Genomic DNA, 230,686 nt, shown 5'->3' on the forward strand with positions numbered 1-230,686 from the left:
ATGGTTGTTATGAGAGTTTGAGTTGTAATTATCAGGGTAGCTAGATTCATGGTTGTTATGAGAGCTTGAGTTGTAATTATCAGGGTAGCTAGATTCATGGTTGTTATGAGAGTTTGAGTTATAATTATCAGGATTGGAAGTTATGTTGTGACTGTTACTTCTTTGTAGTATTTCTACACTGATTGAGCTTATACTAGTATACACTTCATTTCCTTGATCATTTTTCCAGGATAAAAATGATGAATTTTGCCCCTGGAAAGTACCTATGTAATTCCCTTGTCCCTCTAAAGTTCCTGCAGAATATACCTTAATTAAATCTCCTGTATTTAATTTATTCATCATGAAATATTTTCCTCCCTTTCGTTTTTAAGTGATTCAATATAATCGGTCCACCTTTATTACAAATATAAATTTTATATTTTTCTTAGCCGTACCATTCAAATTTTAAAATTAATTAATTCCACATCTCCTTTATACTATTCTAACTATAAAAATATATTCTAAATACCACTTAATAATTTTTTAAAAATTAAATGGAAAAAATACAACTAGCATTCTACTTGAACCCTCATGTGTATCCTTCTTGATTAATCGCATGATAGAGATAACACCACTCTCCTTTGACTTTGATATAAGTCTCATCTAAATGCCAAATAAAATGTGTAGATTTATTTTTTTCCAAATTTGATCACCATACTCGTGTATCCAACGTCTACCAAAATAAGGTTTTGGTGCAAAAACTTCGAACTATCTGCAAGTAATCTCCCAAACTTGGACATACTGATTGATATTATCCCCTTAAGGTAAACTGTATAAAAAGACCATGGATAGACATGGATGCTACACTTTTACTTGGGTCATGGCCAAAAAAGGAGATACATTTCAAACGTATTCAAATGAATGAAAGATACAAACTGTAAAAAGTTATTTACATGGTGAAGGTAGCCAATCAACTGTAGCTAAGAAATATAAGCCAAAAAGTAGAACACAGTTAATGAATTGGATTCGGAAATGCCGAAATACATCAAATTTAAGAAGAAACAACCGTGGCAATAACGGTTTGAAAAGCCCCTTGAAGGGTCGTCTTCGTACGAGATTCAATAGTATTGAAGAAAAATTAGAATATTACAAGGCTTAGGTAGCTTATTTAAAAAAGCGGTATCCAAATCTGTAGGAGGTGTTTTTGCCCAAACAGCTAAGTATGAAATTATTGAAGAACTACGTTCTCAATACAAAGTAACATGGCCTATCATCATTGCGGAGTTAAATTGTTCAAGTTATTATAAGTGGCGCTCAACGTGTATGCAAAAGCAATTACGCCTTTCAAAAGATTAATTGCGTGAACTGATTCAGGCCATTCATGTAAAGCACAAGAAATTTGATTGTCCTCGTATGAAAATTGCCTTACAAGAGGCTAGATTTTTAGTGAACCTCAAAAAGGTATACAGACTTATGCGAGAACTCCAAATTCAATCACTCATTCATAAAAAGCGACGCTTTTTTAAAGGTAAATCCCCAAAGATTTTTCATAATATAGTAGAACAACAGTTCCGAAACCGAAAGCCGAATGAGGTACTTGTTACAGATATCACTTATTTGTCACTCAAGGATAAATTTCTCTATTTATCAGTCGTTCAAGACATTTATAACAATGAAATCGTAGCTTGGAAACTCTCGCATCGCAATGATTTACAACTTGTTCTAAAAAAATTAGATTTAACAGCGCAAAAAAGAGCTGTATATGGAACTATCATCCACCCAAATCAAGGATTCCAATATACATCTTTTGCTTATCACCATGCGCTTCAGCAACTAGGCGCCATTGGCAGCTACTCCCGTAAAGAAAACTGCCATGATAATGCCCTCATAGGATCCTTTCATTCTCATTTAAAATCCGAAGGATTCTATGCGCAAAATATAAAACAATTGAATAATGCTAGTATAATACAAACTGTGGATGAATACATCCACTACTATAATAATGAACGGATTCAGAGGAAATTAGATAACATGTCACCTATAGCTTATAGGAAACATGTTATCTAGGTTTTTTTTCTTTGTCTCACCAAATGGGATCAGACCACACATCCATCAACTTAACATATATTTTTATACAAAATGCGGTCTTTCCACGTAGTTTTTTATTCTCTTTTATAGATGTTATAAAAGTAGACACGTCAAATAAACCCTGATGGGTTTCAAATTTTTCGCTATGCTACCTGATGGGCAGAAGTGGTATACTCATACACAACACCTAAAATATCAAAGACTGTTTTTTTCTCAAATCTGTGAGATTTTCGTCCATTTCGCTGCAGGAGGTTAAACAGACGAAGGAGAATCTTTGATAATTCTTGGGTATTTTTATGTAGTGCTTGATGAAAAAGTAAGAAATAATTTTTAATTATGTACATCGCTTTATATTCACTTAGTTCTTTCTGTTTCTTACGTAACAGGAGTTCTCTCATTTTAAACATAGTAGAAGATCATAATAGGATACTAATGAGTTGTCTATAAAGGTGGCATTCTATTCGCTCTTGTTTAATAGATTTACAACGATGAATTCAAAACCAAGATTTCCATATTTTAAATAACAGCTATCGGGTAAAAGACTGGCACGGTATCAATTGTGACCCGTTTCCAGCCTCTCCCCATAAGAACTGCTCGTGAGGTTTCCCCTCAAGCAGCTCACCCCATAAACTTCATCAAAAGGGTTATGAGACCTATCAAATGGCAGACACTTTCATCGGAAACTCTCTGCACTTTTCAGGGGAAGGACTTTCCAGTCCCAGTACACCATAGAGATATTCGTTACTCCATCTCTGCCATCCGATGCTACGCTTTCGTCGTTTCCTTCTCGTTAACAGTGTGCGAATTTTCATCTCCGTATAATCACGTACTTCACTGAATGCTTGACTAGAGTTCCCAACCCGGAAGTAGTTCACCCATCCAGTCAGTACGGCATTGATTTGTTTTATTAAGTATTGTGCTGGCTTCGCTCCTACGTTTTGAATGAGTTCGCGAATTTTTGCTTTCACTGTTGTGCGAGCTCTCTTCTTCGGGATCATGAAAACGAAGAACCCATTCTTATTTTGGTTCGGTATTCGTCTCAGGTCAAATCCTAAAAATCCGAAGGATTCTCCTTTTAGGACATTGACCATCTGAGTCTTCTCCAGATTCAGTTCAACTCCCAAAGGCTTTAACTGTTCCAACAGTCGTCGTAATGCCAGTTCAGCCCATCCACTTTTACTGGAGTGTCCGCTTACAGCGATAACTATATCGTCGGCAAAACGGTGATAGTTTACAGCTTCGTAATTTCCCTTAGCTGTTTTGCGTCGAATGGTATCAAATGTCCAATCCACTTCATTGAGGTAAATGTTCGCGGCTAGTGGAGAAAATGGCCCCCCTTGCGGGACACCGATCTTTCCTGTTGCCTTAATTACCTGTTTTACAAGATGCATAACCTGTGGGTCTTGGACACGTTTCGCGATTTTCTCCAATAATATGTTGTATCGGATTGTATCAAAGTAGCGTGACAAATCAACATCAATTATTATGGTCATACGGCGTAATATACTGCGTCGTACTTCTGTCAATGCCTGATGTGGAGAGCGTTTCGGCCGAAACCCATACGAATTTGGACAGAAATCAGCTTCAAAAATTGCTTCTAATATGAGTTTGAGCGCTCCTTGTACTACACGGTCTCGTATACACGGAATTTGTAGAGTTCGCATTTTGCCGTTTGCCCTTGGGATTTCTACTTTTCGGTTGGCTTGTGGCCGATATATTCCAGCTTGCAATTCTTCTTGAATACCCGTTAAGAATGGGATAACTCCTTCTAGTTCTATATCAGCAAAACTTTTCCCATCAATGCCTGGAGCACCGTTATTTTTCCTTGCCTGTTGATATGCTTCGTGAAGGATTTTCATTTTGGTAATGTGGGTAAATAGCCCCTAAAACCGGTGCGTAGGTTCAGACTTAGCCTTTCGATAGATTCGTTGCCTTAGTTCCTGCAAAGTGGTGGGTGTTTTTGTCATGGCACCCTTGCCTTATTTAGTCATACGAAATGTTTACAGGTTCGGACTCTTTCCTCCCCGCGCGTTTTGCTGCACGCAGATCTCTGGTATACTACGATCCGTTCCGCGCCACCCTAACACCTACCGTTCTCACTTCCCGGTCGCGGTTGTAGAGACGGTCTCCTCGATGAGGTTTTTTCATCGGGTGTCGAGGGCTTCTCCAGTTTCCACATTATCTTTCTCTCCATGTCGCCGCTGATACCCCGCCGGTGAGAACTGCCGTTCCAGACTCGTTTCGGTCAGTTCTTGTTGCTTTCGCACGTTATCGACCGTCTCAGCCACGGGAATTGCGTGTAACGAGGCTACATCTACGTTCACTGTACGTTACAACCTGGAGATTTGCCCACATGCCTTTTGCATGTGATGTCAGAGGGCTTCGCCATGTCGCTTTCACTTCATGGCGCCTCTCAGGCTACGAGAGTGGAGTCTATTCTCCCGATTGGACTTTCACCAACTAGATAATGTGTCCTTATCTGGACACGCCAATTTGCCAACGCAGTGAATATAAATCATAGATTTTCTCTTTCGGTACCCATTCCGTAGGAATGTTTGTCATATATACCGTAATTCCTTGTAAAATTTTCGTACGATCTGTATATGTAATCCCTTTTTTCTTTTCACGAATAGCTCGATCATGTAGACGCTTCTGTTTTTGCACCTCTGTACATCTATAAACCACAATGCGAGTGGGTAGTTTGTCTTTGCTCCCTACATATACATCATGTAATTCATAAACTTGGCCAGGTTGTAATTGGCTCATGATGTCTTCCAAATGAATTTGTATATATACCGGTCTCAATTGAGCAGGTTTTGTTTTAAATACCACTGTTTCCAATTCTTTTCTATATATTTTAGTTGGTAATTTAAGACGCGATAAATTATACCCTTCCTTATCTTGGATCGATTTAAAGTCTTGTAAACGAAAATACCCTAAGTCACGAATATATAGTTCATTCTTTTGTGTCATGTCCATTCGAGTCGCCCCATATGCTTGATCACTTCGTTTTCCTGGTTCAATTTTCACATCAGAAAACTCTCCACTCAACAAGTCATACTCTAATTGGATTTTCACACCAGCTGTATGACTACAGCCTCCGGCACCAGGATAAGTAGCTGCGAATCGATCTGGAACTTGAAAGGTTGTAGAATCAAAGATGCGAATCCGCTCAAAGTAAGCAGAAAGAGAATGAGAAATTGTAGATGATCCTCCAATTTTAGCTTGTAGAAGTGTAGTAAATACAGTTCGAAAGAAGGCTACAGAAGCCGAGTTAAATCGTTGATCCAGTCCCTCAAGACTTAATAAAATTCCTGTTGAAGTTTCTAATTGACTACAAAGTTGAGTAAGAGAGGTTGTAGCAATTTGTTGATTTAACAACCATACACACAAAGATAAAAAATGGTGCCCATGGTTAACTCTACTATAATAAAAAGCGAATAGTATGTTTAATATAAAAGTCTATTATTCTTTTTTATCGCATCATATAATGATTAACTATATGATATTAATTTAGTATGTTATGTTTAAAATGTAAAGGTGGTGTAGCTGGGGGATAACTTCTATAAGGTAGGTTTAAAAATAGTGGTTAGATTTAGTATAAAATCTAGGGGAGGAATTCTATGCGTGTACAAGAAATCTTGCTTGAGAACAGTAAAAAATACATGTTAATTGATGAAAAAGGGATTCCGATTGTTCCGGTAGTAAAATATCTCAAATATTTGGATAGTACAGGTAAAAGTAGGAATACTCAAAAGACATATTGTTATGCCCTAAAACAATATCTTTTATATTTAAGAGAAACTGAAAAGAATTACAAAGAAATAAAGTTAGAAGACTTGGCAGATTTTTTTGGTTGGTTACGTCATCCGTATACTAGTTTAAATATAGCGTCTATTACTCCTGTGAAATCGAAAAAGACTGAAAAAAACAGTAAACTTAACCATTACTACAGTTACAAATTTTTATGATTATTTATACCGTAACGAAGAAATATCTAAAGACATGAATGAAAAACTAATGCGTCAGATTTATACAGGAGGAAGAACACGATATAAGAGTTTTCTATATCATATTAATAAGAATAAGCCCTCTATTCGAAATGTATTAAAAATAAAAGAGCCTCGTAAAAGAATTCAAATACTCACAAAAGAGCAAGTGCGACAAACTTTCACAGCTACTACAAATATACGGGATGCTTTTCTTATTCAACTTCTGTTTGAAACGGGATTACGTATTGGAGAGGCTCTTTCTCTATATTTGGAGGACTTTATATTTGACCACCAAAAAGGACATCGGATTCGCTTGAGGGACCGAGGAGAATTAGAGAATGGTGCAAAGCTCAAAACAGGAGAACGGGAGATATTTGTATCACAACACCTTATGGATTTGTATGATGATTATCTATATGAAATTATTGATGGACTAAATATTGAAACAAACTTTGTCTTTATTAAGCTGCGTGGAAGAAATATGGGTAGACCTATGAATTAAAGCGATGTAGAATCTCTCTTTAAACGCTTGCGAAAGAAAACAAAAATTGATATTCATCCTCACCTGTTACGACATACACATGCCACCATATACTACCAACAGACAAAGGACATCAAGCAAGTACAAGAGAGATTAGGACATGCTCAAATTCAAACAACAATGAATTTGTACCTCCATCCTTCGGACGAAGATATCCGTAAGGATTGGGAAAAAGCACAATACGCATTTAAAATCGATGAAAAAAGCTGAAGGTGGTAAATATGAAGCGAAAGCGACAAATAAATATAGAAGAAGTAAATTTTCATGAACGATTGAAATATGAACTTTCTAGTTATATAGAAAAAACAATCCAATCTGATGGATCTGTTACCACTAACCGTGTGGAAAATCCCTACATTTTAATGAATAACAATTGGAATATCAAATTCTTAGAAAGTATCCCTCAATTTCGGAAAATGGTGGATAATTACAAGGGAAAACGTCGAAATGTGCATTTTCGAATAAATAGTCCAACTGTTAATCTTGAAATAAAATATGTATGGTATCAAAAATTATTCAAAGAACAGTGGGCACTAAGTAGTGGTTTTAATCAAAAGGCTGCATCATTAAACAAATTATCCATTTTTCTTAACGAAAAGTACCCCCTCCTTTCCTCTTTATTTGAGTTGGATATGGAGAAGGCTGAACGAGAATGGTTGTTTTGGTTAGAACAACATGGAATTCCTACAACAAAGACATCAAAGACCACAATGTTCGACGGATATACACATAAATCCCCCGCAGCAACCTATTTTCGTATCATTCATTCCAACTTCTTGGTGTTAGCAGATTCGCGTGATGAATGGGAGAAAGATCGTTGGGATGTACGGATATTACATACCAAATATGGGATATACTACAGCAAAAGTTTAACCTCACATTTTCTTGATTTCACTAAAATAGAACCAATGAAAATAAAAGATAGTACAAAAAAATATATCAAGCAACGTTTAATGGGACGACAGAATCTTTCGTTTGCTACAGCAAGAGTCTATTCAAAAACTTTAACTAAATTTTTTTCTTTCATATTTTCATTAGAACCAACATGGAATGATTTGAAAGGTCTCAAAAGACCTCACATGGAGCTATATATTCAATAGTTTCATGAAGATACCAAAAAGAAAAAAATTGAAAATCCAGAAAGATATATCTCAGAAGGCTTGAAAATTATCAGTAAGTTCTTAGGGGATATTCAAAAATACGAATATGAAATTGCTCCAGCTACAAATGTAAGATTATTAATTTTCCCAGGAGATAAACCAAAAGTGAAAAAAAAGCCCTATGGGCAAATTGATTACATTCCTGACTTTGTACTGGAACAATTATTCGCTCATCTTAACGAACTTCATAAAGACATCATACCGGTGGTATGGGTAGCATTTAAAACGGGCCTTCGCATTTCAGATGTATTAGAACTCACAACAGATTGCCTTGTACAATTGAATGGCAAATATTCTATTGTGACTGATATTGAAAAAACGTTTGTACAAGGTCATCGTATCCCAATTGATGAGGAGCTCGCAAAAATTCTTTCGGTTTTAATTTCAAATTCCAAAGAAAATAGCACACAAGATAATAATCCAGAAAAATATATCTTTGTACGATATCAAGGGATACAAAAAGGTAAGCCCTATACGCAAGATTGGATTCGAAGACATTTGAATGAACTAGCAGAACATAAAAACATTGTAGATGAAAATGGTGATACTTTTCGTTTTAAGACCCACCAATTTCGTCATACGTATGCTGTGAAATTATTGAATGGCGGGGCAGATATTTTAACAGTACAAGAATTACTAGCTCATGCATCTCCTGAAATGACTTTACGGTATGCTAAGCTATTGGATGAAACCAAACGAAAAGCATTCGAGTCTGTTATAAATCAAGGAGTTTTCAGCTTTGATTTGAATGGTGAGGTACAAAAGATTAATGAGGGTGAAGATATTCCTGAGGATATCTTACAAGCACTCTGGCAAGAGCATAAATTAAATGCAATGGACAACCCTTATGGAACATGCCACGCACGATTGAAAGGAGATTGTCCACATATGGAAGCACTACCTTGTTTGACATGTAATAGTGGTAGCCCTTGCAAAGACTTAGCGATTGGATTTTCAGAGCTGGATGTTGAAAAATATGAGTTGCACATTAAAACAACAACGAGAGCTGTAGAAATAGCTAAACAGCATAATCGTGAGGATATGGTTGAGAAACATGAAAAGAATTTAAACAGATATCAAGGTATCTTAAATAATATTAGAGAAGGTAATATTATTTTTGGCCGACAAGATCGTATAAAAAGAAAGTATGGTGTGAAGCATGGTTAGTTATAATCGTATAGAGCAACTAAAAGCAATTCATGCAGCCAGAAAGGCAATCACCTCTCAAAAAGTTGATGAAGCAATCCAAAGGCTCGTACGAGCCAATCAGAACATCAATTTTAATAGTGTAGCAAATGAGGCGGGAATTGCTAAAGCAACATTGTATAATAATCAGAAGTTCCGTAAACGGATTGAAACCCTGCGTCAACAGCAAACACAAACTCCTACATCAAAACAGATAAAACGTGAGATGAGTGACAGCAATAAAGATGTAATTATTGAATCTTTAAAGCGAAAAATTAAGAAAGTAGAAGAAGAAAACAGGCAATTACGTAATCAACTAAAAGTGGTATATGCAGACGTATACAAACAGATATAAGTAAACTGGAAAATGTAATTGGTTTGCTCATATTTAAAATATATGACTCTGTTAAGTTTTAATATTGACTTTTACACTTAAATTAGGGAACTTCATACAAAGTTCCCTATACCTTCAATCATCTTAATTTTTCTATTCAGAAGAATAATCAATTGAATTAGCTCTTTTAACTAACACTCTAGATATCACCTTGTCAGAAGTTTTTTCTCAAAAATAAGCATGTATATTTATACAAACTTTTTCTAGTTGGTTTTGATACAATAAAATTAAAAATTACTTTCGTAGGTTCTGGTGCAAAAAAGCTAAACGGTTCGAAAATGTTCTTTCAAACTTGGCCATACTGGTACTACTACTAAAAAAGGTGCGTGATTAGGATGGAAAAAGAAAATATATTCAAATGGAAACATTACCAGCCTGATATCATTTTATTAGCGGTACGTTGGTACCTACGGTACAACCTCAGTCTTCGTGATTTGGTGGAAATGATGGAAGAAAGAGGATTATCCTTGGTCCATACAACGATTATGCGATGGGTTCATCAATATGGACCTGAATTAAATGAGCGGATTCGAAAACATTTGAAACAAAAAAATGATTCCTGGAGAGTGGATGAAACCTACATCAAAATCAAAGGCAAAAAAATGTACTTATACCGTGCTGTTGATTCTAAGGGAAGCACGCTTGATTTTTATTTGAGTAATAAACGAGATGCGAAGGCTACCAAGCGTTTTCTAAAGAAAACCCTGGCTTCTTATCATGTAACAAGACCTCGTGTAATAACTGTGGATGGTGATAAAGCCTATCCCGTTACGATAAGGGAATTAAAAAACGAATCTGGACTATGCTTGGAGTAAAATCATTACGAACCGCTACAAAAATGATTGCTGGAATAGAAGCCATGCATATGGTCAAAAAAGGACAAACTCTCCAAAGGCAGATATATCTTATCAATGAACTCTTTGGTTTAACAGCATAACGTTCCATTCCGCTAGGAATCTTTTACTCTTCTTTCATATCCCACTATTTTTGCACCAGAACCTTATGTTATGCAATAGATTTTGTGAGTAGGTGTTTATTTTTCGCAAACATGTTGATTCTTATTTAGAATCGTTAACGGTTATATCCTTGATTACATGTACAGCCAGAGTTATGCCCTTGGTTACATGTGCAACCGGAATGCAGGTCATCATTGTTAGTATAATTTTGATTATACATACCACTAGAGTCTTGGTTATAGTTGCTTTGTATACCCTTTCATACAAAGCAACTCGATGCTATCTATATAAAATGTACCTTCGGTTTCTCCTATTTCAATCCGTACATGATCACTTTCTGGGAATACCTCTACTGTTTTTGTCATATATCCTTCTTCACAAGAAGTGAACTTCATCGTTTCCTGATTGCCGTTACAATCCATCATCGTTACATACCCTTTTCCAGGACCTTCTTTTTTGGCAATCACACGTAACACATATCCATGATGATCTTGGACATGCAGATTCTGAGATACCCCCGCACTCCAGTTTGATAGAACTAATACAGAAGCTCCATCCATTTGTTGTACGTCTATTTTACCTGTTGCATGCCATCCCTGTAACCCTTGTGTAAAGTCACCATTTGTGATGCCATTTCGCGCATTATATAAATTGTACGCCTGCATGATACGTGCGTTTAACTCTTGATATACATCATAGTTCATACCTGGAGCATCCGGTAACCAATCATGGTATACATAGGGAATCGACTGTACCAAATGATCGGCGTTCTTAATATAATCTAAAGTAATATGATAGTGTAATTCGTCTCCTTGTGCATTTGTGAATAATGCATTTACTGCCTGCTTTGCTGGATCATAGGCTTGTTGTGTTTCCATTCGCTTTTTCTCCATGTGTTGTTTCCATTTCTTTTCCTTCTGTTTCACATGTGCCAATGCTCCGCCTGTTAGTGGTCCTTCTTCAATTACTTCTAGATTCCCTAATGTAGCATAACCATCTGGGGAAGAAATTTTAAACAAGACCCAAATACCTAAGTTTTTATTTGTATCTAATTCTCCTGTATCAATATGAAAATCAAATGGATGACGATCGTGACACATAACCTGTTTTTTACCTTGGTTTGACGGGCATGCATACATATTAGAAGCATATCCATCTGGTACTGGTGTAAGATACCCTTGACTCATTGTAGACTGGGATGATGAGTCACAGCGATAATCTCCACATGAAGGGGTAGGCTGCATATAGGCCAAATCATTTGGAACATCCATAATGGCATCAATTTCTTTCCCATAGCGTGTTACCACTAATTTTAAATCTTTACTACTTCCTACAAAGCCTCTTACTCGATAACGTGTATATGGTTTTAATTTGGATTCATCTATTTTTTGATAGATATAGGTTGGAAATAGGGTTCCCTCAATATCTCTTGCCCCAAACATATGAAGATAATATCCTTTAAAAATGGAACTATCCTCTCGAATCTCGATCGTCGTACTGGTTTTCCAGCCGCTTGATGCATCTTCAAAATCACCATTATAGAGTAAATTACGAGCTTGACTGAGTTGTTTCGCCTGTTTTACTTCATCCCATAACATCATTTTTTTCTGTGGATCTTGTTCATTAGACATACATTCTATAGAAATTGCCGCTTGATCGATTTCATAGTCTGTCGTTTCTAATTTTAGTGTATTTTTGATATTATTGGCATACATAGTATTCACTACCTTTTCTACTTATTTTTCGAACAGCCTTACCTCCTACTTCAGTACATACTTGGTTTTATTCGACAAATAAACTATTTACAATTTCTTTTTCTGTGTCTAAGGATTGTAATGCTGGACAACTACATGTGCATACTTCTCCTGCAAATTGACATTTCGTACATTTTTTAAATGGGATATCAATTAGGATGAGTTCAACTTTGTCAAAGTCTATATAGTCAGCAGAATTAGTTTTTATAATTATTTCAACACCTGATTGATTAAATGTAGTAACCAAAGTGTCCACATATCCATAGGTTGATCCCAGCGTAATTGGAACAGGAAAAACATTGTTTATAGCACCACTCGGCGACCACCTTTCTACTAATACAGCACCATATGTCCAGGATGAATAGAGAATTCTAACACGATAATTTTTATTCGTGGATGCAGGAGTTAAACGTATTTTTAAACGTGCTTAAGATGGTAGTAATCTTACTATATCTCCTCCTGTATGAGCAGGTCCAGCTAAGACTTGGGCTGTTTGTTGGCTATTTGATTCTAAAGCAAAAGCTTTTACTGCAGGAATTTTCCTAATTTTATCTGGGGCAATGGTGTTATAAGGATCAACGCTACTATGCATAAATGCAAATGAATATCCATCTGTGCCTATTCCCCCCGTCTGATTTCAATCATAATCTAGCAACATGTATGACAAAATATGATTATAGTTATTGTATGTTGGAGGGCCAGCTACTTCTTTATTTGTAAGAAAGTTAAAATTTGTTCGAATAGCAGGTAGATTAGCATTGCCTGTTAGAAAACTATAACCTTTATTGTAAATATCTACGCAATATTTCGTATGCTGTGCCATATAACGCTTTAGGTGAGAAGCCTGTCGAAAATCAAGTGAAGTTTCATCCATCAACTATTTGGAACTGCTGCATAAAACAAATTTCATTAGGAATCTATAAATCTTCTTCAATAAATGCAACCTTTGCACCAGAACCTTAGCGCAGGTCTTTTTCGTGGGATGGGCAAAAACACCCATTTTCAGCATCTATGAATAAGTCATTCACTTTTTGTTTCACCTTTTTTAATTTTTGTTCTGATAGAATACGTGGTAATGGATGTGGGATAAATTCAATCTTATCAATTAACAAAGTTGTATTTGCATTTTGATCTAGACGATTCAAATAAATAAATATGTTTTGGCTGGGATTTAATCGAATTGCACTAGTAAATTGAACCGATTTAAAGTTTTGAAATTCTAAAACATTATAATCCGTACCTGAAAAGGTTTCACTGAGTGAAATGGATTGTCCTGTTACCCCTGGGATTGTAATGGCTATCATAGCCCTATCATTCAGGATACCATTTGAGGCATAGCGAATACGTACATCATAAGATTGTTGAGGACCAGTGTATTGACATCTAAGTTCTAAACTATCTTTTAAATATACTAAATCCCCACTTGTGTGACCAGGGCCTTGAATGACTCGGGATTGATTACCTAATGCAATACCCTTTACAGCTGGGATTTGGGTGATTGCATTTATAATAATGTTATTTTGTTGATCTATATCCTTTTTTGTCCAAGCAAATGAGTATATATTTGTTGGGTTTTCGTATATAGTTCTTGGTGAAGTCATCAAAATTGCATTTAAATACTCTTCGTTTTTTGGAGGAAATGAGAGGTCTGTACTTTCAGTAGTAAGACCTTCATTGCTTGGTTGATAATGGTGGTATTGTGTTGCATTTCCATAATATAGTTTTAAATCCGTGATTTGATTAGCTGCAAATAAAGGAGGTCCTACGGGAAGTGCAATATAATGTTTGTTTCTTAAAAGAGTAACTCGAAAAATATTTAGTCCATTTGCAAAAATCATTGGATCATGACGACCATTTGATTGTCCGTAAAAAGGTTGCTCATCCTCCTCTGAAGGAACAGTCTTAATAAGACCGCGTCTGTTTGCAATACCTGATAAATAATTAACACCTGATCCAAATGTTGTATTAAAGTTAAATCCTCTTAGTATTCTATACAAATTCGGTCTCATTGTTAAGGCGTTTTCCAGTGCCTCGAAATATTGCCTCCCAGACTGAGTTATCCCAAGTAAATTTGAATAAATGGTTCTTGTAAGTTGTATTTTGGTATCTATTGGATAGTAGGTTGGATCATAATTTGGGAAGGCTGCAACTAAATCTAGTACGGTAAGAGTCATATCTCTACGATATGTATTATAGATATCCCATGTGATATCATTAGAATTTTTAAGTATATTTAAGCCGCTTCTATAGGTTGCTGTACAATAATTAACATATTCCTGTATACGTGCCTGCAAGAATTTAAGATACTCAGTTGATGTTCCAGCAGCAGGTACAATTTGTGAAGAATATATATCTTGATTCCATTGATCCGCGAATCTAACCCCTTGTTGTAATAAATTTAAATGCAGATTAGCAGCATGTGCATACGAACTTAATAACACTTCTTTATAATTAGATTTAGGATTCCCTAAATGAGGCATATTCGCATCAAATTCATTATGGACAATTTCAAATCGTTGTTTAACATTATCAGCAGCTTCTTTTAACTCTGTCGTTGGCGGGGATCCAGGACTTTGTTTCTTTTTCAAATCCATCCAACTATTAAGTGCAACTTTGTAGTTGTCTAATACTCTCCCAAACCCATCCACAGTTTCAGCTGCAGTTTTTTGTGCGTCATCAGTTAATCTTTTACCCAAAAGTGTTTCTCCAAGTGCGAAAAATTGAGTCCAAACCGTTCTATCCTCCTTTCCACCTGGCCAAACAAGGGGTAATAGTGTTCCAAAAGCTATTACTATACCACCTACTATAGCACCTACTATAGGAAAAGGAGCAACAGCAAGTGCAGCAAAAGCCGCTATCATTGTGCCAGTTACAATTATGCCCGCACTAACCGCAGCTCCTGCATCTGTTATTAGATTCCCACTATTTTGGTTATTCCCTTGACATATATTGAGCCAATCTTTGTAATTAGTTTGTTGTAATAATTGGTTCGGGTCATTTGCGAAAGGATATCTAGAATAATTATTGATTCTGTTAGATGGATAAGATGGGGGATTTACATCTGCAATTTCATATTCATTATTATTATGATTCATAAATATTCCTCCTCTTTCTATGAGCAAATTTGATTTTTATTTCAGAATAATAAACACTATCTGATACAATTCCTAATGCAAGATATGCCACGATACAGTACTATTCATTCCTGCTGAAAATAGAATTTTTGGGCAAGGACTTTTATCAAATTAATTAATAAAAAGATAGAAATCTATCAAGTATTTTGCATAAGAAATACTTGATAGACTAACCATGTAAATGAAATTCCAACTCAAAAATCTATAAATGAATTCTGAGTTTATTACTCATAATCATAACCCTCTTATATTTTAGATATTCAGCATTTTCTATCCAATATTTTTATTTCTAAATTTTGTAACTGAACAGGCTTATCATAAATAACGTAATACGGTAACCCCCCTTACATTATAAGTATATATGTGGAAAAAATTCCAGTATGTTTTTTTCTCCTATTCACCAAAATAAGGGGATGATTTAGAGCATTTTGCAATAAAAAAAGGGAACACAAATTAGATTACACAATTGTTTTTGAATATTGATAAGGAGGGGGTCTGATGCGAAAAAATAAAACAACTTGAAAATGATTTTTCGTACCAGAACCAAAATATTCTTTACCATACAATTTTCTTTTTTTTGGGGGGCGTATGACCCCTTCTATAACTGTTGATGGAGATAAGGCCTATCCTGTTGTGATAAGGGAACTAAAAGACGAACAGTGCATACCACACGGTATGCCACTTCGTGTGAAAAAATATTTAAACAATATCATTGAACAAGACCACCAGTTTATCAAAAAACGGATTCGGAATATGCTTCTCTTAAAATCATTCCATAAAGCTACAAAAATGATTGCTGGAATAGAAGCTATGCATATGGTCAAAAAAGGACAAATTCTCCAAGGAGAGAAGTCGGTCCAAAAGCAGATATATCTTATTAATGAAGTCTTTCGTTTAACAGCATAGCGTTCAATTCCGCTAGAAATCTTGTATTCTTCTTTCATATCCTACTATTTTTGAATCAGAACCCTCAAAAAAGAAGGAATGGTTGCCATAGGCCTATTTCGTTCGACTTACTGTTGGTGGTTTGCCAATTCCTATTATTTTCTTGTAATGATTTTCCCATCTCGTATCATCAATGGTGTTTTCCATACTGATAGATCATAACTATTACTACTATTTATTATTTTTGAATTTGGCATTACTATTTCCAAGTTATTTGGGTATGATTTGAGCAGTATAGTATTATAGTCTAACGCTATCCACGGTGGTGATACTTCTGTTCCATTAGGACGAGTTAATCTATATTCGTGCGCTTTTACAAATCTTGAAAATCTTACTTGTTGAGGATGGATATTAACATATCTATTTTTTTCTGTTCTTAATCCTAAATCATCTGGTGTTCGAGAAATTGATGTGTTTAATCCGTGATAAATTTGTTATCTAAAAGCATGTGACTTATCTCCAAATCTTAAATTCCAGTCTGCTCCTATTACGATATCTAGCGAATCCTTCATATTTTCTTGCGCTTCTGGTCTTATCCCAGTTATTTCATCGAATTCTCGTGACCCACCGGATGGAAGAAGATATGACCATAATTGATGCCAATACTGTCTATATTCTAAAACATAATATGGACTTTGCTTAATTCTTTGATCTAGTGGAGCTACATCATTTACAAATATACATGGAATTAACGCACTTCCTATAGTCGCTCTTGGGGCATATTGTGGAAGTGGTCCCTCATCATCCAAGTTACTCAAATCCGGTACGGGGCTTAATCTTGTTGGCGATGGTAATGAGGGAATAGGTACGGGCGGGATTCTCTCAGATTCTCTAAAACTTAGAAGAGTATTTGGATTTGCCAAGCCTGAACTAGCAGGAGTAAATACAAGATTAAGTAAAGTTGTTGTATTATCATTACATGGTCTTAATACATAACCTGCACCTGATGGCTGTGTTTGTAATCTAAAATTATTATTAGTAGCTCTGTTCATATTAAAAATTTGATTTGCCCCACCATTATATAACCTAGATGTTAATACCCTAAATAGCTCTGATGCATTATCCATATATTCAAGTACGCGCCCATTTTCACGACTTGCAATTACATAACCATCCCCATCGGCTTGATAAAAAATATAAAAGTATATATCAGTACTTAATTCAAGAGAACCAACTAATGTTTGGTGATCTGTAATTATTTGACGACATTCTCTAGGTTCGAAAGGTACGAGCTCACCAAGTGGATAATTTCTCTCCGTTACGCAATTGGAGGATTGATTGGTAAACATAATTGCTTGGAACCTTTTGCTTTCGTCAGGTAAATTAGGAGATTGAGATTTAATTAGGTTACAATCATAATAACTTCTTTCACTTTGTCCATTCCAGTCCTTTTCATTTCCTTTATGTCTTTGAAAGGAATAGGAATTGTTCCACTCTTCATTCTCTTTAAATTATTTATTTTGCACGTATGAGTTACAACCATAGTTCTCATTGATTTTATCCTCAGTATAATTTTGTTCATCATGCTCTTGATATGGCTTCATTTTCTTAGCACTCCTTACCCTCTAATTTCTAACACATTTGTAATGTCCTTTACTAATATATGTCACATATAAGTGGAAATATGTTGAATATCCAATCTAAATAATAATTATATTGTAAATATACTGTAACTACTCAGCTTAGTTGGGAAAAAGGCATACCAAATCCATGTTTTCAATTCGAAAACATGAAAAGGAAAATACTCCAATAAGAGAAAGAATCTATATCAAATAGAGAAGTTCTCTTATGAAATCGTGCTATTCCAAGGAACCGTTCCGGTTTCTATAACCTGTCCTATCGCTTGTAAGACAGAGTGTTTTTGTTTTTTCATGGTACTCATAAAGCTCCGTATCTGACAAAAAAATTCTGCACCTTTCTTACTTCGGAAAGTCCCAGACACTTTCTGTTTTACTTTCGTCATTCGAATGTCCCGTTCAGCTTGGTTATTATCAAATGGAATGTCTGGATGTTCTAAGAATGCTAGAATTCTGTCAGCGCATTTGACGAAGCGATTCCATAAATTTTGAGCAGGCGTCCGCTTTCCTTTCTTTTTTAATTCCGTAGAAAAGGCTGGTTGTTTTTTCAATATGGATTGGTAGACGACAAACAGATTCTGTTGCTCCGTTTTTGGCAGAATTCCTTTATATTGTTTTTTCAGCGTCAGAGCTTGCGTTAGAAATTCCTGCATCTGTTGTGCCCACTTTTGACAAGTACTATCAATAATCCCCTGCAAATCTCGTAAGAGGTGGGCATTACATAACACGTGGCGACAATCTGTATACACATCATATGGTTTCCAGCCATCATGCATCGCGATTCCAGAAAAAGACGGCAGTATTTCACCTGCATCCATCGATTCTTTTCCACGTTTTTGGTGAATATGTTGCAATGTCACCTCCGGTGTACTGGCAGTATGTAACCATTGTGTTTTATTTTCTACTCGCATACCGGTTTCATCAAAATGGACAACAGGAGACTGAAGAATCTTCTCTTTTACTTCTTGGAGGAAGGGCTGCAATGCAGAAGAAAAAGAATGGGCATGATTGACTAACGTTCCTTCACTGATAGAATGCCCAAAACAATCTTGAAAGAATTCTTTTGTTCGTTTCAAAGAAAGACACTGATAATGCGTTAGATAGGGAATCAGTCTTTTTATATTTGGACCATATTGAACAGGACGAGAGACGGTAAAAGGAAATTGGGATTCTTGGATAGACTGGCAATGTGGACATTCTTTTTGTTCCACTTTATGTTCTGCCACTTCTATCTGGATAGGTGGTAAGTCATACACTTGGCGAATGCGGTATCCTTTTACAGGTTCGTGGTGTAAGGATGTGTTACAACAAATACACTGCATAGGAGAATAAGTAATCGTATGGTCCGGAGTCGTTGTCAAATGAAGCGTATGTCCTTTATGGCCCAACTGGCCACCGGTTTGACGCTGGGATGATTTGCGCAAACTCTTTGTAACAGGTTTACGCAAACCATCTGTAGAAGGTGGTTTATGACTATTTTTGGAGTTTTTTTTTAGAACGATTTTCTAATTCTTCTATACGTCTTTCTAATTTAGAAAATGTTTCTTCAAATAAAAAAATAACAGCCGTAGGTCCTTTTTTATATGCATTTAAAATGACTTTTCGATCGACCATATTATCACCTCCACACTGTTTGATATACTCAGTAGTTACAAATAGGAGGCATATGAAACTAGTAAAATTAAAAAAGCCTCCGTGAGGAAGCTGAGTAGTTACAAATATTTTTTGAATTCAGGTTTCCTGTTGATATAGGCACGAAAAGTAGACTGGGAACATTGCAAACCATGATTATCCGTTAGATATTGCCATAGAACCCGCATATAGTAAAAAGTTTGTTTAGAGTCATCTGATAAAAGAGCTAAAATCACTTCATAATAGGCATCGATTTTTGATGTTCTCTTTTTGGTCCCCTTTGGTATAAAGCCATTCATGTATTTATCAATGGTACGTCGATCAACCTTCCATTCTCGTGCTAGTTGACTTTTATTTATTTTCATCTTTAAGTTCTCCATTAAATTTTTTAAATTAGATAAGTCTGTAAGACTTTTAATTGTAAATTCCGTTGGAATACCTAGTTTGATATACACACTAACCACCTCAAAGTCTGTATGTAGAATCCTGTTGAAAATGTACATGCTTATTCAAGTGTTAATGTGTACATTTAAACTAGCATTTATAATTTTATAGAAGAATTAAAGAATATGAACATAATTTGGAACAAAAGAAGCTTTCTTAAATAGAAAAATCTTCTTTTTACATACTACCCTATTTCAAGAGAAATTCTTAAAAGTCAAATAAATACTTTCTAACAATTTGATTTTTCGTTATTTTTTGTCAGTTGTGTGTTATAATGAGGATGTACATGTAAAATGGTTTGAAATACCAGTATAGACTCATTCAGGAAAAGCGCGTTCTAAAAAATAGAACGTGCTTTTTTATTATCCATCTAAATAATCTTAATAATAAAAGAGGAAAAAATACACCCTTTAAAAAATATATACATATACCTTTGCTAAGGAGTGTGAAGCCTTTGAAACAATTTAAAGAAATATTAGAAAAAGGGGCGATACCTATCGGTCAATCCGACACATTTGGAAAATCGTTGCGGCAATTTGATGAAATACAATATGAAAATGAAACATACCTTATTATTTGGCATCCTATTTATAATGAATTTGTCGGTTCTCATGAATCAGGGAATTGGATTTCTCATATTGATTTACATAAATCTGTTTGGATCAAAAATTTAAAAGAAGCTTTTGCTACGAAAAAATAAAAGAAGGTTCTAACCAGAGAGTTAGAACCTCCTCTACATACTTTTTAGGGAATTCGTAAAAAACGAAAGTAAATATAGTATATCATAAGTACAAAAACATTTATTTGAAAAGATAATAAAATCGTCTTATTATTGCTTGTTAATGTAGGCTAGTGTTTATTGTATGGTTTGGTTCTATTGACACACAGGCCACCGTTACCAAAATAATTACTACAAATTCATTTAAAAATGTACCGCTCAAATTTATTGAACTATTCTTTTCAGTCAATGAAAGTAACTCTGTCGCTCCATCTAAAAAACAACATATTTTTTCTTATTCCTCCTTTTCGAGGAGAACCCCTATACTGATATCAAGACAACTGAAAAAGTGATAACCTTGAAAAAACAACATATACTTTATCGGTATACAGAAAATAAAAAGGAGTTCAATACCTATATGTAGCAGGTATTGAACTCCTTTTTATAGTTGATTGGGATTTTTCAGTGCCCTCTGAATAACGCATAGCTCTTTAGAAAATAATTGTAATTTATCTTGAAACGAAATATTTATAAAAAAAGTTATCCTTTCTAATTCAATTTTTTAGAAAGGATAACTTTTTTTGACACTTGGGGGTAGTAGAAATTCTTTAGTTGATGGGCACGCGTCTGAACCCCTATAATACATTGTATTACCTCCTATAAATTCATATGGTATTTTATGCAACATGAAATATAAGGAGCTTATTCTTAATGGGAAATCTCTAGAAAGAACTCATTCTAGTTTTAATTTAAAATTCCCCCTTGAATTGCTTACAGAATTGTAGAAAAAGAAATAAAAATAAATTCGCAGACATCGATTTTTATAATTTAGGTCTTGATAACCGTTTGCACTTACGTTTTCGTTTCATCCCGCCTGCTTCTATAGCTAATTGATTAAGTGTAGCGGGAGACATATATCGATATAACTCTTCGGCAAATAAAGACAGCTCTTGTTTTTGATGCATATTCATAAAAAGCACGTCACCCTTTTTCATTAACAGTAAGAGAATAGTAACGTGCTTTCAAGTTTAAGAATAGTCTAAAATCTTAAGTTAATGGATGTGGGATCAGATCAGTTGCAAGGTGTCTTAAACCTAGTTACAATTTAGAAAAAAAGCGAGAAGAATTACAAATTCGATATTTTAAAGAAAAACAGTTCAAGAAAGACATTATTTTGGTGGCTGTCGTTTTCTTTAAGTTGTCGTGACGTTTCTGAAATTTTGAAAAAACGTAGAGTTTCGATTCACCCAATAACCATCATGCGCTGAGTTCATGAATATGGAAATCTCATTTGTCAGATTTTGAAAAAGAAAAACAAATCTGCACAGCTCTCTTGGCAACTAGATGAAATCTATATCGAAATGAAAGGCGAATGGTGATACCTCTATCGAGCTATCGATAAAGATGGACGCACATTGGATATTCAACTTCGCAAAAAACGAGATCATCAAGCGTCATATGCCTTTATGAAAAAACTAGTGAAAACATTTAGAAAAGCAACGGTCCCCACAACAGACAAGGCTCCAGCGTTACATTACGCGTTCAATAAATTGAGAAACAGGTTTTTATAAGCATATCACTCCTTGTGCAATCAAGCATTTGAATAATTTCATCGAAATAGATCATAGACATATCAAGCGACGTTTTTCCAAATCCACAAAATTTCAAAATCTTCGCTATGCTTCACGTATCTTGAAAGGAATCGAAATCATTCATACTATATAAACAAAACTGTAGTTCACGACTGAACTGCAGTTTTTCAACGTACATAAAACCACCTCTAATTAATTTTAATTACTCCCTTACACAGGTATGCTATGTAGCACACATACTTATTGATCGAGCAAATAAAAAACATATTGAAAAATTTTTTACATAAACATATAGAAGAGCATATTTGCATTTCTGATTCAAAAAGTTGAATTTTCAGAATAAAAGGAGGCGTATCTCATGGACAGCAAGTATCAAAACCACACCCAAGGTGAATCACAAGGTAATCCTCTTGCATCCAATATCGAATCTAACATACACAAGCATCCGAATGAAAAAGAAAAGAATCATCGATTGCCATTTAGTGTCGTGCTGAATATTCCAAGAGGATTTCAAATAAAAAAGGAAACCGACCCTAAATTGATTTATGATTTAAACCATCTGTCTATGATAAAGGAAACAAGTAAAAAATCCATTGAAGTAGATAATTGTGGGTATGTTGATGTTGATTTACATGCATTAAAAATAAAAGGCTGTTTATTTTTCTTACTTAATCTATACATTGAACCAATTTATGATAGTAAAATCTGTACAAAAAGTACTAGGGATGGTTCTATTGCTTTATCTTATCAAGAAACATTGCATGTTGACCACGTAGTAAAATATAGTGTAGGAAGATTACCCTATTATGTTATTGATAATGAACATGTCCAGATACGTCATTTAGAAATACAAGTATTTGATGATAATTGTCAGATGGCAAAAATATCCGGTGAATTTTACTTTGAATATGAATAATAAATAAAAAATTAGTGAAATTTCCATGTGTCTTATCTGAAATCGTATACACTTTATTTATCTTACAAATAAAAATTTATGGATACTAATGAATGCTAGTCTCTTATTAGGCCAATAATATCCCCCTCTCTATATAGGGGGATCAAATTTAAGGTTTTATTGCAAAATTTCTTAATAGATAAAAAGTAGTATGATTGCAGATGGATTTTATACGATTGTTAGTAATTGGTCTAATTCATTGTATGTTGAACAAACAAAGTTTGTTTGTTGCAAACCTCGCTTAGAAAGCTTTGCAACAGAACCAAATATTGTATTTCTCAAATCAAAATTATGCTCATCAAACCTATATTTTTTAATACTTTTAATGGTTTTGACAATCGGCTTCAACGTTTTCTCCTAAATTCACATTATTTTTTGAATGTGTAATGATTGTAAACTCGTAAAATGTAGATTTGTTTCTCCATCTAACCATTTGACAAACGAATAATCCATTGCTAAAAAGGTCCCCCATTTTTTCAACAAATGACCATATGAATACACTTTTATAGGATCTCCAATTTTTACTTTCCATTTTTGATACACGGTATGTCGTTTACAACGATTACATTCACATACCCTTTGTTGAGCCATCTTTAGAAACCCCCTTATGAAGAATATTTTTCATTATATTTAACATTAATCATCTTGATTACAATCACGTTTTTTCTCACATTTACATTCCCCTTTACAATCACAATCACGGTAATGATGTTCATCACGATAACCATATCCATAACCATAACGAATTTTTTCAATATTAATGGCATCTAAGCTGGTATAACAGTCGTTTCCATTTCGTTTGATCCAATAAATAAAGTCTTCACATTTTTCCTCTGTAAAACGAATAAAGATTCCTTCTCCTTCATATCTTCCTGCAGTATACACTTTTATTCGATCGCCCTCACATAAATCAAAAAAACGTTTTCTCGTCATTTTAACCGCCTCCGATTCTTTATTCTCTTTTCATCTCACCAATAGAATATGCCGTACATAAGCCCATTGATTGGGCGGTTTACCAATTTATATTTTTTCAAATGTAATAAGAAATTTTTAATTCTTTTAATTACCTTGATTCGATAATCGTTCCACGCTGATAAATAAATGTAGTCATCTTTGTGATTTGTAGAACACATTTTGATTTATGAATCGGTTCAATACAGACATTGAGTATAAAAGATAAGCCCCCTATCTTTAAGGGATGTAAATCAACATCTACTTGACTATAATTATCAATTTAAATTAATTAGTAATTTAGGATCAATTTATTTTTTATATAAATTTTCGGGGGAAATTGATAATTATAAAAAAAGTAAGCTGTGATTTTTTCATTTGGATGTATGGTAGATTGTAAGCTAGGAGGATACGCAAGAAAATAAAAATTTTGATTTATAGAAATTTTTGTTTTGATTTGAGCACATACGTTCCGCAGATCGTATTTCGCTCCTTTCATTCAAATACATATATTTTATGTAATAAAAGCAAATATATGGTTGTGAATCGCCCAATCAACAATCCTACATAGAACATATGATGTTTGTGGAATGAAATATTAAAAAAAGGGAGGCTGCTAGTATGACGCGAAGACGTTTTTTTGATTTATGTGAGGGCGATCGAATAAAAGTGTATTCTGCAGGAGGATATGAAGGAGAAGGAATCTTTATTCGTTTTACAGAGGAAAAATGTGAAGACTTTATTTATTGGATCAAACGAAATGGAAACGACTGTTATACCAGTTTAGATGCCATTAATATTGAAAAAATTCGTTATGGTTATCGTGATGAACATCATTACCGTGATTGTGATTGTAAAGGGGAATGTAAATGTGAGAAAAAACGTGATTGTAAAAGAGATGATTAATGTTAACTAAATGTTTTATGGTTCTTCATAAGGGGGGATGAAGGGAGAAAAAAATCTATATGTTACAAGTTTACAATCACTTCAAATTTAAAATATAATGTAATCATAAAAATGGATAACTTATAAAAGGAGGCCGTCTCTGACAGCTCCCTTTTTTAGTTTATTTGTGTTTAAACACAAACAAACTTTGCAATAGAGCTTATTTTACATAGTAATCATTGTACCAATTTACAAAATGAGCTAAACCTTCTTCAATTGTTGTTGAAGGATAAAACTCCACATCAGCCTGCAAATCAGAGATATCTGCATAGGTCTCCTTAACATCTCCTTGTTGCATCGGTAAGAATTCTATTTTCGCCTTTTTTCCAATTAACTTTTCTAATATATTAATAAAATTCATCAATTTAATAGGAGTGTTATTACCAATATTATAGATTTTGTATGGAGCATAGCTTGAACTTGGATCAGGATTAACGTTATCCCATCCTCCATTATATATTGGTGGCTTATCGAGTAATCGAATTATTGCCTCAACAATATCATCAATATAAGTAAAATCTCTTTTCATATCTCCATTATTAAAAACCCTAATTGTATTCTCTTCAATAATATTTCGAGTAAATGAGTAATAGGCCATATCAGGCCTCCCCCAAGGGCCATATACAGTAAAAAATCTTAGTCCCGTGGTTGGTATATTAAATAAATGACTATAAGTATGAGCCATCAGTTCATTAGATTTTTTTGTAGCAGCATATAAACTTACTGGATGATCTACTGGGTCTTTTGTTGTGAAAGGAATGTTAGAATTAGCTCCGTAGACAGAACTAGAGGATGCATAAATTAAGTGCTCTACATTATATTGTCGACATACCTCTAAAATATTTACAAACCCAGCTAAATTGGAATTAACGTAAGAATCTGGATTGTCAATACTATAACGTACTCCCGCTTGAGCGGCTAAGTTTATGACTATATTAACCTTTCTATCTTTAAATAATTGAATCAATTTTTCTTTATTTGATATATCTATTTTATAAAATTCGAAATTATCGTTTTTTTTTAACATCTTAAGGCGATCTTTCTTTAAAAGAATATCATAATAATCATTAATACTATCTACACCTATAACATTGATATCTTGAGTTAACAAACGTTTTGTTAGGTGGAAACCAATAAAGCCTACCGCCCCTGTCACCAAGATTTTCATAATACTAATTCCGATCCTTTCTATAAATAAATTTAATTATCAAGTTTTATTGCATTTGAAAAGGGGTTTTGGTTTTGGTTTTGATACTGCACTTTTAAATAAGGGAGAAAATAGTAAATCAATACCCTCTGTCCCTACATGTACAGTAACAAATCAACCGAAAATCATTTACTTTTCCAACTAAATGAGGGACTGAAAAACAAAATTCTCCCTTTCGAAAATAATAAATGTAACGAAAAAAGTGTTATCTCACTTTGCTACATTTTTTTGATTTGTCCATAAGAAAATTCAATCCTTCCCTAGCTATATAAGTGTATTATTATTTAATAGACAATTTTGTCTTTCTTCCATTTAGCATATGTTTTAGGCTCTATTGCTTTCACTTGTTCTAGAAAAGAATCTAAAAAATTTCTTTCTCCTAGGTTTTTAAATAATTCGAGAGGGATTTTTTGTTCATGTGAAAATGAGTACACATGATCGACTAATTTAAAACCGTTATTGGTTACTATAATATGCCGTAGTGGGGCATCGATTTTTTTGAAACCTGATTTTTTCATCTTTTTTAATATATAGAGTAATTGCCTTGTTATGTCTTCAGAAAGTACAGATTGTTTTTTTAGAAAAGTGTTTAAATCTGGTCCAGAGAGATATTCCATTAAAATATAATTTGATCCTGTTTCAAATACTTTTGGGATAAAAGACAAATGTTGACTTGATAAAAGAACATTTTTTTCCCGATTTACATGTTCAATTTTCCCGTATATCTTTACACATTGGTCTTCAGACACCCGATAAACAGCACCTTGATGTCCTTTTCCAATTAGTGTTTGTGTAATCGCACTATCTATTTTTACTCCATTCCCTGAACCTCCATGAAGGACCGGAATGTTTCTAAAGTCCAAATTTTTCCGATTTAAATATTTATTCCACTCATTGAAAGTATCCGGTTCAAGCTTTTTCACTTGGGCTAAGAACGAGTCCTTTAACAGGATTGTTTTTAAATCTCTTAATAATTTTAATGGTACATGATATTTTTTTTTGAAAGAATTCTCATGGCCAACCACCTTAAATTCCTCGTTATCAACTACAAAAATATTGTGTAGAGAGGCGTCTATCATGGTAAGTTTTGTTTGCTTTAACTTCTTAAATATATTTAAAAGTTTCTCTACTATAGAACTAGGCATATACATACATTCTTTAAGATATTCTTTTAATGTTGGAGCATTAAAGTATTCCATGACTATATAGTTTGATCCAATATCATATAACACAGGGATAAAGGGCAAATGTTGCCCAGCTTTAAGGATTTTCCCCTCCACTTTTGCTTGTACTGGGTCTGAATAAATTTTTACACATTTATCTTCTGCAAGTTTAAATACAGCACCTTGCGTTCCCATTCCTATCAGCGGATAGGTGGTGGGATTGTGAATTTCTAAAGATTTTTTACCTTTGGTTACAGTAATCGCTTTGAAATCTTTCATGCTTATCCTCCTAATTACTCATCTTTAGCTTACTAATAAAGTTGTTGAATATAATCAAGGGCCTTTTTCACATTTTGAGCTCTTTGTGGTTTTTTATCTTTTTTACGAGAGACTACTGTTTCATCCCTTTTAGACTGTTGTTGAAGTTGTTGAATATAATCAAGGGCTTTTTTCACGTTTTGGTCTTTTTTAGGCTTTTTATCTTTCTTACGAGATACCACTATTTCATAATCTTTAGGCTGCTTTTGGAGTTGTTGAGTATAATCGCTAGGCTTTTTTTTATCCTTCTTACGAGGTGATATTGATTCTTTTTTATGTTTTTTATAAGGGCCAACTAGTTCATCATAAAATTCAGCTTGTTGTTGAAGCTGCTGGACAAGGCTAAAACTTTGTTCAATTTTTTTACGCGCGGCTAATGTATATGTTTCCCATCTGTCTCTATTAGTTAGCATGAATTCAAGGGCTTCTGCCAACTCATCTACATTATTTTCTTGTACTAATACACCTTCTTTATTATTTGTTATTAATTCAGGGATGCCCGCATGATCAGTCGAGATCACAGGTACCCCAAGCGCCATAGCTTCTTTTAATGTATTAGGTATACCTTCTATATCTCCATTAGTGGCTTCTAAGCTAGCTGCGCAAAATATATCTGCATTGGTCATTTGTTCTCGTACTTTATCTTTAGGGATATGGTTTAATAAACGAAAAGAGTCTCCTAAGTTAAGTTGAACCGCCAATGATTTTATATATTCTTCCATTTCTCCCCCACCAATAATTGTAAGGGTGGCTTTTGGAAATTTACCACTGATTTTTTTAAAAGCTTGCATTAAGATGTGATGCCCCTTTTTTTCCACCAATCTACCAACAGATAAAATGCTTTGAGAATTTTCTTTCTGAATAGTCTGGTAATTGTACCGACTAAGGTCAACACCTCCATACAACACCCTAATTTTTTCTTGAGGACAGCCCCAAGAAATTAGCCTATCAGCTAAATACTGACATACTGGAAAAAAACGTTCTCCTTGATCAAAAAGCATTTTCATGTTTTCAAGATAGCCAATAGGCTGATTAGCTAGCGTCGCATCTCTACCTCGAATACTTGTTACCAACGGAAGGTTTGTTTCAATTTTAAAAGGAAGTAATAACATCCCTAATTGACCATGATGAGCATGTAAGAGTGAAATCTTATTTTTTTCCACATATTCTTTTGAAGAGAAAATATCACTAAAATAATGAACTTTCTCATTCAAAAGTGAAAGATCTACCATATACTGAGGTTGTCGTACCATATGAATGTAATCATAATTTGGAACTTTTCTGATCTGTGAAATATATTGGGTCGGATCGACTCTTAAATTCAAATGTAAAATTGTACGCAATTAAATGTTCTCCTTTCAATTATAGCAAGTAAATTTTGGGGTCTTTTCATTTATATTATGAACGATTTTTTATGCGCACCTGGACTAAATGGCATTAAATTTCTGATTCTGTTGTAAAGCATTAGAGGGAATCTGGTGGGGTTATACTTTTATAGAAAATTTCTTCAGCCACTTTAAGTCAGAGTGTTTTCATTTATTGAGATTAATATGAGATAAAAGGTTTTGCTATTCTTTCAAATGAAAATACATATAAAAAAACTACATTCTTCCGCAAATTAAAAAGGGTAATAGAGGTTCAACGTACCCTTTCTAGAAGAAAGGAAGGATCTTCAATCTGGTATAAACAATGTAAAAAAGCGGCAAGAATCCATGAACATATTACAAATGCAAGAAAAGATTACTTAGATAAGTTCTCTACTGAAATCATCAAAAATCATAGTGTACTTGGTATGAAGGTCCTATAAGTAATATGCTCAAATAAACTTGCCAAAGCAATTCGTCTTCTAACTGTAGGAACTGAACTACAGGGATAGCCTAATCAATTAGAAACTGTTAGGACGTTAAGTAGTGAGTAGTTCAATTCATTCCAATAAGAATTGCTGGTCTTCCTATTGGGTAATACTCAATTTTTTTGCAATCTCGGATTCGGTTTTCTTCAAAGCAATTTCTACCATCAAAAACAAGCGGTTGTCTCATTATTTTCATTAATCTCTCCAAATCTAAATTTCTAAACTCATCCCACTCTGTGACAATAAATATAGCATCTGCATCCACTACCGCTTTAAGAACTGAGCTGGCAAACTTAATTGTACCCCCTAGAATTTTTTTTGCATTATCAATTGCAACTGGATCATAAGCTACTACTTCTGCCCCCAATTTTACTAATGAACGTGCGATTTTGATTGATGGCGCTTCCCTCATATCGTCTGTCTCTGGTTTAAAAGCAAGCCCCAGCATCGTAATTTTTTTTCCTTTTAAATCCCCCAAGCGATTTATTGCTTTCACTACAAGGAGTTCCTGCTGAAAATCATTAATAGCTACTGTTTCTTTTAACAAAGAAAAAGGCATTCCATGTAATTTGGCGGTATGAATTAAAGCTTTAACATCCTTTGGAAAACAAGATCCACCATATCCAATACCAGGCTTTAAAAAGGCTTCTCCAATCCTGTTATCTTTTCCCATTCCCTTTGCTACCTCTTGAACATCTGCTCCTACTACTTCGCATAAATTAGCAATTTCATTGATGAAACTTATCTTAGTAGCCAAAAAAGCATTGGAAGCATACTTTATCATTTCTGCACTTTGAATACTTGTTAACAAAAAGGGTGCATTTAATGGAAGGTACATTTCTTGTATTTTTTTTGCCACTTCTTCATTTTCAGAACCGATTATAATTCGATCTGGTTTCAGCGTATCCATAATAGCGGCCCCTTGCCTTAAGAATTCAGGATTTGAAACCATTTCAAAGGTCACATTTTCGTTACATATATCCATCATAAATTTTTTTATAATTTTAGTCGTACCAACAGGTACTGTGCTTTTTAATACAATTACAGCACTCCGCACCATGTTTGCAGCAATATCCTTTACAGCTTGCTCAAGATAAGTTAAATTAGCACTTCCATCCTCCATTTGTGGTGTTCCTACGGCAATGATGATAATCTCAGCGGAATTTAATGCTTCTCGATGAGATGTTGTGAATAGTAATTTTCCAGATGCAGCATTTTGAGTAAGTAAACTCTCCAAACCTGGCTCATATATTGGAGAAATCCCTTGATTTAAGCTCTTAATTTTTTGCTCATCCGTATCGATGCAAATGACATTATGCCCTATTTCTGACAGACAAACACCCGTAGATAGTCCGACGTACCCTGTACCTAAAATCGCTATGTTCATATTATTCAAACTCTCTTTTTATAATTTGAAATTTTTCTTGCGTACTTATGTCCCTTAAATATGCAAGAACTTCATTTTTTATATCGTCCCTGTGCAAAGCAAAATCTATTGTTGCTTTTATAAATCCAACTTTATCACCAATATCATATCGTTTTCCCTCAAAATTATATGCTAATACTGCTTGCTCCTTATTCAGCTCATTTATTGCATCTGTTAACTGTAATTCATTACTAGCTTGATCTATCGGAAGTTTATTTAAAATTTTGAATATTTCAGGTCTTAGGACATAACGCCCCATTATTGCATATCTAGAAGGAGCGTCTTCTTTTTTTGGTTTTTCCACTAAGCAATCGATACTAAAAAGGTTCGGCTGAATCATCGTCCCTTTTGGCTTAATTATTCCATATTTACTGATATCCTTTTCTGGCACACTCTGAACGGCCACAACGGAGCTGTTGGAATACTCAAAAACATCGATGAGTTGCTTCAAGCAAGGTGTTTCGGACATAACAATGTCATCCCCTAACAAAATAGCAAAGGGTTCATTTCCAATAAAACTCTGCGCGCAGAGTATTGCGTGTCCTAACCCCTTTGGTTCCTTTTGGCGGACATAATAGATAGTTGCTAAACTAGATATTTGCTGAACTTCCTTTAAAATATCTAGTTTTTCTTTTTTTAAAAGTGCATCTTCCAACTCATAGGACTTATCAAAATGATCCTCTATGGATCTTTTCCCTCTACCTATTATGATAATAATTTCCTCTATTCCTGAAGCTACAGCTTCTTCTACAATATATTGAATCGTAGGTTTATCAACAACCGGCAGCATCTCCTTTGCCTGAGCTTTTGTTGCAGGCAAAAATCTAGTACCGAGGCCTGCAGCCGGAATAATTGCCCTTCGAACCCTCATAAAAGCCCTCCTTTTTACATTCCTTAGTCTTTTATATGCTAATGGTCAATTTTCGGTATAGTTAGTAGCCTTATTAATAATTTTTTTCTATTTAACAGGGTTTAGCCAAAGTTCTGTTATAAATGCTTTTCTAACTTTTCGTAAAGGCATAAGCAGCCTAAGCATCCCATTTTTTACGAAGTAGGATGTTCAGCATTTATAAAAATTAATCATTAAATACAGATAATAAGATTTTTCACAATATAATATATTGTCCAGTTTCCAAGTTACTATATTTATTCATCCAACGAACAATCGTTTTTGAGTGAATAGAGCCTCTCGCTCCTCCGAAATTTTAGAAAAAATCAAGAAAATCTTAGGCAGAATAACATTAACAACCTATACCACAATCTGCTTTGAATTGTTTTTTATATCTCCATCTGCCAACCCCGCATCATATTTAGCAAAGGTTTATCTTCATTTTGAAAATTTTGCAAAAGAACCTGTAGACACAATTCACCTATTTATTTGTTAAAAAAGTCCATTCCAGAAAACCGTGATATTAGTGGATTTTTTTATACCATGGATAAATACGCTCTCGTTTTTTTCATTTGTGAATATAGTAAGTTTAGGAAACTTAAAAGGTGGGATAAGTATATGACTAATTACTTTTATGATGATAGTGAATATGGTAAAAAGCGTAATTACTTTTATGATGATTATGAATATGGTGAAAAACGTAATTACTTTTATGATGATAGTGAATATGGTGAAAAACGTAATTATTTTTATGATGATTATGAATATAGTGAAAAGCGTGAAAAAGAAAGTAATAGAAGATATGATCATAAATTTTCATCACCTATATGTAATCTTTTTAAGAAATTAACCTCAGGCGATGATGTGGACACTCTAATTATTGCTGGAGAACCTCATTCTGTGGATGCATTTGTAAGTTTTGATGAAAAAGATGGTATTCTAGCATTTGTGAAAAATAATGGTGCATTATTTATTGTCAGTTGTGATAAAATTGATGCGGTCATTATTGATAATTAGTAGTGTTAAATTAATAAAAAATTACGGATAAATAAAGTTTTTTTAATCGAATGGTCATTTAAGATTAGAAAAAAGAATTTAGATGCAGTCCTTTAATTACACAATTAAATTGGTCCTGATGCAAAAATTTCAAAATGTCAGTAAGTAATTTTACAAACCGGAACATACTAGTATTCTAAAAAAGATACAATCATTATGAAAAGACTAAATCTATTTAAGTGGAAACATTATCAATCTGACATTATTTTATTGACAGTAAGATTATACCTTTTGCTAATTGCTAACATACTTATTATCGAAAGTAAATTGGTGTGATGTAGGTTAAAAATAACTAAAAAATTATACCTCTTTTTTGATGTGTAAAATTTACATAACAAAAAAGAGGTACTCTCATGAATAAAATGAAACATTATAACACGGAAAAAATTTAATTTAACATATCTACAAAAGTAGTTCCAACATTATTCTTACGCTTCATATGTTCATCTTATCAGTATTATATCTTTACAACCTAACATTTTAATTATAAGATACAAATTCACACTCCCCTGTTCCACTGCCATAATCGCAAAAGCATAACGAAATGTATGTGCATTTACAGGGGTTTCTCGATAGTTTAAGTACAATCCCTTCTCCATTTTAACATAATTTTCCTCAGTAGAAGCTCCAGATGGTACGCTCTATCAATTATTTTTAAATCGTATGTGTTTTGACATGCACATTTGAAAAAGAAATTAAAACTCTTTATTTATAAGAGTTTTTTTATAATTTGCTTACTATTCCCCCCTTTTCAAGGGATGGGCAAAAACATCCTACATGTAAAAGCTACTGGTTTTGGTCGTGTAGATTTGAATGTTAAGAAATGGTCACACCATTCTCATATGTATTATATAGTAATGGTTGAAACTGCTTGTTTGTAAACTATTTGCTGTCTACCATGATCAATTCATAAAAATTATAAATTTGTCCATTGTAAGAATTTCCCGGTTATCCGAATACCAATCTTTAAAAATATGGTGATTGGCTTTTTTGGTTTTGGTACAAAAAGCGTGAAGTATATGAAAATAGTTTCTCAAACTTGGCCATACTAATAGTATGAATCTAAAAAAGGTGCGTAATCCATATGAAAAAGAAGAATGTATTTAAGTGGAAGCATTATCAACCAGACATCATTCTATTAACTGTACGTTGATACCTACGGTACAACTTAAGCTTGCGTGATTTAGTGGAAATGATGGAAGAACGGGGAATATCCTTAGCTCATCCAACTATTATACGTTGGGTACATCAATATGGACCTGAATTAAATGAGCGAATTCGCAAACATTTGAAGGTTCTGTTGCAAAATTTTCTAAGCGAAGTTAAAATGTAAAAAAATGATTTGAGGAGCCTGATACATAAAATATTTTAGAGGAAAACAGTTCAAGAAAAACGACAATAGTAGCCGTCGGCTACTATTGTCGTTTTTCTTTAAGTTATCGTGATGTATCCGAAATAATGAAAGAACGAGGGATTTCCGTGCATCCTACAACAATCATGCGTTGGGTGCATGAATATGGCAATCTGATTTATCAAATTTGGAAAAAGAAAAATAAATCAGCACATTTCGTGTGGCATTCAGATGAAACCTACATCAAATTCAAAGGAGAGTGATGTTATCTCTATCGTGCAATCGATCAAGAAGGATACACCTTGGATATCCAACTCCGTAAAACAAGAGATCATCAGGCTGCCTATATGTTTATGAAGCGATTAGTCAAAGCTTTTGGAGAACCAACGGTTCTCACAACAGACAAGGCTCCTGCTTTGCTGTGTGCTTTCAAAAAACTAAAAAATAATGACCTATATGTACATACGAAACGTTGTACCGTCAAACATTTCAATAACCTGATTGAACAAGATCACCGACATGTAAAACGTCGTTTTGCTAAATCCTCTGGATTTCAAAATATACGTCATGCCTCACATACAATAAAAGGGATTGAGACCCTTCACGCCCTTTACAAACAAAAACGGAGTCTTTCACAAGACTCCGTTTTTTCGGCATATCAGGAATTACAACAGTTAATGACAATTGCTTAAACTCTATCCCTAATGTATCGACCTATTTATACTTTTTTCAAACTTTGCAACAGAACCTATTTGTATTTATTTTCTTTTAAGTATTGAAATCTCACACATTCTTTTTCTTCAAGAAGACCTGGAACTTTTTTGGTAAATCCAGCTCTTTTCTCAGTTCTTCATTCTCACGCTTGAGTTTTTTCATTCCATACTGAGAATGATAAAGTGCGCTTCCACGGCCTGGAAACGCACTCTCCCCATACTCTTCATATTCATTTATCCAGCGATATAGCGTATTAGAATGAAGGATAATTCTTTGGCAACCTCTTTTACAAACATATTCTCTTCCAATACCAGCTGAACTGCAGCCATTTTAAATTGACGATTATAGACTTTTCTACCCATAAACTGAATCACCTTTTTCTCTTAACTTTGTGTTCAGTTTAGTGTACCATCTCCACTCTCTATATTTTTTCTAACTTTGCAACAGAACTTTTCTATTAGTATATCTCTCTTCTTTCCCTTTTTGGGTTATGTTTATTAGCTAAATATCTAGCATAGTGAATTAAGTTTCTAGCTACATCTAGTTCAAGATTAAATATATTAGGTACACCTGGTCTCCAATTCACTTCAAACAACCATAGTTTCTGGTTGTTATCAATTCCAACATCAATTCCTAATTCATCAAATAATACATCCCCATACAAAGAATTAAAATGGTTAGAAAAGTTTATCGCAAATTGCTCCAAATACCTTTGAATATTGTACCAATCTTTATCAAACTCTGTTTTTAAAAAAACATCTAAATAAGTACTATAACCACCGCTACCCATATTTGATACAATACTTCCTAATCGGCCTATTCTCGGGTATATTGAAGTAATAACCCAATCTCCTTCTCCATTTCTTTGAACATGCAATCGAAAATCATACACATTACCAGATTTCATTTGACATGAAATGAACTGTTGAACTATATAGCCTTGTTCTTGAATTTTATGAGATACAAAACTTAGTAATTGTTTTTTATCCATAGTTGTAACTTGCTTTGAATCATTCATATTGTAATACATCCCATGTTTTTCAATAAAAACAATCCCCTTACCTTTATTTCCTGAAATTGGTTTAATAATAACTTTTCCATAGCGATTAATTATATCAAAAAACTTATTAGCATCAGTTAATCCATAAAAAGGAATAAGGTGTTGCTTAAATTCTTCCGTTTTTTTTATTCTGTTATATACACTTAATTTATTTCCCACCGAATAACTTGTGAACGGAATCCTATCGTATAGATAGTCAAAAATTTGCTGATTTTTATCACTAACGCGATTACTTGCATTATAAATAACATCAGGAAAAGCAAATTCTTGTTCAATCCACTTACCATCTTCATACGTTTTACCTAAAATCTTCTCGGTTTCTATATTTACTTTCCCTAAAGTAAAATAAAAAAAGTTTACATCTTCAGCTTTTGCCACAGCAGCATAAGCATATGTTTTCTTTACTACATTCGGATCTTTCTGATGATGAAGCATACCAATTATAGTCATATTGGTTCCTTTCCCCCTCTTTTAAAAAATACTTTTCAAATTAAGTATCAAATTCATTATAATATATATTCATTTCACTCCTTATTTGATCATTTTCGGAAAATCAAGAACATACTTGACCTCATTTTAATATTCTACCTATATAAATAATAAATCTGAAATTTTATAAAATGATTATGGATAGGGTGAAATAAGATGGATACTATTGTTTTTATTGAAACAAATAAATCTGGATCAAGTAGGGAAGCAATCAAAGCAGCGGAAAAACTAAATTATTTTACTGTTTTGTTAACCAACAAAAAAAAAATTATTGAGGAACGTGATACATTCCCTGATGTGCATCAGATGATTTTTACTGATATAAACGATTATGATAATATAATACTAACAATTAAAAAGTTGAAAAAATCAGAAAAAAAAAATAAAAGGAATCTTTAGTTTTATTGATCCTTTTGTTTCTGTAGCTGCACGTTTATCAGACAAATTTTGCTCGAATATTGTATCTACTCAAGCGATATATCAAATGGAAAATAAAATACTAACTCGTAATGTACTTAAAGATTCACCAATCTCACTCAATTATTTAATTTACAAACCGACAGAATCATTATCATCTTTTCTTAAAAAATCAAAAAAAATGAAATTCCCTCTTATGGTAAAATCCCCTAAATCAACAGGGTCAAAAGATGTATTATTTGTAAAGGATCAAGATCAATTAATTTTATCTATACAATGTCTTTTAAAAAAATTCCCTAATGAAGAAATTTTACTTGAAGAATATGTAGATGGACCTCAATACTTAGTGGAAGTTTTAGTTCAAAATGGAAAAGTTCATATTATAGCGATAATTGAACAAGAAATTACACTTTTTGAACGCTTTATTGTTACTGGGTATTCTTTACTAGGAGAGGTAGACAATAAACTATATAATAGTCTTTTCAATACAATTAATTCTATTATTCAGGCTTTTAATATGAAAAACGGAGCTTGTCATTTAGAACTCCGGAGAATAAATGATATCTGGAAATTAATTGAGATAAATCCCAGAATATCAGGCGGGGCAATGAATGACATAATTGAAATTGGATTTGGAATCAATTTGGTGCAAGAAACTATTCAGTTAATGTTAGGAAATAAACCTTCGCTAAATAAGAAACATTATAAATATGTGTATACTCATTACCTAACAGTTAAATCTAAAGGAAAACTTATTCAAGTTACAGGGAAAAATCGTAGTTCTAAATATCCTGGTGTGGAGAAGGTTCATATAAAACCTAGAAAAGGAACTGTCTTACAACCACCGACATCAATGGGACATCGATATGGATACATTATAGCAGCATCTTCTCTTAAAACAGAAGCACAAAAAATAGCTTTAGAAGCTGCTAAAGAAATTTTTTTTGAGATTGAAATAATAGATACAATTCACTAAGAATTACGGGTTATAACACATCAAAATTTATTCTATATCTACTTTTTTGTATTACTACTTTTATAAGTAATAATATCAAGAATTTTTTAGACATTTACTACTTAAAAAGATTTTTATTATATTATGTTGATCAAAATGCTTTAACTGAATAAAATTTACACCAAATATTAATATAATTATATAGGCAAAATATACTTCAATGAATCCCCCCCACTTAGTAGTTCTAACGAGCTTACTTGAGTGGGAGGGTTCTGTTGCAAAGTCTTCTAAATGAGACTACACTCTAGATAATAGTGTAAGGAGAAACATAAATGAGATACTTTTAAGGAAAACAGTTCAAGAAAGATATTATTTTAATAGCCGTCGGCTACTACTGTCGGTTTTCTTTGAGTTATCGTCATGTCTCTGAAATTTTAAAAGAACGTGGTATCTTAGTTCACCCAACAGGTTCTGTTGCAAAGTTGGAAAAAAGTATAAATAGATCGATACATTAGGGATAGAGTTTAAGCAATCGTCATTAACTGTTGTAATTCCTGATATGCCGAAAAAACGGAGTCTTGTGAAAGACTCCGTTTTTGTTTGTAAAGGGCGTGAAGGGTCTCAATCCCTTTTATTGTATGTGAGGCATGACGTATATTTTGAAATCCAGAGGATTTAGCAAAACGACGTTTTACATGTCGGTGATCTTGTTCAATCAGGTTATTGAAATGTTTGACGGTACAACGTTTCGTATGTACATATAGGTCATTATTTTTTAGTTTTTTGAAAGCACACAGCAAAGCAGGAGCCTTGTCTGTTGTGAGAACCGTTGGTTCTCCAAAAGCTTTGACTAATCGCTTCATAAACATATAGGCAGCCTTTGCATCTCGTTTCCTACTCAAGTAAAAATCAATCGTGTTTCCTTCGGAATCAATTGTACAATATAAATACATGTTCTCTCCTTTAATTTTGAAGTATGTTTCATCCACTCTCCAAGAATCATTAGTTGGTTTCAAATGTTTGCGAATTCGCTCATTTAATTCAGGTCCATATTGATGTACCCAACGCATAATAGTTGTATGAGCTAAGGATATTCCCCGTTCTTCCATCATTTCCACTAAATCACGCAAGCTTAAGTTGTACCGTAGGTACCAACGTACAGTTAATAGAATGATGTCTGGTTGATAATGCTTCCACTTAAATACATTCTTCTTTTCCATATGAATCACGGACCTTTTTTAGATTCATACTATCCGTATGTCCAATTTTGAGAAACCATTTTCATATATTTCACGCTTTTTGCACCAGAACCTTAATGCTCCCTAAAATCCGCTTACCGTTGACAAACATCTTGTTTTTTTATCTTACGTGTAGGAATTCTTATAAGTTTTTAAAAATATATGTTTAAAAACTTATAAGGAGTGATATACATGTCTAATTTTTATTTATCACTAAATATACCACCACATTCTTATTTATATGTAGCTTTTATTAAGAATAATTTAATAATAAAAACTATTACAAAACAAAATACCTGTAATTTTTTTATGGTGTTCGAAGAAACCATTCAACTCCCTGAAAAACCTGATCATTTCCGACATATTTTTTATAAAAGGTAACGTGTACTAACTTTCAAATACTCTAATAAAGGAGAAGAATATATGTCTATTTTTGTTTTTGAATGCTATGTACCTGCAAATTCACTTGTACTACTGAAGATTGAAACCCATAATTTAATTGTTTGGTCGGATTTAATTGACACTTATGGGTATAAAGAAGATTTTCATTTTAGACTGACAATTGAACATGAAAATGTCGATGAAATTAATAGAGTAACATATAATTTTCTATCACACCCTGCGTTACCTTAAAAAATTCCGAACGAAACTAAAAAGAATATATCTCTTTTGTTTTTTGACACCCTATTTTTATTTTTTTACTAAAATAAAATAGGGTTCTGTTGCAAAGTTATCTAAGTGAAATTAAAATGGAAGAAAAATGATTCAAGGAGCATGACACATGAGATATTTTAAAGGAAAACAATTCAAGAAAGGTATCATTTTGGTAGCCGTTGGCTACTATTGTCGTTTTTCTTTAAGTTATCGCGATGTATCTGAACTTTTGAGAGAACGAGACATATCGGTTCATCCTACAACAATCATGCGCTGGGTTCATGAATACGGTAATTTGATTTATCAAATTTGGAAGAAGAAAAATACATCAGCACACCATGTTTGGCATATAGATGAAACTTACATCAAAGTAAAAGGAGAATGGCGCTATCTGTATCGTGCAATTGATGGAGATGGACATACTCTAGACATTCAACTTCGTAAAACACGTGATCATCAAGCTGCCTATATGTTTATGAAGCGACTCATTCAAGCTTTTGGAGAACCAACGGTTCTCACAACAGACAAGCCTCCTGCCCTACTCTGTGCGTTCAAAAAACTGAAACATAACGGTTTTTATGTGCATACAAAACATTGCATTGTTAAGCATCTAAATAACCTCATCGAACAAGATCATAGACATATCAAGCGACGTTTTGTTAAATCCGTAGGATTTCAAAGCCTTCGCCATGCTTCACGCACCTTGAAAGGAATCGAAACGATTCATACTATATACAAACAAAAGAGAAGTCACATTCCAGACTTCTCTTTTTCGACGTACAAGGAATTACAACAATTATTCATAGCTGCTTAAATGATAACCGTATTTTGTAAGCGGACGTATACTTTTTTGAACTTTGCAACAGAACCTTTCTTCCATCCCTCGAAAAAAGAGCGGAATACGAAATAGATTGTTATAGATATTTAGTTATTCGTCATTGAAAGAAATTGTAGAAAGCACATCCAAATATGTATTGGATATATTTTTACTAGGGAAAACCGAATGATGGGAATTTTACCTGTGTACAGAAAATTGTACTTTTACGAACAAGAGAGAGTGGGCATTTTTCCCCGAATCTCCGAAAAAGAAAGAATCGTTATCATGGGCCATGTGTGGTGAGGCATATCAGTACGCCTATCATTATATACATAGCTAATATAACAACTTCAACACACTCTCTTCTTTTATAGAGAGTGATTATTGCATATATTTTTAAAATATCCATTCTTAATCAGCAATAATAAAGAAGGAAAAAATACACTCTATAAAAAATATATACATATACTAAGGAGTGAGATACCTTCGAAAAACTTTAAAGAGACTTTAGAAAAGGGAGCAATCCCTATCGGTCAATCCGACAAATTAGGAAAATCGTTGCGGCAATTTGATGAAATACAATATGAAAATGAAACATATCTCATTGTTTGGCATCCCATTAATAATGAATTTGTCGGTTCTCATGAATCAGGAAATTGGATTCCCCATACTGATTTACATAAATCACTTTGGATAAAAAATTTAAAAGACTCTTTTGTTTCGAAAAAATAAGAGAAGGTTCTAACAAAAGATTTAGAACCTTCCCGACATACTTTGTAGGAATTTCGTAAAATCGATAGGAAAATGTATACCCATTGATTTTCAAAATAGCACCTCCAAGATTTTTTAGATTTCTCTGTTGATATATAATTAACCTACTATATTTTGTTGTTTTATCTGCTGTTCTTCTATGGTAGCGAGCGCATATTTATTTTGAAAACGCAAAAAAAATCCACGTGTTTGGCATTCTTTTTTTTAGAGCATCTTTAAATCGGTACTACTAATATCAGTAGCTTCTATAATTGCAACATAATTGTTTTGGTGCTGGGATAAAACGAATGAATATTGAAAATCGTTTGCTTTGAATAAGAAGTCCATTTGGGATTCTATTTGCTCACCATCAGATAGTGTCCGACCGAATTTTTTCAGTGATTTAGAAGATAATTTACTAATAAGGGGTTGTTTCTCACTACTTAGGGGATGTACTTTCCGTGTTAATAATAAACATAGTGGTAATTTGCTGTCAGTAAAGTAAGTATTTCATTTGCCTAAAATAGCAAGTCTAAATACCTTTTTCTTAGGGTATATGCTTCTTTTAGCATGTCAGTCACTCGGCCCATGTGTATCTCTCTATCTGTTTTCAAATATAATTAGTTAATGTGAATGGACTCACCAAAAATTTTTGCGATGTGCTCAAGGAACGCGACAATTGGATAATGTATAAGTGTATGATTTTGTCCAAACGAGATCTCTTTTCTCTCTAATAAAGATATGAGTTGTTCTATGCTTAATTCTTGCTGTTTTATTTTATTATACTGCTGAAACACAATGTTTTTCCACTTGAATGATGAGCTCAGAAAATAACTTTCTCCTCTGATCGGTTTGTTAAAAATATTTTCCATTTTTTCTCTACGCTGTTTTTCACGAAAATGTGTCTCCCTATGTTTTAAAATAACCGCTCCCTTCATTTCATAGGTATTCAAAATGATTTCAGCACTGTGTACGTTAGACAGCATTTTTTATATGTTCCATAACGTGAAATTGGACATCCATCGACTTCAAATAGGAAAAAATATACTTCTTACATGTCTACAATAATAATAGTTTCTAGTACAATCACGATATATCCTGTTATTTTTATTGAGTTTTGATGGTTCTGGTGCAACAAGGCTAAACGATTTGAAAAAGTTCTTTCAAACTTGGTCATACTGGTACTACTACTTAAAAAGGTGTGTAATCAGTATGAAAAAAGAAAATATATTCAAATGGAAACATTATCAGCCTGATATCATTGTATTAGCAGTACGTTGGTACCTACGGTACAACCTCAGTCTTCGTGATTTGGTGGAAATGATGGAAGAAAGAGGATTATCCTTGGTCCATACAACGATTATGCAATGGGTTCATCAATATGAACCTGAATTAAATGAGCGTATTCGAAAACATTTGAAACGAACGAATGATTCCTGGAGAGTAGATGAAACATGCATCAAAATCAAAGGCGAAAAAATGTACTTATATCGTGCAATTGATTCCGAAGGAAATACAATTGATTTTTATTTGAGTAATAAACAAGATGCCAAAGCTGCCAAGCGATTTCTAAAGAAAGCCTTGGTTTCTTGTCATGCCACAGGACCTCGTTCTATAACTGTTGATGGAGATAAAGCCTATCCTGATGCGATAAGGGAACTAAAAGACGAACAGTGCATACCATACGGCATGCCACTTCGTGTAAAAAAATATTTAAACAATATCATTGAACAAGACCACCGGTTTATCAAAAAACGGATTCGGAATATGCTTGGATTGAAATCATTTCATACAGCTACAAAAATGATTGCTGGAATAGAAGCTATGTATATGGTCAAAAAAGGACAAACTCTCCAAGGGGAGAAGTCTGTCCAAAGGCAGATATATCTTATCAATGAACTCTTTGGTTTAACAGCATAACGTTCCATTCCGCTAGGAATCTTTTACTCTTCTTTTATATCCCACTATTTTTGCACCAGAACCGATAAAAGCCCTTCTATTATTAAAAAGGCGCCAAATATTCAAACCAAAGTGAATTTAGTACCAGTCAATTTTGGTAGTGAAGCAATTGTAGGATTAACATGCACAGAGCAAAGCAAAGGAGCAACATTCCACATTTGTAATCCTGTTCAACTAGAGTGGCAACAATTTATTGTACATCTACAACAGACTGGTTATTCGCTTGAATTAATACAAGGGGCAGGATTTATGAATCTATTTACGAATCATGAGCTATCTGAGGAGCAAAGATATGCGTTAGAATTATTGGTACCTGTATTAGAAGAAACGGAAAAAATTCAGAAGCTATAATAACTTGTCATCATACACAGCAATTTATAAAAGCGCTGGATATAGTGTGTGAACATCCTAACCAAGAATGGATATCCAAATTAATTTCGTATGGTAAAGAAATCAAATTTTTCCCGACAAAAAGCTTACCACTATTAATAAAATAATAGGTGAAAATAAAATCTTATATCATTTGAAGAGGTTGGTGCGAGCCAATTTTTTCAAATGATATTTTTCGTTTATAAAGGTACACTTTTACAGATACATAGAAACATAGGGAAAACCGTATCCATAAAAGTTGTATTTTCATTTTACAGATGTCTTTAATTTTTATATACCTTTACAGATATAAATAAGCTATAATTTTATTTGAGGTGAAAGAATTGCAATATAAAAAGTTTGGATATGTCAGGGTTTCCAGTAAAGACCAAAATGAAGACCGTCAAATTGAAAATATGAAATGTCTTGGGATAGAAGATCGGGATATTTTTATCGATAAGCAGTCTGGGAAAAATATGAAGAGAGAAAATTATCAAATGTTAAAACGATTAGCTCGTACGGGCGATACAATTGTTTTTAATTCCTTAACAAGATTAGGTCGTAGCATGAACGATGTGCTAGAAGAATTTAGATATTACGAACAACAGCGAATTAACTTACAATTTATTAAAGAACCTTTTATTAATGTGAATTATAGTGGAGAAAGTACAAATGATGTCATTCAACAGGCTGTACAAAAAGCAACTCTTACCATTCTTTCTGCCTTTGCAGAAAAAGAAAGGAATGATATCAAACAACGACAAGCAGAAGGGATTGCATTAGCAAAGAAGCAAGGAAAACATTTAGGTAGACCACCGATACAAATTACGGAGCAATTCATTGAGGCGTATGAGGCATGGCAGTTTGGAAAGATTACGGCGGTCGGAGCGATGAGAAAATATGATATAAAGCGCTCTTCTTTTTACAAGTTAGTAAAAGAGTACGAAGCACAAGAGAAAAACAAAACATATGGTGAAAAATGAATGGTTTTGAGAAAGGATAAAATTGAGTTTCTTCCTATTATATAGGGAGTGAAACTGGTACTTTAGCATACATCTAGTAGTCCTAATCAGTTCTTGCGAAATTTGACGAAGACGTGATATATATTAAGGGGATCCCCTTGATAGGTGGGGGTTGCTATTACACATGTCAAACAGGGTACATCCATGCCATAATTTTCAAACAAACGTTTGATTCGTCATTATTTGCACAAAAACAGAAGGATTCGCTATAAATAGCGGATCCTTCTAATTGAATGCATCTTTAATTATTAAAATGTGTCTAGGAATCCGTCATCCTCTTTTGATATTTCAATACCTTTTCACAAAACCCTTTTTTGTATTTAGGGGTAGTAAAAAGCCTTACTTTAATGTATGTGTGGTTCTACCCCTTATAGTTATCCTCATTGTTTGGAGTATACTGGCCATTTGAACTTTGGTTATAATCATCCTCATAGCTTGGAGTATACTGACCATTTGAACTTGGGTTATAGTTATCCTCATAGCTTGGAGTATACTGGCTATTTGAACTCGGGTTATAGTTATCCTCATAGCTTGGAGTATACTGGCTATTTGAACTTGGGTTATAGTTATCCTCATAGCTTGGAGTATACTGGCCGTTTGAACTTGGGTTATAGTTATCCTCATAGCTTGGAGTATACTGGCCGTTTGAACTTGGGTTATAGTTATCCTCATAGCTTGGAGTATACTGGCTATTTGAACTCGGGTTATAGTTATCCTCATAGCTTGGAGTATACTGGCTATTTGAACTTGGGTTATAGTTATCCTCATAGCTTGGAGTATACTGGCTATTTGAACTTGGGTTATAGTTATCCTCACAGCTTGGAGTATACTGGTCGTTTGAACTTGGGTTATAGTTATCCTCATAGCTTGGAGTATACTGGCCGTTTGGACCTTGGTTATAGTCATCCTCATAGCTTGGAGTATACTGGCCGTTTGGACCTTGGTCATAATAATTATTATTGTAGTCTCGCGCAAAAGTAGCACTTGAATTTTGTAGATAGGCTGTATTTTCATTCATCATTTCTACACTAATGTTATTCAAGTTTGTATATACCTTATTTCCATTATGCTTTCTCCAACATAGAAACCATTCATTTTTATCTTCCACAACACTTATATATATACCTTGTGCCTCTAAATTCCCTCCGGAATATATATAAATGCAATCACCTTCATGCAAATTCAAAAATTGATGTTTCCTCATCATGTATCCTCCCTATTTTTCAAATGATTTGTTACTGAAAAATAATAGTACATGGTGATAAAATAGCATTTTTCACTATACTCTTGCTAATCTAAATCTTTGATTGTTTCCATTACTAAAAGGAAAAACTATTATTCTTGTTCCATTGGGTGGGTTTGGATTTCCACCTGAAACATCTAAAACTAAATTTCTATTTCTAAGACTTCTAAATATATATCCACCCTGATTAGGTTCTAAAATCCAAAACTGGGCATCATCTGCATGAAATGTGTATGCAAATACCTGATTAGTATGAGGATAATCCATAGATAAAACTAAATTTCTATTACTTAAATTTCGTATTATATATGCATTTCTTTGTTGACTATATATAAACTCCCATTGTGCATTTCTCTGATTCACATCGTCCCATAAATGTACAATGGAGTTTCCACTTAAATTCATATCTACAAGACTTCTGTTGTTGAGGCTTGTTACAATTTTAAAATTACCCCTAACATCTTCAGGGAAGTTTAACGCAATTGTGCCGTTAATTAATCCTCTTCCAGGGAAATCAGCAGCAACAATTCCTGTATGAGTAAATCTACGGTCTAAAATTCTTCTAGCTGCAAGTACATTCATTCCTCCCCAATATACAGGTCCTATTGTGGGGCGATCACGTGGGAAATCTGCCCATCCACTAAGTACAGGGCGAGAAGATGCAACATCTAAAAGACTATTGTTATTTCGGCTCCTATAACCAGATGCTATAAACCAGGGTCTTGGTCCTGAAAAACCACCATTGCCACTTAAATGATTAATATGAATTCGATTCCTATTATTCATTGCGTTAAAAAAATGATTTCTAACAGCTGTCCATTTACTGTACATTTGATTCATGCTTACCTGCCACTGATCTTGTATAGCCAACTGGCCCCAACCAATACCAAACTGCCTATGAGAGTTAAAATTTTGGAGTAGAATAATTCTCCCTCGGACTTCTCCTAATGTTGGATTATTACTAGTAGGGTTCCAAAAATATTGCTGAAATGTAGCCCGTAAGGATTCAAAAGTTTCAGAAAAAGTCCTTGTATTACCACTGGGATTGTATTCTTCTTTTATACGCATTACAATTGTTTCACTGGGATTTTGTATTAAAAATCTTGACACGGGCAATAAAACACCGATAGTAAAATTTGCATTTTGGTAGTCTATTCCATGATGGATATAAAAATTATTATTATAATGCCTACAACGAATATCAATATATCGGATTCCTGATTCTAATTGAATTGTAAGGTTCATTGTCTGATTTATAGATATATGTCCACCTAGAAATCCATAACGTGCCATGGAACCATGTGTTCCTGGAATTGATAATTCACTGATTCTACGAGAATTAGGAATATTAGCCATCCAATCTGTTTTTGTATTATCAACAGTTTGATTAACATTAAATCCACTTCTATCTATTGTTAATACTCCGTTAAGATCAACGTAATTATTATGTGCAGTTGGAACGATAAGGTCCCTTGTTTGATTATCACAATTCCTCATAAATTAAAAACCCCCTTAGATTTCTCTAATGATATACATAGAGGCATTTCGTGAAGTATCCAGTATTTCATATTCATTTTTATGTTGATATGAATTCCTATTGTTCCCCCTCATATGGTCTCTATTTTTTCTAAGTCACCTAATGAATATATGCCCGGTGTCCTTTAAACTATTCGTAATGCTTTTATGTATTCCTCTAAAAGTGTTTCTACAAATAACCCCATTACTTTTGATTTTTAGACCTTCTCTTTTTGTATTGCATGTAATTTTTAAGCTTTAGATTTTTTTTAGAACGATTCTTTATTTGTTGTTTTTTAGGGTGAAGAAAGGGGAACGCACTTCTATGTAAACAAAATTTAAACGTGGGTAAAAATCCCCGATATAGTTATGGCTGAGTTGAAAAAATGCAACACAAAAAATTTGGATATGTAAGAGTTTCCAGTAAAGACCAAAACGAAGAACATCAGATTGAGATTATGAAGCATCTAGGAATAGAAGATTGAGATATTTTTATTGATAAACAATCTGGAAAAAATACAAAAAGAGAAAAATATCAAATATTAAAACGATTAGCTAGAACAGGAGCTACAATTGTTTTTGATTCCTTAAACGAGGCTAGGGCGTAGTATGAATGATGTACTTGAAGAATTTCGATATTTTGAAACACAGCGTATTGATCTCCAGTTTATTAAGGAAGCATTTATTAATGTAAATTATAATGGCGAAAGTACAAATGATGTCATTCAACAGGCTGTTCAAAAAGCAACTCTTACCATTCTTTCTGCCTTTGCAGAAAAGGAATGATATTGTTTAAATATTTTTTGACACGAAGTGGCATACCGTGTGGTATGCACTGTTCGTCTTTTAGTTCCCTTATCGCAACAGAATAGGCTTTATCTCCATCAGCAGTTATAGAACGAGGTCTTGTGGCATGACGAGAAACCAAGGCTTTCTTTAGATATCGCTTGGCAGCTTTGGCATCTCGTTTACTACTCAAATAAAAATCAATTGTGTTTCCTTCGGAATCAATCGCACGATATAAGTATATGGATTTTGTTGTAAATTTAATTGAGCTGAGCTAAACTGTAGGAAAATCGAGATGAGGCAAATGACACATGAGATACTTTAAAGGAGAACCATTAAAAAAAGATATTATTTTTAGTGGCCATCGGCTACTATTGTCGTTTTTCTTTAAGTTATCGCAATGTTTCTGAAATCTTGACAGAACGAAGAATTTCTGTTCATCTGACCACCATCATACGTTGGGTGCATGAATATGGAGATCTCATTTATCAAATTTGGAAGAAAAAAATAAATCCGCACATTCCGTATGGCATGTAGATGAGACCTACATCAAAGTCAAGGGGGAATGGTGTTATCTGTATCGTGCGATTAATTGAGAAGGGTACACCTTGGATATTCAACTTCGTAAAACAAGGGATCATCAAGCCACATATATGTTTATGAAAATGTTAGCGAAAGCTTTTGGAGAACCAACGGTTCTCACAACATACAAGGCTCCTGCCCTACTTTTTGCACTCAAAAAACTAAAAAATAACGGTTTTTATATGGATACAAAACATTACACTGTTAAGCATTTCAATAATCTCATTGAACAGGACCACAGACATATCAAACGACGTTTTGCCAAATGCGCAGGGTTTCAAAATTTTCGTCATGCTTCGCGTACAATCAAAGGCATCGAAACCATTTATGGTATATACAAACAAAAGAGAAGTCGCATTCCAGACTTCTCTTTTTCGACATACAAGGAATTACAGGAGTTATTCAGAACCGCTTAAACGATAACTATATTTTGTTGCAATTTTTTACTTTTCAAACTAAGGTACAGAACCCTTTGAATTGTTTCTGTACCTTAGTTTAACATTTTGTATTTTTTGTAAAACTCGTTCGTCTCATAAAAAGTATTCTCTATTTTATCCATATAGATTTTTCGGTTTGCATGTTGTAAAATTTAATTATTAAAAAATTCATAAATGCGTTCTTAAAATAATCTTTTCTGAATATTTAAAATATAATCATTCTAGGGATTATTTATATCCAGTCGAGCATTATCATTAATCTAGTACACTAAATACCTTTAAAAATGAATTGATCCCTCAAAAATACCGTTTGGTTGCAATTAATGATTGGGAAATTAACGAAAAATTCGGTTTTGAGCTTGTATATTCTAAATCTAAACAGGACGTATTACAACGAGCAATTGATATGGCAAGTGTAATTGCTAAAAAATATTGTGAAAAACCCGTTAAACAATAATTATATTATGTAGTGAAGATCATTCTATAGTAGGTTTTGAATTTTAGCTACGTTAATAAAAATATAAGCAATTATCTTCCTGATCCAGGAACAGGAATTTACATTCCTTCGAACATACATTATATTCCTGTTGGCGGTGGCCACTAAAAAATAACACCTACAGTATTGAAGTGAACCCGAATGGTGGTACATGAAAAAAACACCTCCTGAATTCGCATACTAAGTATGCAAATTTAATGGAGGTGTTTTTCGTTTGAAGACAAGAGTTCATTACCCAGAAGAAACAAAGTGGAAAGTCATTGAAATGAAGAAAGAAGGTTATTCAAATCGTACAATTATGGAGAAACTCGGAATTAAAAATGTTTCCCAAATTAAGACATGGATGAAATGGTATCGTACAGATCAAACGTATCGTTTTCAACAACCTGTAGGAAAGCAATATTCTTATGGAAAAGGACCGAAAGAGCTCAGTGAATTAGAACAGCTACGCTTAGAAAATAAACATTTAAAAACAAAATTACTTGTATGGGGAAAGTATCTAGAAATCGAAAGGGGTTGAAACCAGAAACTGTAGTTACTTTATGGAACGATTTAAGAACAAAACTAACGGTAAAAGAATTGTGTAACGTATTAGAATTACCCCGGTCCACGTTTTATCGTTGTTTACAACGAACGGAAGATCTAAAAGATGATATAGAAGAGAAAGTAAAGGATGTTTGTCTTCGGCATAAATTCCGATATGGATATCGAAGAGTGACCGCTACTCTTCGAAAAATGGGACTGTGTGTCAATCATAAAAAAGTATTACGAATCATGAGACAAAATCACATTCTTTCAAAAGTACGTCGAAAGAAAAAGAAATATATCAATGGTACGGAACCAATGGTAGCCCTTCATCGATTGGAGCGCCAATTCGATGCATCCAGACAAAATGAAAAGTGGTTTACGGATGTGACGTATCTCTTATTTGGAGAGCGTACCTTGTATGTATCAACGATCATGGATGCCTTTAATCGTGAAATTATTAGTTGTGTCATCAGCGAATCACAAACACTGACATTAGCGATGAAAACATTGAAACAAGCAATGAGAGGGCGAAAAGTAAAAGATGTCCTTCTTCACTCGGATCAAGGAAGTATTTATGCAGCAAAAGAATTTCAAACGTATGCCAAAGAAAACGGCATGATCACCAGCATGTCCCGGAGAGGAAATTGCCATGATAATGCCGTCATGGAAAGCTTCTTTGGTCATTTAAAAAGTGAAGCTTTCTATTCACAAAAGATAACAAAAGTATCCAACACAACTGTGCGAAAGATTGTGCTAGAATACATTCATTACTACAATTGTGTGCGAATTCAAGAAAAATTAAACCACCTATCCCCTAAAGAATTTAGGGAACAAGTGGTTTAGGTGTTTTGATTGGTGTCCCGTTTTCGGGGTTCACTTCATATTTGTAGGTGTTATTTTAATCATTTAGGCTTGTAAAATGTTACGTATTTTTTCTATACGTAAATTTGTAAACTTTGCAATATCTTCTATTGGCATTCCGTTTTTGTGCATACCACGAATAAGTTGCATTTTCCCCTTTTCAATCCCTTTTTGTTCTGCATAAGCAAACTTTGCGGCTTCATCCATCAACGCTTTCTCCCTTGCTTCATACTCTTGTCGGAAAGAAGAATCTTGGCTCATACGTTCCCATTTATTCATGGCTTTTTGTAAAATAGGGTCTTGGTTCATCGCAATATCCTCCAATGTTTGAGTTAATCGTTCATCTTCATTCGCTGGAAGTAGTAATAACCATCGAACAAACGAATCTTCCCAGGGATTTACTTTTTCATTACGCTAATGTTGCATTAATTTTGGAATTTCCACGATATGAATTTCAATATCATCACTTAACTTCTTTTGTTGTTGTTGATTCCATAGGATTCCTGTTGTATGAAATGCTTCATATTCTGGAAACATCACAAAGTTTAATAAATTAATCGTAATGGTTTTGTGAAGAGAACTATAACACATCCCCCTTTTGTAATTGAGATGTATATAATCTTCCCCAATAATACAGGCTTCTTTTAATCATATCATGATTATTATTCAATTGAATTTCCACATTTACCTTTGTTCCTGTATCTAATGTCGCTGAAATATCTAAAATTGATAATTTATCTTCTTCATGTTCTCGGTGCAAGTGTGGGTCTTCTAATTGTAACGAAACAATAGGTGATTCTAAAGAATCCTGTAACATCGCATTTAAAAAAGCAATCAGAATATCTTCATTTCCACTTGTGCCAAATAGTTGTTTAAAAGCAAAATCAATGCGTAAATTCACTAATTGTTGGTTGGACATGGGTTTTCCTCTCCCCATCTCATATGATGTTTTTCTTTCATTGTACATAAAAGAGCGCTTTACATGCAAATACGCCCTTATGTCAACTATATGGGATCATATCGTATACCACTAATATCAAGCCCTTAATAACGATCAGTTTATTTGGTTCTGGTTAGTCAATTTTAATAGTAATAACTACAAGGTTTTTTAGGTCAACGAGTGCATCAAATCCGTTTGTTGGTTCATCTAAGCGTACGAAACCTGTTTTCAAGCTCCTAAATACTATTCTGATTCCATGCATGATTTTCAATTAATTCCCATTCATCAAATGGAAGTAATGCCATTAAAATATCATCATCTTTATATCCTCCTTCTAATAAGTAATGAATATCTTCTTCCCTTGGATGAATCCATTCAGTTCCAAATGCTACTTGATTTTGAAATTTTTCTTTAATATGTGCTTCTAAAGCAAAAGAATAAGAATGACGAATCACTAATAATTTCCGAAAGTCAGGTGCACTATAACTACCCTGATTCTTAAGTTGAGAAAACCTCTTTTCCATATTAGAAGTACCCCCATTTTTAGCAGGTTAGTGTTACTATCACCACAAACATAAAAGTAATTATACCTCCTTTGAGATTCGACCCAATTTAAAAATTCTAAGGTTATAAATTGATTAAAACCTCTATGATGAAAAAAACGTTTCCCTCGAAAAACACGTTGCACAATAATTCCTTTGAAATTACTTAAGAACTCTAGGGTCTGTACATCTTTTTTCACTTTTTTTCTTTCTTCTTTTCTACCAACACATCGCCTGTCTTTAAGTTCCTTATAAGTTGAAAATGTTTAACAAAAGTACTACCTTTCCATCTTGTTCCGCCACTAAACAGTTTTCATATCTCAAATAATAAAGCAATATCACTTGTAAAATAACGGAAATAAAATTAAGGCATAGCAACAGGAAAAATTTACAGTAGTTGACCTATAAAAGATAAAATAAAATATTGCATAGAGGTGAAATACATGGATGAACAATTAGCAAATACAATTTTGGATCCGCTGAAAAAATGGTGAGATAAAGGAGTATGTTGTAACGAAGGATGTATTTTATACGTTTAGGAAAGTTGTAGTAAATCGAGAAAATTTTAAACATATTATTGGGAACGCACAACGCTGCGGACAGATAATTTATACATATTCAGAAACGCCACGTTCATAAATAGAAGATAAAGGGGAGAAGAATTATGGGCGATTTTAAACAAGGCATTTTACCGCATTGGGATTATATGTGGAAAGATAGAGCCAGAAATAGATGTAAGGGAATGGTTATAAACTTACTTATGATATTGCAAAAGTTTTAAAAGCACCCATTGAAGTGCTGTTTTGGTTTGAAGAATAAGTTAATTTTAGTGCAAGTAAGTAAACATTCCTATTAGGGGTACAGCCGCATGCCCATCAACTTAAGGACAGAAACTCCAAGTTTTTCCATTGATTGAAATGAAAAAACTTTTAAACAGTATAATCCTCTTAAAAATAAGCATACGAAATAAACCCTAACGGGTTTCATTTTTTTACTTATGCAGCTTTCTTTTGTTTTCCAAGTCCACTATACTCATAGATAACACCCATAATATCAAAGACAGTTTTTTTCTCATATCGATGAGATTTCCGGCCATTTTTCTGTAGTAGGGTAAACAGGCGGATTAAAACCTTTGTTATTACTTGGGGGTTTCTCTGTATTGCTTGATATAACAGCGATAGATGATCTTGAATCATCCCAATTGCTTTATATTCGCTTAGTTCTCTTTTGTGCTTTTGCAACAGAAGTTGGCGCATCTTAAACATCGTGGAAGAACAAATAAAAATAGCAATGAGTTTTCCATACACATGGCATTCTAATCGCTCTTGTTTGATAGTTTGCCAATGATGAATTTGAAATAGAGATTTCCACGTTTTAAATATGATTTCGATCTGCCAGCGAAGAGAGTAAAAATCATGGATTTGTTCCATCGGAACCACCTCCCAAGGCGTATTTGTAACATATATATTGATACCCGTTAATCGTTTACTCTTTTCTGAAAACGTAATCCCCTTTTTACTTTCGGTATAGCTTTATTTTTTTCTACGTTCCAGTATTTGTTCCTCTGTTAATCGGTAGATAATTACTCTTGTAAATAATCTTTGATTCTTGCCAATATACGACTCTTTTATTTCGTACGTTTGTCCTGATTTTAACGTGTGCATAATGTTCTCTAAATCAACTTGGATATACTGTGACTGTTTTTTGATTGTCCCATTTCGAAAGTATTCTGGAAATGGATTTTTCGTATAGACGGTATGGTTTAACTTAAGTCTTGATATATAGCACACGCCACGTTGATCCATTTGATCTAAGTCTTCTAATGAAAAATAGCCTAAATCACGAATACACAGATCACCCGGACGTAAGGTATCTAAACAATCTGTTCCAAATGTTTTATCATTATTTTTTCCTGGCCCTACCTGGAAGTTTAGAAACTGTCCGCTGTGTAAGTCATATTCTAATTGAATCTTGATACCTGCTGTTTGTGCACAACCACCTGACCCAGGATATACATGTGCTAAATGTTTCGGTACTTGGAAGATCGTCGCATCTAAAATACGGATTCGTTGAAAATACGTGAGTGCTGTACTTGAAATGACTGATGTTTTACAAAGTTTACTTTTCCATAATGCAGAAAAAATATATTTCAAAAATTCAACCGCTTTTTTATCAAAGCGTTTATTGAGTCCTTCTGGACTCATTAGAGTGCCTGTGGCTGCGTGTAATTGACTGCATAGTCAAACGAGAGAATCACTCGCTGTACGTTGACTGACCCAGATACATATGGTAGCTAATTCATTTCCTGAAAACTTTCGTTTTCTTTTTACAAAACCTAATTTTTTTGCGAGTTCTTCCAAAAGAGAAGGGGTTAAATGACGATACAGCTCTTCAGAAAAGAGTTGTAGTTCATCTTGAATCGAAAGATTCATAAAAAATGTCATCCTTTCTATCTAGCTTTTTAGAAAGAATAACTTTTTTTGACACTTGGGGGTAGTCTTATTTCTTAAGTTGATGGGCATGGGGTACAGCCGAGATACGTGTAAAAATAGTTCATAGGCTTACTTTTATTTTCATCTATGACCTATTGAGCTTATAGAGGGATCGTTTCTTCTATTGGCTGGGGGATTTTCTGTAAATCAATTACATAATCCCCAAAGCGTTTTATATGTCTAGTCATATAAGGACTTGGTCTTTCTAAATCTTGGCGTGAAAAGCGATAACCTTCTTTTTTTAGTTGCCATAAAATCATAGTGATATCTACTAAATTTTGAAAAATTACAGAATTGGTGATTAAATCATTGTATTTAATACGTTTTTCCTGTTCGATTGGATCGTTTTCCATAATAATACCATCGCCGCCAAAAAACAACCATTTTGAAAAACCATTATAGGCTTCTACTTTATTGGCACTAGCTGTAATTTGTTCACGTAATTTCATATCTGAAATATACTGAAGAAGGAAGATTGTTCTAATCACTCTCCCAAGCTCTCGAAACGCTTGATATAATCGGTTTTTCTTACTATTACTACTTAACTTTCTAAGAAGCGTCGAAGGTAATATTTTCCCCATCTTAATCGAAACACCCACTTGAAATAAGTCTTTCCAAAGTGTTTCAATTAACCCCCAATCAATTACATCTTTAAATAAAGGGTCTATATGTTTATAATGCGTATGTTTATCTGGACGGAAAAATTTTAAATCTTTCCAATTGCGAATTCTAGGCATAAGATGAGTTCCTAATAGATAGGATAAGGCAAATACAAGTGTCGATTGTCCTTGTGTATCAGCATGAATGGTATCTGGTTGAATATCAGATTTATTTTTTAATAGTCCATCAATAATATATACCGCTTCCCAAACACCACAGGGGATAAAATGACTAAAAAGAGCGATATAATTATCCGCAACATGATGATAGGCAAGCCCTCCATATCCTCCATAACGAATATGGTATTCTGATACTAAATTTTCTATATACATATCATGTTTTGTTCCATCAGCTGAAGCTACTTTTCCCGTTACCCATAATTTTGGTAAACTAAATGTATTATATTGATTCAAAACATCCTGAAGTGCCGCATTTAATTTCGGAATATGAATATGTCTACGATTCACAAACGAAAGCATGTGGGCTATAGTCGTATTACGCATATGTTTGGCTGTTTGCGTAGGTCCTAAATTACATCCATAACCAAATGTAGTAACAATATAACGTTCCGTTGGATTTTCTAATTTAGGATCCGATCCGGATAAGGGACCAAAATGTCTTGTCCAATGAGTCCAATGTTCTACATTACAAAGTATATCTAATACGGTTCGTTTGGGTAAACGTTGTATAATTTCTTTTTCTAACAATTTACTACTTGTAGACACATCTCTTCGTGCTAATCGTTTTAAAATAGGTTCTCCATCTTCTGTTATAATCACCTGGCCATTATCCAGATAATTTAAATCTACCGTATTAGCGACAGAAGCTAATGTGTGTTTTAGTTGCTTAACAAAATGAGTAGGAGATAAAAGAAAATTAAGTTCTTCACAATATTCCTTAACTAACGGTTCGCATTCTTCCCAAGACAGTAACTGTTTCCTATAATCAGCGTATTTTTCAGAACCTTGTACACTCACATCACCTGTCTTTAATTCTGAAGCTAAATAGGAAAATATACAGATTTCAAGACGTTTACGATACAATAAATTAGAATCCTTTCCAACTCGAAGAGTTTGTCTCCATTGCTCGTTTGCGAATGATAAATCAAGATTAGTAGGAAGGTGTTCTACTCTTCGATTTTCATTTTGCAACAAAAATTCTAAAGCTTTTATGAGCGAATCATCCTGAGTCGTTGAATCCGATTTTAATAATGAAATCAATCGAAATAAGGCTTTTCTATGACTGTTATAGAACTTTTCTAATAGAGGAAGATAGTTATTCCCGTTATACGAAGAAATAGCTAAGCAATCTTGTTGCAAGGAATCTATACCACCTTTTTCTTCAAACAACTCTGTTACTTTACTTCCTATTATGTTCGAATCATCATACATATGAGTCGTATGTAAAACTTGACTTAATATGGAAATAAGGTTTTCATTTAGAGAACGTTGCTGTTCTCGTAAAAGATTCAATTCTTCTTTTCCTCTTTTATGTATCCTTGCAATCCTGTTTAAAAACATATCTATTAAGTTATCTCTTGTTACAATTTGCGAACGATAAATAAAAGATAATAACAACATATACCTTTTGGCCATATGAAAGTCTTTTATTTCCGATGCTTCTGATGCAAAGTGTTTAATTTTAGAATTATGATTATTTTATCCTGGTTCTCATTTGTCACGTAACCGTTTGTTTCCGTGACAAATGAGAATGAAAGCTTAGACGAATGAAGGGGTTTTATCAAAAAACAACAAAACTTATATTTTTTTCCGCTATTACAGGGACAATTCTCATAAATATTTGCTGGTCGTTTAAATGGGAAAAATCCCTAATTCGAAGGGTTATTCTTTAAAAATTTCTGCAACAGAAACGTAAAAAGATAATAATTCTTATTTACACTTACAGTTTTTATGAAGATTTTGATTGTGATAATTAGTACAACCAGAATCATACGGACTATTTTGATCTAGATTATCATAATTTTGATTATACTGGTTATTATGACCTTGGTTATAATAATCATCATAGCTTGGATTATGCTGGCTATTCGAGCCTTGGTTATAGTTATCATCATAGCTTGGATTATGCTGGCTATTCGAGCCTTGGTTATAGTTATCATCATAGCCTGGATTATACTGGCTATTCGAGCCTTGGTTATAGTTATCATTATAGCTTGGATTATACTGGCTATTCGAGCCTTGGTTATAGTTATCATCATAGCCTGGATTATACTGGCTATTCGAGCCTTGGTTATAGTTATCATCATAGCCTGGATTATACTGGCTATTCGAGCCTTGGTTATAGTTATCATTATAGCTTGGATTATACTGGCTATTCGAGCCTTGGTTATAGTTATCATCATAGCCTGGATTATACTGGCTATTCGAGCCTTGGTTATAGTTGTCATTATAGCTTGGATTATACTGGCTATTCGAGCCTTGGTTATAATAATTATTATTGTAGCCTCGCGCACATGTATCACCTGTATTTTGCAGATATACTGTGTTTTCATTCATCGTTTCTACACTAATACCATTCAAATTTGTATACATTTCATTTCCATTGTGCTTCCTCCAACGTAGAAATAACTCATTTTTATCTTCCACAACAGTTATATATCTACCTTGTGCCTCTAAATTACCTCCGGAATATATATAAATACAATCGCCTTCATTCAAATTCAAAAATCGACGTTTCTGCATCATGTATTCCCCCTATTTTTTAGATGATTTATTATTTGAAAAATAACATTACATTGCTATAGAATAGCACTTTTCACTACACACTTTGTAATCTAAATCTTTGATTGGTTCCATTATTAAAAGGAGAAACTAATATTCGTGTTTCAGGACGTATATTGGAACCTTCAACAGTTAAAACTAAATTTCTATCTCTAAGACTTCTAAATATATATCCACCCTGATTAGGTTCTAAAATCCAAAACTGAGAAGCATCTCCATTAACTGGATAAGCAAATACATGATTCATACGAGGAGCATCCATAGATAAAACTAATCTTCTATCAAATAAATTTCTTATTAGATATGCATTTCTTTGTTGATTATATAAAAAAGCCCATTGTGCATTTCTCTGATTCACATCGTCCCATAAATGTACTATATTGCTAGAGCCTAAACGCATATCTACAAGACTGGCGTTGTTGAGCGTTGTTACAATTTTAAATTCATTATTTTCAATAGGGATAGTGTGAATGAGTTGTCTATGCCCCTGCCAATCATTACACCTTACAGAAAAAATTCTTAATTCATTTGGATAATGCTCTAAAATTAAATAGGTACGCTGCGATGCGCTTCCAGATAAAAAAACTGGTATCCCCCCTGCACTACCCATACGTCCTAAAGTGGTATGTAGATGCCCACCAAAAATTGCTACAACACCAAATTCTTGAAATAAATTGATATATGTTTGATTAAGTCTTCCAGTTTGATGAACATTTACAATAATGATTCTTCCTTCGTTTCTCGCTATTGCCAATCGGTTTCTTAACCAAGGTAAATTTTCACGTACATGCATAGATAAACTACGTGCATCCATAGTAGGATAATTATTTAACTGTATAGAACATATACGGTCAAAGTTAACAACATAAGCAAAACTTCCAACATAACGTACACCTTCTCGTGTAGAATCAAATCGATTCGATGGTACACGCGCTCTTACATGCCGGATTAAACTCTCCATTGAGGTAGCAAAACAATTATTGCTAGAACAATGACCGAAATTGTTTTCAATATCATGATTTCCTAAACCATAATAATAAGGTCTTCTTAATACCCCAAACAAACTATTCATTGTATTCCATTGGCGTTCTGGGTGCCAGATATCATTATGTCCAAATTCAGTAATATCCCCGTTGATAATGACAGCTGCCGGTCGATTAATTCGATTAGAATGCTCAGTATATGAATTAATATTTTCATATTGTTCACGTATTAATGCTTCTGAACGTCTACGCCTAGTTGCCCGATCTTCTGAATTTCCATTTTGACATGGTGATACATTTCGAATACTACATGGCTGAAATGGAGTACCATTCGCACCATCTGTACAATCAGACCAAGGATATTGAGGATCAGAAGTAAAAACTAAAGATTGTATCAAACTATTGAAACTAGTGGTAGTGGAATTTGAAATCTGCTGTTGATTTTTTTTCATCACATATCCCTCACTTTAGCTATATAAACTATTTTCAAAGAAAGGCTTATTTTAATATACTTTAATCCAAATAGTTCGGATCACAATTGCAATTTGGATACTTTTGATAATCGTACCGACCATTATTTGATAATCGTTCCACACTAATAAAGTCGATATTTGTATATACTTTATTCCCTTTTTCATTTCGCCAACATAAAAAAAAATCATTATTATCTTTAAATAAACCAATGTACATTCCTGAACCTTCCAATTTTCCAGCAGAATAAATTTGAAGTAGCTCGTATTCTTTAAAATTCAAAAATGAATGTTGTAGCATGATATAGCACCCCTTTTTTCACAAAATAAATGTATAATTTCCAAAACATATCTTAAGAAAACGATAAAAATCAATTCTGTGACCATTTAAATCATATGTTGGAAACGATCTTGTAATTCCAAATTTTTAATTTGCAACTAGAGGGAGTTCGACCTTCCAGGTACAGGCAGTTTTTGGGATGAAGCAAAAAGAGAAAAAAGAAGTGAGCAAAAAAATTATATGCCAACAGGAATCTATGTAAAGTCTAATGAACAGGTTACAATTACAGTATCAGGAACGCAAAAGATTAGAGCGATTATTGGGACACATCAATATGATAAAGAATGGGGAAAAGAAATTATATCCAAATAAACCAACACGTTTAGAATCAGAGGGAGATTATAATAGAGCCTTTGCATATTTAAAATAAACGAATAAAGAATATAAAAATATTGACGACCTTTTTGTGAAACTTGTTATGCTTTGGCAGCTTCATTTAGCATATGGCGATGATTTTTATCCAGATCTTCACAAACTATATCTAGAGCTACCAGAGAATCAACTCCCAAAAACAGACGAAGATAACATACAAGCATTTATTTACAATACATCGAAAGTAGAAAAATAAAATTCACTTCCATTTTTTGATAAATGAGGATTGAAGGCAACCCAAGAAACGAGATAAAAAGTAGAAGCTTTAAATAATCCAACATTAATTGCACCTATATGGGAAGCAACGGATGCTAAACCTTGCTGTATTATCAAAAAAATAATGAAGGCAAGTGCAAATAGTGAGGAATCATGGCGTGATCCAGCAAGTAACGCAATCGATGACAATCCAAATACAATTTGGCATAGTCAATGGAATGCACCACATCAATATCCATATAATTTAACGCTAAATCTCGGAAAAACACAAACCATCACTCAAGTAGCATGTCTTCCAAGGCAAGATTGGACAGAAAATGGTATTATTTTAAACTACAATATTTATACAAGCACAGATGGTTCCAACTATCAAAAAGTAACGTCTGGAACATGGGAAAATAATAGAGGGAAGAAAAATTTGCAACATTCGAACCTATTTCTGCGAAATATGTAAAACTAGAAGTAACGAACGGATTTAATGGGCATGCTTCAGCAGCTGAAGTAGATATTTTAGGTTATTAATTATTTACACTTATAAGTGAGCATATAATCGCAGAGTGGATTTTGAAATATTTTGAGAATCTACCCTGTGATTATTTTTTTTGCGTATTTCATGTTCTGTTTTTACTTTGTGATTTTTGATATAAAATTACGTGAATAAATTACAGTTATTACCAATAAAGTAGAAGTTTATAATGTTTTTTCAAAATGTTATAGATATAACTATGATTTTATGAAAACTAAAAAATGAAAGTTATCACTTTTTTTACACCAAAATTTAGAAAGGCTAAATCCTTATATGAAAATACACATAAAACGCTTTGGGGATTATGTGATTAATTTACAGAAGATTCCTTAACGATTAGAAGAAAAAATCCCTATATAAAACCCAATAGTTCATGATTTGGAAATAAAAGTAAGCCTATAGCCTATTTTTACACGTATCTCGGCTGTACCCCATGCCCATCAACTTAAGATTGAAAAAACTGAGCTTTTATTCAGCCGGATTAAAACATTCTTAAAAATGCGCATACCAAATAAACCCTAACGGGTTTCACTTTTTGATTATGCAATTTTCTTTTGATTTCTTAGTCCATTATACTCATAGACAACACCCAGAATATCAAAGATAGTTTTCTTCTCATATCTGTGAGATTTTCGTCCATTCTTCTGTAGAAGATGGAACAGGCGAATTAAAATCTTTGTTATGCTTCGGGTGTTTTGCTGTATAGCTTGATATAGAATGTATAGATGGTCTTGAATCATTCCGATGGCTTTATATTCGCTTAATTCTCTTTTCTTCTTTTGTAAAATTAATTGTCGCATCTTGAACATAGTAGAAGAACATAGAAAAATAGCGATGAGTTTTCCATAAATATGGCATTCTAATCGCTCTTGTTTGATATTGTGCCAATCATGAATTTGAAATAAGGATTTCCAAGTTTTAAAGATAATTTCAATTTGCCAGCGGAGGGAGTAAAAATCATGGATTTGTTCCATCGGAACCCATTCCAAAGGGGTATTGGTAACATAAATGTTCATACCAGCTAATCGTTTACTTTTCTCTGAGTACGTAATACCCTTTTTACTTTCCGTATACACTTGTTTTTTCTTACGTTCTAGAAATTGTTTTTCAGTTAATCGATATATAATAACTGGTGTAAATAGTTTTTTATCTTTCCCAATGTAAGCATCTGTTATTTCATAGACCTGTCCTAGTTTTAAAGTATTCATAATGTGTTCTAAATCAACTTTGATATAATGAGACTGTTTTTTTACTGTCCCATTTCGAAAGTATTCAGGAAACTCATTTTTGATATACACCATATTGTTTAGTTTAAGCTGCGATATATAATACACACCTCGTTGGTCCATTTGATCTAAATCGTCCATCGAATAATAACCTAAATCCCGAATACATAGATCGCCAGGCCGTAATGTCTTTAAACACTCTGTTCCAAAGGTCTTATCATTATTCTTTCCTGGCTCAACTTGAAAATTCAAAAACTGTCCGCTTTGTAAATCATATTCTAATTGAATCTTTATACCCGCTGTTTGTGCACAACCACCTGATCCAGGATACACACTAGCTAAATGTTTTGGCACTTGAAAAATCGTTGCATCTAAAATACGAATCCGTTGAAAATAGGTGATTGAAGAGCTTGGAATCACGGATGTTTCACAAATTTTATTTTTTAATAATATGGAGAAAATATGTTTTAAAAAACAAACAGCCTTCTTATTTAAACGCTTATTGAGTCCTTCTGATTTCATCAGAGTACCAGTGGCTGCGTGTAATTGACTGCATAGTCGAACGAGAGAATCACTCGCTATACGTTGACTTACCCAGATACATATGGTAGCTAAATCTGAGCCAGAAAACTTACGTTTTCGTTTTATAAATCCAATTTCTCTTGCCAATTCTTCTAAAAATACAGGTGTAATGTATCGTTTTAGTACTTCCGCAAATGGTTGTAATTCATCTTGAATCGAGAGATTCAAGATGAATTACAACTATTTTCTAAAGAGCTGTACCGTCATTTAACCCCTTCTCTTTTGGAAGAACTCGCAAAAAAATTAGGTTTTGTAAAAAGAAAACGAAAGTTTTCAGAAAATGAATTAGCTACCATATGTATCTGGGTAAGTCAACGTATAGCGAGTGATTCTCTCGTTCGACTATGCAGTCAATTACACGCAGCCACAGGTACTCTGATGAAATCAGAAGGACTCAATAAACGCTTTGATAAAAAAGCGGTTGAATTTTTGAAATATATTTTTTCTGCATTATGGAAAAGTAACCTTTGTAAAACATCAGCCATTTCAAGTGCAGCACTCACGTATTTTCAACGAATTCGTATTTTAGATGCGACGATTTTCCAAGTACCGAAACATTTAGCTCATATATATCCTGGATTAGCTAGTTGTTCACAAACAGCAGATATTAAGATTCAATTAGAACATGACTTACACAGCGGACAATTTTTAAACTTTCAAATAGGGCCTGGAAAAAATAATGATAAAACATTTGGAACAGATTGCTTAGATACCTTACGACCGGGTGATCTGTGTATTCGTGATTTAGGCTATTTTTCATTGGAAGACTTAGATCAAATGGATCAGCATGGCGTGTGCTATATATCAAGACTTAAGTTAAACCATACCGTCTATACGAAAAATCCATTTCCGGAATACTTTCGAAATGGGACAATTAAAAAACAGTCACAGTATATCCAAGTTGATTTAGAGAACATTATGCACACGTTAAAGCCAGGACAAACGTATGAAATAAAAGAGGCGTATATTGGCAAGAATCAAAGATTATTTGCAAGAGTAATTATCTACCGATTAACAGAGGAACAAATGCTGGAACGTAGAAAAAAACAAAGCCATACCGAAAGTAAAAAGGAGATTACATTTTCAGAAAAGAGTAAACGATTAACGAGTATCAACATATATGTTACGAATACGCCTTGGGAGGTGGTTCCGATGGAACAAATCCATAATTTTTACTCCCTCCGCTGGCAGATTGAAATCATATTTAAAACGTGGAAATCTCTATTTCAAATTCATCATTGGCAAACTATCAAACAAGAGCGATTAGAATGCCATGTGTATGGAAAACTCATTGCCATTTTTGTCTGCTCTTCCACGATGTTTAAGATGCGCCAACTTCTGTTACAAAAACACAAAAGAGAACTAAGTGAATATAAAGCAATTGGGATGATCCAAGATCACCTATCTCTGTTCTATCAAGCGATACAGAAAAACACCCAAGAAATAGCAAAGATTTTACTCCGTCTGTTTACCCTACTAAAGAAAAATGGACGAAAATCTCATCGATATGAGAAGAAAACTATCTTTGATATTATGGGTGTTATCTATAAGTATAGTGGATATAGAAACAAAAAGAAAGCTGCATAAATAAAAAAATGAAACCCGTTAGGGTTTATTTCATATGCTTATTTTTAATCATTTACCCCATTTAAAGAGATTTTAGTTTGAATAAAAGGTTCCGGTGCAAAAATAGTAGGATATGAAAAAAGAGTAAAATATTCCCAGTAGAATTGAACGTTATGCTGTTAAACCAAAGAGTTCATTGATAAGATATATCTGCCTTTGGACAGACTTCTCCCCTTGGAGCGTTTGCCCTTTTTTGACCATATGCATAGCTTCTATTCCAGCAATCATTTTTGTAGCTGTATGCAATGATTTCAATCCAAGCATATTCCGAATCCGTTTTTTGATAAACCGGTGGTCTTGTTCAATGATATTGTTTAAATATTTTTTCACACGAAGTGGCATACCGTGTGGTATGTACTGTTCGTCTTTTAGTTCTCTTATCGCAACAGGATAGGCTTTATCTCCATCAGCAGTTATAGAACGAGGTCCTATGGCATGACAAGAAGCCAGGGCTTTCTTTAGAAATCGCTTGGCAGCTTTGGCATCTCGTTTACTACTCAAATAAAAATCAATTGTGTTTCCTTCGAAATCAATCGCACGATATAAGTACATTTTTTCGCCTTTGATTTTGATGTATGTTTCATCTACTCTCCAGGAATCATTTGTTTGTTTCAAATGTTTTGGAATACGCTCATTTAATTCAGATCCATATTGATGAACCCATCGCATAATCGTTGTATGGACCAAGGATAATCCTCTTTCTTCCATTATTTCCACCAAATCACGAAGACTGAGGTTGCACCGTTAATACAATGATATCAGGCTGATAATGTTTCCATTTAAATATATTTTCTTTTTCCATACTGATCACAACACCTTTTTAAGTAATAGTACCAGTATGGCCAAATTTGAAAGAACATTTTCAAATCGTTTAGCTTTGTTGAATCAGAATACTTTGTAATAATGCTTATTAACAAGACAGTTACTTTAATTTAAAAAGGACAAGAAAATGAAATAAAAACGTTTCTAATAAGATGGAGGTCAATCCAAATAGCATGGAATTCCATCTCTAAACAATATGGACATAAAATTGAATAATTATTGCTTTCAATTTCAATAGGCATTAAATCTTTTACTTCTCCTCAATATATATTTTCTTAGTTTTTCCAAAATATATATGTGCTAAAAATATCTAATGTTTTACTTAAAATTTACTTATTTGTTATAAAAACATTTTTTCCACCTTTTCAATTAATTAAAGAATTAGTAAAGTAACTAGTAAAAAAATAATAAGAGGAAACAAAAGATTACTATCTACTCTTTTGTTTCCTCTACTCATAAATATTATTTGTACTTTTAAACTCATTCTGTTTCATACTCTATTTTCTAATCAATCAAACATCCCTCAACCCTTTATTTAAATATTTTCCTCTGAAAATCTATTTTAGAGAATAATCTTCTTGTCTCTTAAACCCTTTTAAATCAATATACATCTTAGTTTTTTACTTAAAGCTAAATAATTCCCCTCTAGATCATGCATATAAATAACGCTTATTATTCATAATCGATTCAACTGGAGCTGGTAATAAACCTTTATATTCATCAAATTGACTTAACTTCTGTAAAATATCAGGGAACGTCGCTGCTTCTCCTTGTGTAACATAGTTAGAATCCGAACGCGGATAAGAAACTATCCCTTTTTGATATAGTGCTTGTGTTATATCAAGCGTCTTTTTCGGTGAAAATTTAAAAGCTTTGTTAGCTGTCGCTTGCAGTGCTGATAAATTAAATAAAAACGGCGGCTGAAACTCTTTACGCTCCGTTTTCATTTCTTTTACTACGGCCGGTTTCCCTTGGCAAAATGCTGCAATTTTATTTGCCATATCAGGGTCTTGTAAGCGAGATTCATTGTCTTTCTCCCATTTCCCCTCATACTTCTTTCCTTCTATATTAAAGGTTGCAAACACTTCCCAAAATGGCTCTGACTTAAAGTTCTCTATTTCTTTTTCACGCTTTACAATTAATGCAAGTGTCGGTGTTTGTACACGACCAGCTGAAAATACATCGTTCATTCCTTTTTTCTTTAGCAAAATACTAAAGACACGCGATGCATTCATACCAACGACCCAATCCGCACATGACCTTGTATACGCCTCATAGTACGTATTAATTGTATCTGATTCATCAAGCAAGTTTTTAAACCCTTGGTAAATAGCTTGCTTCGTTAAAGATGAAATCCAAAGACGCTTCATCGGCTTTTGCACGTTGCAAAGATTAATAATGTTTCGTACGATTAATTCCCCTTCACGCCCAGCATCGCCCGCATGAATAATTTCTGTTACCCCCGGATTATGTAACAGCTGTTTCACAACGTTAAACTGTTTATACTTCGACTTTGTTACTTCAAATTGAAAACGCTCTGGAATCATCGGTAACGTATTAAGTGACCATTTTTTCCACTCTGCGTGATAATGCTCTGGATTACATAACTGCGTCAAATGACCAATTGCCCATGTACAGTACGCTCCATTTGGAAATAACTCATTCGCTTCTACTTCTAAATATCCATCTTTCCGGCGATATTTAAATTGTGAAACAAGAGCCAAACCTTGATCTGGTTTCTCGGCTAGGATTAATACGTATCCCATTTATAGGTCAATCTCCTTTACTCTCTATTTTATAAGGTATAAGTCTTGTTCGACCTTTTTAATAAGTCAAACAAGTAAATGCCAAATAATTTAACGCTCAAAAACAAGAAAATTATTTAACACTTTATAATTCCCCTTCGTTAAAAAGTTTCAAATCTTTTTACTTCCTAATCCTATTATTTATTCTAACTCCGCGTAATAGTTTTTAATTTTCATTCCCATAATTTTTTCCGACTACATCAAGGATGTCAAATACACATAACTCTTCTGTCTCTGTCAATTTTATAGTTCTTTTCTTCACTAAATTATATTCATCTACTAAATATGTTTCTTTTGTTTTCCACCATGTATATCCAGATAAAAGTCAACATTACGAATCATTTAATCTGTTTTATATGGAATCCATTTACTACTTTTAGAACAATAATAAATTAAGCTAGCTATTGCTCAACTCAATTCTAAATTCTTTTTAAATATCTTGAAATCTATCCATTAATTTTAAAGCAGCATAAGTATTGAAATATTCTGCATGACTTTTGGCTGTTACAGTTTTAAAGTGTTTAAAACTCTCATACCGCTCACTAATATATTCTATTAAAGAAACAACTAAAAGAGCATAATCGGAATAGATACCACTAAAAATTGTCCAATAATTCCCGTTATTTATTTTTAAAATTTTATTTAAACTTACATATAATTGGTATATTTCTTCGTTTTTAATATCAAACCATTCTTCATTTAAAATACGTTTAGTAGCATAATCATGTTCGTTTGCATTTACAAAAGGGTCTTCTTTTAAAGACTCATATAATGCTAATGTTAATCGATAAAACATGTTACTAAGAAGGTCAGCCACTCTTATTAATTCATTTACAGAGGAATCTTCATCGTCAGATACAGAGTTAAACCCTTGCTGCTTTGCCGCATTAGCGATGCGATTGGTTCCTTCAGGATCGATTTTTAAGTTTACCGTATTTATATCAATTTTTATTTCTTCTAATAGCTTAGATAAGCCAATGAAAACTGGTTTGTAGTCCCATTTATATTTTTCTTTTGGATGGGTTTTAATACGAGCATTTTCTAAGATATATAACATTTCCTGTAAAGTTAACAATTCTTGTTTCTTTCTTTTCACATCATATATATTTCTAATAACTATTTTCAACATCGATTTGAGCTTTTCTAAGAAGTCTGCGGAACTCACTGTACTATTAGAAAATAATCCTGCTAAAAATTCTTCATCTCTATAATTAAAGAGAAATTTGATCACTGAATAGATAAATGCATTTTCATTTGCAATACCAACAGTAAAAGTCACTTCTTTAAAGTATTGCTTAATTAAGTATTCGGTTTTACTATACAAATGGATATGTAATATTATTTCTTCATTATCTAGAAATTGAAACAAATGAGAATAAACCCTTATTGTATTATGTTTAAGTGAATTAAAACCGAATTTAAAATTTTTTTGTTTAATAATACTACCTTTAAACTCTTGATTTTCATTGAGACTGTATATAGTTTTTAAATATCTTTCAATTGTTGAATATTGGTGCTGATATGTTAATTCTTTCTCCTGTTTAAAACCCCAAAAAAAACCTACAAATAAATCATTATTAGATGGTAAGTATATATTTAAACCTTCTCCATCTTTATAAGTAATAGCCCTATCATGGGATGATTCATCAAAATAAAAGTTGAACATCGTTATTTTAGCCCCCATAGTAAATAATAATCCTATTTAGGAAAATTTTTTTAATAATTAATACATCCCTCTCTTTAGGAAAATCCCCTTTATTCTATAAGGGATAAGTATTATCCGACATTTATAATAAGTCACACAAGTAAGCGCCAAATAATATTGCACCTAGAAATGCAAACATTATTTGACGCTTTTTAATTTTACTTCGTTTTAAAAGTATAAATCTTTTAGCTTTCAAACTCTACTATTTCCTCTAGATCCGTATAATAATTTTCATTTTTCATTTCCATACAGTTTTTTCTCTTTTCAGGTGTACGTTGTGCTAGATTATTTTCATTCTAATAAAATATAAATTCATGAATTGTTCTAAAAATATTTAAGTACTTCTACATCCAATCTTTTAAATCAATAGATGCGATGTCTAATTCTGTACTTGTCATGAAAAATTCTTCAGTTTTAGAAAGGACGGCTCTATTTGTTCAATGAAAATCGTTTCTGAAATTAATCCGTTGATATATTCATTATAAATAACTAATTACTTCTTCTACTAATTTTAACATTGTTCTAGATATTTCTTTTACAGCTAACATTAATTTTTCTTTGTCACCTGTGTTATCCTCACTAATCATCTTGAAGCTTTCATAATAAGCATACACATTAAAATGTGTGCCTTTTATCACAAATTTATTTGAACTATCTACATTATACCACTAATCTTTGTTCTGATTATTATCACACCGTGTTTATGGCATATGAAGTTACCTTTTTTCAAATCACTTTCATTAAAACCAAAATATATCAGATGCTCTTTTTGAAAGTAAGATACAAGATATTAGTAATCATAGTCATCCTCTTCTAAAGAGTTATCTTGTGTCTTAAACTTTACAATATTATCTTTTTTATCATCTAACGTAGGATTACCTATTTCTATACGTTTACTGAATTCTTCAATGTACGCAGCGGGATTCCCGAAAGTTTCAGACAGAGCATAATTCACTGTATCTGATTTTGTGCTACCTCTGTTCATCACTTTATCTAACTCTTTTTCAGACCCTATAATAGTATAGAATAATCCGTCTAGCAAAGCCTGTTGATTATTAATTGTTTGTTCTAGTACTTTAATCTGTTCATCCTTTTTGCCAAGCTGTTCTAATAAGCTTTTGGAACTTTTTTGAAGATTATTAATTTTATTTACAATTATATCCAGCAAGTCATTATACGGAAGGAGATATTTAATTAAAGATTCTTTATCTCCGTAATATTTTTCTACTACATCAAGAATATCAAAAACGTCTAAATCTTCCGTTTCAGACAAGGAGATAGTTCTTTTCTTTACTAAATTGTATTCGTCTACTAAATGTTTTCCTTTTGTCTTCCACCATGTATATCCAGGATAAAAATCAACTTTATTATTATCGTATTGCGATTTCACGAATTCGTAGATATCCTTGTATGTGATTTTAGATTTGTTATTGTGGTTTTCATCATATTCAACAATCAGGTGCCTCAATGCCGTCTCTTTTTCTATATCATCTAGAATCCCTTTAGTACCGATTTTATTCATCATCTAAAACTCCTAACATAGACTTTAATTTTGCGATTCGCTTAATGTCTAATTGAATTTCCTTTGATGCGGAAGATAAATCTTGCTTAGTATGATTATTTACGTTTTCGAAGTTATCTAGTTTCAGTTTAAACAGAGACTGTATGAACTTAACTTTCCCTCTTGTTTCTTCATAAAGTAAATTTAGGTCAGAAGCTATAAGATTTCTTTTCTCTTCCATTTCCTGATTAGAAATGGACCAATTTTCACAAAAATAACAGCCGCGGTGTTTCCAATTAAAACTAGGACAGGGCATAGTCTTGTCCATACAGGAGCCCAAATCTAATTTTAAATAGCCCTCTTGTTCCTTTTCATTTATATTCTTGTTGATATAATTTTTTTTACTTTGATTCTCAAAAAAACCTTGAGTATTTGGATGTAAAAATGAAATTTCATTTTCGTTAAATGTAGAGTTTATTGGTTTATAGTGATTAAATTCTTTCTCCATTTTCTGTATTTCAATATCCATCCAGTTTTCCATATGATTGAAATAACTATATTGAGTGTCTTCTGTGATATGTCCTGCTAATCGTTGAATCTCAACCTTGTCATATCCCTGCATCATCATATTAATAATTGCGATGTGTCTTAAATCACCAAGGTTAATCATTGTATCTATACTTCCGACTGCTGAGTCAGAAATAAATGCTTCTTTTGATCTCGTAGCATACTTTGTCCGATAATGCTTATTTATAGAAACAATATTAATGTTATACTTTTCGTGTATTATTTCTTTAAAAAAACTGGCTATTGTATTATTGAAATTGTTATAGTTAAACAAAGCATCTTCATCGTATGTTTTTTTATCGTATCTAAAATAATGACGATACACATTGGGTGAAATTAAATAATTCGATAGTCCATACTGTTCCGAGAGAATTAGATAGTCTTGAAAAAGCTCATACAACTCTTTGGGAATAGGTAACGTGTCGTATTCATTGTTAGTTCGATGTGTACCAATTCGATCGTACTTCATTCTTGGAAATGTGATGAAATGATTCCCGTCCTTTAACGAAAAGCAATTTCTTTTAATGTGACAGAACTCAATTACCCTCATAGGAATAATAGTTGTTAGATTCCACCATAAAACAAGAGGGCAATATTTAAGTAATTCTTCACTTTTGTTTTGTTCTGCTTCTTTGTACCAACTGTCCAAGCATTGTTTTACAGTTAAAATATCTTTAATAGAGGGCAACTCTCTGTAGCTTTTTTCCAACTTGATTTTGGCTTTATACTCGCTCAAATCATTTATGAAATATACAAATTTATCACGATTATAGAATTCTAAAAAATCGACAAGATCCGTAATAAACATATACATAACATTATTAGACACTTTTTGGACTTTATATTGATTTTTTGAACTTCTACGGATGAGATTGAATTCCTGTATCATTTCCAATAATTCATTAGTATCTCTAAGACATTTTGTAGATAAAAAAGCAGCAACAAGAGTTGAAAGCTTTGCCTGCGTTACCTTTAAAGAATTTTCATTTAGTTTTTTTGCTATCCAACATTTTGCTGCAATTAATAATTCCTCTTTATTTTCACTTCCACTAAACCTTAAGAAATCTTCCATTTTCTTATAACTAAAAACTACATCACTTCGTGTAAACTCTTCCTTAAAAATCCATTCATTATCTTTAAAATTGACATGAACTTTTTTTATCCTATTATCATCATAGGCTTCCAATAACCTTTTTGCCTCTTCTACATTCTTGATGACATCAAATCTAGCACTTCTTATATCCTCTGGATTAATACTACTGAAATCTAGCGTTAACGAACTTAAATTTCTGTTTCGCACCACACATGTGACCCCCTTAGTATTCCCGATGTTCTAAATTTTTTTAAACCTTTTGTTGATAAATCAAAACCTAAGTTTTTTATTCGCTCTGTCTTTCCTTTTACAAATCCATCTACAACTTTTCTACCAAATCTACTTCTTGCTTGATCTACAACGTTATGCAGAAGGAAGAACTGGTTTGCAAGTTTCTGTTTTTCACCGATAAGTGCACTATCAAACTCTATTGATATCTTTTCCATCATAAATATATAATTGTCCATTATATTTTCTAGGGCATACACATTAATCATTGATGCCGCACAAGTATCGCACGATGGTCTTTCACCGTATTCATTCTCATATTTACATTCAGAATAGATACATTGGTGGTATCTCTGTTTTGAAGGAAGCGAGCCCGTTAGAGATTGGTAAAAAAGATCACGAAGTCCTTCTAAGTCCAACTCTTCAAGATATTTTAATACATGATTTCTTTCTGTTGCAATTCTGTTGATTAATCCTGCGGTCGCCTCAATTTTAAAAACATCGCCGAAATGCTTATTTACCTCTAACATTCTTCCCGTTTCGATACTTTTATTTGTTTCAGGACCAAAAAGTATATTCGTTAGGGTTTGTGTTACAAATCCAAATTGATTTCTTTCAAATAATTCATCTACAAGATTTTTCACCTGTCCGTCAGAAAGTTTAATATAATGTTTTATAGTAGTTTGAGCTTGTAGGTGGCTTCGGGATACTTGGGATTCTTTTAGCCCTTTCCCCATATGCCTAAGAACTGACCAGATTAGAGTACTTAGCGTTCTATTCATCTTCCTATTTTCAAATTTAAAGTCAGTATTGAAATCTATAAAAAAATCCTTATGTGGATTATACGTTTTCACTAAATGACCTGAAAGTTCTATTAAAGCGGAACTGGTTTCTACTGTTGCACTTCTACGAAATTCACAGATGCTTATTGCAGTTGCAAATGCAATTTTAAGCGGCTCCCCAATTGTGAAAATTCCTTCTGCGCTAACATCAGTTTTATTTACCTTTGTAACATATCTACCGATCTGATAGATAATATTGTTTGCATCCTCTATTGAGGGATCATTTTTCTTTAACCACTCCAAACTTTCAATTGAAGTAGTCGATAGATCAATTCTTGGAATTTGAGTTATTATCGTGCTATGTCTCCAATTATTTGTTAATTGAACTAAGATATATAACCAACAACTGTCATAGCGTTTATATTTTATATAATCCCAAGTCTGAAGTAAGTCACTAACGTCTTGAATTGCCTTTTCTTTATGAAATGCTACTCGATTGGTATATTTGTATAACCCATGGTATTCCTCTAAAGAATATATATCTGTAGCTACTTCCTTAATCCTTTTAAAGTTTCTTGGATCATTTAATTCATCCACGTTATATGGTAAAGGAAGTCCTTCCATAGCAAAGGCTTCAATCATTTGTTTTAAAAAATTGTAAAAATCCCTTTGATAACTTCTCCTAATATTAAGAATGTCGTTAAGAAATTTATTATTGATTTCTTTTCCAGAATACGAGTATATTTCTTGATTAAAAGTAGCGAATATTATTTCCGTACATCGGGCAAATTGATTAGTCTGAAATATAATCCGAGTCTTATCAGACATCCTAGTTCTAAGAAGGAATTTTTCGACATACTGGTACCATAATAATTTCGTATTCCCCTGACTTTTCGTAAATTTAATATTTAGCACTTGTTCAACTTTATATACAAAATCTTTAAAAGGATCTTCTATGGACATAGTATTCATGTCCCAGTAAAGTTTGTAATCCTCCCATAAATTATCAATTTCATCTTTTTCATATAGCTTCATTTGGACACCATAATATGAAATCAGTAGTGCTGGGGGAGCAACCTTTGTTACTTTTATTCGAACCTTATCTTCTGATCCCTTAATATATTTTGCAAAAGCATCACTGTATTTTTTTTGAATTTGCTTCGCTGTATAATAATGCTTGTTATATGTATCAATAAGCCTTTCTTGTTCAAAATGTAATTCGTGTACTTGCTCTTTATTGAAGAGCATTCTATCTCCGTAATGCTCAGAGATTACCAACAAATTTTCTTTTATTAATCTTTTGATAGTCGCATTACTACAATTTAATATCTTCATAGCCTCATCAGAAGAATAATAGCCGTGTTGATTTTTGTATAGCTCAAAGGTATGTGCTCTCCACCCCCATACTTTGTTACCTGCCACCATTTTTATCATTTCAGTTAGTTCTATTGAAATATCTTGCAATACAAATATATCTAAATTACCACCGAGTATTATTTCATCTGGGTTTAATTTTTTATAATATTTGTAAATCGTATACTGACTAACAGACTTTTCTAATTGTCTAAAAAGGGATTTCTTAGGTATATAGTTCCTAAAAAACCGATCTATATCTCCTTTTGAATACAACTCATTAACAGCTCGACCGTACTTTTCATCAAAGTAATTGTTCTCTAAATCAACCTTTGTTATTTTACATTCGGTTGGTAACTCTTGTATGGACTCTTTTAATTTATTAATAAAATATTCGTTATTTTGGTTTTTATTAAACTTCTCCACAGCTATTTCGTATATCGACATATAGTCTTTAAAATTCATTTCTAATTCCTCTTCCAAAATCCTGAACCTCCTTCCACATTTTGTGATTAGTTGGCATGTTTAAGTCGGCTATATTTTCTGATTGGTCAGGAGAAAGTAAAGTTAAAGCCTTTCGTATATTGAAGGTAGCAGTTATGATGTCGAAATAGGATTCCATAGATTGGGTAGATCGATCCCCCCGTAATACTGCGGTTTGTTTTTCATTAAATCCAGCGTCCAAACACATATTAGTAAACACCCCTCTACCAATGTGTGATCGCCATTTAGTTTGAGAGAAGTCTAGATAATCCTGATATCTCCCAGGAGTTCCAAGTAGCATCCCTAAATAGGAATTCTTTAATTTTAAAAATCTCTTATCATACGTATCTGCCGACATTGGATTCCCTTCGGAATCGTAAAACAGTGCAGTGGGGTGCAGTGGTTTCTTTACCTTCTTAAGTACGACTTCTATATGATGCTTATATAAGTATTTTAAAATCGGATCAATCAAGCAGGATTGGTCTCTAGGATTTTTTACCTGCATTGTTGAAACATCGTTAAATCGAGTAAACAAATCATTTTGACGGTCTCTTATAAGCAGCACTAAACCTTCCACGCCATATTCTTGCCCGTTCTGCGATTTTAGAGCCGTTCTAATTAGGTTTACTACCTCTCCTTTACGCAACCCTCCAAATATTTGCAACGCCACTCCAAATGCAATGTCAGGTGTCTCATGCTTCGCTACGTAAAGTATCTCGTGAATATACTGTAAGCGAATAAAGATCCTATTCTTGTTAGATGCATGATTTTGAGGGACTATATCTTTTCTTTTTACTTTTTCACGTAAAAGCGTTTCATCGGTCTTTTTATAGGTAAAATCAATTTTATATACTTTTCTTATTTCTTTTCGGGTTCTTACAGATACTAGCTTGAATTTCGGCTTATACTTTAGCACTTTTTCATCCCATAAATACTTGTAAAACTTAGATAGGAAATTCTCTTTCATTTCCAATGTCCTATTTTTGTTTGATTTCTCATCCACGCAGTATTGTAGATAAGCATTTGCGTGACTCTCTTGTAGATCTTCCAATCCGCTGATATCAGTATATTCCGTCAATTTAAAATTCACTTTGTCTAATATAAAGTTTAAAAAAGGAACGATAATTTGTACTACGGTGAGTTCAGTATTTATAGAACCAGAATTTCTATGATAGTGTTTATATAAAAAATGAGTAATTGGATGCGGGTATGTCTCTCCAGTTATTAAATCTTTTAATACTATGATAAAAGAATTAGTCTTTATAATATTCCCCCCCTGTTTTCGAGGATATTGAACTGCTTTCCAATCAAACTTATATTTATTTTCTATCACCATTTTCTCCAAATAAACCACCCCTAAATTAAGAATAGTCAATGTAAAAAAATTCAAAATCGCTTCTCTGGAAATTCTCCTATGACAAGATCCATAAAACACTTGAATTTCCAAAAAGTACATAAACATCCACTTTAAATTTAGTACTTTTATGCCTCTCTTCATCTAAATTTCCAGAATCTCTTTATGAACTATCGGGGACAAGCTCGTCCCGACCAAGTAACTTACTCCTACAGCCCATATTGTCTCTAGTACTGATGCAGCAGTTAAACTTACATGATAAGTGATATTTCTCATACACATCTCTCCCTTAAACGTTGAAACCAGCAAATAACTAACATATCTAATTAAAGTTAAAACGATTAAGGCTGTAAGTATAATTTCAAGGTCCTGGGTTAAGCACACTCCCAGCGGGGTTCCCCCCGATAATTCACAAATCTCGAATGTCTATAATGTATTATACTGTTTCTAAGTTTTACTTTCAAAATAACTTAAAGAATCCTTACTTGTAGAAACGTCTCTTTTGAAATACAACAAGCGTATAATTTACCAAATTCGACTTTATATATAAGTACTACTGACCTGTTTTCTGTCTTTATTTAAATGTAAAAAGCCAAGATTAACTATTTATTTTATAAAGTTTAATCAGAAATATTTTTTGGGATTTTATTTAGTAAGAAACCACCTTGAAATAATAGTGATGGTAATAACTTATCTATAAATCCTGGTACAAGGATTACTTTATACGCTGCAGAAAAAACAAAAAAATATTAATACAAGACACCCCTTTAGATATATCATATCTAAAGGGGGAAAACTATTGTTATTGTGTTTAGTTTGAAAATAAATGTAAATGCCTTCTTACTTCTGGTAAACTATCAATTTCACATATCTTTTGCCACTTAATTAATATATCTGGCGTACCTTTTTTCTTCTCTTGAAACACTTTATAGGCTACACCAGCCAGCCTCACACATAGTTCTCTATATATTGCATATGATGATTTAGGAAACAGTTGAAATTCACTCTCTTTTGTTAAAACTTTTATATCTACTTCTTCGATAAGGTACTCCAAACCTTCTAACACATAATTCCAGTGCATCTCATTTAGTACATTAGGGAAATACAGTATACAATCACCTATGTCCCCTAATAAGTTATCTAATTTAGGTTGACGACGACTATAAACTTTATTTATCCAATTGTCAAAAAGAATATTTGGAATTTCTGGTGCAATCCCTCTTTGCTCGTATATAATCCAGTGTAAGCAACCTTTACTTGAGTACTTTACTCTACTTTTATCACTTGACTCTAAATCTTTTTTTAACATTTGATATACATAATCTATATCGTAAATCTTCAAATGTAAGGTTGCCGGAAGAACATGAGAGATTTGAATTCCCTTTCTTTTAAGACCTTCAAGTAATTCCTTTATCTCCATTTTGATTTTATCATCAATACTCTTTAATTTTAAAAATATTACGGTAACCATTAAATACGCAAGATTATACATGTGAGTTTCAGGATTTTCATGAAAATCCTCTTCACCTAATATATTAAATTTCTCCTTTTCCTTCTCCCACCAAGCCAGCACTTTCTTTAACAATATTATACAATCTTCTTCACTGTAATTTATATCCGTCTCACTCTTTAGGTCTGGGAATATGGAAGGAGCGCTATTAATCCATTCAGTTACAAATTCAGCGAATTCAATACCACCACTATATCCACCAATTTCCGTGAAAATTCCTGGTATATCTTGCTTCACTATCCAATTATAATAATTCTGTTTAACCTGTTCCTCATCTTTTTTAGGCAAACGTAAAAAGAAACTGTTAAAAAATTTAAAAGTACATGGTATCCCCGTCTGCTTGTCAATTCGACTGTATAAGGACTCAGCAAATTCCTCACACTGTCTTTTTGTTAACCCACAAATTTCAAATAAACTATTTAACCTTACTATTGCATTATCTCTAGCAGAATTGTTGAAATCTCTAACCAATTTTATTAACCTTGTAATGGCATTATCCAAAGCTTCATCCGTTCGATTAACCTTATAATTTCCGCTCCATTTTATGTGCCCAAAAGGCTCAAACCACCTTGGCTTTTTCTCTAAATCAAACCCTTTTTCTCCAATTATCGGGAGTTCCAACAACGTATTTAATTGTTGATATATTTCCTCATCACTCATGTCATATAATACTCTTTTAAACATGGAATTCAATTGAGAGTGCACAAGATGGAATTGTTGAATTTCCTTTGACTTATACATTTTTATCATTAAATTAAAAACTTCTTTCTTTTTCTCTTTTGAAAACCGAAAATATATCCTAGATATGATTTCTATTAAGTTAGGTAAGAGCCTACTAGAAAAACTAGCAATATCCTCCTCTTGAGAAATCCTACTCATCGCTTGCACAAGCGATGGAACAAATAATTCATAAAAAATTTCAACTTGTTCTTTTTTTAAAGAAACAATAAATTCCCTTGTAAATATTTTCTCAATTTCTTTGGTATCTCCTGTCCTAATTAAAGCACTCATTGCTAGCAAAGGTGCAGAATGTTCTATCCATTTTGTTGCATTTATAACAGATTTTTTATACATCGTTACTATGCCACACCTTTTAGGCATAGCTACTTCTTCAAACAAACGTAAAAAAGCAAAAGATAAACGTATTTCTTCTACAAAAACGCTTCCATAGGAATAATGGCGCTTTATTATTCCTGGATCGAACCCTTGCGTAATACTAACATTTCCTTTCCATCTAGGAACAGAGTCTTTTAATAAAGAATCCATTACTTCCACTTCTTGAAATGGGTTACATTTGTATTGTGAAAGTTTTGTCCATCTATCACGATACTCCCCAAAATCATTTTCAAAATCGCCATTATTCTTAATACTCCTTAATAAAACCATTGTCCATCCTTCTTGAGAAAGTAAAGAAACATCTACTCTATTGGCCTGTAATCGTATACGAATATCTTCTAAAGCTTCTTCACACTCTCTTTCAGCTTCCCTCATCTCACCTAATTCAGCAAGTATAGATGCCCTTTTAACCTGCCAAAAAGGAAAGTTTTTATTTCTTGGCCACTCTTTGAAAACACGCTGAATACCTTCCTGATCCAATTTGAACAAATTAAAGAGCGCTTTTTCATAGTACCACCTTGAAGTCCACTCAGGACTTTGCTTCACAACATCCTCAATGGTATCCATCCAATAATCGAATTCCGCTACTTTGTGATCCCCTCTAACTTCTCTTATAATTGCAAATATTAATTCCACCCAACACTTTTGTAAAAATTGCCAATCAATAGTTGATGTCAAATTTGACTTGAAATCTTTTAATTTTTCCTGATTTCTATATATATTTTTAGTTTGAAAGATTGCATTAAATTTCTCTATGATTACAACCATTTTACTAATATTTTCAGTGTATAACGGTACTAGTGAAGTCTCAATTCTCCAATTCAACTCATATAGAAGCATTAGTGCATCTACATAAGTTAACTTATCAAGATTATTTAGTATAGGATTGATCGCTCTACCAGTTTCTCTCCAAAGGCTATCTCGATTGTTTTTAGGAGTAATTATCCAACCGGGATGTAACATATGTATATGCTTCCAATCCTTTAAAATTTTTAATAGATCCTTTTCTTCGACTTTTTTACCAAAACCAAAATCCATTTCAATATTTGGAATATCAAGATTTTGCACAGGTATATATGGCAAATCCTCATGCTTACTATGAATAACGTTTTCTACATTAGGCCACCTTAACACGTCTGCTTTTCTACCATATTTTAGATTTAATAAAAACCATTCTAACGCTTTTTTATGCTTTAATATCCCAGGATATTTATAGTCTGGAAATAACGGTGAAAAATCAATCGGGGTAATTCCTCTTGCCTCTAACATTCTTCTTTGGGTAGAAGAAACAAATCCACAAAAGTAAATAGGCGGGGTATTTTTACCTAAATTATCTCTTACCCAACCTATCCAATTTAAGAAATTCGGATCATCTCCCGAAAAGCCAATCAAACATAATACGTTCTCCATAATTGTTTGTTGTACCATATTAACAAACGGAGCATAATTTATTGGGTAAGTTCGATAGTCCTCTTCACTAAAAATAAAAGGGCGATGCGAAGGGAAACTTCCATGTAATTTTACTATCCTAGGTTTCATACGATTTGGGATATCTGAGGTATTTAAAACTAAATTATATTTTCTATCATATATGTATTTTGTGGTTCTTTCTAAAAGAGTGTCATAATTTGTGGTATAAACATCTGCCCATGGCAAAGACAACAACACTTTATGTAGGCTACCCGGTACATAATTTTCATCCGGTAGAGAACTTATAATTAATTCGTCAAGAGCTTGTCTTCCAAAAACCTCTTCATATTCACTCGCAAGTTTCAGGACATCTTGATTATAACTGTCACTATAAGGATATAATTCAGCTTTCATTTTTTCTCCTAGTTGGTTCCAGAGTAAAAATTCACCTGAATTATCTGATATTTTATCAGCGTTCAGACTAAAGCCAGCTCCCACCATTATTGAAACATTCCCATATTCTCTTTCACACCAAAGATTCTCTCTTATTTTTTCAATATGATGTTGGTCAGGTAAATAAATTACATCTTTCATAATTATCCATCCTTTTTAGGTAATAATTTTACTATTACATCACAATCATCAAGCGTCTAAAATATAATTACCCTTGTAAAATATAGTTTAATATTAAAAAGTATCGACTTGCTTATTGCTATTTAAAAATCGATACTTTAAGATATTAATCCGTTTACGGGAGTAGGAAAACACCATCGTCTTGTATATTACTCTCTAACTCTCCATCTGTCATAGCTCTAATTTTTTTAAGTTTTTCAAATAGGTCATCTTCAAATGGATTGTGATGAGCGATATCCCAAAAATAAGGTTTTAACATTTCATGATTATACACATATTGTAATAACCCCATATATTCTCTGAAATCCTCTGCGTTAAATTTGGAATGTCGCCCATCATAAGTAGTACTAATTTGATTATATATAGACCCTTTAGGAACAATTAAAAATGAACCATTAAACCAGCGCTTAATACTAAATAACGCTTGTTCATCATCTTCTCTATACGGTTCATACCCTTTATTATTGTTGATGATTAAATCTTCTGATGCTAATACCCTGAAATCATTGAGGTATTCTTTTATCATTTTTTCTTGTTCTGCAATACTATCAGGATATATAGGATTTAATTTTTCAAACTCTAAACGAAAATAGCTAAACTCTGGATCTTCATTTGGTAATTCCCATATTAACCTTTTTATTTTAAAAACCTGCGACATGTTAGGCCCAAAATTAAGCATAACCATATCTTTTTCTATATCATCAAATATTTCAATACCTATTGAATCCATTCCCCCACCATCATGAATAAAAGTATGATTGAAGTTTACAATAGATAATTGCTTAAGAATGTCTACTACTTGAATTTTATCTCTCCAAATTAATGTACTTGGATATTTTTGATGAATAACATGTTGTTCTATAAATCGCCAACGGCTTTTATCAACTTTAGCATTATCTTTAGATATTTCTTCCCACGCTATTAGTCTATTTAAAAACTCCTCAATTGTGGGCCTTTTCTCTGAATTTTCAGCCGTTGAATCCATTAATAATTGGTATAATTCTACAAAATGTATTGTTTCATATTTATTTTGTAATTTGTTATTTTCAAAACAATTAAATTGGCCATCAAATGCAAATACTTCTCCAGTAATTATAATCCAAAGGGTTTTTGCAAATGAATACACATCTGCTGGTCTGGAATCGCTAACTAACGAAGGTGTTCGCATTTCAGGAGCCATTGTTTTTCGATTTCCTATAGGCTCATTATCTCTAGTTATTCCCTTTTTTTCAGGGAAATCAATCAGTCCAAAATCTCCAAAACAATATTCATCCTGATAATATAATATATTTTCTGGCTTTATATCCCGGTGAGCTATTGCTTTAGAATGTAACTCACTTAATGTTGTTGCCAAGCTTTTAAAAATATCTATTAAATCATAAATATTATTACATTCCTTAATTTTTTCTTCTAAAGGAACTGCTATGGGCATTACAAAATAATAATCTCCCGTTTCTTCACAGGGCAATTTATAATCTAATACTGGTATTATCCCTTTTTGACCCTCTTTAAATAATTTGTGCACTTTTATAGCTTCAGTTTTAAATCTTTCTATTTTTGATTTAGATCTATCCTTATTTTTTAAAATTTTGACTGCAAATTCTTCTTTAGAATCATCCTGCATTAGAAAAACTCGTCCATTTCCACCTTCACCAAGTTGTTTAATTCTTTTATAATTAGAGTATCGCATTCATTAATCTCCTTGATAATAATTTCTATTTGGCTTACTCAATTAAGTTTTAAAATTAATGGTTTTTATCACAATCAATACAATAAGAACCTGCAAGTTTTCCAAATTCAAAAAATTTCCCACAATCTGGGCATCCTTCATATTTTAAAGAACAATTCTCACAAATGTTTTTACCACTATGAGTAATATATTCAGCTGAATTCTTATTACAATCCTCACACATTTCTTCCCAGATATCCTCATCAATTAATCTAGATTCTCTTTGAATATCTAGAACATCAAATCCATTGATAATAATTTTGAGTGTATTTGGATCTATAAAATTATCTTTATCTATGGTAATAACAAATTCAATAGTTATTGAACCTGCTAACCTTAATAATGCCTCATATGAATGTTCATATTCTTTTGAGACAAGCTCATGAATTGTAGTACCAATATAAGTTTCAAAACTCCCCTCTATAATAGCTTCTTTATTATCAAGGTCTATTGTATTTATTTCAATCTCGGGCATGTGGCATGAATTAATTACGACATTTGAAAGTACGTTGTTTACGAAGGTTTCAACATCACCACTATGATTCAGGTAAAAAGAAAGACCACTTCCATGTAATATAGTCCTCCAATCCAATTCCGATATTAAATCTAATATAATTGTATCGGCGTTCATCTCTATTTGAGTTTTATTGTCGATCATAATTTGATTTATTTTTGAAACATACTCTATAAAATTATTGCGGCTCATCAAAACAAATCGTTCGTCACTATGTTCAGAGAATTCTAAAGTCAATTCTTTTCTTGGTTTTAATGGTAGTTTATTTTTGTCTAAAATCCACCAATCTTCTTTAAGCTCTTGAGTAACAAGTATTACTGGATTCGTGATGGAACTAGCTTTTTTTAAAATCTGCTTCCAAAGAATTAAATCGCCAAATTTTTGTCTCTTAGTTTCATCTTTCTCATCTTTTTGTAAATCTTCATATCCAGGTGGAATTTTATATTTATACCTCTGTTCTCCCTCAGCATACAAGCTCAATAATGTAGAAATATTAAACGGATCCCCAACATTTCCATGTTTTTTAATTGTATCTATAAATAATTGAATTTTATCTGTACTAAGCATCTTTTTATTTTGCTTAATCTCTTCTTTAATATCTTCTTCATATTTTTTTGCTTCATCACATATTAATGAAATCATCTTATTAATTTTAACTTCCAATGTGGTCACATGCGGGAATTTAAATTTAGTGTACTGAGCAAAGCTCTTTGCAATTTCATTACGTGCTTTCGTCATAGTTGATTCAACTTTTGCTGGCACATCTTTATATTTATTGTATTGTCCATTTTTTACATTTTTTTTGTTTTTATCAAACTCTTCCAAAGTTTGTGCAGGGATCCAAAATTGGTCTACCGGAATAGAATTCATTACTTTTAAAATATCTTCTGTAGTATCCGAAGAGCATTTATAAAGATTTAGAAATATATTAGTATCAATAACTATAATGGGATCCTTCCCCCATACTTTTTGAAAATCTTTGAATGAATATTTATTAGTCACTTATGTGCTCCTTCCCTTAATGAGTGTAAGTTTCTATGTTATATTTTTCTATACAACTTGTAATTCTTTTTTTAACACGTTTCCATATAATCATTTCACTATAAGTTTCACAGGATTATTTACCAAATTATATATATTGTTATTAGATTAAACCTTTATCGTAACCGTATTAATAAAATTATATCATGCTAAAGTTATCATTGTGTCAAAATTTACAAATAACATAGTTGTTTCATTGTACTTCTATGAGATTTCTTCAGTAAATAAACTAATAAAAAAACCTTATATTTATGTTATTTCATAGATATTGTTATTTTTTCTTTCCCTTGATTTTTTTGCGAAACATCTCACAATCACTTCAGTTTTGAATTACACAAGTATTTTTTTAATATACATTTAATTTATAAGCAACGCAGATTACGAACATTTTTTTACGTTTGCCATTGTTTATCGCTACGAGCTTTGTCATTCTCGTTAGTTTGTTAGCTATGCCATGTCATAACTACCCCAGCCATATAAAATGTCATCTCGCTTATTTATCGTATTATTTTCACAAGCCAAGTATTAAGACAGAATGCCTTGACGGTACAAACATCATGAGTTCTCGATTCTCAATATTGTCCACTCAAATATTAGCTATTTAATCTATACTAAAGCAAAAAACCTTGAAAGGCATGTAGCCAATCAAGGTTCTTTGTTAAATCTATATTTTAAAATTACCCATAACTTCTTCTATAAGCTCAAGTACTTAACTTCTTGTTTGGTTGCCACATTCAAATTTGTTATCTCCAATATGCATACCGTATACTTCTTAACACCTGATTCTAGTTTTCACATGACACTTCATGATGGTACAACCCTCATGAAGTGTCGATGATCAAACATAGTTTTTGCAAATTATTGTTATTCAAATAATAGACTAAACCTTAATAGCCATTATCTTTACAGCATTAGCACAATCTTTCTCACAACCCTATTGAAATCATAATACTAAACTTTTTAACGAAAAAATTGGTTTAAAAGTAATTTCGATATTTTTATCACCATTGTTACTTAGAAGTTTAAGTTTTTGATTATCACAAGTTATTCTATCAATATCTTTTAATTTAAAATCAAATATCGAACTTTTAAAGTTTTGATAATTTAAACTTAACCCACATTCTTTTTCGTATATAGAAATGGTCAATACTAACTTAAATCCCAAATCATCATTTTTACTATAAATAAACATACCTGCTTCTTTGTCACCAATTACTACTGGCTCATTCTCAAATAACTCAAGTAGTTCAAACTCATCATATTTTATGAACATTTATAGCCTCCTATCTCGGTATTACCGTAACAATATCTCCATTATTATTTGTAATTACTGTCACTTTCTCATTTTGATGAGTAAAAGTTCCATCATACTTACCAGGTTTTATAGGTGTATTTTTAATTGCATCTTCAACAACAGTTGGAGTAATTCCACGTGGATCTACATATTTTGTAACAAATTCATGATATTCTTTAGTACCAAACTTCAAGCCTTTTTCAGTAGCTTTTTGATGTGCTCTAGTTGATAACTCAGCTCTCACCTCAAGGGTATTTGGAGCCATTCTTTCTAAAGCATGTTCAGAATACTTTCTACCATTTATTATTCCTCCACCTTTTGGCATACTCCAACCGATTTCACCCGTACCCTTAACAGGTGGTCCATCTGGTGCGACTGGCTTAGTCGGTGGCCCTGTTGGTACTGCTGGCTTAGTCGGTGGCTCTACTGGTGCAGCCGGCTTAATCGGTGACCCTGTTGGTACCGCTGGTTTAGTTGGTGGCTCTGCTGGTGCAGCCGGCTTAGTCGGTGGCCCTGTTGGTACTGCTGGCTTAGCCGGCGGTTCTGCTGGTGCAGCTGGCTTAGCCGGTGGCCCTGTTGGGGGGCCTGACTTAGTCGGTGGCCCTTCTGGCGCCATTGACATAGTTGGTTTACGCGTTATTACTGGATGTATACCAGTCTGTAATACTACTCCAAAATCATGAGCTGAAGGTGAAATACCTCCAAACAGCCAATTCACAAATATAACTCCTAGAGCGGCTCCCGTTGCTCCAGTTTCAAAAGTTTCACCTTGAACCACTTCAGCTGGGTCGATGTACTCCCATTTTTTCTCTTTACCCTCTGATTGCATTCCTGTCGAATCTTTGTAAATAATAGGGTTGTTCGAAGAATAAACAAAAAGGTTTACTCCATCGATCATCCCGGCTGGGTCACTATTCATCCACCTCCCTAGCCATGGTGCATAATATCGTGCACCGTGATAAAAAAGTCCATTTTCCACATCCCGTTCCTTACCTGTATAACGATAGCGCTTTATACTCCTCTCAGTAACATTGCGACCAGCGCAATAAGCAGTGCTACCAAACGGTGTGTATTCCTCATAGGTAATCACCGAAGCGTTTTCATCTAGCTCAAGAGTAACCGAATTAAGATGGTTGCTAAGTTGGTAACGAACAAGTGGTTGAAGCTTAGCTATTGGAGATTGATTTTTGATTGTTTGCATTTCAACCAATGCAATGCGCTGCTTGTCATCCATCACATGTAACGACTCTTGCTCCAGCTTCACTATACCATTATTATATTCACGAAATATCTCAAAACCACCTAGATAAATGCGCTCCTTACTTATTGCACCTGTTTGAGTTTCAGTCACCTTGCGCACGCGTTGGCCATCTGAGCTATAGACATAGTACGTCTTTACATGCGCTTTCTCAGTTGGGAAAGTGTCATTATTAATCATTCTCGCTGTAGTGCTCAATTGATTCCTAAAGTTCCAGCTCATCTGTAACAAATGTGGCATTTCCGTAATGTTACCATGTTTATCATATGTGTATTTTGCGCTATATCTAGGTGTAACAACATAGTTAGGCAAATTGACAGGGTCACCGGGAAGGCTGGTAGCAAGCAATCGATTACTGTCCAATGCATATTGGTAACGCCGATTCCAAATGACTTGACCTGGTTTTTCAAAATTGTGCCCTGCGTGGTGTACCATTTGTATGATGTTGCCGACCTCATCGTAGCAATATGCCTCAACATAGTTCTGCAACGACTGGCAGTCGTTAGGCAGTGTTGATACAGAATGTAAGCTGTCATCCCAGTCATACTGCTGGCCATTGCCCTTGTGTTCGCGCCCACTGGCAGCGATCAAGCGGTACAGAGCGTCGTAGCGATATTTTGCCCCTGGCAGCACACACTGGTTGTTATGAAATACGCGATTTTGTGCATAGTCGTGAACCTCCGTAATGTTGCCCACGGGGTCGTAAGTGAAGTTCAGGTCCTGCAACAGCGCACAGTCACCTTTACGAGTAGTTTTTAACCGGTTCAGTCTGAAGGTGTCCGTCTCATAGTCATAACTGGTTTCTGTTCCATTTCCATATTGCAACTGTAGACGCTGCCCTCTTGCGTTATATTTAATGTTCTTCACCAGATGCTGGCTTGCATCGCTGACATCGAGCAGTTCCGTAGGCTCATTGGAGCGGCTGTACCATACGTCTACGCGCTTCAGCAATCCAGCTTCATTGTAAGCAGGCTGGGTAACGTTAATACGCCGTGGTATGACCGCTGTACTGTACGGAGCGATAATTTGTATAGGCCGGTTAAGAGCGTCGTAACGGGTGCTTGTAACGAAGCGTTCCACTTCAAGGTCAGAGGTCTGTGGTACCTTTGACCAATCTGGGATTTCCTTATAATCAACCGTAAGTTGGCGTATCGAGCGCAGTAGGTTTCCTTTGAAGTCGTAAGACTCATTGGTAACTACCCCTGCTGTTTCAAAGTGCTCGTGCAGCTTGCCACGTAAATTGTACTTCTTATCGTTGTCCGCTCCTTCACCGTAGACCAGTTTTTCAAATTGAATCTCGCGAGCAGGATTGGTCGGGTCAGCTCCAGTGACAAATGAGCCGGTCAGTCGATGCAATTCATCATAGGTCATCCTGTTGACAAATGAGCGGCTATCCCAGGAAAACATCGGCTTACCCGCTGCATCATTCAAGATCCAATGGTCTCCGGAGTCCATGCTATGTTGAAAGAGGAGATTGCCCGCAATATCGTAACAAGGTACAAATCCTTGCAGATTGAGATTGTTTATATCGTTGAATGGGCGTACGCCTTCAAGCAGCGGTGGCATGATGTATTGCATCACACGATTACCTCGCGAGTCTTGTACCCACAGTGGTTTACCCTCTGCATCAAGCCTAGTAAACGTCACATATTTTTGGTCGATCAACGTATCAGCTGGTCCCACTCGGTTGTGAGCAATACTGATCACCTCGCGCCCGAGGCTATCGAGCACTGTCACCAATGGTGTATCCGCATGTTCAATAGTCAAACGAGCTGCACGTTGGTTTTCTCTCGTTGCAGTTGGTGCGCTTTTTTGGGTATACCAAGCATTACCAGACTCCCTTACCGTATCGTTTGCATCGTAGTGAGTCGCATGCCACGGCGAAAATTCCACCCGACTGTAGGAGCCATCCGGCATCTCTGTTCGTGTAACTCGCCCTGCTGCATCATAATACATCAACGTCGCCATACCTACCTCAGTCAATATCTCAAATTGATGCCTTAAGCTAAAATATGGCTCATACTGTTTAACTGGTTTTCCTTTGTTGTTCAGGACAATTTTACCGGTAACTACCCAACGTAAAAGCCCGCTTACCGCTTCAAGTTCAGCCTGCATTTTCTTTACTAGTACATTGCCTGTTCCATCCGAATACTCAAACCCACATTGTACCGGACTACTTGTTTCGTCAGTAGAGTGCTGCTCCCGCCCGATTCCACATGCGCAAGCGGGATGCTGTCCCCATATCGTCTTTCCATCTTCGATGATTTCCCCAAAGTAATACAAGTACCGTGTACTGGCGCTGCGTAAAAAACGCTTAGCATCGTCAGTATTATAATCATTATAGACGAAAAAATTCTGCAGGGTATCTAAATCCGGATTCAAAAGTTCATCATCAAATCCGTCCAAATTGTCAGCTTCACTTCCTTTTCCCATTACCGCCATTGCAGTATGCAAACCTAAAATATCGAAGCGTACTTCGGAAAGGTTGTCGTTCACATCTTTCATTTGACATGGCGCCAGCACGCGAAAGTCGAACTTGGTCACCTCCGTACGGCTTCCCAGTGCATCGGTGCTTGATTGAATGAAAAGATCATATGGGTCATAGGTTGTTATAGTTAGGTTCCGAAAAGGGTCAGTGTAGCTCTCGGGTAAATAAAAGTGCTTAGGAGCATCAGCATTAAAACCTACTACCCCAGAACACATCCAATATTGCCCTGTCGTATTTGTACTAAAAATAGCTAGATCCGAGCCAGTCAAGTAGCCGCTTTTTTTCTTGTCAGTGAGTACCGATTGAACCTCCGGCTTGATCTTATCTTTATAGACATGACCAAGAATATCATCGGTAAAAGCCAGTTTGTAACTTTCATAAGGTATAGCTAGCGCATTCAACTTCCCCAGTTCCAGCGGTTTGTCCAGGGTTGTATCGAAAAATAGCATGCGTACGTGTTCTACCATTCTCTTTTGAGGCGAGATGCCATTTGGTAACAGGTGGTAGGCAATCTCTTCAACAGGCACCCCTCTTTTCTGATATTTGTCACTCAGTTTGTATGCGCGCAACTTATCCAACGTGAAATAGCATTCAGTAATGTTAGCCATTGACTGTTTATGATTAATACCAGTTAGCTCGTAGGTCAGCACCTCACACGGCAGGCGTAAGCGATAGGTGTCCAGATCAAGAAGGTCGTAATTAGGCACATCGTTGGTATAATACGTCTCTATGTACGATATATGCAAATCAGACTGCACCTGCTGTATCAATGTTTGGACATCCTCCTTCAATTTGGCATCAATATACTTTTTCAAGCGAGGATAGGCCACGTTCAAGGATTGTTGAATATTTCCATATTCGTCCCTGCTTAAGTTAAGAGTGTGCACAATGCGTGGATCAGGTGTCAGTTCTTCATTCCGAAAGTCTAGCTCATAGTGATAAGTGATAGATTCGCTCTCCGTTACATGAAAAACAGCATGTAAGTTGTTCAATTTCGGCTGCACACGATGAATGTCGTAGTTGCGATTAGAAACCGAGAATATTTTGACAGGCTTATGTATGTTACCCGTCAATCCGTCCACATCAAGTTCATACACCTCTTGTCTCAACATCATACCTTTACATGCTCGCAACGCTTCGCGCCACTCATCGGTAGTGAGATCTAAGGTATCGAGTTTAGGTTCAGGGAAAACATTTTCCCTGAATGCACCTAGTACTTGCTTAGCAGATTGCTCTTCCTCAAACCAGTTTGGGAAGTACTCATCCTTAAAATGGCTAAAGATGCGTTCACGATCAAGAAATGCGCCTGTATGATACCAAGTCACAGTTTTGATAGGAGGTTGATATAGTGTTTGGTCAACGGTTATATAGGGGCTGTTTGAATTCGCTACCGTAAACACTCCGTACTCTTCCACATCAACCTGTTCGATGCGACCAAAACCACGAAACTCACGCTCCTGTCCATCAAAGTATCCGTGGTGATAACTGTAGGTATTCGAAAAAGTTGTATTACGCCACTTGTCATGAACCGTCACCTTCTCTACACAGTGCACAGGAAACGGTAACTTTGTTATCCAGGGTTTCCCCTCCTGTTTGTCCTTTAGATAGAACTTAGTCGAAGGTGCATACTCAATAAGCGTTTCAGCACCTAGGTTATTAATGACTTTAGTCAAAAGGTACGGCTTTTGACCTCCCATCAGGTCAACATACCTCATAGGTTTTTGGACATCGCCAGGTAAAGGCGAGGACCAAACCAGACAAGTAGTCCCATTACCAAGCAAGTCTATTGTCGTAACCGAGGAAAGATTATTAACAAGTGGAAACTGACTTAATTGATATGGCTTACTCCAGCGGTTACCTGATTGATTAAAATACAAACGTACGCCATCACAGCCAAGATAGATGATGTCGGTGACACCTGTGCCATCGATGTCGGCGAGACGAATGTATTGTTGGTTAAACTGATCCAGACTGTCAAACCAGGGTGCGTTGTCCATCGTCACCTTGTCCCCAAAACGTCCATACCCTAAATTGGGCCAGTAGCAAACCTCCTCATTGCAGATACGCACCAAGTCAGTCAAACCATCACCAGACATGTCAGCTAGGTAGACATAATGGGCACTGTCAGCAAAGACAAGTCGCGGCCCTTTTTCTTCATCAAACGGCTTGTATCGTGTTTCTAATGGTCCAAACCCCTCCTCCCCAAGGGATGGATACCAAACAACATCATCTTTACTCATTATGATATCTGCATGCCCGTCACCTGTCAGGTCAATGAACTTCAAATTGAGCTCCGCCCAATCAAGGACTGGTAAAGATTTGAACGGCCTAAACGGTTCCCAACGTCCATCCACTGTGCGCTTATTGAAGCCAGGCGATGGTCCTTGAAACCTAACAAGATCAAGACGGCCGTCACCGCTTAGGTCCAATAATTGATATTGATTATCGGCAGTAAGGAACGGTAATTCTGCGACACGTTCAGCAGGACCAAAGCAAATAGCTGTGGTTTGAACTCTGTTTTCATTTCGAAAGTTAATAGGACTAAGGTTTCGCTTGTAAAACCAGCTATTTCCCTGTTCGGTCAAAATTCCGGATACCCCTTCTCCGTCTAAATCGACCCATCGATATTTCCCACCATCTAATCCAATAGGGAGATTCTTTAAGCTCTCCGGATCTATATGTTGAATTTCTTCATTAATATTAGCATGGCTATATTGGAACTCAAGGGGAGGAAAACTCTTGTGTAAATACATTTTTTCTGTTTTCCGTTTATATCCCGTCTGTTTAATGCCACTTAAGAATAATAAAATAGGTTTGTTATCATCTGTTCGATTCTGTTCATGCGAGTAAGTAAAATCAGTCGATCTCACTAGACAATTCTTACCCACCCCTGGTTCTTCTGGGAAGTGGTGGAACATCAAGACTCGTTGGCAAGTCCTATATGTGCGAATCTCAAAACCTGATCTATAGGTGGAGAAAGCATCTTTCCGACAAGACCATGAGTATTTTTCATCAGGTGTCGGTGTATCCTGATCGTGTTCACCGTAATCAAGGATCACTTCAAACAACCAATCTTTTGGCAATTGAACAGATGGTTGATTCTCGGTTAGGACCGGATAATGCGGTGTACAGTTTCCATACTTAATTGACTTAAGGTAGCGGTTGGCAGAACGTGTCTGGTCATTACGATTTTTCTCATGAATCTGTGATAAATCTACCCCCATTGAATTTTCCTCTTTGTATCGGTACACCATTACATTGCCCTTATCATCGTAGCTCTCACATATAAGCCACCTGAAAATCCGTGTCGGATTCGATGGATCAGTAATACGGCTGTTATCTGTTTTCCCGTACCAGTTGGTTATATTATCTTTGGAAATAGAGCGCCAAAAAGTATCTTTTGGGTTACTCTGATTAGTCCAGTGCTCAATTCGAGAGAAAAGCCCCTCAATTCTTGGTCTATAGCGTTGAATCTTAAATTTCACCCCATTACATATCCTAAATGTTGACCACCTCTTACCATCCTTTGATGTTACAGGAACAAGATCTTCCATACCGGATAAAATATAAACATCAGAATCATTGGCATCTTGATATTTCGGTATTCCTTTATCCGTTTTACGCGTGATAGAAGGGAGAGAAAGGTTCCAGCCAAAGCCAAACGGACCATTACCAGCTGCAGAATCGTAAGATAATGTTAGCTGAGGTCCAAATTCGGATCTCCCAGGACTTGTGTATATGGGAACATCTAACGAACCAGTACCGGTAATAGGGTTTGTGTTGAATTTCTCCCCTAATCCCCGAATAGCTCCACCACCTTTCGGTAAAGAAATTACTGGAGCCTCGTTTGATGAAAAATTATTTTTCTGGGAACCATCTTTTGTTTCCACAATTTCCATCTCCTATTCTGCAAATCTTAGTAAACAAACATTTTGTTGTTCCCTATATTTAAAAGTGAGTATGTATACTTATTAAGGTTGACCAAGGCTTTAAAAGCCTTGGTCTAAATTTTCCAACGCTAAGATATACATTACCTTAAAATCTCTTGTACGAGCAGAACAAATAGGTATTTGTTATTTCACCGACATCCATCGGGAATTTAAACACCCCTAGTTCTTGAATGCCATCTGCAATAAGTACTTCATTGTCGATTGTTAGTACACCATGAAAAAGCCCTGGCCAATTAGCATCAGCTACACAAGGAATGCTGCGTACATCAGTTTGGCATTTTTCATCCTTTATCTGGTCAACACGCTGCCCAGCCAGAAACTCGACAATGTGGTGAACGCTTGGGTCTGCACCAGGTGCTTCAAAAAGAATTTCGATCCTAGTTACGCCAACCTTTTTGTTTGCAGTTAGATAAGGGAACATACTCCTGCTGAGTGGAATCCCTAATTTCTTATTCGACGGATGATCTGGCAAAAGACTGGAAAAAGCATACCAATTGTCAGGAAATTCATTCTTGATATCAAAGAAACGTATGCCCTCTCCTGGCAGGTTTTCCTGTGCACACTCGTTTGCAGCTTTACGAAGATTCTCTCCGCCTTCTCGAGCTGTAAAGTTTAGATGCAGGATCACGTCGCTCAGGGTATCCAAATCAAATTGATTGTTCTCTAATGGGAGTTCTATCCTCCATCTGCTCACTGCTCCGGAAAACTCAAATGGCAGATACCGTTCATCGCGGAAGTTTAGTTCAAACATTCCGGAGTCATTCTGTCCACTAGAGGTTGCAATGGCCTCTGTAGCAGCATAGGTGGAGACAATCCGGTTATCATCAGGCATAACTTGATAACCATTTTTCCAGCGATCATCATGACAGCACGTATGCGGCGGATCAATAAGCCGAGGATCGACGCGTGTTTTACTGTCTAATAAGGTTAGGCGGCAGTGTACTCCTGTGTAAGGACCAGTTACACTGGGAATGGTCAAGGTCACATTTTTGATCCGGCGCATATAGTGTCCAGGATAGTCAAGGTCAAACATCCATTCAGGTATATCAATTTCACAGTATCCGGCCCTTTGCAGCTGCAGGAAGGCCATTGGAAAATGTAAGCGCATTGATAGGTGCTTCGTTAGTTCATATTCACGAACATTTTCATCATAATACGCCTTTTCCATATGACGTAAACCAAGTTGCAACTGTTCTCCACTTAAAAGACCTTCATGAAGATTATCCCAAATTTCTGCTGGGATGAACTGTCGTGCAGTATGCCCGCGCTCAAAATTAAAAGCGCGCTGAGCTTGTCTTGCGTAATGCAGTGCTAATTCATACATTTGATAATACATAGCCGCCGTTTCCTGCTGAATCCACAAATAGAGTGCATGGTTCGTGAACTTGTCTCGCAAGAAGTCATGCACCTCTGCGGAACTTTCTATTTGCTGTTCATGATTGTTAAGTTCCCGCATCGCTATACTACGGCGCCGATCGGCCGCAAGAATTTGCCGTTCAATTTGTTCAAGTTCAATTGTAAGAGTGTCTACCTGATGTTTCCACTCTTGTTTCCTGCGTTCCCAACCTGCTTTTGTTAGTCCAAGAGAAGCAACCGTATTCAAAATATCTGCTGCTGTATTAGCAATCCTGGCACCAGCAGAAAACATCATGCTCATTTTGCTACCCGGAGGCAGTTTGATAAAACTGCAAGGGAATCCTACATAAGGGTCAGGTATTATATTCATGGTTTGACCTATCCCTTCTACAATATTCCCCGCAGACCTTACCGTCGTCGAGCTAATGGTTAGTGGTTCATATTGAGTTTCTCCGCTAATCAATCCATTCATGATTAAATTTTGGTAATATTGCAAGCGTGTCTGCGTCATCTCTTTTGTTTTTTTCAACGCTTGCAATTGCCAGTCCGCCTCACGCCACTGGTTTTGACGTACCTCTAAACCTAAATTAAGCAATTGCCGTTCATGCATAGAGCGCATAGTTGATAAATACTCTGCATCACCTTTCTCATACGCTGCTAGTAAAGCATTGCCCAAATCTCTGACATCGGCTGCCACTTCCTGTGCTTTTTCTACCAAGACGGCAAAGCGGTAAGGACTTGGTAACAAGCACCAATCACTTTCGTCGATACAAAGATTATTGGTATCTTTCCAGCAATCCCTTATTGCACAATCGCCGAAATACGGCATACTCTGGTTCGGACGTCCATTCTTTAGTCGTTTAGAGTTCAAACCGGAATGAATTAAAGCCAATCGATCTTTGATATTTGTATATAAGCACATCAGCCGCGGATTGACTGGTGCACAATCTGGTGTAAAATTCGCCACCGTAAATTCTTTTGATGTTTCATCTTTTGAGAATACGGTTATCGGCGCAGGCCCTAAAATCTTCACCATTGTGTCAAAAATGAGACGTGCTTGCTGGAATGCCTCTGGTGTATTTTTCCGCATCAAGGCATCCCCCCATCGCTGAGTTGTTTCCAAATAATGGAGAAGTATAGAGCGCTCTTTTACCTTCGGATCTGAAACGGGTTCACTTGCGCAACAGCACGTTTCTTCTGGTTCCATCTCCTCAGCATCAACCGACAAATCCTCCTCGATGTAGCCTGATTCCGATTGATCCTCATTGCAGACCGACCATGAATTATCGTTCTTTAACGGGTTATATACCAATTCATACCATTTTAAAGCTGCTTCAAACTGGCAATGTACTCGCAAATGGCCTGCTACAGAAATGGTCGGACTAAACAACGAAGGCAATAAAGGCGCCCCGGGATCAAACCATGCAAAAAAAGGAAAAGCAGACAAGCCACCCACCAAATTCTGGGCAGGAATAGCTGCCGGAGTAGGCAATGGAATCGCCTCATCGGTTGCCATGTCATAACGGAAACCAGGCGGTTGTGTAGAATCATGCCCTTCAGGGACTTCACCACCAACAATTTCGAAATACAGCGAATCACCGATACGACCTGAAAATTTTAATTCTGGAGTAACATCCGCTTTGATACTTAATCCTTCATAAGAACACCGTGGTTGTTGAAATTCACTGTTATGCACCCTACACCAACGCAAATGAACAGTTGGGCTCGATTCCCAATGAAGCAGGCCTGGCAATTTATCTCGGCGCTGCCAATCTGTTTTAGGGTCATCAGCCGTTGCACCCCATTCGGCCATTTGTTCTGTTTCATGATAATAACGTGAATCCTCTATCCAAAAATAGTACTCATCTATCAATGCCGGATGGGATTTTCCACATATATTGCAACACACAGAACTGTCTGATGAACCGCACTTTGGTTCGAAGGTAGTACTTGCTGGTGGCATGCCGGCGGCAGCCACCCGATAGAATTTTATACCTAAATGGACAGCAGCCTGAAGCCACATCGGCAGATCTGTCGTTTTCCATGAATGTCCCATATTGGTGACCGAATGAATGGACGGGTTTATATGGCTTCTCACCACCGTTGGATCTTCATCCTCCTGGTCATTCTTTTTACTCCGTACGGGCGCCAGCCATGTCGGACGTGCATGTCGTTCCGGCGTTCCCAATAATCCTAATTCTTCCGTTTCAGGATTAAGGAACTGTATCTCCGATGCATCACGATGCTGTAACAACGTTATTCCTGGGTGTTCGGGCAGCCGTGATCCACTCCAATAAGTCAGACCACCCGGTACTGGCATTGTCAGTGTTGCACTTCGTAGTTTCGATTCTAAAAATTGGTAAGATTCCGTTTGTTTTGCTTTTTGCCATTCATCCCACTCTACCCAGTTTTCCCGATAGATGACGCGTTTTTTACATGCTTCCCAAATGCAATAGTTCGCAAAATGCCGATCCCAGCTAAGAATGAAATTCGCTGATGCAATAAACTCCGGCTCTAACCCGAGTCGGGCACGCTGAATAAACAATTGAACTGAACTGACTGCTTCCTCGATTCGGCTTGCTTTTTGACATATATCCGCTTCCACATCCATCAGCAGCAGTTCACTTAGATGCTTCGCCTCCGTAGCAACACCTCCCCAAGGGAGTACTATGCGGTCCATATGTGTCAGGTATGCGACTAACGCCGCACGCCCGCGCTCGCGAAGACCATCATTTAGGAGTTTGATCTCTTTATAACGACGCGGGTCACCATTTTCGATACATCCCTCACGATAGAATCGGGTTAAATTACAATTACCGGAGTCCTTTTTGTTAAACGCAGTCTCCTCCACAGAAGGATCATCTGAGGCCCAAAGGTCCGGACGCGTTTCCCATATATTTTTTTCGTAAAACTGTTTTTGCAGAGAGCGAATCCATTTTTCTGAATGCCAAACACGTACCGCCCAGCGATCATCTTCTAAATCTACTGATGTTACTCCATAACCCGCATAATATCGCAGTACCAAGGTGTCGTGCCTTAAATCGATACCAAGGTGTCGAACTAATTGAGCTGGCTGGTCTTCATGTAATTCAGCGGACTCATGGAAAAGTAGCCACGCTGGTTGTTCCGGCGAACGCTGGGTTTCAGTCCTCATCACTGTGTAGTCAAAAAGACGTTCCCACCAGTCAAACATCGCCTGCATACGCTGGCTAGTTGGGGCCACTCGCTGATCTTGTACGGAAGAAGGTGCTTCATAATTATCTAAGACTGGTAAAAAATTCACGTCAAAATTAGCCTTATGTGTCAAAAAATCACTATCTTTTCGATAATATGACTGCCCTACAAAATGAACCGGATGTGAAAGAATATAACCCAATTCTGACTGCCCATCATCAGCAATCCTTTGTGCCGAAAGGTGGAGACGGCTTACAAAAAGCATAGCTTTGAAAGCCCGCTGATAAGTTCGTCGAATGTCTCTTACCGTACTAGTAAAATGTACTGAAAGAAAGGCTTTTGCTGCGTCAAAAAGCTCAATCCCAGATTGCAAAGTGTCATCCTTCTTGTCTTGAAACAGTTTGTCATGAGGCACAACTAACCATTCCATTTCTGAATCTGCTCCCTTGTATTTAAGCTGGAATCCAGTCGTTTGCGGACAAACATCTTCCGGACCATCAAAGACCAACGGCTTTCGTTCAAGTTCTATATCTAGTTCATAAAAACCCTTTTTCAACGTGGTAGGTTTTGTACATGCCGGCGGAGCCTCTTCGTTCGGCCAGTCATGGCTAAGCAGTACCCAAGTCTTTTGCCCCTGTTTGAGAATCACACGCCAACGATGCGATTGTTCAGCCTTTTCAAAATCAGGCACTAGTCCGGCCGGGGTAGGGGCACCGGCGCTAAACTCATACTGTCCTTCACTTTCTATCAACAATAGCCCCTTCCACCGAAGCGTAAATGGTTCCACCCCACCAAAAATCTGTCCGTCTGCATTTGACATGGCGAAACCGTTTCGTACCGTAGCAAAATGCAGTATTTGTTCAGATGTAAAGGAGAATCCCATAGCAGGCACGATAACCGGAATCGGCGCATTCATGACGTTTTCCTCTGGCCCAAAAGTATCTACGCCTCCGCGCACTTCGCGCCAGCGCAATATCTGACCTGCATCAAAATATTCCGCTAGCATACCCGTTCCGGTAAGACCTAACAGTGTAGCATACGCTCCTCCATTTGGACGAGGCTGCCAAGTTACCAAAGGTGTTTTGCCTTCGTCGTTTTCCCAGGACGTGATGGCTCTATTTTCATCTGCCCACAGATTTTTTAATAGTAATTTGGCAAGTTGTATCTCCTCCGGATTAAAACTACCGGTAGCATTCGCTGTATGAATAGCCAAATGTTCAGCAATGACCTGGCATCGCTGGTAAAAAAGAGCAAACTGCTGTTGAAACCATGCCCAGCGTTTATCTTCATCCTTCTCCTGTATCAGATGTTCTTCCGCCTCACCGAAATGATTAAAAATGAAGGCGAAATTGACCAAATCAATACGGGGTAAGAAACAAAGGTCACTTACAGCCTTTTGTTCCTCCAAATTTAACTGACGGATCCGGCTGATTTTAGCCAAAACGGCTTCATCAGAAAGTGGAATTTCCATCCAAAGCTCCTCCGCTGTTATATCATAATGAAAAGGACCATCAGGTGGCGTATTCCACATCAGCTCAGAAGTCGGTGTCGAAATAGGAAGCTTTACTCGATACTGTTTTTGTAACGAACTTACAGCAATGCCACTATTAATAAGAATGGATGGGAAGAAATGTTGTCCCAGAGAAAGCCAGCTGCTGCTAGCCGGTTGTAACCCCAATTCTTCCCGGAGAACTGACTCCATACGTATCCAAGTCCATTGCTTGGTTTCTTCAGAACTCACTTTGACAGCCATCAGTTTTTTACGCAAAGCCCAGAGCGAATTCCGATCCTCATCATCAGGCAAACCCAACGGGGAGTCTTTCGCCTCATTGGCCGTTTGTAACGGGAAGGGATCGTCGCCCTGCAAATGTTCTTCGTTAGTAAAAAGAAACAGCAATTCACCGACTGTAAATTCAGATGCATAGATTTTAGCCAAAATTTCAGCAAAGCGCAGTGTATGCGTCGGATGTGCATGCCAACTGTCCGTCGGATTGTCGGGATTGAAACCGGCAAGTACCGATAGCGCGTTGAGATTATTCTTCAGTAATTTAATAAACTCCGGTTCACGGCATCGACAGTTATGGGTATCAATGGCATATTGTTGTATTTGATGGAGCAGGTGTTCCACCGCCCAGTCCCACTTGGTCGCTCCCGGTACCCAAAATGCAAGCAAGTGGAGTCTTTCTGCGCTGGTTACACCGGATTGAGGGATTGTCCCATCTGTAAGCGATAAATGAAAATCATCGCGAAACATTTGGAAAGCTGCCAACTGCCTGATAAAGTCTGGGTTGCTTTTTGTACCGTGGAATAGTTCTAATACTTTGCAAATGTCACTTAACTCCCTAAACGTGTAACGAGCATTTGGTACTTCTCGTATTTTGCGCCAAAGTCGAATAAAAACAGCCAGCTTTTTAAGAGCTTCCTTTGAATGTTTAGAATCCTCAAACTCAATTATGTATTCATCTAAACAACAAGGTTCACAATCTGGGAATCCCTTTTCCCTGCTCGCTTTCGAACCAAACTTAATAAACTCTGATTTCCATAACTCAAGAAATTCAAAATACGACAGACACGTGCGCTTTAAAAATTCTGATAAGCGGACAACCATTTCTGTCCAATGTGTCCCATTGATTTTTTCTGATGCAAATCCATACAAAGTGTGCAGTTTTTTATTTGAGATTTTTTTTTGGAACAAAAATTGATACTCTTCTGGCGTTATACTTAAGTACTCAATCGCCGTTTCAATCCGAACCGGGTAACGCCATAAGTGGCTCTGGAATTTTACTGGTTCCTTAGTCGGATCAAGGACGAATTCTGTAATCTCTTTACGAAAGCGCCGCATAGTAGCAAATCTACTTGTTCCTAACTGCTTCAAATAAGTACGCGCAACATCTAATGGCTGTGAATACGGAAGCGCGCACGCGGTAAAATCATTTTTCAATTTTTCGTAGGAAGCCTGCTCTTTGGTCACAACAGCTGGTGTAACATGTTCAGGTAATGCCTCCAGCAAAGGGATTGGATCATGCTGATAATCTTTTATAGGAATGTCCATTGTCGTTAATTCATGACCGCCTACCACATCTTTTGCTGTGTTATAAACCATTCCGGACACCGAGTTATGAGCAACCATGTATTCTAACGATTCATTGACAAGATCAATTAATGGAATAGGTACATCTAAATTTGCTTTTGATCCTAACAAGTCACCAAGTGATCCTCTGCGTTTTTCTAAGATCGATGCCACCGTTTCCCCGGTTTTATTAGGTAACGGATTTTCACATGTAGAATCTGGCGAAACCTGTAACAAATCATGTAGGTAAGCAATCGGCCCTAACGGCGACAAATGTGCAGGAGGAATGCAGTTGACCAAAAATCCATCAGGATTAACCGGTTTAAACTCGGACTGACCAGATACAGGGCTTGAAGCAATCGTACCAGAATGATCCCAAATGTTTTGCGCATAATCATATGCAACTGACCCAAGCAACGCTTCTCTAAAATCTTCAAAAGAAATTCCTTGAATGCTATTAGCATCAACAAAGCCTCGTGCCCAAAGTGCTTCCATAACGGAGAACCGCTTCTTGTCGGGACTAATGTCCTCTGTAAGGTCGAAAACATTTTTAATGCACTTTAACCATTCAGTAAATTGTTGCTGTGCATCCTTATCACCCGGGAAAATACCTTTTAGTGTGTCCGCTAATTTTGAAGCGTGGTTTGAGTTGTTTGGGTCCCAATTACTGAACGAAAAGCCTCCAGGGTAATTGGTCGAGTTCAATAATTGATCCAATGGATTACCTGGCGAACGATCTAGAACAGGTGGAGCACTATTAGTCGGCGAACTAGTTGCTGTAAATACATTCGCAACATCAAAAACCTTTCGTAAATAACGAATATAGGCTTGTGCCCGTACTTCCCTTGTTCCTGGCTTAGTAAAATCCGGGAGCGGATCAGGATTCGTACCAGGATCAGGGATCAGCAATGCCTCCCAATCACCACTGGTTTTGGAAACTAGCTCGGTCACATTGTCTACATTAAAAGGTGGACTAGTTATAGCGTTCTTTAACGGTAGGTGATTATGGGTAACGACTAACAGAACAAGTTCAAAATGTCCGGCGATATTGTTTACGGATAACGTTTTCCAAAACGCGGTTATATCAGGTCCCGCGAAAGATAACCAATCACTCACTAACCCATGAGCCGGGGTTCCTGGAGAGATTATGGCAACCGGCGTGTCGTTCTCACCTGGCGAACCTAACGCCCGCAAACGCCTAGCAGCTTGAAAGCGGTTCACTCCAGTTGGTTCGGTCAATACCTTATCATCAAGAAGTTGCTCAATATCTGATACAACCTGCTCTTCAGTATACGAGGTGATCATTTTAAAACGCTGTTCCCGCTTGACTTGAGGAGGCAAATTCGCTGAGAGCGCATAAAAATATGCCGCTGGCACCTCAAAGGCAGGATTCAATATAGATCCAGATGACTTTATTATCACTTTTACTTTATGTTCAGGAGTAGCAGTGAAAACCGGAAAGAAGTATTCTGACTGTGTGGCTTTTTTGATTTTCTCCTCACACCATATTGCCGCCGAGAGAGAGAATATGAAATTAGCCAATCGTTCTGCTTCAGTATTGTGCTTGACATAGTAAGTCAGTAATTCCCCCTCAAACATTTTTCGCTGGTTCTCTTCATTACTATTGGCACTATGGGGACCGGTGTACATCTTCTCCAGCTCAGGGTGTGGAACCGGGAGTGGGTAAGCATTCCGATCCCAAATAATTTCATATGCTATATGTCGACACTTAGCGAGGCTTAGGTTAGAAATGTCCCCAGTATTACCCGGTTCCTGATTTAGTACGTTCTCTACGGCTGTTCGCAGATTCATGAAATTAGGTGCTGTTCCATCCTCCTGCGACGCGATTCCCAAGTCCAGTTGTTCCCCAGGAGCTGGCAAGGCTAAATGTAAGCTAGTTGTAGACAATATTTGATATTGATTGGGATTTCCAGGCAAGGGATCAGATGAAAGTGGCACGTTATAATAAATTTGTTTATGAATAATATCTTTTCCGCCACGCATAATCACCAATCTTATATCTGCAGTCCTATACTCCTCTCCAGCTGGAGGATCAGGTATTTCGATAACCGCGGTTGCTACTGAAAAAAATAGACGACGATATTTTTTGGGTGGTGGAGGGATTGTAGGCACATTTTCTTCGATTATAAAGTGTTGAATAATTCTACTATCAGGATGCTGAATTGGGATTAGGTCATCTCGGTTATTAGACTCATTAATAGGCGATACAAAGATCGGCTGTTTATAAATGGCAGGTTCATAATCAGCCTCCCTGCCATCAGGATGGTTAAAGGATACTTCATTAACAGCTATTTCTAACTCGTTGAGATAACCAGTAAAGGTATCAGCGGAAACAGGCTCTTTTGGGTGTAATCGAATGACAAGCAAAGATGGCATAATTTTACTCCTTCCGAAAGGTACTCTTTTTTTTTTATTTAAATATTCTAATTCGTTTACTTCGTTATAGTAGTCATTCCCTTTCATGTATTTAATACTCAGATTTATATTGTTCAAATCTATATATTATATACGATAAATTCCTATTAGAATTTATAAAATAAATGCAAAAAATGCTTGTTGCCCTACGCATTGTTCTTGTGGAATATTGAAATACACGTAGTATAAGCAATCTTTTTTCTCGAATCATATAGGTCGAACTTGCTTCTTAGACTCCAAACTTTTCAGTACTAATGGGACTGAACAAACAAACCGAATACTTCTATTCACTTAAAAATTAAAAAGCCTTTTCAAAATTTGAAAAGGCTTTTTGCTCATTATTACACCATTTATTTATTCCCCCAAAAATGGATAGTCTCGTAAATCGCGCCCACCCAGAATTGTACAGGTCTGTTGAAACACTCCTTGAATGCTAAAAGTCGCTCTTTCATTGGAAAAATCGGGATTGGGATCGCACACCATGAGACCATTTCGACCATCCACTTCCTGCGAATAAAATTTTCCGTACCTCCCACATCAAATCCGTGAACTGCTAAATATTGAGCCAAGGGCCACCCAAGATAACCATCAATGTCTGCAATTAAAACTCTCATAGTTTCATATAACCTTCTTATATCTTGGTTCTTTTAGTAACACTTATCCCAAAGGCTGTAAAATATGGGTGATTAACTAATACTAATCTATTAAAATTCATAAAAAAGTTTCGAATTTGAACAAAAAAGATGTTAGGTAATACCCCCATACGAAAATCAAAAGAATTATGATTTAAACAGTAACAAGAGTGGGAGTCATATATCCCGCTCTTGTTACTTTTAGAAACTTTAATTGACTACTTTCATTCTTCACCCCCTTCGTAAAAAAACAATTATTCATAGAACTAAAAAAGAGTTACATTATGTACCTCTTTCAAACAATCACTCGCTTTACAAAAACATTTAATTTAGGCTTCTATCTGGAGTACCTTAACATCGCCATCAACTTAACGAAATTAAATACTCTTAAAACAAAAAAATGCGCTATTCTTTATGTAGAATCTTAGAAAAAAATAGCGTTTTTGGGTAGATATTTCAGATGAATTACAGCTTTTTTCTTAACAACTCAAGCGGCACCTATTACTCCAAGCTCTTCAAAAGCTTGCAAGAGAAGCCGTGTTTACAAAACTTAAGAATAGGTATCAATCTCAGAAATTAGTAGCACTTTGTGTATGGCTGAGTCAAAAGTCGCTAGTACATCTTTAACACAGTTATGTAGTCGCTTAGAAGCTTATACGAGAGTGCCCATGAGTCCAGAAGGACTTAATAAATAATACAATACGCGAGCTGTAAAATTTCTTCAACATCATTATATATAAAATTTGTATATGTCTCAAAGTTTTTTAATAACCTTTCTAAAGGTATTACTAACTAAAAAATTCATTGTAACCTCATATTTACAACTTATTCTTTTCATTAATCACATACCTTTTATAATCTGAACCTATTAGATAAAATAGTTACATACCCCCTCCTTTTTATACATATGTTCCACCTATACACAACACTTTTGTTTGAACTGATTTATAATAATAGTCAAACAAATACAATCCATTTAATCCTTTATATATCATGGGTTAAGAGGGTTATAGGAAGTGTATTTATTATTGTTTGTCCATTCTCATCCATATAAAATAATTAATTTCATTTTATAACTCCCTATCTGTATTCCAGTGTTACTTTCATTGTCTATCTGTTTAGAGGCGATGATAAAACAACAATCTTATTTATCATTCGCGGTTTGTCTCGCAAATGGGAGACCTATAATATTATACGCTTATTCTTTATGGCTTCACAATAGAAACTCTTCATTTAACTCTTACATTCACATGCTCATAATTAAAAAGACGTCCCAAAAAATCAGAAGCCTTCTTGCTTACATTTATGAAATTGTGCAGATAATATGCAGATATAAATAAGCATAAGTACTCTCCATATGAACATATGATGAAATGAATGATAGGACAGGGAGGTATCATAATGTTCGCTTACACATTAACCGCCTTAACACTTTGTTGTATCTCGATTCTTATTACATCATATATATCTAAACTCAAGGGTACCCTAATGGAGTATATGGTATTTATTATGTCTTTTAGTATGAGTACGGGTTTAAGTATCGGTTTTTATTTAGGTATTCTTTTTAAAGGTGAATTACTATATTCTACTTTGCTTGCGATTTTGATTAGTAGTTGTATCGGTTTTTTAGTCGGTCTACGGTTTCACCTATTTACTGCTTTAGAAGGAATGTTCTCTGGATTAATGGCAAGTATGATGGGAGCAATGATTACAGAAATGTTAAACGCTCAACAAGCTCATAGTATACTGTTTATTAGTCTTTTACTTACGATAACAATAACTATGTCATGTATGATTCAACTTTTATCAGAAACTTTTTCTACTTTTATTCAACGGCGTTTTTTGTTATTACTATCAATTAGTGTGGTAATTATCGTTGCCGTATTCGTGACATTCCCAGATCATACTCCCCCACCTTCGTCCGGGCATGATCAACATATAATACATTGACATTTGGAATATAATTGAAGATGCTTTTCGAGGAAATATCGCGGTTTAAAATGAACAAAATAAAAAGACGCTCAAACTTGAGCGTCTTTCCCGATCATTATTTCGTAACAACTTCATCTTCTTTTACATTCACATTATTTTCTCTCATAAACGCTTCAATCTCTTCCACTTCTCTAATAATATCTTTTGACAAGTTTTCATGTCCGTCTTTCGTTACAAGAATATCATCTTCAATACGAATTCCAATTGATTCTTCTTCAATATAAAGACCAGGTTCAATTGTTATTACCATACCTTCTTCTAACACTCTATCTTTATATGTTCCTACATCATGCGTATCTAAACCAAGGAAATGGCTAACACCATGATAATAGTATTTTGATAACTCTTCGTCTTCTTGAATTAAGCCAATTTCTTTACACTCTTCTGCTAGTACCTTTTTTGTATGCTCATTTAATGCAGCAAACTTTACTCCTGGCTTAATGAGTTCCGTTGTTTCTTTCAATGCTTTTAATACAATATTATACATTTGTTTTTGGCGACTAGAGAATGTTCCATTTGCCGGGAATGTATAACTAATATCAGCGTTATAGTAGTCTTTTTGAGCGCCTAAATCTAGCAGTACTAAATCACCATTTTGAATTTGTGCATCATTGTCTTCATAATGAAGAACTGTAGCATTTTTTCCACTTGCCAAAATTGTATTGAATGCATGATGCTTAATGCCAGATGATTTCAGTGTGAAATCAAACTGAGCTTCTAATTCATACTCCATCATGTCAGCTATTGCATGCTTAAGTACGTTGTAAATGCCCTCTTTCGTTACAGAAATTGCTTCTTTAATAATTTCAACTTCTTCTTCTGTTTTAAACACTCGTAATTCACAAATATTCGGATATACATTACCAATTAAAACGTGTGGATACTGTTCTCTTACATGTTTAGCAAAAGCATGCGTTTTGGTCTCCGTACCATTCCACTCACGACGCTCTAAATCTAAATATAGATGCTTCACATTTTCTGTAAAAAGTATATTTGAAATTGTCTTTTCAAAGCTATCTAAATATACAACTTTCTTTATACCTGAAATTTTCTCTGCTTCTTTGTTAGAAACTGTTTTACCGACCCATTTTTCCATGACTGGATCCGATTTTTCAATGAACAGTGTTTCTTCAACACTATTTCCAAACTTCTTCAACATGAAAATAACATTTGGTTCCTCGATTCCTGTTACATAGTAAAAATTTCGATTCGGCACAAATTTATAATGTGCATCCGCTGACATATGAGGTGCTTGTCCAGCAAATAAAATAGTAATAGATTCATCTGGTAATGTGTTTACTAATCGTTCTCTATTTTGAGCAAAAAATGTTGATTTCATAATATTCCCCCTAGCGTTCTATGTATACTGGTAAATCTAATTACCCAATACAATTCATTCTATTATTGTTATAATTTTTCGTCAATTAATAGTACTCATAGTGAAAGGAAATTTTTCATTACTAGGGCCACTTACAATCGAAATTATGCATACCACTCCACAATTTCTTGACATTTATTCCATATACTTAAAATCTCATATATAGGAAAGGAGCTACTACTTTGAAACATTATGTAGCAACAAGATTAGCAATTACTTCTTTATTGTTCATTACAGGATGTTCTAGCAACGCCGAAACAGCACCAGTGAAGAAAGACACGGTGCAATCTCAGCCAAAACATACAGAAACAGCAAATACAATTCCGCAAAACTTCTATAAGGAAACTACATTTGGAAAAATCGAGCACATTCACGGAATTGGCTATGCAGGAAATATGCCTGGGGTTTCTATCGCCACTCATAGCGGGATAAAAGTTTATCAAAATGGAAAATGGCTTGAAACTAAGACTGAGCTACATGATTATATGGGGTTTCAGGCAACGAAGAACGGATTCTTTGCCAGCGGCCATCCTGAACCAGGTGCAAATTTAAAAAATCCTTTAGGATTAATGAAAAGTTCTGATGGCGGTAATACCCTCGAGAAGCTAGCGTTTTATGGAGAATCTGATTTTCACAACCTTGCTGTTGGATATAATACGGAAGCAATTTATTTATACAATGAGCGTCCAAATTCTAAATTACAACAAGGTTTTTATTTCAGTACGAACAACGGACAAGATTGGAAAAATAGTAAGTTAAAAGGTCTTTCAAGTACAATTCATTCCTTTTCCGTACACCCTGATCAATCTAGTGTAGTCGCGGTAAGTGCTAAAGATGGTGTTTACTTATCTACAGATTACGGAAATACATTTGAACTATTGTCTACATCACTTGAATCGACAGCAGTTACATTAAGTAATGAAGATGTTTTTTACGCCCCTATCAATAAGCAAATGATAACGAAGAAATCAATTGCTACAAATGAAGAAACAAACATACAAACTCCATCTTTAGATTCTAAAGATACAATTATGTACATATCACAAAACCCTCAAAATTCAGCTGAAATAGTATTTGCTACAATGAAAGCAAATGTGTTCATTTCTACAGATGAGGGTAAAACGTGGAAGCAGATTACGAAAGAGGGAGCATTCCAATTTAATTAGAAAGGTGAATATAACGTGTTTTCAACAATTAGTGAATGGAGCTACCAACTCATGTCTCCTTTAATGGATGTCGCGAATGCTACGAAATCAGTACCTCTTTTATTTGCATTTTTATTTGGCGTAGTAGGTACCCTTGCTCCTTGCCAATTAACAGGAAACATAAGCGCTATTACACTTTATGGCAATCAATCTTTACAAAAGGGACATGCATGGAAACATATATTGTTATTCATTTCAGGAAAAATAATAGCTTTTACAACGCTTGGACTATTCGTATGGTTCTTAGGAAAAGAGTTTCAGCAAATATTAACTTTGTACTTCCCGTGGTTACGAAAAATAATTGGACCTTTATTAATTTTAATGGGGTTAATGTTGGCAGGTATTATAAAGAGCAGAAATTTCTTCTCGATCAAATTTATACGAAAACAAAGTGAAGTCAGCTCATTTTTACTTGGATTTTTCTTTTCGTTAGCTTTCTGTCCAACTATGTTCGTTCTATTTTTCGGAACGTTAATCCCTTTATCTTTATCATCTAATTATGGGTACTTGTTTCCGACATTCTTTTCAATAGGAACTGCTCTACCAATCGTTGTCCTTATGTTCATCATCTTCTACCTCGGATTAAACGGAGCATTATTGAAAAAGAGCCGAAAAATAGGGAAAATTATTCAGCTTATAACCGGTGTTCTTCTGATATTCATCGGACTTTATGATACTACTCTTTATTGGTAATATATACAAAAGGTAAGCTTCAGTGAAATGAGCTTACCTTTTGTATCATTTTTTCTTTTGTTGTAGTTGATTTAGTAAATTCTTAACAAATTCTAAGAACAGCGGATCATTCTCTTTTTTAGGTGACCATTGCATAATAAGTTGTCGTGGAATTTTAATTTCTATCGGTTGCACGATAAAGTCATGAATGATTTGTTTATGCAGTCCTGATAACGGAACGATTGTTATACCGTTAACTTGTAAAGTAAGTGCTAATGCCGAGCTAATTGACTCTGACTCCATCACTTTATTAACTGTTATTTCATTTTTCATCAAATATGGTTCAAGTACTTCTTTACAACCAGAAAGCGGCATAATAAAAGGATAATTTTTCAACTCTTTAATAGTAAGGTTAGGTGGAATAGTCTTTGAAGAAACCATAACATAAGGATCTTCACCAATAACTTCATAATGAAATCCTGGTATTAAATTTTCTTTTATAGAAATAGAAAAATCAGCACTTCCAGAAGACAGCCAATCTAATACTTCTTGATAGCTTCCTTCTCGAACTGCAAGCACGTACTGACTTTGATCAATATTACCTAGTTGGATACACTCCGCCAAACAATATACAGTAACGGAAGGATACGTAGCTAGTACAATCTTATACAAGCTTCTATTTTTTAATTGTAAAACTGTTTCTTCAAGGTTTTCATACTCCATTAGAAGTCGATCTACACAAACTAAAAATTCCTTTCCATTTTCAGTTAACATCGTTCCTTGTCTAGAGCGATCAAATAAAGTTAAAGCATATCGTTTCTCTAATTTGTTTATGATATGAGTTATAGCGGGCTGTGTCATATGTAATTCTTTCGCTGCTAAACTAATGCTGTTCAACCGAGCCACATTTTTAAAAACTTTAAAATCAAAAACGTTCATTCTGTTCTCCTTATATAAAAGATATTTATATCATCTATAAATATCCTTCATTATATTTATCAAACCACTTCAGATACACTAATTATACACCATCAATATTACGAAAAAATAAAGCATATAAACATTAGAGGAGTGTTGATTAAATGAGTACTTACATTTTAATACATGGAGCATGGCAAGGTGAATGGGCATGGGAATTAGTAAAACCTCAACTAAAGGCTTTCGGACATACAGTTGTTACACTAGACTTACCTGGAAGTGGAAAAGATATGACTCCATCACAAAATATAACGCTAGATTCTTATGTTAATGCAGTAACAGCTACTATAAATCAACAAAATGAAAAAGTTATTCTTGTTGGACATAGTATGGGTGGAATTGTAATTACGCAAACAGCTGAACTTATACCAAATAAAATCGATAAATTAGTATATCTTTGCGCATTCTTACCACAAAACGGAGAAAGTCTTGGTAGTAAATTAGATGGTGAAGCTGGTCCACAATTCTCAATTAATGAGAATGACATGACTGCAGAACTTATACCAGAGTTGACTGAACAAACATTTTTAAATGCTACAAAAAATGCAGCTATTAAAGAATCTTCTTTCAAACAAATGCGTCCTCAGCCACTAGGACCGTTTCAACAAGAGCTAAAAATTTCTGAAGAAAACTTCGGAACTATAGATCGCATTTATATTGAAACAACTCTAGATAGAGCGATTCCAATTGATTTTCAGCGCCGAATGAATACAGAAACTCCTTGCGCGAAGGTTATTACTTTAGAAGCTGATCATTCACCGTTCTTCTCTAAAACATCAGAACTTGTTAGTCACTTACATGAATTAAGCTAAGCTTTATATTTTCCTTGTAGACACCCACTTACTGTAATACGGGTGTCTACTTTTCTTTTACCCTTCTTGACATATTCATATAAAAAAGTTAAAATAACTATAAATTAGTAAGTAACTAATTTAATTTAAAATTAGAGGTGAAAGAAATGAAAAACATTTTATTCCGTATTAACGAATTATCAAAAAAAGAAAAAGCATCTGGATTAACAGTTGATGAAAAACAAGAACAACAAATATTGCGTCAAAACTATACAAAAACATTTCGTGGAAGCTTAGATTCCATTTTATTAAACACAAAAATTGTTGATCAACATGGTCTTAACGTTACACCAGCCGCATTACAAGATGCTCAAATACGTTTAAAATTAAGCAAATGAAATCAAAGCTAAACAAACAATCGTATAAAACATAAAAAGAGCCGGAATTCCTATTTAGAAATTCCAGCTCTTTTTATTGTTTTTTCTAATTTAACATATAAACGATACATCGCAATTCTCCACGATACAATCATCGCAAATGCGAGCAAGAAAAACATTCCGCTTAACTCTGCTAAATCAATTGATTGACTTAAATATGATTTTAACGCTACTCGTACAGCCAATAACCCGACTAAAATAAATATGAATGCTTTTGACGGTTTCATATATATATGTTCGCTTCTTATTTCAAACTTAGTTGTTTTAATAAGAAATATAGAGAAAATAAGTCCTATACTAATCGCCTCTACTATTTCTAACGATGTTAATCGAAACTCCGGCAAGAAGTACATCATTGCGCCGGTACTCATAAAAATTGGCGGTAATATAATTTTCTTTTTCGTTACCGGTTTTTTCGCTGCTTTAAAGCGAAGAAACATTACTCCAACAGCCATACAAACCGCTATAATACTTGATAAAAGTGCTATCATATTCTCCACTCCTATCTATTTAAATGACTTTTTGAGCAAAATCATAAACCAAACGAACCCGATACTTATAATAACATGACCTAATCCAGCCATATGGCTTAAACCGTTAAAGTCAGTTCCATTTACTTGTAGTAGACCTCTCCATAGCATTGTAGCAATAGTAAAAATTAATCCTACATTATAAACAACAAACCATGCACGAAAGCTCTTTGTTTCTTGTACATGAAACACTTTACATAAAGCTAAAGCAATTAAAAAGAATACGAAACCGAGCACTAATACATGTGTATGCACCAATTGCAACATTGTGGATCCTTTAATTCCTTGTGCTTTCGTATACTCTCTTGCAAATACTCCTGATAATAAACCGATAATTAAGTAAATGAATGCTGCATTATATAATCTCTTCATTTTATTCCTCCTGCTGTAAACTTTCTATATTCACTGCAATCATTTTACGCAAAGTTTATGAATGGAATATGAACAAAATATTACATTCAATTTTTGAAAATAAAAAAGCCATTCCACAATTAATAATTGCGGAATGGCTTTTCAACTTATTTTAAATCTTCTATTGAGAAAGCACCTGGAAGTAATTGCTCAACAGTTACTTCTTTTTCATCACCTTTTACATTCGTTAGTAATACAGGCATTGTCGGTTCACAGAACTCAGCAATTACTTGTCTACAAGCACCACATGGTGAAATTGGTCCGTCCGTTTCGCCTGTAATAACTAAGTAACTAAAATCGCGCTCCCCTTCTGATACTGCTTTAAAGATCGCTGTTCTTTCTGCACAGTTACATAAACCGTAAGAAGCATTTTCTATATTACAACCAGTATAGATTTTACCTTCTTTCGTAACTAATGCTGCACCAACAGGAAATTTCGAATACGGAATATATGCTTTTGCTAACATCTTATTTGCTTCTTCGATATATTTTTTCTTATCCATATTATTTCCTCCTCAAAGTAAATGTAATGATGATTAATCAGTAATAACTGTATGAACTAATTTAGGAGCCACTGCTGTTTCAGCGATAGAAATGTTTTCATAAATTTTAGCTTTTACATCTTCTACATTTTCGCGATTTGCATAAATCGTTACGAACGGCTCGCCTTCTTTTACTGCATCGCCCACTTTTTTACGTAACATTAATCCTACCGCTAAATCGATTTCATCTTCTTTTGTTGCACGACCAGCACCAAGTAACATAGCAGCGATACCGATTTCATCTGCAACAATGTTAGAAATAACACCTGAAGTTTTTGCAGGTACATCAATTACATACTTAGCTTGTGGCATTTTTTCTGGATTGTCTACAATCGAGCTGTCTCCGCCTTGGTTGCTTAAGAACTCTTTAAATTTCTCAGTTGCTTTTCCATTTTTCATAACTTCAATTAACATTTCACGAGCTTCTTCTAATGTACTTGCTTTTTTCGCAAGTACAACCATTTGGCTACCTAATACGAGTACTAATTCTGTTAAATCTTCTGGACCTTCACCTTTTAAAGTATCAATCGCTTCTTTCACTTCTAGAGCGTTACCAATCGCAAAGCCAAGAGGTTGTGACATATCTGAAATAACAGCCATCGTTTGACGTCCTACGTTATTTCCGATACGTACCATTGCATGTGCTAATTCTTTTGCATCTTCTTCTGTTTTCATAAATGCGCCAGCACCTGTTTTTACATCAAGTACGATCGCATCAGCACCAGCTGCTATTTTTTTACTCATAATTGAACTTGCGATTAAAGGAATCGAGTTTACTGTTCCTGTTACATCACGAAGTGCATAGATTTTTTTATCTGCAGGTGTTAAGTTTCCTGTTTGTCCAATAACAGCAACTTTGTCACGGTTTACAATATCAATGAACTGCTCTTTCGTAATTTCAACGTGGAATCCTTCTACCGCTTCTAATTTATCAATTGTTCCGCCTGTATGTCCTAAACCACGACCAGACATTTTTGCTACTGGTACATCTAAAGCAGCTACTAATGGTCCTAATACTAATGTTGTTGTATCACCAACACCGCCAGTTGAATGTTTGTCTACTTTAATTCCTTCAATTGCTGATAAGTCGATTGTTTCTCCAGACTCCACCATTGCCATCGTTAAATCTGCACGTTCACGATCTGTCATATCTTTAAAGAAGATTGCCATTGCAAGTGCACTCACTTGATAATCAGGAATACTTCCGTCTGTATATCCATTAATAAAGAATTTGATTTCTTCAGTCGTTAATTCTTTGCCATCACGTTTTTTTGCAATAATATCTACCATTCTCATTACAATCACCATTCCTTTTTATATGATATGAATCTATTAAAATAATAAGCCAACGATTGTTGCTGATAAGAAACTTACTAATGTTGCACCGAAAAGTAATTTCAAACCAAATCTTGCGACTACATTCCCTTGCTTTTCATTTAAGCTCTTAACTGCCCCTGCAATAATTCCAATTGAAGAGAAGTTTGCAAATGAAACTAAGAATACAGATATAATCGCTGTCGTTCTATCTGAGAAATTAAAGTTGCCTTGTGCTAAATCTGTCATAGCGACAAATTCATTTGATACTAATTTTGTTGCCATAATATTTCCGGCATTAACTGCTTCATGCCAAGGTACACCCATAATAAATGCAAATGGTGCAAATACATAACCAAGAATTTCTTGGAATGAAATACCGATTACACCTTTAAATACTGCATTAATGAATGCGATAAGTGCAACGAAACCGACTAACATAGCTGCTACTGTAATCGCAACTTTAAATCCGTCTATAATATATTCTCCTAATACTTCAAAGAAAGTCTTTTTCTCTTCTTCTTGTACTTCTAACATATCTTCTTCTTCAGTAACTTCATACGGATTAATGATAGAAGCGATAATAAAACCACCGAATAAGTTAAGCACTAAAGCGGTTACAACATATTGTGGTTTTAATAACACCATATACGATCCAACGATAGACATTGAAACGGTAGACATTGCAGATGCACATAATGTATACATTCTTTTCTCTGGCAATAAGCCTAATTGTTTCTTAACTGAAATAAACACTTCAGATTGTCCTAAAATTGCAGAAGCAACAGCGTTATATGATTCTAATTTCCCCATTCCATTTACTTTACTTAATGCTAGACCGATAGATTTCACAATAATAGGTAATACTTTAATATGTTGCAAAATACCTATTAAAGCTGATATAAATACGATCGGCATTAATACACTTAAAAAGAACGAAAACTCTTTTTGATTTACTAATCCACCAAATACAAAATTCACACCGTCAGCGGCATATTTTAATAGCTCTCCAAAACCATCTGCTATTCCGCTAATTAATACATTCCCTACACTTGTATTTAATAATAAAAACCCCAAAATGAATTGTAATATAACCATCGTTATGATTGGGCGATATTTGACTTTCTTTCTATTATTACTAGCAAGCCAAGCGATACCTAAAATCAATACGAGGCCAAAAATACCAATTAAGTATTTCATAAGCCGTCTCCTCCCATTCGTATCCGCTTACATTCTTTTCAATTGTTAGAGCAATAGATACACTTTATTTTGTGTATCTATTGCTTTTGACTTCATTAATGATTAGTAGTTATCTGTAGCACCTTTTGCATCATTTAATACGATTGCAACACTAGCACTTGCTCCAACGCGAGAAGCTCCAGCAGCTACCATGTTGTCTGCATCTTCACGTGTACGAACGCCACCAGATGCTTTTACACCAACGTTTGGTCCTACTGTTTTACGCATTAATGCGATATCTTCAGCAGTTGCTCCGCCAGTTGAGAATCCAGTTGAAGTTTTTACGAAGTCAGCACCAGCTTTTACTGATAATTCACAAGCGCGTACTTTCTCTTCATCTGTTAATAGGCAAGTTTCAATGATTACTTTTACAAGAGCTTTTCCTTTTGCTGCTTGTACTACTTCATAAATATCTTTTTCAACGAACTCATTGTCACCGTCTTTTAAAGCGCCTACGTTGATTACCATGTCAACTTCAGTTGCACCTTTTGCGATAGCATCTTTTGTTTCGAAAGCTTTTGTTTCAGTCGTGCTTGCTCCTAATGGGAAACCGATTACAGTACAAACATCTACACCATGTCCAGCTAATTCTTCAGCAGCTAGCTTTACCCATGTAGGATTAATACAAACAGAAGCGAATTTATATTCCTTTGCTTCTTCGATTACTTTCATAACATCTTCTTTTGTAGTATTAGCTTTTAAAATTGTATGGTCAATTAACTTTGCAATATTCATTATCTTCACTCCTCATATCTTTTAACAACTTCATTCTAACTCTTAGTTGAACAAATGTAAATATACTTTTGAAATTTTGTTCATTCTTTTTTAGAAGGAATCTCTTGTAGTAAATAAAGCGCATTCTAACTAAGAAACACTTCATATATAAAATGAAAACTTTTATATTAACAATGGTAGTATGTATCTCAATATCCATAATTATTTTTAAAAAGGCAATTTGTATTCAAAAACACTCCCATAATTCATACATAGTAAAATAAAAGCCTTTTATTTCTAATCTTTTTGATAATGTAACAATTCCTTCGCTGTATGCTGATCTATAATTAATACATTTGCATACCCGCCACGTAACGCACCATCAATTGCTTTTATTTTTCTATTACCACCAGCAACTAAAATAGAGCGTTTCTTTAATTTCAGTTCTTCTAGCTCAATTCCAATGGTCCGCTGATTAATTTCTTCACTACTAATATTTCCGTCCCCATCAAAGAATCGTGAACAAATGTCACCGACCGATTGTTTTTTGAGTAAACTCGTTTCATCCTTATCGAAATAACCTAATCGGAATAATAGTGCTTCGTCTCTCACTGTTCCTACAGTGAAAATAGCAATATTCGCTTGTTTTCCCATTTCGATAATGTGATGAATATGTCGATCCTGCTCTACTAATTCTTTTGTCACTGCATTATCAAATATAACTGGAAGGGGTAGATTTCTTGGCGTCGTTTGAAAAGCATCTGCAAATAAAGCAATAGTCTCATTCGCATATGTATTTACACTTGAATGACTAATACCACCTTTTAACTGAACAACTTCTACACCTTTTACATGTTGTGGTACAATTTTTCTAGCGATTTCATACATCGTCATTCCCCAGCTTACACCAACGATATCACCATTTTTAACCGTCTTTCCCATATACTCAGCTGCATATTTACTAATATACTCTGTAATCGTTGCATATTCTGGCACTGGAGAAAATACGACATGTGCCTCTAACAAGTTGTACTTTTCTTTTAGTAAATTCCCAACGTTATCTAAATCAGCAAATGGATCGGCTATACTAATTTGAACAAATCCTTTTTCTTTCGCGTACTTTAATAGTCTAGAGATAGTCGGCCTTGAAATATTTAATTTGTTAGCAATTTCTTGCTGACTATAATCTGACTGATAATATAACCTTGCAACTTCAACGCTTAATTGTTGTTTATCTTTATCCATAGCAACTCGTTACATATCCTTTCCTGTATTTCCTTTTCGTTACAAGCATTATACAGCTTTATGCAAGAAATTTCGACTACCGAATTTTATCCGCCTATACTGCTACTTCACTTAATGTATGCAATGACACTTTAATCAATGGTTTTTTGTCCATCCCCCTACCGATTATCAGCCCGACCCTCATAATGTAAGATTTTTTCTTATAAAGCAAACCGGTCAGGTTATTGAGGAACTTATTTTTTAAGTTCAAATTAGATACGTGTGTAAAATTTGTATGAAGGTATGAAATCAATTGTAAAATGGTAGTTTTAGAATAAGTAAATAAGAGAAATAACCACTATTGATTATTTCTCTTTTCATATACATATTTATTTTTTGAAAAACAACCTCACTCCAAATACTAATAATACTGCGCCCGTAATACCCTCTATTGTACGGTTCACTCTTTCTTTTCTTAGAAAAGTTCTTAATTGACGTATGAGTGAGATATAAAGTAAATACCATATTGCTGTCAAAGTCGTAAATGTGACTCCTAATAAAAGAAATTGAAGGAAATGATTTTGATTACTCACAATAAATTGGGGTAAAAAACTAAGGAAAAACACAGCAGTTTTTGGGTTTAAAATTGCCGTAGTAAATCCTTGTCTAAAGCTTTTAATTGCTCCAATATCCTTAGAGTCCATTTCTACTGAACCTGACATAGCTTCTTTTTTATATAAGGCACTTTTAATTGACTTTACAGCTAAGTAAATTAAATAAAAAGCCCCAGCATATTTTATAAATGTAAATAACATAGCAAATTTCATTAGGATGGCAGAGAGTCCTAGCGTGGCCATTATTGTATGAATCATCATTCCAGATATCGTTCCTAAAACAGTCTTTATCCCACCATTTTTACCATGCGAGATAGTGTTTTTTGTAACTAGTGCAAAACCAGGACCAGGCATTATTATGATTAACAGTGCTGTAAGGATGAATAACAAATAATTTTCCATGTTCTAGTATTTCCTTTCCAATTTTTAGTTTTGCTTACAGTATAACTTTTTTCATTAAAACATTACATATAAAAAGCTTGATCAGAAGTTTATCTAGGGTATTAGTATCGATTTGATTAAACATTACCCTAAAACTATATGAATAAAAAACATGACAAATTTAAATATCAAATTACAAGTCCAACTCTCACAAAAAACAGGATAAAAAATAAACAGCGGAACTAGTCCACTGTTTACTTCGCCACACCTTCATGTAATTTTTCTGTATAATCTTTTACGTCTTTCCAGCTATCTTTTGCTGTATATAAGTCTTCTTTTATGAAGGTAAATTCTTCAGGGCTGATTTCTTTAACATTTTGCAGTAAATTATTATATTTTGCCCCTACTGTATACCATTGATTTGATATATTTTGCAGTGCTGTAATTGCTGCATCAATTGTTTCAGTCATGTTTGTTGTTTTATTTTTTACATCTGTCAAAATTGCGACTTCTGCTTGTGCGCCAGAAATTCTATCCTTTAAATTGGCTATTTCTCTTTCTGCATTTGCGATATCTTTTTTCGCAATCGCAATCATCGGTCCACCTGCAAGACATGTAATTAGTGCTACGCAAAGTACGCCACCAGCAATGACCATATCATTACTCTTTTTGATTGAATCGTTATATGTATTGATTTGTTGCTCTAGAGCTGGGATACCAGCATTCGTACTTGCTAATATCGCTGTTAATTGATTTGTATCCTCTTTAAAACTATTTGTGTCTTTCGCCATTCTATCGCGAAAAGCTTTCAAATCCCTTAATAATACATCTACCTCATTTTGATTCTTTACAATATCCGCATACAACTTTTCTAAATCCGCTTTTAACTTTACGCTATCCTTTTGATCAATCGCTATTAGCATGCTATTATAATACGCTTGAAAAGTATTATTGTAATTAATAACATTTTGATCTGTTTTCATAATTTGAGGCTTCATATAATTTAACCAATACGCCGCGTTAATTTTTGCATCTCTTTGGTGCTGAATCATATTTCCTTTAAACTCACTATTAATGGAACTTATTTTACTCAAATCAGTCTCTTGCTGATTTTGAATTAATTTTGCATATGAATCCATTGCAAATATGCTCGATGTCGTTTGCGCCATAACATCTTGGAATCCAGCTGGTCCGAGAGAATAGTTTTTCGCATTTTCTTGTAGCACCTTTGCATTTGGTTCTGCTGCAAAAGGATGTAAAGGGAATGCGTTACTCGTTGCCACCCCAGCAATCATTAACGTTAAAAGACATTTTTTATAAAATCTTTTCTGCATTTTTTTCACCTATTTTCTTTATAAGGGGATAAAAAGCTCCTGCTCACAACTGAACAGGAGCTTCAAACCCTTCATCAATACGTAACGCTCTAACGCTTCGTATTTGATTAAGATTTTTTCGTATCTACTACTTTAATATCTTCAGCATAAATCTTTTCTGCATAGTCTTTAATGTTTTTCCAGCTATCTTTCGCAATGTTTAAATCTTCTTTAATGAAAACAAGGTCATTCGGACTAATTGAATCTACATTTTGAAGTAAAGAATTGTATTTTGATCCCATTGTGTACCATTGGTTTGAAATGTTTTGCAACGCTGTAATTGCAGTATCAATTGTATTTGTTAAATACTCCGTTTGTGTTTTAATGTTCGTTAACCCAGCTACTTCTAATTGAGCAGTTGTAACTTGTCCTGTTATTTTTTGAATTTCAGCTTGTGCATTATCAAGCTCTTTCTTCGCTAATACGATTCCAGCTGTACCACCACCTACAGCTGCTGCACCACCTGCAATTAATGCGACTCCTAGCGGCGTTCCTGCACCTGTAGCAATAACTACTGCACCACCGATAATTGCAATTGGGCCTAGTGCTGTTGCAACAGATGAACCGATAATAATTGCATTATATTTACTAATTGCTTCATTGTACGTTGTAATTTGATTTTGCAGAAGCGGAATTCCAGCATCTTGACTAGCTAAAATAGATGTAATTTGATTTGCATCACCTTTGAAGTTTTGCGTATCGGACGTCATTTTGTTTCGGAATTTTTTTAAGTCTTCTACTAACTGATCTACTTGCGCTTTATTTTCATTAATACTACTTGATAATCTAGTTAACCCTTTCGTAAGAGTCGCTTTATCCTTCGCATCTACCGCAGCGACTAAAGTATCATAATAGTTTTGGAATTTCGTATTGTAGTTAATGATATTTTGATTCGTTGAAATAAGCTGTGGCTTTAATACATCTAACCATTGCTTCGCATTTCCTCTAGCTGTATCTTGGTGCTGAATTACTTTCCCTTTTAAAGCCGCATCAACAGACGATACATTACCAAAGTTAACATTCCCTTGTTTAATAATTGTTAAAGCGTACAGATCCATTACTAAAGCGTTTGAACCCGTTCTTTCCATTGCATCTTTTAAGCCTTCTGGTCCTAATGAATATTCTTCATAGTCATTATAAGCTTTTGCTACCGCATGAATTGGAGCTTGTTTCACTGTACTTTCAGCTGCATACGTATGCGCCGGCATAATGTTCCCTGCTGCAAATACTGCCATAAGTGCTGATAGAGCCATTACTTTATAAGGTTTTTTTGTCATTTTTCTTCTCTCCCTATATCGCTAATTATTTTTCTGCTTAATGTACTTCAACGTTTGTAACGTAATCTTCAAATTGATTCGTTTGTTTATTCATTTCATCACTTACTTTTTTAATTTGGTTGAAATGTTTTTGAAGTAAACTACTGTCTGTATATGTGCCTTCTTCAACATTCTTTTGAATTTGGATCATATTATTGTTTAAAACTTTCCAATCCGTTAATAACGTTTCTAGAGTTGTAATTTGACGATCGATTAGTTCTGTAAAGCTACTTACTTGATCTTCAACGAATGTAATTTGTGTTGCCTCTGCTTCAGTTTGTGATAACTTTTGAATAAGTGGTAATAGCTCTTTTTGCTTTTGCTGAATGCGAAGAGCCGCTTCTCTCGTTTGGCTATCTGCAGCATTTACAATTTCATTACTTAAAGTACCGATAGAAACGAAATCAATTGTTTTCGTTTGCGCAGTTTGATTTGTAATTGTAAATACTTGTTTACCGATATTAATAGAACCTTTAATAATTTCTTGAGGTCTATTCAAAATAGTCGTTAATTCCGCTTGAATTTCCCCTTGAATTCTTTTAATATCTTCTCTTAACTTCACAATATCTCCACTTGATCCTTGTAGTGTTTTTATTGCTTCATCAGCTTTAAGTGATAAGTTGCTACTATCTTTGTCTAATACCGTTTTAAATCGATTTAATTCTAATAAGTCTTGCTCCATACTCTCTTGGATGCTTTGTACTTGCAATTGTAATTTTCCATATGCATTTGTAAAATCTGCTTTTGCTTGTTCATCTTCATTTACGTTTCCTGCTAGTTCATAGAGCTTACTATAATAACTATTAAATCTAGTACTATATCTCATCATCTCTTGATTTAAGTCGATTAGCTTCGGATTATATTCATCAATCCACTCTCGTACATTTGCCTTTGCAAACTTTTGATGATTTGTTAAGCTACTCATAGCATTTACCTTAATGTCTGGCTGTTGTAAAATAACTAATCCGTATGCTTGTATAAGTGGTGACTGTGATCCTAACATCCTAATTGAATTGGATAATGTATTTGGAGCAATTACATTTTGTGCATATACTGTTTTCACTTCTGTTTGCCCCTCCTTAGCGTAAGCGCTTACAGGAATAAAACAACTCGTAGATACTGCTGTAACCAATAACCCTGTAATTAAAGTCTTTTTCACTTTAACTCCTCCTATGTATTAGCAACTATTACTATCGCATTTTATTATTCTATTTTCTTGCACGTAATTTGAGATGGTTAAAATAGAGAACGTTCTTACCGTGATTCATATACGAACCATCTCTCCCAACTTTTATTGCTACAGTACTCACTTATCGTTCTAAAACATTTCATATGTGATTAGTATGAATAACATTGTATAAAATTTCTATTTCATAGCCATTTCCACATTCACACAGTGAATATATTACATAAAAATATTATTCATTTTAAGCTAAATAACGTACGCAAATATGAAATTTCGTTTTGTTTTCATGTAAGTTTTGTACTGTAAGGTCATTTAAACACAGCTATTTATCTATCGTAAAGAAGTATTTTCATTCCCTTTATTTTCAAGCTTTCCTGTCCTTATTTCAAAATATAATCCACTTCACTTTTTCAATTGAAATATCCATATATCACAACAAAAACTCCTACTTACTTATAGATATAAAAATTATATCAATATATCTTTTAGGTTCATATGCAATTATGCATAGCGTATACACAAAAAGGATAGCTTCACTTTCGTAAAGCTATCCTTAAAAAATCTTCTTACTTTTTCAAATGATATGGAACTGTTGTAATAACAACATTTCTTTTATAGAGTAAATACGCACGAATGAGTAAACTAGACTGATTATGAAGAATGTTATGCCAACCTTTTTTCGGAATGAACTGTGGTATAACGACAGTAACTCGGTAATTTGATTCACTCGCTTTATATTGCACTGTATCAATAAACTTTGTTAGCGGTTGAATAATACTTCTATAGTGAGAATGTAAGGTAACAAGTCTTACTTCAGGTTGCCACTTCTTCCATTTCTCTTCAAATTTCTTTTCCTCTTCTCTGTCAAAAGCAACATATACAGCGATAACTTGATCTGCAGAAAGAGCCTTCGCATAGTTCAATGAATTTTCCACCACATGAGTCATGCCCGCTACAGGAACGACAATTACATTTCCCTCAATTGGAACAAGTGGTTCACAAGTTTTTAAACTCAATTGATCGCCCACTGCATCGTAATGCTTCTTAATTCTATGGAACAAGAAGATGATGGCAGGTAAGAAAATAAGGATTGACCAAACTTGTGCAAATTTAGTTAAAAAGAACATGCTCATTACGATAAAACTAATAACTGCACCAATTAAATTAACCGTTAATCTCAAAGCCCATCCTTCAGGTTTTTCACGAAGCCATTTTAATACCATACCCGTTTGAGAAAGTGTAAATGGAATAAATACACCTACTGCATATAACGGGATTAAATGTTCTGTTTGCCCTTGGAAAGCTACAATTAAAATAATCGAAGCTATCCCAAGTATAATAATACCGTTTGAGTAACCTAGGCGGTCTCCTCTAATCGTAAACATTCTCGGTATAAATTTGTCTTTTGCAAGGTTAACTGCTAATAGTGGAAATGCAGAATAACCTGTATTAGCAGCAAGAATTAATATTAAAGCAGTTGTACCTTGTATGAAATAGTACATGAAATTACGTCCAAAAGTTTGTTCAGCAATTTGTGAAACAACTGTTACTTCCTTACTTGGATTAATTCCGTAATAATAAGCTAAAAAGACAATTCCTGAAAATAAAACGGCAAGTAATGCACCCATTGCAAGCAATGTTTTCGCTGCATTGTTAGGTGCAGGATCCTTAAAGTTTGGAATTGCGTTAGAGATTGCCTCAACACCTGTTAAAGCCGAACTACCCGATGCAAATGCTCGTAGCAGTAAGAACAAACTAATTCCCGCAACCGGCGTTCCAATCGGCGTGTGTAAAGTCGGTGAAACGTGACCAGTTAAAATATTGTATATCCCTACCCCAATTAATATAAATAGTGCTAGAACGAATAAATAAACCGGATATGCTAAAACGGAAGCTGATTCCGTTACCCCTCTTAAATTTAAAATAGTAATCAATATAACAAATATAATCGCAATGATTACATTATGTGCATGTAAACTTGGAAAAGCTGATGTGAGCGCATCTGTACCTGCGGACACACTTACTGCAACAGTTAAAATATAATCGACTAATAAAGATCCTCCAGCTATTAACCCTGGATTCATCCCTAAATTTTCTTTTGATACAACATACGCGCCTCCGCCATGAGGATAAGCAAAAATAATTTGACGATAAGATAAAATAAGGGCTGTCAATAACACTAATACCCCAACAGCGATTGGAATTGAATACCAATAAGCAATCGCTCCAAGACCTGCTAAAGCAATTAAAATTTGCTCTGGTCCGTATGCAACCGATGACAATGCGTCAGAAGATAAAATGGCTAACGCCTTCGTTTTATTAAGCTTTTGCTCTCCTAACTCAGTTGATTTTAACGGTCTTCCAATTAAAAACCTTTTAATAGATGAAACCAATGCTGTCCACTCTCCAATAATTTTGTACGAACGATTCTGCTAGTTACAGCGGATAAACAATTTCTTCAGAAAACAAAAATGTCTACAAGCCATAACGAAATAGACTTGTAGACATTATATTTTTTGTCGCACAAGCTCCACCTTCCTTCTCAATATAACGCTTACGAGGTTAGCTGTCGGATTCGGGCCTATGAGTAGCCCTACCTTTTTCAAGGATTCACCCCATTGGATTAAGTACTAATCCATAAGAACGGGTCCCCCGCACCATGCGGTTTCAGCGATTTAGAAAATTGAAACTGTGGATTATAATACTCCTTTATTTTCAAAATGTAAACAAAAATTTTGAAAAAGAAAAAAATAAAATGATTGCGCATAATCCGCTGGTAAATATACATAATGAATACTAAAAAACGATAAAGGAGACCCATATGTCTAAAGAAAAGAAGCCTATTTTTTCCGATTCCTATTTAGATGCATTAGCAAATGAAATTAATCAATTATACGGTAAACGTGAACAGGAAATAAATTTGACAGATAGAACGAAAAGAAATAAATAAGTTGTCATAAAAAAAGAAAGCAATACACTTATATATTGCTTTCTTTTTTATTTTTTCATACATCCAATTCTATTGCTGATTTGTTAAAGATCATTTCTTCATACACTTTTAAATTTTGATATACCGCACCCAATAATGGTGCTTCCATAGAAAACTGTTCTGCTACATCTAGTAAGTATCCTTGTATGTGCTTCCCTTCAATGGACGAACCTTTTTCCATATCACGCTGCATCGATGACTTCATATCATACGAAATTTTATCAATTGTTTTCATATGTTCCTGGGCAATATCTTCCTTAATTGGTGCCCCTATATATCTCATGATTTGCACACATTCTTCAAATAAGTTTTGAATAAAATCACGTCCACCTTCGCTTTCACGAATCGGTCCTATTGGTGCACGCATTAATGTTGTCACACCTGACATTACAGTAATAAATAAATATTTATGCCACATATCTTGCGTAATATTTTCACTTAAAACAAAACTAGATTTCGTACCTGCAAATGCTTTAGCAATATGCTGTATTCTCTCTGAATCTTGAAACTTCATTTCTCCAAACAGAAGTCTGTTGGCAGCGCTAGTTTGTACAATTTCTCCTTGATCGTTTAACGTCGTCTCGATAAAACATAGACCGCCAATCACTTTCTCTTCACCAAATTCTTTTTGTAATAGTGATACATGAGCAATACCATTTAACAATGGAATGATGACAGTATTTTCACCTACAAACGGCTTCAAATCTTGAATCGCCTCGTTTAAGTGATACGCTTTTGTTGAAAATAAAATGACATCAAATGGAGAAGTTCGATCTTCTTTCGTTATTAATTTCGGTTGGAAGGAAAAATCCCCATTCACACTACGAATAACAAGTCCCTTTTCCTCTAATTGCTGTTTTCTTTTACTACGAACAAGAAACGTAACATCTTCCCCTTTTTCGACTAATCGGCCACCAAAAAATCCTCCGACGCCACCAGCTCCTAATACTAAAATACGCATACAACATCCCCCTTTTCAAAATACAATTTTATAACATGTAGTATACATAACATTATACATGTCCTCTACTAAATAAGCTGAATTTTCATTCTTAATCAAGTATAAAACAGTGGTTATTTTCAAATAAATTTGGGCATGTTGTTTTTATAGCATATATGAAAGGAAACAATGTAAATGGAGGCAATACAGACAATCGAGGAAAAAGATGTAGCAACAGCTATATTTCAATTTATATTCCCGTTTTCTTTTAAAACCGGATATGAACAAAATATGTTCCCTTTCTTACAGAAAAATGATTTTCGCCCTTTTCGACTCGATCATCTTGAAAATGAAAATACATACTACGGAAAGTTTCAAGTTTCACATCAAAATATGGAAGCATACTATCTTTCATTTACAAATAAAATTCTATTTCCTCACTCAGAGCACCAAAAAGGATTGCAGCGCTATTCTAAAGACCTTAACTTAACTGGACATTTAACAACAAATTTGATTTCCGTTCCATTCAAAATTCATTCTATTGACGTAACACTTTGTCCTTATGAGCTTGGCTTCTTAACAATTCGGACAGAAGTAGAAACCGCTCCAAACATGACATTGTCAGAAGCAATCGAATTTGCCGCCCGCTTCCGTGTCCTTGAAACTAAAAATGATACAACTGAAACTATCTGTATTGAATGTAACGGAAAACAATATTCACAAGTAGAGAAGCTCATATTCGGCGATTTATTTCATGGCTTAACAGACTTCTTTGAGAAAAAGAGATTGCGGAGTTCTTACTTTCAAACATTCCCCTTCTTTGAAGATCAACGAATGTATGTACAAACTTTATTATCCATAAACAAAAAGTCAGACCTTCATGTAATCGATGTATACCGAGCTTCCAGTCTTTCCGGATTAACAGACAATGGCAAGCCCTATATTAGCGCAAATAATGTTCCTTATATTCAAGATTATTTAACAAAACATTCTTATCAAAGATGGGCTCCTAATCGCTACTTTATTATGGAAGAACATATTTTCACATGTATAACAAACGAGGATGAACACGAATTCGCTAAACTTGCTAGTCAAATGTACGGAGAGTTTTATTACGCTTTGTTATTAAATCTATTTCATAAAGTTGTTTTATTAAAGATGGCAAACGCTTATGCTGAACTAAACATTGATCAAGATACAAATGAAATAGAGAAATTAATTTATTCAATCAATTCATTTACAGCGAATTACTTTTCTTTAGAGTTAGTATCCCAATCACAGAGTGAAGATATTTTTTTCCGCTTAAGAAAACTATTTAATATTGAAGTACTTTACTCGAATGCAAAACAAAATCTCGATAGTTTGTTTAAATATCAAGAAAATGTCGCTTCTAAAAAAGATAGCCTTTTACTATTAATTTTAACGCTCTACTCTGTAGTAGGCCAAATGTTAGGGTTTACTATGATTGATCTTTTAAGAAACACCGATTCAAACAAAATCTCGTCGCCACTTGAATTTTTCGCACTTTTAATAGCAATCAGCGGCATAGTCATTTCATTTATTTTAGGCGCGCAAAGTTTATACCAATGGAGTCTACAACATAAACGAAGAAAATCATGGGTAAAACAAACTGTACTTTCTGCTGTGAAAGAGAAAGATGATAAGAAGTAAAGAAGGTTATTTTCAAATTACAAATACGTGGTACGCTTCAGTAAATGAAATTTTTATTAGCGATTTTTAAATTCTATCGACTTACCGACAAAAACTGACAAAAAAAGTACCGCATAGTAAAAAAAGTACTCCAAAATAAAATTTGGAGTACTTTTTTATTACACTAATTTATCTTACTTTCCTGCTTCGATTTTCTCTAATGCAGCAGCTACTTGCTCTTCAGTTAATTCGTGTTGCACGATATAACGATTACGTGGGTGTACACGACATTCATGAGAACATGCACGTAAATGTTTTGCTTCGTTTTCTTCAGAACATAAAATTTTCTTATTACATTCTGGATTTGCACAGTTTACATAGCGCTCACAAGGTTCACCTGTAAAGTGGTCTTTACCAACGATAACATGCTCTTTTTGGTTTACTGGTACAGAGATACGCTCATCGAACACGTAACATTGTCCATCCCAAAGCTCACCTTGTACTTCTGGGTCTTTGCCGTACGTTACAATACCGCCGTGAAGCTGACCTACATCTTCGTAACCTTCACGAACTAACCAACCAGAAAACTTCTCACAACGAATTCCGCCTGTACAGTATGTTAAAATCTTTTTACCTTCAAGTGTTTCTTTGTTTTCTCTAATCCAATCTGGTAATTCACGGAATGATTCGATATCTGGTTTAATTGCACCCTTGAAGTGTCCTAAATCAAACTCATAATCATTTCGTGCATCAATAATAACTGTATCTTCTTGTTTCATTGCTTCATAAAAATCTTTTGGCTCTAAATACTTTCCAGTTATTTCGTGTGGGTTAATGTCATCTTCTAGACGAAGTGTCACTAACTCTGGACGAGGACGTACGTGCATTTTCTTGAATGCGTGCCCTTCTTCTTCATCTATTTTAAATACGATACCGTCAAAGCGTGGATCGTTGTTCATTGCTTCCATGTATTTCTCTGTTTGTTCTACAGTTCCAGAACAAGTTCCGTTAATTCCTTCTTTAGCTACAAGGATTCTTCCTTTTAATTCAAGTGAATTACAAAATGCTAAATGCTCTGCAGCGAATTCTTCAGGGTTTTCAATTGTTGTATACATGTAATATAGTAATACTCTGTATGGTTTTGTAGTTGCCAATGTATTTCTACCACCTATCTAATTTTTAAAATCATGTATAAGTTAACGTTCATATCAAAACATATATAATAAGAAAATGTATCCAAAGTTTTATGCATCCCATTTTCTTCTCTTTATACTATTTTCTATAAGTTAACAAAAATAAAAAACAAGATTACACATCAAAACACTATGGTTAAGTTGTAATCCCAATATATTATATATCATACAAATGCAATTCCATCAATTAATATGCTGTATTATAGGCTTTATGTTCACATAAATTTCAAAAATAGCCCTTTAATTCATTATGTTTCCCCACGTCATCACACCATAAACTCCCAATTTTTTATAACACGACACCATCTATTGCAGCAAGGCATATAATTTGCACTAAGGAAACATTTGTGTTCAAATAAAAATATCATCTAATACATCTAAATGTATTGAAATAAACAATAAGAATACTTACAATAATTTCATCAAGTTAACATTTCAAAGGGGAAAACTACTATGAATAAAGATATATCAAAAGATGAACAAGTCCCTTCTCAAAGTACAACTGTTCAATCCGCACACTTAGCTTTAAGTGGCGAAACGAAAGGCTGGAAACGACTGTTACCGTTTTTAGGACCCGCTTTTATCGCATCCGTAGCTTATATTGACCCTGGTAACTTTGCTACAAATATCGCAGCTGGTTCACAATACGGATATTTACTATTATGGGTTATATTCGCTTCTAACTTAATGGCAGTATTAATTCAAACTTTATCAGCTAAATTAGGAATTGCTACGGGAAATAATTTACCTGAAATAGCTCGCGAGCACTTTCCAAAACCTGTGTCTATCGGCTTATGGATACAAGGTGAACTCGTTATTATGGCTACAGATTTAGCTGAATTTATCGGGGCAGCACTCGGATTGTATTTATTATTTGGAATTCCTATGTTACCAGCTGCTTTAATTACAGCAGTCGGATCATTTATTATTCTTGAGTTTCAACGCAGAGGATTTCGCCCACTAGAAGCTATTATTACAGGGATGATTTTTATTGTAGTAATAGCATTTGGAATCCAAGTTTTTTATGCAAAACCAGAATTAAGTCCCCTTCTTTCCGGACTATTTATTCCGAAATTCCAAGGTGTAGACAGTATATTACTTGCAGCAGGGATATTAGGTGCGACAGTAATGCCACATGCAATCTATTTACATTCTGCATTGACACAACGCCGCGTGGTTGGAACAACTGACGAACAAAAGAAAAAGATTTTCCGTTTCGAATTTATTGATATCATTATTGCAATGGTTATCGCTGGAGCAATTAATGCGAGTATGTTAATTGTTGCTGCTGCACTATTCTTTAAAAATGGCTTGCATGTTGAAGATCTTGATGTTGCTTTTAACCAGTTCAGTACTTTAGTCGGTCCAGTATCGGCTGCTTTATTTGGAATTGGGCTCTTATCAGCAGGACTATCTAGCTCTTCTGTCGGTACAATGTCAGGTGACATTATTATGCAAGGATTCATTCGAATGCATATTCCGTTATATTTACGCCGCTTTATTACAATGATTCCACCCTTAGTTATTATCGCTTTAGGAGTAAATCCAACTTACGCTCTAGTCATGAGCCAAGTCGTCTTATCATTCGGTATTGCTTTTGCATTAGTACCACTTATTATGTTTACAAGCAGTAAAAAAATTATGGGTGCACTCGTTAACCACCGCATAACAACCTTTTTCGCTTGGATTATTGCTGCACTTGTTATCATTTTAAATATTTTCTTACTGTATCAAACATTTATAGGATAATGAAAAAAGGTATTCCAATAAAACTGGAATACCTTTTTTCATTACCACTTATGTATGTACCTCTTTCTGGCATTATCGCACCTTTTTCAGTTCGAAAGTAAAGTGGTAGTCCTTCCGAGAAAAATATACTCACCTTGGATGGATCCTGCCTTTGGTGATGTATATGTAAATGCGGCTCACTTGAACTTCCTGAGTTACCGACTTGAGCAAGAACCTCTCCCTCATTTACATGTTGTCCTTCCCTCACTTTAATTGAGTCTTTCTTTAAATGCGCCAGAACCATAAATGTCCCTGATTCGTCTAGTCGTAAATAAACATGATTCCCCGCCATTGACTGGAAATCATCCGATCCCGGAACTATATCTTTTTCATCATTATTGATTGATACAACTGTTCCATTAGCTGGTGCCATTACTTCCGCCCCATATATTCCATAATCCTCTAACATACTACTTTTCACTTCAGCAGGCGGAATAAGAATATCATACGCCCATCGTTCATTTGGTTTGATAACGTGATAGTTCGTTTCTAACCGATCGCCGCCCCAGCCCACTAGTGCTCGTTCATTTAAAGGAAAACGAACGACTATTTTAGGGCTCATAGAATGTACATCTGCTGGGTAAGCAAGTCCGCCTATGTTAGCAAACCACCCTAAAGGCCAAGCTCCAATTATAGAGAAAAGAACGATGAAGAGTAGCGTTCTATCTATTCGCTTTCTGAAAATGCCTTTCCACACAAATAGTAATACTGAACCTATCAAAATAAAGATTGATACTAAACTAAATGCTTGTATAATCCACCAAAAAATGACTATTATAACACCATTAGCTAAATAAACTACACTCCAACTTATAATTAAAAACGCAACTAAAATTACTAATACATATTTCTTCCACATGTTGTATCCCCACTCTCATATCTTTGTTCTACATGATACGAAGTGAAAATTACGACATACAAAAGAAATACTTACGACTTTCTTACATTTCTTTATACTGCGGTAAAACGATAGTGAAAACCGTTTCTTTATCGTTACTACGTACAGTGATATCTCCTTTATGAAGTTCCCCTATACTTCTCGCAATTGCAAGTCCCATTCCTTTTCCACCCGTATGAGAGCTACGTGATTTTTCACCACGATAAAACTTCTCAAAAACGTAAGGAAGGTTCTCATTCGGAATGCATTGTCCAAAATTTTCAATTTCTATTTCAACATTCATGTTTCTTTTAGAAATTTGAATCAAAATCTGTTTTCCGTCTTTCCCGTACATAATACTATTATTAATTACATTTTCGAACAGCCTCACCATAAGCGCTACATCCACTTCCACATGTAACTCCTTATCACCGTTAATATAAAAGCTCATATCGGCATCATCTAGTAATGGTACAAAATCAATCATGATTTGTTCAATGAACGCTTTCATATTTACTACACTTTTATTTAATTCAATCTCCCTATAATTTATTTGACAATATTCTAATAAATCATCTACTTGATTTTTCAATTCATAACTTTTTCGCTTTAATATACTTACATACTGTTCACATTCTTCTCCATTTGAATGAAGCTGATTTCCTAACAGGTCCGCGTAACCGATTATAGATGTTACAGGTGTTCGTAAGTCATGAGAAATATTACTAATCATTTCAGTTTTCATTTCCTGCGATTTTTTTTCATTTTCGATAGACTCTTTTAAACTTTTAGCCATTCTATTAACATTCGCTGCTAATTCACCAATCTCGTCATTTTTTGAAATAGGTATATGTATTTCTAAATTACCATTACTTATTTCTTTCACGTTCTTATTTATTTCAGATAACCTTTTCATCATTGTTTTTGTCATGAATGCAAAGTATATTGTAGTAAAAGTTAAAAAAGCTATTAAATATAACAATGAATATTTTTCCTCTAATCCAGTAATATGACTATATATATTTCCAACTACAATTTGAAACGCTATTATACTTACAGTTGCTAACAAAATGCTACATATGAATGCGATAAAAAACTTAGCTCTAATGCCTTGTAATGATTTAATCTTCAATTTTATATCCGACTCCCCAAACATTTTGAATAAACTTCGGCTCTTTTGGATTCGCTTCAATTTTATTTCTTAATCTTGCAATATGAACCATTACTGTATTATTACTTTCATAGGCTCTTTCTTTCCAAACGCTCTCATATATTTCTTCAATAGTGAACACACGATTCTTTGCAGCGGCCATTAAGTACAAAATATCATATTCAGTTTTCGTAAGATTGATTGTTTCTCCATATAACATTACTGTTCTCGACACTTCATCGATTTCTAACCCTCTAATGTTTATTTTCATTTCTATTACTTGGGCAGCATTTTGATTGAAATATGTATACCTTCTTAATTGAGCTTTCACTCTCGCTATAAATTCAATTGTACTGAACGGCTTCACAATATAATCATCTGCCCCAGTACTAAACCCAATTACTTTATCTACATCCGATGATTTCGCGCTTAAAAACATAATTGGTAAACTATGTTTCTCTCTAATCCTTCTACACAATTCTATCCCATCCATATGTGGCATCATAATATCCAAAATAGCAAGTTGAATACTGTTATTATTTATTATTTTTAAAGCCTCTTCTCCGTTATGAGCACTAAAAACTTTAAAACCTTCTTGCATTAAATTCGCGTTAACAAATCGAACAATATCTTGATCATCATCTACAATTAAAATTGAGTTTTTCTCCATATACAAACCTCTTTTTGAAATATATTCCACAATCAATTTTATCACAAATTAAAACCATACTTCCCTCTTGAATAATCTTTATTTTCAGACTAAATTATATAATAACAACACATTCTAGTTTCAGAAGAAATGGAGTGAAAGTATGTTTCCTATATTAAAAACCGACCGACTCATTTTACGAGAACTTACCGAAGAAGATGCACCGAGTATACTACAATGCTTTTCTAATACTGACGTACTGCGCTATTATGGCCAAAAACCATTACAAAATGTTGATCATGTGAAACAAGTCATTCATAACTTTAAGCTGAGTTACAATGCAAGAAGTGGTATAAAGTGGGGAATTGAATTAAAAGGCAAGAAAGAACTCATTGGTACCATTGGTTTTCACGATTGGTCTTCTGAGCATAAACGAGCTAATATAAGTTATGCCTTTCTCCCTGAACACTGGGGAAAAGGATATGCGACGGAAGCTGTTTCTGACGTTATATCATACGGTTTCCACACACTTCACTTAAAGCGGATTGGGGCAATTGTCTTTCTTGAAAATGAGGCTTCCAATAAAGTGCTATTAAAATTAGGATTTGAAAAAGAAGGCGTTCTAAAAAATTATATGTATCAAGATGATATCCCATATGATACAAATTATTATTCTTTATTAAAATGAGTTTAATAGAAATTATACGTAAAAACTCGTTTCAGCATAATGAATCAAGATAGTGGATTTTTAACGAAAGATGGGAAACCGAGCGTTTTTCATTTCTTAGATCATCATACGACTGATGCGAAGTACAATAAATTATATAATCTAAACAAAGGGCATGAGCATATTCTTACTCATGTCCCTTTTTTACGTTCTTTTTCTGTTTTCGCAATGCTTTTGGAATGTATACACAGAAAGGTTCGCTTTCCATGTAATCTCCCGTCATTGCATATGATTTAGAACGAGATCCTCCACAAACATATCGAAACCCACAAACTAAACTTTTTATAAGTTTTCAATATCATTACCTCTTTTCTAAAACCATAAAGAACGTACTATCCGGTAGCACAACCGCATTCCCAGACTCATCTTTAAAATCGATTTTCTCGCTAAGATGTTGTGTATATCCATCCTGTAAATAGTTCATAGCTTGAACGATGTTTACTTTATCTCCAAAGATACCCTTTACGAAATCCTTATAGTCGTTTGGCGTAAAGATTCCAAACTGCTCTTGCACCTCGTGAACAAAGGAATCCTCACCCCATGTATACGTATATAAGAACTCCATCGCATCGTTAACAGGCATTTTGACTGTATTGTCTGCAAGTACCTCATACTGGATTATACGCCCCTTAAATTCACGGACATACTGCTCTAAGAACTTCATTCCACCTGCATCTTTAAAATGAATCACACGCATTAACATTTTATCTTCAGTCATGATGCCATCACGAATGATAATACGACCTCCTGGCTTTATCACCTCGTAAGCACTCTGTAACCCCTTTTTAATTACTTCATGATTGAATTTCTTCCCTTCATACTCGATATAAGAGAACAGTTCATGAAGGATAGAAGAATATACAATCGTATCAACCGATTCTTTATCAAACGAACTACCTAAGTTGATTGCATCCCCTTTAATGACGTCCCAAGAACGACCTTCGTCCTGTTTCTTCTTTTTCAACGTATCAATCACGTTTTTGGAAATATCGATACCGTAGATTCGTTTATTTTCGGTCTCTTCTTCAATCATGTCTAGCATAACACCACCACCAGCTCCAACATCTACAACCGTATCTCCCTTTATATAATCAAGAATAATTCGTTTATCATCAGCCGAACTATTCATATGTTCCAAATACACTTCTTCGTTATGGAATCTATCATATGCGTCCTTTCGTAACCCGAAGAAATCAAAGAGCAGTACATTTGCTCGAGCATGCATCATATCTATCTTTTCTGCCTCTACACAGAAGATGATTAACGCCTCACCTACAGCAGAAAACTGAAACGACACATACGCAGTCTTCATATCTTCATCGACTTTAATCTCAAAAGAAACATGTGTTGTATCCGGCTTCTCGTTCTCACGGTACTCCCGTAGATACTTCTCAATAACCCGCTTACGATACACATTGTCCTTCTTCTCACCTTTGAAATCATAGTGCAACTGCTGCATCAATTTCTCGAAATGGATATGTTGAACCTTTCTAGTTCCTATCTCGTTCTTTAACATAACAAAAACTGTCCAAATATCCTCGAAGCTAAGGGCATGCATAGACGGTTCTACATACCACAAATCCTTATCAGATAAAAATGTTTGAACGTTTCTCTTCTCGCTCCCCATAATTATATCTTTTTCAAATACTGACTCCTTATGTTTTGGCGTGAGTCTATGTACACGAGAAGTAAATGGCTCCACATAACCATCAAATAGCCCATCAATTGTAATCTTCACATCGTTCTTTACTTCGCTCCACAAAGATTTTGATACACCTTCAATAATACATTGATTAAGATAGTATAGAATCTCCTTTAACCTAACGTCTCCGTATTCTTCTTTATATGTGTCAATTAAATCAATATGAGAGTTCAAACGAGCCTCTCCGCGGATATACTGCCCGATTAATCCATGTGTTCTAATTAAATCTCGAACAAACAAATACTCAGTAGAGTTTAAGTTTGTCTCTATATGTTCGATAAACTGAATATCACTAAAGATATCAGCAGAACCCTCGTTATGTACCAATAGATTGATTCCGTTCTTCTTCCATTTCTCTCGCTGTTTTAAAGAGCCTACCTTTGCAAGCTCACTATACGTTAGTACTTTTTCAATAATGCGATACGCTTCTTCATCTAAAGACAATCCATCTAACACTTGCAGCGTACGGTGTACATAGTACAACACCGCATCTGTTTTTAATTCACCAAGTACTTGTACATTCTCATAGTTTTGATGTATCTCCTCTGCCTCGATTAGATACTTTAACCACGTAGGGAGAATATTAGAAAACCCTTCAATGTATTTATTTAGAATCTCAATATTTTTCACCTTATTTACCCCCATATATAATCAATTTCAGTAGTATGGTCTGGGATATCTTCTCTAAAAAGATTATCACCTTATGCCCCCTTTACCATCTATATCTCTTTCAAATACAAATGCATCAAACCGAGTCTTTTTATCATGTAAAAGAGAGTTATCAATTTCGTTTCTAACATGCCAAGTTTGTAACACATTCTTTTGTTCATCTCTTATTTTAACTTCATCAGGAATTTCGGCGGAATAAACAGCAGGACGCAGCGAAGCATTTCTTACATTAATAAACATTTGTTGTGATAGAATCAACCGAAAATAGAAACGGCAAGCGGGTGCACTCCACTTGCCATTTTTTCATAGCTTAGTATGTATTTGAATTTCTTTTGCTTTCTCTTTTTCACCCTTCACTCGTACAATTAAATCATATGATCCGGATTTTGGCGCTTCAAAAGAAAGCAGACCTTCTTGTTGAGAAGTGACTTCTTCTTCATAAATAACCTTATCACCTTTTGTAACTTGCAATAAAATCGTACCTTCTTCAACGGCTGCTTCATAAGGAATTTCCACATTTCCTTTTTCAGCTTTAATCGTTTGCACATCGTAATACCCTTGCAACGAACCAATTTTTAAAGTCGTTTCGCCATTTTTTTGAACCTTTGTGACTTGTGTTGCTGTATTGCATGCGCTTAACAATACAACAAGAGTGAGAATCATAAATAAACGTAGTAATTTCATAGAAATTCTCCTTTTTTATGTATATGAATTAAATTTCTAACTCTAAATTTTGTACCATCTTATTTCCCACCTCTTAAAATAACTGTTTTTATAATAAAATAAGTAATAGAAAATAATAAACAAGTACCCATTGTACCAAAAACTGCAACTGAGATGTTACCTGCTAATGTTTCATTTGGATCTAATGCATTAGGTAAAATTGTACCCAAAATTGCAATACAGGCTAATACAACCATAAAATATTTAAATCTTTTTATTTTCTTTTTCATACTAATTATCCCCTTTATTCCTTAACATTAACTTCTAAACCAAATCCCATAAACCTACATCAGGACCTAATGGTACATGGAATTTGACTCTGCTTTTTCTAGCTTCAAAGGATCCCCCTAGATTCCCAAATTAATATCCCCAAGTATTATACATACCAATTAATTCATATAGAAAAAGCCCGTTCAATTCAAATACTTAAGCTCCCTTATTTTTATAATACTCAAATAATTATACACAAACATCGCTATCGATTCATCTTAATACCTCATTTACCTTTTAAGTATATCAATGACAAAATATATAATTTAATATTTTTTATATAATTAAAAACAAACATAGTTACAACAAGAGATTGTTTTTATGCTGATTTGTACTGTATTCCCTTATTCCATGTACTCTTTAAAAAAACCTTACTTTTTAAAAAGTAAGGTTTTTTGTATTTATTCATTAGCGATATAAGCATTCTTATACGTATAAACACCACCAAATTGATGCTTCTCAATTCCTTTTACATAATCCTTTTGTACGTAGGCTGATCCCATTTGATAAAGCGGTGCAACTGCAGCATCCTCTAGCAGAATACGCTCGGCCTCTTGCAATGCTTCCCATCTTTTCTTTTGATCTAGTACAAAATCGCTTTTCGCTTTCTTTATTAATTCATCGTAGTGAAGGTTAGAATAATTCATTTTGTTATTCTGATTATCCGTCGTAAAGAGTTCTAAATAACTAATTGGGTCTTTATAATCCGGTCCCCAATTTGCCATAGATATATCGTAATCTCCTGTTTGTTCTAACTGTAATTTTTGCTTAAATGGCTGTTGTTTAATTTGTATCGTTAATCCTTGCAAATTCTTTTCTAAGTCACCTTTTATATATTCTGCTATACGTTTTGCATTATCTTGTTCAAACGTTAAAAACTCTAGGTTTACTTGTTCTACTCCAAGCTCTTTTTTCGATTCTTCCCAAATCTTTTTCGCATTTTGCAAATCATATGAAGAAAGATCTCCGTTTTCTTTTCTAAAATCTTTGCCAGTCTCTTCATTTATATGACCAGCCGGTACAAGTTCGCTTGCAGGTTTTGCCCCGTTATTAATAAAGTGAGCAACGAAATCTTCTTTATTTAACGCGAATGAAATAGATTGACGCACCTTTTTATTTGCTAACGCACTATTTTTTTCATTAAAACGTAGCATAGCAATTCCTGAATCGCTCGACATATGTAAGTCCTTACTTCCCTTATACTTGTCTACAAATTGAGAATTAATAGGCACTCGATCCAAATCACCAGCTTCGTATAAATTAACAACCGTCATTGTATCTTTTACAATTTGAAAGTTTATTTCGTCTAATTTCACTTTCTTTTGATCCCAATATGTAGCATTCTTCTTTAATTGAAACTCTTGTTCATGCTTCCACTTCTCTAATACAAATGGCCCGTTATATATGAGATTACTAGGTTCCAATGCATAATTCTTTCCTTGTTCTTTCAAAAATGATTCATGCTGTGGTAAGTAAATCGGCAGTGCTAACAACTGTAAAAAATACGGAATTGGCTGTTCGAGTTCCACTTCTAACGTATAATCATTTATTGCTTTAACCCCAAGTGTATCAAGAGGCATTGTTCCTTTATTAATTTCTTTCGCATTTTTCACATGAAAGAGCATGTACGCATATTGAGATGCTGTTTCAGGTTTAATTGCACGTTTCCACGCAAACATAAAATCATTTGCTGTCACACTGTCTCCATTTGACCATTTTGCATCTTTACGCAAATCAAATGTATATTTTTTACCATCTTTACTTCTTTTAAACGATTTTGCTACCGCTGGAATAGGCTGATCTTGATCATCTAATACATACAAACCTTCAAATATGTTTTGCATAACGTGCGCTGATGTACCATCCATCGTTTTCGCAGTATCAAGAGAAGGAATTTCTTCTGATACTGTTACATTTAACACTTGTTTTTTAGCTTCTGCATCACTTTTATTCGCTTTATTATTACAAGCTGTTAATAATAAAGTTGTAACAAGTGCCATTACCATTAAATGGCTCTTTTTTTGCTTCATGAATTGTTCTCCTTAAGTATAAAATATTATAAAGCGTTATATATTATAGCAGAAATATGAACAGAAAGATGCGACATTCTTTTGAATATTTATTCGTTCAAGAAAAAAGCTATCCTTTTAAAAAAGGATAGCTTTTTCAACTACATATAATTACCTATCTTTGTAAACCTCGTTTATAACGACTCGCTTCAAATATAATACGCTCTTCATCTAACGTTTTACATTCACCATTCCAAACGACACGTTTTCCGTTAATAATTACATCGCTTATATCTTTTCCACTAGCGGCATATACAAGGTGTGATAACACTTCATCTGCTGGTTGTAAATGCGGCTTATTAGACGGATCAATCGTAATAAAATCGGCACACTTTCCAACCTCAAGTGATCCTGTTTGTTTCATGCCGATTACTTCAGCAGCTCCTTTAGTCGCAAGTGTAAGAGCCGTTTCAACTGGTAATGCTGTTGCATCTTGATGAATACCTTTTTGTAGTAAAGTCGCTATACGCATTTCTTCAAACATATCTAAATTGTTATTAGATGCCACACTATCTGTTGCAATTCCTACTTTCACTCCTGCTTCTAGCATCGCTTTTACATTCGCTATACCAGAACCTAGTTTTAAATTACTATTCGGGTTATGAGCTACTCGAACATCATGTTCTGCTAAAAATGCACGCTCATTTTCATTTAATACTACACCGTGTGCAATAACTGTTGGGCGTTTAAATAAACCGCAACTTGCTGCATATTCTACTGGACGTTTTCCGTACTGTGTTTCAATATCACGTACTTCACGCTCTGTTTCCGAAAGATGAATATGAACCATCGTTTGATTTTCTACTGCAATACGAGCACACTCTTCTAACAGTTCTGTAGAACATGTATATGGACTATGCGGCGCAACCATCGTAGTTAACATACCACTTTCGTTATAGTAACGCTTCACATATTTTTCAGCTTCTTCAATCGCTTTCTTCTCATCGTCCTTCTTTCCGAAGCTAAATAAAGTTCTTGAAACAGCAGCTCGCATCCCACTCTTTGATACCGTTTCCATAATTGCATCTTGATCTACTCCAATTGGATTAAACATATCAGAGAATGATGTTGTACCACTTTTCACCATTTCAAGTAATCCTAATTCCGTACTAGCAACCGCAAGCTCTGGCGTAAACTGACTTTCAAGTGGCCAAATTCTCGTCTCCAGCCATGGTTGTAATAACATATCATCGCCAATACCTCTTAAGAGACTCATTACAACGTGTGTATGTGTATTTACAAGCCCTGGTAAAACCCACTTTCCTTTCATATCAATTACTTCATCTACTTCAAAATCATTAGCGAATTCTCCGCTCTTTACATCTATAATTTGATCATTTTCTACAATGATATATCCATTTTCTATCACTTCGTTTTTTTCATTCATCGTTACGATTGTAGCGTTTACATAAGTTGTTTTCAAAAGTATTTCCCCTTTCAACTCTATGAAGTTCCCTTTAATAAGTTACCACCATTATAGTAACTTATTAAAGATTAAGAGTCAAAAGATAATTTGAATTCTTTCATTATCTTTTCCTTCAAAATGCTATATTGTTTTTCATTTGTATCCGCAAATGCTTCTTCCCGATTTGATTTCTCATCCATATAATCCATTTCTCTATTGAATTGAGCCCCTGTAAAATCAAGCCTCTTCCCATCTATACAGTTATAAAAGTGCCACACCTCTCCTATTTTTGTCTTCTTGATTTGCCCTCCGCATATATCTTGAATGACTAAAGCCGTTACACCACACTGTCCCTTTGCTGGATTTTCACTTGTCCACTTTGAACTCGTTTCAATCGACCACGATTTTATTAGTGCTTCATATATTCTTTTTCTCTTTATATGATCCATTTTCAGCTTCTCCTACTATTAATTGTTTTACACATCATATTTCAAAAGAGGCAGTAATCGCTCCTTAAAAACCGTTGATGGTGTTTCCCCGATTAACTTTGCTCCCATCTTCAAGTAAAACCCTTTTGCATTCGGATCACTATCAATTGTAAAACTTTTTATTCCTAGTTCATTTGCTTTTTCTATTACATACTCCCAAAGTATTTTCCCGTACCCTTTCCCTTTGTAACGAGGATGAATGTATAGGAAATCGAGAGCATTTTCATTACGTAAAAATGAAAAAAATCCAATCATCGTATTATCGTTTTCTAAAACATATACAAAATTATTTTTTATGTACTCATCGGTAATTGTTAAATCTTCCTTACAAGCAAGTATGAATTCTTCGCTATAGTTCCACGTTGCTTTTGAATGTAGTGCGAGTTCACTTAATTCATTTACTTCACTTAATAACGCTTTTCTTATCTTCATGATTCTTTCTCCTCACATTCAATATATAAACTCTTAAAATGATTCGAAAAGTAATTTAAAAAACCTCTTATTTCCGTAAATAAGAGATTACTTTTATAAATCTTTATTATAGGTAACAATTTTTGAAAAGAAAAAGAACGCCATTCCTGAAAATTGACGTTCTTTTTCTTTTAACCTTTATGGCATATTATATTGAGAGTCATTTGTTTTACTATTTTTATACTACATAACTATATATTTTCTACTACTGCTTCAAGCATTGTTCCATTTTTAGCATAATTCGTATGCCAAGAAAAAGCTTTTTCTAAAACATGAGGGGTTTGTCCACCTCTTGTTTGTGCTTCTTCGAAATAAGCTCTTAGCTGGTCACGATACATTGGATGTACGCAATTCTCAATAATTAGTTCCACTCTTTCTCTTGGCGCTAGTCCTCTTAAGTCCGCATACCCTTGTTCAGTGACGATAACATCTACATCGTGTTCCGTATGGTCTACATGCGAAACGAAAGGAACGATACTTGAAATGTTGCCGCCTTTTGCAATCGATTTAGTAACAAAGATAGCTAAACGCGCATTTCTTGCAAAATCGCCAGAACCACCAATACCGTTCATCATTTTTGTACCTAAAACGTGAGTAGAATTAACATTTCCGTATATATCTAATTCTAAAGCAGTATTAATCGAGATTAATCCAAGGCGACGAATGATTTCAGGATGATTAGAAATCTCTTGCGGGCGCATCATTAATTTATCACGATATTTTTCAAAGTTAGAAAATACTTGTTGCATTTTCTCTTCAGAAAGCGTGATGGAGCAGCAGGAAGCAAAATTGACTTTCCCAGCATCCATTAGATCAAAGACCGCATCCTGTAAAACTTCAGAATACACTTCTAAATTTTCAAACTCCGAATCTAGCATACCGTGCAATACTGCATTAGCAACTGAACCAATTCCAGATTGTAACGGCGCTAAACGATTTGTTAATCGACCTACTTTAACCTCTTCTCGAAGGAACTCTATTAAATGCTGTGCCATAATGACAGTTTCTTCATCTGGAGGAACAATTGTCGATGGCGAATCCAGTTGATTCGTAAACACAATTCCCTTCACTTTTTCAGCATCAATCGGAATACCGATTGTTCCAATTCGATCATCCGTTTTTACGAGCGGAATTGGGAGTCTTTCCCCTTGTTTACCTGGTTCATATAAATCATGTAGCCCCTCTAGTTGCGTAGATTGAGCCATATTCATTTCAATAATAATGGACTTAGCATGTAAGGAGAATGCTAAGGAATTTCCAATTGAAGTGGTTGGAATAATCATGCCATCTTCAGTAATCGCAACCGCTTCCAAAATAGCGACATCTATATCCATAACGTCAGCACGGAGTAACTCTGCTGTATGAGATAAGTGCTGATCCACAAATAAAAAGTCTCCGTTATTAATTCCTTTTCGCATAGTCGCATCAGCTTGGAAGGGCAATCTTTTCCCTAAAATTCCTGCCTCAGCAAATAATTTATCTACATCCGAACCTAAGGAAGCCCCTGTATAAACATTCACTTTAAAAGATTTATCATTCTTCACTCGGTTTACAAGTGCAAATGGGACTGCTTTTACATCCCCAGCGCGTGTAAATCCACTTAAACCTAAAGTCATTCCACTTTCAATCCATGAAGCTGCTTCTTCAGGTGTAACTACTCGATCTTTTAAACGTTGATCCCTAATTCTATCTAAATTATTCTCCATATGTAATCCCTCTCTTAATGAATATTCATAATTATTTCACACATTAACAGTATCAAAATAGGAATTTTCTTACACAATGCCGAAAATTCAGATAAAACAGCGAATCTAGGTTCTAAAGCAGAAACATTTAGAATCCTAGAAGCTTACGAAAATAGCTAGCATATGATTGACTCACTGGTACCCTCTCTCCGTTATCCATAGAAAGTAAAAAAGTAGAATGCGTATCAGGGTAAATCGCTTTAATATGATTAACATTTACAATAAAAGAACGGTGACATCTAATAAAAGAATCTTTCGGCAGCAAGTATTCGAATTCTTGTAGCGAGTACTTATGTGTTCCTGTTAACTCTTCTGAATTCACATACGTCTTTTTATCTTTAGCTTCTAAATACATGACCTTTGAGAAAGGAACTGGAACCCAGCCGTCTGTTGTTTTTAAAGTAACGACCGACTTACCATCCGTTAAAGCGGGATAAATTGCCGTCACGCAACCTTCAATCTTGCCATTATTTGAAAAAGGTACGGCCATTCCATGATAAGGAATACCGAAAACATCTCGGTTAATAAACTCAGAGGCTTTTTGCTTCGTTATCATTGCTTTATGAGCAATCGTCCCTTCCTTAATAGGATCTCCGGTGCTAATCTTTAAATCAATTCGTTTGCTTGGTCGATAGTAAATATATTCTTTCGTATTTGAAACGGCGATTGATATTTCATCTGAAAATAATTCCCCAACAACATCTAGTAGTATACCTAATGTTTTATCTTCCATATTATTAACACCTCATTTACTATTATACTACTATTATGATTTATAAAACCGTTCAGCAATTTGAACGGTTTTACAGATTATTTAGTTCACCTTAGCCCCATAACATCTTGCTACTGCAACTGCCTGCGCTATATCTAATTTCACATTTTTTAAATCAAAACTTGTAAAATCAATTCTATCAACTACCGCCCCTTTTAAATCTGCACCACTAAGTTTCGCCTTACCTAATTGTGCACCTGTTAAATCTGCTTCACGTAAATCTGCTTTTTCTAAATTACATTCATATAGGTCAGCTTCAATTAAACGTATACCCTTTAACATTTGTTTACTTAAGTTCGCGAACCTTAAATTCGTATATGACCAATCGCCCGATATTATAGTTATTCCATCTAAATTCGCTTCTTCAAAATCAGAGCCAGTCATTTTACATTCTTCAAACTTCGATACGAATAAATTCACACCAACAAACTTACAATTCGCAAATGTAGTTCCTTGATGGATAGAAGCGTTAAATAGAGCACCGGTAAAATCACATTCTATAAAATTACAATTTTCAGTAGAAACTTCCGATGCATCTATCCCTCTAAAACGGCATTTTATGAAAGTACAATTTTTCAATTCCTCTTCTTTAATCAAAACATCTTGAAAATCTATTTCTATATACTCTTTATTTACAAATTCACTCATAACTATTCCTCCGTCTCCTTAAAGAAACCTCACTTGAAAAAAGTGAGGTTTCTTCTCATACAATATGTCCATCTAACCAAGAAATCAAATCTTGAAATACTTCATCTCGATTTACTTCATGGAACATTTCATGTCTTCCATTTTCATATAGACGCAATGTTACATCTTTCACGCCACATTTTTTATAATTTTCATATACTTCTTTTACACCTTTCCCCATATCCCCAACAGGATCACGATTTCCTGAAAAAATATGTATTGGAAGGTTTTTCGGTGTTTTCTTAAACTCTTCTAGTTTATTTACTTCTAATACCCCAGAAAATAATTCACGATAAAAACTTGTTGTACAAATAAATCCACATAAAGGATCCGCAATATATTTATCAACTTGATTATTATCTGAAGATAACCAATCAAATTTCGTACGATTTGGTTTAAAGTGCGAATTGAAATTTCCGAAAGATAAAAAGTTTAGCATCGGACTTTTCGTTTTTGCCCCGCGTAGTTTCATCTCGATTGTCGCTACTTTATGACCAATGACTCCTAAGAATCCCGGGTTCCCACCAGTTCCTGAAATAAGGAATCCATCATATAATCCACCTTTAAGTTGTACAGCACGTCTTGATAAAAAAGAACCCATACTATGTCCAAGTAAAAACAACGGGCATGTCTGCTCTTTTCTTATCGTTTCTGATACAAAAATAACATCAGACACAGCCTCATTCCAACCTACATTTGGTTCAAAATGACCATAATCTTCTTCTCTTTTCACTGTTTTCCCATGACCTTTATGATCATGCGCATAAACACCATACCCTGCTTCTAATAAAGCAGCAATAAAGTCTGTATAAACACCTGCATGTTCTGTCATACCATGTGCAATTTGAATAATCCCTCGCGGATCTCTTTCTGGTAGCCACTTACGTAAATAAATTTCCGATCCATCCAATGCCGTAACGAAACTTTCCTGTACGTTCATTTCGTCAGCCCCCAACTCTATTATGTATATCAAAAAATGAATATCCATTCATTATTCTTATTATGTATTATATGCAATTGCTTTCATTATGACAAATACTGCACTTTTCCAATTAGCTCTATAACTATTATGTTGACGAATTTAAAATAAAATTATATAGTAACTTACATAAAGTAATTATTATATTTTTGGGAGGTTTCTATTATGATGCCATCATTATTTTTAGCACACGGATCACCGATGCTTGCTATTCAAGATACAGAATATACAAGTTTTTTAAAAACACTTGGAGAAACATATAAACCGAAAGCAATTGTTATTTTTACTGCTCACTGGGAAAGTGAAGTATTAACGATTTCCTCATCAGATAACGAATATGAAACAATTTATGATTTTGGAGGTTTTCCTCCTGAGTTATATGAAATTAAATATCGTGCGAAAGGCTCTTCTAACATTGCATCTATGTTAGAAACAAAATTTAAAAACAAAGGTATTCCAGTCCATCATAATATGACGAGAGGTTTAGATCATGGCTCATGGACACTCTTGCACCGCATGTATCCAGAAGCAAATATTCCTGTCGTCCAAATATCAGTCAATCCATTCCTTCCTGCAAAAGAACAATTTGAAATTGGAGAAGCACTAAAAGGACTTAGGCAAGAAGATATTTTAGTAATCGGGAGCGGTGTTACCGTTCATAATTTACGAGCTTTAAAATGGAATCAAACGACACCCGAACAATGGGCAATTGAATTTGATGATTGGATTATTAAACATATGCAGACTACTGATAAAGATGCATTATTTAATTGGGAGAAAAATGCCCCTCATGCACAACTAGCAGTACCAAGAGCAGAGCATTTTGTTCCTTTATTTATCGCTATGGGAAGTGGCGATAATAACGGTGAAGTCATTCACCGTAGTTACGAGCTTGGTACATTAAGCTATCTTTGTCTCCAATTTTAAAGAAAAGGATGAAGCAATCGTTGCTTCATCCTTTTTCTTTTTCATTCACTTAGTTAACTAACTTCCAAATGTCGTTTCTCTGATACCTCTTCGTTCTTATTGTGAAAATAAACCCAAATGCACGCAATAAATAATAGTGATGAAGTAGAAAAGAAAACATATTGGAAGCCCGCATGTGCTGCAATTTGTCCACCAAGTACTGGTCCAATCATATTTCCTAAAAACTGAAACGATTGATTATACCCAAATATTCTTCCCGTTACATGGGTTGGTGTATGTTGTTTTAGTAGAGTTTGTACGGAAGGTAATAGTCCTGCTTGTGCAATACCTAATAAAAAGCGAAGAATTAATAGTTGCCAAGCTGAGGTTACAAATGCTTGCGGAATAAAAATAATTCCTGCAGCAAACAACGCTACAACTAACGTTTTTTGAGGACCGATATGATCTGATAATCTACCTAACTTAGGAGCTGCCATAATAATCGCTAAACCTGTCGCAGACATGACTGCGCCTGCAATCATTTCAATATGAGCTGTTCCTGGGCCTTCTAAATTCTTTACATACAATGTAATAATAGGTTGAATTGACATGTTCGCAAGTTGAATAATAAATGTTGTTACAAATAAACTAATAATTAAATGCTTTGCTGGAACCATCGTCCATACTTTTTTCTGTTGTACTTTTTTTGCTTGAGCGGAGTGATTCTCTTCATGTAGGAAGAAAAAAACGATGAGAAAAGAAAGGAATAAAAAAGCTCCTGTAACAAGAAAAACATGGCGCATTCCAATTAACTCAGACAAATAACCACCAAGTAATGGGCCAAGTAAAGAACCGCTCACGCCACCTGTTGAAATTGTGGAGATTGCCCAACCTGAATGTTCTTTCGGAGTTTCTGCTGCAATAAATGTCATCGCCGTTGAAAGGAAACCAGATACTGCTCCCATTAAAAATCTTAGTGCTACTAATTGATACACATCCGTTACAAATCCCATAAGCGTCATAATAATCGCCATACCTAGGCTCGCACGAATAAGCATCAATTTCCGTCCATGTATATCACCCAGCTTTCCCCATATTGGTGATACGATCGCACCCATTAAAAATGTTATACCAAATGCAAGTCCCGACCACTGTGCAATACTAGAAGTGCCAGTTACTCCTAATTCCTCAATATAAAAAGATAAAAAAGGAATTACTAAACTCATACCGGCTGCAGTGGTAAAACAACCTAGCCAACAAATCATTAAATTTCGTTTCCAGCTGGCCATTTTCACACCTTCTTTCTTTAGATACCCATTCTACACCCTTTCTTGTAAAAAGTTTAGTAATTTGCTTTATTTGTAAGATTTACTACAAAACCCGCTATTTTCTAGTAAAAACCACTACATCTTTACATTATTTTCATAAAAAAACCAACTCCCCTATATGGAGTTGGTTACTTATTCTCTAACGGTATTAAACGCGCATCACAATTTCGCTCATAAAACTCAATCGGACCTGCTTGTCCAATAATTACGTATTCATATCCTTCTTGCTTCATACTATGTAAACAACGATGTAACAATTGCTTCCCTACACCTTTCACTCGATTTTGTTTCGCTGTGCCCATTGGACCAAACAATCCCTTCTTTCCTCTCACTACATCATAACAAGCGAAGCCTACTATCGCTTCTTCTTGTTCTGCTATATAAATAGGTAAATTATCTTTATATGTACGAAATCCATACGCTATCGAATGCAGCCAACGTTCACCAAATTCCGCCTCAACAAAACTTGCTAATTTTTCGAAATCAGAAGAGCTAGCCTTTCTAACAGTACAAGTTAAATCATTATAAGTAGGAACAAAACATTTTAGATCAACCGCTAAATCTCTTGGCTCAGCTATAATATGTAATATATCTCTTTGTATTTGTGCATTTTCAATAAACGTATTTACACGAAATAGTGCATATATAACATGCCCTTCATTCATTATTACTTGCTGAAAACGTTCCATACGTTTCTTCGCTATTTGTAAAATTTCTAGCACCTTATAAGATACCTTATATTGTCCTATTTTTTTATACTCTTGATCCGTTAAATCGTATTGTTTTCGTAATGAAAGTTTTTCTAAAAAATCCGTACCCACGTTACGAAACAAATACATATACAACTCGCTGCAAACTCCAGCACCTTCTTTACACATGCCTATAAGCAGATGAGCTGGTTGAATGATATTACTTTCTGCCTCTTCTGCTGCAATCTTCAATATGTTATGAACACGTTTTGTAAATTTATACTCCTCCATATGTATCTCCACCCCCTATTACTTTACTATTAAACCGTAACCATAAATAAGTGAAACAATTATTCCAACTACCAATATACCTGGCAGTAAATTTGCCACTTTAATTTTAATAATACCAAGTAAGTTCAATCCAATAGCGGCTATCATAATACCACCTGTAGCTGTCATTTCCACTATAAATTGATTCATTAATTCTTTCGGGACCAAACTATTAATTTGTGTTGCAAAAACCGCAATCCCTCCTTCGTATAAAATAACTGGAATCGCCGAAAATACTACACCAATTCCTAAAGTTGTCGTTAATATAATAGAAATAAATCCATCGATAATCGCCTTTGTAAATAAAATATCATGATTGCCGCGAATCCCGCTGTCGAGTGCACCAAGTATCCCCATCGCACCAATTGCAAAAATTAAAGTAGCTGTTACAAAACCTTCTGATATGCTCCCTTTCCCTTTCGATCCAACTTTATTTTCTAGCCAATCTCCTAACTGTTTTAATTTCCCCTCTAATTGTAGCCATTCCCCGATGACGGTACCAATAACTAAACTTAGTATGACAACAAGAAAATTTTCACTTTTCAATGCCATTTGAAGTCCAAGCACAGTAACCGCTAAACCGATTGCATGCATAATTGTTCCCTTCATACTTTCTGGAATTCTACTAAATAATTTACCTAGTAAAGTACCAAATATAATACAAACCCCATTTACAACTGCTCCTAATATAACCATTTCTCATTCTTCACCCTTCGAATTCTTTATTTCTATATTTTGGTTTATACATTGATTTACAGGTTATCTATATGTTAACTTAATATTGAGAATATTAACAAATGTTTTTCACTACATAAACCGCAATTTTTTGTAGTTATACATAAAGTGAAACTTTAACTAGCGCGAGTTTTACTGCCCACAAATTGCGGTATAAACTCAAAAGGGACGGTATTTATGAAAACTTTACTAAAACGATTTCTGTTAATAGCCTTTTGCATTACACCAATTGTTTTATTAATTAACTACTCTTTTACTTCAAAAGCGAAAGACAAACCCGATTTGCAAAACAAATCTAGTAAAACCGCTTCAACAAGTGAAAAGAAAATAGAAGATCAGGAAATTACACTCACCTTCTCTGGTGATACTATGTTCGATTGGCAATTACGTCCTGTAATCGAAAAAAACGGGGCTGATTATCCATTCCAACATGTAAAAGAAGAAATAACAAAAGCTGATATTTCTTTCGTTAATTTAGAGTCAGCATTTACAACGAGAGAAAAAAAAGCACCTGGGCAACTATTTTGGATTAAAAGTGATCCATCCACACTACAAGCTATAAAAAACACTGGATATGACATCGTAAATATCGGGAATAACCATACACTTGATTATGGGCAAGATGGATTATTAGACACGATTTCTCACGTAGAAAAATTAAAGTTCCCATACATTGGAGCCGGAAAGAATGAAAAGGATGCCTATACCGCACGAGAAATTACTGTAAAAGGGAAAAAGTTCAAATTTCTTTCCTTCGTTCGATTTATGCCTGATACGAATTGGGTAGCTCGTGACAAACCTGGCGTTGCGAACGGATATGATTTAAATCTTGTAACAAAAACAATTAAAGAGCAAAAGAAAGATGCAGACTATTTAATCGTCTATATGCATTGGGGCGTTGAAAAATCCAATCGTCCGGTAGAATACCAAAAACAATATGTACCTAAAATGGTTGAAGCAGGAGCTGACGCGATTGTCGGAAGTCACCCACATTGGCTACAAGGATTTGAGTATTATAATAAAGTTCCTATCGCTTACTCATTAGGAAACTTTTTATTCCCAAGTTATGTGAGCGGGAAAAGCGCCGAAACTGGCGTATTAACTTTAACTTTTAAAGGAAAGGATGTCCAAATGTCATTCAATCCTTACATCATTCGCAACAACCAAGTTTCCCCTGTAAATGAGGAAGAAAAGAAAAAAGCTCTACAATATTTACAAACGATTTCAACTGACGTAGAAATTGATGAAGCAGGGGAAATAAAAAATAAACGCAACTAGACAGCGCAAGATAAATTTCTCTGTAACATACATTAGAGGATAGGTGATGAATATGCTAAAAGACTTATTAGAAAATATAAACCTCTTAGAAAACATCTATAAAATGTCTATAGCAATCCTACTTTTATGTTCCTTTTATTCTGTGAGACTATTTAAAAAAATAAAGCGAGAGCGAAATCTTACTCCCTTTGAATTTACAATGTATGTAATTATTCGCATTGCGATATTTTTTTGGTTAGCTAGCTTTATTCTTCTTGAATTTAATGAGTATCTAGTTTAACTTTAAAAAAGATAGAACAAGCATTATATTTCCCCGCTTGTATCTATCTTTTTTATTTGGGTGCTAACTCTTTCCTTCTATTAAATAAGTAAATCAAACAAAACAGGATTTTTATTAAGCTCCATAAATTGAATATTATTTTCTTTAAAACGAGTAATTAATTGCTCATAATCCTCTTTATGTTTTAACTCTACTCCGACTAGTGCTGGGCCATTTTCTTTATTATGCTTCTTAATATACTCAAAGCGCGTAATATCATCTTCTGGCCCTAACCCTTTATCAAGAAATTCTCTTAGCGCACCTGAACGCTGCGGGAATTCAATGATAAAATAATGCTTTAACCCTTCGTAAATGAGCGAACGTTCTTTCATTTCTTGCATTCTATCAATATCATTATTTCCACCACTTAGCGTACATACAACTGTTTTACCTTTTATTTCATCTCTATATAAATCAAGCGCTGCAATAGATAGTGCACCAGCCGGTTCAGCTACAATTGCATTTTTCTTATACAGTTCTAAAATCGTCGTACAAACCTTTCCTTCTGGTACTAAAACAATATCATCAATTACATCTTTACAAGTTTCAAATGTTAACTTCCCTACCTTTTTAACAGCTGCCCCATCAACAAAACTATCTATTTTCTCCAATGCGACATTTTCATTTTGAAGAAAAGCCTCTTTCATAGATGCAGCTCCCATTGGCTCTACACCAATGATCTTTGTAGCAGGACTAACACCTTTAACATATGTACCAACACCTGATGCTAATCCACCACCGCCGATTGCTGTAAAGATATAATCAACTGGTTTCTCCATATCATGCATAATTTCAACTGCCACTGTTCCTTGACCAGCAATAACATACGAATCATCGAACGGATGAACAAACGTCATTCTATTATCCTCACAATAGCGCTGCGCTTCTTGGAAAGAGCTATCAAATGTATCACCAACTAATACAATTTCTGCAAAATCACCACCGAAAAATTGTACTTGCGATACTTTTTGTTTAGGCGTCGTTGTTGGCATGAAGATTTTTGACGGAATCTTCAATAAATTGCACGTATAAGCAACTCCTTGTGCATGATTACCTGCACTTGCACAAACAACACCGTTTTGTAATTGTTCTTTCGATAAACTTTGAATTAAATTGTACGCACCACGGATTTTGAAAGAGCGAATTAATTGTAAGTCTTCTCTTTTTACATAAACGTCACAATCATATTTCTCAGATAAAACTGTATCACGTTGTAACGGTGTTTTAATAACGATATCTTTCATGCAATTATGAGCCATTAAGATATCTTCAATTTTCACTCTCTCCTTTACCTTCTGCACCATTTCATATCATCCTTATCTCTTTTAAATTGGCTCAATCAAAATTCGGGATTTTTAGAACTGCACCTGTATTCGCCGATGTTACCATCTGTGCATAACGTCCAAGCCAGCCAGTTTTCACTTTCGGTTCTGGTCGTTTCCATTCTTTTTTACGCTTATCTAATTCTTCATCACTAACTCTTACTTCTAACAATCTTTCCTCAACATCGATACAAACGATATCCCCTTGCTTGAGAAGTGCAATCGTTCCGCCCGCAGCTGCTTCTGGCGAAATATGCCCTACCGAAATACCACGTGAAGCTCCAGAAAAACGACCATCCGTTAATAGCGCAACATCTGCACCTAATCCCATACCAGCAATCGCTGATGTTGGTGCTAACATTTCCGGCATACCAGGGCCGCCTCTTGGTCCTTCATAGCGAATAACAACTACATCGCCTTTCTTAACCTTTCCAAGCATAATGCCCGCAAGCGCCTCATCTTGTGAATTAAAAATAACGCAAGGTCCTTCAAATCGTTTTACTTCTGTTGCCCCACTTTTAATAACTGCCCCATCTTTCGCAAGGTTTCCTTTTAATATACGTAATCCCCCTTCTTCACTATGAGGGTTTTCGAGAGAATGAATAACTTCCTTATCTTTAATCTCTGCATGAGCAATGTTTTCTCTTAACGTCTGCCCAGTAGCCGTTATTCGGTCTAGATGAAGTACCCCTTCTTTTCGGCTCATCTCTTTCAAAATTGCACTAATCCCGCCCGCTCGATCAATATCTTCCATATGCCAATTGGAAGCAGGGCTTACTTTACATAAATGTGGTACACGTCTTGAAACGGCATCAATGCGGTTCATATCGTAATCTAATCCAGCCTCTTGCGCGAGCGCCAATGTGTGCAACACTGTATTTGTTGAACCGCCCATCGCCATATCAAGTGCGAACGCATCATCAATTGCTTCTTCCGTTACAATGTCTCGCGGTTTAATATCTCTTTCAATTAAAATCTTTAATTTCTCTGCTGCTTGTTTAATTAATTCTTCGCGTCTTGGATCGATGGCTAAAATACTTCCGTTACCCGGAAGAGCTAAACCTAATACTTCACATAAACAGTTCATAGAGTTCGCTGTAAACATACCGGAACAAGAACCACAAGATGGACAGCCATGATCTTCAATATCCTTTAATTCTTCTTCTGAAATTTTACCAGATTGATAAGCTCCTACTCCTTCAAAAACAGAACTTAAATCGACAACTTCTCCTTTAGATGTTTTTCCAGCCGCCATCGGACCACCTGAAACGAATACAGTTGGAATGTTAATACGAAGTGCAGCCATCATCATACCGGGTGTGATTTTGTCACAGTTTGGAATACAAATCATACCATCAAACCAATGTGCATTTACAACCGTTTCTACTGAATCTGCTATGATTTCACGACTCGGAAGCGAATAACGCATACCGATATGCCCCATCGCAATACCGTCATCTACTCCAATTGTATTAAATTCAAATGGAACCATACCTGCTGCACGCACTGCTTCTTTAACAAGTTTCCCAAACTCATTTAAGTGCTTATGACCTGGAATAATTTCAATAAAAGAATTACAGATAGCTATAAACGGTTTATCAAAATCTTCATCTTTCAAACCAGTTGCTTTTAATAAACTACGGTGCGGCGCTTTATCAAAACCTTTTTTAATCATGTCACTTCTCATCTTGTCAAATCCCCTCTTACGTATTTTTCACTTATAATCTCTTATTCTATTTCTTTACTAATTCTTTCGGTGCGTGAATCCAGCTCATCATTTCACGAAGCTCTGCTCCTACTTTTTCTAACTGATGATTTTGTTCTGCTTTTTTCATCGCATTATACGTTGGTCGCCCAGCTTGATTTTCTAAAATCCACTTCTTCGCGAATTCACCTTGCTGAATTTCTGTAAGTACTCGTTTCATTTCTTTCTTTGTTTCATCTGTAACAATTCTCGACCCTGTTACATAATCTCCGAACTCTGCCGTATCGGAAATAGAATGGCGCATGTTCGTTAAACCACCTTCGTACATTAAATCAACAATTAACTTTAATTCATGTAAACATTCAAAGTATGCAATTTCAGGACGATATCCGCCTTCTGTTAATGTTTCAAAACCAGCTTTCACAAGTGCCGTTACCCCGCCGCAAAGCACTGCTTGCTCACCGAATAAATCCGTCTCTGTTTCTTCTTGGAATGTCGTTTCAATTACGCCTGCACGTGTACAGCCTACACCTTTTGCATACGCAAGAGCTAAACTTAATGCTGTTCCTGTTGCATCTTGATGTACTGCTACTAATGCCGGAACACCATTTCCTTCTTGAAATACACGCCGAACGAGATGACCTGGACTTTTTGGCGCGACCATCGCTACATCTACGTAACTTGGCGGGTTAATTTGTCCGAAGTGAATATTAAATCCATGTGAGAAAAGTAACATTTGTCCTTCACGGAGATTCTCTTCTACTTCTACTTTATACACATGTGCTTGCTGTTCATCTGGCAATAGCATTTGTACAACTTGCGCGGTTCGAACAGCTTCTGAAACAGACATTACTTCAAATCCATCTGCTTTTGCTACTTCAAAAGACTTACCAGGCCGAACACCAACTACAACTTCCACACCAGAATTACGTAAATTTTGTGCCTGCGCATGACCTTGAGATCCATAACCAATTACCGCAATTGTTTTCCCTTGTAATAACTCTAAATTTGCATCTTTCTCATAATACGTTTTCATATTCCATACACTCCCTATAATTTATTTACTTGCAGTACATCAATTAATTTTTTCAACTGATCAACAAGTAATGTCGCTTCATTTTCAGTACAAACTGCTGTGAGTTTCATTTCAGAAACACCACTAGTATCTCTTTCGTTTAAATGTAAAGAAGAAATATAATAACCACGCCGAGCAAAAATCCCACTTATACGTAATAAGACGCTTGGCTCGTTATGAATAATGAGTGAAAAAGTATGGCTCATTCTTCCCACCTCTTCATAATCATTTCGTTATTCCCTTTGTTTGGCGGAACCATTGGAAATACGTTTTCACCTTCTTCTACACAAAAATCAACTACGACAGGACCTTCATGAGCAATTGCTTCTAACATCACTTGTTTCGCCTCGGTTGAATTCGTCGCTCTTAATCCCTTCACTCCATAAGCTTCTGCCACTTTCACAAAATCTGGCGATCCGATTTTTGACTCTGATAAACGATTTTCATAAAACATTTCTTGCCATTGCCTTACCATCCCTAAAAATTTGTTATTTATAATAAATACTTTTACAGGAATATTATTTTCAGCAATTGTTTGTAGTTCTTGAATGTTCATTTGAAAAGAAGCATCGCCTGCAATACAAATGACGAGTTCTTCTTCTTTTGCAAGCTGAGCACCAATTGCCGCCGGGAAACCAAACCCCATCGTTCCTAGTCCGCCAGATGTTAGAAAAGTCCGTGGGTTTTTCGCTTTATAAAAATGCGCAGCCCACATTTGATGTTGTCCTACTTCTGTCGTAACAATCGCTTCACCGTTCGTTAATTCACTTACTAGGCTAATAACATGCTGTGGTTTCAACTCACATTCTTTTTGATTGTAAGAAAGAGGATATTCCTCTTTCCACTCCTCGATTTTCGTAAGCCATTCTTTTGTTTGTGTATTAATCGGCATATGTAACAACATGTGTAATGCTTTTTTCACATCTCCAACAATCGGATATTCCACAGTTACATTTTTATGGAACTCCGCAGGATCTATATCAATATGTACCTTTTTCGAATGCGGAGAAAAGAGTTCTAATTTTCCTGTTACACGATCATCGAAGCGAACACCTAACGCAAGTAATAAATCACATTCTGTTACTGCCATATTTGCAGCGTACGTTCCATGCATGCCGAGCATTCCTAAAAATAACGAATCTCCCGGCGGATATGCACCTATTCCCATTAAAGTGGAAACGACAGGAATACGATTCTCCCTCGCAAACTGGATGAGTTCATCTGATCCACCTGCATGAATGACACCTCCGCCGATATAAAGAAGTGGGCGTTTTGCTTTTGAAATTTCTTTAGCCACCTCTCTAAGCTTCCTACTGTCTGGCATAGGCTCTATTTTGTATCCTGGAATCTCAATTACTTCATTATAAAAATTTGTTACATTTTCATTTTGAACATCTTTTGGAATATCAATTAATACTGGTCCCGGTCGCCCGCTTTCGGCGATATAAAAAGCTTCTTGTACAATACGTGATAAATGATTCACATCACGAACTTGGTAATTATGCTTCGTAACAGGTACTGTAATCCCGATAACATCTGCTTCTTGAAATCCGTCTTTTCCGATGAGAGGTTTTGCAACTTGCCCTGTAATAACAACTAAAGGAATCGAATCCATATAAGCATCTGCTAAACCCGTAACTAAATTTGTCGCCCCTGGTCCAGAGGTAGCAAAGACCACCCCGACATTTCCAGAAGCTCTCGCATACCCTTCTGCCGCATGAATGGCAGCTTGTTCATGACGAGTTAAAACGTGCTTCAAACCACTTCCGTATAACGCATCGTATACTGGCAAAATCGCTCCGCCCGGATAACCGAAAACAGTCGTTACACCTAAATTTTTCAAACATTGAATAACGTGTCCGGCACCTGTCACATTTTCACACTGTAATTTCTCACATGTTGTATGCTGCTCCATTTTAATTAACTCCTCTCCCTATCTACAGTAAGCTCTCCGCCAGTCCTGGAACACGTACCCCTCTTTCTCTCGTTAACTTTTTAAATTCCTCTGTCAATTGTTTCGTTACACTTCCCGGTCTCCCATCTCCTATTTCTCTTGAATCAACTTTTACAACCGGAATTAATTCTGCTGCCGTTCCTGTTAAAAACACTTCATCAGCTACATATACGTCATGACGAGTAAACGGTCTTTCCTCACACCGAATATTAAGTCGCTCACATAGCTCGATAACACTATTTCTCGTAATACCTTCTAGCGCTCCTAAATAAGAAGGAGGTGTTAACACTTTTCCATCTTTCACAACGAAAACATTATCTCCAGATCCTTCACAAACATATCCTTGTTGATTTAACATAAGTGCCTCTAGCACTCCTGCTTGCGCCGCTTCAATTTTTACAAGTACGTTATTTAAGTAGTTCATTGACTTAATGCGTGGATCTAGTGCATCTGGCGTATTACGTCTTGATGCAACAGATACAACGCTTAATCCATTATCGTAAAATTCCTGAGGGAATAACTTTAATTGTTCTGCAATGATAATAACGCTCGGTTTCACACAACTTCTAGGGTCGAGCCCTAAGTCACCTTTTCCTCGTGAAACAATTAAACGAATGTAAGCATCCGCATACTCATTTTTTTGCAACGTTTGTAAAACCGCTTCTTCCATTTCTTCAACCGTCAATGGGATTGTAAGTAAAATAGATTTTGCCGATTCATATAATCGTTTTACATGTTCTTTTAAACAAAATACATTTCCACCGTAACTACGAATTCCTTCAAATACACCGTCTCCGTATAAAAAACCGTGATCATATACTGAAACAACTGCCTTTTCCTTTTCTACAAATTCCCCATTCATATAAATGTACTGGTTTCCCATCTCACATCGCTCCTCTTTTTTTCTCTCTATTTTTGCAATCTATTTCTATATCGATTGCTGAGATGAGTATTTTTAACAGAATATTCAGTATATAAACCTTAAAAATATACTCGTCTCAACAATCGATTACATACATACTTGTAGCAATCCATTGCTGAGACGAGGGAATCGTGGTACCACTCAGCTTCCTTACACTTCTCACGAAATATAAGCTCTGCAAGTCCAATTAGACTTTTGTTTTTCTATCGGAAACAACTCCGCTACTTTTTACTAGTTTCAAAAGTAGTGCTCCGAGGTGATCTTCAATGATGAAATTGTTACCGCCCTCACAGCTTCTAGGCGGCTCTCTGAAACAATTTTTATCATTTACTCTCCTCTTCTACGCATTCTCTTATTCGATTTTTTAAAATAAAAACTCTCGCCTCAGCAATCAACTACTACAATTTAGTAGCTTTGATTGCTGAGGCGAGAGTTTCGCGGTACCACTCAGCTTCCTTATACTTCTCGCGAAATATAAGCTTTGTAGGTCCAATTAGACCCCCGTCCTTTTATCGGAGACGATGCCGTCGCCCTCTACTCAGTTTCCCTTTCGCAAGCGATGCTCCGAGGTGATCTTCAATGATTCGATTGTTACTACTCTCACAGCCTAGGAGCAGCTCTCTGAAACGATCATAACCATCTACTTTCCTCTTCTTTGCATATGTAACATATGAAGTTGGAAAATTCTTAATTAACTTTTATTTGTTAAACGTATTATAGGACGTTGTTCTTTTCATTGTCAACATGTTTTTCCGAAAAAAAATAAAATTCAATCAATTCAAGAGAAGTTTATTTATTTTTTCTCAAAACAAAATCGGAATGAACTTCTTACACATACTCATATATTACTTAAGTATGTTCGCATTACTACATAAAGAAAAACAACTTAATAACATATAAAATTTTTTGAGGAGATGAGAAAACTATGTTAAAAGGAAAAGTGGCATTAGTTACAGGAGCAAGCCGAGGAATTGGACGTGCTATTGCAAAACGTTTAGCAAACGACGGTGCATTAGTTGCTATTCATTACGGAAATCGAAAAGAAGATGCTGAAGAAACTGTTTATGAAATTCAATCAAATGGCGGATCTGCTTTTTCTATCGGTGCAAACCTTGAATCTTTACATGGTGTAGAAACCCTTTATAGTTCTTTAGATAACGAATTACAAAAAAGAACTGGTAGTACTAAATTCGATATTTTAATAAACAACGCTGGAATTGGTCCTGGTGCTTTTATTGAAGAAACGACTGAACAATTTTTTGATAGAATGGTTTCAGTAAATGCAAAAGCACCATTCTTTATCATCCAACAAGCTCTATCTCGTTTACGTGACAATAGCCGAATTATTAATATTTCATCCGCTGCCACTCGTATTTCTTTACCTGATTTCGTTGCATATAGTATGACGAAAGGCGCTATTAATACGATGACTTTCACACTAGCAAAACAGCTCGGAGCACGAGGAATAACAGTGAATGCAATACTTCCTGGATTTATTAAAACAGATATGAATGCGGAACTCTTGAGCGACCCAATGATGAAACAGTACGCTACTACCATTTCCGCTTTTAATCGCTTAGGTGAAGTAGAAGATATTGCCGATACCGCGGCATTTCTCGCTTCTCCAGACAGCCGCTGGGTTACTGGACAATTAATTGATGTGAGCGGAGGATCTTGTTTGTAATTTCTTAATCTACTTACGCAAAAAAAGGCCAGCACTTTTGCTGGCCTTTTTCATTGTGTAAAACGATACCCTACTCCCCAAATTGTCTCGATATATGATTTATCGAATGGATCGAGTTCAATTTTGTGACGAATATTTTTCACATGTACAGCAACCGTTGCTGCATCACCAATTACATCCATCCCCCATACAGTTTCAAAGAGACGATCTTTACTAAATACTTGATTTGGATGTTCTGCCATACAAGTTAATAAATCAAATTCTTTTCCTGTTAGCATGACCTCAGTTCCATTTACAAATACACGTCGGGCCGATTTATCAATAAGCAATCCTCGAATACGAATTTCATCTTTTATTTGTTCTCGTTTTCCTGTTAAACGATCATAACGAGCTAGATGAGCATTTACACGTGCCACCATTTCACTCGGGCTAAACGGTTTTATAATATAATCATCTGCTCCAAAACCTAACCCTTTAATTTTATCGATTTCCTCTTGTTTTGCGGATACCATAAGTATTGGGATGTCCTTTTTCAATCGAACTTGTTTACAAATTTCATATCCATCTATTCCCGGTAACATTATGTCTAAAATTAACAAGTCATAATCCTCCAGAAGAACTCTTTGTAAACCTTTTTCGCCAGAGTAATCAATATCTACTGTATACCCAGCAACCTCTAAATAATCCTTTTCTAACTCTGCTATAATTGCTTCATCTTCAATAATTAAAATTCTTTTCAAGATGCTCTCCTTTTTCTAATTGATTTTTTGTAATGTAAATGCCAGCGTCGTTCCTTTACCTTTTTTGCTTTCTACCCAAATATCACCACCATGTTGTGTGATAATCTGATGTGCAATTGACAAACCAAGTCCGCTTCCACCTGTTTTAGAATTTCTAGAATAATCTGCACGATAAAACCTTTCAAATATATGAGGCAACGCCTTCTCTTCTATTCCTACCCCATTATCTTTTATGTAAATCGTTACATAATCAATAGATTCAGTCATGCGAATTCCTATATAGCCCTCTTCTTTATCCATATACTTCACACTATTCCAAATGATATTTGTAATAACGCGTCGTAATTTTTCACGATCACCTTTTACCAAAATAGAAGTATCCTTTTGAGCATCCCATCTCACTGCAATTCCCTTATCTTGTAATTCAAGCTGTAGTTCTTCTATACAATCAGATAAGTATTGATTAATTTCAACCTCTTCAAATTGAAACGGTTCCTCTTTTAAATCAAGTTTTGAAAAGAGAAAAAGCTCGTCAATTAATTGATCCATATCAAACACTTTATGATAAATAATCGTTAAATATTTATCTAATTGTTCTGGAGTTCGAGCGATACCCTCTTTAATTCCTTGTACATAACCTTTAATAGCCGTAATTGGCGTCCGTAAATCATGAGAAATATTTGAAAGCAACTCTTTACGATTTTTTTCATATTGCATTTGCAACTCGACCGATTCCTTCAACCTGCCACGCATCTCTTCAAACGATAAACTTAATTCACCTATTTCATCTTTCGCAAGTGGCTTTACTTGAAAATCTAAATCACCCTTTTGAATTCTTTCCGTTGCCTGCTTTAATGAATGCAATGGTTTAATAATACTCCGTGATATAAAATATGTTAATATTCCATTCGTAATAATTAACCCAAGTATTAAAGAGAATACGAAATACGGGAAAAATTCTCTAATCATTTCTTCTAAAGGATTTACATACTCAAATACAAAAATACTAACCTTATCCTTCTCTTCATCGTAGTAATCAAATTGCTTATAGTAAAAAGAATTACCCTCTATTTTCACATCCATTCCCTTTCTTTGTCCTTCCGTTTCAAATGCGGGTAGGTATTTATCAAACGAAGAGATTTTAAAATATGGGGATGAATATGTAAGCTCATCATTTTTTCGAATTAGTAATCCTGCTTGATTATCGTTTAATTCTTTATCAGTTTCCTTTAAAAAATTTATATCCTCCAATTTATCTGGAGCATACGATGAAAGAATTTTCAACCTACTAAAAATATCATCTTCATCTTCTTTTGTACGAATAGCTCCCTCCTGCTCTTTATCAATGAGAGAATGACTATTTTGATTAAGACCAATGATTGCTTTTGCAATACGAATATCACCAAATAAAGTAACACTAATTAAAATAACTGCTATACCGCAAAAAACGATTGGAATAATTACCATCGCAACATACGACAACAGCAATCTAATACGGATTGACATTACAGAACTCCTATGAACATTATAATTTTAGCTTGTTACAGAATTCACCGGAAACGAAACTTGACTCATCCAAATACCAGCTAATAATACGAGTATAGCTAGAACAATTTCTAAGAGCAATAAACGGCGATTAACTGTTCCAATATCGTTACCCCATGTTTTCGTTTGTCTCCATGCTACAATTGTAATTATACATACAGTAAGAATCTTTATATTTAAAAGGTTCGTCCATATTGAATTAAAATTAAAAAGTACCCAATTCCTCGTCTGTAAAAACACAATTAATTCCCCAGAAAGAAATGCTAGAATAAATGAAATACCAGCAATAATACTAAAATGTTTACGGAAACGCTTTTGATCAAATGTAATTTTGTATAATGTTGTCCACGCTATAACAAGAGCTAAATAAATAAGTGCTCCTAGCCACACTGCAATACTCATAACGTGGACCATTCTAATTATAACTGCTGCCCAATTTGGATTCGTAATCCATACATGACCTGTGAAAGAAAAACTCGCAACAAGAAATCCCCAAACTAGCGCATACCATTCGTTCCCCATATGCTGTAAAGACATAAGAACTAATAATAGCAGTTGAATCATAATAATAAATGAAAATGGCGAATGAATAAGTAAACTTCCCTTCGGAATAACTGACTTATATACTATTAATTCGGCTATTAATCCTACTACAAGTATAGAGAAGAAAATCTTTTTCATATTCTTCATTCTTTGCAATATGGAAGGTAATCTATAACGTTTTACAAACATATCGATCCACTTTACTCCTGCTCCAATTAAAATCATTCCCTCTACAATATAGCGTAGTGTTACTATCATAACATCTGAAAATACTGAGCCACTCCCACTCGCATTTCCCTCTACCACTACATTAGTTTGTAATTCTTCTCCAATTGAAAAGGGATAGCCTCCCTCACTCGGATGTCCGTCTGCAGAAATCATAGACCACCTTACTGTGTAAGTACCATTATTTAAGTTTGGTAATTTCACTTTTATTTTTTTGGGGTTATCTAATATTTCAACCTTTGATACTTGCACTCTCTTTGCACTTGGATCTAGCAGTTCAATATTGACTACATTTCCTGTAACTGGTTCACTAAATTCAAGAATAATCTGTTCCGGTTGTACTGTAAGAACCTCCCCCTCTTTAGGGGTGGCTCCTACAACACTTGTATGAGCAAATACACTACTATGAGAAAATAAAAATATACTTACACTTGTTAAAATAAATACTATCATTCTATAAAGCATGAAAACCTCCGTATTATTATTCTGGATGATTACCTGAGTGATCTCCGGTAGAAAATGGAGTAGTTACCCCCTCATAATTCATCATCGTATGCATTCCTTTTTCCGCATGAACGAGATGATGACAATGAACCATCCATAGTCCACTATTATTTGCCTCTAAAGCAATTTCATATTCTTCTCCCGGAAAAACATTAACTGTATCTAAGTAAATCGGACTTCCCTCCATTGGTTTACCATTTTTAGAAATAACCTGGAATGTATGTCCATGCAAATGCATTGGATGAATTTCTTCTCCCTTATTTTTAAAGCGAATCTTAACTTTATCTCCTTTCTCTACTTTAATGGGTGGAATATCAGGTGATGTCTTTCCATTAATCGTATACACCCATTTTTCTTGTCCATTTACATCTTTCACACCTTCTGCCAAATCCATATCATAGACCTTTGTAAACTTTGAATCTATCGTAAACTTGCCAACTTCTTTTTCTCCATATTTCGTAAAGTCAAACCATGGATAACTCTTTATATCAATAGGTTTTTTCGGCAAAGAACCGTTCCCAATAGTCGCCGTTAACATTCGATTCATTTTCTTAGATGGATCCACATTAATAAGTTTTACACTCGTTGTTTCCGGCATTTTAAAAACAAGGTCATAACGTTGTGCAGCTCCCATCGGAAGAATTGCTTTATCTAGCTCGTCCCCACCTTTTATATCACGACCATCTAATGCGATAATTTGAAATGGCGCCCCAACTAATGTCATTAAATGCGTATTATTCCCAGCATTAATTAAGCGAAGGCGTACTGTTTCACCTGGTTTTGCATCCAATCGTAGTCCCTCACTTGTATCATTTAATGTAAATACATCGTAATCATCTCCATCAGATAAATCTTTGAGTTGATCATTACTTGGCATCATTAACGGTCCTTCTAAAGTTTGCGCCTTTTCATTTCGAATATGATTGCTAGGATAGCTATCCCAATCTTTATCTTGTTCGCCATTATGCTTACCGGTTTTTATGGCTCCTGTTTTCCATCCATGGATCGCCACTGTATAATCCTTTTCATATTTTACAGCTGGTTTATTCGGTTCAATAACAATGGTTCCAAATAGTCCCCGTTCCGTTTGTATTGCACTTTTTTGATGTGAATGATACCAATATGTCCCTACCTGATTAGCATTAAATGCGTATGTATATGTTTCACCTGGTTTTATAGCATTTTGCGTAACACCTGGAACACCGTCTACCGCCGCAGGAACATCTAATCCATGCCAATGGATTGTAACCGGTTCTGGCAATTCATTTTTCAAATTTACAACAATACGTTCACCTTGTTTAACTCGAATTTGAGTACCCGGTGATGTTCCATCAAAGGTCCATGCATCTACCTTTTTCCCATCTCCCAAATCTAAACTTGCTACTTTCGCCGTAATATTAAAAGTTTTTGTAACCCTTTTTTTGGCATCTGAATTAGCAATAGATGTAATTGATTCTGAAGTAGATGTTGCATCTGTTAACTTCTTTTTTTCATTTGTACCTGGGTAATTATTTATTAAAAAATATCCAAAAATAACTAACCCTAATAGTAAGCATGCCGCAATCAATATATTTCTTAAATCGCTTTGTATAAATTCCTTTTTCATATTAGTCTCTCTTTCATTTTTTGTTGTAAACTATTAATTTTCATACGTGGATTCATTGCCTATCACCTCACATATTCACTTCGATTTACATCATAACACTCAGAAAAAAAGAAACTTTGAAGGAATTTTAAAGACTTTATAAAGAAATATATTTCAATTTTTCTTTACTTCTAAATCTTTTTTATTGCGTAATAAAAAAGATTGTATAATACTATATAAAACATATATATTTAGGAGGATTACAACAATGTCCGAAAAAACATACGAACTCGCAACCTTCGCAGGCGGTTGCTTTTGGTGCATGGTAAAGCCATTTGATGAACTTCCTGGTATTCATAAAGTACTTTCTGGCTATGCAGGTGGTCATGTAGAAAACCCAACATATGAACAAGTAAAAGCTGGTACATCTGGTCATTTAGAAGTTGTACAAATTACATTCGATCCTTCTATTTTTCCATATGAAAAATTACTAGATTTATATTGGCCACAAATCGATCCAACTGATGATGGCGGACAATTCTTTGACCGTGGTCCCTCTTATCGCACTGCTATTTTTTATCATAATGAAACGCAAAAAGAGCTTGCTGAAAAATCAAAACAAGCTCTTGCAGAAAGCGGTATGTTTAAAGAGCCAATCATAACTGAAATTCGCCCGGCTGCACCTTTTTATGAGGCTGAAGAATACCATCAACATTTCTATAAAAAGAACCCAGAAAAATATGCTACTGAGCAAAAAGAATCTGGCCGTGAAGACTTTATAAAAGAAAATTGGCAAAAAAAATAATAAAAATGCATCGTACCTTTTAAGTACGATGCATTTTTATCTTTGAAAAAAGTACCATGCAATGATGAGAACAACCGCTGTCAATGTCCAAAGTGCGATTTCATTTTTCACTCTACTCTTCTTCTTAGTCATTTCATTCCCTCCTAATAGCAATACAACATATTCAAGATTTCCTCTGTTTAATTGTCCATCTTATATACGTGAATACATCCGTACAAATTCTTATAACAAGACCACCAATGATTCCGATTGCAATTGAAATTACTAATGTCTGTCCAAAACTAAAAGTAGTTGTGTATGTTATGTAGAGAACAACGCATACAAGTAAAACATCCGGTAAAGAAAGCAAAAACTTTTTAAGCATTTCTTCAGCTCTCCTATGTCTTATTTATCTCTTCTACTGTAGCTTTGAAATAAGATTTGTTTAAAAACTCCATTTAGACCTTCATTTTACGGAAAAGAATAAGACCCCCTTTTGAAAAGGGACTCTTATGTACATGTTCTATTCCATAATTACTCCTAAAATAGAATAATATTACTAATGATTTGTTGTACATTAACTATTTGCCAGGCAATCGAATGTTGCGCCAACTACCTACATCGCATTGACCGTATGTATTATCACCTACTGCTACCACCGTGCCATCTAATTTAAGACCGACCGTATGCGCACAACCAGCTGCTACCGCTACAATATCGCGCCAATCACTTACATTACATTGACCATACTCATTCCAGCCTACTGCCACCACGGTACCGTCTGATTTAAGTCCGATTGTATGATTCGTACCAGCTGCTATTACCATAATATCTCTCCAGCTGCCTACATCGCATTGACCAAGTTTATTATTACCCACCGCCATCACTTTTCCATCCGTTTTCAAACCAACAGTATGAAGGTAACCTGCGGCCAACTCCACCATTCCACGCCATTCACTTACATTGCATTGGCCATATCGATTATTCCCCACTGCCGTCACTGCGCCGTCCAATTTAAGACCGACTGTATGCCAATCACCCGCCGTGACCGCCACAATATTTCTCCAGCTACTTATATTACATTCTCCTTCTTTATTTCGCCCCACCGCTATTACCGTGCCATCCGGTTTAAGTCCAATGGTACGACGCCATCCCGCCGCAACCGATACAATATTATGCCATTCGTTTACATCACATTGATCATGCTTATTCCACCCCACCGCTTCCACAGTATTATCACTTTTCAGAGCGATTGTATGAGCATTACCCGTGTTCGTCGCCATATGAACATTGCCCGCTGCGACTGCTTCAATATCACACCAACGGCTTACATTGCATTCTCCTTCTTTATTTCGCCCCACTGCCACAACTGTGCCATCCGATTTAAGAGCAACTGTATGACCACGACCTGCCGCTATCGTACCTTTAGGCCACCGTTTCACTTTTAATATCTCTTCGTAATTCATGTTTTACCTCCTTGCATATAAGCAACTGTATCCAAATAGATATTTTTATCTAATTTCATTATAAATGACCCGACTTTTTTTATAAATTTACAGCTATAAAAGAAGCCTATTACTACTTCTTCAAAAAATAAAAACCTCCAGTTTAAATACTAGAGGTTTTTTCTTTATTTCTTCAATCGTTCGATAAAATCGTTCAATTTATCAAGAGATTTCATATTCTGATTACAAGCTACACCATCTTTACAAATATAGTTTCCCTTTTTAACGAAAGTTCCTTGTACATCACCTTTAATTTCAACTAAAAACATCCCTACTTCTTCATGTCCATGACATAATGAACAAATACTCTTTTTATTTAAACTTTGGAACGTTCCTTGCAGACCAACAAACTTATTTTTATCATTTTTCGCTATAATAAATTTCCTGCTTGACCCTTTATCAATCCAGCTTAAATAAGATAATTCTTTCATGTCCAGTTCTTCCATATCAGGAAGTTTTAATTTTTTCGCTTTAGGAAATAATTTTTTTAATGTTTGCGCTGTAACTTCCTGAAATGGAATTACATACGGATTTATTTTCATTAAAAACGATTCTGCATCTTCTCTATTTTGAACTGTTAATACCGTATCAATTAACTCTTTTTGTTCATCCGTTAAATTCTCAAATACATGTATTATCTTTTCAATCGCTAGTGATTTTAACGCTTGAATTACACCTCTATCATTTGCCGTTGCATGCCCGTTTGCTAAAATATAAGCTTGTGACTTTATAAAATTGTATTGATCACTTCTAATAAAAGCTTCCATCTTTATCACTCCATACAAATTGTTGATCTAGTGTTATTGTATACATAGATTCAGCTTTTTGATATGTAAAAGATAACTTAGAAACGAATATTACATACATCAATTATGTTCTACTGCTTCATTTCTTGACAAAAGAAGCCATCATCTGTTTTCCATTCTGCATATAATACATCTTCAAATTTAGTAATCCCTTTTTGCTTTATTTGTTTATAAAGCCATCCTTCATCAAAACCTGCTTCCCTCAAATTATCTTTCACTACTTTCCCATCACTAATTAATGAAATAGGTAAGTAAACAGGCTTATGTTTTAAACTTAAATCATTTATAGTGGGAGATTCATATTTACTTTTTTTCAATACACTTATGTTTCCATTTGGTTCCAAAATCATATACTCAACTTCTCGGATTGAAAATATATCTTTTTGTTGTCTTAGCATTTGTTGTAATTGGTTAATATCCAAATGATTCGATTTTAATTGTTCTCTGTCAATACGTCCATTTCGAATGATAATAGAAGGGTATCCTTCAAAAAACCTTCTTGTCCCCCTAAATTTTTGTGTTATCACTTCTATTGCGTAAATTAACACTGTCCATACAAGTACCGCATATAAAATAGACCATACTCTCACTTCAGGGTCATATATCGTATTTCCGACTAATTCCCCAAGAACAATGGCAGAAATAAAATCAAATGGCGTTAACTGAGATATTTGTGTTTTCCCTAATATTTTAGTCGCAACCAATAGAACAAAAAAACCAACAAACAGTTCTATCGTTATTTGTCCTAAATGATTCATATGTAGTCACCTTTCTGTCATATGAAATATAACATTTTTATTCCTATTCACATTTCTATGCCGTACAATCACGATTCACTTTTACTATTATCATTCCTATTTAAAACCAATATATCCAATATATACAAAGAAAAAAAGAGTCTAGTTCAATTTTATAATTGAACTAGACTCTTTTATTTTCATTTAGAATACACAATCTTTTTAATCGTTTCTCCGGAAAGAAAATGCTCCTCTGCAAGTTGATGAATGGAAACTCCACTTTTAAACGCTTCTTTAATTGTTTTATTTCTTTCATCTAATTGTTTTCTTCCTCCAGATCGTGTACCCCATTTATAATGTTTCGTTTCTTGTTTTGGAATGTAAATTGTTTCACCTTGTATATACTTTTGAATTTCAGTAATTAAACTTTCTGGTAAAACCGTCGCAGCTTTAACGTATTTCATTTCTGCTCGCCCCTTATTTTTTATGGTTCATTTCAATAAGGTGCAAAGCCAAATATAAAAAAATGATACGAGCTCATTTTAGGCGATTGTATATTACTTTTCTACCTCACGCAAAGTATCGCCATTTCCATACTTGGCTTTGCATGAGACGCTGCAGTGTCCGGCAATTGAATTGTAATCGCCATATAAACACCTCCTAATATACCTTTTGCATTTTATTATATGATAAATCCCTTCCCCTTGCATCCACATCCTTTTTAAAGCATGAAATTACTTAGTTTGATATAATACTTTTTAGTCCAATCCAAAAATATAGTGAGGTTACTTTATGAAAAAGAAAATAATCATTACAATCGTTACATTATTCATTATTACTGTAGCATTGTTCGGAACATACAAATTGATGAACGCAAGAAGTTTTCAATTGTTTGGAGATTTAACAAACCGAGTAGAAACAAATGAAAAAGTGATTGCTTTAACTTTTGATGATGGCCCTACGAACAATGTAAAACAAATATTACCGCTACTAGATACATACAATGCAAAAGCTACTTTCTTTTTAATCGGAAATGAACTAGAGAAAAACTTATCGTTAGGAGAAAATATCGTACAATCTGGACACCAAATTGGAAACCATACATACTCTCATAACAGAATGGTTTTTAAAACACCTTCTTTTATTAAAGAAGAAATAGAAAAAACGAATGCATTAATCCGCCAAACAGGATATACAGGCGAAATTGATTTTAGACCACCTAACGGTAAAAAGCTAATTGGTCTGCCCTATTATTTAAATAAAAATAATATCGAAACAATCATATGGGACCTTGAACCTGATACTTTTTATAAATCTGCGTCCGATAAAATTGAATATATTAATAAAAATGTAAAACCAGGTTCTATCATTTTATTACACTCTATGTATGATGGGGCTAATGAAAATTTACAGACCATTGAAGGTATTTTAGACTCTTTATCTAAGAAGGGCTATCAGTTCGTAACAGTAAACGAACTGCAAAAAAGAGCAAAATAAAGTAAAACTTTAATCAGTGGGGGCTTTTACGGGCAGTTGATCCTCCACCTAAATTCTTCACTTTCGCTGAGTTTTGAGGCGGGGGTCTTACTTCCCGTTAATACGGGATAAAAAGGTAGCGTATCATAGAGCGATACGCTACCTTTCTTTTTAAATAATGCCAAGTACATTTAAGAATACGATAATAATCGCAATTGGTGCGATAAAGCGAAGTAAGAATAACCATAATACGAACAGTTTATAGCCTTTATTTTTACTTACACCAAGCTCTTTCATTAATACATCTTTCTTCATTTTTAAAGGAACAAAGATGGAAACTAATAAAACACCAAGTGGCATTAGTACGTTACTCACTGCATAGTCCGCTAAATCAAAGATTGTCTTTCCGAAAATCTTCAGATCACTTAATATACCAAATGATAATGCTGATGGTACTCCAACAATGAAGATTAATAATCCTACAATTAAAGCCATTTTTTCACGTTTCCCTTTACCTTTTGCAGTTAAAGATGCAACGCTAATTTCTAACATTGAAATTGCTGATGTAATAGTAGCAAAGAAGAATAGTAATAAGAAAACGATGAAGAATAATTTTCCGAATGCCATTTTACTGAAAATAGCTGGTAATACGATAAATAATAGCCCCGGTCCTTGAGATGGTTCCATACCAAATGCGAACACTACTGGGAAAATTGCAAGTCCTGCAAGTAATGTAATTACTAATGTTAAAGCTACGATAGAAAATGCTGAACGCGGTAAACTTTCTTCCTTCGGTAAGTATGAACTATATGTTACCATTACTGCTACACCGACCGATAATGAGAAGAATGATTGACCCATCGCATATAAAATAACTTCTGATGTTACATGTGAGAAATCAGGTTGTAAGAAGAAACGAACGCCTTCTCCTGCGCCGTCTAATGTAAGGGCACGAACGATTAATACAAAGAATAAAACGAATAATGCTGGCATGAAATATTTATTTACTTTTTCAACACCATTTTGTACACCTTTACTTACGATGAAAATAGTAATAAGGATGAATAATAGCTGTGATCCAACTGCTAAATACGGATTGGAAATGATTTCACCAAACGTAGCTTCGTATGCCCCATTCCCTTCCCATAGTCTACCTGTAATTGCATTCCATAAGTATAATAAAATCCAGCCTCCTACAACACTGTAGAAAGAAAGTAATATGAAACAAGTTACAATCCCTAATTTCCCTAACCACGGCCATCGTGTTTTTGGTGCAATTTCTCTATACGCATCAACAGCCTCTTTTTGTGTACTTCTTCCGATAACGAATTCAGCTAATAATAGCGGTAAACCAATTAATAATGTGAAACCGATGAAAATAAGGAAGAACGCCCCGCCTCCTCCGATGCCGGCCATATATGGGAATTTCCAAATCGCCCCTAGACCAATTGCTGAACCTGCTGCAGCTAATACGAAACCTAATTTTGATGTCCATTGCTGTGAATTCATTTGTTAATCTCCTCTCTGTCTCTTTTTCTTTGTTTCAGTTCAGTATTTATATTGTTCTATCAATACTCTTTTCTAATACGTTCACTTCCTCCCTAATCATAAAAAAACGCCCCTACGTAAATACGTAGGGACGACAAAAATATCGCGGTACCACCCTAGTTATGAAGATACAACAAAGTTAGGACCTAAATAAAAAACGCCCCTACGCAAATACGTAGGGACGATAAATTATCGCGGTACCACCCTAGTTATGAAGCCACAACAAAGTTAGGACCTAAATAAAAAACGTCCCTACGTAAATACGTAGGGACGATAAATATCGCGGTACCACCCTAGTTGTGAAACAATCTTCACCACTTTATTTGATAACGGTATAAACTACCGTCTTTCATTTCCTCAAAATATGAGATTTATGAAAGATGCTCCAGGACGAACTTCATGAATAATCTATATACTGATTCACACCAACCATCAGCTCTCTGAAATAGGGAGATATTCACTACTATACCCTTTCATTGCCCAAATATTATTTTCCGAATTGATTACTATCATTTTTATCACACATTAAAAATAGTGTCAACTTATATTTTGAATTTTTATGTATTACATTCTATTTAAAAAATGTAAAATATGACTTTTAAATGAATAATATTAGAATATTTATGTTCCATACTATATTAACTTCTCTAACAGGTTTATAGTAGTATACGATAAATGCAAGACAGCACGAGTAGGAGGAAAGAATTTTGTCTACTTCAAAAGTTTTAAAAGGTACTGCTTTATTAAGTGGTGCAACAATGATTTCACGTATATTAGGTTTTATATACTTCTTCCCTTTTCAACTATTAGTCGGAACACAAGGGGTCGCTTTATATGGATATGCATACTCTTGGTACGGTATTTTATTAAGCTTCTCAACAGCTGGTATTCCTATTGCCGTTTCCAAATTTGTTGCAAAGCATAATGCGCTCGGTGATTATAGTACAAGCAAAAAATTATACAACTCTAGTGTAAAATTAATGCTGTTTATGGGCTTTTTAGGATTTTTAATTTTATTTATTGGGGCACCATACATATCACAATTTATTATTCGCTCGAAAACGCCAGATCCACAATTTATCGCCGATGTAACACTTACGATGCGAGCATTAAGTTTCGCACTTATTATCGTACCAGCTATGAGTGTTACACGTGGCTATTTCCAAGGTTTTCAACATATGAAACCAAGTGCCGTTTCTCAAGTCGTAGAACAAATTGCACGCGTTGTTTTCATTTTAGTTGGTAGTTTTATCGTCTCAAAACTATTAGGGGGTTCCGTAGCTTCTTCTGTTGCAGTTGCTACGTTTGGCGCTGTTATCGGAGCGATTGCCAGCGTTTCAATTTTAACGTTGTACTGGAAAAAATATAATAGATTAAAGCCTCCCGAAGGAGAATTAAAGTCAAGGGCATCAAATATTCCATTAAAAAATATTTATATGGAATTACTTCGATATGCAATCCCAATTGTATTTGTCGGTATTGCAATCCCGCTCTATACGTTAGTAGATCAATATACTGTAGCTGATGTCCTTAGAGCGATGGGCGAGCCTTTAGAAACAGCGAATGCAGTGTTCGCTTATATAACGAACTATGCCCAAAAGTTAATTATGATTCCAGCTTCACTTGCAACTGGATTCTCGTTAACGATTATTCCAGCTATAACGAAATCTTATACAAGCGGGAAACTAGAAGAATTACAAGAACAAATTTCAAAGATATTTCAAGTCTTGTTATTCTTCACTATCCCAGCTGCATTCGGTCTTGCTAGCATCGCTCACGATGCATTCCGTATGGTTTATGTAAATCCTGAAATTGCACTTGGTGGATCACAATATTTAATTTCATTTGCACCTTCTGCTATATTAAGTGCGATTTTCACAGTTTCAGCAGCTATTTTACAAGGAATCGATTATCAAAGAAAAACAATGATTGCATTCTCAGCCGGTATTCTCGTTAAAGTTTTAGTAAATACACCGCTCTTACATTTATTTGGCGGACACGGTGCTGTAATGGGAACAATTCTTGGATACCTCGTTTCCAATGTTATTATGTTGTACTGCATCGTTAAGTTTGCGAAATTTAAAATTGGCGAAACAGCAAAAACAGTATTTCTTATTACGATTTATTCCGCAGCAATGTCTGCTGTTGTAATCGCATTAAAAGCAATTTTAAAATGGTTAATTCCTGGACAATCTTATATCGAATCACTGCTTATTGTATGTATTTGTGGCGTCGCAGGAGGACTTGTTTACCTTTTATTCGTATTAACAAGCGGACTTGCTTCACATATTCTCGGTGATAGGATTCAGCGATTACCCGTACTAGGTAAATTAATCAAATAAAAAGAAGGGATGTAACGCATTGTTACATCCCTTCTTTTCTACTTCGCATATTGAATATGTTTTTGTTGTTCAACAATATGTAATTCTGGAGCATGTTGTTCTACTAAATGTAATAGCTCTTCGATTAACACCTCTAACTCCTGTACACTATACTCCGGTTTCCCTATTAACGTATTCTCCATACGCTCATATAAATTTTCAGGCTTAATACTCATTCGTTCCACATTATTCGGCATCCATTTAAATGCAGGATGATGCACATACATTCGGTTTAGACCAAATAAGACCCCAAATATATTTCTTTGCACTTCACAAATAACATCATAAAGCATAAGCCAATCTTTTCGTTTTAAAAGAGCCTCGCGATTATGCCAGCGATTGCTTAACCAAAGATTTTCTGAAATCATCCGTTTCGCTAGGTCTTCTGGATATGATACCACTTTATCTTTTAATTCCTGTACTTTCTCTTCTCCATACAAACTAACACCATCATGAACGGATGAGACAATACATTGTTTTTCATAACTTATATCATATTGATCCACCACACCTAAAATCACTTTCTCTACTGTTTCAGTTAAAAAGTTACTAATCTCTAATTTAATTCCCTCTTTTGTCAAATATGTTTCCGACCATTCTTCTTCCTCGTAAGGATGATATGACAATATTGTTCCACCAATATGATTAATAGGCCCTTTACGATCCTCGTCCTCTGGTGGTGCTGACCATAAAATATGTAATTCTATATCTGAATGTTCATCTTCTAACTTTCTAGCTACTGAACCCGCTAAAATAACAGCTTCAATCTTCGGATTTCTCCTATAAATCTCCGACATTTCTATTGCTTTCTCTTTTAATACCACTTCATTTCCCCCTAAAATTGCAGTACACTCTTACTCTTACTTTTTCATTTATCTACTTCGATATGACGCATTATATTTCCTTTTCACTGTTCCACTAAATCATATTTCTATCCAATAACGCTGAACAATTTCCCCACTATGAGAAGAAACTACTTCATTTTCTAACACACCGCCAACCTTTTGAATCGTTTTAGCCGAAGCAATATTAGTTTTATCGCAAGTTATTAACACTTTCTGCAACCCTAACTTTCGTGCTTCATATAATGCGAGTTTCAATTGTTTTGTCGCGTAACCTTGGCGACGTTTATTCGGATGAACACTATATCCAATATGACCACTTTCCCGCAATAATTCTTCGTTTAATCGTTGTCTAATATTCACAAAACCTATAAGTTCCCCTTTTTCAACACTTAAAAATTGACTAGATGGTACTCGATTACCTAGTAAGTTTTCTCCCAGTTCCTGTTTACTCACTTTTTCAAACCATTCATGGAGAGAATCAAAATTATGTAAAGAACTACTGCCGTGTGGTTGTTCGTCAGCATATAAAAACGCTTCCCGATACTCCATAATTTGTTCACTATGTTCATTTGTTGGTTTTAATAGTTTCATTGTACTTCCCCTCTCTTAACTACCTACAACAAACCCCTTAATAGCGCTATTTCACCATTAAGGGGTTTCTATCATTTTTATTCAAATAATCCCATACTTAAATACCGTTCTCCCGTATCAGGTGCAATACATAAAACTTTTTTACCAGCGCCTAATCGTTTTGCTATCATAATCGCTGCATAAACAGAAGCTCCAGAAGATGGTCCAACTAATAACCCCTCTTGTCTTGCTAAGTTTCTCATTGTCGTTAAAGCCTCTTCGTCTGCAATTTGAATAATTTCGTTATACACTTCTGTATTTAAATTTTTCGGGATAAACCCTGGACTTGTTCCTACTAGTTTATGAGGACCTGGAACACCGCCTGATAAAACGGGAGATCCTTTCGGTTCTACTACTGCAATATATAAGTTTGGTAGTTTCTCTTTTAACGTTTCCCCAGTACCTGTAATAGTTCCACCAGTTCCTGCCGTTGCTACGAATGCATCAAGCTCGCCATCCATTTGTTCATAAATTTCAAGTGCAGTCGTATAACGATGAATATTCGGGTTTGCTGGATTTTCAAATTGTTGCGGAATAAAACTATTTGGTATTTGCTTTTGCAGTTCTAACGCCTTCGCAATTGCTCCTGGCATTCTTTGTTCTGCCGGTGTTAAAACTACTTCTGCTCCGTATGCTTTCAATAAATTTATACGCTCTTTTGACATATTGTCTGGCATAATTAAAATCGCTTTATACCCTTTCGCAGCTGCATTCATTGCTAAGCCTATTCCTGTATTTCCGCTTGTCGGTTCAATAATTGTATCTCCTGGTTTGATGAGACCATGCTCTTCTGCAACGTGCAGTAAATTATAGGCAGCGCGGTCCTTCACACTGCGTGATGGATTAAACATTTCTAGTTTCACATACACATCTGCTGCGTCTTCTGGAATAAATTTAGATAATCGGACGACAGGTGTATCTCCTATTAATTCTGTAACATTTTCACATAATTTCATAGTGCATCCCCTATTCTATCGTTTTCTTATCATTTGGTAATAACCAAGAAGTAAGTCCAATTAATGGCAGACAACTACATAGTAACATAATGAATTGTAGACTATATATGTCAGCCAATTTCCCAAGTACTACAGATCCTAAAGCTCCTAGTCCAAACGCAAGCCCTACAATTAATCCAGATACCATCCCTACTTTTCCAGGAACAAGCTCTTGCGCATAAACAACAATTACACTAAAACTACTTGAACTAATAAAACCGATACATAAAAATAGCGGTACAACCCACACTAGCGAAACGTGAGGTAATAAAAGGGCGAGTGGTGCCGAACCTAGCATTGAAAATACAATAATTGTTTTCTTTCCAAATCGATCTGCTAACGGTCCACCAAAGAAAGTTCCTAATACACCGGCAATCATAAATGCGAATACGAAATACTGGGCATTTTTTATAGATAAACCGTAATGCTCAATTAAGTAAAATTGATAAAAATTCCCGATACCAGCACCGTACCAAGAACGTACAAAGGTAAGAAAAACAAGAAGTAGAATAACAAATTTAATATGTGTACTTACAATCGCATTTTCCGCCTCAAGCGCAGCCCTCTTTTTTCTTCTCACAGCGCCAGTTGCTAATTCATTCCTATACCAATTTGATACGAAAATTAATAATACAATTCCTACCGCTGCAAATGCTGTAAAACCTAAAGAACCAATTTGGCCGAGCGGAACGAAAATTAACGCTGTAAAAATAGGAGCTAGGGAATTCCCTGTATTTCCTCCCACTTGATAAATCGCTTGCGCTAAACCCCGTTTTGCACCAGCTGCCATATAAGCAACACGAGCACCTTCTGGATGAAAGACTGCGGAACCTAATCCGATAAATAAAACAGAAATAATAACAATAATAAAGTTCGGTGCAAACCCAAGTCCAATCATCCCAAGCATACTCGAAAACATACCGAGTGGTAATAAAAATGGTGACGGCTTCTTATCCGAATACATACCAAAAAACGGCTGCATAATCGATGACGTCATATTTAATGCAAACGCAATCCACCCTACTTGCATATAGGATAAATTCATCGTTTTTTCCAAAATAGGAAACAATGCCGGCACAACTGCTTGCATCGAGTCATTTAAAAAATGACCGAAACTAATTGCAAATAGTATTCGATATATCGTCGGTGTTTCAACAGTGTTTTTTTGCGAAACTGCCTGCATACGTGTATTTCTCCTTCCTGTACAATATATATATTTATTACAGCAAGTGTAATAAAGTAAAACTTTAACCTCAATAAATTCTGACTTTTGAAACATTTATATTCTATACTGGTTTCATTTCTTTTTCCAGAAATATCACTTATAGAAATAATATATTTTTTCTATAAGTTTTATCGGATTTATTTATAGAAATTTTCTATATTTTCTTTTATACTAGGACAGAGATGAAGGAAGGGATGACAACTATGAAGAAAAAATCTAAAGGAATCGTTGCACTCTCAATCACATTATCTATACTTTTAACAGCATGTGGTCAAAAACAAGAGGCAACAACTACCGGAGAAAAGAAAAAAGAATCTTCAAAACAAGTATTAAACATTGTAGAAGCTGGGGAAATTTCTACACTTGATTCATCTATCGCAACTGATGGGTTTTCTTACGCTGCATTAAACAACGTAATGGAAGGATTATATATGCCTGGTCCTGACAATAAACCTGTTCCTGCAGCAGCTGAATCATACAAACTGAGCGAAGATGGAAAAACATATACATTTACATTACACGACTCCAAATGGTCAAATGGTGATCCAGTGACTGCTCATGATTTTGAATATGCATGGAAACGTGCCATAAATCCAGAAACTGCTTCTGAATACGCACATATTATGTTCGATATTAAAAATGCAGAAAAAATAAATAAAAAAGAATTACCAATTGATTCATTTGGTGTAAAAGCGATTGATAATAAAACGCTTGAAGTACAGTTAGAACACCCTGTTCCATACTTTTTAGGGTTAATGGGATTTGCAACATTTTATCCTCAAAACCAAAAAGTTGTAGTAGCACAAGGGAAAAATTACGGACTTGAAGCTGCAAATGTAGTTTATAACGGGCCGTTCCAATTAAGTGAATGGAAACATGATACAAGTTATAAAATGACAAAAAACCCGAACTACTGGGATAATAAAAATGTGAAGTTAAATGAAATTAATGTAAATATCGTAAAAGATACTTCCACAGCCGTTAATTTATTTGAAAGCAAACAAGTAGACCGAATTACGATTAATTCAGAGTTTGTTGATAAATATCAAAAAGATCCGAGCTTAAAGAAAATGGAACGTCCTTCTATGACGTTTTTCCGATTTAGCCAAAAGAATCCTTTATTAGCAAACAAAAATGCTCGAAAAGCTATTTCGCTCGCTTTTGATAAACAAGGAATCGCAACAACGATTTTAAATAATGGTTCTATACCTGCGAATGCATTCGTTCCGAAAGGATTCGTAAAAGGACCTGATAACAAAGATTTTCGCAGTACAAGTAATGTAAAAGTAGAAACAAATGTGAAAGAAGCTAAAACACTATGGGAAACGGCGAAAAAAGAAACAAATTTACAAAACGCTTCTCTTTCAATCATAACAACTGATGAGTCTAACGATAAAAAAATTAGCGAGTTTTTAAAAGGTGAATTGGAGAAAAACTTACCTGGATTAAAAATCACATTACAGCCACTTCCAGTAAAAGCATTTTTAGATCGTGAAGGAAATGGTGATTTTGAAATTTCACTTTCTACATGGGGACCAGATTATCCTGATCCTACAACATTTTTAAATATGTTCGTCACAGATGGACCATTTAATAAAATGAGCTATTCAAACAAACAATACGACGAATTAATTGAGAAAACGAGCTCTACTTTAGCAACTGATTTACCAGCACGTTGGAAAGCGTTCCAAGATGCTGAGAAAATATTACTGGAAGATGATGCAGCTATCGCTCCAATCTTCCAATCAGGACTTGTATATTTAGAACGTCCAACAGTAAAAGATGTTGTTATTCGTCCATTTGCAGGAATTTATTCTTATAAGTGGGCTTCTATTACAGAATAAGAAAAAGGCGATCCTAACATATATTAGGATCGCCTTTTTTATTAAATCGCAAAACGCTTATACTTTTCGTAATCACTCGTCTTACATTCTACTTCTAGTTTCGTACCTTCGTTTTCATAACTTGTAGATAAAACGTGCGCATGATTATTGAAATAAGAAACTACCTGTCCTTGATCATACGGAATTAACATTTCACACTTCGTATACTCTTTATAAATGTGTGAACGAATCATTTCGACAAGCTCTTCTATCCCAACATGTTTCTTCGCTGATAAATAAACCCGGTCTTCTTGTACTTTCGGAATTTCAACGTCTACCATATCTGATTTATTATAAGCATAAATGGTTGGAATATTTTCTACTCCAATTTTCTTTAACGTTTCATTTGTAATATCAATTAATTGTTCGTAATTTGGATTTGCGTAATCTACAACGTGAATAAGTAGGTCTGCTTCAGCTACCTCTTCCAATGTTGAACGGAAAGCTTTTACAAGGTGATGCGGTAATTTGCTTACAAATCCAACTGTATCTGTTAATAAGAATGATTTGTTATCTGGCAAATCAATATTTCGTACAGATGTTTCTAACGTCGCGAATAACATATCTTTTTCAAATACTTGTTTTTCTTCAGTACCATTGTAAATTTCAAGCATTGCATTCATCGTCGTTGACTTTCCGGCGTTCGTATAGCCTACTAATGCTACAACTGGTACTTCATTTTTCTTACGTTGCTTTCGCTGCGTTTGACGCTGGGCAACAAGTGCTTCTAGATCTTTATTTAAAACTGAAATTTGTTCTTCAATTTTACGACGATCTAACTCTAATTTCTTCTCACCGACACCTTTATTTTTCGTACCAACTCCGCCGCTCTGTCTTCCTAACGATTCACGAAGACCGATTAAACGAGGCATCATATACTGAAGGTGCGCTACCTCTACTTGCAACTGTGCTTCTTTCGTTTTCGCACGTTGCGCAAAAATATCTAAAATTAATATGGTACGGTCAATTACTTTACAATCTAAATCCGCTTCTAAATTTCGAATTTGTGAAGGAGATAATTCGTCGTTAAAGATTACCATATTCGCATCTACTTCATTTACATACGCTGCTACTTCTTCAATCTTTCCTTTTCCAATATAATGGGAAGGATTTACTCGTTGTAAATTTTGCGTCACTTGCCCAATTACCTCTACATCACAAGCTTCTGCAAGGTTTGTTAGCTCTTCCATTGAATATGCAAAATCATCTTCATTACCTAAATTCACTCCAACTAAAACTGCTCTTTGTAATAATTCTTCCATATATTTATTCCTCCATTTCGATTACGTAAAATAAAAAACACAGGTTACTGCCTGTGTTTTCGTAAACGGATAAGGGTTCACCAAAGAAATAGAAGAAAGTTATACTTTCATCCTATCTCATAGTCAAAAAGTCCCATGATCATATAACGCATCCACAATAAGTGTTCACCTATACGATCTCATTCTATTTATAAAGGCAAAACAAAAAGAGGGCGTATTCGTCCCTCCCTCTTTTTCACATATAAGCTTAATAAAGGGTTCCTTTAAAATAGGCAGACCAATCCCGTTCACTCTGTACACAGACAGAGCCTTTGAGCGCTATTCAATTATTGGCACAAAGTATTGAGACGTAATCTGATTAAGATCAAAGGAAGCCCCTCCGTTCATTTTAAGTTACATAAAGTGTAGCATAAGTAATTCGCTTTCACAAGATTAAACCACCTATAGAAACAGAAAGAAAATCTTTGTATTTTTACTTTAATCGTCATTTTTTGCGCATTCTTCTTACAATAAAAATCACAAGAGCTACTATCAGTAACAGACCTATAGAAAGAGTAACAACTTGCCACCAACTTAAATCACTCACCATTTCTCCTTTCAAATCCACTTTCTTCGTCGGAACAGACTCTTTTGCAATTTGACTTAAAGCCACTTTGTCCGCCCCTGCCTCATCTAATCTCTTCGTTCTACTGCAACTATGTGTGTATAATTGTTTGTCTGATCCTCTTTGAGAAGAATATACTAAGTACTCTCCTCCCTCTACAAAGTGAAACACACAATCACCACCATTTGTATATACAATAATTTGCGAAGATGTTGTCCCTTTCCAAATTCCCTTCACTTCAAATAATACTTCAATTCCACCCCCTTCTTTCCTTCCAACCTCAATTACCTTCCCCTCAAACACTACATCGTTTTTTTGAAATGCATCTTTTGCTGATACGTTAACACAATCACAAGCATGAGATTTCTCTGGAAAAATAATAAGAATAAAGCTATAAATAATGACAACAGAAACCATGTATAAAATCCTTTTCAAGGAGCTCAACTCCCCCCATTATCAATTTTTGAAACTTCTCGTATATTATTTTTACAACACTCACCAAATTCCTTCATAGTAAGTTAAGCATTATCGTTTCAATACAACAAAAGTCTTTATTGACATTTTTATAACCTGATATTAGTATCCGGTTATAAAAATAAAAGTTAGGAGATGTTCCCATGCATTCTAAATCCCGTATTACTGCAATTGGTACTCATGTTCCAAATCAAATATTATCTAATAATGATTTAGAAAAAATGATCGATACGATTGATGAATGGATTGTACAAAGAACAGGAATAAAGGAAAGAAGGATTACTAGCGAAGGCGAATACTCCTCACACTTAGCCATTAACGCAATTGAAAATTTATGTACAACATTTAAAAAGAACTTAGAAGATATCGACTGTATCATCGTCGCTACAACAACTGCTGACTATGTTTTTCCTAGTGTCGCATGTCAAATACAACAACACTTCAACATCCCCCATACACTAGCTTTTGATTTAAATGCAACTTGCGCCGGTTTCACATATGGACTACACGTAGCTAATAGCTTAATCACTTCTGGATCACATGAAAAAGTACCTGTCGTAGCGACAGAGACATTATCAAAAGTTACCGATTACACCGATAGAACGACCTGTATTTTATTCGGTGATGGTGCTGGAGCTATTTTATTAGAAAGAGATGAAAACAAACCAAGCTTTATCGCTGCTCATATGGGAACAAATGGTGCTGGTGGCATTCATCTATACAGAACAAACTTATCTACTACTATGAATGGTACACCACTACAAACAAATGAAAAAATCGTTCAGAATGGGAGAGAAGTATATAAATGGGCAACACGTACGGTACCAGCAGGTATAAAAGAACTATTACATACCGCCAATATGCAAATAGATGATATAGACTGGTTCATACCACACAGTGTTAACTTACGAATGATTGAATCTATTTGTGAGAAAACAGAAATTCCAATTCAAAATACTTTAACGAGTGTAAAATACATGGGGAATACATCTTCAGCTTCTATTCCACTCGCTCTAGATTTAGCTAGAAAAGAAGGGAAATTAAATAACGGAGACACACTTTTACTATACGGGTTTGGTGGTGGTCTTACTCATTTAGGGCTTATTGTGGAGTGGGATTTAAACTAACATTTTTCTTTTATACAACTAACTACAAAAAAGCAGCATTCAAAGATTGATTACCTCCCTTTGAACGCTGCTTCTACTATCTTAATTTTATTTACCTGTCCGAGTCCATATCACAACAGGAATAAGCATGAAAGCTAAAACTCCTCCTGCTAATGACAATGCCGCATAACTTGAATTTGCCACTACCATTCCTGACATCGCTCCACCTGAAGCTCCAGCTAGCGCAATAAACACATCTATTTTCCCTTGTGTTTTTGCACGTGTGGAAGGTATAGTTGCATCAACAATTTGAGCCGTACCACTGATTAAACCGAGGTTCCATCCTAATCCAAGTAAAGACAAAGCAACAATTAATAGTATTAAAGAATCACTTGGCGCTATCGCCGCTATGACACCTGCTGCTAGTAAAATCACTCCACCAGCTATACTCATCGTAGTTCTGCCAATTTTATCAATTAACATTCCCGTAACGAGAGACGGAAGATACATTGCACCTACATGAAAACCAATTACAAGACCTACTGCACTTAAAGCATGACCGTGGTGTCCCATATGAACTGGCGTCATCGTCATAATCGCAACCATCACGATTTGCGTAAGTATCATTACGATAGCTCCAACTGTAATACCTCGTTTATTTTCTGTTGCTTCTTCTATTACTGGTTGCCCTTTATATGTATGCTCTTGTTTATATGTTTCTATCATATTAGCAATAAGTAACGGATCTGGACGAAGCATAACAAATAGAATAAGACCAGCTAGTATAAATGCTGCTGCCGATAATATGAACGGACCAGCAAGTTCAGGAATTCCAATTGAATGAGCAAACCTTCCCATTACACCTACTAAATTTGGACCTGCGACTGCACCAAAGGTCGTCATTACCATCGTAATACTAATAGCAGTTGCTCTTTGCTTCTTATTCGCTAAATCGGTTCCAGCATAACGTGCTTGTAAATTCGTAGCTGTGCCCGCGCCATATATAAGTAAAGAAACTAGTAAAAGAATAATACTATTTGTTAAAGCTGCCACCACAACTCCAATAGCCCCTATTCCACCTACTATAAAACCTCCTGCAAGCCCTATGCGACGACCATGTTTTTGTGATAACTTCCCAACAAAGAAAGCCGCTACCGCAGATCCCATTGTAAACATAGCAGCTGGTAACCCTGCATATGCATCTGTCCCAAGCATTTGCTGCGCAAGAAGTGCACCTACTGTAATTCCGGCAGCTAACCCTGCTCCACCGAACATTTGTGAAATACTTACGATTAGTAATGTTCTTTTGTATAATTTTTGTTGTTCTTCTTCTGTATATATATGATTACTTATTGAAGCATCTGCTGTATCTATCATTTCCTCACCCTCTCTATAAAACTAATCCCCCTTGTTAATGTACTATAGAACAGCAAAATCCCCAATTTATAACTCTTAAATTTATTCATATTTTATTGCTCCTCCACTTCAAATAATAATCCCCTAAGTTTTAACACTACTCTTCTGTATTATTAAAGTTAAATAATATAATAAAAAAACTACATAACATATGATTTTATATAGATACCGTAGTAAATTTATTGTTTCCAAACAATGATTAAAGTGCGATTTATTATAAATAACACTGCAAGAATAATAGCAAAGGTTATTTGATCAACAGTATATAGAGCAACAGAGCTAACTCCAAACAATATGATTTCTAACATAAACCTATATGGTTCTGTCAATTTTAATGATGCTTTAGGTGCAATGAACCGCCCCCATATTATCGCAAAAAGTAGTGGTGAACCAATACCAAAAACATATTTCCCATATACATCCCCAAAAAATTGAAAGCCCCAATAACATAGTGATGCAAGAGCAAATAATTCTATAAAAAATCTTGTCACCAGATTTATATGTTTTATAGACATATTATAAAGCCCCCCTTGAAAACTTATGTAGAATCCTATAAAAATAATATTATGCATCCTATATTTGAACTTGATACGTACCTATTCATTGTATGTAAAAATACTTATTCATACTATTCAGTTCATCTTTGATTTTGGCTGATAATGAATGAGAGTAAATACTTAAATGATAGTGACACATATGCCTATAAGCACAAAGGGAAGAACTTCGCCATTCACGTTTCGTCCATGGAGTTCTTTCCTTTGTTAATAACCAACTTTCAATAATTAGGGTGAAATTCATATTTAGCCTATTTCCCTTACAATCCCCCTACTATCCTTTTTTCCCTTCTTTTACTCAAAGCCTTTCCTTCCCAAAATAACAAACTTACTAAAGCAAAAACTAAGATAATCGGCACACTTGCTTTATATAAATCTGTAAAACTCATTGCCATCTGATTTTGAGCATAGTGATTCACATCATCCGAAAATGCGAGTACTTCTTTCTTTATACTTTCCTCTTGTTTTTCAACTTCTTTTGTCACTTGATTCATAACTTCTTCTCTTTTTACATCTCTATATTCTACTGGAATTTCTCTTAATACTTCATCCACTTTTTGGTGAATTAATGCATCTTTTTTCTCTTTATTTAACCCTACAAATGTTTCATTTTGATGTTTTTCTACATTTGTTTCTATACTTTGGTTCTCTATTTTTCCTTTTGTTATTTCTAATATCTCAGCCTGCTGGGCACTACTCACATGAATATTATGCAATTTTTCTTCTGCATAACGATATACATTCTCTTTATTTACAGCTAAATTGTGCGTTAAGTTAGATACAAATATTGCAACTGCTAATACAATTCCTACTTGCCGCAACATCGAGACAACACTTTGAGAAGCGGTTAATAATTCCCCTTCAAACGAAGAAGCACTTAAAACTGTAATTGGACCTACTACTAAACCATACCCAACACCTAATATCATACATGGAATAATAATTTCAATATTCGTTGAATTAACATCAATCATTTGCAACCAATAATAAGAGAAACCCATAACAAGAAAGCCTGACAAAATAATAGTTACTTTTCCGAGTTTTTTAATTAAAGTTGCTGCAACTGGTGAGACAAAAAATATCATTGCTGAAATAGGTGTCACTAAAAAAGCTGCTTCAATTTCCGTTCGGCCTTGTATTTTCGTCAAGAACGTCGGAAGCAATACAGTAACTCCAATTAAAAATAAATTACTTAATATGACAACGATAGACGCTCCGACAAACATTCGATCTTGAAATAACTTTAAATTCACCATTGGATTATGAATCTTTCGTTCTACTAAAACAAATAGAATAAGAGAAATAGTGCTAATTGCATAACAAGACAAAGCAATATTACTTTGCCATCCCCATGTATTGCCTTTTACTAATATGAGAGTAAAAGAAAAAATTGCTGTGCTACTTAATAGTAGTCCTACCCAATCTATTTTTGAGATAATACGTTCTTCATTTTTTATTTGCAGCATAATACAGCATAAAATGATTCCAAGAATACAAATAGGAACATTTATGAAGAACACCCATCTCCAACCGAAATTTTGTGTAATAATTCCACCTATTACTGGTCCCATTGCAGCTGATAGTCCTTGTGTTACCCCTAAAATTGCAAGTGCAACATGTCTCTTTGCTAATGGCATTGCTGAAACGCCGATTACCATACTTGTCGGAAATAAAATTGCTGCACCAATACTTTGTATAAAACGAGAAAAGATGAGAAAATCGCCCGTATTAGCAAAAGCACAAAGCACTGATCCACCACCAAAAATTATCAAACCAAGAATATACATCTTTGCTTTCCCAAAAATATCAGCTATCCGTCCTAGTGGAATGGCTAGTACTGCAATCGTCATCGTATAAACATTTAATATCCAAGACATCTTTTCTAATGAAGTATTTACACTCGTTTGTATGGCCGGTAAAGCTATATTCATAATTGTCGTATCAATCATACAAAGAAATATACCTAAGCACATTAAAAAGACAATCTTAATACCCTTTGATTGCTCCATGTTCATCTACCCCTTTATTTATTATGAACGTGTTTTTCATTCTTCTGTTTTATTGTGTTTTTTTACTTCTAGTTGCTCTAGTTTTCTTTTCAATGTCTCTACTTGAGCACTATATGATGCAATACCTAAATCGAGTGAAATTTCCTCAACAAAAGTAATACCTTCTCTCCACTTTTCATATTTCAAACGAAGATCCGCAATGTATACCTCTTTCCTTTCAATTTCGTCCTCAATCCATTTTTTTATCGCCTTGTCATCGCTATAATTACCAAAATACATCCTCATTAAAAAATCTGAACGTAAAACATCTTTCTCTACATCTGTTTGCATGTATTGATAAAACTCTTCACGCCCTTCATCTGTAATAAAGTACATTTTCTTATTCGGTTTCCCTTCTTGCATAATAACCTCTTTCTTTATTTTCCCCTCTTTTTCCAACTGTCGTAACGTTGGATAGATCATTCCAAAACTCCCATCAAAAAAATGAGTAAATACGTCTTCGAACACAATTTTAATATCATAACCAGACAATTCTTTTTCCATCAATAAACCTAAAACAACATCTCTTCCCTTCAAAATAAGACCCCCACATAGTATATAATCAATAATCATATTAACAATATTAATATGATTATTGATTATATACCCTATTCTATTAATTGTAAAATGTTTCTAAATAAAAGAACACCCTGTAATTTTATTGTTCAAAATTACAGGGTAGCTCTACTTTATATTTCATATACAAACTTTGTACTATTTTACAACTTCATCTTGATTAGCTTCAAAACCTTCTGTCTTACCCTCTTTCATTTCATAATAATACGAAGGTAATTCTATACCATGCTCTAAGAAATAATCCTCAATTAATGCAATAATGATTTTTAACGTTTTCACACGAGCATACAATTTATCATTACTTTCGATAATTTCCCATTTCGCATTTGGCTTATTTGTTTTTTCAAACATGTCTTCCATTGCTTCAACATACTCGTCCCACTTTTCACGGTTACGCCAATCTTCGTCTGTAATTTTCCATCTTTTCAAAGGATTGTTCTCTCTATCTTTAAACCTCTTTAATTGTTCATCTTTACTAATATGATAGAAAAACTTCCCGATTATATAATGATCATCTGTTAATAGTTTTTCAAAATCATTAATCTCATCATACCCTCTCGTCCACTCTTCCTTTGTAGCAAACCCTTCAACACGCTCCACTAACACACGTCCGTACCATGAGCGATCAAAAATAGTAATTTGCCCGTACTGAGGAAGTTTTCGCCAGAAACGTTGCAAGTAATGGTACCGTTTTTCATGAGGTGCTGGTGCTCCAATTGGATTTACTTGAAACCCGCGCGGATCAAGATGTTCCGTCACTCGCTTAATCGCTCCGCCTTTTCCAGCCGCATCCCAGCCTTCCATAACGAGCATAACCGCAATTTTTTCTTCTTTTACAATTTGCTGCAATGCTAATAAGCGCCTTTGATATTTTTCTAGTCTCTTATTGTACTTAGATTTCGATTCAATTCTTTTCGTTACATCTACTTTAGCAAGATATCCATTTTCCATAAAACAAATCCCCCTTGTTGTATGACAATGTTATTTTAACATATTATTGGAAATTTTTTCACATTAGAAAAAACTGTGTAGAAAAATCTCTACACAGCTTCCTTCTCTAATTGCACATCTACTTCAATATTCTCATTTTTATTTTTCACAGCTTTTATAAAGAATACAGCAGTTAACATAACGGTAATAACCGCACCTACCATATAAGATGTGTTTAACGGAATATTAAAACCAATTTTTGCATTTAAAATGTAAATGAAAGTCATGAGTTGCATGACTTTCGCGGGAATTAAGGAAACAACATACGGTTTCCCTTTTATGAATAAATACATCGTTCCAATCCATCACGCAATTGCTGCAGTCGATTGGTTAGCCCAAGAGAAATATCTCCATCTTATTCACAAAGAGAGACTATATTTTTTTACAATTGAATTATGGTATACCCTCTCAAAAAAAGAAGATAATAACAAATAAATCCGTTACAGAATGGGAGTACTTTAAAGATGAAACGAAAAATATTTTCTCTCTTTGCACTAATCTGTTTCGCACTACCAATACAAGCTAGTGCATACACATTTCACTCACTACCAATTGAATCAAAGTCTAAACAGTGGTATATCGAAATTGACAAATCTCATAACGCAAACAAGCAAGCAGTGCAGCCAAAACAGGGTGTATATGATACATATAGTTTACTCGTAAAAAACATCGGTAATGATGTATCAAATGTATCAGTGGAAATACTTGATAACACTCCTACCTCTAAAGCTACTTTTAATCCTACTACGTTAAATAGCAACGTTTCTAAAAGTCAAACAAGCTCTGACTACATCGTATTCCCTTTAGACTTTAATAGCCATAATTTTAAAGTCGTCATTACTTGGGAAGAAAAAAATTTCTCATACAACGGTCATCCGGTAAATGAGGGGGAACAAATGAAACAAACATTTGTGTTTAATGAAGAATAAGCCCTAATTTGATTAGGGCTTATTCTTCATTTACAAAACCAGATTGAATCGCTTCTGTTACTTCTTTTGTGATTTCTAGTTCTGTTGCTTCCGTACTAATTTTCTTGTCCCAAATATGTACGGAAGGCTTTTCGTTACAAAGATGTTTTACTAATACTAGTTGATTATATGTTAGCTTATTTTCTCTATGGGTGGCGATATAGATTGTGAAATTTTTTGCTTCAAAGACCTTTTCCTGCAAAGTGTATTGGCTGACCAATTCCTTTGCTACTATATCGTTCAAGTTTTCTATAATCATATAAGTTATTCTCCTTTCCCTTATATCATCAATCAACTCGTCGAATACTTGGTACACATAATGCTACTCCCATTGTTACAAGTACTAATATAACTAGTGTTATAATCGTTATCTCGCCACTTATGACAATAGCTAACCATCGTTATCGAACTACCTAAAGTCGAAAATAATTGCCCAATCCATAAAATATTAATATATGGTGACACTTTGACCGGCAATAACAATTTACCAATATAACTTACATTTTTCTCTGTTCGTATTTCTCCTTGCATACCTCTCTCCTCTTTTCAAATTAAGTTAATATCGATTATAAAACAGAAAATTCAATCTTCAATAATTTTAATTATATATGAAACTGTTAAATTATTGGTAAAAATATAAAAAAGGTGTTTTCATAAATGAAAACACCTTTTTTATTTATAATTTTAAGTTCTTCTTCAATGTCCAATACTTTTCTTGAGCATTTTCAAATGAAAATTCTACCCAACCGTTTGGATCTTCACGATATACATTTACTTTCTTACCATTTTCTAATTTTCCAACTTCATTTTGTGTAACATTCGGTACACTCTTAATTGTATAGCCAAATGGATATGGCACTTGATAGTAAGAGCCTACTAATTGAACAGTACCTGTTGCATCTTTTGCATAATCTTTATATGGAATGTCTTTTCCTAATGCCTCTACATTTAATGTATTAGGATTTTTCGGTAATCGTTTTACATTTTCATAATCTTTCTTGTTAAACGGTTTAATACGCTCCATAATATTAGCGATTTTGCCAGCCCATTCTTTATCTGTTGCATACTTTTCATTCATATCAGGTAATGTGTAACCGCTGAAATAATTTGCACCTTCTTCTAAGTAGTTCTTCCTTACATAATCAGCATTGTAAGAAATACTTTCCTTATATGACGGTAAATATTTTGCATATGCAAATGGGTCACGATCATATGCTCTTAAACCAAATAAATTATGTTTACGATATGCAATTTCTGATTTACCGTACGCAGATTCTAAGATTGCATGTGCAGCTAAATATAGTGCGCTCACACCGTACTCATTTTGTGCTTGAATAAAATCTTTACCAGTTCCAATAAGTGGACTATCCGAATGCGATTTTTTAATGAAATTATCAATCTCTAGTGCCGTTACGTTAGATGGCAAAGTTACGTCTAAATTAATATACGATGGCTGTTCAACAGGAACATCATTTTTAATTTGCATCGCTTTATATAATAATTGTGCATAGCTTTCACGTGTTAATACACCCGATGGATCAAATCCTCCAAGCCCATTCCCTACCGATACACCATTGGATTGCAATGCACTAATTGCTTCTTTTGCCCACCAGTGTGTTGCATCTATATCATTAAATGTATGTGGTGCTTTTACTTCTAATTTAAATGCTCTTTGCAAAATAACAGACATTTCAGCACGAGTTAATGATTCTTTCGGTCTAAACGTCCCTTTACCATCACCTACGAAAATCCCCATATCTGTTAATGCCAAAATTTCTTTTGGGAACATCGTCGTTCCTGCGCTAATATCAGAGTATGGATTTTTATAATCGCTTTTTAATTCTGGTTTTAATGCGCGATACATTAATGCTGCTACTTGCTCACGAGTTACAACGTCTCCAAAGCCAAATTTACCATTATCGTAACCTGCAATAACCCCTTTTGACGTTAAATCAGTAATCGCTTCAAGTGCCCAATGATTTTTCGGAACGTCTGGAAACTCTTTTGTAGATGCAAACGAAGTTGCTGGAGCCAGCACTACTTGAAGTGCGACTGTCACTGCTAACACATTAGAAATAACTTTTTTCATAAATTGTTTAACACGTTTTCTATATGCTTGTACCGTGTTAACTTGCCTCCCTTTATCGTATAATTTTCCCTATTAAACTAACAAACTCTTAATTAGTCAACAGTAAAAGTATACGTGATAAAAATAAACTAATCTACCTTTATTTTATTCATAATCAGCATAATACGATATATCTTTTTATTCCGATATAAAATCACAAAAACTTACATAAAAAGCCCACCTCTATATAGACGATGGACTTAACAATCAACATTGTTATTTCGTTAAACGAGATTTTGAAACATCAAAACCTTTCCACTCATAATAATCTAAAATACCCGCATAAATTGCCTCAGCAGCTATTTGTCTTCCAGATTCTGAAGCTAACTTCTCATAATCCGCGCTGTTATCTAAAAATGCTAGCTCCGTTAGTACTGCTGGCATCTCATTTTCTCTTAGTACATAAAAGTCTTCTGGTTTCACACCACGATCTCTTGTATCTAGAGCTTTAACTAATCGCTTTTGTATTTTATCAGCTAACATATAACTATCTTTTTCACGCTCAGTTAATTCTTTCTTTTCAGATCCTTTATAATAAAAAGTTTCTGTTCCATGTCCATCATGTTTTTGAGAAGCATTTGCATGGATACTTACAAAAATATCTCCATTATGTTCTTTCGCGAAATCCACACGATTTTTAAGGTCTTCTCCTTGTTTTTCACCAAGACGAATATCTGTTTCACGTGTTAACATCACACGGAATGGAGTATGTTTCTCTATTAAACTTTGTAATCTTTTAGATGTATCTAATACAATATCACTCTCATGTAATCCTTGTGTTGCTTTCCCAGGATCTGTTCCTCCATGACCTGGATCAATAATAATCATCTGTTCTACTAAAGGATTACCTACTTTAAGTGAGTCAGCCTTTGCAATAAACTGTGCTGCTTCTGCTTTCGTTACAGTTTTCTTAGGCTCCCACTTCTCACCAGTACCAAGAGAGATGCCTAATTCAACTAGGATGTTAGCTTTTTCTTTACCCCAGTTTAATGTTTCTAAATCTTTGAATTTAGTTGCTGGAGTACCGTTTACTTTAGACTCTAATTTGTAAGCTTCTACAAGAAGAGATGCCATTGAAACTCGGTCAATTTTCCCAGTTGGGTCAAAGACGCCTGGGCCTTTCCCTTTAACAACACCAGCTTTTTCTACAGCTGCGATGAATGGAGTGTACCAATCGTTTTGAGAATCACCGAAAGATGGTTTAGCATTTTTATCGATTGGTAAGTTTAAGATTTTAGCCATCATTGTAGCTGCTTCTGCACGAGTGATTTCTTTTCCAGGCTCGAACATTCCTTTATCGTTACCTGTAACTGCACCTTTATCTACTAAATAGTAAATAGAATCTTCTGCCCAATGTTTAGCTACGACATCTGGAAATTTTTTTGTTTGTGCGAAACTACTAGATGAATAAGTTAATATACTAGCTGCAATTAATCCTGCTGCAATTATTCTATTTTTCATAGAATATATTCCCCTCTCAAGTACAATGTATTTATATAACAGACTAATTATAGTTCTGAAAATTAGTAATAGTCAATTGAAATTTGTATAAATTTGTATTATTATTGTATTTTTTGTCATATATAACTATAGTTAAAAACTATAAGATTCTTATTTTATAAGAGGAGAGGTTCCCATGAGCAAGGATTGGAAAGATATAGAACACCGTATGTATACAATGTGTATGATTCAGCGTAATAACAAAGTATTGCTAATACAGCGCCCCGATCATCTAGGATTCCCTGGTTATATCGCTCCTGGCGGTAAAGTAGATTTTCCAGAAAGTATCGTCCAAGCTGCTAAACGAGAAGTAAAAGAAGAAACTGGATTACTTGTTTCAAATTTAACTTTTAAGGGATTAGATGAATACGTAAATCCGAAAGAAAATGTTCGATATATGGTATTTAACTATTGGACAGATTCATTTGAAGGTGAACTCCTTTTGAATCCTCCTGAAGGCGAATTATTATGGGTACCAATCGAAACAGCATTAAATCTTCCTATGCAAGATTGGTTTAAAGAAAGATTCCCATTATTTTTTGAAAAAGGTACGTTTGAAATTCAACGCGTTTGGGACCGAGACTTAGATAAACAAGTTACTATGACAATTACGCATACATAAAAAAAGCTTGGAATCTCTCCAAGTTTTTTTACTTCTTCTCTATTTTCTTAATCTCATAATCAATTTCTAAAAACTTAACTCCAAATATCCACATTCTATGATTTGCTTCTAGTAGTTGATCCGTGCACTCTTTCATAATAAAAGTCTCTGCTAACGGTAAACGTATTGTAAAGAAACGAGTATGTAAATAAATCCCCTCATCCCCCTTACCATTTTTTCTCAACTTACTAGTAATAATGAAATCATTACTCTTATTACATAATTTTAAAACCCCCGTCATATTCGAATATGGTAAAGGTAATGCAATATTCATATATGTCTCGCTCTTATATGTGTGCTTTGAGTAAAGAGCTACAAAAATAGATTCTCCTGCTTCATTTTTTCTTAGCCAAGCCCTTACATTCTCCCTTCCATCTTTCTCATCTATTATCCCAACGATAGAGCCATGCATCGTTTCCCACTTACCGCCCATTCCTAAATGTATTTGTCCTACACGCTTACTCATTTTCTCATAGCAAAATGCAACCGGACGAAACCAACGAGCCCACTTAATATGCGATTGTAACTCATACTCTTTTGTATTTTCATAAAAACGAGTAATACTTAAAGGAATCTTCGTCACGTCAAATGCCTCACTATGAAAATCATTCATTTTATCAACTAAACCTTTGTATTCCTTGCTATCTATTAAATTTCTGTTATGTAAAAATGCTTCACCAACTGTCGCATTTCCTCTTAACCCGCTCATTGGTTTCCCGTAATATTTATAATTCGGGGCACTATTTTCAATCATCCAGCCGACAAATGCTGGTAACGCTACTCCAATTCCATTGACAACACCGTGAATCCAAACCATTTGAGCAATTGTAATCATCAGTACATGTTTCAAATTCCCATACGAATATATAAGTGAAAACATAATTGTTACCATGAGTGTACTAGACGATATGATCAGGAGAATCTTTGCACTGATAGCATTAAATTTCGTGCGCCAAACATAAATCCCATAACCATAAATAGCACATAAATATAGGAACACTGCAAAAAATTCAAATACTCTTGAGTACGTAATCCCTATTGCAACTGTCATAGGTGAAATGACGATGACAAACATAATAGCATCATATACTTTACTTCTTTTTTCTCTTTTTCTCCCAATTAAACCAGCTGATAACGGCAATAGAAATGCCGAATAATGAAAGTGTGCAGCGGTAAGCAAAACAATGTCAGAACTAAAGTGCATAATGGAAAGCTTTGCTACTGAAGCAAAAAACCAAAAACCACCTAGAAACAAATAAATAAACGCACTATCAATAGCTGTCTCTTCTAACTGTTTCCATCCTCTTTCTAGCACTCTACTTACACCAAATAACGCAATAATTCCTGTATATACAAACCAAAGTATCGCAAAGAAATAGTGATTTGTTACGAAAGCTAACGTTGCACTAATTGCTGCGATTGGATATAACAGCGATACAAATTTATAAAAAGATACATACGATCCATTTCTTGTTTTCTTATCAATGATGCAAAATGACATCGGTATAAATAACAAAATAGATAATAATATAATTGCTTCCACTGGGTTTATATTTGACCACTCACATATTAGAAAAATAATATAACAAGCAAGCCCAACTATTATATTTTTCATAACATTTATTTCCTCTCCACAAATGTTCCCTTATATAAAAATAATGAACCAATTAACGGATTGCGTACTTGTACATGAATTCGAAAACATTGTAGTGTTTCATCATAACTTTCCACAATTTTGGCCTCTCCGTATAAAAATCTAGGTAATAGGCATTTTCTTCCAAACATGTAGAACCATTGTTTCTTTGAAGAAATATGTATTGCCCCCACCTCATCAATATGAAAATCCAACGTAGAAACAAGTATGTGCGGTTCACCAAAATAATCTACAATTTCATTATTCTCTTCATCCAACTGCATAACGGCGTTAAAATATCTTTTTTTATTATGAAAATAAAAAGTACGATTCCACCGCACAAGTTCATTTCCATGTTCATCTCGCTCAGCGGTATTATGTATTGTAAATGGCACTTCCTTCCCCCGCTCAGAGAAAAACATTCTAAACTTCGATGCAATTTTTAATATCAATTTCACGAAAAAAGAACCTCCGTAAATTTCATCCATATTTCCTTCTCCAGTAAAGCTATTTTCTTCTGTAATTTCATAGCGTTTCTGTAATTTTGGATGAAGCTTTTTATAAGAATCCCCTAATAATCTTTCATACATATTAGCCATACATTATCCCTTTCTCTTCCTCTTGCAATTTTTTGCGCTTGGCAAATTCGTGCTATTTATATAACCGACAATTGATAACCCCATTAGTAGAACGTTTAATGTAATTGGATTAAACGGCTCTGTAAAGCTTACGATATTCGTAAAACCCGCCGCTATCGTTAAGGCTATTAACATAAAAATATGTACGATAAATACTTTTCGTTTTTGAAATGGCAACAACCATATGACACCAAAAATAAGTTCTAGTAATCCAATTATTTTAAGTACAAAAATACTATGTTCAGTTGAACCAATCATCACAGATAGCATTTTTACTTCTTCTGAATGAGTAAACAATAGTTTCGGCACTATTCCTTGATACATCCATACAAAAGCAAATAAAAAACATACGAGCCAATATGTCATCGTTCTTCTAATTAGTAATCTCGGATGAAGTCCCTTTTCTATCCATAATTTTAACGCATCAAAACTCCAAGCAGTCGCCCAGCCTAATAACGGACGAAACATATAGAAATCTATTACATTTCCTATACGACCAAACCTCGTATCGTAATCATATTGCGTCTCAAAATGAATGTATTCTTCACGCGGTGTATACTTCCAATAACCACGCCCTATTTGAATAAGTGATAATTTATTATCTGTCCAAAATTTTAAAGAAGAAATTCTTTCACCCGTTTCTTTTCTTATTTCACCTATCGATTCCCCTTCACCAGCTATTTCAAGTCCAAATCCAATTTTAGTTTTATATAAAAACTTCTGCGGTTCTCCTTCTTTTTTCTCTAAATACGAAATTTCAGTAAAGCGAGCATCCCATTCTGTATGTATATCTGGTTCCTGTGTATATCCCCATATTTTTTCCATTGTTGTGTTCATTTCTGCCGAAACATAAATAGGCTTTTTCCCCTTCATTCTTCCACCTCCTATGCACTATAAATTTAATGTACATGCTATGAATTTATTTTGCTACAGTTTTCACAAACTCCTTCAAGAAAAGAAAGAATTTTTAAAATTTATACAAAACACTTGATTCCCCGAAAAATTTAAATTATTATAAAACAAATGTTACCAACAACTTCATAAATCAAACACTCTCGCCTAAAACGTGAGATAGAGGTTGCGATACTTATGATTATTCTAATGGAGACACAGAGATGTCTATGAAATTAGATGAAAGGAAGTATTGCCGAAATCGATAATTTTCTCTGCATTTATCGATTGGGGCTGTTTTCGAATAGAAACAGAACTGTCATATGTACAGAAGTGTATGTATGAAGAGCTATCTACAAAAAAGAGATATCATTTTTATGGTATTCCTTTTTTGGCGGTTTTTTTATTAGCTCCGTTTTCTGTTTCCCTTTTCCTGTAACAGCACCATCCTCACTTATTTGAGATGGTGTTTTTTGTTTTTCTCTGGTAACTACAGGAATATTGGGATCTATATATGTCCTAATCTATTCTTAAAAATGGATGAAAGAAGGAATTCGTAATGGAAACGATTGTACAAAAATTTGGTGGCACTTCTGTTGGAAGCGTTGAGCGCATTCAACATGTAGCAAATTTAATTATTGAAGAATATGAACGAGGACATAGCATCGTCTCTGTCGTTTCAGCAATGGGAAAAAGCACAGATGAACTCGTAGCACTTGCTAACGCGATTTCAGAAAATCCGAGTAAACGCGAAATGGATATGCTTCTATCAACAGGAGAGCAAGTGACTATTTCATTATTAACGATGGCACTACAAGCAAAAGGCTATAACGCAATTTCATTAACTGGATGGCAAGCTGGTATTACGACAGAATCTGTACATAGTAGTGCACGGATTACTGAAATTCATACAGATCGAATTCAGTCTTATCTTACTGAAGGCACGATTGTTATTGTAGCTGGCTTCCAAGGAATCAGCGAAAACCATGAAATTACAACGCTTGGCCGCGGTGGTTCTGATACAACTGCTGTTGCATTAGCTGCTGCACTGAAAGCAAAAAAATGTGATATTTACACGGATGTGACCGGTGTATATACGACGGACCCACGAGTTGTAAAAGATGCTTATAAATTAGATGAAATTTCTTATGACGAAATGCTAGAACTAGCAAACCTCGGTGCTGGTGTATTACACCCGCGTGCTGTTGAGTTTGCTAAAAATCATAATGTCATGTTAGAAGTTCGCTCAAGTATGGAACAAGAAAACGGAACAATTGTAAAAGGAGAATGTAACATGGAACAACAATCAATCGTTAAAGGTATTGCATTTGAAGATAATATTACACGCGTCACAATGAAAGGATTGGAACAAGGTGCACTTTCAACAGTTTTCTCTACATTGGCAACAGCACATATTAATGTAGATATCATCATTCAAAGTATTACAAATGAAGGAACTGTTCACCTCTCCTTCTCAATCCATTCTAATGATTTAAAAGAAACATTAGAGGGATTGGAACAAAATCAAGAAACACTTCACTATGAATCTGTAGAATATGAAAATCATTTAGCAAAAGTATCCATTGTAGGATCTGGTATGGTCTCTAATCCAGGAGTTGCTGCGAATATGTTCACTACTTTAAAAGAAGAAGATATTCATATTAAAATGGTAAGTACATCAGAAATTAAAGTATCTGTCGTTATTGACCGCCTTCATTTAGTAACAGGTGTTGAGGCGCTGCATCAATCATTTATGGCAAAAATTGAGCCTTTAGTGCAGATGAGTTAATTTCCACTAGTAACACTTAAAACAAATTATATGAATCTATTTTCTTCCTATATAAATAGAAACAGGGTAGGACTGTTTTGTGGGAAAGTCGAAGTTATTCTATCGAATAGCAATTACAGTATCAAATTCTTGAAACTACTTGAACATAATAGCATTCACGAAATAAAGTTCATGCGTATCTCAGTAGTAGAAGGTTTTCGAAGTGTTGTTCGTTAACAAGATGTTATATACTATACCTGAAAACACCTTGTCACATTTCCCTACACTGTGACAAGGTGTTTTTTATTTAGAAGAGATTTTAGTATAATTATGGGGAGAATTAAATAATAAATTTATACATATAAGGAGATAAAGACTATGGCAAACAACAGATTACTAAGAATGGACAATGTCAGCATCGTTGTAGAATCCCTTGATAACGCAATATCTTTCTTCGAAGAGATTGGATTAAAACTCGAAGGGCGAGCTACTGTCGAAGGTGAATGGGCTGGTCGCGTAACCGGACTCGGTTCTCAGTGCGTGGAGATTGCTATGATGGTGACCCCAGATGGCCATAGCCGAATTGAACTTTCTCGATTTCTCACACCATCTACTATAGCAGATCACCGGACAGCTCCTGTAAACACCCTCGGTTATTTGCGCGTCATGTTCACTGTCGAAGACATTGACGAAATGGTATCGAGACTGATTAAGCATGGTGCTCAACTCGTTGGCGAAGTAGTTCAGTACGAGAACTCATATCGACTCTGCTACATTCGTGGAACCGAAGGAATTTTAATCGGTTTAGCGGAACAACTCGGTAACAAGTAAGTAATGTTTTATAAGAAGTCTTTACTGAAATAAAAATATTTAAAAGAACTTCTTGATTAATAAAACTTAGATTTTCAACCCCGTCCTAGCTTTAAAACGGGGTTATACTTGTTTGAGCTTTTTAACATACTATCAACATCCCGAAATCATTATAAAACAATTCAATTACTTGTTATACTCTTTCCTAAGAAATATAACTAGCTCTTCTCACTTTTTATCATATATATCTTTTCTTTTAAAAAACGATCTGAACTCATTCAAAATAACTTTCTTCACGTCAGAGTAAAAAACCATCATGAATAGTGCTATTCCTAATAAGATCTCTTGCATTCCTTCATAATCAACGAAAGCACTCACAATTAGCAAACCAAACCCAATATAAAAACCAAACTCATTCTCTTTCTCAAAATACTCATCTTCATCAATATGTATTTTCTCTTTTAAATTTCGGTTCCCTTTTATTAACTCATCGAGCGTAACATTATACATTTCGCTAAGCAAAATTAAATTATCAATATCCGGACAGCTTTTATCATGTTCCCATTTATACACAGCTTGCCTTGTCACACCAATTTTTTTAGCAACATCTTCTTGTGAAAATCCTTTTGATTCTCTTAATTTTTTAAGTTGTTGTCCTAAGCTCATAACGTCCCCTCCTTTAACAAATTATTACATAATAGGAGATAAAAAAGAAAGAAACTATTGGTAAAATTCACTGTAAACCATTCGTTTACACAATAAAAAAGAGAGAATAACTCTTTGAGTTATCCTCTCTCTTCTATTAAAACAGATGAATGTTTTCCTTCTTGCAAGCTTCACGTAAATCGTCAGGCCATACAGAAGATTGAACTTCACCGATATGTGCTTTTCGTAAGAAGTACATGCACATTCTTGATTGTCCAATACCACCGCCAATTGTTAATGGTAGTACGTCTTCTAAAATACCTTTATGGAAATCATACTCACGTTTGAAGTCTTCACCTGTTTTCGTTAACTGCTCATCAAGTGATTTACTATCAACACGAATTCCCATTGATGATAATTCGAATGAAGATTGTAATACTGGGTGCCAGAATAAAATGTCACCGTTTAATTTCCAATCATCATAATCAGCTGCGCGTCCATCATGCTTTTCACCTGAACGAAGTGCATCACCAATTCCGATAATGAATACTGCACCATGCTCTTTCGCAATTGCATGTTCACGATCTTTCGGTGTTAATTCTGGATATTTATCTTCTAGTTCTTGGGAAGTGATGAAAACAATTTCTTCTGGTAAATACTTTCCAAGGAACGGATACTTTTCAAATAAGTGGTCTTCTAAATCTTTGAATATTCCATAAATTGTTTGTACTGTTTTTTGTAAGTAGTCTACAGTACGCCATTCTTTTTGAACGATTTTTTCCCAATCCCATTGGTCAACGTAAATGGAATGTGTTGCATCAAGTTCTTCATCACGACGAATTGCGTTCATGTTTGTATATAAACCTTCACCAGCTTCATATCCGTATTCATGTAATGCGAATCTTTTCCACTTCGCTAGTGAGTGAACAATTTCTAATTCTTCTCCTGAATGTAACATATCAAATTCAATTGGGCGTTCTACACCGTTTAAGTGATCGTTTAATCCTGATTTTTTCGTTACGAATAATGGTGCAGATACGCGGAATAGTTCAAGGCGTTTTGCTAATTGATCCTCGAAAAATGTTTTAACTTCCTTAATTGCGATTTGAGTCTCTCTTACTGTCATTAATGATTGATACATGGTGGTTTCCTCCTAAAATGTTTGGATGTTGTGAAAAGAAGCCAACAAAAAAAGCCCTTCTTTCCCAAAAAACTGGGACGAAAGACTTTGGTTCCGCGGTACCACCCAAATTAGCAACAGAGGTTGCTCACTTATACAATACGGAGATGAAATATCTCGATACTGTTCTTCTTGTAACGGCGAAGTTCCCGGCTAAGTCTACTTTCCTGTAAAGGATTTCGGTTAGCAACTCCAGGAGGTTCTTCATAATAGGCTTCGTATCAGGCTCACACCACCCCTGACTCGCTTAGACTACATCCTACTACTACTCGTCCTTTCATAGTCGTTTTGTTGTCACATCTCTGAAACATTTTATTAATGATTATTCTATACAAAAAATAAAGAAAGTCAACAAAAATTTAAAAATATTTTTCAATTCTTTATTTTACGGCTTTATTGATTGTTTTCAATATAACATCTTCACTTCTTTTGCCTTGTCAATCCAAAAAACGTTTCACTAACCGAGACTAACATATACACAACAAGTAATGTAATCGTTCGAAATATAGAATCCGCAGTATTTCGTATTATTTTCATTTTCTTTGTAATTCCTTTCAGTTTACTTGCAAATTCATGTTATACTATAGCATTCAAGCAGTTTATTTTTACTTAAAGTAATCATAGTCATTTATAAAGAGTATTTTCTAAATCATTGACTATTATCAAATAAGATTTTTATATAACGGAGTGATCATATGAGTAAAACGAAAGCAAAACCGAAAAAAGGTGTAGGGCAAGGTACAGGAAGTAAAGGATGGAATCGTTGGCAATCAAGTGCAAAGAAAAAGGCAGCTGCAAAGCCATACAAAAGTAAAGGTACAAAGAAGTAATTTAAATAACATTTGATTTCTTTACTTTGTACAAAACAAAATATAATTATTACAACAAAAAAGCTATGCACTCATACATTTGAAGGCATAGCTTTTTATATTAAATCATTAAAATATCTCGAATTTCTTCCTCCGTGATTGATGATAATTTCTCTTCTCCCGGCTCAATCACTTGAGCGATTAAATTTTTCTTACTCTCTTGCAGTTCATGCATTTTTTCCTCAATTGTTCCGTGGGCTACTAATTTTATAACTTGTACTGTATTTTTTTGTCCCATTCGATATGCTCTATCTGCTGCTTGTTGTTCAACAGCTGGATTCCACCATAAATCGTATAATATAACCGTATCGGCACCCGTTAAGTTAAGACCCGTACCACCAGCTTTTAAAGAAATGAGAAATAGATCCCCTTCCCCCTCGTTAAATCGATTACATAGCTCTACACGTTCTTGTGATGGTGTACTCCCGTCTAAATAAAAGTATGGAATCGCTTGACGATTTAACTCACGACCAATAATAGACAGCATCTTCGTAAATTGAGAAAAGATTAAAATTCTCTTACCAGTACTTCTACATTCCTCTAGTATCTCTAACAGTTGTTCAAATTTAGCTGAACTCCCCTTATAATCATCAACGAATAAAGCCGGATGATTACAAATTTGTCGCAGTCTCGTTAAACCAGCTAAAATTCTAATTTTATTTTTACGTAACGTATCTTTATCTAAATGTTTTAACGTTTCTTCTCTTAACTTCGCTAAATAAGCAGCATAAAGCCTCTTTTGATCTGGTAATAACTCCGATGACTGTAAGTGCTCTATTTTATCTGGAAGCTCCTGTAATACGTCTTCTTTTAATCGTCTTAATACGAAAGGTTTAATGCGCTTCGCTATATCTTCGCGCCTTAAATCACCGAATTCTTTTCTTCCTGGTAATAATTCCGGAAATACGACATGGAAGATAGACCATAACTCTTCTAATGAATTTTCGACAGGCGTTCCCGTTAGTCCGAAACGATACTCAGCTTGAATCGTTTTTACCGCTCTTGCAGTTTGCGTTGTAGGATTTTTAAACGCCTGTGCTTCATCAAGAAACAGTGTATGAAATGGCCTTGCATACGATCTTATATCTCTTCTCAGTAATGGATATGACGTAATTACGACATCAAATTCCGCTATATCTTTTAAGATTTTTCGCCGCTCTGTTTGATTTCCATCTGCAATCACTGCTCTAATATGCGGAGCGAATTTTTTCAATTCACTTAACCAATTATAAACAAGAGATGACGGAGAAACGACTAATATAGGCAGCTTCTTCTCTCTAATTTCAGGCAAAACAGAATCTATAAAAGCAATACTTTGCAGCGTTTTTCCAAGCCCCATATCGTCTGCTAAAATACCACCAAAACGGTAATGGGCAAGTGTTTTCATCCACTCGAATCCGTATACTTGATACTCTCTCATTACAGCATGTAAAGTTTGCGGCACTGTAAACTTTAATTTTTTCGGATTTTGAATACTTTCAACTAAATCTTGCACAGATTCATCTAAACTTAAAACATTACCTTCGTGAAGTCCACTCATCCATTTCACACTCCGAATAAGCGGAACATTCACTTCTTCCCCGTGTAAAAATTCTTTTCGAATACCCGATTCTTTTACAAACTGATTAATTTCATTAAACTCTTTGCTCTCTAGTGATAATAAAGAACCATTCGCTAATCGGTAATATTTGCGTTTCTCTTCAAGAGCGACTAATACACCTTTAATTTCTGCTTCCGGTATTCCTTTTATATCAAAACGAAATGATAACCAATCAATTCTTTCTTTTCTTCTCACTCTAATAAGTGGTGCTGTATCCCCTTTATGAATACGTAATTTAATTGCTGTCGTCGCATAAATATCAACTAATCCTTTTAACGACGGAACGACGTGATATAAAAAGTTATACTCCGCCTCTTCATTATGCATAAAGTAACCGCCTTCTGTTTTCGCAAAGGCACTTTCACTCATAACGTCTAAAATCTCTTTTTCCTTTTTCTCATCACGATTAAAAACAGACGGCTGTCCGTCTTCTTCTAACGGATTGATCATGACGTTTCCATAATGAAATTCAAGACCTGCTAACAAACGATTTTTCACACGATCTAAATACAGTTTTGCTTTTAGCGACGGCGTTTCAACACGATCTGATATTACTTTATCAATTCGTACCGTTCCAAGTTTCATTAATCCTGGCACAACTTTCGCTACAAAATGTTCCATCTTACTTTCAGGAATATAAAACTGATTGCTATTTGAGCGATTCATCATCTTTTGCAATTCAATAAGTCGCATACAATCTTCCATAGGTAAATGATATAATTTCCCATCGTAAAGAGCGTTGTTATACATTTCCATAACTTGAACACGATTTAGGCCGTCTATATGAAGTGTGAATCCACCATTATTTCCTTTCGTAAACTCAAAATGTAATGGCAATAAACCGTTTGAAATTTGTAAGCCCTGAAACTGTTGTTCATTTTGTTTCAGTTGTACATACTCAACTTTAGAAAGTGAAGAGAGCATATCTTTCCACGAAGCTGGCGGTATGAATATCATACTTTCATCTTGTTTCGCATGTACTTCTAGTGCATCTTCATACATTTTTTCGTTATGATATATTTTAATGAGTTGTTGTATAATCGCGTCCGTTTCTTGTTTAAAACTATGTACATCTGGCGTGTATGTAAATTCATTGGAACAATGAAAAGTCTCTCTTTTCTCCACTTTAGAAAGAAATTCTCTAATCTGATTTATAAAATATGTTTTCGCAAGTTTTAACTGAATTCCAAGAAGGGCCCCACCGCTTTTCGTTGCTACTGGTGAACAGATAAACGCCACATCTAATATTTCACGTGTATCAAAACGGTGTTGTTTACTTTTGGGCCTCAGTGGTTTTTCTGCAAACAACTGAAACATCCCGTTTGTTAATTGATCACTTCTGCTACTAACAGAGCCCATGCCACCCGTTTGCTGATTATAATTTATTTGTATTAGTACGGCTGCAACATGTTGACAGTACGTTTGAAAAGACGCTAATGAAGGACAACTGCATCTCGCAACTACATCACCTTTTTTAGCTTTTTCTACTGTAACATGAAAATCTTCATTCCCTTTTACCGTCGCCTCACAAATTTCTTTCGTTTCATCATAATGATTCACAATTACTTTATTTGCTTTATAATAAGCTTCGCCTCTTTTATATGAGGTCTCTCCGCATACTTCTTTTATAATCGATTTATTTAATGTAAAGCTCATTGTTTTGACACTTCCTTAATGTAAAACCATTTTCTCTTACTTAACATTTTACATGCTCAACGAGAAAATATAAAATATAGATTTAACAAAAAAAGGTACTTATTTATAAGCACCTTCTTCACTCTATCTCCATCAACCGTTTCGCTTCAAAATACAGCACCTGAATAAATTTCTTCGTATTAATTCGTATATGGCCAGAAGTTGCTACTTCATCCTTTGTCATTTCTGTCATCCGCTTTCTAACTACAGTGAAATCAAAAAACTTCGGAGCATAACTTTCAAATTTCGGATTTGAAAAGTCTGTCAGTCCAAGGGAAGCTAAATGATTCAAGGATTGATAAATTGCTCTTCTTACACGTTGTTCAGATGCTTTTCTCTCCTTATCTATATCTGCATCCGAAGTTATATGATCTAATTTTTTTAATGTTATTTGGTGAAAGATATCTTTTAAAGCAGGAAATCCAAATTCAAATGTTTGCGCCTTTTCTTGTCCATATAAATATTCCAGCATACTAAGTAAATCTTTACTTCCGTTCTCTCCCGCAATACCGAGTTCTGCTAGTAAGAAGCGTCCTGAATCTGATATCTTTTTTCCTTCTTGCACTGTTTCACTACGCATTTGCGGCTTTTCCCACTGAAACACATTATTTAATGATTTTTGAATGTCATATATAGAACGTTCCAAACGAATACGCTCTATCACTTTTCGTACAACAGATACTACTTCTATTTTGTTTAGTGGTTTCGTAATATAATATTCCACACCAAGTGTATACGCCTCACCAATGAGCTGTTTCGATTCAACTTGGGAAATCATAATAATTTTCCCAGAAAACGAAGATGCTATATGGCGAACTGTTTCAATGCCATCTCTCATCGGCATTAGTAAATCAATAAATAAAATATCTACTTTTTTATAATTTAGCTGTTCTGCTTCAATAAACGCTCCATCTTCCGATTCTCCAATTACTTCCCCAAGATCGCCATCCTCAATAATTTGCGAAAGCATCGAACGGAAAACTTCATCATCATCTACGATATAATAAAACAAACCTATTCCCCTTCCCGCTTTAAACTGCACTCCGGTAAACAAACGATAAACTTACACCCTTTTTCAGTTTCATTGTCTTCTAACCTTACTTCTCCGCCGAGCTCTGTAACCATTTCGTGTATGTAAGAAAGTCCAATACCTGTTGACGGTGTTCCTGTTTGATCATACTTGGAAGTAAACCCTGGCTTAAATACTAATTTCTTATACTTTTGTGCAATACCAGGGCCATCGTCAATTACTTCAAAGATTACATGTTGATCTCGTTTATATAACTTAATACGAATGAGACCTCTATCTTCAATTGCTTCCACTGCATTTGCAACTAAGTTATTAAAGATTGATAGCACTGTATACACGTGATATGCAGCGTGTTCACCTTCTATATGTTTAGAAAAACGTATATCTTTCCCTAGCATTTCAGCATATTTCTCATTTATTCTTACGATCATTTCTGTAAGCTCATGACCTTCTACATACTCAGCCACATTTTTATCTAATAACAGTTTAGATAACCCTGCAAAAATTCTTTGATTATCCTTTTTTATTTCATGTACTTCTCCCGCTATTTTCAATGCTATTTTACTGCTAGAATCATCGCTTGTCTGTAAATTCCGATATAGTTGATATGCTTCTTGTGTAATCAACTCTGCATTTTGTAACGTTTTTTTCAAGTGAACAGATTCTACATATAAATTTGAAAGGTGCATTAACATTTTTTCATTTTCTTTTCGGACTTGTGACTCTTTTAATTTCGTTTCATATAAAATCATCATATTTAAAAAGCCAAGTGCAAAGAAACTACGGAAAATAGCAATAATAATTAATTTATTCACTTCAGAAACTGTTATTGTTGTACCGAGCACTACCATATGATAAATCGCAAGTTCTGACATACTTGCGATAATTTCAATTGTAATTCCAAGGCACCCAATAACAATTGGTTTCTGATGAAACTTATTCACCCTAAAAAGTGAAAAAAGACTTCCATAAATAAAATAATAAAAGAACACAGCATAGCGCAAATAAAATGATTCTGTCATATGAAATGAACCTTGCATGATCCAATCAAGGCATACACGGAATAAAACGACACATATACCGACAAGAATACCTGCAGCCGCTGCTGGTATTCTTCTTAAAAATAGTAATAAAAAGAAGAAAAGCGGTGTCCCAAAGCTAACGCGAAACGTATCGTTAAAAGGATGAAAATTAAGCTCTCCAGCAATCGGAACAACAACCATTAATATAATTAAAAGGGATATATCTTTCTTCCATAATTGATTCCAATTCAAAGGTGCCACTTCCTATACTTTTTTCGACAATAAAAGTGAAAGCCCGCTTATTATAATAAACGGGCTTTATTTCTATATTCTAACCTTTTCTACCGCTTTTATTTGGCGGTACTCCGGCTCCCATATTGCTTCTTTCACTGCAATCTTGATATCGTTATCACTTAAGTTCTCTCTAGCAACACCTTCTGCAACGGCAACTTTCGCTACTTCAATTGCAACCATTTCCGAGATATTACGTAACTCTTCAACTTCTGGTAAGATAGGTGCTCCTGGCTGACTTGTATCTACCATGCTTGCAACTGCTTCAGCAGCTGCTGCAAACATTCCATCCGTCATGACGCTTGCACGTACGACAATTGTTCCAAGACCAAGTCCCGGGAAAATAAGTGCATTATTTGATTGTCCAATCACATACGTTACACCGTTGTATGTAACTGGTTCAAATGGACTTCCTGTTGCAACTAATGCTCTTCCTTCTGTCCACTCGATTAAATCAGCTGGTTTTGCTTCAGCAAGTGGCGTCGGATTCGACATTGGTAAAATGATTGGTCTTTCTACGTGAGAAGCCATTTCTTTAATAATCTCTTCTTTAAATGCACCTGCAACAGTTGATGTACCGATTAAAATTGTCGGTTTTACATGTTTCACAACTTCAGCAAGTCCGATCATATCATTTTTCTTCCACTCACTTACTTCCGCTTCTTTTCTTGCATATGGAATTTGGAAATCAAGAAGATCTTCCATATTATCTGTAACTAACCCGTTACGATCAATACACCAGAAACGCTTATATGATTCTTCTTCTGATACGCCAACGCGGACCATTGCATCTCTAACTTGATCTGCGATACCGATTCCAGCCGTACCAGCACCAAACACAACAACGCGGTGTTCACTTAGTGGTACACCCGAAACTTTCACTGCCGATAACACAGCAGCAAGTGAAACTGCACCTGTACCTTGAATATCATCATTAAATGTACAAATATCATGACGATATTTATCTAAAATTTTTCGTGCATTTCGAGAGCTAAAGTCTTCCCAATGTAAAAGTGCTTTCGGGAATTGTTTATTCACTGCTTGTACAAATGTATCAATAAATTCATCGTAAGCTTCACCAGTTATACGAGGGTGACGATTTCCAATATAAAATGGATTGTTTAATAGTTCCTCACGATTTGTACCCACATCTAAAATTACCGGTAATACACGGCTAGGATCGATACCAACTGCGGCCGTATAAACAGCTAATTTCCCGATTGCGATGTTTATACCACCAACACCCCAGTCACCAATTCCAAGTATGCCTTCTCCATCTGTTACAACGACTAAATCAATGTTTTCAGCTGTTGCACCGATATTGGCGAATGCTTCTTCGATACCCGACGGATCGTTAATTGATAAATACACACCACGCGGTTTACGGTATTCATGACTATACCTTTGAATTGCTACACCGACTGTTGGTGTATATACAATTGGTAACATTTCACGTAAGTGATTTGTTAATATACGATAAAATAATACTTCATTTCGATCATGTAACGCTGTTAAATATACGTTCTTTAATAAATCATCCGGCTGAGAACAAAATTGTTCATACGCTCGGCGTGCTTGTTCTTCTAATGTTAAAACTGCTGGCGGTAATAACCCTTTTAAACCTAATTCTTCTCTCTCTTCTTGCGTGAAAGCGACCCCTTTATTTAAAAGTGGTGTCGATAATACTTCTACTCCTCTTAATGTCGTTTCTAATGAACCATTAGAAGCTACTGTAAACTTACTCATAACATCCCTACCTCTATTCATATATAGCATTTCTATATTGTAAACAAAAAAGAGGGGATTGTCCCCCCTCTTCTTTTAATTTTTCTTTAAAAGAGTTGCTCCTGCAATCCCTGGGTGCGTCATTTCGAATGGATCTAGAATTAACTCTAAGTCTTCTTGTGACAGTACACCGTTTTTCACACAAAGTTCTCGAACGGATTGACCTGTTGCAATTGCTTCTTTCGCAACGCGAGCTGCTGCTTCATAACCGATATGAGGGTTCACGGCTGTAATAATTCCTACACTCTTCTCAACATACTCTTTTAAGCGATCTTCATTCGCTTCAATTCCTTTTAAGCAATTATCTGTAAAGGCACGGAAACCGTTATTCATAATGCTAATAGATTGAAGTAAGTTGAAAACAAGTACTGGTTCCATAACGTTTAATTCTAATTGTCCTGCTTCTGAAGCAAGGCAAATTGTATGGTCGTTACCAATTACTTGGAACGCAATTTGATTAATTACTTCTGGCATAACAGGGTTTACTTTCCCTGGCATAATAGATGAACCTGGTTGACGAGCAGGCAACATAATTTCCGCTAAGCCAACACGTGGACCTGATGCCATTAAGCGAAGGTCATTCGCAATTTTAGACATATTCATCATACATACTTTTAGTGCTGCTGATACTTCTGTGTATGCATCCGTATTTTGCGTTGCATCTACTAAGTCTTCTGCACCAACAAGTGGCAGTTCACTAATTGTAGCTAAATGTTTTACAACTGCTTCAATATATTCTGGATCTGCATTTAAGCCTGTACCAACTGCAGTTGCTCCCATATTTACTTCATATAGATGTTGACGTGATTGCTTGATACGTTTCATATCACGTTCAAGTACGCGAGAATACGCTTTAAATTCTTGTCCAAGACGAATTGGCACAGCGTCTTGTAAATGTGTACGACCCATTTTAATAACATGATCGAACTGCTCTGCTTTTAATTCAAATACATCGTGCATATAACCCATCGTTTGTAATAAGCCTTCTAATGCATTTAATGTTGCAATATGAATCGCCGTTGGGAATGCATCGTTTGTTGATTGCGCCATGTTTACATGACTATTTGGACTAATATAATGATAGTCTCCCTTTTCCATTCCTAATAATTCAAGAGCACGATTGGCCATGACTTCATTTGCATTCATATTCATTGAAGTACCTGCTCCGCCTTGGATTGGATCTACGATGAAATGATCATGCCATTTTCCATCAAGAATTTCTTGAGCGGCTTCTGCGATCGCGCCGCCCTTGTTCAATTCCAATCTTCCTACATCTGTATTAGCAAGCGCTGCAGCCTTTTTTACAATTGCGAATGCTTTAATTAAGCCTTCATGGATTTTGTATCCTGTAATTGGGAAGTTTTCTACTGCACGCATTGTTTGTACGCCGTAGTACGCATAGTTTGGCACTTCTTTTTCACCTAAAAAATCTTTTTCAATTCGAACACCATTTTTAACTTCAGTTAATGTTGCCATGATTATTCACTCCTTAACGATTTCTTATGCTGCTTTTGTTTCTTTGACTGTTTCTACATATTGTTTTGCTTTCTCATTATCGAATTCGCCTTCCCACTTCGACATAACAATGGCCGCTAATGCATTTCCTAATACATTGACAGATGAGCGAATCATATCTAAAATGCGGTCAATTCCCGCAATTAACGCGATACCTTCTAGTGGTAATCCCATTGAACCTAACGTTGCTAATACAACAACGAACGATGCACCTGGAACTCCCGCCATACCCTTGGATGTTAACATGAGAACGAATAATAACGTAATTTGCTCTGTCAGTGACATGTGCACACCGTACATTTGTGCAACAAACAATGCCGCTAACGCTTGATAAATAGCCGATCCAGTCAAGTTGAATGTATAACCTGTCGGAATAACGAAAGAGGCAACTGCCTTTGGACAACCGAACTCTTCCATTTTTCTCATTATATTAGGTAAAACAGCTTCTGAACTTGCTGTCGTAAATGAAAGAATAAGTTCTTCTTTTAAAATTTTCATTAATGTAAAAATGTTTACGCCAACCATTCGTGCATTAATACCTAATACAATCACAACGAATAGTATAACAGTTACGTATACAGCTAGCACTAGTTTTCCTAAAGGAAGTAGTGTTGCTACACCAAATTTTGCAACCGTAACTGCAATTAATGCGAATACACCAAATGGTGCAAATTTCATAACTTGATTTGTAACCCAAAACATCGCTTCGAGTACACCTTCAAAGAAGTTAAAGACGGGCTTTCCTTTGTCTCCAATTGCCGCAACTCCTAAACCGAATAATACTGAGAAGAAAATAATCGGTAATAAGTCACCTTGTGCAATCGATTCAAATACGTTTTTCGGTACAATATGAACAATTGTCTCAGCAAAACCTTTCTTCTCTGTAGCATCTGCTGTTTGTTTATAAGAAGAAATATCACTTTGCTGTAAGTTACTCATATCAACGCCAGTACCTGGTTGGAATATATTCGCCGCAAGTAATCCCATTAAAATAGCAATCGTCGTAATAATTTCGAAATAAAGAATTGTCTTACCGCCCAGTTTCCCAAGCTTCTTCATATCTCCTACACCAGCTACCGCAACAATTAATGCTGAAATAACAATTGGTACTACAATCATTTTAATTAAGTGAATAAATATATCCCCAATTGGTGTGATATAAGAAATCGCCGTTTTATTGCCATAAAAGATTGCCCCTACTACAATCCCTAAAACAAGCGCGACAAAAATTTGTGTTGCCAATCCGAATTTTTTCATTTATGTTCATCCCCTTCATGCGAACGCTTTCATTTCGTATTTATAAAAGCTTACTCACACATCTTATAGGCGAACCTACAAAATCATACAAAAACCTACAAGTTCGTCACAAAAAATCCGAAAATTTTTCTTTTCTTTTTCATTGACACCTTTTCATTAAAAAGAAATAAAATATACTTGATAAGTAATCAGATTGTTTCGTATAATCAAAAATATATATACTTACAACAAATCGAAATGAAAAGGAGTGGATGATATGAAAAATTATGTACAAAAATTCGTCTTATCTTCTTCTTTTCTTTTTCATTTTCTAAAAAAGGAACAAAGGCATTTGCCTTTGTTCCTTTTTTATTGCGATCTATATAGGGGGAATTGTTATGAGGCCATATAAACGTGTCTTAATTAAATTAAGCGGCGGTGCACTTGCCGATCAAACCGGAAATAGCTTTAACTCCAAAAGATTAGAACATATCGCAAACGAGATTTTATCCATTGTTGATTTAGGTATCGAGGTATCTATTGTCATCGGAGGCGGTAACATTTTCAGAGGCCATTTAGCTGAAGAATGGGGAATTGATCGTGTAGAAGCTGATAATATCGGTACGTTAGGTACAATTATCAACAGTCTAATGCTACGCGGCGTTTTAACAAGTAAAACAAATAAAGAAGTACGCGTTATGACTTCCATCCCGTTTAATGCTGTAGCTGAACCATATATCCGCCTACGCGCAGTACATCATTTAGATAACGGTTATATCATTATCTTTGGAGGTGGTAACGGGCAACCATTTGTTACGACAGATTATCCAAGTGTCCAAAGAGCCATTGAAATGAATAGTGACGCTATATTAGTCGCAAAACAAGGAGTAGATGGCGTCTTTACTAGTGATCCAAAACATAATAAATCAGCAAAAATGTACAGAAAACTAAACTATAACGACATCGTTAGGCAAAACATACAAGTAATGGATCAAGCCGCTTTATTACTTGCCCGTGATTATAATTTGCCAGCACACGTCTTTAACTTTGATGAGCCTGGAGTTATGAAAAGAATTTGCTTAGGTGAGCATGTGGGGACATTGATTAATGATGATGCTTCATTGCTTATGCATGAAAACTAATGATTTCTCATTAAAAAGGGTGTCTATAAAAGACACCCTTTTCCATTAACCTTTATAAATAAAAATCCACCAATCCTGCTAATTTCTCCTTACACCGCTCCCAAAACGATAACGTCTCAAAAAACTCTTTCGTCATCTCTTTTGAATCACGAAAATCTTTTGTTAACGCCTCATTCACTTCTGATACGATAGTCCCACCGTGAATATACAAGTTCATCTCATCATTAATATAAAAGCTACGTGCCGTTATGTTCGTTGTACCGATAACAGTTAGTTCATTATCAATCAGCATTAACTTTCCATGAAACATTCCTTTTTTATAACCATATACTTTAATCCCATTATTAACAGCTTGACGAATATAAGGATACGCTGCCTCTTTAATGAGAGGAATATCTGGTTTATATGACCAAAGTATTTTCACTGTGACACCACGTTTTTGCGCTTCCATTAAAGCATTCATAAATTCTTTATTTTTCGCTATAAAATAAGGTGTTGTAATGACAATTGAATGCTTCGCTTGTTTTATTAATTCGATATACTTTTCAGCGACGTAATGTCCATTATAGTTAGTCATCGTATGTAATGTGTTCCCTTTACTAGCTTTATTCGTACTTCTTTTTATATGTTCTTTCGTATCTCGTTTCCAATCTAAAGCGAATTGCTCTTCTAAATCTTTCGCTCCTTCTCCTCTAAGCCGCACATGATAATCACGCCAATATCCAAATCGTTTATCTTTTCCTAAGTACTCATCTCCCATATTAAAACCACCCGTATAGCCAATCTCGCCATCAATGGTCGTAATACGGCGATGATTACGATGGTGAAGTGAATAAAATCCGAATGGCAATTCAGGTTTTCTACTATATGTAAAATGCACACCACTTTCCCGCAATTCATTTTTCATCTTTCTTTCAAATGATAAATCATTAATGCGATCAACTGATAAATAGACGTTTACTCCTTCTTTTGCCTTCTCTTTTAATAAGTTTAAAAAAGTATGGCTACTTTTATCATCCGACAAAATAAAAAAGTACGTGTAAATAGATTGCTTCGCCTCTCTTATATCAGTAAATAACTGTTTATAAAATGACTTTCCTTCTACATATAATTGAAAATCACTATAATGAGGAGCGTACTCTGTCGGCATATTTTTCCCGACTTCCATTTTTCTTCCGAGCGTAACGTCAATATGCATCCAAATTAAAACAAAAACGAAAATAGTAATTACAATAGAAGTAACTCGCAATATTTTTTTAATCATTTTGATTTCCTTCCGCTCATTTTCTTTCCACCTTTCTATTTTGTCATTCAAATTTAGATTTCATGCTTCATACAAAAAAGGATGCGACTTAACGTCACACCCTTTTCATATTAAACAAAGTTTCTCGCATCATTATTTCTTCCAAACTTATAAATAGCAATTAAGAAGAATGCTACCGCAAAGGCAAATAAGATTAAAATATTTAAATACAAATCTGAAATCGGAATTCCTTGTTGTAGTTTTGATACTGTGTCTAATAGCCATCTCTGTGGAAGAAAATCAGCTACTTTTTGCACTGCTTTCGGCATAATGTCATATGGAAAATAACATCCAGCCAGTAAACATGTCGGTACAATGATCATATTTTGCAGTGCATTTGCTGATGCTGAGTTTTTCGAAAAAGCGACAAGGACTAACGATATTCCAATCGCTATTAAAGCAAATAGCATGAGTACACCAATCATCACTATGAAAGGCATATTGATATTTATATGAAAAATATTCGTTAGGAATAAGATTGTAATCAGAATTTGTACTGTTAATAGCAGCATATTTACCCCGACATTAGATAATATGAATTTCTTCCCATCTATCGGCGTTGATAAGAGTCTAAAATACGTTCTATTTTCTTTTTCTTTTAAAATATAACCTGATAAGTTCGCTGCTGAAAATAGCATAAACATAATAAGGTAACCCATCGTTTGGTTTGTCATATCTTTATTTTTCGAAGTATCTTCTAGCGTCTCAGTTTTCATTTTAAATGAACCTTTTTGATATCCTGCGTACATAGTATCAAATGCACTTTGATCTGTTCCTGCTACTTTACTAATAGCTGCTACATTATCAATATAATTGTATAAATATGATTTTATAAATCCTGTTACTTGATCACCTTTAATCGATGAAATTTCAATATGATTTGGTTTCCCTTCTCGAACACTTTTTGAAAAACCAGAATCTAATGTAATAACTCCATCAAGTTTTTTGGAAGTGAGTTTATCTTCTACTTCAGATTCTTTAATTTTACTTACCTTTACATGATTTAATCCTTCTAAAAATTTCACCGTATCATTTGCTATAGATTGATTTTCTTTATTAATAACCCCGATATTTAACGTCCCTTGCCCCATATTCCCATACATCGAGAAGGAGATTAGTGTTCCGATTATCGGCAAACTAATAATAATGAATAACCCTTTTTTATTTTTCAAAAGGACAGATAACGTTTTTTGTATGAGCCATAAAATATCTTTCATACTATAGCCCCTCCCGTCTACGTAATGCAATAATTGCAATTAATAAAAAGAGTGCTGAAATGCCAAGGTTTAAACATATTACCGGTAGTGCTGCTCCTACATCATTTGCATAAATAATTTTCATAACAGCTGTGTTTGCCCACGTTAATGGTGATAAATTCGTAACGAAATTTTCTTCTATTACGAAATATGCACCACCAAAAATAGAGGCTAATTGCACAATAACCATAATAATCGCTCTAGATGATTCCGGTGTTTTTGTAATATATCCAATTCCTAAACCGAAGCTAATTGCTAGAAAAATTTGTGTTAATAAAATAAGAAATATGATTCCAAGATGGTCGCCCCAATTCGCTTGAAAAACAAATTTACTAAATAACATGACGAGTAATATGCACAGAGCATTTGCTACTAGGCTACCAAGTACTTTTCCAATGAATATTTCAGCCTTACTTATAGGTGCAGCAATGAGACGATCTCCTGTTTTACGTATTCGTTCTCCTCGAATTAAAGAACTCGCTCCCATCGCAGCATATAGTGCAATCATCGTTGTCATTACAACCGCGTAGTAATCCATAGAACCTGGCTTTTGTGCAGCTTGTAAAGATGTTTCTTTTATATAATCATTATGATTTCCGCTTGAAATAACCGTGCCCACCTTACTAGGATCAACTTTTGCAACTTCGGCCGCTACATTGTACTTATCAATAAATGTTGTAAGCATGCCTTCCACAATACTTCCCTCAATACTACTTTTGTCACTTCCGTAAAATTTCGCACCATCTTTATTTAATTCTACATAAGCAGCATATTTATTTTGCTTCACTTCTTCTTTCCCATCTATACTGCCGGAAGCTTTTTTAAAATGAATACCCGATTTATCGACTTCTTTCGTAAATGCTTCGAACGTTTGAGAAAATGTGCTACTCGTTTCATCTTTGTAGAGCACTTGTATATCTTTAATCGCTTGACTATCGCTATCAAATGCATTCGTTAACGCTGTTCCTAACACAAGCATTAGTACAATCGGAAATGCTAACATAAAAACTAAAGTTCTTACGTCCCTGAAATCTCTTTTAATATGCATAACTGCAATATTGAAGATGTTCAATTGATGAACCTCCCTTTACCTTTTCTTCATTTACCTTTTATTTATCTCGTAAGTTTCTTCCAGTCAACGTAAGGAATACTGTTTCTAAGTTCGGGGCCTGCTCCTCTAACGAACGAATTTCAATGTCATGATTAATGAAATGCTGAATAATTTTATTTAAATTATTTACTCCTGCATCCGAGTTTACCTTGATTACGTTCTCTTCAACTTGAACAGCTTTCACACCGTTTATCTCTTTTAACTTTTCTACATCTAAATTTTCTACTGACTTCACTTCAACCCAAATGTCTTTCGTATCAGTAATAATCGCTTTTAACTGTTCTTTCGTTCCTTCTGCAATCACTTTACCGTGATCTACAATTGCTATTTTAGAACAAATCTCTTCTACTTCTTCCATGTAGTGACTCGTATAAATAATAGTACTTCCCATTTCATTTAATTTCCGAACAGACTGAAGGATATAGTTTCTTGACTGTGGATCAATTCCAACTGTCGGCTCATCCATAATAATTAACTTCGGTCTATGAGCGATCGCACAAGCGATATTCAGTCTTCGTTTCATCCCGCCAGAAAAGTTTTTCGGGTAACTTTTATGTTTATCACTAAGCCCTACAAATTGAAGTGCTTCCTCTACTCTCGCTTTTAGCTCAGCTCCTCTTAACCCGTACAGTCCAGCAAAGAATTTCACATTTTCATAGGCAGTTAACTCTTCATAAATCGCAATATCTTGCGGAACGATACCGATATTCATCTTCGCAAATCGATTATGTTTCTTTATATTTTTTCCTAATATGCTAATTTCACCTTCATTACTTCTTAACAACCCAGCAATCATATTTATCGTTGTACTTTTACCAGCACCATTTGATCCTAAAAAGCCAAATATCTCTCCTTCTTTAATAGATAAAGACATATTATCTACCGCGATGAAATCACCAAATTTTTTCGTTAAATTTTTAATTTCTAATGTATTCATCATTTCACCCCTATTTCGGTTTCTCTGCTTTTAGTATAAACAAAAAAAATGAACCTGCTCAGTGCAGAAGTTCATTCTTTTCACATGAGATTATTCACTTTTTTCATATGAGATGATTCATCCTCGTCATAATTTCCTATATGGGCAACAACATCGTTACTGAAAAACCACTTCTTCCGTCTACAATAATTTTTCCGTTTACTGATGCTGTTCGCTCCTCCATCCCCATAATCCCGAGACCTTTCTTAACGAGAGCTGCACCTTTTCCATTATCCTTCACTTGTACTTTCACCATCTTATTAAGTACATGAATATCGATTGAAATGACTGTCGCATCAGCATATTTCATCGCATTAGTTAATGCCTCCGTAACATTTTCACCGATAATCTTCCACTGAATCGGTGAAATCATATCTAAATTCCCTTTATATACGAAAGGAATATTTATTTCATGCTTACCGGCAAATTCCTCTATGAATAATTTCATACGATGAATGCCAATTTGCTCAGTTGGTGGCTTCATATTTTTTAATGTAACTCGAATACTTTCAATTCCATCTTTTGAAATATGAATTGCATTTTGTAATAACTCGGCAGATTTTTCTTTATCTATCCCCATTAATCTCTTTGCTGCTTCCATTTGAATTAGCGCCCCTGTCATCGAGTGGCCAATTTTATCATGAATTTCTTGTGACAACCGATTTCTCTCTTCTAACTTAAATGTATACTCTGATTGCTTTATGTACTCTTTATTTTCATGTAAACTTTTCGTCAACCGCTGCATATCTTTTCGCATCTTATCATTTTGTGATTCAAGCTTTAATACACGCGATATATACCGTTCTGCCATAGTTAGTACAATGAAAGAAAATGCAACAATTAATCCATATGTCATTCGAATACTTTCATCGGTAAAGATAATAGGAATCATCATAATGATAAAGATCAGCCATTTATTCTCTATATAACGAAATATAATTTCATATAAGTTCAATGGTAAAAACAAAATAAAAAACGGATGAATCTTCCATGCGAATAATATAACTATTCCAATTGACAGAGAAGTTAATATGTTTTTGTGCGTACCTTTTTTAAATATAGAGATTAGCACGTTTACAGAAAGATATAAAAGCAAAGCAAGTATAATCCATGGTAAGTTCGCAACATTTAAATAAATGTAACTAAACACAATATATATAAAGACAATTAATTTACTTACAATTAACCAAAATTCCATATCTTTAATCTACTTTCCCTGTTAAATAATAAATCGCAATTTGTGTACGATGTTCAAGTCCAGTTTTCCCTAAAACTGATGTAATATAATTAGCAATCGTTCCTTCTGATATGAAAAGTTGCTTTGAAATTTCTTTATTCGAGAAACCTTTCGCAATTAATGCGATAATACTAAGTTCTCTTTCTGTAAAAAGACTTGTATCTATTTTACATTCATCCTCTTTGCTCTCCATTAAATTGCTCTTAATTTTATCAAGCACTACATCTTGCATAACAGTTTGACCGTTATATACTCCTTTTATTGCATCACGAATACGCTCTGGATCATTATTTTTTAATAAATAACCTTTCGCCCCGTTCTTCACTGCGTCCAAAATATATTCATCATCATCGAACGTCGTTAAAATTAGTGGTTTCGTTTCCGTTTCTTCACAAATAAATTTCGTTGCCTCTACCCCGTTCATATTTGGCATACGGACATCTAAAAGAGCGATATCAACGTCGTTCTTTTTGCAATATTCCACCGCTTCCTTCCCATCATTCACAGTATCTACTACTTCGAACTCTTCATATGTATTTAAAATAATTTTCATGCCTTCTCTAATAAAAGAATTATCATCCGCTATTAATATTTTAATTTTCATGTTTGTTAGTATGGACCTTCCCCTACTAACATTCACATCCTTTCTTCACGTAACATTTCCCACTTGCTCATTATATACTTCTTTTTACCATTTTTTCACACCTTTTTCATATAGCTTCCTTCCTAAAAATATATTATTCTTTTTTTACAACATGTGTAGGGTGTCCAATCGTTTCTTACGTCTATATAATAGAATGCGTCAAAAAGGAGGGAGAGACCCATTGAGGAAAAACAATTAATTGAAAAAGCACAGCAAGGAAGCGAACATGCTTTTCGTATCCTTGTGCAAACATATCGTCATTATATTTTTCAAGTTATCTTTTCTATTTTAAGACATGAAGAAGATGCGAAAGATGTTACACAAGAAGTATTCTTAAAAATTCACGCCTCTCTCCCAAATTATCAATTTCGCGGATTAAAAACGTGGATGGCACGTATTGCCACCAATCACGCTATTGATTATAAAAGGAAGAAAGCTAGAGAAAACGAAGAACTCTCCTTATGTAAAGAAACTGGGGAAAATATAAAATCCTCTCATAATATTGAGGCTTTATTATTGACGAAAGAGCAAAAATTACTCATTGCTCAAAAACTGAGAGAACTTCCCGAAAATTACCGTGACGTCGTTCTCGCACATTACTTAGAAGAAAAAAGTTATCAAGAAATTTCTTTACAGGAAAACATTGAAGTGAAAACAGTCGAAATGAAACTGTACCGGGCAAGAAAATGGATTAAAAAACATTGGAAGGAGGAAGAGTTTCTATGATGCATTATTCAAAAGAGGATTGGCGCAATTATACTTTAGATTTTATAGAAAGCAATGGACGTGAATCTATGGAAGAACACCTTTATGAATGTGATCATTGTTTAGCACTTTATATGGAAAGTATCGATGAACAACATGAAAACCTTCCAATGATAAATGATGATTCATTTACGAACGAAGTTATGATGCAAATTAATTTTGAAACGCTACAACCTAATGAAAATATAAAAACAAACTCACTAAAGCGCACCATTATTCACTACATAATTGCGACTGCGGCTACAATTATTTTTATGGTAAGTGGTTTATTCCAATATATTTTCACAGCGACATCAAATTTCGAGAAATCTTCAAAACATAACGAGTCTTCTATCTCACAACAAATTGTAAACAAATCGGTAGACACATCAAAAAAGGACGGAGGTTCAAAGCATGAATAAAAATCCCTTTTTAGCACTTGTATTAGGGCTAATTCCCGGGCTTGGACATTTATATTTAAAGAAATTTGGACGGTTTATTTTATATAGCGGAGGGGCTGTATTTCTATTTATCTTTGCAGCATTTTGTACAATAGCATTAGGTGCGCGTGATATTGCTTTTCTTTCTCTATTTTTACTAGTCGTCTTATGGGCGATCAATTTATTAGATTTAGTTATCACTATTATTAACCAATCGAAAAAACAAGCTGCAGGAGAATTTACAGAGTCCTCTAAAGAAAGCGAACGATTTTATATCATTCTCCTATCCATCATCCCTGGACTTGGACATTTTCAATTAGGACTTATGCAACGTGGACTTACATTTTTAGTAGCTTGCACAGGAATCGGAAGTATGATTATTTTCGTTGCACTTTTAACATCGCAAGAAAGTTTCCTTATCTTCCTTATTACATTACCTGTTTTATGGATTTACAATTTCTTTGATGTTGTTCAGCAACTCCAGAAAAAAGAACGTGGCGAGCAACTAGATGATCGTACTATTTTCGAAGAGTTTGAAGAGCATCGTGAACAAGGAAAGAAGAATAAAACATTCGCTTCTATTTTAGCGATGTTCCCCGGAGCAGGACATATGTATTTAGGCTTACAACGCCGCGGCCTTCAGCTTATGGCAGCCTTTTTACTTTCTATATATTTACTCGACTTATTAAGACTTTCAGCGTTTTTATTTTTAGTTCCAATCATTTGGTTCTATAGCTTTTTTGACGCTTTACAACAAACTGCAAAGTATGGAAAAGAACGTGTACATGACGAACCTATCATTGATTATTTTATCAATCATCAAAGATGGATCGGTATTGGGTTAATTACACTTGGTGGTTATTATTTATTAGATCAAACAGTCCTTCCTATTTTGAATGATTACTTTGCAACTATATTTAACATTCATCTTAGCGAACTGTATTATCGCTATTTCCAAACATCTATCGTTGCACTCCTCTTAATTGGTGGCGGCTTTAAATTGTTAGTTGGAAATAAAGAAAACAAAGGTGGTACACAAGAATGAGAACATGGCGCGTTGGAACATTTTCAATGGGGCTTTCTATTATTTCATTAGGTTGCTTCTTACTATTTTCAGTTATAAAAGGTACTGAGGTATTAGATTCCTTAACAGCTTGGTGGCCTGTTTTACTTGTCATACTTGGCCTGGAAATTTTACTATACCTTCTATTTTCTAAGAAGGAACAATCCTTTATTAAATATGATATTTTTAGTATTTTCTTTATCGGCGTTTTAGGAAGCGTCGGAATTGCTTTTTACTGTTTATTATCCACTGGATTACTAGATGAAGTTCGTCATTCTATTCATACAACTCGCCAAACGAGTAATATTCCAAGTGAACAACTTGATATACCTGAGTCTATCAAAAAAATTGTAGTGGATGCAGGGCAGCACCCTCTAACAATAGAGGGAAATAATACAAATCAAATTCACCTTCTTGGAACATATGAAATGACGACGAAAGCTAATGAAAAACTCAATTTAAAACAAGAAGATTTTCTTTCAGTTCAAACAGCTGGGGAAACGATGTATATCACTTTAAAATCATTACCAGTTCAACATACGTTATGGAATTCAGCACCACAGGTCAAACCGACACTCGTTCTTCCGCAAAATAAAAATGTAGAAGTTCGTGCTTCAAATAACGAGCTATCCCTTTATCCAGGTCAATTACAAAATAATTGGTTTGTACAAGAAAGTTCAAATGTATCTGTTCATTTAACGAAAGAAAGCGATGTATCTTTAATCGCCGTAACAAACAAAAAAGAAGCACATGGAAACACAACTTGGGAACAAGTTGAAGATTTAACGAAAAAAGAAAATAATTCTTCAGAAGGAAATCCAGAATTCAACGAGCAAGAACATTGGTATAAAAATTCGATTAAAACAGGAAATGGGACGTACAAATTAAATATTGAGAAAGCTTATAATATAAATATGAGTATTATTGAAAAATAAAAAACCTTCCACAATTGTGGAAGGTTTTTCTCATATAATCGCTTTGATTCCTTCTAATACTAATCCAATCATAAATCCGCAAACCGCTCCGTTTACTCGGATCCATTGCAAATCTTTACCGACGTTATTTTCAATCATTTCAATTAACATTTTATCATCTAACTTATCAAGATTTTCTTGTACAAGTTTTCCGATTTTCGAATGATTCTTTTCAACCAGTGTGACAACTTGTTTTTGTAACCACTCTTCTATTTTTTGAACAATCTGTTCATCTTCTTTTATTTTATTCATTTGTTTTTGTAAAAATGGCATAACATATTTATCCGTAAATTCTTCATTTTTCACAAAAGTAATTGCCCTTTGTTGTACTTGCTCCAGCATCTCTTTAATTTTGTCAGTAGCATCCCAATTGGCAATCCATTTTTCTTTCCAATTTTCTAATTCTTGTAGTAACGCTTCATTTTCTTTTACATTTATAATTTCTTGACGAATATTCGCTAATATAAGTTGTCTTGTGCTATTATCTGCATCTTGTAAGCTGTTAATATTGCTAATAATAAACTTCTGCAAAATACCGCCAATTTTATCTTCATCTACAATATTCATAAACGATTTCAAAGTAAACTGTAAAAATCCATCTACTTTTATGTTTTCCATCGCCTTCATACCTAAGCTTCCGAGCTGGTAACGCGCTTCATCTTGCGCTGTCCAATCTTTCACTTTTACTAAAATGTAATCAAGTGTCTTTTCATCATATTCTTGCACAACTAATTGATCAACAAGCACTTGTAATATGTTGCTTGTATTAATGGTGTGCAAATATGCTTTTAATTCTTTTTCAATAATAACCGCTAATTTTTCCGTATCTATTGTAACAATCGCTTTCTCAGCAATTGTTACAATTCCTTTTTTTACAGCGTCAGACTGCATTTCTCTCTCAGCAATTTGCAGTACCATTTGCGCTAGCTGCATTTCTTTTACTTTATTCGTAATACTTTCTTTCGTCAGCCATTCATTTTCTAACGTATGAATGAGCCCTTTCGTTACTCGTTTACGATTTTTAGGTAATAACGCAGTATGCGGAATTGGAATTCCCATCGGATGACGGAATAATGCTGTCACCGCGAACCAATCTGCAAGTCCGCCAACTAACCCAGCTTCAAATCCCCCTTGTATAATCTCACCTGCTACCGTTCCTTGAAAAGGGATAGAAGCGGCAAATCCTACTCCCATAACCCCAAGCGAAATACCCGCTATATATTTAGTCTGTAATGACATCGTATACACATCCTCTTATTATGTAAAATAAAGCTTTTTTGTTATGTTTATTTAATATTTGTTCTTTATATCTATACTATAATGAACTAATGCGAAAATAACAAAGAATTTATAATAATACATATGTCATATAAATAAAAAATGAGGCCACAATTAGCCTCATTTTTCTAATATTGTTAATGACTCACCTGTTTTATAATACCCATTCATCACATCTTCTGGAACCATACTACCGCCAGTTCCCCACACAATATGAGTACCTTTCTTCATCTTTTCCATTAACTGTTTCTTTTGTAAATATTCATCTTCTTTACATACTTTCACTGGACCTATCATGCCCGCTAACGCAGAGGGCTCTAAATAAATATTTTCCGTATCAGCTAGTTCTTTTAACAATCTATATAACTCTTCATCACTTACTGTGTAATTTCCACTCAAAAATGGTTCCATCGTTTTACCAACAAATCCAGACGGTCTTCCTACCGCTAGTCCGTCCGCGTCTGTTACATTATCAATCCCTATATCTTGAACGGCAATTTTATCATGAAGTCCTGTCATTAAACCGAGTAACATACATGGAGAGTGCGTAGGCTCCGCAAAGAAACAGTGCACGTTGTCTTTATACAATAACTTTAAACCAAATGCGACGCCGCCAGGTCCGCCCCCTACTCCGCACGGAAGGTAAACGAATAAAGGATGATCTTCATCTACTACAATCTCTAACTCTTCTAATTGCTTTTGTAATCGCGATGCTGCTACTGCGTATCCTAAAAATAAATCATGGGAGTTTTCATCATCTACAAAATAACAGCTAGGATCTGCATCTGCTTGCTGACGCCCCTCTTCTACTGCTTTACTATAATCAGCTTCATATTCAATAACGTGCACACCTTTACTTCTTAATAAACCTTTTTTCCATTCTTTTGCGTCTGCTGACATATGAACAGTTACATTAAAACCTAGTTTCGCACTCATAATCCCAATGCTTAGCCCTAAATTACCTGTAGAACCTACCGCAATTGAGTATTTTGCAAAAAACTCTCTACATGTATCACTATCTAAAATAGAGTAATCATCATTTTCTGTTAACATTCCATGCTGCAATGCTAATTTCTCAGCATGTTTCAACACTTCATAAATGCCGCCTCTAGCTTTAATTGACCCTGATATTGGAAGCCCGCTATCACACTTTAATAGCAATTCTCCTACTATAGGTTGCCCGTAATTTTTCTCTAAAGATTGTTTCATAGCAGATATCTTCACTAAAGGTGATTCTATAATGCCACCTGTTCCTTTCGTTTCCGGGAAAACTTTTGCAATGTATGGTGCAAAACGCTTTAATCTCTCTTCCGCGTCTTTTACATTTTCTTTATTCAATGGAGAATCTTTTATTGCTGTTTCGTACTTTTCCATGTTCGGATTCACCCAAAACACTTCTTCTGTTGCAATTAATTTATTTATTAGTGGATATTCCTCGTTTAATTTCTCTATTCCCTTCATTTCTCTTCCTCCTCATAACCTTGTAGCTTACGATTCAATAAATTATAATTAAATTAATTTAAATATAGTTTAACATAAATTATTCGCTTAAGTTAATTTTAATTTAATTTTTTTAAATATAATTTAATAATTAGTAAGGAGCTTTTATCATGGAAAATATAGATATCGGTAAAAAAATTGAAAAACAAAGAAAAGAAAAAGGTTTAACGAGTAAAGAACTAGCAACGATGGCAGGTATAACACCATCTATGTTAAGTCAAATTGAGCGTGGGTCTGCTAACCCTTCTATTCAAACATTAAAAGTACTCGCTAAAGCGTTAGATGTTCCAACATTTAGCTTTTTACTGGAAGATACAAATACAGACGATTTAATTGTACGTTCTCATAAACGAAAAAAAATGATTATCGATAATTTATCATATGAAATGCTATCACCTGATTTCACAGGAAATTTAGCAACAGCAATTATGACTGTTCCACCGAATACAGCTTCATCAGAAAATGTACTAGAACATAAAGGTGAAGAGTTAGCATACGTATTAGACGGGAAAATCACATTACATTTAAATGAAGAAAAATACATATTAGAAACGGGTGATAGCGTAAAAATACCCGCTTATTTAAAACATAAATGGATAAATCAATTCGAGAAAAATGCCATTGTTTTATTTTCTGTTACTCCTCCAATTTTTTAATATATAATAAAAAGATAGCCACGTACGGACACACTCCATACGTGGCTACCTTTTTATTTTTTCGGTATCAACAAAATTCCTAAACTAATAACAAAAAAGCTCATTATTTGCTGTGCTGATAAACCAAATAGAACCGAATTTTGTTCACTAACAAGTGAAATAATGATATGAGCAAACCCCTCAACAATTAGAAAAACACTTATATTCTTTCCATTTCCGAGCCTTTCATTTTTCATCCATAACAAGCCGATTATACAAAGGGCGAGAATGATCTCGTATACGAAAATAGGGTGATATAAAAATTTAGATTCATATATTTTCACACCCCAAGGCAATGTCGTTTGTACACCTATTTTGTGGTTGAATAGAAAATAAAAAATAATACTCATACATAGTCCGATAGGTAATGCATCAAGTAAAATACGAAGCGAAAATTTTCCTTTTTTACTTTTCCAAACAATGTATACACTCGCAATTACACATCCTGCTATAATATGCTGCATACTTCCTACAGCTAATAGTGCCTGCACTGGCGACCTAAAAGCCCATACTGGATTTAAAATTGCCGGTGCAAATTTCCATACAAATACGATGATAAGAAAAGCATTTGTTACTGCATCCATCATTTTTTCATATGGTACACTTTCGTTCTTCATCTTTCGTTTCATCAACATAAACCCAAATAGACTTCCAATTATAAGAGATACGGATTGTAACCTCACGATCCACTCCATCACTATGAAATCCCCTCTTTAACTCTCAATTAATTTCTTAAATTTCTCTTCTAATTGATCTGGAGGTAATACGCCTCGTACTTGCTCTACGATAATTCCATCTTTATTAACAAAAAATGTTGTTGGTAACGAAAATACTTTATAATCTAATCCAGCTACTCCGTCCATATCTAGTAAAACAGGAAACTTAAATCCGTGACGATCTGCAAATGCACTCGCTTCTTGTACTGGATCTCCAATTGTCGCATTTACCGCAAAAATTTCAACATCCTTTTTATATTTATCATACATACGAACTAAGTCAGGTGCCTCCATTTCACATGGGCCACACCATGATGCCCAAAAATTAATAAGATATGGCTTTCCTTTTGCATCATTTAACGAATACAACTTCCCGTCTAACCCTTTTAACGTTATGTTTGGCGCTTTAAATCCTACTTGTGGTAATACTTCTGTTTCTTGTAACTCCGCTTGTTTTGCTTTTCTTTCTTTTTCTTCTTTTTTTGTATTATAAAAATTAACTCCGGCCCAAATCAATGCCCCGGCCATTATAATCGCAATTAGCTTCTTCACTTTTCTTCCTCCTCATTTTTAAAAGCCTTTAAATCCACCGAATAGACGAATAAAGAATGCGGTAATTTTCGTCATTTGATTTGTATACAATAAAACCCCTGTTACAATCATCATTCCACCGCCAATTTTCATCATGACGTTGGCATATGTAACAATCCATTTTACCTTCCCAATAAAGAATGCCATCACGAAAAACGGAACCGCAAACCCAAGAGTATACGCAGTAATATAAAGAAGTGCCCCTTCAGGATTTGTCGCACCAAGCATGAGTACAGCTGAAAATATCGGTCCAACACATGGCGTCCAACCCGCTGCATATGTCATACCGACTAAAATCGAGCGAATATATCCAGTCGATTTACTTCTGTATTGTACCTTTTTCTCTGCCATAAGCCACTTAGGTTGAAACAAACCTGTCATAAACAGTCCCATCAAAACAATAAAAATCCCACCAATTTGTTGAATCAATTTTTGGTTAGATGAAAATGTTATTCCAATCCAACTTACCGATAAACCTAACGCATAAAATATAACCGAAAATCCAATCATAAAAAATACGGTATGTATAATCGCTGATTTTTGCATAATTCCACGATTCTCTTTTAAATCTTGAATAGACACACCTGTAATATATGATAAATAAGATGGATATAGCGGTAAAGAACATGGTGATATAAATGACAATACCCCTGCCCCAGCTACAAGCCAAATTGTTAAATCTGCTGCATTCATTTTATTCCCCCTATAGCACTACAATGAGTAGTGTTAATTCTTAAAAAAAGAGGCTATATGCACTCTCCGACAATAAGTACAATCGACATACAGAATAAACCTAATGTTACATATACCGAATTCGTATGCAACGGAATATTGAGCTTAACAACTTTTTCATTTAACACTTGCTCGATTCGTAAATTTATTGCTGTTTTTGCAAATGAAGCTGTCACACATCGATTTTCCATTGTCTTTATTTTAATTAATTTTAATAATGCACTACCTAATTCGAATGAAGATTTCATCTTTTGCATTGCATATTTATCTGCTGCTAACTCCTGATACACATGATAGCGCTGCAATAACCCTTTTAATATCGGGATGTACACCATTCCTTCTGCTAATAACGTAAAACAAAATAATTTTAATGGATCTCGATTAGTTTGATGATATTCTTCATGGAAAATAATCGCATCCATTTCTTCATCTGAAAATGTTTGAAGCATGCCTTCTGACATGACAACTTTCGGACGAAATAACCCAATTGTAAATGCCGCAACTTCCGCGGTCGGCAATATATATATTTGTTTTCCTTTTCGAATGAAAGGGATAAGTACTTTTTGTAATTTTTGACTATAGAAAAATTGTCGCCAAATTCTTTTGCATACTATGAGTACTGTAAATAATAGTAATCCAGCAATTATAATACGAATGAGCGATAATTCCTTCATATGTTGTTCTAATTGAAACAAGCAAAAATTTGAAAGAAAGAACGCCTTATTTTGAAACAGAAATGGATATGTAACGTAATACACTAACATACTGAAAAAGAGGGTACTAACAATTACTGCTAACAATACGATTTTACGCATTTGCCATTTCATTTC

At 34.7% G+C, this 230,686-nt stretch carries 168 protein-coding genes, 37 pseudogenes, 2 riboswitches and 4 other annotated features (1 of these 211 cut by a window edge); of the genes and pseudogenes, 62 read left to right on the forward strand and 143 right to left on the reverse strand.

The window, feature by feature from the left end; all coding sequences use genetic code 11:
• Window positions 1-342: pseudogene (locus ILT06_RS06780) on the reverse strand (hypothetical protein); the annotation flags it as partial.
• A 229-nt stretch (window positions 343-571) separates the two neighbouring features.
• Window positions 572-711, reverse strand: a pseudogene (locus ILT06_RS06785) (DDE-type integrase/transposase/recombinase); the annotation flags it as partial.
• Window positions 712-1,335: 624 nt separating this feature from the next.
• Here ILT06_RS06785 and ILT06_RS06790 point away from each other — a divergent pair.
• Window positions 1,336-2,046, forward strand: coding sequence for an IS3 family transposase (locus ILT06_RS06790; RefSeq protein ID WP_222654945.1), 711 nt, complete (start codon window positions 1,336-1,338; stop codon window positions 2,044-2,046).
• A gap of 164 nt (window positions 2,047-2,210) precedes the next feature.
• Here ILT06_RS06790 and ILT06_RS06795 read toward each other — a convergent pair.
• The 3 pseudogenes from ILT06_RS06795 to ILT06_RS06805 form a co-directional block, all read right to left on the reverse strand.
• A pseudogene (locus tag ILT06_RS06795) lies at window positions 2,211-2,594 on the reverse strand (IS4 family transposase); the annotation flags it as partial.
• 146 nt (window positions 2,595-2,740) lie between these two features.
• Window positions 2,741-4,034, reverse strand: a pseudogene (gene ltrA, locus ILT06_RS06800) (group II intron reverse transcriptase/maturase).
• 523 nt (window positions 4,035-4,557) lie between these two features.
• Window positions 4,558-5,481, reverse strand: a pseudogene (locus tag ILT06_RS06805) (IS4 family transposase); the annotation flags it as partial.
• 209 nt (window positions 5,482-5,690) lie between these two features.
• Between ILT06_RS06805 and ILT06_RS06810 the strand changes: the two are divergent.
• From ILT06_RS06810 to ILT06_RS06825, 4 genes and pseudogenes are all read left to right on the forward strand, one after another.
• A pseudogene (locus ILT06_RS06810) lies at window positions 5,691-6,810 on the forward strand (tyrosine-type recombinase/integrase).
• An 11-nt stretch (window positions 6,811-6,821) separates the two neighbouring features.
• Window positions 6,822-8,927, forward strand: a pseudogene (locus ILT06_RS06815) (tyrosine-type recombinase/integrase).
• Window positions 8,920-9,300 carry a DUF6262 family protein gene (locus ILT06_RS06820; RefSeq protein ID WP_222654946.1) on the forward strand — a complete coding sequence of 127 codons (381 nt, stop codon included), beginning with the start codon at window positions 8,920-8,922 and terminating at the stop codon, window positions 9,298-9,300. Before ILT06_RS06815 ends, ILT06_RS06820 begins: the two are co-directional and overlap by 8 nt.
• Window positions 9,301-9,674: 374 nt before the next feature.
• Window positions 9,675-10,276 (forward strand): annotated as a pseudogene (locus ILT06_RS06825) (IS6 family transposase).
• 255 nt (window positions 10,277-10,531) lie between these two features.
• On the opposite strand, the gene ILT06_RS06830 reads toward ILT06_RS06825, so the two are convergent.
• The 3 genes and pseudogenes from ILT06_RS06830 to ILT06_RS06845 form a co-directional block, all read right to left on the reverse strand.
• Window positions 10,532-12,010 (reverse strand): pesticidial crystal protein, encoded by a 1,479-nt coding sequence (locus tag ILT06_RS06830; protein WP_261784496.1) that lies wholly within the window; start codon window positions 12,008-12,010, stop codon window positions 10,532-10,534.
• A 67-nt stretch (window positions 12,011-12,077) separates the two neighbouring features.
• Window positions 12,078-12,641: pseudogene (locus ILT06_RS06835) on the reverse strand (delta endotoxin C-terminal domain-containing protein).
• 367 nt (window positions 12,642-13,008) lie between these two features.
• Entirely contained in the window at window positions 13,009-15,144 is a 2,136-nt protein-coding gene (locus tag ILT06_RS06845; protein ID WP_222654948.1) for an insecticidal delta-endotoxin Cry8Ea1 family protein, read from the reverse strand.
• Window positions 15,145-15,783: 639 nt separating this feature from the next.
• Here ILT06_RS06845 and ILT06_RS06850 point away from each other — a divergent pair.
• A pseudogene (locus ILT06_RS06850) lies at window positions 15,784-16,089 on the forward strand (DDE-type integrase/transposase/recombinase); the annotation flags it as partial.
• A 473-nt stretch (window positions 16,090-16,562) separates the two neighbouring features.
• Here the strand turns inward: ILT06_RS06850 and ILT06_RS06855 are convergent.
• From ILT06_RS06855 to ILT06_RS06865, 3 genes and pseudogenes are all read right to left on the reverse strand, one after another.
• Complete coding sequence (locus tag ILT06_RS06855) at window positions 16,563-17,417, reverse strand: hypothetical protein (protein WP_222654949.1); 855 nt, start codon at window positions 17,415-17,417, stop codon at window positions 16,563-16,565.
• Between the two features lie 497 nt (window positions 17,418-17,914).
• A pseudogene (tnpC, locus tag ILT06_RS06860) lies at window positions 17,915-19,319 on the reverse strand (IS66 family transposase).
• 104 nt (window positions 19,320-19,423) lie between these two features.
• Window positions 19,424-19,792, reverse strand: a pseudogene (locus ILT06_RS06865) (IS21 family transposase); the annotation flags it as partial.
• A 443-nt stretch (window positions 19,793-20,235) separates the two neighbouring features.
• On the opposite strand from ILT06_RS06865, the gene ILT06_RS06870 reads away from it, so the two are divergent.
• The gene (locus tag ILT06_RS06870; RefSeq protein WP_098827324.1) at window positions 20,236-20,481 is read left to right on the forward strand and encodes a hypothetical protein; all 246 of its coding nucleotides are present in this window, start codon (window positions 20,236-20,238) and stop codon (window positions 20,479-20,481) included.
• A gap of 839 nt (window positions 20,482-21,320) precedes the next feature.
• Here ILT06_RS06870 and ILT06_RS06875 read toward each other — a convergent pair.
• Complete coding sequence (locus tag ILT06_RS06875) at window positions 21,321-21,470, reverse strand: hypothetical protein (RefSeq protein ID WP_176546893.1); 150 nt, start codon at window positions 21,468-21,470, stop codon at window positions 21,321-21,323.
• Window positions 21,471-21,631: 161 nt separating this feature from the next.
• Between ILT06_RS06875 and ILT06_RS06880 the strand changes: the two are divergent.
• Window positions 21,632-22,267, forward strand: a pseudogene (locus tag ILT06_RS06880) (IS6 family transposase); the annotation flags it as partial.
• A gap of 182 nt (window positions 22,268-22,449) precedes the next feature.
• Window positions 22,450-23,007 (forward strand): hypothetical protein, encoded by a 558-nt coding sequence (locus ILT06_RS06885; protein WP_222654950.1) that lies wholly within the window; start codon window positions 22,450-22,452, stop codon window positions 23,005-23,007.
• Between the two features lie 207 nt (window positions 23,008-23,214).
• On the opposite strand, the gene ILT06_RS06890 is transcribed toward ILT06_RS06885, so the two are convergent.
• The 3 genes from ILT06_RS06890 to ILT06_RS06900 are packed head-to-tail and all read right to left on the reverse strand — an operon-like array spanning window position 23,215 to window position 23,979.
• Window positions 23,215-23,394: a hypothetical protein gene (locus ILT06_RS06890; RefSeq protein ID WP_098827326.1), complete on the reverse strand. Its 180-nt coding sequence runs from the start codon at window positions 23,392-23,394 to the stop codon at window positions 23,215-23,217.
• A gap of 15 nt (window positions 23,395-23,409) precedes the next feature.
• A complete protein-coding gene (locus ILT06_RS06895; protein ID WP_222654951.1) occupies window positions 23,410-23,637 on the reverse strand; it encodes a hypothetical protein in 228 nt (75 codons plus the stop codon).
• Between the two features lie 45 nt (window positions 23,638-23,682).
• Window positions 23,683-23,979, reverse strand: coding sequence for a hypothetical protein (locus tag ILT06_RS06900; protein ID WP_222654952.1), 297 nt, complete (start codon window positions 23,977-23,979; stop codon window positions 23,683-23,685).
• A 639-nt stretch (window positions 23,980-24,618) separates the two neighbouring features.
• On the opposite strand from ILT06_RS06900, the gene ILT06_RS06905 reads away from it, so the two are divergent.
• A complete protein-coding gene (locus tag ILT06_RS06905; protein ID WP_222654953.1) occupies window positions 24,619-24,903 on the forward strand; it encodes a hypothetical protein in 285 nt (94 codons plus the stop codon).
• Window positions 24,904-25,102: 199 nt separating this feature from the next.
• On the opposite strand, the gene ILT06_RS06910 is transcribed toward ILT06_RS06905, so the two are convergent.
• The 3 genes from ILT06_RS06910 to ILT06_RS06920 all read right to left on the reverse strand — a co-directional run bounded on the left by ILT06_RS06910 (window position 25,103) and on the right by ILT06_RS06920 (window position 28,973).
• Window positions 25,103-26,110, reverse strand: a complete 1,008-nt coding sequence (locus ILT06_RS06910; RefSeq protein ID WP_222654954.1) for an NAD-dependent epimerase — start codon at window positions 26,108-26,110, stop codon at window positions 25,103-25,105.
• A gap of 323 nt (window positions 26,111-26,433) precedes the next feature.
• Window positions 26,434-27,591: a protein kinase family protein gene (locus tag ILT06_RS06915; protein WP_222654955.1), complete on the reverse strand. Its 1,158-nt coding sequence runs from the start codon at window positions 27,589-27,591 to the stop codon at window positions 26,434-26,436.
• Between the two features lie 32 nt (window positions 27,592-27,623).
• Entirely contained in the window at window positions 27,624-28,973 is a 1,350-nt protein-coding gene (locus ILT06_RS06920; protein WP_222654956.1) for a glycosyltransferase, read from the reverse strand.
• Between the two features lie 212 nt (window positions 28,974-29,185).
• Between ILT06_RS06920 and ILT06_RS06925 the strand changes: the two are divergent.
• Window positions 29,186-29,434 (forward strand): annotated as a pseudogene (locus tag ILT06_RS06925) (transposase); the annotation flags it as partial.
• A gap of 115 nt (window positions 29,435-29,549) precedes the next feature.
• Here ILT06_RS06925 and ILT06_RS06930 read toward each other — a convergent pair.
• Together ILT06_RS06930 and galU are read right to left on the reverse strand one after the other, a co-directional pair.
• A complete protein-coding gene (locus ILT06_RS06930) occupies window positions 29,550-30,869 on the reverse strand; it encodes a UDP-glucose dehydrogenase family protein (RefSeq protein ID WP_222654957.1) in 1,320 nt (439 codons plus the stop codon).
• A gap of 1 nt (window position 30,870) precedes the next feature.
• The gene (galU, locus tag ILT06_RS06935; protein WP_222654958.1) at window positions 30,871-31,779 is read right to left on the reverse strand and encodes a UTP--glucose-1-phosphate uridylyltransferase GalU; all 909 of its coding nucleotides are present in this window, start codon (window positions 31,777-31,779) and stop codon (window positions 30,871-30,873) included.
• Between the two features lie 636 nt (window positions 31,780-32,415).
• On the opposite strand from galU, the gene ILT06_RS06940 reads away from it, so the two are divergent.
• Window positions 32,416-32,814, forward strand: a complete 399-nt coding sequence (locus ILT06_RS06940) for a hypothetical protein (RefSeq protein WP_222654959.1) — start codon at window positions 32,416-32,418, stop codon at window positions 32,812-32,814.
• A gap of 195 nt (window positions 32,815-33,009) precedes the next feature.
• Window positions 33,010-33,084, forward strand: a pseudogene (locus ILT06_RS06945) (IS6 family transposase); the annotation flags it as partial.
• A 157-nt stretch (window positions 33,085-33,241) separates the two neighbouring features.
• On the opposite strand, the pseudogene ILT06_RS32430 reads toward ILT06_RS06945, so the two are convergent.
• A pseudogene (locus tag ILT06_RS32430) lies at window positions 33,242-33,437 on the reverse strand (tyrosine-type recombinase/integrase); the annotation flags it as partial.
• 500 nt (window positions 33,438-33,937) lie between these two features.
• Here ILT06_RS32430 and ILT06_RS06955 point away from each other — a divergent pair.
• Together ILT06_RS06955 and ILT06_RS06960 are read left to right on the forward strand one after the other, a co-directional pair.
• Window positions 33,938-34,147: pseudogene (locus ILT06_RS06955) on the forward strand (IS6 family transposase); the annotation flags it as partial.
• Between the two features lie 64 nt (window positions 34,148-34,211).
• A pseudogene (locus tag ILT06_RS06960) lies at window positions 34,212-34,896 on the forward strand (IS6 family transposase).
• 91 nt (window positions 34,897-34,987) lie between these two features.
• On the opposite strand, the gene ILT06_RS33030 reads toward ILT06_RS06960, so the two are convergent.
• The 3 genes from ILT06_RS33030 to ILT06_RS06970 form a co-directional block, all read right to left on the reverse strand.
• Window positions 34,988-35,188, reverse strand: coding sequence for a transposase (locus ILT06_RS33030; RefSeq protein ID WP_374452747.1), 201 nt, complete (start codon window positions 35,186-35,188; stop codon window positions 34,988-34,990).
• A complete protein-coding gene (locus tag ILT06_RS32435; RefSeq protein WP_261784475.1) occupies window positions 35,152-35,280 on the reverse strand; it encodes a transposase in 129 nt (42 codons plus the stop codon). The genes ILT06_RS33030 and ILT06_RS32435 overlap by 37 nt, the downstream gene beginning before the upstream one ends.
• A 95-nt stretch (window positions 35,281-35,375) precedes the next feature.
• Complete coding sequence (locus ILT06_RS06970) at window positions 35,376-36,428, reverse strand: YheC/YheD family endospore coat-associated protein (RefSeq protein WP_222654960.1); 1,053 nt, start codon at window positions 36,426-36,428, stop codon at window positions 35,376-35,378.
• A 195-nt stretch (window positions 36,429-36,623) separates the two neighbouring features.
• Here ILT06_RS06970 and ILT06_RS06975 point away from each other — a divergent pair.
• Window positions 36,624-37,860, forward strand: a pseudogene (locus tag ILT06_RS06975) (ATP-grasp domain-containing protein).
• Window positions 37,861-38,207: 347 nt separating this feature from the next.
• A pseudogene (locus ILT06_RS06980) lies at window positions 38,208-38,300 on the forward strand (IS6 family transposase); the annotation flags it as partial.
• A 63-nt stretch (window positions 38,301-38,363) separates the two neighbouring features.
• On the opposite strand, the gene ILT06_RS06985 reads toward ILT06_RS06980, so the two are convergent.
• Window positions 38,364-39,059: an IS6 family transposase gene (locus ILT06_RS06985; protein WP_222654961.1), complete on the reverse strand. Its 696-nt coding sequence runs from the start codon at window positions 39,057-39,059 to the stop codon at window positions 38,364-38,366.
• Window positions 39,060-39,500: 441 nt separating this feature from the next.
• Between ILT06_RS06985 and ILT06_RS06990 the strand changes: the two genes are divergently transcribed.
• The 3 genes from ILT06_RS06990 (at window position 39,501) to ILT06_RS07000 (ending at window position 41,280) form a co-directional block, all read left to right on the forward strand.
• Window positions 39,501-39,710, forward strand: a complete 210-nt coding sequence (locus tag ILT06_RS06990; RefSeq protein ID WP_222654962.1) for a hypothetical protein — start codon at window positions 39,501-39,503, stop codon at window positions 39,708-39,710.
• A gap of 148 nt (window positions 39,711-39,858) precedes the next feature.
• Complete coding sequence (locus ILT06_RS06995) at window positions 39,859-40,545, forward strand: IS6 family transposase (RefSeq protein WP_222654963.1); 687 nt, start codon at window positions 39,859-39,861, stop codon at window positions 40,543-40,545.
• 483 nt (window positions 40,546-41,028) lie between these two features.
• On the forward strand, window positions 41,029-41,280 hold the full coding sequence (locus ILT06_RS07000) for a hypothetical protein (RefSeq protein ID WP_222655156.1): 252 nt from the start codon (window positions 41,029-41,031) through the stop codon (window positions 41,278-41,280).
• A gap of 638 nt (window positions 41,281-41,918) precedes the next feature.
• On the opposite strand, the gene ILT06_RS32860 is transcribed toward ILT06_RS07000, so the two are convergent.
• Window positions 41,919-42,236, reverse strand: coding sequence for a hypothetical protein (locus tag ILT06_RS32860; RefSeq protein ID WP_222655157.1), 318 nt, complete (start codon window positions 42,234-42,236; stop codon window positions 41,919-41,921).
• A gap of 274 nt (window positions 42,237-42,510) precedes the next feature.
• Between ILT06_RS32860 and ILT06_RS07010 the strand changes: the two genes are divergently transcribed.
• From ILT06_RS07010 to ILT06_RS07020, 3 genes are all read left to right on the forward strand, one after another.
• Window positions 42,511-43,218 carry an IS6 family transposase gene (locus ILT06_RS07010; RefSeq protein ID WP_222655158.1) on the forward strand — a complete coding sequence of 236 codons (708 nt, stop codon included), beginning with the start codon at window positions 42,511-42,513 and terminating at the stop codon, window positions 43,216-43,218.
• A 111-nt stretch (window positions 43,219-43,329) separates the two neighbouring features.
• Window positions 43,330-43,608 (forward strand): MerR family transcriptional regulator, encoded by a 279-nt coding sequence (locus ILT06_RS07015; RefSeq protein WP_222654964.1) that lies wholly within the window; start codon window positions 43,330-43,332, stop codon window positions 43,606-43,608.
• 362 nt (window positions 43,609-43,970) lie between these two features.
• A complete protein-coding gene (locus tag ILT06_RS07020; RefSeq protein WP_222655159.1) occupies window positions 43,971-44,609 on the forward strand; it encodes a recombinase family protein in 639 nt (212 codons plus the stop codon).
• 400 nt (window positions 44,610-45,009) lie between these two features.
• Here ILT06_RS07020 and ILT06_RS07025 read toward each other — a convergent pair whose 3' ends face one another.
• Together ILT06_RS07025 and ILT06_RS07030 are read right to left on the reverse strand one after the other, a co-directional pair.
• A complete protein-coding gene (locus ILT06_RS07025) occupies window positions 45,010-45,852 on the reverse strand; it encodes a hypothetical protein (protein ID WP_261784477.1) in 843 nt (280 codons plus the stop codon).
• Window positions 45,853-45,927: 75 nt separating this feature from the next.
• Window positions 45,928-47,388, reverse strand: a complete 1,461-nt coding sequence (locus ILT06_RS07030; protein ID WP_261784478.1) for a phosphatidylinositol-specific phospholipase C domain-containing protein — start codon at window positions 47,386-47,388, stop codon at window positions 45,928-45,930.
• Window positions 47,389-47,792: 404 nt separating this feature from the next.
• On the opposite strand from ILT06_RS07030, the pseudogene ILT06_RS07035 reads away from it, so the two are divergent.
• Window positions 47,793-48,189: pseudogene (locus tag ILT06_RS07035) on the forward strand (recombinase family protein); the annotation flags it as partial.
• On the opposite strand, the pseudogene ILT06_RS07040 reads toward ILT06_RS07035, so the two are convergent.
• Window positions 48,188-48,436 (reverse strand): annotated as a pseudogene (locus tag ILT06_RS07040) (DDE-type integrase/transposase/recombinase); the annotation flags it as partial. The pseudogenes ILT06_RS07035 and ILT06_RS07040 overlap by 2 nt on opposite strands.
• Window positions 48,437-48,503: 67 nt before the next feature.
• On the opposite strand from ILT06_RS07040, the pseudogene ILT06_RS07045 reads away from it, so the two are divergent.
• The 3 genes and pseudogenes from ILT06_RS07045 to ILT06_RS07055 all read left to right on the forward strand — a co-directional run bounded on the left by ILT06_RS07045 (window position 48,504) and on the right by ILT06_RS07055 (window position 51,078).
• Window positions 48,504-49,190 (forward strand): annotated as a pseudogene (locus tag ILT06_RS07045) (IS6 family transposase).
• 331 nt (window positions 49,191-49,521) lie between these two features.
• Window positions 49,522-49,668 carry a hypothetical protein gene (locus ILT06_RS33035; protein WP_374452404.1) on the forward strand — a complete coding sequence of 49 codons (147 nt, stop codon included), beginning with the start codon at window positions 49,522-49,524 and terminating at the stop codon, window positions 49,666-49,668.
• A 253-nt stretch (window positions 49,669-49,921) separates the two neighbouring features.
• Window positions 49,922-51,078, forward strand: a protein-coding gene (locus ILT06_RS07055) for an IS3 family transposase (RefSeq protein WP_222654966.1) whose coding sequence is annotated in 2 segments (ribosomal slippage) — window positions 49,922-50,174 and window positions 50,174-51,078 — 1,158 coding nt in all. Because the reading frame shifts where the segments join, the coding sequence is not laid out codon by codon here.
• A gap of 63 nt (window positions 51,079-51,141) precedes the next feature.
• Here the strand turns inward: ILT06_RS07055 and ILT06_RS07060 are convergent.
• Together ILT06_RS07060 and ILT06_RS07065 are read right to left on the reverse strand one after the other, a co-directional pair.
• Window positions 51,142-52,015: pseudogene (locus tag ILT06_RS07060) on the reverse strand (Rpn family recombination-promoting nuclease/putative transposase).
• A gap of 257 nt (window positions 52,016-52,272) precedes the next feature.
• Window positions 52,273-52,563 (reverse strand): annotated as a pseudogene (locus ILT06_RS07065) (hypothetical protein); the annotation flags it as partial.
• 458 nt (window positions 52,564-53,021) lie between these two features.
• Between ILT06_RS07065 and ILT06_RS07070 the strand changes: the two are divergent.
• Both ILT06_RS07070 and ILT06_RS32865 read left to right on the forward strand, forming a co-directional pair.
• Window positions 53,022-53,217, forward strand: a pseudogene (locus tag ILT06_RS07070) (abortive phage infection protein).
• A gap of 108 nt (window positions 53,218-53,325) precedes the next feature.
• Window positions 53,326-53,397: pseudogene (locus tag ILT06_RS32865) on the forward strand (helix-turn-helix transcriptional regulator); the annotation flags it as partial.
• Between the two features lie 176 nt (window positions 53,398-53,573).
• Here the strand turns inward: ILT06_RS32865 and ILT06_RS07075 are convergent.
• The 6 genes and pseudogenes from ILT06_RS07075 to ILT06_RS07100 all read right to left on the reverse strand — a co-directional run bounded on the left by ILT06_RS07075 (window position 53,574) and on the right by ILT06_RS07100 (window position 60,225).
• Window positions 53,574-55,010 (reverse strand): annotated as a pseudogene (locus ILT06_RS07075) (IS4 family transposase).
• 161 nt (window positions 55,011-55,171) lie between these two features.
• Window positions 55,172-57,379, reverse strand: a pseudogene (locus ILT06_RS07080) (Tn3 family transposase); the annotation flags it as partial.
• Window positions 57,337-57,528 carry an SEC-C metal-binding domain-containing protein gene (locus tag ILT06_RS07085; RefSeq protein ID WP_222655162.1) on the reverse strand — a complete coding sequence of 64 codons (192 nt, stop codon included), beginning with the start codon at window positions 57,526-57,528 and terminating at the stop codon, window positions 57,337-57,339. The pseudogene ILT06_RS07080 and the gene ILT06_RS07085, both read right to left, overlap by 43 nt.
• A 91-nt stretch (window positions 57,529-57,619) precedes the next feature.
• On the reverse strand, window positions 57,620-58,432 hold the full coding sequence (locus ILT06_RS07090) for a hypothetical protein (RefSeq protein WP_261784480.1): 813 nt from the start codon (window positions 58,430-58,432) through the stop codon (window positions 57,620-57,622).
• Window positions 58,433-58,508: 76 nt separating this feature from the next.
• Window positions 58,509-59,906, reverse strand: coding sequence for an RICIN domain-containing protein (locus ILT06_RS07095; protein WP_222654968.1), 1,398 nt, complete (start codon window positions 59,904-59,906; stop codon window positions 58,509-58,511).
• Window positions 59,907-59,967: 61 nt separating this feature from the next.
• Window positions 59,968-60,225 (reverse strand): hypothetical protein, encoded by a 258-nt coding sequence (locus tag ILT06_RS07100; RefSeq protein WP_222654969.1) that lies wholly within the window; start codon window positions 60,223-60,225, stop codon window positions 59,968-59,970.
• A 204-nt stretch (window positions 60,226-60,429) separates the two neighbouring features.
• On the opposite strand from ILT06_RS07100, the pseudogene ILT06_RS33255 reads away from it, so the two are divergent.
• Window positions 60,430-60,576: pseudogene (locus ILT06_RS33255) on the forward strand (M60 family peptidase N-terminal accessory domain-containing protein); the annotation flags it as partial.
• A pseudogene (locus ILT06_RS07105) lies at window positions 60,554-61,374 on the forward strand (discoidin domain-containing protein); the annotation flags it as partial. The pseudogenes ILT06_RS33255 and ILT06_RS07105, both read left to right, overlap by 23 nt.
• 543 nt (window positions 61,375-61,917) lie before the next feature.
• On the opposite strand, the gene ILT06_RS07110 reads toward ILT06_RS07105, so the two are convergent.
• The gene (locus tag ILT06_RS07110; RefSeq protein ID WP_222654970.1) at window positions 61,918-63,354 is read right to left on the reverse strand and encodes an IS4 family transposase; all 1,437 of its coding nucleotides are present in this window, start codon (window positions 63,352-63,354) and stop codon (window positions 61,918-61,920) included.
• On the opposite strand from ILT06_RS07110, the gene ILT06_RS07115 reads away from it, so the two are divergent.
• Window positions 63,337-64,773 carry an IS4 family transposase gene (locus ILT06_RS07115; RefSeq protein WP_222654971.1) on the forward strand — a complete coding sequence of 479 codons (1,437 nt, stop codon included), beginning with the start codon at window positions 63,337-63,339 and terminating at the stop codon, window positions 64,771-64,773. The genes ILT06_RS07110 and ILT06_RS07115 overlap by 18 nt on opposite strands.
• Window positions 64,774-64,923: 150 nt before the next feature.
• Here the strand turns inward: ILT06_RS07115 and ILT06_RS07120 are convergent.
• The 14 genes and pseudogenes from ILT06_RS07120 to ILT06_RS07185 form a co-directional block, all read right to left on the reverse strand.
• Window positions 64,924-65,614, reverse strand: a pseudogene (locus ILT06_RS07120) (IS6 family transposase).
• 679 nt (window positions 65,615-66,293) lie between these two features.
• Window positions 66,294-67,400 (reverse strand): annotated as a pseudogene (gene topB, locus ILT06_RS07125) (DNA topoisomerase III); the annotation flags it as partial.
• Between the two features lie 469 nt (window positions 67,401-67,869).
• Window positions 67,870-69,105, reverse strand: coding sequence for a hypothetical protein (locus ILT06_RS07130; protein WP_222654973.1), 1,236 nt, complete (start codon window positions 69,103-69,105; stop codon window positions 67,870-67,872).
• Between the two features lie 518 nt (window positions 69,106-69,623).
• Window positions 69,624-69,782, reverse strand: coding sequence for a hypothetical protein (locus tag ILT06_RS07135; RefSeq protein ID WP_222654974.1), 159 nt, complete (start codon window positions 69,780-69,782; stop codon window positions 69,624-69,626).
• A gap of 152 nt (window positions 69,783-69,934) precedes the next feature.
• Complete coding sequence (locus ILT06_RS07140; protein WP_261784481.1) at window positions 69,935-70,666, reverse strand: hypothetical protein; 732 nt, start codon at window positions 70,664-70,666, stop codon at window positions 69,935-69,937.
• A complete protein-coding gene (locus ILT06_RS07145; protein ID WP_222654976.1) occupies window positions 70,659-72,515 on the reverse strand; it encodes a site-specific integrase in 1,857 nt (618 codons plus the stop codon). The genes ILT06_RS07140 and ILT06_RS07145 overlap by 8 nt, the downstream gene beginning before the upstream one ends.
• Entirely contained in the window at window positions 72,494-75,151 is a 2,658-nt protein-coding gene (locus ILT06_RS07150; protein WP_261784482.1) for a helix-turn-helix domain-containing protein, read from the reverse strand. Before ILT06_RS07150 ends, ILT06_RS07145 begins: the two co-directional genes overlap by 22 nt.
• Window positions 75,123-76,487 carry a hypothetical protein gene (locus ILT06_RS07155; RefSeq protein ID WP_261784499.1) on the reverse strand — a complete coding sequence of 455 codons (1,365 nt, stop codon included), beginning with the start codon at window positions 76,485-76,487 and terminating at the stop codon, window positions 75,123-75,125. Before ILT06_RS07155 ends, ILT06_RS07150 begins: the two co-directional genes overlap by 29 nt.
• A gap of 829 nt (window positions 76,488-77,316) precedes the next feature.
• Window positions 77,317-81,135, reverse strand: coding sequence for an SIR2 family NAD-dependent protein deacylase (locus ILT06_RS07160; RefSeq protein WP_222654978.1), 3,819 nt, complete (start codon window positions 81,133-81,135; stop codon window positions 77,317-77,319).
• A gap of 154 nt (window positions 81,136-81,289) precedes the next feature.
• A complete protein-coding gene (locus ILT06_RS07165) occupies window positions 81,290-82,864 on the reverse strand; it encodes a protein kinase domain-containing protein (RefSeq protein WP_222654979.1) in 1,575 nt (524 codons plus the stop codon).
• 55 nt (window positions 82,865-82,919) lie between these two features.
• A complete protein-coding gene (locus ILT06_RS07170; protein ID WP_222654980.1) occupies window positions 82,920-84,419 on the reverse strand; it encodes a PIN-like domain-containing protein in 1,500 nt (499 codons plus the stop codon).
• Between the two features lie 982 nt (window positions 84,420-85,401).
• Window positions 85,402-85,731, reverse strand: coding sequence for a hypothetical protein (locus tag ILT06_RS07175; protein ID WP_261784483.1), 330 nt, complete (start codon window positions 85,729-85,731; stop codon window positions 85,402-85,404).
• 10 nt (window positions 85,732-85,741) lie between these two features.
• Window positions 85,742-93,388 (reverse strand): SpvB/TcaC N-terminal domain-containing protein, encoded by a 7,647-nt coding sequence (locus ILT06_RS07180; RefSeq protein WP_222654981.1) that lies wholly within the window; start codon window positions 93,386-93,388, stop codon window positions 85,742-85,744.
• Window positions 93,389-93,533: 145 nt separating this feature from the next.
• Entirely contained in the window at window positions 93,534-103,445 is a 9,912-nt protein-coding gene (locus ILT06_RS07185; RefSeq protein ID WP_222654982.1) for a Tc toxin subunit A-related protein, read from the reverse strand.
• Window positions 103,446-104,569: 1,124 nt separating this feature from the next.
• On the opposite strand from ILT06_RS07185, the pseudogene ILT06_RS33260 reads away from it, so the two are divergent.
• Both ILT06_RS33260 and ILT06_RS07190 read left to right on the forward strand, forming a co-directional pair.
• Window positions 104,570-104,808, forward strand: a pseudogene (locus ILT06_RS33260) (IS4 family transposase); the annotation flags it as partial.
• A gap of 709 nt (window positions 104,809-105,517) precedes the next feature.
• Entirely contained in the window at window positions 105,518-106,066 is a 549-nt protein-coding gene (locus ILT06_RS07190; protein WP_088048519.1) for a hypothetical protein, read from the forward strand.
• A 97-nt stretch (window positions 106,067-106,163) separates the two neighbouring features.
• Here ILT06_RS07190 and ILT06_RS07195 read toward each other — a convergent pair whose 3' ends face one another.
• Window positions 106,164-107,447: an aminopeptidase P family protein gene (locus ILT06_RS07195; RefSeq protein ID WP_064476396.1), complete on the reverse strand. Its 1,284-nt coding sequence runs from the start codon at window positions 107,445-107,447 to the stop codon at window positions 106,164-106,166.
• 221 nt (window positions 107,448-107,668) lie between these two features.
• Between ILT06_RS07195 and ILT06_RS07200 the strand changes: the two genes are divergently transcribed.
• A complete protein-coding gene (locus ILT06_RS07200; protein ID WP_064476397.1) occupies window positions 107,669-108,652 on the forward strand; it encodes a F510_1955 family glycosylhydrolase in 984 nt (327 codons plus the stop codon).
• A gap of 15 nt (window positions 108,653-108,667) precedes the next feature.
• The gene (locus ILT06_RS07205; RefSeq protein WP_222654983.1) at window positions 108,668-109,384 is read left to right on the forward strand and encodes an urease accessory protein UreH domain-containing protein; all 717 of its coding nucleotides are present in this window, start codon (window positions 108,668-108,670) and stop codon (window positions 109,382-109,384) included.
• A gap of 45 nt (window positions 109,385-109,429) precedes the next feature.
• Here ILT06_RS07205 and ILT06_RS07210 read toward each other — a convergent pair whose 3' ends face one another.
• Complete coding sequence (locus tag ILT06_RS07210) at window positions 109,430-110,302, reverse strand: LysR family transcriptional regulator (RefSeq protein ID WP_064476398.1); 873 nt, start codon at window positions 110,300-110,302, stop codon at window positions 109,430-109,432.
• A gap of 143 nt (window positions 110,303-110,445) precedes the next feature.
• On the opposite strand from ILT06_RS07210, the gene ILT06_RS07215 reads away from it, so the two are divergent.
• Together ILT06_RS07215 and ILT06_RS07220 are read left to right on the forward strand one after the other, a co-directional pair.
• A complete protein-coding gene (locus ILT06_RS07215) occupies window positions 110,446-111,153 on the forward strand; it encodes an alpha/beta fold hydrolase (RefSeq protein WP_064476399.1) in 708 nt (235 codons plus the stop codon).
• 146 nt (window positions 111,154-111,299) lie between these two features.
• A complete protein-coding gene (locus ILT06_RS07220) occupies window positions 111,300-111,530 on the forward strand; it encodes a DUF896 domain-containing protein (protein WP_064476400.1) in 231 nt (76 codons plus the stop codon).
• A 50-nt stretch (window positions 111,531-111,580) separates the two neighbouring features.
• Here ILT06_RS07220 and ILT06_RS07225 read toward each other — a convergent pair whose 3' ends face one another.
• The 12 genes from ILT06_RS07225 to ILT06_RS07280 all read right to left on the reverse strand — a co-directional run bounded on the left by ILT06_RS07225 (window position 111,581) and on the right by ILT06_RS07280 (window position 124,806).
• Window positions 111,581-112,060 (reverse strand): CcdC family protein, encoded by a 480-nt coding sequence (locus ILT06_RS07225; RefSeq protein WP_064476401.1) that lies wholly within the window; start codon window positions 112,058-112,060, stop codon window positions 111,581-111,583.
• A gap of 15 nt (window positions 112,061-112,075) precedes the next feature.
• A complete protein-coding gene (locus ILT06_RS07230; protein WP_064476402.1) occupies window positions 112,076-112,471 on the reverse strand; it encodes a DUF2871 domain-containing protein in 396 nt (131 codons plus the stop codon).
• A 146-nt stretch (window positions 112,472-112,617) separates the two neighbouring features.
• Complete coding sequence (locus ILT06_RS07235) at window positions 112,618-113,013, reverse strand: cytidine deaminase (RefSeq protein WP_064476403.1); 396 nt, start codon at window positions 113,011-113,013, stop codon at window positions 112,618-112,620.
• A gap of 33 nt (window positions 113,014-113,046) precedes the next feature.
• A complete protein-coding gene (locus tag ILT06_RS07240; protein ID WP_064476404.1) occupies window positions 113,047-114,348 on the reverse strand; it encodes a pyrimidine-nucleoside phosphorylase in 1,302 nt (433 codons plus the stop codon).
• Between the two features lie 36 nt (window positions 114,349-114,384).
• Window positions 114,385-115,566: a NupC/NupG family nucleoside CNT transporter gene (locus ILT06_RS07245; RefSeq protein ID WP_064476405.1), complete on the reverse strand. Its 1,182-nt coding sequence runs from the start codon at window positions 115,564-115,566 to the stop codon at window positions 114,385-114,387.
• A 102-nt stretch (window positions 115,567-115,668) separates the two neighbouring features.
• On the reverse strand, window positions 115,669-116,340 hold the full coding sequence (deoC, locus tag ILT06_RS07250) for a deoxyribose-phosphate aldolase (protein WP_088048516.1): 672 nt from the start codon (window positions 116,338-116,340) through the stop codon (window positions 115,669-115,671).
• A 276-nt stretch (window positions 116,341-116,616) separates the two neighbouring features.
• On the reverse strand, window positions 116,617-117,564 hold the full coding sequence (locus ILT06_RS07255; protein WP_064476407.1) for a DNA-binding transcriptional repressor DeoR: 948 nt from the start codon (window positions 117,562-117,564) through the stop codon (window positions 116,617-116,619).
• Window positions 117,565-117,932: 368 nt separating this feature from the next.
• A complete protein-coding gene (locus ILT06_RS07260; RefSeq protein ID WP_222654984.1) occupies window positions 117,933-118,559 on the reverse strand; it encodes a LysE family translocator in 627 nt (208 codons plus the stop codon).
• Between the two features lie 233 nt (window positions 118,560-118,792).
• A complete protein-coding gene (gene nheC, locus ILT06_RS07265) occupies window positions 118,793-119,872 on the reverse strand; it encodes a non-hemolytic enterotoxin NHE subunit C (RefSeq protein WP_064476409.1) in 1,080 nt (359 codons plus the stop codon).
• A 107-nt stretch (window positions 119,873-119,979) separates the two neighbouring features.
• The gene (gene nheB, locus ILT06_RS07270; RefSeq protein WP_064476410.1) at window positions 119,980-121,188 is read right to left on the reverse strand and encodes a non-hemolytic enterotoxin NHE subunit B; all 1,209 of its coding nucleotides are present in this window, start codon (window positions 121,186-121,188) and stop codon (window positions 119,980-119,982) included.
• A gap of 37 nt (window positions 121,189-121,225) precedes the next feature.
• The gene (nheA, locus tag ILT06_RS07275) at window positions 121,226-122,386 is read right to left on the reverse strand and encodes a non-hemolytic enterotoxin NHE subunit A (protein ID WP_046959101.1); all 1,161 of its coding nucleotides are present in this window, start codon (window positions 122,384-122,386) and stop codon (window positions 121,226-121,228) included.
• A gap of 593 nt (window positions 122,387-122,979) precedes the next feature.
• Window positions 122,980-124,806, reverse strand: coding sequence for an APC family permease (locus ILT06_RS07280; protein WP_000254869.1), 1,827 nt, complete (start codon window positions 124,804-124,806; stop codon window positions 122,980-122,982).
• A gap of 143 nt (window positions 124,807-124,949) precedes the next feature.
• Window positions 124,950-125,096, reverse strand: a riboswitch (cyclic di-AMP (ydaO/yuaA leader).
• 138 nt (window positions 125,097-125,234) lie between these two features.
• Here ILT06_RS07280 and ILT06_RS32445 point away from each other — a divergent pair.
• Window positions 125,235-125,363 (forward strand): hypothetical protein, encoded by a 129-nt coding sequence (locus tag ILT06_RS32445; RefSeq protein ID WP_000031869.1) that lies wholly within the window; start codon window positions 125,235-125,237, stop codon window positions 125,361-125,363.
• A 55-nt stretch (window positions 125,364-125,418) separates the two neighbouring features.
• Here ILT06_RS32445 and panE read toward each other — a convergent pair whose 3' ends face one another.
• Window positions 125,419-126,363 carry a 2-dehydropantoate 2-reductase gene (gene panE / locus ILT06_RS07285; protein WP_078183608.1) on the reverse strand — a complete coding sequence of 315 codons (945 nt, stop codon included), beginning with the start codon at window positions 126,361-126,363 and terminating at the stop codon, window positions 125,419-125,421.
• 174 nt (window positions 126,364-126,537) lie between these two features.
• On the opposite strand from panE, the gene ILT06_RS07290 reads away from it, so the two are divergent.
• Window positions 126,538-128,013 (forward strand): hypothetical protein, encoded by a 1,476-nt coding sequence (locus ILT06_RS07290; protein ID WP_064476412.1) that lies wholly within the window; start codon window positions 126,538-126,540, stop codon window positions 128,011-128,013.
• A 173-nt stretch (window positions 128,014-128,186) separates the two neighbouring features.
• On the opposite strand, the gene trhO is transcribed toward ILT06_RS07290, so the two are convergent.
• Window positions 128,187-129,146: an oxygen-dependent tRNA uridine(34) hydroxylase TrhO gene (gene trhO, locus ILT06_RS07295; RefSeq protein ID WP_000246220.1), complete on the reverse strand. Its 960-nt coding sequence runs from the start codon at window positions 129,144-129,146 to the stop codon at window positions 128,187-128,189.
• Window positions 129,147-129,638: 492 nt separating this feature from the next.
• Here trhO and ILT06_RS07300 point away from each other — a divergent pair, with 492 nt between their 5' ends.
• Complete coding sequence (locus ILT06_RS07300) at window positions 129,639-130,934, forward strand: Nramp family divalent metal transporter (protein WP_064476413.1); 1,296 nt, start codon at window positions 129,639-129,641, stop codon at window positions 130,932-130,934.
• Here ILT06_RS07300 and ILT06_RS07305 read toward each other — a convergent pair.
• The 3 genes from ILT06_RS07305 to ILT06_RS07315 form a co-directional block, all read right to left on the reverse strand.
• Window positions 130,924-131,832, reverse strand: coding sequence for a M23 family metallopeptidase (locus ILT06_RS07305; RefSeq protein ID WP_098111536.1), 909 nt, complete (start codon window positions 131,830-131,832; stop codon window positions 130,924-130,926). The genes ILT06_RS07300 and ILT06_RS07305 overlap by 11 nt on opposite strands.
• 82 nt (window positions 131,833-131,914) lie before the next feature.
• Window positions 131,915-132,982, reverse strand: coding sequence for a sensor histidine kinase (locus tag ILT06_RS07310; RefSeq protein WP_064476414.1), 1,068 nt, complete (start codon window positions 132,980-132,982; stop codon window positions 131,915-131,917).
• Entirely contained in the window at window positions 132,972-133,670 is a 699-nt protein-coding gene (locus ILT06_RS07315) for a response regulator transcription factor (protein WP_064476415.1), read from the reverse strand. Before ILT06_RS07315 ends, ILT06_RS07310 begins: the two co-directional genes overlap by 11 nt.
• Window positions 133,671-133,812: 142 nt before the next feature.
• On the opposite strand from ILT06_RS07315, the gene ILT06_RS07320 reads away from it, so the two are divergent.
• Window positions 133,813-134,337, forward strand: coding sequence for a GNAT family N-acetyltransferase (locus tag ILT06_RS07320; protein ID WP_064476416.1), 525 nt, complete (start codon window positions 133,813-133,815; stop codon window positions 134,335-134,337).
• Between the two features lie 166 nt (window positions 134,338-134,503).
• Here the strand turns inward: ILT06_RS07320 and ILT06_RS07325 are convergent.
• The 13 genes and pseudogenes from ILT06_RS07325 to ILT06_RS07385 form a co-directional block, all read right to left on the reverse strand.
• A pseudogene (locus ILT06_RS07325) lies at window positions 134,504-134,650 on the reverse strand (radical SAM/SPASM domain-containing protein); the annotation flags it as partial.
• A gap of 27 nt (window positions 134,651-134,677) precedes the next feature.
• On the reverse strand, window positions 134,678-136,723 hold the full coding sequence (locus ILT06_RS07330; protein ID WP_222654985.1) for a class I SAM-dependent methyltransferase: 2,046 nt from the start codon (window positions 136,721-136,723) through the stop codon (window positions 134,678-134,680).
• Between the two features lie 51 nt (window positions 136,724-136,774).
• The gene (locus ILT06_RS07335; protein WP_064476418.1) at window positions 136,775-137,005 is read right to left on the reverse strand and encodes a hypothetical protein; all 231 of its coding nucleotides are present in this window, start codon (window positions 137,003-137,005) and stop codon (window positions 136,775-136,777) included.
• A gap of 45 nt (window positions 137,006-137,050) precedes the next feature.
• Window positions 137,051-137,431, reverse strand: a complete 381-nt coding sequence (locus ILT06_RS07340) for a BA_1872 family lipoprotein (RefSeq protein WP_000771817.1) — start codon at window positions 137,429-137,431, stop codon at window positions 137,051-137,053.
• Between the two features lie 59 nt (window positions 137,432-137,490).
• The gene (locus tag ILT06_RS07345) at window positions 137,491-137,700 is read right to left on the reverse strand and encodes a hypothetical protein (protein ID WP_000726954.1); all 210 of its coding nucleotides are present in this window, start codon (window positions 137,698-137,700) and stop codon (window positions 137,491-137,493) included.
• A gap of 441 nt (window positions 137,701-138,141) precedes the next feature.
• Window positions 138,142-139,770: a peptide ABC transporter substrate-binding protein gene (locus tag ILT06_RS07350; protein WP_064476420.1), complete on the reverse strand. Its 1,629-nt coding sequence runs from the start codon at window positions 139,768-139,770 to the stop codon at window positions 138,142-138,144.
• Window positions 139,771-139,924: 154 nt separating this feature from the next.
• Entirely contained in the window at window positions 139,925-141,250 is a 1,326-nt protein-coding gene (locus ILT06_RS07355; RefSeq protein WP_222654986.1) for a bifunctional S-methyl-5'-thioadenosine deaminase/S-adenosylhomocysteine deaminase, read from the reverse strand.
• 53 nt (window positions 141,251-141,303) lie between these two features.
• Entirely contained in the window at window positions 141,304-141,663 is a 360-nt protein-coding gene (locus tag ILT06_RS07360; RefSeq protein WP_064476422.1) for a YunG family protein, read from the reverse strand.
• Window positions 141,664-141,690: 27 nt separating this feature from the next.
• Window positions 141,691-142,134, reverse strand: a complete 444-nt coding sequence (locus ILT06_RS07365; RefSeq protein ID WP_064476423.1) for a GNAT family N-acetyltransferase — start codon at window positions 142,132-142,134, stop codon at window positions 141,691-141,693.
• 230 nt (window positions 142,135-142,364) lie between these two features.
• Entirely contained in the window at window positions 142,365-143,879 is a 1,515-nt protein-coding gene (scpC, locus tag ILT06_RS07370) for a succinyl-CoA:acetate CoA-transferase ScpC (RefSeq protein WP_064476424.1), read from the reverse strand.
• A 127-nt stretch (window positions 143,880-144,006) separates the two neighbouring features.
• Window positions 144,007-144,651 carry a LytTR family DNA-binding domain-containing protein gene (locus ILT06_RS07375; RefSeq protein WP_000389704.1) on the reverse strand — a complete coding sequence of 215 codons (645 nt, stop codon included), beginning with the start codon at window positions 144,649-144,651 and terminating at the stop codon, window positions 144,007-144,009.
• Window positions 144,652-144,732: 81 nt separating this feature from the next.
• Entirely contained in the window at window positions 144,733-145,338 is a 606-nt protein-coding gene (locus ILT06_RS07380; protein WP_048561151.1) for a pentapeptide repeat-containing protein, read from the reverse strand.
• Window positions 145,339-145,393: 55 nt separating this feature from the next.
• Entirely contained in the window at window positions 145,394-146,317 is a 924-nt protein-coding gene (locus ILT06_RS07385) for an alpha/beta hydrolase (RefSeq protein ID WP_001102603.1), read from the reverse strand.
• A 204-nt stretch (window positions 146,318-146,521) separates the two neighbouring features.
• Here ILT06_RS07385 and ILT06_RS07390 point away from each other — a divergent pair, with 204 nt between their 5' ends.
• The gene (locus tag ILT06_RS07390; RefSeq protein WP_222654987.1) at window positions 146,522-147,283 is read left to right on the forward strand and encodes a DODA-type extradiol aromatic ring-opening family dioxygenase; all 762 of its coding nucleotides are present in this window, start codon (window positions 146,522-146,524) and stop codon (window positions 147,281-147,283) included.
• 53 nt (window positions 147,284-147,336) lie between these two features.
• On the opposite strand, the gene ILT06_RS07395 is transcribed toward ILT06_RS07390, so the two are convergent.
• From ILT06_RS07395 to ILT06_RS07405, 3 genes are all read right to left on the reverse strand, one after another.
• Complete coding sequence (locus tag ILT06_RS07395) at window positions 147,337-148,551, reverse strand: multidrug efflux MFS transporter (RefSeq protein WP_000179291.1); 1,215 nt, start codon at window positions 148,549-148,551, stop codon at window positions 147,337-147,339.
• Between the two features lie 167 nt (window positions 148,552-148,718).
• The gene (locus ILT06_RS07400) at window positions 148,719-149,570 is read right to left on the reverse strand and encodes a GNAT family N-acetyltransferase (protein ID WP_064476425.1); all 852 of its coding nucleotides are present in this window, start codon (window positions 149,568-149,570) and stop codon (window positions 148,719-148,721) included.
• Between the two features lie 18 nt (window positions 149,571-149,588).
• Window positions 149,589-150,305, reverse strand: coding sequence for a DUF554 domain-containing protein (locus ILT06_RS07405; protein WP_064476426.1), 717 nt, complete (start codon window positions 150,303-150,305; stop codon window positions 149,589-149,591).
• A gap of 216 nt (window positions 150,306-150,521) precedes the next feature.
• On the opposite strand from ILT06_RS07405, the gene ILT06_RS07410 reads away from it, so the two are divergent.
• Window positions 150,522-151,622: a CapA family protein gene (locus ILT06_RS07410; RefSeq protein ID WP_098111529.1), complete on the forward strand. Its 1,101-nt coding sequence runs from the start codon at window positions 150,522-150,524 to the stop codon at window positions 151,620-151,622.
• 52 nt (window positions 151,623-151,674) lie between these two features.
• On the forward strand, window positions 151,675-151,902 hold the full coding sequence (locus ILT06_RS07415; protein ID WP_033657814.1) for a hypothetical protein: 228 nt from the start codon (window positions 151,675-151,677) through the stop codon (window positions 151,900-151,902).
• 80 nt (window positions 151,903-151,982) lie between these two features.
• Here ILT06_RS07415 and ilvA read toward each other — a convergent pair whose 3' ends face one another.
• Genes ilvA through ilvE form a run of 6 tightly spaced genes read right to left on the reverse strand, consistent with a single transcriptional unit; the run spans window position 151,983 to window position 158,880 of the window.
• Complete coding sequence (gene ilvA, locus ILT06_RS07420; RefSeq protein WP_064476428.1) at window positions 151,983-153,245, reverse strand: threonine ammonia-lyase IlvA; 1,263 nt, start codon at window positions 153,243-153,245, stop codon at window positions 151,983-151,985.
• 31 nt (window positions 153,246-153,276) lie between these two features.
• Complete coding sequence (gene ilvD / locus ILT06_RS07425; RefSeq protein WP_064476429.1) at window positions 153,277-154,950, reverse strand: dihydroxy-acid dehydratase; 1,674 nt, start codon at window positions 154,948-154,950, stop codon at window positions 153,277-153,279.
• 46 nt (window positions 154,951-154,996) lie between these two features.
• On the reverse strand, window positions 154,997-156,004 hold the full coding sequence (gene ilvC / locus ILT06_RS07430) for a ketol-acid reductoisomerase (RefSeq protein WP_064476430.1): 1,008 nt from the start codon (window positions 156,002-156,004) through the stop codon (window positions 154,997-154,999).
• A gap of 14 nt (window positions 156,005-156,018) precedes the next feature.
• Window positions 156,019-156,249, reverse strand: coding sequence for an ACT domain-containing protein (locus tag ILT06_RS07435; RefSeq protein ID WP_064476431.1), 231 nt, complete (start codon window positions 156,247-156,249; stop codon window positions 156,019-156,021).
• The gene (gene ilvB / locus ILT06_RS07440; protein ID WP_064476432.1) at window positions 156,246-157,958 is read right to left on the reverse strand and encodes an acetolactate synthase large subunit; all 1,713 of its coding nucleotides are present in this window, start codon (window positions 157,956-157,958) and stop codon (window positions 156,246-156,248) included. The genes ILT06_RS07435 and ilvB overlap by 4 nt, the downstream gene beginning before the upstream one ends.
• 22 nt (window positions 157,959-157,980) lie before the next feature.
• Entirely contained in the window at window positions 157,981-158,880 is a 900-nt protein-coding gene (gene ilvE / locus ILT06_RS07445; protein ID WP_088048511.1) for a branched-chain-amino-acid transaminase, read from the reverse strand.
• A 152-nt stretch (window positions 158,881-159,032) separates the two neighbouring features.
• Window positions 159,033-159,271, reverse strand: a binding site (T-box leader).
• A 67-nt stretch (window positions 159,272-159,338) separates the two neighbouring features.
• Window positions 159,339-159,584: a binding site (T-box leader), on the reverse strand.
• Window positions 159,585-159,844: 260 nt separating this feature from the next.
• Here ilvE and ILT06_RS07450 point away from each other — a divergent pair.
• Complete coding sequence (locus ILT06_RS07450; protein WP_064476434.1) at window positions 159,845-160,603, forward strand: SDR family oxidoreductase; 759 nt, start codon at window positions 159,845-159,847, stop codon at window positions 160,601-160,603.
• A gap of 50 nt (window positions 160,604-160,653) precedes the next feature.
• Here the strand turns inward: ILT06_RS07450 and ILT06_RS07455 are convergent, their stop codons facing one another.
• Genes ILT06_RS07455 through ILT06_RS07470 form a run of 4 tightly spaced genes read right to left on the reverse strand, consistent with a single transcriptional unit; the run spans window position 160,654 to window position 165,766 of the window.
• The gene (locus ILT06_RS07455; protein WP_064476435.1) at window positions 160,654-161,343 is read right to left on the reverse strand and encodes a response regulator transcription factor; all 690 of its coding nucleotides are present in this window, start codon (window positions 161,341-161,343) and stop codon (window positions 160,654-160,656) included.
• A 15-nt stretch (window positions 161,344-161,358) separates the two neighbouring features.
• Window positions 161,359-162,849 (reverse strand): sensor histidine kinase, encoded by a 1,491-nt coding sequence (locus tag ILT06_RS07460; protein WP_064476436.1) that lies wholly within the window; start codon window positions 162,847-162,849, stop codon window positions 161,359-161,361.
• A gap of 27 nt (window positions 162,850-162,876) precedes the next feature.
• A complete protein-coding gene (locus ILT06_RS07465; protein ID WP_222654988.1) occupies window positions 162,877-164,121 on the reverse strand; it encodes a copper resistance CopC/CopD family protein in 1,245 nt (414 codons plus the stop codon).
• Between the two features lie 16 nt (window positions 164,122-164,137).
• The gene (locus tag ILT06_RS07470; protein WP_222654989.1) at window positions 164,138-165,766 is read right to left on the reverse strand and encodes a multicopper oxidase family protein; all 1,629 of its coding nucleotides are present in this window, start codon (window positions 165,764-165,766) and stop codon (window positions 164,138-164,140) included.
• Window positions 165,767-166,013: 247 nt separating this feature from the next.
• On the opposite strand from ILT06_RS07470, the gene msrA reads away from it, so the two are divergent.
• Window positions 166,014-166,550 (forward strand): peptide-methionine (S)-S-oxide reductase MsrA, encoded by a 537-nt coding sequence (gene msrA, locus ILT06_RS07475; protein ID WP_064476439.1) that lies wholly within the window; start codon window positions 166,014-166,016, stop codon window positions 166,548-166,550.
• Window positions 166,551-166,713: 163 nt separating this feature from the next.
• On the opposite strand, the gene ILT06_RS07480 is transcribed toward msrA, so the two are convergent.
• The 5 genes from ILT06_RS07480 to ILT06_RS07500 form a co-directional block, all read right to left on the reverse strand.
• Window positions 166,714-166,914 (reverse strand): hypothetical protein, encoded by a 201-nt coding sequence (locus ILT06_RS07480; protein ID WP_000913390.1) that lies wholly within the window; start codon window positions 166,912-166,914, stop codon window positions 166,714-166,716.
• Window positions 166,915-167,110: 196 nt separating this feature from the next.
• The gene (locus tag ILT06_RS07485; RefSeq protein ID WP_064476440.1) at window positions 167,111-167,995 is read right to left on the reverse strand and encodes an RCC1 domain-containing protein; all 885 of its coding nucleotides are present in this window, start codon (window positions 167,993-167,995) and stop codon (window positions 167,111-167,113) included.
• A gap of 164 nt (window positions 167,996-168,159) precedes the next feature.
• Complete coding sequence (locus ILT06_RS07490) at window positions 168,160-168,801, reverse strand: FusB/FusC family EF-G-binding protein (RefSeq protein WP_000387068.1); 642 nt, start codon at window positions 168,799-168,801, stop codon at window positions 168,160-168,162.
• 110 nt (window positions 168,802-168,911) lie between these two features.
• On the reverse strand, window positions 168,912-169,598 hold the full coding sequence (locus ILT06_RS07495; RefSeq protein WP_064476441.1) for a DUF421 domain-containing protein: 687 nt from the start codon (window positions 169,596-169,598) through the stop codon (window positions 168,912-168,914).
• 179 nt (window positions 169,599-169,777) lie between these two features.
• Entirely contained in the window at window positions 169,778-170,041 is a 264-nt protein-coding gene (locus ILT06_RS07500) for a CD3324 family protein (protein ID WP_064476442.1), read from the reverse strand.
• 328 nt (window positions 170,042-170,369) lie between these two features.
• On the opposite strand from ILT06_RS07500, the gene ILT06_RS07505 reads away from it, so the two are divergent.
• A complete protein-coding gene (locus ILT06_RS07505) occupies window positions 170,370-171,074 on the forward strand; it encodes a polysaccharide deacetylase family protein (RefSeq protein ID WP_098111633.1) in 705 nt (234 codons plus the stop codon).
• 150 nt (window positions 171,075-171,224) lie between these two features.
• On the opposite strand, the gene ILT06_RS07510 is transcribed toward ILT06_RS07505, so the two are convergent.
• Complete coding sequence (locus tag ILT06_RS07510) at window positions 171,225-172,562, reverse strand: sodium-dependent transporter (RefSeq protein ID WP_064476444.1); 1,338 nt, start codon at window positions 172,560-172,562, stop codon at window positions 171,225-171,227.
• A 302-nt stretch (window positions 172,563-172,864) separates the two neighbouring features.
• Window positions 172,865-173,087: a binding site (T-box leader), on the reverse strand.
• A gap of 221 nt (window positions 173,088-173,308) precedes the next feature.
• On the opposite strand from ILT06_RS07510, the gene ILT06_RS07515 reads away from it, so the two are divergent.
• A complete protein-coding gene (locus ILT06_RS07515) occupies window positions 173,309-174,943 on the forward strand; it encodes a putative polysaccharide biosynthesis protein (RefSeq protein WP_064476445.1) in 1,635 nt (544 codons plus the stop codon).
• Between the two features lie 38 nt (window positions 174,944-174,981).
• On the opposite strand, the gene ILT06_RS07520 is transcribed toward ILT06_RS07515, so the two are convergent.
• The 4 genes from ILT06_RS07520 to ILT06_RS07535 form a co-directional block, all read right to left on the reverse strand.
• On the reverse strand, window positions 174,982-175,806 hold the full coding sequence (locus ILT06_RS07520; RefSeq protein WP_064476446.1) for a DUF4037 domain-containing protein: 825 nt from the start codon (window positions 175,804-175,806) through the stop codon (window positions 174,982-174,984).
• Window positions 175,807-175,905: 99 nt separating this feature from the next.
• Complete coding sequence (locus tag ILT06_RS07525; RefSeq protein WP_098103296.1) at window positions 175,906-176,418, reverse strand: GNAT family N-acetyltransferase; 513 nt, start codon at window positions 176,416-176,418, stop codon at window positions 175,906-175,908.
• Window positions 176,419-176,495: 77 nt separating this feature from the next.
• Complete coding sequence (gene cysK, locus ILT06_RS07530) at window positions 176,496-177,413, reverse strand: cysteine synthase A (RefSeq protein ID WP_064476447.1); 918 nt, start codon at window positions 177,411-177,413, stop codon at window positions 176,496-176,498.
• Window positions 177,414-177,423: 10 nt separating this feature from the next.
• Window positions 177,424-178,635 carry an MFS transporter gene (locus ILT06_RS07535; RefSeq protein ID WP_064476448.1) on the reverse strand — a complete coding sequence of 404 codons (1,212 nt, stop codon included), beginning with the start codon at window positions 178,633-178,635 and terminating at the stop codon, window positions 177,424-177,426.
• A gap of 245 nt (window positions 178,636-178,880) precedes the next feature.
• Between ILT06_RS07535 and ILT06_RS07540 the strand changes: the two genes are divergently transcribed.
• Window positions 178,881-180,521, forward strand: coding sequence for a peptide ABC transporter substrate-binding protein (locus ILT06_RS07540; protein WP_064476449.1), 1,641 nt, complete (start codon window positions 178,881-178,883; stop codon window positions 180,519-180,521).
• 41 nt (window positions 180,522-180,562) lie between these two features.
• Here the strand turns inward: ILT06_RS07540 and hflX are convergent, their stop codons facing one another.
• Both hflX and ILT06_RS07550 read right to left on the reverse strand, forming a co-directional pair.
• Complete coding sequence (gene hflX, locus ILT06_RS07545) at window positions 180,563-181,822, reverse strand: GTPase HflX (protein ID WP_061673188.1); 1,260 nt, start codon at window positions 181,820-181,822, stop codon at window positions 180,563-180,565.
• A 484-nt stretch (window positions 181,823-182,306) separates the two neighbouring features.
• Complete coding sequence (locus ILT06_RS07550; protein WP_064476450.1) at window positions 182,307-182,861, reverse strand: hypothetical protein; 555 nt, start codon at window positions 182,859-182,861, stop codon at window positions 182,307-182,309.
• Window positions 182,862-183,043: 182 nt separating this feature from the next.
• Here ILT06_RS07550 and ILT06_RS07555 point away from each other — a divergent pair, with 182 nt between their 5' ends.
• Window positions 183,044-184,027: a ketoacyl-ACP synthase III gene (locus tag ILT06_RS07555; RefSeq protein ID WP_064476451.1), complete on the forward strand. Its 984-nt coding sequence runs from the start codon at window positions 183,044-183,046 to the stop codon at window positions 184,025-184,027.
• A gap of 87 nt (window positions 184,028-184,114) precedes the next feature.
• Here the strand turns inward: ILT06_RS07555 and ILT06_RS07560 are convergent, their stop codons facing one another.
• The 6 genes and pseudogenes from ILT06_RS07560 to ILT06_RS32450 all read right to left on the reverse strand — a co-directional run.
• A complete protein-coding gene (locus ILT06_RS07560) occupies window positions 184,115-185,383 on the reverse strand; it encodes an MFS transporter (RefSeq protein ID WP_098111638.1) in 1,269 nt (422 codons plus the stop codon).
• Window positions 185,384-185,601: 218 nt separating this feature from the next.
• Window positions 185,602-185,937, reverse strand: a complete 336-nt coding sequence (locus ILT06_RS07565) for a YrdB family protein (RefSeq protein WP_064476453.1) — start codon at window positions 185,935-185,937, stop codon at window positions 185,602-185,604.
• A 299-nt stretch (window positions 185,938-186,236) separates the two neighbouring features.
• A complete protein-coding gene (locus ILT06_RS07570) occupies window positions 186,237-187,985 on the reverse strand; it encodes an MFS transporter (RefSeq protein WP_098103672.1) in 1,749 nt (582 codons plus the stop codon).
• 36 nt (window positions 187,986-188,021) lie between these two features.
• Window positions 188,022-188,561 carry a PadR family transcriptional regulator gene (locus tag ILT06_RS07575; RefSeq protein WP_098103673.1) on the reverse strand — a complete coding sequence of 180 codons (540 nt, stop codon included), beginning with the start codon at window positions 188,559-188,561 and terminating at the stop codon, window positions 188,022-188,024.
• A 177-nt stretch (window positions 188,562-188,738) separates the two neighbouring features.
• Window positions 188,739-189,551, reverse strand: a complete 813-nt coding sequence (locus tag ILT06_RS07580; RefSeq protein ID WP_064476456.1) for a polyphosphate kinase 2 family protein — start codon at window positions 189,549-189,551, stop codon at window positions 188,739-188,741.
• 89 nt (window positions 189,552-189,640) lie between these two features.
• A pseudogene (locus ILT06_RS32450) lies at window positions 189,641-189,943 on the reverse strand (carbon starvation CstA family protein); the annotation flags it as partial.
• Window positions 189,944-190,054: 111 nt separating this feature from the next.
• Here ILT06_RS32450 and ILT06_RS07590 point away from each other — a divergent pair.
• Window positions 190,055-190,519: a hypothetical protein gene (locus ILT06_RS07590; protein ID WP_064476458.1), complete on the forward strand. Its 465-nt coding sequence runs from the start codon at window positions 190,055-190,057 to the stop codon at window positions 190,517-190,519.
• A gap of 19 nt (window positions 190,520-190,538) precedes the next feature.
• On the opposite strand, the gene ILT06_RS07595 is transcribed toward ILT06_RS07590, so the two are convergent.
• The 4 genes and pseudogenes from ILT06_RS07595 to ILT06_RS07610 form a co-directional block, all read right to left on the reverse strand.
• Window positions 190,539-190,817 (reverse strand): hypothetical protein, encoded by a 279-nt coding sequence (locus ILT06_RS07595; protein ID WP_098111222.1) that lies wholly within the window; start codon window positions 190,815-190,817, stop codon window positions 190,539-190,541.
• A gap of 134 nt (window positions 190,818-190,951) precedes the next feature.
• Window positions 190,952-191,089: pseudogene (locus ILT06_RS07600) on the reverse strand (MFS transporter); the annotation flags it as partial.
• A 145-nt stretch (window positions 191,090-191,234) separates the two neighbouring features.
• Window positions 191,235-192,647, reverse strand: coding sequence for an S-layer homology domain-containing protein (locus ILT06_RS07605; RefSeq protein WP_103655436.1), 1,413 nt, complete (start codon window positions 192,645-192,647; stop codon window positions 191,235-191,237).
• Between the two features lie 255 nt (window positions 192,648-192,902).
• Window positions 192,903-194,147 (reverse strand): N-acetylmuramoyl-L-alanine amidase, encoded by a 1,245-nt coding sequence (locus tag ILT06_RS07610; protein ID WP_098111224.1) that lies wholly within the window; start codon window positions 194,145-194,147, stop codon window positions 192,903-192,905.
• 175 nt (window positions 194,148-194,322) lie between these two features.
• Here ILT06_RS07610 and ILT06_RS07615 point away from each other — a divergent pair, with 175 nt between their 5' ends.
• Window positions 194,323-194,808, forward strand: coding sequence for an 8-oxo-dGTP diphosphatase (locus ILT06_RS07615; RefSeq protein WP_098091023.1), 486 nt, complete (start codon window positions 194,323-194,325; stop codon window positions 194,806-194,808).
• Between the two features lie 28 nt (window positions 194,809-194,836).
• On the opposite strand, the gene ILT06_RS07620 is transcribed toward ILT06_RS07615, so the two are convergent.
• The 3 genes from ILT06_RS07620 to ILT06_RS07630 are packed head-to-tail and all read right to left on the reverse strand — an operon-like array spanning window position 194,837 to window position 197,991.
• Window positions 194,837-196,462: a YndJ family protein gene (locus tag ILT06_RS07620; protein WP_103655435.1), complete on the reverse strand. Its 1,626-nt coding sequence runs from the start codon at window positions 196,460-196,462 to the stop codon at window positions 194,837-194,839.
• Window positions 196,463-196,467: 5 nt separating this feature from the next.
• Window positions 196,468-197,079 carry a DUF4166 domain-containing protein gene (locus ILT06_RS07625; protein ID WP_222654990.1) on the reverse strand — a complete coding sequence of 204 codons (612 nt, stop codon included), beginning with the start codon at window positions 197,077-197,079 and terminating at the stop codon, window positions 196,468-196,470.
• Between the two features lie 3 nt (window positions 197,080-197,082).
• The gene (locus ILT06_RS07630; protein ID WP_064476465.1) at window positions 197,083-197,991 is read right to left on the reverse strand and encodes a DoxX-like family protein; all 909 of its coding nucleotides are present in this window, start codon (window positions 197,989-197,991) and stop codon (window positions 197,083-197,085) included.
• 191 nt (window positions 197,992-198,182) lie between these two features.
• Window positions 198,183-198,369, forward strand: a riboswitch (Lysine riboswitch).
• 199 nt (window positions 198,370-198,568) lie between these two features.
• On the opposite strand from ILT06_RS07630, the gene ILT06_RS07635 reads away from it, so the two are divergent.
• Complete coding sequence (locus tag ILT06_RS07635; RefSeq protein WP_222654991.1) at window positions 198,569-199,798, forward strand: aspartate kinase; 1,230 nt, start codon at window positions 198,569-198,571, stop codon at window positions 199,796-199,798.
• A 357-nt stretch (window positions 199,799-200,155) separates the two neighbouring features.
• Window positions 200,156-200,608 carry a VOC family protein gene (locus ILT06_RS07640; protein WP_064476467.1) on the forward strand — a complete coding sequence of 151 codons (453 nt, stop codon included), beginning with the start codon at window positions 200,156-200,158 and terminating at the stop codon, window positions 200,606-200,608.
• Window positions 200,609-200,815: 207 nt separating this feature from the next.
• On the opposite strand, the gene ILT06_RS07645 is transcribed toward ILT06_RS07640, so the two are convergent.
• Window positions 200,816-201,253 carry a helix-turn-helix domain-containing protein gene (locus ILT06_RS07645; RefSeq protein WP_064476468.1) on the reverse strand — a complete coding sequence of 146 codons (438 nt, stop codon included), beginning with the start codon at window positions 201,251-201,253 and terminating at the stop codon, window positions 200,816-200,818.
• Between the two features lie 136 nt (window positions 201,254-201,389).
• Window positions 201,390-202,373, reverse strand: a complete 984-nt coding sequence (gene asnA / locus ILT06_RS07650) for an aspartate--ammonia ligase (RefSeq protein ID WP_061676615.1) — start codon at window positions 202,371-202,373, stop codon at window positions 201,390-201,392.
• A 70-nt stretch (window positions 202,374-202,443) separates the two neighbouring features.
• Window positions 202,444-202,702 (reverse strand) — a binding site (T-box leader).
• A 405-nt stretch (window positions 202,703-203,107) separates the two neighbouring features.
• On the opposite strand from asnA, the gene ILT06_RS07655 reads away from it, so the two are divergent.
• On the forward strand, window positions 203,108-203,242 hold the full coding sequence (locus ILT06_RS07655) for a DUF3934 domain-containing protein (RefSeq protein ID WP_000047588.1): 135 nt from the start codon (window positions 203,108-203,110) through the stop codon (window positions 203,240-203,242).
• A gap of 100 nt (window positions 203,243-203,342) precedes the next feature.
• Here ILT06_RS07655 and ILT06_RS07660 read toward each other — a convergent pair whose 3' ends face one another.
• The 6 genes from ILT06_RS07660 to ILT06_RS07685 form a co-directional block, all read right to left on the reverse strand.
• Window positions 203,343-206,537 carry a DEAD/DEAH box helicase gene (locus ILT06_RS07660; protein ID WP_222654992.1) on the reverse strand — a complete coding sequence of 1,065 codons (3,195 nt, stop codon included), beginning with the start codon at window positions 206,535-206,537 and terminating at the stop codon, window positions 203,343-203,345.
• A gap of 118 nt (window positions 206,538-206,655) precedes the next feature.
• On the reverse strand, window positions 206,656-207,588 hold the full coding sequence (locus tag ILT06_RS07665) for a response regulator (RefSeq protein ID WP_064476470.1): 933 nt from the start codon (window positions 207,586-207,588) through the stop codon (window positions 206,656-206,658).
• A 2-nt stretch (window positions 207,589-207,590) separates the two neighbouring features.
• Window positions 207,591-208,889, reverse strand: a complete 1,299-nt coding sequence (locus tag ILT06_RS07670; RefSeq protein ID WP_081257374.1) for a sensor histidine kinase — start codon at window positions 208,887-208,889, stop codon at window positions 207,591-207,593.
• A 63-nt stretch (window positions 208,890-208,952) separates the two neighbouring features.
• A complete protein-coding gene (gene malS / locus ILT06_RS07675; protein WP_142289438.1) occupies window positions 208,953-210,665 on the reverse strand; it encodes an oxaloacetate-decarboxylating malate dehydrogenase in 1,713 nt (570 codons plus the stop codon).
• Between the two features lie 75 nt (window positions 210,666-210,740).
• Complete coding sequence (gene aspA / locus ILT06_RS07680; protein WP_000224183.1) at window positions 210,741-212,180, reverse strand: aspartate ammonia-lyase; 1,440 nt, start codon at window positions 212,178-212,180, stop codon at window positions 210,741-210,743.
• Window positions 212,181-212,204: 24 nt separating this feature from the next.
• Window positions 212,205-213,476 (reverse strand): cation:dicarboxylate symporter family transporter, encoded by a 1,272-nt coding sequence (locus ILT06_RS07685; RefSeq protein WP_000713278.1) that lies wholly within the window; start codon window positions 213,474-213,476, stop codon window positions 212,205-212,207.
• Between the two features lie 377 nt (window positions 213,477-213,853).
• Here ILT06_RS07685 and pyrH point away from each other — a divergent pair, with 377 nt between their 5' ends.
• Complete coding sequence (pyrH, locus tag ILT06_RS07690) at window positions 213,854-214,597, forward strand: UMP kinase (protein WP_064476472.1); 744 nt, start codon at window positions 213,854-213,856, stop codon at window positions 214,595-214,597.
• A gap of 52 nt (window positions 214,598-214,649) precedes the next feature.
• Here pyrH and cls read toward each other — a convergent pair whose 3' ends face one another.
• The 6 genes from cls to ILT06_RS07720 form a co-directional block, all read right to left on the reverse strand.
• Entirely contained in the window at window positions 214,650-215,861 is a 1,212-nt protein-coding gene (gene cls / locus ILT06_RS07695) for a cardiolipin synthase (RefSeq protein WP_064476473.1), read from the reverse strand.
• A 110-nt stretch (window positions 215,862-215,971) separates the two neighbouring features.
• A complete protein-coding gene (locus ILT06_RS07700) occupies window positions 215,972-217,117 on the reverse strand; it encodes an ABC transporter permease (protein WP_000651861.1) in 1,146 nt (381 codons plus the stop codon).
• A 1-nt stretch (window position 217,118) separates the two neighbouring features.
• Complete coding sequence (locus ILT06_RS07705) at window positions 217,119-218,228, reverse strand: ABC transporter permease (protein ID WP_064476474.1); 1,110 nt, start codon at window positions 218,226-218,228, stop codon at window positions 217,119-217,121.
• Window positions 218,229-218,265: 37 nt separating this feature from the next.
• Complete coding sequence (locus ILT06_RS07710; RefSeq protein ID WP_001093809.1) at window positions 218,266-219,204, reverse strand: ABC transporter ATP-binding protein; 939 nt, start codon at window positions 219,202-219,204, stop codon at window positions 218,266-218,268.
• Between the two features lie 136 nt (window positions 219,205-219,340).
• Window positions 219,341-220,441 carry a sensor histidine kinase gene (locus ILT06_RS07715; protein ID WP_064476475.1) on the reverse strand — a complete coding sequence of 367 codons (1,101 nt, stop codon included), beginning with the start codon at window positions 220,439-220,441 and terminating at the stop codon, window positions 219,341-219,343.
• Between the two features lie 4 nt (window positions 220,442-220,445).
• Window positions 220,446-221,084: a response regulator transcription factor gene (locus tag ILT06_RS07720; protein WP_000694104.1), complete on the reverse strand. Its 639-nt coding sequence runs from the start codon at window positions 221,082-221,084 to the stop codon at window positions 220,446-220,448.
• A 282-nt stretch (window positions 221,085-221,366) separates the two neighbouring features.
• On the opposite strand from ILT06_RS07720, the gene ILT06_RS07725 reads away from it, so the two are divergent.
• Genes ILT06_RS07725 through exsE form a run of 4 tightly spaced genes read left to right on the forward strand, consistent with a single transcriptional unit; the run spans window position 221,367 to window position 224,305 of the window.
• Complete coding sequence (locus tag ILT06_RS07725) at window positions 221,367-221,849, forward strand: RNA polymerase sigma factor (protein WP_154131357.1); 483 nt, start codon at window positions 221,367-221,369, stop codon at window positions 221,847-221,849.
• Window positions 221,846-222,289, forward strand: a complete 444-nt coding sequence (locus ILT06_RS07730; RefSeq protein ID WP_088092806.1) for a hypothetical protein — start codon at window positions 221,846-221,848, stop codon at window positions 222,287-222,289. The genes ILT06_RS07725 and ILT06_RS07730 overlap by 4 nt, the downstream gene beginning before the upstream one ends.
• Window positions 222,282-223,352 (forward strand): hypothetical protein, encoded by a 1,071-nt coding sequence (locus ILT06_RS07735; RefSeq protein ID WP_064476476.1) that lies wholly within the window; start codon window positions 222,282-222,284, stop codon window positions 223,350-223,352. Before ILT06_RS07730 ends, ILT06_RS07735 begins: the two co-directional genes overlap by 8 nt.
• Window positions 223,349-224,305, forward strand: coding sequence for an exosporium protein ExsE (exsE, locus tag ILT06_RS07740; protein WP_222654993.1), 957 nt, complete (start codon window positions 223,349-223,351; stop codon window positions 224,303-224,305). The genes ILT06_RS07735 and exsE overlap by 4 nt, the downstream gene beginning before the upstream one ends.
• Before the next feature lie 30 nt (window positions 224,306-224,335).
• Here exsE and ILT06_RS07745 read toward each other — a convergent pair whose 3' ends face one another.
• On the reverse strand, window positions 224,336-225,583 hold the full coding sequence (locus tag ILT06_RS07745; RefSeq protein WP_222654994.1) for a DUF445 domain-containing protein: 1,248 nt from the start codon (window positions 225,581-225,583) through the stop codon (window positions 224,336-224,338).
• Window positions 225,584-225,742: 159 nt separating this feature from the next.
• Window positions 225,743-227,083, reverse strand: coding sequence for a D-serine ammonia-lyase (locus ILT06_RS07750; RefSeq protein ID WP_222654995.1), 1,341 nt, complete (start codon window positions 227,081-227,083; stop codon window positions 225,743-225,745).
• 149 nt (window positions 227,084-227,232) lie between these two features.
• On the opposite strand from ILT06_RS07750, the gene ILT06_RS07755 reads away from it, so the two are divergent.
• Complete coding sequence (locus ILT06_RS07755; protein WP_064476480.1) at window positions 227,233-227,778, forward strand: helix-turn-helix domain-containing protein; 546 nt, start codon at window positions 227,233-227,235, stop codon at window positions 227,776-227,778.
• Between the two features lie 53 nt (window positions 227,779-227,831).
• Here ILT06_RS07755 and ILT06_RS07760 read toward each other — a convergent pair whose 3' ends face one another.
• The 5 genes in view from ILT06_RS07760 to ILT06_RS07780 are tightly spaced (at most 53 nt apart) and all read right to left on the reverse strand, a layout consistent with a single transcriptional unit that may run on beyond the window.
• Window positions 227,832-228,512 carry a prolipoprotein diacylglyceryl transferase family protein gene (locus ILT06_RS07760; protein ID WP_222654996.1) on the reverse strand — a complete coding sequence of 227 codons (681 nt, stop codon included), beginning with the start codon at window positions 228,510-228,512 and terminating at the stop codon, window positions 227,832-227,834.
• 18 nt (window positions 228,513-228,530) lie between these two features.
• Window positions 228,531-229,085, reverse strand: a complete 555-nt coding sequence (locus ILT06_RS07765) for a TlpA family protein disulfide reductase (protein WP_064476482.1) — start codon at window positions 229,083-229,085, stop codon at window positions 228,531-228,533.
• A gap of 18 nt (window positions 229,086-229,103) precedes the next feature.
• Complete coding sequence (ccdA, locus tag ILT06_RS07770) at window positions 229,104-229,817, reverse strand: cytochrome c-type biogenesis protein CcdA (RefSeq protein ID WP_064476483.1); 714 nt, start codon at window positions 229,815-229,817, stop codon at window positions 229,104-229,106.
• A gap of 53 nt (window positions 229,818-229,870) precedes the next feature.
• The gene (locus ILT06_RS07775; RefSeq protein WP_098103564.1) at window positions 229,871-230,683 is read right to left on the reverse strand and encodes a M56 family metallopeptidase; all 813 of its coding nucleotides are present in this window, start codon (window positions 230,681-230,683) and stop codon (window positions 229,871-229,873) included.
• Between the two features lies 1 nt (window position 230,684).
• Window positions 230,685-230,686, reverse strand: a 2-nt sliver of a protein-coding gene (locus tag ILT06_RS07780; protein WP_222654997.1) for a BlaI/MecI/CopY family transcriptional regulator. Its footprint extends 415 nt past the window's final position; only 2 of the gene's 417 nt are visible here; its start codon lies off the right edge, out of view; the stop codon is cut by the window's right edge — 2 of its three bases fall inside, at window positions 230,685-230,686.

The sequence above is a fragment of the Bacillus sp. 17RED48 genome (assembly GCF_019837545.1).
In the GTDB taxonomy this organism is placed as follows: domain Bacteria; phylum Bacillota; class Bacilli; order Bacillales; family Bacillaceae_G; genus Bacillus_A; species Bacillus_A wiedmannii.

Bases quoted from the DNA above. Each gene is read 5' to 3' on its own strand.
- ILT06_RS07090 (WP_261784480.1), bottom strand. From the start codon at position 58,432: ATGCAGAAACGTCGATTTTTGAATTTGAATGAAGGCGATTGTATTTAT.
- ILT06_RS07590 (WP_064476458.1), top strand. From the start codon at position 190,055: ATGAAACGAAAAATATTTTCTCTCTTTGCACTAATCTGTTTCGCACTA.
- ccdA (WP_064476483.1), bottom strand. From the start codon at position 229,817: ATGAATGCAGCAGATTTAACAATTTGGCTTGTAGCTGGGGCAGGGGTA.
- ILT06_RS07375 (WP_000389704.1), bottom strand. From the start codon at position 144,651: ATGGAAGATAAAACATTAGGTATACTACTAGATGTTGTTGGGGAATTA.
- ILT06_RS07505 (WP_098111633.1), top strand. From the start codon at position 170,370: ATGAAAAAGAAAATAATCATTACAATCGTTACATTATTCATTATTACT.
- ilvB (WP_064476432.1), bottom strand. From the start codon at position 157,958: ATGGAGCAGCATACAACATGTGAGAAATTACAGTGTGAAAATGTGACA.
- ILT06_RS07655 (WP_000047588.1), top strand. From the start codon at position 203,108: ATGAGTAAAACGAAAGCAAAACCGAAAAAAGGTGTAGGGCAAGGTACA.
- ILT06_RS07255 (WP_064476407.1), bottom strand. From the start codon at position 117,564: ATGGATAAAGATAAACAACAATTAAGCGTTGAAGTTGCAAGGTTATAT.
- cysK (WP_064476447.1), bottom strand. From the start codon at position 177,413: ATGAAATTATGTGAAAATGTTACAGAATTAATAGGAGATACACCTGTC.
- ILT06_RS07640 (WP_064476467.1), top strand. From the start codon at position 200,156: ATGGCAAACAACAGATTACTAAGAATGGACAATGTCAGCATCGTTGTA.
- ILT06_RS32435 (WP_261784475.1), bottom strand. From the start codon at position 35,280: ATGGGTAGAAAAGTCTATAATCGTCAATTTAAAATGGCTGCAGTTCAG.
- hflX (WP_061673188.1), bottom strand. From the start codon at position 181,822: ATGGAAGAATTATTACAAAGAGCAGTTTTAGTTGGAGTGAATTTAGGT.
- ILT06_RS07365 (WP_064476423.1), bottom strand. From the start codon at position 142,134: ATGAAGATAAGAAAAGCGTTATTAAGTGAAGTAAATGAATTAAGTGAA.
- ILT06_RS07320 (WP_064476416.1), top strand. From the start codon at position 133,813: ATGTTTCCTATATTAAAAACCGACCGACTCATTTTACGAGAACTTACC.
- ILT06_RS07385 (WP_001102603.1), bottom strand. From the start codon at position 146,317: ATGAACGTACAGGAAAGTTTCGTTACGGCATTGGATGGATCGGAAATT.
- exsE (WP_222654993.1), top strand. From the start codon at position 223,349: ATGAGAACATGGCGCGTTGGAACATTTTCAATGGGGCTTTCTATTATT.
- ILT06_RS07700 (WP_000651861.1), bottom strand. From the start codon at position 217,117: ATGAAAGATATTTTATGGCTCATACAAAAAACGTTATCTGTCCTTTTG.
- ILT06_RS07235 (WP_064476403.1), bottom strand. From the start codon at position 113,013: ATGGATAAGAAAAAATATATCGAAGAAGCAAATAAGATGTTAGCAAAA.
- ILT06_RS06855 (WP_222654949.1), bottom strand. From the start codon at position 17,417: ATGTTTACCAATCAATCCTCCAATTGCGTAACGGAGAGAAATTATCCA.
- ILT06_RS07535 (WP_064476448.1), bottom strand. From the start codon at position 178,635: ATGCAGGCAGTTTCGCAAAAAAACACTGTTGAAACACCGACGATATAT.
- ILT06_RS06985 (WP_222654961.1), bottom strand. From the start codon at position 39,059: ATGGAAAAGAAGAATGTATTTAAGTGGAAGCATTATCAACCAGACATC.
- ILT06_RS06995 (WP_222654963.1), top strand. From the start codon at position 39,859: ATGAGATATTTTAAAGGAAAACAATTCAAGAAAGGTATCATTTTGGTA.
- ILT06_RS07450 (WP_064476434.1), top strand. From the start codon at position 159,845: ATGTTAAAAGGAAAAGTGGCATTAGTTACAGGAGCAAGCCGAGGAATT.
- ILT06_RS06830 (WP_261784496.1), bottom strand. From the start codon at position 12,010: ATGTATGCCAATAATATCAAAAATACACTAAAATTAGAAACGACAGAC.
- ILT06_RS07510 (WP_064476444.1), bottom strand. From the start codon at position 172,562: ATGAATTCACAGCAATGGACATCAAAATTAGGTTTCGTATTAGCTGCA.
- ILT06_RS07610 (WP_098111224.1), bottom strand. From the start codon at position 194,147: ATGAAAAATAGAATAATTGCAGCAGGATTAATTGCAGCTAGTATATTA.
- ILT06_RS07540 (WP_064476449.1), top strand. From the start codon at position 178,881: ATGAAGAAAAAATCTAAAGGAATCGTTGCACTCTCAATCACATTATCT.
- ILT06_RS07745 (WP_222654994.1), bottom strand. From the start codon at position 225,583: ATGTCATTACAGACTAAATATATAGCGGGTATTTCGCTTGGGGTTATG.
- ILT06_RS07345 (WP_000726954.1), bottom strand. From the start codon at position 137,700: ATGAAAAAGAAAATAAAAAGATTTAAATATTTTATGGTTGTATTAGCC.
- ILT06_RS07155 (WP_261784499.1), bottom strand. From the start codon at position 76,487: ATGGTGATAGAAAATAAATATAAGTTTGATTGGAAAGCAGTTCAATAT.
- ILT06_RS07775 (WP_098103564.1), bottom strand. From the start codon at position 230,683: ATGAAATGGCAAATGCGTAAAATCGTATTGTTAGCAGTAATTGTTAGT.
- nheB (WP_064476410.1), bottom strand. From the start codon at position 121,188: ATGACAAAAAAACCTTATAAAGTAATGGCTCTATCAGCACTTATGGCA.
- ILT06_RS07290 (WP_064476412.1), top strand. From the start codon at position 126,538: ATGGAGGCAATACAGACAATCGAGGAAAAAGATGTAGCAACAGCTATA.
- ILT06_RS07165 (WP_222654979.1), bottom strand. From the start codon at position 82,864: ATGCGATACTCTAATTATAAAAGAATTAAACAACTTGGTGAAGGTGGA.
- ILT06_RS07485 (WP_064476440.1), bottom strand. From the start codon at position 167,995: ATGAATTACGAAGAGATATTAAAAGTGAAACGGTGGCCTAAAGGTACG.
- ilvD (WP_064476429.1), bottom strand. From the start codon at position 154,950: ATGAGAAGTGACATGATTAAAAAAGGTTTTGATAAAGCGCCGCACCGT.
- ILT06_RS07220 (WP_064476400.1), top strand. From the start codon at position 111,300: ATGAAAAACATTTTATTCCGTATTAACGAATTATCAAAAAAAGAAAAA.
- ILT06_RS07395 (WP_000179291.1), bottom strand. From the start codon at position 148,551: ATGGCCAGCTGGAAACGAAATTTAATGATTTGTTGGCTAGGTTGTTTT.
- ILT06_RS07240 (WP_064476404.1), bottom strand. From the start codon at position 114,348: ATGAGAATGGTAGATATTATTGCAAAAAAACGTGATGGCAAAGAATTA.
- ILT06_RS07025 (WP_261784477.1), bottom strand. From the start codon at position 45,852: ATGAGGAAACATCAATTTTTGAATTTGCATGAAGGTGATTGCATTTAT.
- ILT06_RS07470 (WP_222654989.1), bottom strand. From the start codon at position 165,766: ATGAAAAAGGAATTTATACAAAGCGATTTAAGAAATATATTGATTGCG.
- ilvC (WP_064476430.1), bottom strand. From the start codon at position 156,004: ATGAAAACGTATTATGAGAAAGATGCAAATTTAGAGTTATTACAAGGG.
- ILT06_RS07175 (WP_261784483.1), bottom strand. From the start codon at position 85,731: ATGTTCATAAAATATGATGAGTTTGAACTACTTGAGTTATTTGAGAAT.
- ILT06_RS06875 (WP_176546893.1), bottom strand. From the start codon at position 21,470: ATGAATATGCATCAAAAACAAGAGCTGTCTTTATTTGCCGAAGAGTTA.
- ILT06_RS06905 (WP_222654953.1), top strand. From the start codon at position 24,619: ATGACGCGAAGACGTTTTTTTGATTTATGTGAGGGCGATCGAATAAAA.
- ILT06_RS06915 (WP_222654955.1), bottom strand. From the start codon at position 27,591: ATGAAAGATTTCAAAGCGATTACTGTAACCAAAGGTAAAAAATCTTTA.
- ILT06_RS07525 (WP_098103296.1), bottom strand. From the start codon at position 176,418: ATGAAACTATTAAAACCAACAAATGAACATAGTGAACAAATTATGGAG.
- ILT06_RS07660 (WP_222654992.1), bottom strand. From the start codon at position 206,537: ATGAGCTTTACATTAAATAAATCGATTATAAAAGAAGTATGCGGAGAG.
- ILT06_RS07400 (WP_064476425.1), bottom strand. From the start codon at position 149,570: ATGGAGGAGTATAAATTTACAAAACGTGTTCATAACATATTGAAGATT.
- pyrH (WP_064476472.1), top strand. From the start codon at position 213,854: ATGAGGCCATATAAACGTGTCTTAATTAAATTAAGCGGCGGTGCACTT.
- ILT06_RS06910 (WP_222654954.1), bottom strand. From the start codon at position 26,110: ATGAAAATCTTGGTGACAGGGGCGGTAGGCTTTATTGGTTTCCACCTA.
- ILT06_RS06895 (WP_222654951.1), bottom strand. From the start codon at position 23,637: ATGGCTCAACAAAGGGTATGTGAATGTAATCGTTGTAAACGACATACC.
- ILT06_RS07360 (WP_064476422.1), bottom strand. From the start codon at position 141,663: ATGGATCATATAAAGAGAAAAAGAATATATGAAGCACTAATAAAATCG.
- ILT06_RS06820 (WP_222654946.1), top strand. From the start codon at position 8,920: ATGGTTAGTTATAATCGTATAGAGCAACTAAAAGCAATTCATGCAGCC.
- ILT06_RS07350 (WP_064476420.1), bottom strand. From the start codon at position 139,770: ATGAAGCAAAAAAAGAGCCATTTAATGGTAATGGCACTTGTTACAACT.
- ILT06_RS07415 (WP_033657814.1), top strand. From the start codon at position 151,675: ATGCTAAAAGACTTATTAGAAAATATAAACCTCTTAGAAAACATCTAT.
- ILT06_RS07410 (WP_098111529.1), top strand. From the start codon at position 150,522: ATGAAAACTTTACTAAAACGATTTCTGTTAATAGCCTTTTGCATTACA.
- ILT06_RS06900 (WP_222654952.1), bottom strand. From the start codon at position 23,979: ATGACGAGAAAACGTTTTTTTGATTTATGTGAGGGCGATCGAATAAAA.
- ILT06_RS07390 (WP_222654987.1), top strand. From the start codon at position 146,522: ATGATGCCATCATTATTTTTAGCACACGGATCACCGATGCTTGCTATT.
- ILT06_RS07500 (WP_064476442.1), bottom strand. From the start codon at position 170,041: ATGAAATACGTTAAAGCTGCGACGGTTTTACCAGAAAGTTTAATTACT.
- scpC (WP_064476424.1), bottom strand. From the start codon at position 143,879: ATGGAGAATAATTTAGATAGAATTAGGGATCAACGTTTAAAAGATCGA.
- galU (WP_222654958.1), bottom strand. From the start codon at position 31,779: ATGAGGGTTCGAAGGGCAATTATTCCGGCTGCAGGCCTCGGTACTAGA.
- ILT06_RS07560 (WP_098111638.1), bottom strand. From the start codon at position 185,383: ATGATAGATACAGCAGATGCTTCAATAAGTAATCATATATATACAGAA.
- ILT06_RS06885 (WP_222654950.1), top strand. From the start codon at position 22,450: ATGGACAGCAAGTATCAAAACCACACCCAAGGTGAATCACAAGGTAAT.
- ILT06_RS07230 (WP_064476402.1), bottom strand. From the start codon at position 112,471: ATGAAGAGATTATATAATGCAGCATTCATTTACTTAATTATCGGTTTA.
- ILT06_RS07010 (WP_222655158.1), top strand. From the start codon at position 42,511: ATGAAAAAAGAAAATATATTCAAATGGAAACATTATCAGCCTGATATC.
- ILT06_RS07620 (WP_103655435.1), bottom strand. From the start codon at position 196,462: ATGAAAAATATAATAGTTGGGCTTGCTTGTTATATTATTTTTCTAATA.
- ILT06_RS32445 (WP_000031869.1), top strand. From the start codon at position 125,235: ATGTCTAAAGAAAAGAAGCCTATTTTTTCCGATTCCTATTTAGATGCA.
- ILT06_RS06970 (WP_222654960.1), bottom strand. From the start codon at position 36,428: ATGACTATAATTGGTATGCTTCATCATCAGAAAGATCCGAATGTAGTA.
- ILT06_RS07565 (WP_064476453.1), bottom strand. From the start codon at position 185,937: ATGTCTATAAAACATATAAATCTGGTGACAAGATTTTTTATAGAATTA.
- ILT06_RS07720 (WP_000694104.1), bottom strand. From the start codon at position 221,084: ATGAAAATTAAAATATTAATAGCGGATGATAATTCTTTTATTAGAGAA.
- ILT06_RS07570 (WP_098103672.1), bottom strand. From the start codon at position 187,985: ATGGAGCAATCAAAGGGTATTAAGATTGTCTTTTTAATGTGCTTAGGT.
- ILT06_RS07580 (WP_064476456.1), bottom strand. From the start codon at position 189,551: ATGGAAAATGGATATCTTGCTAAAGTAGATGTAACGAAAAGAATTGAA.
- ILT06_RS07435 (WP_064476431.1), bottom strand. From the start codon at position 156,249: ATGAGCCATACTTTTTCACTCATTATTCATAACGAGCCAAGCGTCTTA.
- malS (WP_142289438.1), bottom strand. From the start codon at position 210,665: ATGAGTAAGTTTACAGTAGCTTCTAATGGTTCATTAGAAACGACATTA.
- ILT06_RS06940 (WP_222654959.1), top strand. From the start codon at position 32,416: ATGACTAATTACTTTTATGATGATAGTGAATATGGTAAAAAGCGTAAT.
- ILT06_RS07195 (WP_064476396.1), bottom strand. From the start codon at position 107,447: ATGAAATCAACATTTTTTGCTCAAAATAGAGAACGATTAGTAAACACA.
- ILT06_RS07160 (WP_222654978.1), bottom strand. From the start codon at position 81,135: ATGAAAGATGTAATTTATTTACCTGACCAACATCATATTGAAAAAATA.
- ILT06_RS07635 (WP_222654991.1), top strand. From the start codon at position 198,569: ATGGAAACGATTGTACAAAAATTTGGTGGCACTTCTGTTGGAAGCGTT.
- ILT06_RS07190 (WP_088048519.1), top strand. From the start codon at position 105,518: ATGTTCGCTTACACATTAACCGCCTTAACACTTTGTTGTATCTCGATT.
- ILT06_RS07140 (WP_261784481.1), bottom strand. From the start codon at position 70,666: ATGAATAAAATCGGTACTAAAGGGATTCTAGATGATATAGAAAAAGAG.
- ILT06_RS07645 (WP_064476468.1), bottom strand. From the start codon at position 201,253: ATGAGCTTAGGACAACAACTTAAAAAATTAAGAGAATCAAAAGGATTT.
- ILT06_RS07260 (WP_222654984.1), bottom strand. From the start codon at position 118,559: ATGGAAAATTATTTGTTATTCATCCTTACAGCACTGTTAATCATAATA.
- ILT06_RS07615 (WP_098091023.1), top strand. From the start codon at position 194,323: ATGAGCAAGGATTGGAAAGATATAGAACACCGTATGTATACAATGTGT.
- ILT06_RS07315 (WP_064476415.1), bottom strand. From the start codon at position 133,670: ATGGAGAAAAACTCAATTTTAATTGTAGATGATGATCAAGATATTGTT.
- aspA (WP_000224183.1), bottom strand. From the start codon at position 212,180: ATGGCAACATTAACTGAAGTTAAAAATGGTGTTCGAATTGAAAAAGAT.
- ILT06_RS07730 (WP_088092806.1), top strand. From the start codon at position 221,846: ATGATGCATTATTCAAAAGAGGATTGGCGCAATTATACTTTAGATTTT.
- ILT06_RS07750 (WP_222654995.1), bottom strand. From the start codon at position 227,083: ATGAAGGGAATAGAGAAATTAAACGAGGAATATCCACTAATAAATAAA.
- ILT06_RS07185 (WP_222654982.1), bottom strand. From the start codon at position 103,445: ATGCCATCTTTGCTTGTCATTCGATTACACCCAAAAGAGCCTGTTTCC.
- ILT06_RS07300 (WP_064476413.1), top strand. From the start codon at position 129,639: ATGAATAAAGATATATCAAAAGATGAACAAGTCCCTTCTCAAAGTACA.
- ILT06_RS07685 (WP_000713278.1), bottom strand. From the start codon at position 213,476: ATGAAAAAATTCGGATTGGCAACACAAATTTTTGTCGCGCTTGTTTTA.
- ILT06_RS07710 (WP_001093809.1), bottom strand. From the start codon at position 219,204: ATGAATACATTAGAAATTAAAAATTTAACGAAAAAATTTGGTGATTTC.
- ILT06_RS07030 (WP_261784478.1), bottom strand. From the start codon at position 47,388: ATGAGGAATTGTGATAATCAAACAAGGGACCTTATCGTTCCAACTGCA.
- ILT06_RS07735 (WP_064476476.1), top strand. From the start codon at position 222,282: ATGAATAAAAATCCCTTTTTAGCACTTGTATTAGGGCTAATTCCCGGG.
- deoC (WP_088048516.1), bottom strand. From the start codon at position 116,340: ATGAATATTGCAAAGTTAATTGACCATACAATTTTAAAAGCTAATACT.
- ilvE (WP_088048511.1), bottom strand. From the start codon at position 158,880: ATGGGAAACCAGTACATTTATATGAATGGGGAATTTGTAGAAAAGGAA.
- ILT06_RS07210 (WP_064476398.1), bottom strand. From the start codon at position 110,302: ATGAACGTTTTTGATTTTAAAGTTTTTAAAAATGTGGCTCGGTTGAAC.
- ILT06_RS07340 (WP_000771817.1), bottom strand. From the start codon at position 137,431: ATGAAATTACTACGTTTATTTATGATTCTCACTCTTGTTGTATTGTTA.
- ILT06_RS07760 (WP_222654996.1), bottom strand. From the start codon at position 228,512: ATGGAGTGGATCGTGAGGTTACAATCCGTATCTCTTATAATTGGAAGT.
- ILT06_RS07605 (WP_103655436.1), bottom strand. From the start codon at position 192,647: ATGAAAAAAGTTATTTCTAATGTGTTAGCAGTGACAGTCGCACTTCAA.
- ILT06_RS07595 (WP_098111222.1), bottom strand. From the start codon at position 190,817: ATGATTATAGAAAACTTGAACGATATAGTAGCAAAGGAATTGGTCAGC.
- asnA (WP_061676615.1), bottom strand. From the start codon at position 202,373: ATGTATCAATCATTAATGACAGTAAGAGAGACTCAAATCGCAATTAAG.
- cls (WP_064476473.1), bottom strand. From the start codon at position 215,861: ATGATTAAAAAAATATTGCGAGTTACTTCTATTGTAATTACTATTTTC.
- ILT06_RS07460 (WP_064476436.1), bottom strand. From the start codon at position 162,849: ATGTCAATCCGTATTAGATTGCTGTTGTCGTATGTTGCGATGGTAATT.
- nheC (WP_064476409.1), bottom strand. From the start codon at position 119,872: ATGCAGAAAAGATTTTATAAAAAATGTCTTTTAACGTTAATGATTGCT.
- ILT06_RS07715 (WP_064476475.1), bottom strand. From the start codon at position 220,441: ATGGAATTTTGGTTAATTGTAAGTAAATTAATTGTCTTTATATATATT.
- ILT06_RS07095 (WP_222654968.1), bottom strand. From the start codon at position 59,906: ATGAAAAAAAATCAACAGCAGATTTCAAATTCCACTACCACTAGTTTC.
- ILT06_RS07755 (WP_064476480.1), top strand. From the start codon at position 227,233: ATGGAAAATATAGATATCGGTAAAAAAATTGAAAAACAAAGAAAAGAA.
- ILT06_RS07225 (WP_064476401.1), bottom strand. From the start codon at position 112,060: ATGATAGCACTTTTATCAAGTATTATAGCGGTTTGTATGGCTGTTGGA.
- ILT06_RS06990 (WP_222654962.1), top strand. From the start codon at position 39,501: ATGTCTATTTTTGTTTTTGAATGCTATGTACCTGCAAATTCACTTGTA.
- ilvA (WP_064476428.1), bottom strand. From the start codon at position 153,245: ATGGTGCAGAAGGTAAAGGAGAGAGTGAAAATTGAAGATATCTTAATG.
- ILT06_RS07495 (WP_064476441.1), bottom strand. From the start codon at position 169,598: ATGAATCATTTAGGACAAATAACGATAGAACTGTTTGTTGGTTTTTTT.
- ILT06_RS06845 (WP_222654948.1), bottom strand. From the start codon at position 15,144: ATGAATCATAATAATAATGAATATGAAATTGCAGATGTAAATCCCCCA.
- panE (WP_078183608.1), bottom strand. From the start codon at position 126,363: ATGCGTATTTTAGTATTAGGAGCTGGTGGCGTCGGAGGATTTTTTGGT.
- ILT06_RS07490 (WP_000387068.1), bottom strand. From the start codon at position 168,801: ATGGAAGCTTTTATTAGAAGTGATCAATACAATTTTATAAAGTCACAA.
- msrA (WP_064476439.1), top strand. From the start codon at position 166,014: ATGTCCGAAAAAACATACGAACTCGCAACCTTCGCAGGCGGTTGCTTT.
- ILT06_RS07405 (WP_064476426.1), bottom strand. From the start codon at position 150,305: ATGGTTATATTAGGAGCAGTTGTAAATGGGGTTTGTATTATATTTGGT.
- ILT06_RS07480 (WP_000913390.1), bottom strand. From the start codon at position 166,914: ATGCTTAAAAAGTTTTTGCTTTCTTTACCGGATGTTTTACTTGTATGC.
- ILT06_RS07380 (WP_048561151.1), bottom strand. From the start codon at position 145,338: ATGAGTGAATTTGTAAATAAAGAGTATATAGAAATAGATTTTCAAGAT.
- ILT06_RS07330 (WP_222654985.1), bottom strand. From the start codon at position 136,723: ATGGGGGTAAATAAGGTGAAAAATATTGAGATTCTAAATAAATACATT.
- ILT06_RS06930 (WP_222654957.1), bottom strand. From the start codon at position 30,869: ATGAACATAGCGATTTTAGGTACAGGGTACGTCGGACTATCTACGGGT.
- ILT06_RS07130 (WP_222654973.1), bottom strand. From the start codon at position 69,105: ATGTTCAACTTTTATTTTGATGAATCATCCCATGATAGGGCTATTACT.
- ILT06_RS07555 (WP_064476451.1), top strand. From the start codon at position 183,044: ATGCATTCTAAATCCCGTATTACTGCAATTGGTACTCATGTTCCAAAT.
- ILT06_RS07305 (WP_098111536.1), bottom strand. From the start codon at position 131,832: ATGTGGAAGAAATATGTATTAGTAATTTTAGTTGCGTTTTTAATTATA.
- ILT06_RS32860 (WP_222655157.1), bottom strand. From the start codon at position 42,236: ATGAAGGGAGCGGTTATTTTAAAACATAGGGAGACACATTTTCGTGAA.
- ILT06_RS07625 (WP_222654990.1), bottom strand. From the start codon at position 197,079: ATGGCTAATATGTATGAAAGATTATTAGGGGATTCTTATAAAAAGCTT.
- ILT06_RS07215 (WP_064476399.1), top strand. From the start codon at position 110,446: ATGAGTACTTACATTTTAATACATGGAGCATGGCAAGGTGAATGGGCA.
- ILT06_RS07630 (WP_064476465.1), bottom strand. From the start codon at position 197,991: ATGAAGGGGAAAAAGCCTATTTATGTTTCGGCAGAAATGAACACAACA.
- ILT06_RS07245 (WP_064476405.1), bottom strand. From the start codon at position 115,566: ATGAAATACTTAATTGGTATTTTTGGCCTCGTATTGATTTTAGGTATC.
- ILT06_RS07465 (WP_222654988.1), bottom strand. From the start codon at position 164,121: ATGCTTTATAGAATGATAGTATTTATTTTAACAAGTGTAAGTATATTT.
- ILT06_RS07100 (WP_222654969.1), bottom strand. From the start codon at position 60,225: ATGCTACAACATTCATTTTTGAATTTTAAAGAATACGAGCTACTTCAA.